Source organism: Pseudomonas pharyngis (genome assembly GCF_021602345.1).
Classification (GTDB): Bacteria; Pseudomonadota; Gammaproteobacteria; order Pseudomonadales; family Pseudomonadaceae; genus Aquipseudomonas; species Aquipseudomonas pharyngis.
The window spans coordinates 55,610-285,060 of record NZ_BQID01000008.1 but is presented as its reverse complement, the minus strand read 5'-3'; the positions used below and the strand labels follow the sequence as shown (position 1 = coordinate 285,060).

Annotated in this window: 209 protein-coding genes, 6 tRNA genes and 1 pseudogene (1 of these 216 cut by a window edge); 150 read left to right on the top strand and 66 right to left on the bottom strand. The window is 60.0% G+C overall.

From position 1 onward, the window contains the following. The 3 genes in view from relA to L6D74_RS18415 are tightly spaced (at most 26 nt apart) and all read left to right on the top strand, a layout consistent with a single transcriptional unit that may run on beyond the window. Positions 1-1,951 carry the 3' portion of a GTP diphosphokinase gene (gene relA, locus L6D74_RS18425; protein ID WP_007957789.1) on the top strand. Its footprint begins 293 nt before the window's first position, so only the last 1,951 of its 2,244 coding nucleotides appear in the window; the start codon falls outside the window, past its left edge; its stop codon occupies positions 1,949-1,951. Beyond that, on the top strand, positions 1,948-2,790 hold the full coding sequence (gene mazG, locus L6D74_RS18420; RefSeq protein WP_085610700.1) for a nucleoside triphosphate pyrophosphohydrolase: 843 nt from the start codon (positions 1,948-1,950) through the stop codon (positions 2,788-2,790). Before relA ends, mazG begins: the two co-directional genes overlap by 4 nt. A gap of 26 nt (positions 2,791-2,816) precedes the next feature. Then, positions 2,817-3,359: a DUF2058 domain-containing protein gene (locus L6D74_RS18415; protein WP_007957793.1), complete on the top strand. Its 543-nt coding sequence runs from the start codon at positions 2,817-2,819 to the stop codon at positions 3,357-3,359. Between the two features lie 96 nt (positions 3,360-3,455). Here the strand turns inward: L6D74_RS18415 and L6D74_RS18410 are convergent, their stop codons facing one another. The 6 genes from L6D74_RS18410 to L6D74_RS18385 form a co-directional block, all read right to left on the bottom strand. After that, positions 3,456-3,644 carry a hypothetical protein gene (locus L6D74_RS18410; RefSeq protein ID WP_039772867.1) on the bottom strand — a complete coding sequence of 63 codons (189 nt, stop codon included), beginning with the start codon at positions 3,642-3,644 and terminating at the stop codon, positions 3,456-3,458. A 394-nt stretch (positions 3,645-4,038) separates the two neighbouring features. Next, positions 4,039-5,259, bottom strand: a complete 1,221-nt coding sequence (fabB, locus tag L6D74_RS18405) for a beta-ketoacyl-ACP synthase I (RefSeq protein WP_007957797.1) — start codon at positions 5,257-5,259, stop codon at positions 4,039-4,041. An 11-nt stretch (positions 5,260-5,270) separates the two neighbouring features. After that, the gene (fabA, locus tag L6D74_RS18400) at positions 5,271-5,786 is read right to left on the bottom strand and encodes a 3-hydroxyacyl-[acyl-carrier-protein] dehydratase FabA (RefSeq protein ID WP_003227150.1); all 516 of its coding nucleotides are present in this window, start codon (positions 5,784-5,786) and stop codon (positions 5,271-5,273) included. 247 nt (positions 5,787-6,033) lie between these two features. Then, positions 6,034-7,935: an ATP-binding protein gene (locus tag L6D74_RS18395; protein ID WP_236189980.1), complete on the bottom strand. Its 1,902-nt coding sequence runs from the start codon at positions 7,933-7,935 to the stop codon at positions 6,034-6,036. Next, positions 7,932-8,864 (bottom strand): ABC transporter substrate-binding protein, encoded by a 933-nt coding sequence (locus L6D74_RS18390; protein ID WP_236189979.1) that lies wholly within the window; start codon positions 8,862-8,864, stop codon positions 7,932-7,934. The genes L6D74_RS18395 and L6D74_RS18390 overlap by 4 nt, the downstream gene beginning before the upstream one ends. Next, the gene (locus L6D74_RS18385; protein ID WP_236189978.1) at positions 8,865-10,988 is read right to left on the bottom strand and encodes a TonB-dependent receptor plug domain-containing protein; all 2,124 of its coding nucleotides are present in this window, start codon (positions 10,986-10,988) and stop codon (positions 8,865-8,867) included. A gap of 196 nt (positions 10,989-11,184) precedes the next feature. Here L6D74_RS18385 and L6D74_RS18380 point away from each other — a divergent pair, with 196 nt between their 5' ends. The 9 genes from L6D74_RS18380 to L6D74_RS18340 all read left to right on the top strand — a co-directional run bounded on the left by L6D74_RS18380 (position 11,185) and on the right by L6D74_RS18340 (position 19,058). Next, positions 11,185-12,210, top strand: a complete 1,026-nt coding sequence (locus L6D74_RS18380) for an NAD(P)H-dependent glycerol-3-phosphate dehydrogenase (protein ID WP_236189977.1) — start codon at positions 11,185-11,187, stop codon at positions 12,208-12,210. Between the two features lie 18 nt (positions 12,211-12,228). Next, the gene (locus L6D74_RS18375; RefSeq protein ID WP_039772859.1) at positions 12,229-12,576 is read left to right on the top strand and encodes a DUF4389 domain-containing protein; all 348 of its coding nucleotides are present in this window, start codon (positions 12,229-12,231) and stop codon (positions 12,574-12,576) included. After that, on the top strand, positions 12,573-13,025 hold the full coding sequence (gene sixA, locus L6D74_RS18370) for a phosphohistidine phosphatase SixA (RefSeq protein WP_064598618.1): 453 nt from the start codon (positions 12,573-12,575) through the stop codon (positions 13,023-13,025). Before L6D74_RS18375 ends, sixA begins: the two co-directional genes overlap by 4 nt. A gap of 81 nt (positions 13,026-13,106) precedes the next feature. Further along, the gene (locus L6D74_RS18365; RefSeq protein WP_236189976.1) at positions 13,107-14,762 is read left to right on the top strand and encodes an AMP-binding protein; all 1,656 of its coding nucleotides are present in this window, start codon (positions 13,107-13,109) and stop codon (positions 14,760-14,762) included. A 31-nt stretch (positions 14,763-14,793) separates the two neighbouring features. Further along, entirely contained in the window at positions 14,794-15,237 is a 444-nt protein-coding gene (locus L6D74_RS18360; protein ID WP_007957810.1) for a hotdog fold thioesterase, read from the top strand. A 118-nt stretch (positions 15,238-15,355) separates the two neighbouring features. Next, positions 15,356-16,162 carry an alpha/beta fold hydrolase gene (locus tag L6D74_RS18355; RefSeq protein ID WP_039772855.1) on the top strand — a complete coding sequence of 269 codons (807 nt, stop codon included), beginning with the start codon at positions 15,356-15,358 and terminating at the stop codon, positions 16,160-16,162. Next, positions 16,159-17,013: an alpha/beta hydrolase gene (locus L6D74_RS18350; RefSeq protein WP_064598615.1), complete on the top strand. Its 855-nt coding sequence runs from the start codon at positions 16,159-16,161 to the stop codon at positions 17,011-17,013. Before L6D74_RS18355 ends, L6D74_RS18350 begins: the two co-directional genes overlap by 4 nt. Before the next feature lie 127 nt (positions 17,014-17,140). Continuing rightward, positions 17,141-17,947 carry a DUF4892 domain-containing protein gene (locus L6D74_RS18345; RefSeq protein ID WP_085610692.1) on the top strand — a complete coding sequence of 269 codons (807 nt, stop codon included), beginning with the start codon at positions 17,141-17,143 and terminating at the stop codon, positions 17,945-17,947. A gap of 70 nt (positions 17,948-18,017) precedes the next feature. Then, positions 18,018-19,058, top strand: coding sequence for an AI-2E family transporter (locus tag L6D74_RS18340; protein WP_039772850.1), 1,041 nt, complete (start codon positions 18,018-18,020; stop codon positions 19,056-19,058). Between the two features lie 583 nt (positions 19,059-19,641). Here the strand turns inward: L6D74_RS18340 and xopAW are convergent. The 3 genes from xopAW to L6D74_RS18325 form a co-directional block, all read right to left on the bottom strand. Then, a complete protein-coding gene (gene xopAW, locus L6D74_RS18335; RefSeq protein WP_236189974.1) occupies positions 19,642-20,499 on the bottom strand; it encodes an EF-hand domain-containing protein in 858 nt (285 codons plus the stop codon). A 110-nt stretch (positions 20,500-20,609) separates the two neighbouring features. After that, a complete protein-coding gene (locus L6D74_RS18330) occupies positions 20,610-21,659 on the bottom strand; it encodes a sensor histidine kinase (RefSeq protein WP_134334272.1) in 1,050 nt (349 codons plus the stop codon). Then, positions 21,659-22,408 carry a response regulator gene (locus tag L6D74_RS18325; protein WP_064600917.1) on the bottom strand — a complete coding sequence of 250 codons (750 nt, stop codon included), beginning with the start codon at positions 22,406-22,408 and terminating at the stop codon, positions 21,659-21,661. The genes L6D74_RS18330 and L6D74_RS18325 overlap by 1 nt, the downstream gene beginning before the upstream one ends. A 295-nt stretch (positions 22,409-22,703) precedes the next feature. Here L6D74_RS18325 and pyrF point away from each other — a divergent pair, with 295 nt between their 5' ends. Beyond that, positions 22,704-23,402 carry an orotidine-5'-phosphate decarboxylase gene (pyrF, locus tag L6D74_RS18320; RefSeq protein ID WP_007960372.1) on the top strand — a complete coding sequence of 233 codons (699 nt, stop codon included), beginning with the start codon at positions 22,704-22,706 and terminating at the stop codon, positions 23,400-23,402. A 52-nt stretch (positions 23,403-23,454) separates the two neighbouring features. On the opposite strand, the gene L6D74_RS18315 is transcribed toward pyrF, so the two are convergent. Next, positions 23,455-24,459 (bottom strand): NADP-dependent oxidoreductase, encoded by a 1,005-nt coding sequence (locus tag L6D74_RS18315; protein WP_236189973.1) that lies wholly within the window; start codon positions 24,457-24,459, stop codon positions 23,455-23,457. 228 nt (positions 24,460-24,687) lie between these two features. Here L6D74_RS18315 and L6D74_RS18310 point away from each other — a divergent pair, with 228 nt between their 5' ends. The 4 genes and pseudogenes from L6D74_RS18310 to L6D74_RS30135 all read left to right on the top strand — a co-directional run bounded on the left by L6D74_RS18310 (position 24,688) and on the right by L6D74_RS30135 (position 29,119). Beyond that, positions 24,688-25,449 (top strand): SDR family oxidoreductase, encoded by a 762-nt coding sequence (locus L6D74_RS18310; protein WP_236189972.1) that lies wholly within the window; start codon positions 24,688-24,690, stop codon positions 25,447-25,449. Positions 25,450-25,645: 196 nt separating this feature from the next. Next, positions 25,646-27,046 carry an aminotransferase-like domain-containing protein gene (locus tag L6D74_RS18305; protein ID WP_085647418.1) on the top strand — a complete coding sequence of 467 codons (1,401 nt, stop codon included), beginning with the start codon at positions 25,646-25,648 and terminating at the stop codon, positions 27,044-27,046. Positions 27,047-27,154: 108 nt separating this feature from the next. Beyond that, positions 27,155-28,258 (top strand): annotated as a pseudogene (locus tag L6D74_RS30140) (HAMP domain-containing protein); the annotation flags it as partial. Further along, positions 28,238-29,119: a methyl-accepting chemotaxis protein gene (locus tag L6D74_RS30135; protein WP_371857911.1), complete on the top strand. Its 882-nt coding sequence runs from the start codon at positions 28,238-28,240 to the stop codon at positions 29,117-29,119. The pseudogene L6D74_RS30140 and the gene L6D74_RS30135, both read left to right, overlap by 21 nt. A 602-nt stretch (positions 29,120-29,721) precedes the next feature. Here L6D74_RS30135 and L6D74_RS18295 read toward each other — a convergent pair. Beyond that, positions 29,722-30,480 carry a hypothetical protein gene (locus L6D74_RS18295; protein ID WP_011335462.1) on the bottom strand — a complete coding sequence of 253 codons (759 nt, stop codon included), beginning with the start codon at positions 30,478-30,480 and terminating at the stop codon, positions 29,722-29,724. 388 nt (positions 30,481-30,868) lie between these two features. Between L6D74_RS18295 and L6D74_RS18290 the strand changes: the two genes are divergently transcribed. The 6 genes from L6D74_RS18290 (at position 30,869) to L6D74_RS18265 (ending at position 31,495) form a co-directional block, all read left to right on the top strand. Further along, positions 30,869-30,944: transfer RNA gene (locus L6D74_RS18290), tRNA-Glu, on the top strand. Between the two features lie 2 nt (positions 30,945-30,946). Next, positions 30,947-31,022: transfer RNA gene (locus L6D74_RS18285), tRNA-Gly, on the top strand. Positions 31,023-31,126: 104 nt separating this feature from the next. Further along, a tRNA-Glu gene (locus L6D74_RS18280) sits at positions 31,127-31,202 on the top strand. A gap of 3 nt (positions 31,203-31,205) precedes the next feature. After that, positions 31,206-31,281, top strand: a tRNA-Gly gene (locus L6D74_RS18275). A gap of 60 nt (positions 31,282-31,341) precedes the next feature. Continuing rightward, positions 31,342-31,417 (top strand) — tRNA-Glu (locus tag L6D74_RS18270). 2 nt (positions 31,418-31,419) lie between these two features. After that, positions 31,420-31,495: transfer RNA gene (locus L6D74_RS18265), tRNA-Gly, on the top strand. 125 nt (positions 31,496-31,620) lie between these two features. On the opposite strand, the gene L6D74_RS18260 is transcribed toward L6D74_RS18265, so the two are convergent. The 4 genes from L6D74_RS18260 to L6D74_RS18245 all read right to left on the bottom strand — a co-directional run bounded on the left by L6D74_RS18260 (position 31,621) and on the right by L6D74_RS18245 (position 35,682). Further along, positions 31,621-33,360: a dipeptidase gene (locus L6D74_RS18260; protein ID WP_236189970.1), complete on the bottom strand. Its 1,740-nt coding sequence runs from the start codon at positions 33,358-33,360 to the stop codon at positions 31,621-31,623. A 194-nt stretch (positions 33,361-33,554) separates the two neighbouring features. Continuing rightward, positions 33,555-34,193: a LysE family translocator gene (locus L6D74_RS18255; RefSeq protein ID WP_011335460.1), complete on the bottom strand. Its 639-nt coding sequence runs from the start codon at positions 34,191-34,193 to the stop codon at positions 33,555-33,557. Between the two features lies 1 nt (position 34,194). Beyond that, entirely contained in the window at positions 34,195-34,965 is a 771-nt protein-coding gene (locus L6D74_RS18250; protein ID WP_064598593.1) for a 2OG-Fe(II) oxygenase, read from the bottom strand. A gap of 90 nt (positions 34,966-35,055) precedes the next feature. Further along, entirely contained in the window at positions 35,056-35,682 is a 627-nt protein-coding gene (locus L6D74_RS18245; RefSeq protein WP_064598592.1) for an alanyl-tRNA editing protein, read from the bottom strand. A gap of 90 nt (positions 35,683-35,772) precedes the next feature. Between L6D74_RS18245 and L6D74_RS18240 the strand changes: the two genes are divergently transcribed. Continuing rightward, positions 35,773-36,768 (top strand): LysR family transcriptional regulator, encoded by a 996-nt coding sequence (locus tag L6D74_RS18240; protein ID WP_064598590.1) that lies wholly within the window; start codon positions 35,773-35,775, stop codon positions 36,766-36,768. Positions 36,769-36,825: 57 nt separating this feature from the next. Here the strand turns inward: L6D74_RS18240 and L6D74_RS18235 are convergent, their stop codons facing one another. Together L6D74_RS18235 and L6D74_RS18230 are read right to left on the bottom strand one after the other, a co-directional pair. Continuing rightward, entirely contained in the window at positions 36,826-37,233 is a 408-nt protein-coding gene (locus L6D74_RS18235) for a PA2817 family protein (protein WP_007950758.1), read from the bottom strand. Positions 37,234-37,307: 74 nt separating this feature from the next. Further along, positions 37,308-39,755, bottom strand: a complete 2,448-nt coding sequence (locus tag L6D74_RS18230) for an acyl-CoA dehydrogenase (protein WP_064598588.1) — start codon at positions 39,753-39,755, stop codon at positions 37,308-37,310. Between the two features lie 248 nt (positions 39,756-40,003). Between L6D74_RS18230 and L6D74_RS18225 the strand changes: the two genes are divergently transcribed. From L6D74_RS18225 to L6D74_RS18210, 4 genes are all read left to right on the top strand, one after another. Beyond that, a complete protein-coding gene (locus L6D74_RS18225) occupies positions 40,004-40,663 on the top strand; it encodes a transglutaminase-like domain-containing protein (RefSeq protein ID WP_064598586.1) in 660 nt (219 codons plus the stop codon). A gap of 43 nt (positions 40,664-40,706) precedes the next feature. Further along, a complete protein-coding gene (locus L6D74_RS18220) occupies positions 40,707-41,330 on the top strand; it encodes a glutathione S-transferase family protein (protein ID WP_085647426.1) in 624 nt (207 codons plus the stop codon). A gap of 133 nt (positions 41,331-41,463) precedes the next feature. Next, entirely contained in the window at positions 41,464-42,396 is a 933-nt protein-coding gene (locus L6D74_RS18215; RefSeq protein WP_064598582.1) for an ABC transporter ATP-binding protein, read from the top strand. Further along, complete coding sequence (locus L6D74_RS18210; protein WP_085612112.1) at positions 42,393-43,172, top strand: ABC transporter permease; 780 nt, start codon at positions 42,393-42,395, stop codon at positions 43,170-43,172. Before L6D74_RS18215 ends, L6D74_RS18210 begins: the two co-directional genes overlap by 4 nt. 53 nt (positions 43,173-43,225) lie before the next feature. Here the strand turns inward: L6D74_RS18210 and L6D74_RS18205 are convergent, their stop codons facing one another. Then, positions 43,226-43,744, bottom strand: coding sequence for a DUF2062 domain-containing protein (locus tag L6D74_RS18205; RefSeq protein ID WP_085647428.1), 519 nt, complete (start codon positions 43,742-43,744; stop codon positions 43,226-43,228). Between the two features lie 136 nt (positions 43,745-43,880). Here L6D74_RS18205 and L6D74_RS18200 point away from each other — a divergent pair, with 136 nt between their 5' ends. From L6D74_RS18200 to L6D74_RS18145, 12 genes are all read left to right on the top strand, one after another. After that, positions 43,881-46,124 carry a DNA internalization-related competence protein ComEC/Rec2 gene (locus L6D74_RS18200; RefSeq protein ID WP_236189969.1) on the top strand — a complete coding sequence of 748 codons (2,244 nt, stop codon included), beginning with the start codon at positions 43,881-43,883 and terminating at the stop codon, positions 46,122-46,124. Between the two features lie 78 nt (positions 46,125-46,202). Beyond that, positions 46,203-46,838: a MotA/TolQ/ExbB proton channel family protein gene (locus tag L6D74_RS18195; protein ID WP_163976130.1), complete on the top strand. Its 636-nt coding sequence runs from the start codon at positions 46,203-46,205 to the stop codon at positions 46,836-46,838. Beyond that, positions 46,835-47,263 (top strand): ExbD/TolR family protein, encoded by a 429-nt coding sequence (locus L6D74_RS18190; protein ID WP_039770694.1) that lies wholly within the window; start codon positions 46,835-46,837, stop codon positions 47,261-47,263. The genes L6D74_RS18195 and L6D74_RS18190 overlap by 4 nt, the downstream gene beginning before the upstream one ends. After that, positions 47,263-48,273 (top strand): tetraacyldisaccharide 4'-kinase, encoded by a 1,011-nt coding sequence (lpxK, locus tag L6D74_RS18185; RefSeq protein ID WP_236189968.1) that lies wholly within the window; start codon positions 47,263-47,265, stop codon positions 48,271-48,273. Before L6D74_RS18190 ends, lpxK begins: the two co-directional genes overlap by 1 nt. A gap of 24 nt (positions 48,274-48,297) precedes the next feature. Beyond that, positions 48,298-48,483, top strand: coding sequence for a Trm112 family protein (locus L6D74_RS18180; RefSeq protein WP_003179363.1), 186 nt, complete (start codon positions 48,298-48,300; stop codon positions 48,481-48,483). Beyond that, entirely contained in the window at positions 48,480-49,244 is a 765-nt protein-coding gene (kdsB, locus tag L6D74_RS18175; protein WP_039770692.1) for a 3-deoxy-manno-octulosonate cytidylyltransferase, read from the top strand. The genes L6D74_RS18180 and kdsB overlap by 4 nt, the downstream gene beginning before the upstream one ends. Further along, positions 49,244-49,708: a low molecular weight protein-tyrosine-phosphatase gene (locus L6D74_RS18170; protein WP_064598568.1), complete on the top strand. Its 465-nt coding sequence runs from the start codon at positions 49,244-49,246 to the stop codon at positions 49,706-49,708. The genes kdsB and L6D74_RS18170 overlap by 1 nt, the downstream gene beginning before the upstream one ends. Further along, positions 49,705-50,724, top strand: coding sequence for a UDP-N-acetylmuramate dehydrogenase (gene murB / locus L6D74_RS18165; RefSeq protein ID WP_236189967.1), 1,020 nt, complete (start codon positions 49,705-49,707; stop codon positions 50,722-50,724). The genes L6D74_RS18170 and murB overlap by 4 nt, the downstream gene beginning before the upstream one ends. Before the next feature lie 247 nt (positions 50,725-50,971). Continuing rightward, the gene (locus L6D74_RS18160; protein WP_039770687.1) at positions 50,972-51,442 is read left to right on the top strand and encodes a (2Fe-2S)-binding protein; all 471 of its coding nucleotides are present in this window, start codon (positions 50,972-50,974) and stop codon (positions 51,440-51,442) included. Beyond that, positions 51,439-53,760, top strand: a complete 2,322-nt coding sequence (locus tag L6D74_RS18155) for a xanthine dehydrogenase family protein molybdopterin-binding subunit (RefSeq protein WP_236189965.1) — start codon at positions 51,439-51,441, stop codon at positions 53,758-53,760. The genes L6D74_RS18160 and L6D74_RS18155 overlap by 4 nt, the downstream gene beginning before the upstream one ends. Beyond that, positions 53,760-54,740, top strand: a complete 981-nt coding sequence (locus L6D74_RS18150; protein WP_236189963.1) for an XdhC family protein — start codon at positions 53,760-53,762, stop codon at positions 54,738-54,740. The genes L6D74_RS18155 and L6D74_RS18150 overlap by 1 nt, the downstream gene beginning before the upstream one ends. Continuing rightward, positions 54,737-55,333: a nucleotidyltransferase family protein gene (locus tag L6D74_RS18145; RefSeq protein WP_085647440.1), complete on the top strand. Its 597-nt coding sequence runs from the start codon at positions 54,737-54,739 to the stop codon at positions 55,331-55,333. The genes L6D74_RS18150 and L6D74_RS18145 overlap by 4 nt, the downstream gene beginning before the upstream one ends. Before the next feature lie 67 nt (positions 55,334-55,400). On the opposite strand, the gene rne is transcribed toward L6D74_RS18145, so the two are convergent. Then, on the bottom strand, positions 55,401-58,640 hold the full coding sequence (gene rne / locus L6D74_RS18140) for a ribonuclease E (protein ID WP_236189962.1): 3,240 nt from the start codon (positions 58,638-58,640) through the stop codon (positions 55,401-55,403). Between the two features lie 699 nt (positions 58,641-59,339). Between rne and rluC the strand changes: the two genes are divergently transcribed. Genes rluC through sppA form a run of 3 tightly spaced genes read left to right on the top strand, consistent with a single transcriptional unit; the run spans position 59,340 to position 61,965 of the window. Next, positions 59,340-60,302 (top strand): 23S rRNA pseudouridine(955/2504/2580) synthase RluC, encoded by a 963-nt coding sequence (gene rluC, locus L6D74_RS18135; protein WP_039770677.1) that lies wholly within the window; start codon positions 59,340-59,342, stop codon positions 60,300-60,302. Beyond that, positions 60,289-60,951 carry an HAD-IA family hydrolase gene (locus L6D74_RS18130; RefSeq protein WP_039770675.1) on the top strand — a complete coding sequence of 221 codons (663 nt, stop codon included), beginning with the start codon at positions 60,289-60,291 and terminating at the stop codon, positions 60,949-60,951. Before rluC ends, L6D74_RS18130 begins: the two co-directional genes overlap by 14 nt. A gap of 24 nt (positions 60,952-60,975) precedes the next feature. Next, positions 60,976-61,965 carry a signal peptide peptidase SppA gene (sppA, locus tag L6D74_RS18125; protein ID WP_236189961.1) on the top strand — a complete coding sequence of 330 codons (990 nt, stop codon included), beginning with the start codon at positions 60,976-60,978 and terminating at the stop codon, positions 61,963-61,965. A gap of 47 nt (positions 61,966-62,012) precedes the next feature. Here sppA and L6D74_RS18120 read toward each other — a convergent pair whose 3' ends face one another. Then, positions 62,013-62,591 (bottom strand): Maf family protein, encoded by a 579-nt coding sequence (locus L6D74_RS18120; protein ID WP_236189960.1) that lies wholly within the window; start codon positions 62,589-62,591, stop codon positions 62,013-62,015. Between the two features lie 106 nt (positions 62,592-62,697). Between L6D74_RS18120 and L6D74_RS18115 the strand changes: the two genes are divergently transcribed. From L6D74_RS18115 to L6D74_RS17985, 27 genes are all read left to right on the top strand, one after another. Next, complete coding sequence (locus tag L6D74_RS18115; RefSeq protein ID WP_003204262.1) at positions 62,698-63,225, top strand: YceD family protein; 528 nt, start codon at positions 62,698-62,700, stop codon at positions 63,223-63,225. 13 nt (positions 63,226-63,238) lie between these two features. Further along, positions 63,239-63,421, top strand: a complete 183-nt coding sequence (gene rpmF / locus L6D74_RS18110) for a 50S ribosomal protein L32 (RefSeq protein ID WP_003179396.1) — start codon at positions 63,239-63,241, stop codon at positions 63,419-63,421. A 4-nt stretch (positions 63,422-63,425) separates the two neighbouring features. Further along, positions 63,426-64,436 (top strand): phosphate acyltransferase PlsX, encoded by a 1,011-nt coding sequence (plsX, locus tag L6D74_RS18105; RefSeq protein ID WP_085612125.1) that lies wholly within the window; start codon positions 63,426-63,428, stop codon positions 64,434-64,436. A gap of 125 nt (positions 64,437-64,561) precedes the next feature. Further along, complete coding sequence (gene fabD / locus L6D74_RS18100; RefSeq protein ID WP_236189959.1) at positions 64,562-65,500, top strand: ACP S-malonyltransferase; 939 nt, start codon at positions 64,562-64,564, stop codon at positions 65,498-65,500. 16 nt (positions 65,501-65,516) lie between these two features. Beyond that, positions 65,517-66,260, top strand: a complete 744-nt coding sequence (gene fabG, locus L6D74_RS18095) for a 3-oxoacyl-ACP reductase FabG (protein ID WP_007950790.1) — start codon at positions 65,517-65,519, stop codon at positions 66,258-66,260. 196 nt (positions 66,261-66,456) lie between these two features. After that, positions 66,457-66,693, top strand: a complete 237-nt coding sequence (acpP, locus tag L6D74_RS18090) for an acyl carrier protein (protein ID WP_003175607.1) — start codon at positions 66,457-66,459, stop codon at positions 66,691-66,693. A 108-nt stretch (positions 66,694-66,801) separates the two neighbouring features. Next, complete coding sequence (fabF, locus tag L6D74_RS18085; protein ID WP_007908259.1) at positions 66,802-68,046, top strand: beta-ketoacyl-ACP synthase II; 1,245 nt, start codon at positions 66,802-66,804, stop codon at positions 68,044-68,046. After that, on the top strand, positions 68,046-68,861 hold the full coding sequence (gene pabC / locus L6D74_RS18080) for an aminodeoxychorismate lyase (protein ID WP_236189958.1): 816 nt from the start codon (positions 68,046-68,048) through the stop codon (positions 68,859-68,861). Before fabF (L6D74_RS18085) ends, pabC begins: the two co-directional genes overlap by 1 nt. 3 nt (positions 68,862-68,864) lie before the next feature. Continuing rightward, positions 68,865-70,046, top strand: coding sequence for an endolytic transglycosylase MltG (mltG, locus tag L6D74_RS18075; protein ID WP_236189957.1), 1,182 nt, complete (start codon positions 68,865-68,867; stop codon positions 70,044-70,046). Positions 70,047-70,065: 19 nt separating this feature from the next. Further along, positions 70,066-70,698 (top strand): dTMP kinase, encoded by a 633-nt coding sequence (gene tmk / locus L6D74_RS18070; protein WP_236189956.1) that lies wholly within the window; start codon positions 70,066-70,068, stop codon positions 70,696-70,698. Then, complete coding sequence (locus L6D74_RS18065; RefSeq protein WP_236189955.1) at positions 70,691-71,674, top strand: DNA polymerase III subunit delta'; 984 nt, start codon at positions 70,691-70,693, stop codon at positions 71,672-71,674. Before tmk ends, L6D74_RS18065 begins: the two co-directional genes overlap by 8 nt. Before the next feature lie 42 nt (positions 71,675-71,716). Continuing rightward, on the top strand, positions 71,717-72,073 hold the full coding sequence (locus L6D74_RS18060; protein ID WP_039770657.1) for a PilZ domain-containing protein: 357 nt from the start codon (positions 71,717-71,719) through the stop codon (positions 72,071-72,073). A 15-nt stretch (positions 72,074-72,088) separates the two neighbouring features. Beyond that, positions 72,089-72,874, top strand: a complete 786-nt coding sequence (locus L6D74_RS18055) for a TatD family hydrolase (protein ID WP_236189954.1) — start codon at positions 72,089-72,091, stop codon at positions 72,872-72,874. Positions 72,875-73,215: 341 nt separating this feature from the next. Further along, complete coding sequence (locus L6D74_RS18050) at positions 73,216-73,854, top strand: TetR/AcrR family transcriptional regulator (RefSeq protein WP_007950805.1); 639 nt, start codon at positions 73,216-73,218, stop codon at positions 73,852-73,854. 138 nt (positions 73,855-73,992) lie between these two features. Beyond that, positions 73,993-74,961, top strand: coding sequence for a GTP 3',8-cyclase MoaA (locus tag L6D74_RS18045; RefSeq protein ID WP_064383475.1), 969 nt, complete (start codon positions 73,993-73,995; stop codon positions 74,959-74,961). A 168-nt stretch (positions 74,962-75,129) separates the two neighbouring features. Then, positions 75,130-75,735 (top strand): DUF4823 domain-containing protein, encoded by a 606-nt coding sequence (locus tag L6D74_RS18040; protein WP_064598539.1) that lies wholly within the window; start codon positions 75,130-75,132, stop codon positions 75,733-75,735. 15 nt (positions 75,736-75,750) lie between these two features. Continuing rightward, entirely contained in the window at positions 75,751-76,311 is a 561-nt protein-coding gene (locus L6D74_RS18035; protein ID WP_236189952.1) for a DUF1285 domain-containing protein, read from the top strand. 102 nt (positions 76,312-76,413) lie between these two features. Further along, positions 76,414-77,130, top strand: coding sequence for a FadR/GntR family transcriptional regulator (locus L6D74_RS18030; RefSeq protein WP_007950814.1), 717 nt, complete (start codon positions 76,414-76,416; stop codon positions 77,128-77,130). Positions 77,131-77,155: 25 nt separating this feature from the next. Continuing rightward, positions 77,156-78,031 carry an SMP-30/gluconolactonase/LRE family protein gene (locus L6D74_RS18025; RefSeq protein ID WP_236189951.1) on the top strand — a complete coding sequence of 292 codons (876 nt, stop codon included), beginning with the start codon at positions 77,156-77,158 and terminating at the stop codon, positions 78,029-78,031. 270 nt (positions 78,032-78,301) lie between these two features. Then, positions 78,302-79,120: an SDR family oxidoreductase gene (locus L6D74_RS18020; protein ID WP_011335425.1), complete on the top strand. Its 819-nt coding sequence runs from the start codon at positions 78,302-78,304 to the stop codon at positions 79,118-79,120. 144 nt (positions 79,121-79,264) lie between these two features. Next, positions 79,265-80,269 carry a substrate-binding domain-containing protein gene (locus L6D74_RS18015; protein ID WP_236189950.1) on the top strand — a complete coding sequence of 335 codons (1,005 nt, stop codon included), beginning with the start codon at positions 79,265-79,267 and terminating at the stop codon, positions 80,267-80,269. Positions 80,270-80,325: 56 nt separating this feature from the next. Next, a complete protein-coding gene (gene araG, locus L6D74_RS18010; protein WP_236189949.1) occupies positions 80,326-81,870 on the top strand; it encodes an L-arabinose ABC transporter ATP-binding protein AraG in 1,545 nt (514 codons plus the stop codon). A gap of 12 nt (positions 81,871-81,882) precedes the next feature. Further along, a complete protein-coding gene (araH, locus tag L6D74_RS18005) occupies positions 81,883-82,851 on the top strand; it encodes an L-arabinose ABC transporter permease AraH (protein ID WP_011335422.1) in 969 nt (322 codons plus the stop codon). Between the two features lie 283 nt (positions 82,852-83,134). After that, positions 83,135-83,848 carry a GntR family transcriptional regulator gene (locus tag L6D74_RS18000; RefSeq protein ID WP_064598527.1) on the top strand — a complete coding sequence of 238 codons (714 nt, stop codon included), beginning with the start codon at positions 83,135-83,137 and terminating at the stop codon, positions 83,846-83,848. After that, on the top strand, positions 83,845-84,843 hold the full coding sequence (locus tag L6D74_RS17995; protein ID WP_064598525.1) for an ADP-ribosylglycohydrolase family protein: 999 nt from the start codon (positions 83,845-83,847) through the stop codon (positions 84,841-84,843). Before L6D74_RS18000 ends, L6D74_RS17995 begins: the two co-directional genes overlap by 4 nt. A 217-nt stretch (positions 84,844-85,060) precedes the next feature. After that, complete coding sequence (locus L6D74_RS17990; RefSeq protein ID WP_085683520.1) at positions 85,061-86,527, top strand: purine-cytosine permease family protein; 1,467 nt, start codon at positions 85,061-85,063, stop codon at positions 86,525-86,527. Then, positions 86,520-87,449: a PfkB family carbohydrate kinase gene (locus L6D74_RS17985; RefSeq protein WP_236189948.1), complete on the top strand. Its 930-nt coding sequence runs from the start codon at positions 86,520-86,522 to the stop codon at positions 87,447-87,449. The genes L6D74_RS17990 and L6D74_RS17985 overlap by 8 nt, the downstream gene beginning before the upstream one ends. 60 nt (positions 87,450-87,509) lie before the next feature. Here the strand turns inward: L6D74_RS17985 and L6D74_RS17980 are convergent, their stop codons facing one another. From L6D74_RS17980 to L6D74_RS17965, 4 genes are all read right to left on the bottom strand, one after another. Continuing rightward, positions 87,510-87,890: a Rho termination factor N-terminal domain-containing protein gene (locus L6D74_RS17980; protein WP_074688089.1), complete on the bottom strand. Its 381-nt coding sequence runs from the start codon at positions 87,888-87,890 to the stop codon at positions 87,510-87,512. A gap of 88 nt (positions 87,891-87,978) precedes the next feature. Further along, a complete protein-coding gene (locus L6D74_RS17975; RefSeq protein WP_011335416.1) occupies positions 87,979-88,233 on the bottom strand; it encodes a hypothetical protein in 255 nt (84 codons plus the stop codon). 52 nt (positions 88,234-88,285) lie between these two features. Further along, a complete protein-coding gene (locus tag L6D74_RS17970) occupies positions 88,286-88,630 on the bottom strand; it encodes a hypothetical protein (RefSeq protein WP_064598512.1) in 345 nt (114 codons plus the stop codon). 82 nt (positions 88,631-88,712) lie between these two features. Further along, on the bottom strand, positions 88,713-89,375 hold the full coding sequence (locus tag L6D74_RS17965; protein WP_236189947.1) for an HD domain-containing protein: 663 nt from the start codon (positions 89,373-89,375) through the stop codon (positions 88,713-88,715). 117 nt (positions 89,376-89,492) lie between these two features. Between L6D74_RS17965 and L6D74_RS17960 the strand changes: the two genes are divergently transcribed. The 6 genes from L6D74_RS17960 (at position 89,493) to L6D74_RS17935 (ending at position 95,265) form a co-directional block, all read left to right on the top strand. Beyond that, on the top strand, positions 89,493-89,975 hold the full coding sequence (locus L6D74_RS17960) for a GNAT family N-acetyltransferase (protein ID WP_039770630.1): 483 nt from the start codon (positions 89,493-89,495) through the stop codon (positions 89,973-89,975). A gap of 192 nt (positions 89,976-90,167) precedes the next feature. After that, the gene (locus tag L6D74_RS17955; RefSeq protein WP_236189946.1) at positions 90,168-91,157 is read left to right on the top strand and encodes a 2-dehydro-3-deoxygalactonokinase; all 990 of its coding nucleotides are present in this window, start codon (positions 90,168-90,170) and stop codon (positions 91,155-91,157) included. A 19-nt stretch (positions 91,158-91,176) separates the two neighbouring features. Continuing rightward, positions 91,177-91,797: a 2-dehydro-3-deoxy-6-phosphogalactonate aldolase gene (locus tag L6D74_RS17950; protein WP_236189945.1), complete on the top strand. Its 621-nt coding sequence runs from the start codon at positions 91,177-91,179 to the stop codon at positions 91,795-91,797. Positions 91,798-91,845: 48 nt separating this feature from the next. Further along, the gene (dgoD, locus tag L6D74_RS17945) at positions 91,846-92,994 is read left to right on the top strand and encodes a galactonate dehydratase (RefSeq protein ID WP_007950849.1); all 1,149 of its coding nucleotides are present in this window, start codon (positions 91,846-91,848) and stop codon (positions 92,992-92,994) included. 96 nt (positions 92,995-93,090) lie between these two features. Continuing rightward, complete coding sequence (locus L6D74_RS17940) at positions 93,091-94,401, top strand: MFS transporter (RefSeq protein ID WP_085612145.1); 1,311 nt, start codon at positions 93,091-93,093, stop codon at positions 94,399-94,401. A gap of 60 nt (positions 94,402-94,461) precedes the next feature. Further along, entirely contained in the window at positions 94,462-95,265 is an 804-nt protein-coding gene (locus L6D74_RS17935) for an IclR family transcriptional regulator (RefSeq protein WP_236189944.1), read from the top strand. Positions 95,266-95,269: 4 nt separating this feature from the next. Here the strand turns inward: L6D74_RS17935 and L6D74_RS17930 are convergent, their stop codons facing one another. Further along, positions 95,270-96,322 (bottom strand): NAD(P)-dependent alcohol dehydrogenase, encoded by a 1,053-nt coding sequence (locus L6D74_RS17930; protein WP_169431413.1) that lies wholly within the window; start codon positions 96,320-96,322, stop codon positions 95,270-95,272. A 191-nt stretch (positions 96,323-96,513) separates the two neighbouring features. Between L6D74_RS17930 and L6D74_RS17925 the strand changes: the two genes are divergently transcribed. After that, positions 96,514-97,404, top strand: coding sequence for an AraC family transcriptional regulator (locus L6D74_RS17925; RefSeq protein WP_236189943.1), 891 nt, complete (start codon positions 96,514-96,516; stop codon positions 97,402-97,404). A 66-nt stretch (positions 97,405-97,470) separates the two neighbouring features. Here L6D74_RS17925 and L6D74_RS17920 read toward each other — a convergent pair whose 3' ends face one another. Beyond that, on the bottom strand, positions 97,471-99,135 hold the full coding sequence (locus tag L6D74_RS17920) for an electron transfer flavoprotein-ubiquinone oxidoreductase (protein WP_064598497.1): 1,665 nt from the start codon (positions 99,133-99,135) through the stop codon (positions 97,471-97,473). Between the two features lie 525 nt (positions 99,136-99,660). On the opposite strand from L6D74_RS17920, the gene L6D74_RS17915 reads away from it, so the two are divergent. The 10 genes from L6D74_RS17915 (at position 99,661) to L6D74_RS17870 (ending at position 109,099) form a co-directional block, all read left to right on the top strand. Continuing rightward, on the top strand, positions 99,661-100,410 hold the full coding sequence (locus tag L6D74_RS17915; protein ID WP_085647475.1) for an electron transfer flavoprotein subunit beta/FixA family protein: 750 nt from the start codon (positions 99,661-99,663) through the stop codon (positions 100,408-100,410). Continuing rightward, on the top strand, positions 100,411-101,340 hold the full coding sequence (locus tag L6D74_RS17910; RefSeq protein WP_007950863.1) for an electron transfer flavoprotein subunit alpha/FixB family protein: 930 nt from the start codon (positions 100,411-100,413) through the stop codon (positions 101,338-101,340). Between the two features lie 80 nt (positions 101,341-101,420). Further along, positions 101,421-102,257 carry a substrate-binding periplasmic protein gene (locus L6D74_RS17905; protein WP_064598494.1) on the top strand — a complete coding sequence of 279 codons (837 nt, stop codon included), beginning with the start codon at positions 101,421-101,423 and terminating at the stop codon, positions 102,255-102,257. Positions 102,258-102,266: 9 nt separating this feature from the next. Further along, positions 102,267-102,623: a DUF4398 domain-containing protein gene (locus L6D74_RS17900; protein WP_172829501.1), complete on the top strand. Its 357-nt coding sequence runs from the start codon at positions 102,267-102,269 to the stop codon at positions 102,621-102,623. Then, a complete protein-coding gene (locus L6D74_RS17895; protein WP_064598489.1) occupies positions 102,620-103,432 on the top strand; it encodes an OmpA family protein in 813 nt (270 codons plus the stop codon). Before L6D74_RS17900 ends, L6D74_RS17895 begins: the two co-directional genes overlap by 4 nt. A 201-nt stretch (positions 103,433-103,633) precedes the next feature. Beyond that, positions 103,634-105,073, top strand: coding sequence for an aminotransferase-like domain-containing protein (locus tag L6D74_RS17890; protein ID WP_007950868.1), 1,440 nt, complete (start codon positions 103,634-103,636; stop codon positions 105,071-105,073). Positions 105,074-105,147: 74 nt separating this feature from the next. Then, positions 105,148-105,624, top strand: coding sequence for a translation initiation factor 2 (locus L6D74_RS17885; RefSeq protein WP_074688066.1), 477 nt, complete (start codon positions 105,148-105,150; stop codon positions 105,622-105,624). Positions 105,625-105,790: 166 nt separating this feature from the next. Next, a complete protein-coding gene (locus L6D74_RS17880; protein ID WP_007950870.1) occupies positions 105,791-106,045 on the top strand; it encodes a YkgJ family cysteine cluster protein in 255 nt (84 codons plus the stop codon). 41 nt (positions 106,046-106,086) lie between these two features. Beyond that, entirely contained in the window at positions 106,087-106,692 is a 606-nt protein-coding gene (locus L6D74_RS17875) for an START domain-containing protein (RefSeq protein WP_007950871.1), read from the top strand. A gap of 313 nt (positions 106,693-107,005) precedes the next feature. Further along, the gene (locus L6D74_RS17870) at positions 107,006-109,099 is read left to right on the top strand and encodes an LTA synthase family protein (protein ID WP_064598484.1); all 2,094 of its coding nucleotides are present in this window, start codon (positions 107,006-107,008) and stop codon (positions 109,097-109,099) included. 61 nt (positions 109,100-109,160) lie between these two features. Here L6D74_RS17870 and L6D74_RS17865 read toward each other — a convergent pair whose 3' ends face one another. Beyond that, positions 109,161-109,319: a DUF3309 family protein gene (locus L6D74_RS17865; RefSeq protein WP_169432680.1), complete on the bottom strand. Its 159-nt coding sequence runs from the start codon at positions 109,317-109,319 to the stop codon at positions 109,161-109,163. Between the two features lie 256 nt (positions 109,320-109,575). On the opposite strand from L6D74_RS17865, the gene L6D74_RS17860 reads away from it, so the two are divergent. The 3 genes from L6D74_RS17860 (at position 109,576) to csrA (ending at position 111,112) form a co-directional block, all read left to right on the top strand. Beyond that, on the top strand, positions 109,576-110,391 hold the full coding sequence (locus L6D74_RS17860) for an SDR family oxidoreductase (RefSeq protein WP_064598482.1): 816 nt from the start codon (positions 109,576-109,578) through the stop codon (positions 110,389-110,391). 64 nt (positions 110,392-110,455) lie between these two features. Beyond that, positions 110,456-110,788 (top strand): YnfA family protein, encoded by a 333-nt coding sequence (locus L6D74_RS17855; protein WP_236189942.1) that lies wholly within the window; start codon positions 110,456-110,458, stop codon positions 110,786-110,788. Between the two features lie 138 nt (positions 110,789-110,926). Further along, a complete protein-coding gene (csrA, locus tag L6D74_RS17850; RefSeq protein ID WP_039770603.1) occupies positions 110,927-111,112 on the top strand; it encodes a carbon storage regulator CsrA in 186 nt (61 codons plus the stop codon). Between the two features lie 6 nt (positions 111,113-111,118). Here the strand turns inward: csrA and L6D74_RS17845 are convergent, their stop codons facing one another. From L6D74_RS17845 to L6D74_RS17830, 4 genes are all read right to left on the bottom strand, one after another. Then, a complete protein-coding gene (locus L6D74_RS17845; protein ID WP_236189941.1) occupies positions 111,119-111,346 on the bottom strand; it encodes a YheU family protein in 228 nt (75 codons plus the stop codon). Between the two features lie 59 nt (positions 111,347-111,405). After that, positions 111,406-112,596 carry an osmoprotectant NAGGN system M42 family peptidase gene (locus L6D74_RS17840; RefSeq protein ID WP_236189940.1) on the bottom strand — a complete coding sequence of 397 codons (1,191 nt, stop codon included), beginning with the start codon at positions 112,594-112,596 and terminating at the stop codon, positions 111,406-111,408. A 61-nt stretch (positions 112,597-112,657) separates the two neighbouring features. After that, positions 112,658-114,403 carry an N-acetylglutaminylglutamine synthetase gene (gene ngg, locus L6D74_RS17835; protein ID WP_236189939.1) on the bottom strand — a complete coding sequence of 582 codons (1,746 nt, stop codon included), beginning with the start codon at positions 114,401-114,403 and terminating at the stop codon, positions 112,658-112,660. Between the two features lie 3 nt (positions 114,404-114,406). Beyond that, positions 114,407-116,179: an N-acetylglutaminylglutamine amidotransferase gene (locus L6D74_RS17830; RefSeq protein ID WP_236189937.1), complete on the bottom strand. Its 1,773-nt coding sequence runs from the start codon at positions 116,177-116,179 to the stop codon at positions 114,407-114,409. Between the two features lie 296 nt (positions 116,180-116,475). On the opposite strand from L6D74_RS17830, the gene L6D74_RS17825 reads away from it, so the two are divergent. Continuing rightward, the gene (locus L6D74_RS17825) at positions 116,476-121,308 is read left to right on the top strand and encodes an NEL-type E3 ubiquitin ligase domain-containing protein (protein ID WP_236189936.1); all 4,833 of its coding nucleotides are present in this window, start codon (positions 116,476-116,478) and stop codon (positions 121,306-121,308) included. 18 nt (positions 121,309-121,326) lie between these two features. Here L6D74_RS17825 and mnmC read toward each other — a convergent pair whose 3' ends face one another. Then, a complete protein-coding gene (gene mnmC, locus L6D74_RS17820) occupies positions 121,327-123,306 on the bottom strand; it encodes a bifunctional tRNA (5-methylaminomethyl-2-thiouridine)(34)-methyltransferase MnmC2/FAD-dependent 5-carboxymethylaminomethyl-2-thiouridine(34) oxidoreductase MnmC1 (protein ID WP_236189935.1) in 1,980 nt (659 codons plus the stop codon). A 172-nt stretch (positions 123,307-123,478) separates the two neighbouring features. Here mnmC and pap point away from each other — a divergent pair, with 172 nt between their 5' ends. Next, a complete protein-coding gene (gene pap, locus L6D74_RS17815) occupies positions 123,479-124,993 on the top strand; it encodes a polyphosphate:AMP phosphotransferase (protein WP_064598472.1) in 1,515 nt (504 codons plus the stop codon). A gap of 102 nt (positions 124,994-125,095) precedes the next feature. Next, positions 125,096-126,280: a thiolase family protein gene (locus tag L6D74_RS17810; RefSeq protein WP_039770588.1), complete on the top strand. Its 1,185-nt coding sequence runs from the start codon at positions 125,096-125,098 to the stop codon at positions 126,278-126,280. Positions 126,281-126,416: 136 nt separating this feature from the next. Here L6D74_RS17810 and L6D74_RS17805 read toward each other — a convergent pair whose 3' ends face one another. Beyond that, positions 126,417-126,611 carry a DUF6316 family protein gene (locus L6D74_RS17805; RefSeq protein ID WP_085647618.1) on the bottom strand — a complete coding sequence of 65 codons (195 nt, stop codon included), beginning with the start codon at positions 126,609-126,611 and terminating at the stop codon, positions 126,417-126,419. A gap of 214 nt (positions 126,612-126,825) precedes the next feature. On the opposite strand from L6D74_RS17805, the gene L6D74_RS17800 reads away from it, so the two are divergent. Beyond that, the gene (locus L6D74_RS17800; RefSeq protein WP_085612159.1) at positions 126,826-127,785 is read left to right on the top strand and encodes a DMT family transporter; all 960 of its coding nucleotides are present in this window, start codon (positions 126,826-126,828) and stop codon (positions 127,783-127,785) included. 123 nt (positions 127,786-127,908) lie between these two features. Here L6D74_RS17800 and L6D74_RS17795 read toward each other — a convergent pair whose 3' ends face one another. Beyond that, the gene (locus tag L6D74_RS17795; protein ID WP_064598467.1) at positions 127,909-129,303 is read right to left on the bottom strand and encodes a class II fumarate hydratase; all 1,395 of its coding nucleotides are present in this window, start codon (positions 129,301-129,303) and stop codon (positions 127,909-127,911) included. Between the two features lie 193 nt (positions 129,304-129,496). Here L6D74_RS17795 and L6D74_RS17790 point away from each other — a divergent pair, with 193 nt between their 5' ends. From L6D74_RS17790 to L6D74_RS17770, 5 genes are all read left to right on the top strand, one after another. Further along, positions 129,497-130,015 (top strand): DUF2059 domain-containing protein, encoded by a 519-nt coding sequence (locus tag L6D74_RS17790; RefSeq protein WP_007950895.1) that lies wholly within the window; start codon positions 129,497-129,499, stop codon positions 130,013-130,015. A gap of 12 nt (positions 130,016-130,027) precedes the next feature. Continuing rightward, on the top strand, positions 130,028-130,327 hold the full coding sequence (locus L6D74_RS17785) for a BolA family protein (RefSeq protein WP_007950896.1): 300 nt from the start codon (positions 130,028-130,030) through the stop codon (positions 130,325-130,327). Between the two features lie 117 nt (positions 130,328-130,444). Next, on the top strand, positions 130,445-131,386 hold the full coding sequence (gene trhO, locus L6D74_RS17780) for an oxygen-dependent tRNA uridine(34) hydroxylase TrhO (protein ID WP_085647494.1): 942 nt from the start codon (positions 130,445-130,447) through the stop codon (positions 131,384-131,386). Between the two features lie 35 nt (positions 131,387-131,421). Beyond that, positions 131,422-132,024, top strand: a complete 603-nt coding sequence (locus tag L6D74_RS17775) for a DsbA family protein (RefSeq protein WP_236190007.1) — start codon at positions 131,422-131,424, stop codon at positions 132,022-132,024. Further along, positions 132,017-133,834 (top strand): ABC transporter ATP-binding protein, encoded by a 1,818-nt coding sequence (locus tag L6D74_RS17770; protein WP_236189934.1) that lies wholly within the window; start codon positions 132,017-132,019, stop codon positions 133,832-133,834. The genes L6D74_RS17775 and L6D74_RS17770 overlap by 8 nt, the downstream gene beginning before the upstream one ends. Before the next feature lies 1 nt (position 133,835). Here L6D74_RS17770 and L6D74_RS17765 read toward each other — a convergent pair whose 3' ends face one another. After that, positions 133,836-137,990, bottom strand: a complete 4,155-nt coding sequence (locus L6D74_RS17765; protein WP_236189933.1) for a hypothetical protein — start codon at positions 137,988-137,990, stop codon at positions 133,836-133,838. A 219-nt stretch (positions 137,991-138,209) separates the two neighbouring features. Between L6D74_RS17765 and L6D74_RS17760 the strand changes: the two genes are divergently transcribed. Further along, positions 138,210-140,672 (top strand): EAL domain-containing protein, encoded by a 2,463-nt coding sequence (locus tag L6D74_RS17760; RefSeq protein ID WP_236189932.1) that lies wholly within the window; start codon positions 138,210-138,212, stop codon positions 140,670-140,672. Between the two features lie 46 nt (positions 140,673-140,718). Then, positions 140,719-141,513, top strand: a complete 795-nt coding sequence (locus L6D74_RS17755) for an iron-containing redox enzyme family protein (protein WP_064598456.1) — start codon at positions 140,719-140,721, stop codon at positions 141,511-141,513. A 62-nt stretch (positions 141,514-141,575) separates the two neighbouring features. On the opposite strand, the gene L6D74_RS17750 is transcribed toward L6D74_RS17755, so the two are convergent. The 5 genes from L6D74_RS17750 to L6D74_RS17730 form a co-directional block, all read right to left on the bottom strand. Beyond that, positions 141,576-142,502 (bottom strand): GGDEF domain-containing protein, encoded by a 927-nt coding sequence (locus L6D74_RS17750; protein ID WP_074688038.1) that lies wholly within the window; start codon positions 142,500-142,502, stop codon positions 141,576-141,578. A gap of 362 nt (positions 142,503-142,864) precedes the next feature. Then, positions 142,865-143,605, bottom strand: a complete 741-nt coding sequence (locus tag L6D74_RS17745) for a YciK family oxidoreductase (protein WP_039770568.1) — start codon at positions 143,603-143,605, stop codon at positions 142,865-142,867. Between the two features lie 75 nt (positions 143,606-143,680). Beyond that, positions 143,681-144,352: an N-acetylmuramic acid 6-phosphate phosphatase MupP gene (gene mupP, locus L6D74_RS17740; protein ID WP_236189931.1), complete on the bottom strand. Its 672-nt coding sequence runs from the start codon at positions 144,350-144,352 to the stop codon at positions 143,681-143,683. Positions 144,353-144,356: 4 nt separating this feature from the next. After that, the gene (gene ubiG, locus L6D74_RS17735) at positions 144,357-145,055 is read right to left on the bottom strand and encodes a bifunctional 2-polyprenyl-6-hydroxyphenol methylase/3-demethylubiquinol 3-O-methyltransferase UbiG (protein ID WP_039770564.1); all 699 of its coding nucleotides are present in this window, start codon (positions 145,053-145,055) and stop codon (positions 144,357-144,359) included. 57 nt (positions 145,056-145,112) lie between these two features. Beyond that, positions 145,113-146,447, bottom strand: a complete 1,335-nt coding sequence (locus L6D74_RS17730; protein ID WP_236189930.1) for a TRZ/ATZ family hydrolase — start codon at positions 146,445-146,447, stop codon at positions 145,113-145,115. A gap of 108 nt (positions 146,448-146,555) precedes the next feature. Between L6D74_RS17730 and mtnA the strand changes: the two genes are divergently transcribed. Beyond that, entirely contained in the window at positions 146,556-147,632 is a 1,077-nt protein-coding gene (gene mtnA / locus L6D74_RS17725) for an S-methyl-5-thioribose-1-phosphate isomerase (protein WP_039770560.1), read from the top strand. Positions 147,633-147,766: 134 nt separating this feature from the next. Here mtnA and L6D74_RS17720 read toward each other — a convergent pair whose 3' ends face one another. The 7 genes from L6D74_RS17720 to L6D74_RS17690 are packed head-to-tail and all read right to left on the bottom strand — an operon-like array spanning position 147,767 to position 155,839. Continuing rightward, entirely contained in the window at positions 147,767-148,168 is a 402-nt protein-coding gene (locus L6D74_RS17720) for a GtrA family protein (RefSeq protein WP_236189929.1), read from the bottom strand. After that, positions 148,165-149,451, bottom strand: coding sequence for an NAD(P)/FAD-dependent oxidoreductase (locus tag L6D74_RS17715; RefSeq protein WP_064598446.1), 1,287 nt, complete (start codon positions 149,449-149,451; stop codon positions 148,165-148,167). The genes L6D74_RS17720 and L6D74_RS17715 overlap by 4 nt, the downstream gene beginning before the upstream one ends. 2 nt (positions 149,452-149,453) lie before the next feature. Beyond that, positions 149,454-150,404, bottom strand: a complete 951-nt coding sequence (locus tag L6D74_RS17710; protein WP_236189928.1) for an NAD-dependent epimerase/dehydratase family protein — start codon at positions 150,402-150,404, stop codon at positions 149,454-149,456. Next, positions 150,404-152,332, bottom strand: coding sequence for a glycosyltransferase family 39 protein (locus tag L6D74_RS17705; protein WP_236189927.1), 1,929 nt, complete (start codon positions 152,330-152,332; stop codon positions 150,404-150,406). Before L6D74_RS17705 ends, L6D74_RS17710 begins: the two co-directional genes overlap by 1 nt. 32 nt (positions 152,333-152,364) lie before the next feature. Further along, on the bottom strand, positions 152,365-153,105 hold the full coding sequence (locus L6D74_RS17700) for an SDR family oxidoreductase (protein ID WP_064598440.1): 741 nt from the start codon (positions 153,103-153,105) through the stop codon (positions 152,365-152,367). Continuing rightward, entirely contained in the window at positions 153,102-154,412 is a 1,311-nt protein-coding gene (locus L6D74_RS17695; protein ID WP_064598438.1) for an FAD-binding oxidoreductase, read from the bottom strand. The genes L6D74_RS17700 and L6D74_RS17695 overlap by 4 nt, the downstream gene beginning before the upstream one ends. Beyond that, the gene (locus L6D74_RS17690; RefSeq protein ID WP_236189926.1) at positions 154,409-155,839 is read right to left on the bottom strand and encodes a UbiA family prenyltransferase; all 1,431 of its coding nucleotides are present in this window, start codon (positions 155,837-155,839) and stop codon (positions 154,409-154,411) included. The genes L6D74_RS17695 and L6D74_RS17690 overlap by 4 nt, the downstream gene beginning before the upstream one ends. 536 nt (positions 155,840-156,375) lie before the next feature. Here L6D74_RS17690 and gyrA point away from each other — a divergent pair. The 17 genes from gyrA (at position 156,376) to L6D74_RS17605 (ending at position 176,481) form a co-directional block, all read left to right on the top strand. After that, positions 156,376-159,039, top strand: a complete 2,664-nt coding sequence (gene gyrA / locus L6D74_RS17685) for a DNA gyrase subunit A (protein ID WP_039770558.1) — start codon at positions 156,376-156,378, stop codon at positions 159,037-159,039. 64 nt (positions 159,040-159,103) lie between these two features. After that, positions 159,104-160,189, top strand: a complete 1,086-nt coding sequence (gene serC / locus L6D74_RS17680) for a 3-phosphoserine/phosphohydroxythreonine transaminase (RefSeq protein WP_007950912.1) — start codon at positions 159,104-159,106, stop codon at positions 160,187-160,189. Further along, a complete protein-coding gene (pheA, locus tag L6D74_RS17675; RefSeq protein WP_007950913.1) occupies positions 160,189-161,283 on the top strand; it encodes a prephenate dehydratase in 1,095 nt (364 codons plus the stop codon). Before serC ends, pheA begins: the two co-directional genes overlap by 1 nt. A 12-nt stretch (positions 161,284-161,295) precedes the next feature. Then, a complete protein-coding gene (gene hisC / locus L6D74_RS17670; protein ID WP_236189925.1) occupies positions 161,296-162,408 on the top strand; it encodes a histidinol-phosphate transaminase in 1,113 nt (370 codons plus the stop codon). Positions 162,409-162,436: 28 nt separating this feature from the next. Next, the gene (locus L6D74_RS17665; RefSeq protein ID WP_236190005.1) at positions 162,437-164,644 is read left to right on the top strand and encodes a bifunctional prephenate dehydrogenase/3-phosphoshikimate 1-carboxyvinyltransferase; all 2,208 of its coding nucleotides are present in this window, start codon (positions 162,437-162,439) and stop codon (positions 164,642-164,644) included. After that, the gene (gene cmk, locus L6D74_RS17660; protein ID WP_085647507.1) at positions 164,641-165,330 is read left to right on the top strand and encodes a (d)CMP kinase; all 690 of its coding nucleotides are present in this window, start codon (positions 164,641-164,643) and stop codon (positions 165,328-165,330) included. Before L6D74_RS17665 ends, cmk begins: the two co-directional genes overlap by 4 nt. 119 nt (positions 165,331-165,449) lie before the next feature. Then, positions 165,450-167,135, top strand: a complete 1,686-nt coding sequence (gene rpsA / locus L6D74_RS17655; protein WP_039770554.1) for a 30S ribosomal protein S1 — start codon at positions 165,450-165,452, stop codon at positions 167,133-167,135. 204 nt (positions 167,136-167,339) lie between these two features. Beyond that, complete coding sequence (locus L6D74_RS17650; RefSeq protein WP_236189924.1) at positions 167,340-167,618, top strand: hypothetical protein; 279 nt, start codon at positions 167,340-167,342, stop codon at positions 167,616-167,618. A gap of 151 nt (positions 167,619-167,769) precedes the next feature. Beyond that, complete coding sequence (gene ihfB / locus L6D74_RS17645; protein ID WP_003189779.1) at positions 167,770-168,066, top strand: integration host factor subunit beta; 297 nt, start codon at positions 167,770-167,772, stop codon at positions 168,064-168,066. A gap of 27 nt (positions 168,067-168,093) precedes the next feature. Beyond that, complete coding sequence (locus L6D74_RS17640; RefSeq protein WP_064598422.1) at positions 168,094-168,333, top strand: LapA family protein; 240 nt, start codon at positions 168,094-168,096, stop codon at positions 168,331-168,333. 230 nt (positions 168,334-168,563) lie between these two features. Beyond that, complete coding sequence (gene rfbB / locus L6D74_RS17635; RefSeq protein WP_064598420.1) at positions 168,564-169,640, top strand: dTDP-glucose 4,6-dehydratase; 1,077 nt, start codon at positions 168,564-168,566, stop codon at positions 169,638-169,640. Next, complete coding sequence (rfbD, locus tag L6D74_RS17630) at positions 169,637-170,530, top strand: dTDP-4-dehydrorhamnose reductase (protein ID WP_064598418.1); 894 nt, start codon at positions 169,637-169,639, stop codon at positions 170,528-170,530. Before rfbB ends, rfbD begins: the two co-directional genes overlap by 4 nt. Continuing rightward, entirely contained in the window at positions 170,527-171,417 is an 891-nt protein-coding gene (rfbA, locus tag L6D74_RS17625; RefSeq protein WP_064598416.1) for a glucose-1-phosphate thymidylyltransferase RfbA, read from the top strand. Before rfbD ends, rfbA begins: the two co-directional genes overlap by 4 nt. A gap of 56 nt (positions 171,418-171,473) precedes the next feature. After that, positions 171,474-172,397: a glycosyltransferase gene (locus L6D74_RS17620; RefSeq protein WP_236189923.1), complete on the top strand. Its 924-nt coding sequence runs from the start codon at positions 171,474-171,476 to the stop codon at positions 172,395-172,397. Then, positions 172,394-173,356, top strand: coding sequence for a UDP-glucose 4-epimerase family protein (locus tag L6D74_RS17615; protein WP_064598413.1), 963 nt, complete (start codon positions 172,394-172,396; stop codon positions 173,354-173,356). The genes L6D74_RS17620 and L6D74_RS17615 overlap by 4 nt, the downstream gene beginning before the upstream one ends. Continuing rightward, positions 173,353-174,381, top strand: a complete 1,029-nt coding sequence (locus L6D74_RS17610; RefSeq protein ID WP_236189922.1) for an MraY family glycosyltransferase — start codon at positions 173,353-173,355, stop codon at positions 174,379-174,381. Before L6D74_RS17615 ends, L6D74_RS17610 begins: the two co-directional genes overlap by 4 nt. A 186-nt stretch (positions 174,382-174,567) precedes the next feature. Beyond that, positions 174,568-176,481 carry a glycosyltransferase family 2 protein gene (locus L6D74_RS17605; RefSeq protein WP_082934436.1) on the top strand — a complete coding sequence of 638 codons (1,914 nt, stop codon included), beginning with the start codon at positions 174,568-174,570 and terminating at the stop codon, positions 176,479-176,481. 64 nt (positions 176,482-176,545) lie between these two features. Here L6D74_RS17605 and L6D74_RS17600 read toward each other — a convergent pair whose 3' ends face one another. Next, positions 176,546-176,869, bottom strand: a complete 324-nt coding sequence (locus L6D74_RS17600; protein ID WP_156669349.1) for a hypothetical protein — start codon at positions 176,867-176,869, stop codon at positions 176,546-176,548. Between the two features lie 387 nt (positions 176,870-177,256). Between L6D74_RS17600 and L6D74_RS17595 the strand changes: the two genes are divergently transcribed. The 4 genes from L6D74_RS17595 (at position 177,257) to L6D74_RS17580 (ending at position 185,709) form a co-directional block, all read left to right on the top strand. Then, positions 177,257-178,075: an ABC transporter permease gene (locus L6D74_RS17595; RefSeq protein WP_064598404.1), complete on the top strand. Its 819-nt coding sequence runs from the start codon at positions 177,257-177,259 to the stop codon at positions 178,073-178,075. Then, complete coding sequence (locus L6D74_RS17590) at positions 178,065-179,438, top strand: ABC transporter ATP-binding protein (RefSeq protein WP_064598402.1); 1,374 nt, start codon at positions 178,065-178,067, stop codon at positions 179,436-179,438. Before L6D74_RS17595 ends, L6D74_RS17590 begins: the two co-directional genes overlap by 11 nt. Positions 179,439-179,582: 144 nt before the next feature. Then, positions 179,583-184,463 carry a glycoside hydrolase family 99-like domain-containing protein gene (locus L6D74_RS17585; protein WP_236189920.1) on the top strand — a complete coding sequence of 1,627 codons (4,881 nt, stop codon included), beginning with the start codon at positions 179,583-179,585 and terminating at the stop codon, positions 184,461-184,463. Positions 184,464-184,728: 265 nt separating this feature from the next. Beyond that, complete coding sequence (locus L6D74_RS17580; RefSeq protein WP_236189919.1) at positions 184,729-185,709, top strand: NAD-dependent epimerase/dehydratase family protein; 981 nt, start codon at positions 184,729-184,731, stop codon at positions 185,707-185,709. A gap of 68 nt (positions 185,710-185,777) precedes the next feature. On the opposite strand, the gene L6D74_RS17575 is transcribed toward L6D74_RS17580, so the two are convergent. The 3 genes from L6D74_RS17575 to cysC form a co-directional block, all read right to left on the bottom strand. Continuing rightward, entirely contained in the window at positions 185,778-186,539 is a 762-nt protein-coding gene (locus L6D74_RS17575; protein ID WP_236189918.1) for an SGNH/GDSL hydrolase family protein, read from the bottom strand. Between the two features lie 134 nt (positions 186,540-186,673). Next, complete coding sequence (locus L6D74_RS17570) at positions 186,674-188,056, bottom strand: FAD/NAD(P)-binding protein (protein ID WP_064598395.1); 1,383 nt, start codon at positions 188,054-188,056, stop codon at positions 186,674-186,676. Beyond that, positions 188,053-188,646: an adenylyl-sulfate kinase gene (gene cysC, locus L6D74_RS17565; RefSeq protein WP_064598389.1), complete on the bottom strand. Its 594-nt coding sequence runs from the start codon at positions 188,644-188,646 to the stop codon at positions 188,053-188,055. The genes L6D74_RS17570 and cysC overlap by 4 nt, the downstream gene beginning before the upstream one ends. Before the next feature lie 344 nt (positions 188,647-188,990). Between cysC and L6D74_RS17560 the strand changes: the two genes are divergently transcribed. The 4 genes from L6D74_RS17560 (at position 188,991) to fabF (L6D74_RS17545) (ending at position 193,741) form a co-directional block, all read left to right on the top strand. Beyond that, a complete protein-coding gene (locus L6D74_RS17560; protein ID WP_064598387.1) occupies positions 188,991-190,985 on the top strand; it encodes a polysaccharide biosynthesis protein in 1,995 nt (664 codons plus the stop codon). A 110-nt stretch (positions 190,986-191,095) separates the two neighbouring features. Beyond that, the gene (locus tag L6D74_RS17555) at positions 191,096-191,431 is read left to right on the top strand and encodes a ComEA family DNA-binding protein (protein WP_064598386.1); all 336 of its coding nucleotides are present in this window, start codon (positions 191,096-191,098) and stop codon (positions 191,429-191,431) included. 214 nt (positions 191,432-191,645) lie between these two features. Continuing rightward, the gene (locus L6D74_RS17550) at positions 191,646-192,440 is read left to right on the top strand and encodes an SDR family NAD(P)-dependent oxidoreductase (protein ID WP_236189917.1); all 795 of its coding nucleotides are present in this window, start codon (positions 191,646-191,648) and stop codon (positions 192,438-192,440) included. Positions 192,441-192,466: 26 nt separating this feature from the next. Continuing rightward, entirely contained in the window at positions 192,467-193,741 is a 1,275-nt protein-coding gene (gene fabF, locus L6D74_RS17545) for a beta-ketoacyl-ACP synthase II (RefSeq protein ID WP_236189916.1), read from the top strand. Here fabF (L6D74_RS17545) and L6D74_RS17540 read toward each other — a convergent pair. Then, positions 193,738-194,295 carry a TetR/AcrR family transcriptional regulator gene (locus tag L6D74_RS17540; protein WP_236189915.1) on the bottom strand — a complete coding sequence of 186 codons (558 nt, stop codon included), beginning with the start codon at positions 194,293-194,295 and terminating at the stop codon, positions 193,738-193,740. The two genes, fabF (L6D74_RS17545) and L6D74_RS17540, sit on opposite strands and share 4 nt — an antisense overlap. A 175-nt stretch (positions 194,296-194,470) precedes the next feature. On the opposite strand from L6D74_RS17540, the gene L6D74_RS17535 reads away from it, so the two are divergent. Further along, positions 194,471-195,322, top strand: a complete 852-nt coding sequence (locus L6D74_RS17535; RefSeq protein WP_085612191.1) for an urea carboxylase-associated family protein — start codon at positions 194,471-194,473, stop codon at positions 195,320-195,322. A gap of 45 nt (positions 195,323-195,367) precedes the next feature. Here L6D74_RS17535 and L6D74_RS17530 read toward each other — a convergent pair whose 3' ends face one another. Beyond that, a complete protein-coding gene (locus L6D74_RS17530) occupies positions 195,368-195,535 on the bottom strand; it encodes a DUF2897 family protein (protein ID WP_007950938.1) in 168 nt (55 codons plus the stop codon). 119 nt (positions 195,536-195,654) lie between these two features. After that, a complete protein-coding gene (gene eat, locus L6D74_RS17525; RefSeq protein WP_064598376.1) occupies positions 195,655-197,019 on the bottom strand; it encodes an ethanolamine permease in 1,365 nt (454 codons plus the stop codon). Positions 197,020-197,436: 417 nt separating this feature from the next. On the opposite strand from eat, the gene kdpF reads away from it, so the two are divergent. From kdpF to L6D74_RS17495, 6 genes are all read left to right on the top strand, one after another. Then, a complete protein-coding gene (gene kdpF, locus L6D74_RS17520) occupies positions 197,437-197,526 on the top strand; it encodes a K(+)-transporting ATPase subunit F (protein ID WP_007950940.1) in 90 nt (29 codons plus the stop codon). Positions 197,527-197,534: 8 nt separating this feature from the next. Beyond that, positions 197,535-199,229: a potassium-transporting ATPase subunit KdpA gene (gene kdpA / locus L6D74_RS17515; RefSeq protein ID WP_085612192.1), complete on the top strand. Its 1,695-nt coding sequence runs from the start codon at positions 197,535-197,537 to the stop codon at positions 199,227-199,229. 10 nt (positions 199,230-199,239) lie between these two features. After that, a complete protein-coding gene (kdpB, locus tag L6D74_RS17510; RefSeq protein ID WP_085612193.1) occupies positions 199,240-201,297 on the top strand; it encodes a potassium-transporting ATPase subunit KdpB in 2,058 nt (685 codons plus the stop codon). 287 nt (positions 201,298-201,584) lie between these two features. After that, a complete protein-coding gene (gene kdpC, locus L6D74_RS17505; RefSeq protein WP_236189914.1) occupies positions 201,585-202,130 on the top strand; it encodes a potassium-transporting ATPase subunit KdpC in 546 nt (181 codons plus the stop codon). Positions 202,131-202,197: 67 nt separating this feature from the next. After that, entirely contained in the window at positions 202,198-204,849 is a 2,652-nt protein-coding gene (locus tag L6D74_RS17500; protein WP_064598368.1) for a sensor histidine kinase, read from the top strand. 48 nt (positions 204,850-204,897) lie between these two features. After that, positions 204,898-205,596: a response regulator gene (locus L6D74_RS17495; protein WP_039770498.1), complete on the top strand. Its 699-nt coding sequence runs from the start codon at positions 204,898-204,900 to the stop codon at positions 205,594-205,596. On the opposite strand, the gene L6D74_RS17490 is transcribed toward L6D74_RS17495, so the two are convergent. Beyond that, positions 205,593-206,630, bottom strand: coding sequence for a patatin-like phospholipase family protein (locus L6D74_RS17490; RefSeq protein ID WP_236189912.1), 1,038 nt, complete (start codon positions 206,628-206,630; stop codon positions 205,593-205,595). The two genes, L6D74_RS17495 and L6D74_RS17490, sit on opposite strands and share 4 nt — an antisense overlap. 217 nt (positions 206,631-206,847) lie before the next feature. On the opposite strand from L6D74_RS17490, the gene L6D74_RS17485 reads away from it, so the two are divergent. The 3 genes from L6D74_RS17485 to L6D74_RS17475 all read left to right on the top strand — a co-directional run bounded on the left by L6D74_RS17485 (position 206,848) and on the right by L6D74_RS17475 (position 208,887). Continuing rightward, entirely contained in the window at positions 206,848-207,126 is a 279-nt protein-coding gene (locus tag L6D74_RS17485) for a hypothetical protein (protein WP_007950948.1), read from the top strand. A 77-nt stretch (positions 207,127-207,203) separates the two neighbouring features. Beyond that, a complete protein-coding gene (locus tag L6D74_RS17480; protein ID WP_236189910.1) occupies positions 207,204-207,971 on the top strand; it encodes a CHAD domain-containing protein in 768 nt (255 codons plus the stop codon). 121 nt (positions 207,972-208,092) lie between these two features. Continuing rightward, positions 208,093-208,887, top strand: a complete 795-nt coding sequence (locus L6D74_RS17475; protein ID WP_236189908.1) for an acyl-CoA thioesterase — start codon at positions 208,093-208,095, stop codon at positions 208,885-208,887. Position 208,888: 1 nt separating this feature from the next. On the opposite strand, the gene L6D74_RS17470 is transcribed toward L6D74_RS17475, so the two are convergent. The 3 genes from L6D74_RS17470 to L6D74_RS17460 form a co-directional block, all read right to left on the bottom strand. Beyond that, complete coding sequence (locus L6D74_RS17470) at positions 208,889-209,254, bottom strand: Mpo1-like protein (RefSeq protein WP_085612198.1); 366 nt, start codon at positions 209,252-209,254, stop codon at positions 208,889-208,891. A gap of 120 nt (positions 209,255-209,374) precedes the next feature. Then, positions 209,375-210,856 carry a methyl-accepting chemotaxis protein gene (locus tag L6D74_RS17465; RefSeq protein ID WP_064598362.1) on the bottom strand — a complete coding sequence of 494 codons (1,482 nt, stop codon included), beginning with the start codon at positions 210,854-210,856 and terminating at the stop codon, positions 209,375-209,377. A 108-nt stretch (positions 210,857-210,964) separates the two neighbouring features. Next, complete coding sequence (locus L6D74_RS17460) at positions 210,965-211,771, bottom strand: TatD family hydrolase (protein ID WP_064598360.1); 807 nt, start codon at positions 211,769-211,771, stop codon at positions 210,965-210,967. Positions 211,772-212,007: 236 nt separating this feature from the next. Between L6D74_RS17460 and L6D74_RS17455 the strand changes: the two genes are divergently transcribed. The 3 genes from L6D74_RS17455 (at position 212,008) to L6D74_RS17445 (ending at position 214,530) form a co-directional block, all read left to right on the top strand. Next, the gene (locus tag L6D74_RS17455) at positions 212,008-213,429 is read left to right on the top strand and encodes an MltF family protein (RefSeq protein WP_236189907.1); all 1,422 of its coding nucleotides are present in this window, start codon (positions 212,008-212,010) and stop codon (positions 213,427-213,429) included. 107 nt (positions 213,430-213,536) lie between these two features. Further along, positions 213,537-213,971, top strand: a complete 435-nt coding sequence (locus tag L6D74_RS17450) for a DoxX family protein (RefSeq protein ID WP_236189906.1) — start codon at positions 213,537-213,539, stop codon at positions 213,969-213,971. A 250-nt stretch (positions 213,972-214,221) separates the two neighbouring features. Then, on the top strand, positions 214,222-214,530 hold the full coding sequence (locus L6D74_RS17445; RefSeq protein WP_011335317.1) for a hypothetical protein: 309 nt from the start codon (positions 214,222-214,224) through the stop codon (positions 214,528-214,530). A 3-nt stretch (positions 214,531-214,533) separates the two neighbouring features. On the opposite strand, the gene greB is transcribed toward L6D74_RS17445, so the two are convergent. The 3 genes from greB to L6D74_RS17430 are packed head-to-tail and all read right to left on the bottom strand — an operon-like array spanning position 214,534 to position 218,253. After that, positions 214,534-215,031, bottom strand: a complete 498-nt coding sequence (greB, locus tag L6D74_RS17440; RefSeq protein WP_039770483.1) for a transcription elongation factor GreB — start codon at positions 215,029-215,031, stop codon at positions 214,534-214,536. A gap of 34 nt (positions 215,032-215,065) precedes the next feature. Continuing rightward, on the bottom strand, positions 215,066-217,570 hold the full coding sequence (locus L6D74_RS17435; protein ID WP_236189905.1) for an ABC transporter permease: 2,505 nt from the start codon (positions 217,568-217,570) through the stop codon (positions 215,066-215,068). Beyond that, entirely contained in the window at positions 217,570-218,253 is a 684-nt protein-coding gene (locus L6D74_RS17430; protein ID WP_007955651.1) for an ABC transporter ATP-binding protein, read from the bottom strand. Before L6D74_RS17430 ends, L6D74_RS17435 begins: the two co-directional genes overlap by 1 nt. Before the next feature lie 10 nt (positions 218,254-218,263). Between L6D74_RS17430 and L6D74_RS17425 the strand changes: the two genes are divergently transcribed. The 3 genes from L6D74_RS17425 (at position 218,264) to L6D74_RS17415 (ending at position 220,301) form a co-directional block, all read left to right on the top strand. Beyond that, a complete protein-coding gene (locus L6D74_RS17425; RefSeq protein ID WP_007955652.1) occupies positions 218,264-218,869 on the top strand; it encodes an arylesterase in 606 nt (201 codons plus the stop codon). A gap of 57 nt (positions 218,870-218,926) precedes the next feature. Next, positions 218,927-219,220 (top strand): hypothetical protein, encoded by a 294-nt coding sequence (locus L6D74_RS17420; protein ID WP_003226812.1) that lies wholly within the window; start codon positions 218,927-218,929, stop codon positions 219,218-219,220. A 109-nt stretch (positions 219,221-219,329) separates the two neighbouring features. Further along, on the top strand, positions 219,330-220,301 hold the full coding sequence (locus L6D74_RS17415; RefSeq protein ID WP_011335312.1) for a L,D-transpeptidase family protein: 972 nt from the start codon (positions 219,330-219,332) through the stop codon (positions 220,299-220,301). A 122-nt stretch (positions 220,302-220,423) separates the two neighbouring features. Here the strand turns inward: L6D74_RS17415 and oprI are convergent, their stop codons facing one another. After that, positions 220,424-220,675: an outer membrane lipoprotei OprI gene (gene oprI / locus L6D74_RS17410; RefSeq protein ID WP_011335311.1), complete on the bottom strand. Its 252-nt coding sequence runs from the start codon at positions 220,673-220,675 to the stop codon at positions 220,424-220,426. 637 nt (positions 220,676-221,312) lie between these two features. Between oprI and L6D74_RS17405 the strand changes: the two genes are divergently transcribed. Next, positions 221,313-221,594, top strand: a complete 282-nt coding sequence (locus L6D74_RS17405) for a GNAT family N-acetyltransferase (RefSeq protein WP_007955658.1) — start codon at positions 221,313-221,315, stop codon at positions 221,592-221,594. 68 nt (positions 221,595-221,662) lie between these two features. Here the strand turns inward: L6D74_RS17405 and L6D74_RS17400 are convergent, their stop codons facing one another. Both L6D74_RS17400 and L6D74_RS17395 read right to left on the bottom strand, forming a co-directional pair. Then, positions 221,663-222,739: a 3-deoxy-7-phosphoheptulonate synthase gene (locus L6D74_RS17400; protein ID WP_064598346.1), complete on the bottom strand. Its 1,077-nt coding sequence runs from the start codon at positions 222,737-222,739 to the stop codon at positions 221,663-221,665. 130 nt (positions 222,740-222,869) lie between these two features. Next, complete coding sequence (locus tag L6D74_RS17395) at positions 222,870-223,313, bottom strand: PilZ domain-containing protein (protein WP_011335308.1); 444 nt, start codon at positions 223,311-223,313, stop codon at positions 222,870-222,872. Between L6D74_RS17395 and L6D74_RS17390 the strand changes: the two genes are divergently transcribed. The 5 genes from L6D74_RS17390 to cysB all read left to right on the top strand — a co-directional run bounded on the left by L6D74_RS17390 (position 223,312) and on the right by cysB (position 227,270). Further along, a complete protein-coding gene (locus tag L6D74_RS17390; RefSeq protein ID WP_085612203.1) occupies positions 223,312-223,698 on the top strand; it encodes a thioredoxin family protein in 387 nt (128 codons plus the stop codon). The genes L6D74_RS17395 and L6D74_RS17390 overlap by 2 nt on opposite strands. Then, the gene (locus tag L6D74_RS17385; protein ID WP_236189904.1) at positions 223,695-224,651 is read left to right on the top strand and encodes a putative 2-dehydropantoate 2-reductase; all 957 of its coding nucleotides are present in this window, start codon (positions 223,695-223,697) and stop codon (positions 224,649-224,651) included. Before L6D74_RS17390 ends, L6D74_RS17385 begins: the two co-directional genes overlap by 4 nt. A 23-nt stretch (positions 224,652-224,674) precedes the next feature. Further along, a complete protein-coding gene (locus tag L6D74_RS17380) occupies positions 224,675-225,580 on the top strand; it encodes a 5'-nucleotidase (RefSeq protein ID WP_039770472.1) in 906 nt (301 codons plus the stop codon). 98 nt (positions 225,581-225,678) lie between these two features. Beyond that, positions 225,679-226,182 (top strand): universal stress protein, encoded by a 504-nt coding sequence (locus L6D74_RS17375; protein WP_007955683.1) that lies wholly within the window; start codon positions 225,679-225,681, stop codon positions 226,180-226,182. 113 nt (positions 226,183-226,295) lie between these two features. Further along, entirely contained in the window at positions 226,296-227,270 is a 975-nt protein-coding gene (cysB, locus tag L6D74_RS17370) for an HTH-type transcriptional regulator CysB (RefSeq protein ID WP_003183769.1), read from the top strand. An 8-nt stretch (positions 227,271-227,278) separates the two neighbouring features. Here cysB and L6D74_RS17365 read toward each other — a convergent pair whose 3' ends face one another. Then, positions 227,279-227,761: a GreA/GreB family elongation factor gene (locus L6D74_RS17365; protein ID WP_236189903.1), complete on the bottom strand. Its 483-nt coding sequence runs from the start codon at positions 227,759-227,761 to the stop codon at positions 227,279-227,281. Positions 227,762-227,763: 2 nt separating this feature from the next. Beyond that, entirely contained in the window at positions 227,764-228,171 is a 408-nt protein-coding gene (locus L6D74_RS17360; protein WP_236189902.1) for a hypothetical protein, read from the bottom strand. A gap of 124 nt (positions 228,172-228,295) precedes the next feature. Here L6D74_RS17360 and earP point away from each other — a divergent pair, with 124 nt between their 5' ends. Next, the gene (gene earP / locus L6D74_RS17355) at positions 228,296-229,438 is read left to right on the top strand and encodes an elongation factor P maturation arginine rhamnosyltransferase EarP (protein ID WP_236189901.1); all 1,143 of its coding nucleotides are present in this window, start codon (positions 228,296-228,298) and stop codon (positions 229,436-229,438) included. Positions 229,439-229,451: the final 13 nt, after the last annotated feature.

Here is a 229,451-nt window from a genome sequence, read left to right as displayed (position 1 = left end):
GATTGAACTCGCAGCGGTCAGCCAGCGCTTCGGCCCGGTGGTCGCCAAGCTGATCGACGGCGTGCTGCGCATGGCCGCGATCAGTGCCAGCCTCAGCCCGCGCCAGTCGATGGTGCTTGGCACCCAGGGCCAGGTGGAAAACCTGCGCAAGATGCTGGTGGCGATGGTCGACGACGTGCGTGTCGCGCTGATCAAACTCGCCGAACGCACCTGTGCGATCCGCGCGGTGAAAACCGCCGACGACGAAAAACGTAACCGGGTCGCTCGGGAAGTGTTCGACATCTATGCGCCGCTCGCGCATCGACTCGGCATCGGTCATATCAAATGGGAACTGGAGGACCTGTCCTTCCGTTACCTGGAACCCGATCAATACAAACAGATTGCCAAGCTGCTGCATGAGCGGCGGCTCGACCGTGAGCGTTTCATCGCCGACGTGATGACCCAGCTCAAGGACGAACTGCAGGCCACCGGCGTCGAAGCCGACATCAGCGGCCGGGCCAAACACATCTATTCGATCTGGCGCAAAATGCAGCGCAAGGGTCTGGAGTTCAGCCAGATCTACGACGTGCGTGCGGTGCGCGTGCTGGTGCCGGAAATGCGCGACTGCTACACCGCGCTCGGTATCGTCCACACCCTGTGGCGGCACATCCCGAAAGAGTTCGACGACTACATCGCCAACCCGAAAGAGAACGGCTACCGCTCGCTGCACACGGCGGTAATCGGCCCGGAAGGCAAGGTGCTGGAAGTCCAGATCCGGACCCACTCGATGCACGAAGAGGCCGAGCTCGGCGTCTGCGCGCACTGGCGCTACAAGGGCACCGACGTCAAGTCCGGCTCCAATCACTACGAAGAGAAAATTTCCTGGCTGCGTCAGGTCCTCGAGTGGCACGAAGAGCTGGGCGACATCGGTGGTCTGGCCGAACAGCTGCGGGTCGATATCGAGCCGGACCGGGTCTACATCTTCACCCCGGACGGTCATGCCATCGACTTGCCGAAGGGCGCGACACCGCTGGACTTCGCCTACCGCGTACACACCGAAATCGGCCACAACTGCCGTGGCGCGAAGATCAACGGGCGCATCGTTCCGCTCAACTACAGCCTGCAGACCGGTGAACAGGTCGAGATCATCACCAGCAAGCACGGCACTCCGAGCCGCGACTGGCTGAACCCGAACCTGGGCTACGTCACCACGTCCCGGGCGCGGGCGAAGATCGTGCACTGGTTCAAGTTGCAGGCGCGCGACCAGAACGTCGCGGCGGGCAAGACCCTGCTCGAGCGCGAGCTCAATCGCCTCGGCCTGCCGGCGGTGGATTTCGACAAGCTGGCCGACAAGGCCAACATGAAAACCGCCGAAGACATGTTCGCCGCCCTCGGTGCCGGCGACCTGCGTCTGGCGCAACTGGTGAATCTGGCGCAACAACTGGTCGAGCCGGAACGCGGCAACGAACAGCTGGAACTGATTCCGCGCAAGGCCACCGGCTACAAACCGGGCAAGCGCGGCGACATTCAGATCCAGGGCGTCGGCAACCTGATGACCCAGATGGCCGGCTGCTGCCAGCCGTTGCCGGGCGATGCGATCGTCGGTTACATCACCCAGGGCCGTGGCGTGAGCATTCACCGCCAGGACTGCGCCTCGGTGTTGCAACTGGCCGGGCGCGAGCCGGAGCGGATCATCCAGGTCAGCTGGGGCCCGGTGCCGGTGCTCACCTATCCGGTGGACATCGTCATCCGCGCCTACGATCGTTCCGGTCTGCTGCGTGACGTCTCGCAGGTGCTGCTCAACGAGCGGATCAACGTGCTGGCGGTCAACACCCGCTCGAACAAGGAGGACAACACCGCGCTGATGTCCCTGACCATCGAGATTCCGGGTCTGGACGCGCTGGGGCGGTTGCTGGGGCGGATTTCCCAGTTGCCGAACATCATCGAAACGCGGCGTAACCGGACTCCATGAAACCGACCTATAGCCTTGACGACCTGCTGCACCTGATGAACCGTCTGCGTGACCCGCAGTATGGTTGCCCGTGGGATATCAGGCAGACTTACGCGACCATCGTTCCACACACCCTTGAAGAGGCCTACGAAGTCGCCGACGCCATCGAGCGCGGCGACTTCGATCACTTGCAGGGGGAGTTGGGCGATCTGCTGTTTCAGGTGGTGTATTACAGCCAGTTGGCCCGGGAAGAAGGGCGATTCGAATTCGCCGGCGTGGTCGACGGCATCACCCGCAAACTGATCCGTCGTCATCCGCATGTGTTCCCCACTGGCGATCTGTATGCGTCGCTGGACGTGCCGCGTCTGAGTGAAGAGCAGGTCAAGCAGCGCTGGGAGGAAATCAAGGCCGAGGAGCGCGCCGAGAAATCCACCGAGCCGCAGCAACTGTCACTGCTTGACGATGTGCCTGCTGCGTTGCCGGCATTATCCCGCTCGGCCAAGTTGCAGAAGCGCGCCGGTCAGGTCGGTTTCGACTGGCCGGATGCCTTGCCGGTGCTGGACAAGGTCCGTGAAGAGCTCGATGAAGTGCTCGAAGCCATGTCCGAAAATGACCCGCAAGCGGTGGCCGACGAGATCGGTGACCTGCTGTTTTCCGTGGTCAATCTGGCCCGGCACCTGAAGGTCGATCCGGAAACCGCATTGCGTGGCGCCAACGCCAAGTTCGAGCGACGTTTCCGTTTTATCGAACAGGCATTGCGCGACACCCACCGACCCATGGAAGATTGCACCCTCGAAGAGTTGGACGCCCTGTGGGGCGAAGCCAAACGTCAGGAAAAGAATTCGCCCAGCTGTGGCTGAGCCGTTGCCCAAGTGAGTAAGCATCAATGAGCCTTTCCCTTCGCGACCAGTTGCTCAAGGCAGGACTGGTCAACCAAAAGCAGGCCAAGCAGGTCAGCAAAGACAAACAGAAACAACAGCGCCTGGCCCACAAAGGTCAGATCGAACTGGACGACTCCCAGCAGCGTGCTGCCCAGGAAGCCCAGGCCGAGAAGGTCAAGCGCGACCAGGAGCTGAACCGCCAGCAGCAGGAGAAGGCGGAAGCCAAGGCCCGGGCCGCGCAGGTCAAGCAGTTGATCGAGGTCTCGCGTCTGCCGAAGCTGACGACCGAGGACTACTACAACTTCGTCGACGACAAGAAGGTCAAGCGCATCTCGGTCAACACGCTGATGCGCAACAAGCTCAGCAGCGGCTCGCTGGCGATCGTGCACCACGCCGGCGGCTACGAAGTGATTCCTCGTGAGGCCGCCCTGAAGATTCAGGAGCGCGATCCACAGCGCATCGTCCAGCTCAACGAGAAGGTCGAAGAGGTCAATGCCGAGGACGATCCGTACGCGGCCTATGTGATCCCTGATGATCTGATGTGGTAAGCGGGTTCCGCCGGGCTGCGAAGCGGCCCTGAAATCCCCAAAACGACAAACCCCGCTCATGGCGGGGTTTGTCGTTTTCAATGCTGTGGTTTTGTTTCAGGCGGATTTCCGATCCCGCTGCTGTTCCTGCAGTTCCAGTTCGGCCTTGTAGTTGTGGGCGTCGATCTCGTTGTGGAACATGCCGACCAGCAAGTCTTGTTGATGCACATCCCAGATCCGTACGCCGGCGGCTACGCCTTCATGGGACATGTGTGAATCGTCGCGTTCAGTTACTTTTACAGTCATCTGCTAGCTCCAAATCTCAAGTTATCTGCAGCAAGGCGTGTGCAGGACTCCGTTATAGATTTTGTTAGCCTGCTAAGTAAACGCCCGATTCGTGCAATGTATTCTTGCGAAATCTGCAACAGCGCTGGAGCCCGCGGAAACCGCGACATTCAGTCGCAGGGTATTGAGTTCCATGACAAAAGCTTCATGTTCCTGACGGCGATTTTCAAGCAATACACCGACCCTGTGGGAGCGGGCTTGCTCGCGAATGCGATTTAACATTCAACATTTTTGTCGACTGACCCACCGCTTTCGCGAGCAAGCCCGCTCCCACAGGAGGTTGTGTTTATGGCTGGCGAAAAAAAACGCCCCGAACCAGTCGGGGCGTTTTCATGTGCGGCTCAGCGGGAGGGAATTACTTGCCTTCCCAGCGCTTCAGCACGAGGGTGGCGTTGGTGCCGCCGAAGCCGAAGCTGTTGCTCATCACGGTGTTGATGGTGGCGTTCTCGCGGGTCTTGGTCAGCACCGGCAGATCGGCCACTTCAGGGTCCAGTTCGTCGATGTTGGCCGAACCGGCGATGAAGTTGCCTTCCATCATCAGCATGCAGTAGATCGCTTCGTGAACGCCGGCGGCGCCCAGGGAGTGACCCGACAGGCTCTTGGTGGAGCTGATGGCCGGGGCCTTGTCGCCGAACACTTCGCGCACACCTTTCATTTCCGCGACGTCGCCGACCGGAGTCGAAGTGCCGTGGGTGTTCAGGTAGTCGATCGGGGTGTCGACGGTGGACAGCGCCTGCTGCATGCAGCGGATCGCGCCTTCGCCGCTCGGGGCCACCATGTCGTAGCCGTCGGAAGTCGCGCCGTAGCCAACGATTTCCGCGTAGATCTTCGCGCCACGGGCCAGAGCGTGTTCCAGCTCCTCGACCACCACCATGCCGCCACCGCCAGCGATGACGAAACCGTCACGGTCGGCGTCGTAGGCGCGGGAAGCTTGCTCAGGGGTGTCGTTACGCTTGCTGGACAGGGCGCCCATCGCGTCGAACAGGAACGACTGGCTCCAGTGCTCTTCTTCACCGCCGCCGGCGAACACGATGTCCTGCTTGCCCATCTGGATCTGTTCCATGGCGGTACCGATGCAGTGGGCACTGGTAGCGCAGGCAGAAGCGATGGAGTAGTTCAGGCCCTTGATCTTGAACGGGGTGGCCAGGCAAGCCGAAACGGTGCTGCTCATGGTCCGCGTTACACGGTATGGGCCGACGCGCTTGACGCCTTTCTCGCGCAGGATGTCCAGCGCTTCCATCTGGTTCAGGGTCGACGCGCCGCCGGAACCTGCGATCAGGCCGGTACGCGGGTTGGACACCTGCTCTTCGGTCAGACCGGAGTCAGCGATGGCGTCTTTCATGGCCAGGTAGGCGTAAGCCGCTGCGTGGCCGACGAAGCGATAGATCTTGCGATCGATCAGCTCTTCAAGGTTGAGGTCGATGGAGCCGGAAACCTGGCTACGCAGACCCATTTCGGCGTATTCCGGGTTGAACCGGATGCCAGGGCGGCTTGCACGCAGGTTAGCGGAGACGGTCTCTTTGTCATTGCCCAGGCACGAAACGATGCCCAGACCAGTGATAACGACGCGGCGCATGCGAATAACCCTTAGAAGTTGTCAGTGGAGGTGAACACGCCGACGCGAAGGCCTTCGGCGGTGTAGATTTCGCGACCGTCGACAGTCACCGAACCGTCGGCGATGGCCAGGTTCAGCTTGCCCTTGAGGACGCGCTTGATATGAATGTTGTAGGTGACTTTCTTGGCGGTCGGCAGGACCTGGCCGAAGAATTTCACTTCGCCCGAACCCAGCGCACGGCCGCGGCCCGGCAGGCCTTGCCAGCCCAGGAAGAAGCCGACCAGTTGCCACATGGCGTCCAGACCCAGGCAGCCCGGCATCACCGGATCGCCTTCGAAGTGGCACGCGAAGAACCACAGGTCAGGGTTGATATCCAGCTCGGCGACCAATTCACCTTTGCCGTACTTGCCGCCTTCTTCGCTGATCAGGGTGATGCGATCCACCATCAGCATGTTCGGGGCGGGCAGTTGCGCGTTACCTGGGCCGAACAGCTCACCGCGACTGCAGCGCAGCAGGTCTTCCCGAGTAAAGGCGTTTTGTTTGGTCATGCGAGCTCCTCAATAATCCCATGCGGCAGGTGGGGCAAATCTTCCCGGCCGATCGACGCGTTCATGCCTCGAACCGGCAGCCTACTCATAGACTATTGCGTTGTGGTGAAAGTCACAGCACCAAGGACATGAATGTACACTTGTGCACTGAAATTTTTAATCAAGCCCCTTTTGAGGCCCGTTCGGGTGCCTAAGACTGCCGCACTTTCGCTTTTCACGCCAGTCGCAGATGCTCGAAAGGGCCTCTCTACTGCACCCAGCGCTGCAGAATCTGCTGCAGGTCATTGCGTTTGAATGGCTTGGCCAGGTAATCGTTCATCCCCGCCGACAGGCAGTTTTCGCGATCACCCTGCAACGCGTTGGCGGTCAGGGCGATGATCGGCACCTGGCCGCAGCCGGGCAGGCGGCGGATCTGTCGGGTCGCCTCGTATCCATCGATGAGTGGCAAGCGGCAATCCATCAGGATCGCTTCGAAACGGCTGTCCCCGGCACTGCGCACCGCCTGCACGCCATCGGTGGCGACGCTGACGGTAAAGCCCAGGCTGCGCAGCATCGCTTCGATCACGGTCTGGTTGACCGGGTTGTCCTCGACCAGCAACACATGGCGTCCTTCGCCGTGACCGTTGCCGTTCAATGCGCGCGGTGCCGCCAGCGCGGGCAGTGCCTGCTTATATAGGGCTAGTGGTATTTCCAGGGTGAACACCGAGCCGCGACCTTCTTCACTCTGGGCACGCAAGGTGCCGCCCATCCGCTCGGCGAGGGTGCGGGCAATCGGCAGGCCCAGACCGGTGCCGCCATATCGACGGGAAATCGAGCTGTCGGCCTGCTGGAACGCGTTGAACATCAGCTCCAGGCTTTCCGGCGAAATGCCGATGCCACTGTCACGTACCGCGCAGGTGAACCACAGCAATTCGTGATCCAGCGATTGCCATTGCGCCTCGATGCTGACGCGCCCCTGCTCGGTGAACTTCAGTGCATTGCCGACCAGGTTGACCAGAATCTGCCGGATCCGCGTCGGATCGCCCTGTACCTGCAAGTCGTGCATGTCATCGGGGATCCGCAGCTGCAGGGCCAGCCCGCGTTGCGCCGCGCTGTGCTGGAAGGAATGGGCGCAGGCGCCGATCAGGTCGGCGAGGTTGAACGGAATGTGCTCCAGCTCCAGCTCCGAACGTTCGATGCGCGAGAAATCCAGAATGTCGTTGATCACCTTGAGCAAGTGCTCGGTGGACTCGGAAGCCAGCGCCGCGTACTCGACCTGCTCCTCGGTCATGTCGGTGGTTTCCAGCAATTGCAGCATGCCCAGCACACCGTTCATCGGGGTGCGCAGCTCATGGCTCATCATTGCCAGGAAATCCGATTTGGCGTTGTTGGCCTTTTCCGCCTCTTCGCGGGTCTGGATCAGTTGCGCCATCGCCTGATGCTGTTCGCGGCTGGCCTGCTCCAGTGCCTGGGCCAGGTTGTTGATGTGCTGGGACAGTGCGCCCAGCTCGGTGTCATCGACGATCGGCAGCGGGGTCTTGTAGTCGCCCTCCTGAATCGCCTTGACCGCATTGCCGATGTCGCGGATCGGCTGCGACAGGCTGCCGGCCAGTCGCCGCGCCAGCACAAAGGTGAAGAGCAGGGCGAACAACGCCAAAATCCCGGCCTTGAGCAGGATCTCCTGCTGGCGCTGACTGAAGGCGTCATTCGACAGCCCGACGATCACCCGCCCCAGATAATCCTCGCTGGCCACGCCGGGATTGCTCTTGCCGTCCTGAAAGAAATCGTTGTGCAGGGCAATGCGTTGCAGCCGCACCGGTGCCTGGAACACTTCGACCTGATGCGGACGATTGTGCGCATCCGCCGGCTGTTCGACGTAGGCCAGAATCCGGTTGGCGCTGTCCTGCACTTCTAGAAACCGCACGTTCGGCGTGGCCAGCGTGGCCTTGAGCAGGCTTTCCAGCACTTCGTTGTTGCCGGAAATCACCCCGTACTCGGTGGCCGGTGCGAGCTGGTTGGCGATCAACTGGCCGGTGTGGTTCAACTCCTGACGCAAATCCTGAATGCGCACGAAGGTGAAAAAGCTGATCAGCAGCAAGGTCAGCAACAGCGCAGGGCCCAGACTGATCAACTGAGTGCGGGTGTTGATGTCCCAACGGCGGAAAATCATGGGCGGCGCTCTCCTTCGGCCAGCTCTGCGGCGACAGACGCTTCATTGATCGGTTCTATCCCTAGGGAACGAGCCACCTGCGCATTACTTGAGACTTTAAAACGCCCGGGGTAGAGCGTGCGCGGCCAGGTGGCCGGTGGCCGGTCCAGCAATTCGTCGAGGACGGCCAGCCAGTCGTTCTGATCGCTGTAGGTACTGGCCAGGCTGCCGGCGCGAACGAACGAGACATTCGGCCCGACCAGTGCCAGTTGCCGAGAGTAACTGCTGAGCAACAGGTTCTTCGCGGTTTTCGGGTTGTACAGGTCAGGGTCGTCGAGGCCCAGCAGCACGTCGCTGTTTTTCAGCACGGTCTGCAAGGGTCGGCTGTCGTGGGTGTTATCCCAGCGCTGCGGGACGATTTGCAGATTCAGCGGCTGGGCGGCCGATTGCAGCTCCTTGAGCAGGAACTCGCTGTGCTGATCGAACAGCACGCCGACGCGCCCGGCCTGGGGCAGAATCCGGCGGATCAGTTGCAACTGACGACTCAGCGGCGGATCGGCCCACAGCAGGCTCAAGTGGGGTGGCTGCGCGTCGCCGAAGCGTTGGCGGGCTTGCAAGCGGCTGATGCGCAGGACCAAAGTCGCTGGGCCCTGGCTTTCCTGCATGCGCCAATCGAGGCTCGGCAGATCCAGCAGGATCAGGCGCAGGCTCGACGGCAGTTTGCCCGGTGCTGGCAGACTGGCCAGTGGCTGGAAATGCACGCGGTCGGTGGGGCGCAGTTCGCTCAGGGCCTGAACGAAGGACTGCACACCGGGGCTTTCCTCGGCGCCGGTCAGCAGAATATCGGCCGCCTGCACGGCCACGCCATGCAGCCATGCTGTCAGGAACAGACAAAGCCCGGCCAGCCATTGGCCGAGCGTTGGCATCTTCCGTGACAGGGCGTAACGCATCTAGAACTCCAGCTCGGCGCTGAAATACACCACGCGGCGTTCGTCGTAATTGTTGTCGACGAAGGTGGTCGGCTCATGGTCGAGGCGTTGTTGCAGCACGCCGGCCAGTTGCAGCTGGGCCTTGCCCAGGGCGATGCGTTTGGCGATGCGCGTGTCGACCCGCTCGAAGCGGTAACCGTTGAGCGCGTTGTCACCGTAATAGAAGAGGGCGCTGTTCCAGCCGTGGCCCCAATCGCGCAGCCAGCCGGCCGAGCCGCTGTTGCGCGCGGTGAATTGCTGGTCCAGCGGGTTGCTCGCCTCGGCGTCGACGAAGGCGTAGGTCAGGCGCAAGCGGTCAGCCGCACTCAGGCGCCAGTCCATTTGCGTCTCGGTGCCGCGAAAGCGCGAATCGTTGGCGTTGCTGGCGATGTACTGATTGTTGCGCAGCGGTTCGCTGATCATCCCGGTGATTTCGTCGTAGAACAGCTTCACGTCCAGCGCCAGGCCCCATTCCGGGAAAAAGCCGTTGTAGCCCAGTTCCCGCGAGCGCATGTGCTCCTGGTCCAGGTCGCCGGGACCCCGGGTCTTGACGAAGTAGCGGGCCGAAGACTGGCCATAGGCGGCGGGCCGCAGGTTGGTCACCTGATAACTCCAGTTGACGTTGTTCTCGAACATGTCCGGTGAACGGATGGCTTCCGAATACACCGCGCGCAGGCTGTGCCGCGGATTGATCAGGTAGTTGACCGCAAACCGGGGCGTCAGCGAGCTGCCGATCAATTGCGTGTCTTCGAACATGGCGCCGCCCTGCAACAGCCAGTGTTCGCTGGCGCGCCATTCCAGTTGGCCGAAGGCGCGCCAAGTGGTGTCGTCCAGCGTGCCGTTGAAATAGGTCTCGGAGTCGGCACGGTCGTAACGATAGTTCAGGCCGCTGACCAGACGCAGGCTATCGGACAGGCTGAGGGTGTCCTGCAACTCCAGGTCGTAGCGCGATTCCCGGGCACTCTGGTCGATGTCGCCACACAGGGTCTGGCGCGCACCGTTGCGCCACTGGTCCAGCACCTGATTGGCCAGGGTCATTTCCTGCGGCGTGCCGGCGGGTGCGCCGGGGCCGGTGAACAGCGTCATGTTACGGGCCAGGCGTTCGGTGTAGTTCGGGTTGAGCTGCCACAGCTCCGTCAACTGCGGGCTGAACGACACTTCGGCGTCACAGGCGCGCCAGGTCTGCTGGCGATCCCAGTGTTGTGCCGAGCCTTGCACGTAAAGGCTGTGATCGGGATTGAGGTCCAGGTTCCAGCGCACCGAGCCGGCGTAGTCCTTGGCAACCACGTCGGAATTGTTCCCGGCAGCGGTAATCCCGGAGAACACCGGTCGGTAGGTGTAGGGCCGTTGATTGGTCCCGTCCTTGGCGTTGACCTGCCAGTCCAGGCTCTGGTTGTCGCTCAGGGTCTGGCTGACCGCGAGACTGAAGCGGTTCAAGCGGCGGTTGTCGCGGTAGTCGGCGCCGGTGCGGTCGCTGTCGAAACCGTCGTCCTCCTGGCCGGACAGCGACAGACGCAGGTCGCCGCCATTCCAGCCGGTGCTCTGGCTGGCATAGAAATCATTGATGCCGCGTTGGCCGCGGGTCAGCTTCAGTCGTGTGCCGTGGCTGTCCGCCGGGTTGCGGGTGATGATGTTGATCACCGCCATCAGCGCGTTGGCGCCGTAGCTGACGGTGTTCGGGCCGCGAAAGACTTCGATGCGCTCGATGTCTTCCATGGCCACCGGGATATCGCTCCAGTCCACGGTCGCCAGACCGGCGCGGTACACCGAGCGGCCGTCGATCAATACCTGCATGCGCCGGGCTTCGCTGGCGTTGGTCCCGTGATAGTTCACCGCCGCCTGATTGCCGCTGATGTTGCCGACCATCATCCCCGGCACCAGGCGCAGCAGTTCACTGATGTCCCGGGCACCGCTGGCGCTGATCAGTTCGCTGTCGAGCACGGTCATGCTGCCCGGGACTTCCGCCGGCGACTGTTTCAGGCGCGTGGCGGTCAGGATCTGCGGCAAGGCCTCACTGTCGACAAACAGGTCGTCCGCCAGCAGCACCGGGCTGAACAGCAGCGCCAGCAGCAGGGACGAACGCGGGGAAGGGGGGCCAGAAAACACGACGCAGCCTTGATAGCAAAGAATTGGCGCGCATGTTAACCGAGGTCGACGACTTTTCCAGTCACGTTGCAGGCATTTTCCTCGGTTTTATTGGTCTTCTTCCTACAAGTGCGGGTAATTGACGCCGGGGCTGTCCGAGAAGGGGACGCTCCGTATAATGCCGGCATCGCCACTGGTATGGATTAACGGATTAAATATGACTGAACAGCGCCCGATTGCGGTCCTGGGAGGCGGAAGTTTCGGTACCGCCGTGGCCAATCTGTTGGCCGAGAACGGCCATCAAGTCCGGCAGTGGATGCGTGACCCCGAGCAGGCCGAGGCCATCCGGGTCAATCGCGAGAACCCGCGGTACCTCAAAGGCATCAGGATTCTGCCCGGCGTGACCGCGGTCACCGACCTGCAGGAAACCCTCGACGCCTGCGATTTGTGTTTCGTCGCGTTGCCGTCCAGCGCGCTGCGCACGGTGTTGGCAGCGCACGCCAAACGCCTGAGCGGCAAGATGCTGGTCAGCCTGACCAAGGGCATCGAAGCCCACACCTTCAAACTGATGAGCCAGATCCTCGAAGAGATCGCCCCGCAGGCGCGTATCGGCGTGCTGTCCGGGCCAAACCTGGCGCGGGAAATCGCCGAGCACGCACTGACCGCCACCGTGGTCGCCAGCGAAGACGAAGAACTCTGCAAAGCCGTGCAGGCCGCGTTGCATGGCCGCACTTTCCGCGTCTACGCCAGCGCCGACCGTTTCGGCGTGGAGTTGGGCGGCGCACTGAAAAACGTCTACGCGATCATCGCCGGCATGGCGGTGGCGCTGGAAATGGGCGAGAACACCAAGAGCATGCTGATTACCCGGGCGCTGGCCGAAATGACCCGGTTTGCGGTGAATCAGGGCGCCAACCCTATGACCTTCCTCGGTCTGGCCGGTGTCGGCGACCTGATCGTCACTTGCTCGTCGCCGAAAAGCCGCAACTACCAGGTCGGTTTCGCCCTCGGTCAGGGTTTGAGCCTCGACGAAGCGGTGTCGCGCCTGGGTGAAGTGGCCGAAGGCGTCAACACCCTGAAAGTGCTTAAGGCCAAGGCTCAGGAGGTTGGCGTGTACATGCCGCTGGTCGCCGGATTGCATGCAATTCTGTTCGAAGGGCGCACGCTTGAGCAGGTGATCGGTCTGCTGATGCGTGCCGAACCGAAAACCGATGTCGACTTTATTTCCACCAGTGGTTTCAACTGATTCAGCAGGGAGCAGGCCATGAACGATCCGAAAACCGAAGCCAAATATGAATCCATCCTCCTGCGGGTGTTGTGGATGATTGTTTACATCCTGGTCTGGCAGGTAGCGCAGTTCATCCTCGGCGCGGTGGTGCTGGTGCAGTTGATCTATCGTTTGTTCTATGGCGCCCCAAGCGCCAGCCTGATGAATTTCGGCGACAGCCTGAGCCAGTTTCTGGCGCAGATCGGCCGTTTCGGCAGCTTCCACAGCGACCAGAAACCCTGGCCGTTCGCCGACTGGCCGGCGCCGCGTACGCCGGAAGGTGAAGCGCCACACGTTGTTGCGCCGGCACCGCATCCGGCCCGGGATGAGGAACCCAAGCTATGAAACTCTGGGTATTGCGTCACGGTGAGGCCGAGCCCTATGGCTCGCGCCCCGACTCCGAGCGGGAACTGACCGACCACGGTCGCAAGGAAGTGTTGAGCAGCGCGGCCCGTTTGATGGGCCAGCCGCTGACGGCGATCTACGCCAGCCCGTACCTGCGGGCGCAGCAGACGGCGCAACTGGTACGCGAAGCGCTCGGCTTCGAGCCGGAAATCCGTACAGTCGAGTGGTTGACCCCGGAAGTTGACCCGGACCGCGTGGCCGAGCAACTGGTGTCGGTGAGCAACGTGCTGCTGGTCAGCCACAATCCGCTGGTGGGCAATCTGCTCAGCTACCTGCAACACGGTGCGGGCTACCCACCGGAAAAAGTCAGCACCGCCGGGCTGGCCGAGCTCGAACACAGCGAGTTGCTGATCGGCTCGATGACGCTCAACAGCCTTAAACATCCCTGAAATTTTTTGTATGAAATAGTCAACCAAGCACTTGCTTGGTTGACTACGCTTGCTCCAGACCAAAAAACAGGAGCGAGTCGAATGTCTTCCGCCTTCCGTTTGCCGCTGGACGTGTTTTACGAACGCGAGGCCCGGCACCCGCGTCAGCGTTTTCTGGTGCAGCCGATCGGCGGCGGGCAGGTCGAGACACTGACCTGGGCCGACGTCGGCCATCAGGCTCGCTGCGCGGCGCACTGGCTGCGCTCCCGGGAGTGGCCGCCAGGCAGCCACATCGCCCTGATCTCGAAAAATTGCGCGCACTGGATCATCGCCGACCTGGCGATCTGGATGGCCGGGCACGTTTCGGTGCCGCTCTATCCGAACCTCACCGCCGAATCGGTGAATCAGGTGCTGACCCACTCGGAAAGCGTGCTGGCGTTTATCGGCAAACTTGATGACTGGCAGGGTATGTCGCCAGGCGTGCCGGCCGGTCTGACGACGGTCAGCCTGCCGCTGCATCCACTGGGTACGTTCGATTTCAACTGGGACGATGTGCAACGCAGCTCGCCGATCCAGGACGATCCGCGTCCCGCCGCCGAGCAACTGGCGACGATCATTTACACCTCCGGCACCACCGGCCAGCCCAAGGGCGTGATGCACAGCTTCGCCAATCTCGGGTTTGCGACGACGCGCGGCACGCAGCTGTTCGGCCTCAATGAGAACGACCGGCTGCTGTCGTATCTGCCGCTGTGTCATGTCGCCGAGCGGATGTTCGTCGAGCTGGCGTCGATCTATACCGGGCAGACGGTGTTTTTTGCTGAAAGCCTCGACACCTTTCTTGCCGATCTCAAGCGGGCGCGGCCGACGGCGATGTTCGGTGTGCCGCGGATCTGGACCAAGTTCCAGATGGGTGTCTACAGCAAGATCCCGGCGAAACGCCTGGACTTGCTGCTCGGTCTGCCTTTTATCGGCCGACGGATCGGCCACAAGGTCCTGGCCGGATTGGGTCTGGATGCCTTGCGCGTGGCGCTGTCCGGTGCGGCGCCGGTGCCGCTGACCCTGTTGCGCTGGTATCAGAAACTCGGGCTCGACGTGCTGGAGGTCTACGGCATGACCGAAAGCTGCGGTTATTCGCACATCTGCCTGCCGGGGCAATACAAGGAAGGCTGGATCGGCCGGCCGTGTCCTGACGTGGAAGTGCGGATCGACGAGTCCGGCGAAGTGCAGGTGCGCAGCCAGGCGAACATGCTCGGCTATTTCAAGGAACCGCAGAAAACCGCCGAGACCCTCACCGAAGACGGCTTCTTGCGCACCGGCGACAAGGGCGAACAGGACGCCGAAGGGCGTTTGCGCCTGACCGGGCGGCTCAAGGAAATCTTCAAGACCAGCAAGGGCAAATACGTCGCCCCGGCGCCGATCGAAAACCGTCTGGCGGTGCATTCGCGGATCGAGCAGGTCTGCGTGGTCGGCGATGGCCTGAGTGCGCCGCTGGGGTTGTGCGTGCTCTCGGCGGTGGGCCGGGAAGAGCCCCGCGCACCGCTGCATTCGAGCCTGGAAAAACTGCTGGAGGAGGTCAACGCCGTACTCGACAAGCACGAGCGCCTGCGTCGGCTGGTGGTGGTCAAGGACAGTTGGGCAGTGGAGAACGGCTTCCTCACGCCGACCTTGAAGATCAAACGCAACATCATCGAAGACACCTACGGAGCACGTTTCGAAGAATGGAGCGAGCGCAGCGAGGCGGTGCTGTGGCAGGATTGAGCGTCGATCAAAACAACAAAGGAAGCCTGCGATGACCTTGTGGCGCACCACTCCGAACATCGAGCAGTTGAACGCAATCCAGAAAAACACCATCGGCGAAGTGCTGGACATTCGCTTCGAGTCCTTCGACGAGGAATCGCTGACGGCCAGCATGGTCATCGACCATCGCACCCATCAGCCTTACGGCCTGCTGCACGGCGGCGCCTCGGTGGTGCTGGCGGAAACGGTCGGCTCGATGGCCAGCTACCTGTGCATCGACGCCAGCAAGTTCTATTGCGTGGGCCTGGAAATCAACGCCAACCACTTGCGCGGCCTGCGCAGCGGACGAGTGACGGCGGTGGCCAAACCGATCCACATCGGCCGCACCACCCACGTTTGGGATATCCGCCTGACCAGCGATGAAGGCAAGGCCAGTTGTGTGTCGCGCCTGACCATGGCGGTGGTGCCGCTGGGAGAACAACCGCCGGCGCGTTAATGGCCGCAGCGTCATAGCCCTGACCGGACTGTCATCATTCCTGGCAGTTACGGTCATTGCTGTAGGACGCGGTCTTGCGGACAATCAACGCCTGTTTTCCGCTCTTGGATTTGCCGGTATGTCGCAACCGATCTTCTTCGCCCACGCCAACGGTTTCCCTTCGGGTACCTACGGCAAACTGTTCGCGGCGCTGGCGCCCGAGTACCGGGTCGCGCATCTGGAACAACATGCCCATGACCCGCGTTTCCCGGCAGGTGATAACTGGTATCACCTGGTCGATGAACTCATCCATCATCTTCAACAGCAAGACGAGCCGGTGTGGGGCGTGGGCCATTCCTTCGGCGGCATGCTGCATTTGCACGCCGCGCTGCGTTGCCCTGAACTGTATCGGGGCGTGGTGATGCTCGACTCGCCGGTGCTGACCCGCACCGATCAATGGGTGATCCGGGCCGCCAAGCGTTTTGGTTTCATCGACAAACTGACCCCGGCCGGCCGCACGCTGGGACGGCGCGAAGAATTTGCCGATCTGGACAGTGCCCGTGGTTATTTCGCTGGCAAGACCCTGTTCCGCAGCTTTGATCCGGAATGTTTCGATGCCTACCTGCAGCACGGTCTGCACAAGGTCGGCGACAAGCTGCGTCTGCGCTTCGATCCTGCGACCGAGATCAGCATCTATCGCGGCGTGCCGCACACCAGTCCTGCGCATACCCGGCAATTGAAAGTGCCGCTGGCGGTGGTACGTGGACACAAGAGCCGCGTGGTGATGAACCACCACACCCGATTTGTCGGACGCCTGCCTCAGGGCGAGTCGCTGACCGTGCCCGGCGGGCACATGTTTCCGCTTGAGCGTCCGCAGGACACCGCACAATTACTGAAAAACTTGTTCAATCGCTGGGAACGCCGGCAAGACAAGGACTGCGCATGAACCCGGCCGTCGAAGAAGTGCGCCTGAGCCTGCCGCATATCGAACTGGCGGCCCACCTGTTCGGCCCGGACGACGGGTTGCCGGTGATCGCCCTGCACGGCTGGCTGGACAACGCCAACAGCTTCGCCCGACTGGCGCCGAAGCTCAAAGGCTTGCGCATCGTCGCGCTAGACATGGCCGGCCACGGGCATTCCGGGCACCGGCCGAACGGCGCCGGTTACGCACTGTGGGATTACGCCCATGACGTGCTGCAGGTCGCCGAACAACTGGGCTGGAAGCGTTTCGGCCTGCTCGGGCACTCCATGGGCGCCATTGTTTCGCTGGTGCTGGCCGGGTCGTTGCCCGAACGCATCACCCATCTGGCGTTGATCGACGGGGTTATTCCTCCTACCGACAAAGGCGAAAATGCCGCCGAGCGCATGGGCATGGCCTTACAGGCGCAGCTCGATCTTCGGGAAAAGCGCAAACCGGTCTACAACACCCTCGACCGGGCGATCGAAGCGCGGATGAAAGGGCTGGTGGCGGTCAGTCGCGAAGCCGCCGAACTGCTGGCGCAACGCGGACTGATGCCGGTGCCCGGTGGGTACACCTGGCGCACCGACAACCGCCTGACTTTGCCTTCGCCGCTGCGTCTGACCCAGGAACAGGCGATGGCGTTCGTGCAGCGCATTGCCTGCCCCGCACAATTGGTGGTCGCCGCCGATGGCATGCTGGCCAAACATCCCGAGCTGCTGGAACGTCTACCCTTTGCCCGGGAACAGCTGCCGGGCGGGCATCATCTGCACCTGAACGATGAGGCCGGGGCCGAGCTTGTCGCAGACTGTTTCAATCGGTTCTTCGCCATTCCTTGACTTGCTCCCGGCAACTGTCGAGGCTGGGCGGGTTGAAATGGGAGACAACCAAGATGGATTTCTACACCGCTGCGACTTCGAACTGCCCCCAAGGCATCCAGGCCATGTCCCTGCGATGAGCCTGTCCATGCGATCTATCAGTCTGCTGGTGCTGTGCTGTTTCAGTCCCTTTCTAATCGCTGCCGATCTGCCGGGCAGTCAGGATCTGCCGATTGTGCCGCGTGTGGCCGATGCGCAGATCGTCGACTATCGCCCCGCCGTGGAGCTGGAGCGGATCTACCCGCTCGGCTCGATCCGCAAGATCAGCGGTCAATTGCGTTTCGACGGCCAGGTCAGCGCCCGGGGGCAAACCACCTCGGTGACCTATGAATTGCCGCCGGAGCATTCCGCCACCGAAGCCTTTACCCTTGCCCGCGAAGCCCTGCAAAAGCAGGAGGCCCAGCTGTTGTTCTGGTGCCAGGCCCGGGATTGCGGCGAGAGCAGCCTGTGGGCCAACGAGGTGTTTGGCAACGCCAAGCTGTACGGTGCCGACGAGCAACAGGCCTATTTGCTGTTGAGGCTCGCGGCCCCGCGCGACAACACGCTGGTGGCGCTGTACAGCATCACCCGGGGCAATCGCAAAGCCTATCTGCACGTCGAACAGTTCGAGGCGCTGGCACCGCTCGGTGACCTGCTGCCGACCTCGGCCACGCTGCTGCGGGAACTCAAAAGCACCGGTGAGCTGGACTTTCCAAAGCTCGCCGGCGATCCGGATGACACCTGGCTGCGCTTGCTGTCCCGTGGACTGAACCTCGACACCACCTTGCGGGTGACAGTGTCCGGGCCGAAAGCCGAGGCCTGGCGGCAGGCGCTGATCGGGCAGGGCGTGCGCGCCGCGCGAATGGAAACCGGCAGTGTCGACGGCGAAGGTCTGCGCATCGATCTGTTGCGATAAGGTGTCTTTGGCGGACACGCTCGACGTGTTCGCCTACTCTTTGCCTGACTGATTTTTTTCGAGATTTCACATGCCCAATAATGATCGTCTGTTGGTGCAGATCCTGTTGCTGGTGCTGTTTGGTGCCAGTTTCTGGGTGATGGCGCCGTTCTGGTCGGCGCTGTTCTGGGGCGCGGTGCTGGCGTTTGCCAGCTGGCCGCTGATGCGCTTGCTGACCCGCTGGCTCAATGGACGGGAATCCCTCGCGGCCCTGGTCTTGACCATGGGTTGGATGTTGCTGGTGGCGGGGCCGTTGGTGTGGCTGGGTTTCAACCTGGCCGATCACGTGCGTGACGCTACGGCGTTCATCAAGGATGTGCAGGTCGACGGGCTGCCCGAGGCACCGAGCTGGCTGGGTGGCGTGCCTTTGGTGGGCGAACGGCTGGTGGGGATCTGGAACAGCATCGATCAGCAGGGCGCGGCGCTGATGGTGACGGTCAAACCCTATCTGGGGCAGGTCGGCAACTGGCTGCTGGCGCGCAGTGCGCAGATCGGCAGCGGGATTCTCGAGCTGACCCTGAGCATTGTCTTCGTGTTCTTTTTCTACCGCGACGGGCCGCGGCTGGCGGCATTCGTGCACAGTCTGCTGGAACGCCTGATCGGTGACCGGGCCGGGTACTACATCGATCTGGTGGCCGGTACCGTGCAACGGGTGGTCAACGGGGTGATCGGTACGGCGGCGGCGCAAGCGGTGCTGGCGCTGATCGGGTTCCTGATTGCCGGGGTGCCGGGGGCGCTGGTGCTGGGGATCGTGACGTTCCTGCTCAGTCTGATTCCGATGGGGCCACCGCTGGTGTGGATTCCGGCCACGGCATGGCTGGCCTGGAAGGGCGAGTACGGGATGGCGGTGTTTCTCGGGATCTGGGGGACGTTCATCATCAGTGGCGTGGATAACGTGCTCAAGCCGTATCTGATCAGCCGGGGTGGGAATCTGCCGTTGGTGATTGTGTTGCTTGGGGTGTTTGGCGGGTTGATTGCGTTTGGGTTTATCGGGTTGTTTATTGGGCCTACGCTTTTGGCTGTGGCTTATAGTTTGTTGACGGATTGGAGTAAGAGTCAGGCTCGGGTTTGAGGCTTTTGCCTTGGCGGCCTCTGGGCCGACCAGGTTCTTTGGGATTGGGTGAATATCCGTTTCTTCGGGTGTTGCCGCTGGCGGTTTCGCCCTTACGGCGAGTCCCTTTTTCAAACGCCAAAAAGGAACCAAAAGGCTTGGCCCCGACGTTCGGCCCCTCGCTGTGGCTCGGGATTCCTTCGTTCCGGGATTCATCCGGGGGCATCGCCTACGGTTTGCTTCGCTGCACCTCCTCTCGATGCATGCGGCTGCGCCGCACGGTCGCTGCGCTCCCACCCCCGGATAAATCCCTCCACTCAGCCTTCCGAAGGGGCCGGTACGTCAAAAGCGGTACTCGAGCTAACGCTCATTGTGTTGAGTGGTGGGAAGCCAAAGCCAAATCAGGAGTGGGGTTGTATATGTTTTTGAAAACCTGAGTTCACTTCGGTATTTCACGTCGGTGTAGTTCGCTTAAACACCTCGGTCGGTCCCCTCTCCCTCTGGGAGAGGGCTAGGGTGAGGGCAGCTTTGATGACACACCGCAGAGCCAAAGCAAACCACTCACCCAGCCAACCTCAGTCGTCCCTCAAATCCTCACCCAATCTCACGTCGCCACATTCAAATACTTGCCCACCGACGCAGTGCTTTCGAGCGAGTACTGCTTGCTCAGATTGGCAATCATCCGGTTCAGCGCTTCGGTGGTGGTTTGAGTATTGCTGGCGGTTTGTTCGTCATCCGGGCGTTCGCGACCTGCATGCAGTGCAGCTTTCAGTTCGTCGCTGCTGACACCGCCGCTGCTGTCGCTGTCCAGCACCTTGAGCAGAGCGGCGGCGGTGTCGGTGTTGTTCGATGAGTTGCTGTCGCTGGCTTGCAACGCACTGCTCAACTCGGTGGCGGTGACGCTGCCGTCGCCGTCTGCATCGAGTTGGCTGAAGAGTTCGTCACGGGAGGCTTGTGGGGGCGGGGGTGGCGGTGGGGTGAGGCTGGCGGCGAGTTCGTCCTGGCTGACGACGCCGTCTTCGTTTTTGTCCAGGGCCGAGAAGATTTTGCTGCTGTCGGCGGTGCTGCCGGCGCTGGTCAGGCCGTTGCTCAGTTCGTCGCTGCTGATGGCGCCGTCGCCGTCGGCGTCGAGGGCGCTGATCAGGGCGTCGGCCAGTTCGGTGTTGGGGGCCTGGTCGCCTTGGGGCGGTGGCGGTGGGGCCATGGCGGTCATTTCTTCGGCGCTGAGGCTGCCGCTGGCGTCGCTGTCCAGATCGCCGAATTGTTTGCTCAGGCTGACCAGCAGGCCGTCGTTGGACTTCTGCGACAGGGCGCTGCCGAGTTCGTCCTGATCCACCGCGCCGTCGCCGTTGCTGTCGAGTTTGGCGAACAGTTCCTTTTGCAGTTGCTGGCTGCGGGCGTTTTGTGTGGAGGTGCTGCTGGTGCTGGTATAGCTCGTGTAGTTGCTGACGCTACCGATCATCGGGCTCGCTCCTTGGACTGGAAAACCGGTGGGTGTACCGGCTTATGCAGCCTTATGGTGCAAGGTGTCGTGGGTATGTGAGGTTTGTACCGGCCGGTACACAGTCGGGATCAGTGGCGAGGCAGTTGGATCACGGCGGTCAGGCCGCCGCCGGGGGTTTCTGCCAGGGTCAGTTGTCCGCCCTGGCGTTGCGCCGCTTCCCGGGCGATGGTCATGCCCAGGCCGACGCCGCCGGAGTTGCGGTTACGTGAGCCTTCGAGGCGGAAGAACGGCTCGAATACCGCTTCACGCTTGTCCGCCGCGATGCCCGGGCCGTGGTCGATGACGCGGATCAGCAGTTGTTCGCGCTGGTCTTGCAGTTCGATGTGCGCTTGTCCGGCGTAGCGCAGGGCGTTGTCCATCAGGTTGTTGATGCACGAGCGCAGGGCCATCGGTTGTACCTGCAGCGGGGCGCAGTGGCCGCTGACCTGAACGTCGGCGCCTTGATCCTGGGCGTTTTCGCACAGTGATTCGACCAGCGCCTGCACGTCCATCAATTGCAAGGCTTCGCTGGTGCGCTGTTCGTGCAGGTAGGTGAGGGTGGCGTCGAGCATGCCGATCATGTCGTCCAGGTCCTGGCGCATCTGGCCCTGCAGTTTGTCGTCGCTGATATTTTCCAGACGCAGTTTCAGTCGCGACAGCGGGGTGCGCAGGTCGTGGGAGACGGCGCCGAGCATCCGCGCCCGTTGCTGCACCTGTTCGCGGATGCGCTGCTGCATCAGGTTGAAGGTGTACGCAGCCTGCCGTGCTTCCCGCGGGCCGGTTTCGTCCAGTGGTGGGCTGTCGAGGTCTTCGCTCAGGCGCTCGGCCGCATCGCTCAGACGCTGGATCGGTCGGGTCAGCAGCTTGGCGCCGTACCAGGCGGCGATGATCAGCGAGATGAACTGGAAGGTCAGCGGCACGACCGGCCCGCCGAACCAGGGTCGCGGCGGACGGGGCGGGTAGCGTGGATCCTGAGCCGGCTGTTGACCGTCGAGGTTTTGCGAGAACTCCGGTGGCGGTGGCGGGGGCGGTGGGCCGTAGAGGCGGAACCAGGCAAAGGCCAGCAGGTGCGCCAGGACGATCGCCACCAACAGCATGCCAAACAGGCGGCCGAACAGCGTGTCGAAGCGCGCCCGCATCAGCCGATGTCCCGGGCGTCGAACAGGTAGCCTTCACCGCGCACGGTCTTGATCAGTTGCGGGGCTTTCGGGTCGTCGCCGAGTTTTTGCCGCAGGCGCGAGACCAGCAGGTCGATGCTGCGGTCGAAGGCTTCGATCGAGCGGCCACGGGCGGCGTCCAGCAACTGTTCGCGGCTGAGCACCCGGCGCGGGCGTTCGATGAACACCCAGAGCAGGCGGAATTCAGCGTTGGACAGCGGCACCACCAGACCATCGTCGGCGATGAGCTGGCGCAGGACGCTGTTCAGGCGCCAGTTGTCGAAGCGAATGTTCGCACGCTGTTCGCTGCGGTCGTCGCGCACCCGACGCAGAATCGTCTGGATCCGCGCCACCAGTTCCCGGGGTTCGAACGGCTTGGCCATGTAATCATCGGCGCCCAGTTCCAGGCCGATGATCCGGTCGGTAGGTTCGCAGCGGGCGGTGAGCATCAGGATCGGGATATCGGATTCAGCGCGCAGCCAGCGGCACAGCGACAGACCGTCTTCGCCGGGCAGCATCAGGTCGAGCACCACCACGTCGAAATGTTCGGCCTGCATCGCCTGGCGCATCGCCGCGCCGTCGGTGACACCGCTGGCGTGAATGTTGAAGCGGGCCAGGTAGTCGATCATCAATTCACGGATCGGCACGTCATCGTCGACGATCAGCGCGCGGATGTTCCAGCGCTTGTCGTCTTTCTGCTCGTCGTTCACGGAGGCTTGGGAGTTGTGCATGAGGCTGTTCATCTGCCAGTAGGCCGCCAACCACAAAGATAGGCTGCGAGGTTGTGGTTTCAGCATAGGCGTCCGGCCGTGAGGCGGGAAGGGCTGCTGTAAGGACTTGTTGCGGCTGGCGAGGCTAGCGCGGGCGCATGTTGCCGGCGTGTCGGTTGTGTATCGGGTTCGACACAATACCCTGCAAGGCTATGCTGATCACGGTTGGCGCGACGATTTACCGATCATCGGGTGCCGCGCCGCCGCCGGTTCCGCTACAATGCGCGCCGATTTCGACTTGCCTGAGAGCCCATCCATGTCCGCCTGCCAGACTCCTATCATCGTCGCCCTGGATTTCCCTACCCGTGACGCCGCACTGAAGCTGGCTGACCAGTTGGACCCGAAACTGTGCCGGGTCAAAGTGGGCAAGGAACTGTTCACCAGTTGCGCCGCGGAAATCGTCGGCACCCTGCGTGACAAGGGTTTTGAAGTATTCCTGGATCTTAAATTCCACGACATTCCCAACACCACGGCGATGGCGGTAAAAGCCGCGGCAGAGATGGGCGTGTGGATGGTCAACGTTCACTGTTCCGGCGGCCTGCGCATGATGGCGGCCTGCCGTGAAGAGCTGGACAAGCGCAGCGGTCCGCAGCCGTTGCTGATCGGCGTGACCGTGCTGACCAGCATGGAGCGTGAGGATCTGGCGGGTATCGGTCTGGACATCGAGCCGCAGGAGCAGGTGCTGCGTCTGGCGGCGCTGGCCGAGAAGGCCGGGATGGACGGTCTGGTGTGCTCGGCGCTGGAAGCCACTGCGCTGAAAACCGCGCATCCATCGCTGCAACTGGTGACCCCGGGGATTCGTCCGGCGGGCAGCGCCCAGGACGACCAGCGTCGCATCCTGACCCCGCGGCAGGCGCTGGATGCCGGTTCCGACTATCTGGTGATCGGCCGTCCGATCAGCCAGGCGGCGGATCCGGCCAAGGCACTGGCCTCGGTGGTTGCCGAACTGGCCTGAGCGAATAGCTGAAGAAACAATGAAGGGAGCCCGATGGCTCCCTTCATTGATTTCAGACCTTCAACACCAGCTTGCCGAAGTTCTCGCCGCTGAACAGTTTGCCCAGGGTCTCGGGGAATGTTTCCAGGCCTTCAACGATGTCTTCCTTGCTCTTGAGCTGACCCTTGGCCATCCACCCGGCCATTTCCTGGGCGGCACTGGCGTACTGCGCGGCGTAATCCATCACCACGAAGCCTTCCATCCGCGCTCGGTTGACCAGCAGCGACAGGTAGTTGGCCGGGCCTTTGACCGCTTCCTTGTTGTTGTACTGGCTGATCGCGCCGCAGATCACCACGCGTGCTTTCAGGTTGATACGGCTGAGTACGGCGTCGAGGATGTCGCCGCCGACGTTGTCGAAATACACGTCCACGCCTTTCGGGCATTCGCGTTTGAGACCGGCGAGCACGTCTTCGCTCTTGTAGTCGATGGCACCGTCGAAGCCCAGTTCATCGACCAGGAATTTGCACTTGTCCGCGCCGCCGGCGATGCCGACCACCCGGCAGCCTTTGATTTTGGCGATCTGCCCGGCGATGCTGCCGACCGCGCCCGCGGCACCGGACAGCACCACGGTGTCCCCGGCCTTCGGCGCGCCGACATCGAGCAGGGCAAAGTAGGCGGTCATGCCGGTCATGCCCAGTGCGGACAGATAAACCGGCAGCGGTGCCAGTTTCGGATCGACCTTGTAGAAACCTCTTGGCTCGCCGAGGAAATAATCCTGCACGCCAATGGCACCGTTGACGTAGTCGCCGACGGCAAACCCCGGATTGTTCGACGCGACGACTTTACCTACGCCCAACGCGCGCATGACTTCGCCCAGACCCACCGGCGGAATGTAGGACTTGCCTTCGTTCATCCAGCCGCGCATGGCCGGGTCGAGGGACAGGTATTCGTTCTTGACCAGAATCTGCCCTGCCGCCGGCTCGCCGACCGGTACTTCCTGATAGGTGAAGGTCTCGCGGGTGGCGGCGCCCACTGGGCGTTTGGCGAGCAGGAACTGGCGATTGGTCTGGTTGGTCATGACAGGCACTCGAATTGAATGAAGCCTTGTTGATAGACCTTCATGAGCGATGCCGCAAGGTTGGCTCACGGGGCGAATGCAGGCTGATCCAGTACGGTGATAGTGCAGGCCTGGGTTTCATCACTGCGATTCATGCAAGCCTAACCGGCCTTCTGATAGTGCTGACGTCACTCAGGCCCCTGTGGCTATGCTGCCTTCATCCATTCCCCCGCATTCGAGGACATAACAATGAGCATGACGTTTTCCGGTCAGGTAGCCGTCGTCACTGGCGCGGCCAACGGCATCGGCCGCGCGACGGCCCAGGCATTCGCCGCCGAAGGTCTGAAAGTGGTGGTGGCCGATCTGGATGCGGCCGGGGGCGAGGGCACCGTGGCGCTGATTCGTACAGCCGGTGGCGAAGCGACCTTCGTGCGCTGCAACGTGACCGTCGAAAGCGAAGTGAAAAATCTGATGGACGAGGTGATCAATACCTACGGCCGTCTCGACTACGCCTTCAACAATGCCGGGATCGAAATCGAGAAGGGCAAACTGGCCGAAGGCTCGATGGACGAGTTCGACGCGATCATGGGCGTCAACGTCAAGGGCGTCTGGCTGTGCATGAAGTATCAGCTGCCGTTGCTGCTGGCTCAGGGTGGCGGGGCTATCGTCAACACCGCGTCGGTGGCTGGATTGGGCGCCGCGCCGAAGATGAGTATCTACGCGGCTTCCAAACATGCGGTGATCGGTCTGACCAAGTCGGCTGCGATCGAATACGCCAAGAAGAAAATCCGCGTCAACGCCGTCTGCCCGGCGGTGATCGACACTGACATGTTCCGTCGCGCCTATGAAGCGGACCCGAAAAAAGGTGAATTCGCCAACGCCATGCACCCGGTCGGGCGCATTGGCAAGGTCGAGGAAATTGCCAGTGCCGTGCTGTATCTGTGCAGCGACGGTGCGGCCTTTACCATCGGCCATTCGCTGGCCGTGGATGGCGGCGTGACCGCCTTCTAAGGTGGCGTCGACCGAGTCAATAAACGACCCGCCCACTGGCGGGTTTTTTTTCGCCTCGGGAGCGGTTCCGTTAGTCCGCTAAACAATGTGTTTCAAATGGTGAGAACGGAGCCTTTTGGCGGTTTTGTCGCACAGCCTCAAGGGCGTGGCTGTGATTTACTGCCGCCAGCAAAAACGGACAGGAGTTTGCGTGCTCATGGAATTGAGAATTGACCGACAGGCAATGGTGCCGGTCGTACAGCAGATTGTTGACGGGTTGACCGAGTGGATCATGCAGGGGCAGGTGCCGCCGACGACACGTCTGCCCTCCGTGCGCGAGATCGCACGGTGCAATCTGCTCAGCCAGTCCTGCGTCATGGAGGCTTGCGAGCGCCTGGTGGCGCAAGGAGTTCTGGCCTCGCGTCAGGGCTCGGGATTCATGGTGGCGGCTTCGTCGCCCGATTGTTGCAAGGCGATCGATGGCTCCGGGTGTGAAGGGGAGCGCACCGGGGGCGATCCGGCCCTCCGATGGCGCGGCGGTTTGACGCTGGGGAGTGGCGTCCTGCCAGAGAGTTGGCGCGAGCCCGATGATCTCGGCTATGCGATCCGCGAGGTGACACGCGCCGACATGGCCAGCCTGTTCAACTACAGCACGCCTCTTGGGCTGCCGGCGTTGCGCGAACAGATTGTCAGGCGCCTCGGATTGCTGAATATCAAGGCTGCTGACGAGCAGGTGATGACTACCGCCGGCGCCAGCCACGCACTCGACCTGATCGTGCGGACCTTGTTCAAGGCCGGTGATTGCGTCGTGGTAGAAACCCCCGGTTATGCGCCGTTGTTCGATCTCCTGCGCTTGCACGGCGTGCGCATGCTGGAGGTTCGCCGCATGGCGGGCGGGCCGGATGTCGAGGCCCTCGAGGCGTTGCTGCAGCAGTTCCGACCCTCGGCGCTGTTCATCAACAGTCATCATCACAATCCCACGGGCAGTTGCCTGGTGCCGGCGGTCGCCCGACGCATCCTGCAGCTGAGCAGGATCTACGACCTGCGGCTGATAGAAGATGATGTCTATGCCGACCTGCACAACGGCAGCGGCACTCGCCTGGCAGCGCTGGATGACGAGGGGCGGGTCATTTACGTCGGCAGTTTTTCCAAGACCCTGAGCAGCTCGCTACGGGTTGGTTTCGTGCTGGCCGATGGCGAGCTGATCGAGCGGATGGCGCGGGTCAAGATGATCAGTTGCATGGGGACCCCAAGGTTCTGCGAGGCGGTGCTGGCCGGGATGCTTGCCAGTGGTGCCTATCGAAAACTGGTACAGCGTCAGCGTCAGCGGCTTTCCACTGATCGTGCGGCTGCTCTTCAGGCGCTGGAAGACGCTGACTGGGAGGTGTTCGGCAAGCCCACGGGCGGCCTGTTCATCTGGGCACGTTCGCCAGTGGCCGATGAGGCGCGCCTGCGCAGGCATGCTCTGCGATGCGGTGTGCAGTTGTCCTGCGCAACGTCGTTCAGTCCCAGTGGCGAAGCCTGCGACTGGCAGCGGATCAACGTGGCTTACGCCTGCGATCCCCGGGCACGGCAGTTTTTTCGCGATACAGCCATGGATCGACCTCGAACGTTCTGAAAACGACGCGTGCGTAGCTTTTTGCCATTATTCCGACGCCAGAGACTTGTGCTGGTTCAAGGCCGTTGCGAATCTTCGACAACAGACTATGGCAGGGGACTACGCGCAATGATTTCGGCCGTGCAAGGACGTTTTGCCAACCTCGGTATGGCAAAAAAACTGGGTATCGGGTTTGTGCTGGTGTTGCTGCTGACCGCACTGGTAGCTGCCATTGGCGTCTGGTCCCTGCAAACCATCAGCCAGCGCTTCGATGGCCTCAAGCAGATGTCATCGCTCAACAGTGGCCTGCTCAAGGTGCGGCTGCTGGAGCAGGACTACGCCTTGCACGGCAACCCGAAAACCGTCGAGGCCTTGCACGAAGGTGTCGACGGTCTGATCGCCATGGCCGACCAACTCAAGATTTTGTCGCCGGGCAATGAGCCGGTCATGAACGACGTCCAACAGTCATTGGGCGCGTACCGCAAGGCGTTCGATGAATTCGTCTCGTTGTCCCAGGCCAAGGATCTGGCGCTGGAGATGGCCAGTTGGTCGGTGTCCAGCGTCGCCAACAATCTCGATGTGTTGCAGGCCGGTCTGGCCGACGACGGCGCGTACACTCTGAAAGACAGCGAGGGCAAGGACGGGGCGCAATTCATCGAGCAGGCCGGCCAGGTCAGTCAGGTCTCACGCTTGATGCTGCAGGCGATGAACGAGGCGCGGGTACGCCTGGATCAAAGCCGCAAGGGTGATGACAGCGCAGGTCAGGGCAATATCGAGCAGGCTGCGCAAGCCCAGGCGCAAGCCGAGCAGCTTAAGTCCACGGTCAAGGACGAAGGCTATCTGACGGTGCTCAATGAAGTGTCCGGGCACATTGCCGGTTTCAGCGACAAGCTGGCCGAGTACACCGGGTTGCTGGCCCAGGAAAAGACTGTCTATCAACAGCTGCACCAACGGGCCGACGAAGTCGTGGCGCGGGTCCAACAGGCCTATGTTGCGCAAGACGGCGCCATGCAGAGCGAACTGAAAAAGAATTCGGTGCTGATCATTGGCTCATCGGCGCTGGCGTTGCTCGTCGGGCTGATTGCGGCGTGGGTGATTACCCGGTTGATCGTTGCACCGTTGCGCAGCGTGATTCACGTGGCGCAACAGATTGCGGCCGGTGATTTGAGTGGAACGATCGAGGTATCGCGCCGTGATGAAATCGGTCAATTGATGCTGGCCATGCAGCAGATGGGCGCGGGCTTGAGCACGATTGTCAGCGGGTTGCAGGCGGGTATCGAACAGTTGGCCAGTTCGGCGCAATCGCTGTCGGCGGTGACCGAGCAGACCAACCTTGAGGTCAGCAGCCAAAAAGAGGAAACCGAACAGGTGGCGACGGCGATGAACCAGATGACCGCCACCGTTCATGATGTGGCGCGCAACGCCGAAGAAGCGGCGCTCGCAGCGCAGACCGCTGATGGCAAGGTCGAAAGCGGTCAGCAGGTGGTGCGCCAGAGCATGGCGCGGATCGAGCAACTGGCGGATTCGGCGACGTCGGCCAGTTCGAGCATCGAAAGCCTCAGTGCGGAAATCCAGAACATCGGCACGGTGCTGGAAGTGATCAAGAGTGTCGCCGAGCAGACCAATCTGCTGGCGCTCAACGCGGCGATCGAAGCGGCGAGGGCGGGCGAGCAGGGCAGGGGTTTTGCGGTGGTCGCCGATGAAGTGCGGGCGCTGGCCCGGCGCACGCAGCAGTCGACCGAGGAGATCGAGCGGCTGGTCAGTGCCTTGCGTTCGGCGGCGCATTCGTCGGTGCAGCAGATTCAGAGCAGTGGCGAACTGGTGAAACTGGCGGTGAGCGATGCGTTGCAGACCGAAAGCGCCCTGGGGAGTATTGCGGCGGCGGTTTCGTTGATTCAGCAGATGAACCAGCAGATTGCGGCGGCGGCCGAGGAGCAGAGTTCGGTGGCCGAGGAGATCAATCGCAGTGTGACGAGTATTCGGGCGAGTGCGGATCAGTCTTCGATTGCCATGCGCGGGAATGCGGCTTCGAGTGTTGAGCTGGCGCAGTTGGGGAGTGAGCTTCGGGGGATGGTGGGGCATTTCCGGCTTTGACCTTGGCGGCCTTTGGGCCGACCAGGTTGTTGGTTGTTTGGGGTGAATATCCGTTGCTTCGGGTGCTGCCGCTGGCGGTTTCGCCCTTACGGCGAGTCCCTTTTTCAGACGCCAAAAAGGAACCAAAAGGCTGGGCCCCTGCGTTCGGCACCTCGCTGTGGCTCGGTGTTCCTTCGTTCCGGGATTCATCCGGGGGCATCGCCTACGGTTTGCTTCGCTGCACCTCCTCTCGATGCATGCGGCTGCGCCGCACGGTCGCTGCGCTCCCACCCCCGGATAAATCCCTCCACTCAGCCTTCCGAAGGGGCCGGTACGTCAAAAGCGGTACTCGAGCTAACGCTCATCGTTTTGAGTGGTGGGAATCCGAAGCCAAAGCAGAAGCAAGAGTAGAAGAGGCAGAAGGTGCGGCAGTGTGAGTTGAGTTGCATGTGTTTCAAAAACTGAGTGCGACTCGGTTTTTCACGTCGGCGTACCTCCCCCAAGCAATGCGGTCAGTCCCCTCTCCCCCCGGGAGAGGGTTAGGGTGAGGGCGCTTTTGATTTTTATCTTTCTCGCGGGCAATAAAAAAGCCACCTCCCGGTGGCTTCTCTCTCCGACTGCACTCAGTCGTAAATCACTTTCTTCTTCCAGTCCGCGTCAGCCTCGACATCTTTGAGGCCGGCAGTCAGTTGGTTTTCTTCGCCTTCGACCGGGGCGATCTTGTCCATGACCTGGGCGTTGGCGCGGGCCAGGAGTTTTTCCAGGTATTGGAGTTGTTCGGCGTAGATTTGCGGGTCCTGCTGTTTGCGCAGGTATTGCACGCCGCGTTCGAAGGCGAGGCGGGCCTGGCCTGGCTGGTTTTGCTGGAGGGCGTGTTGGCCGAGGTTGTTGAAGAACTCGATGTGCAGCAATACGAGGATGTGGCGGACTTCGCGGATCCAGTGTTTGGCTTCGTTCGGTGGCAGGAAGCCGTCCTGCGCGGCGCGGGTGATTTGGCCGTGGAGGGCTTCGAGGAGGAAGCGGACGTCTTTGGCCTTGGCTTCGGTCTGGATCGGTGCCGGCGGGTTGTTGACCGGGATCGATTCGCCCTGGGCGACCAGGGCGCTGAGTTCTGTGATGCGGGCCTTGGTGGTGGCGCTGGTCTTTTCCAGGTTCAGCAGGCGCTGGCAGACGTTCAGCTCGAGGCGAGTCAGCAGCAGCTTGAGGGCCGGGGTCATGAACTGGCCGGGGAAGGTTTCGGTCAGTTCGCCGCAACGGCGCAGGCGGTCGTTGAGTTCGACCTTGGTGCGGGCCTTCTCCAGTTTGGTGTTTTCCACCACATGGTTCATGTAGCCAATGGCGATCAAGATTGCGATCCCGGCTATGACTAGCAGGGTGATCATGAGTGGTGTCACCGGTAAGACCTCTTTATAGGGTTCGCGTGCGAGTGTAGTGGCTTGGCATACAGGAGCCTAGCGCCGCTCGACGGGTTTGGATCGGCGAAGCTGAATCTGTATCGGCCAGGAACCGGCTTATATAAATGCTGGCCCTTGGGGTGCAGATTGCCATCACCTGTGCCGTGGACTATAACGCCTTGGCGAGTGTCGGAATATAGGCGTCAATCGTCGGGCGACGCAAAAGCCGGAAACGGTGCGTAAAGCAGGTCGAAGTCATTGATTTAAATAAATTTATATCTGGGGGTTGACGACCTTTCAATCCATCCATAGAATGCGCGCCACTTGCAGCGTAAAGCACACAGCGAAACGCGGCAGGGAGTGAATGTTGTAGTGTGTCCCCTTCGTCTAGTGGCCTAGGACACCGCCCTTTCACGGCGGTAACAGGGGTTCGAGTCCCCTAGGGGACGCCAATGCGGGAATAGCTCAGTTGGTAGAGCACGACCTTGCCAAGGTCGGGGTCGCGAGTTCGAGTCTCGTTTCCCGCTCCAATTTTAAACAGCAACGCTTCAGGGCGGTGCTGAGTGAAACCAGAGCCAACTCTTCGGAGGCGGATCTGGACACCGAAACACACACCATGTGTTCCGGGTAGCGTGTCCCCTTCGTCTAGTGGCCTAGGACACCGCCCTTTCACGGCGGTAACAGGGGTTCGAGTCCCCTAGGGGACGCCATTTGCGGGAATAGCTCAGTTGGTAGAGCACGACCTTGCCAAGGTCGGGGTCGCGAGTTCGAGTCTCGTTTCCCGCTCCAAATTCAAAAAGCGCCGCTTTGCAAAGAGCGGCGTTTTTATTAGTGAAAGTTGTAGCCTGTGTCCCCTTCGTCTAGTGGCCTAGGACACCGCCCTTTCACGGCGGTAACAGGGGTTCGAGTCCCCTAGGGGACGCCATTGCGGGAATAGCTCAGTTGGTAGAGCACGACCTTGCCAAGGTCGGGGTCGCGAGTTCGAGTCTCGTTTCCCGCTCCAAATTCACAAAAACGCCGCTCAGTGATGAGCGGCGTTTTTGTTTGTGCTGTTTTTGTCAGGCAATAGAAAAGGACCTCACGGTCCTTTTTTTGTGGGCCCGCCAATGTGGCGAGCCCGGTACGTGATCAGAGCTTCGGCAACTGCCCGATGCGTCCCATCATTTCGGTGACGATCTGCAGGTCCAGCAGGAACTGGTCAACGGTCTTGAACTCGCCATCGGTGTGACCGGTGTACTTGACCTCAGGTCGCGCCAGGCCGAACTGCACGCCGTTCGGCAGTTCATGCACCGAAGTGGCGCCGGCCGACGTGCCGAATTCGTGTTTCATGCCCAGGTTTTCGGTGGCCACGGCCAGCAGCGCCTTGACCCATTCGCCTTCTGGGTTGCGGTACATCGGTTCGGCGATCGAATAGTCGAATTTCACCGCGACATGGTTTTTCTTGCTCCACGCCGCCAGCTTGTCGGCGATTTCGGTCTTGAGCACTTCCGGCGACTTGCCCTTCGGCACGCGCAGGTTGACCGCGAGTTTGAAGGTTTTGTCGTCCATGCCGACGTAGGTCGGGGACGTGGTCAGCGGGCCCATGAAATCATCGGCGAAACCGACGCCCAACTTGCCACCCTTGTAATCCAGGCCCCAGTTGTCGGCGGCGTAGTGGGCAGCGTCGGTGATGTGGTTGTGCTTGAAGGCGATCTTGCCGTCCACGCTGTGGATGAAGTCGAGCATGCGCGCGACCGGATTAACGCCGGATTCTGGCTCGGACGAGTGCGCGGAAACACCGGTCACGGTGAGTTTGACGTCTTTGCCATCGACCTTGGCGTTCACTTCGAAATCGCCGCCATTGCGCTTGGCGTATTCAGCGCCGGCCTTTTGCAGGCTGGCCGCAAGCTCGGCGGGTTTGTCTGTCACCAGCGTGACGACCGAAACCGATGGAATCTGGTTGGTCGCCAGGCCGCCGGTCATCGAGGCGATTTCCGCGCCTTTACCCTCGGCCTTGCGCTTGGCGAACTTGGCCATGACGGTGCCGTAGCCTTTTTCCGCAATCACTACGGGATAGCCGCCATCCAGTGCCAAGTTGTACTCGGGCGTCGGGTTGCGTTCGAAGTAGTAGGGAATCGCGTCACCGGTAGTTTCTTCGGTGGTGTCCACCAGCAGTTTGAAATTGCGTGCCAGCGGCAGCTTCTCTTCCTTGATCACCTTCATGGCATACAGCGTCACGACGATGCCGTTTTTATCGTCCTCGGTGCCGCGGCCGTACATGCGGTCGCCGATCAGCGTGACCTTGAACGGGTCGAGTTTGGTGCCGTCCTTCAGCACCCAGTTTTCCGGCGTTACCGGCACCACGTCGGCGTGAGCATGAATGCCGACGACGTCCTTGCCGCTGCCGTCCAGGGAGATTTCGTAGACGCGGTTGTCGACGTTGCGATACTTCAGGCCGAAAGACTCAGCCAGATCCTTGATCTTGTCGGCGATCTTGATGAATTCGGGGTTGTCATGCTGATCGACGCCATCCTTGCGGAAGGTCGGGATTTCCACCAGTTCGCGCAGGGTTTCCAGGGCGGCCTTGCCGTACTTCACGCGGGTGTAGAGACCGAGCAGGCGATGGATTTCGTTTTGCTGTTCGGCGGTCAGCGTCTTGTTGTCGAGGAAGGCACTGATGGCAGGGCGCAGATCGTCGGTCTTGCTCAGGTCGTTCTTGGCCAGATCACCGAGAAATGCTCTGAAGTCACTGACCTTTGCCTCATTGAAGTTCTTGAGAATGGTCGCGCTCTGCTGCTCGGTAAGGTTGGCATGGGCTGGCAGTGTGACGGATGAAAGGCTGGCCAGGATCAGTGTCGACGCGGCCAGTTGCTTGAGTGAAAAATCCATTGCTAAGGGCATTCCTTTGCAGGCGGTGAGAAGGAGTTGTCTGACCGATGCGTCAGACGGTCTCGCAAACTACCACCACACGAGCGTGCCCGGGAGCCCCCGAAGTGGGACGCGTCGCACAGAAATGCAAAAGCGGCGCAGAATCGAAAAAGCCCGTCCAATCTGTCTGGATCGGGCTTCTCCGCTCAGCATGCTTACATCGACAGCACCAGACGCCCGGCAAACAGGATCAGAATCACCCCCATGCTGCGCTCGAACCAGTGGCCCATGCGCATGAACAGCACGCGCACTTTGCTGCTGGAAAAGAACAGCGCGACGATCACGAACCACAACGCATTCACCCCGCACATCCACAACCCGTACAGGGCCTGGATTTGCAGCGGCGTGCTGGCGCTGATGATCGTGGTGAAGATCGCCAGGAAAAACAGCGTGGCCTTGGGGTTGGTGGCGTTGGTCAGGAAACCGGTGGAAAACGCCTTGAACAGCGATTGCTCGACCAGTGGTTCGTCACTGGTCTTTTCGCCTTCCATTGTCGTCTTGGGCTTGCTGCGGATCAGGCTGACGCCCAGATAAAGAATGTAAGCACCGCCGACCACTTTGGCGACGGTCAGCAACCACGGCGTGGTGTGCATCAAGGCGCCGACGCCCAGCAGGGTGTACAGCACGTGCACGGAAATCCCCGCGCCGATGCCCAATGCCGTGCAGATGCCGACCAAACGACCGAAACGCACACTCTGGCGGATGGTCACGGCGAAGTCCGGGCCGGGTGCGACCACGGCCAGAAAGTGGATGGTGGCCAGCGCCAGAAACTCGCCCAGATAATTCGATGTCATTTCAGCTCCAGAAAGTCAGGGGTGAGGCATTGCCGCGATAGCCGACAAAAAACGAAAGGCTCAAGCGCGGATCGGCCACGCCCGGCGTTACCGAGTGCATGCGACGCGAATTGAACATGATGAAATCCCCCGGTTCCGGGCGAACTTCGAGGGCGGGCGGGCCGAGCAGTGCCGGGTCGATGCCGTAGCTGTCGCCGCGCATTTCGTCGAAGCGGTCCGGGGAAATGTCGTCTTCCCACATCTGCAACGCGCCGCCTTCGGTCGGCATGTTGAGGTAGACGTTGCAGGCAAACTGCGCCTCCAGGCTGCGGGCCTGAAAACTGTCCGGGGCGTCCTTGGCGAAGATGTCGTGGTGGGCCAGGAAGCACACGCCCGGTTTCACCACGCGGGACAGGCCGACGTACATCTTGCGACCGTAGAGGTTTTCCAGGTGGGCACCCGCCGGCCAGGATTCGTCGAGCATGCAGCGCAAGGTATCGACCGGCGACGAGTAGGGTGCGCAACGGTTACGTAGTTCGGCGATGTTGCTGGTGGCGCGCTCGAAATAATCTTCGATCAGCAGCGGCTGGTTTTCCGCCTCGTAGAACGCCATGCCGATGCGGCCGATGCTCGGCGCGTTGATGTAGCCCTCGAAGCCGGGGGCGAGGATCTTGTCGCCAATCTGGATTGCCTGCGCCTGGGGCAGAAAGCCTTTGAAGCGGATGGCGAGGACTTCTTCGTTGGCCAGTTTTTTTATGCACGTCTCATCGAGACGCTCGACGTCAAGCATCATGGTTTCAGGTCCATCTATCGAATAGTCAACGGAACCGGCGAACGCGGTTCCCCCGGCGTCGGACGCTGCATCTGGCAGCGTCCGAAATCCTCAATCCACGTTGTAGTGGACGGACAACGTGCCTTTCTTCTGCGAAAGGGACGCGATCGTGACTGTGCCCAAATCCTTCAGGCTGCGTACATGGGTGCCACCGCAGCCATAGGCTGGCAGTTCACCGAAACCGATTTCCCGCGCGCCTTCGCGCAGGGAAGTCAGGCGTGGCAGGTCGTGTTCGATCCATTGCTCGATGCCGTATTGAACGGTTTGCGCATCGACTTCCTGGGCCGAATCTCCGGGTTTGAATTGAACCCGGCCCTCGTCCGGCCAGTGGTGCGCCTTGATCGGCATCCAGCCCATGGCCTGGACGAAGTGGCCGATCAAATGTCCGGCAGAGTGCATGCGGGTGTTGAAGCGGCGGCGTTCTTCGTCGACGCGAATCTGGGTCATGCCCAGTGGCACCGGCTGATCGACAAAATGAATGATCCGGTCCGGTTCCTGGACGACGCGCAGAACCTTGCTTTCGCCAATCCAACCGGTATCGCAGGGTTGGCCACCGCCCTGGGGATGGAAAAGCGTAGCGCGCAACACAACGGCGAATTCGTTCTCGTGGGGCGTGCAGTCGAGGACTTCCACATTGGCCTTGAGGTCATCACTATGGAAAAAGAGGCGAAGCGTCATATTCCATGCCCTTATTAAAGTTTCTTTTTTAATTATATGAATCGTGCAATAACGTGATAATCCGTTCAAACATCAAAGGACTGTTGCGCTGTGAGCATAAATCTTCCCCTGCCGCTGCTTGGTGAGATGGCGATTTTCGTCAAGGTCGTCGAGACCGGCAGTTTCTCCGAAGCCGCTCGCCAGTTGGGCTCATCGCCCTCGGCAGTCAGTCGCAGTATTTCCCGGCTGGAGAAAGCGCTGGCCACGCGGCTGCTGCAACGCACCACGCGCAAACTGCGCTTGAGCGATGGCGGGGAAGAGGTGTTCAAGCGCTGCCAGGAAATGGTCAGCGCCGCCAAGTCGGTGATGGAGATCAGCGGCCAGTTCACCCACGAAGCCGAAGGTCTGGTGCGGGTCAGCGTGCCGAAAGCGGTGGGGCGCTTCGTGATTCACCCGCACATGCCGGAGTTTCTGCGGCGCTACCCGAAGGTCGATGTGGAGTTGTTGCTGGAAGACCGCCAGGTTGATCTGATCGATGACCATGTCGACCTGGCTATTCGCATCACGGATCGTCCACCGGCCGGACTGGTCGGCCGACAACTGCTGACCATCGACCATTTGCTCTGCGCCACACCGCAATACCTGGCCGAACACGGGACGCCGACCCATCCCCACGACTTGCTCAATCACAGTTGCATTTACCTGGGCGAAACCCCGAGTGATGCGCGCTGGAAATTCAAGAAAGGCACCAAAGCCGTCACCGTCGGCGTGCGCGGCCGGTATGCCGCCAATCACACCGGCGTGCGTCTGGGCGCGGTGTTGCAGCACATCGGTATTGGCAGCCTGCCGTATTTCACTGCGCGTTATGCACTGGAGCAAGGGCTGATCGTGCAGGTGCTGCCGGACTGGACATTCCTGGCGTCGTACCACGGCGGATTGTGGTTGCTGCATTCGCCGACGCGCTATCTGCCGCCGAAGCTGCGGGTGTTCATCGACTATCTGGTGGAGTGCCTGGAGAAAGAGCCGACCCTGAGCAAGCCGGGGAAGTCTGGCGGTTCAAAACCGTTGGCCGAGTACGAATTGCCCGAGAGCGAAGGGTTGCTCTGACCCCATGAAAAAGGCCCGCATGGATCACCATGCGGGCCTTTTCATTACCGGGGAATATCAGTGCTTGCTGTCCTGGGCGGACATCGCCAGCAGCTGTTTTTCCTGGTTCCAGTCGAACGGTTCGTCGTTCTGTTCGGCTTCGTAGCGGCGTTCTTCCAGCGCCTGATACATGTCGATTTCTTCGTCGGACAGGTAATGCAGGCAGTCGCCGGCGAAGAACCACAGCAGATCCCGCGGGATCAGGTGGGCAATTTGCGGGTAACGGGTAATCACTTGAGTCAGGATGTCCTGGCCCAGGTATTGGCTTTCGATTGGCTCGATCGGCAGTGACGCCAGCAGTTCGTCGAAACGCTCCAGGAACAGGGCATGGCTTTCTTCGGGAACCTGATCGGCCTCACCTACGGCGACCAGGATACTGCGCAGATGGTCGAGCAAAACCAGATGATCGGCAACGACGTTGGACACGAGATAAGTCCTCAAGAGCAAAACGGGCGCGGGAGTATAAAGCGCCCGCGCCCGTTTTTCACTGATTGAAGGGATCAGCGGATTTTGCCTTCCGCGGGTTTGAGTTGCTCCTTGTCGAAATCATCGACATCGATCACCTTGCGCCGCGCCGCTTCGGCATCACGCAGGGTCTGGGCTTCCACGGCCTGCAACACCCCGGCTTCCAGTGCCGCATCGATGGCGTGTTCACCAGCTACCGGTTTGACCTGACCGCTCTTGAGCGACGAGTGCAATTTCTTGTGCAGCGGTTGCGCAGCGTTCAGTTGATCGCAGGCGTGTTGCAGCGCACCGACTGCATCATCGGTCGATTGCGGGCGATAGCAGCCGGCAAGCAGTTCTTCCAGCGCTGGATCGCCCTTGGCCCGGCCGATGACCGCAGCCACCTCGGCACCGAGTTTGTCCGAAGGCCCTTTGTGACGGCGGCCGAACGGGAACACGATCACGCGCAACAGGCAGCCAAAGACTCGGTTCGGGAAGTTGGTCAGCAGTTCATCCAGCGCCTTTTCCGACTGGCCGAGGCTTTCTTCCATGGCCCATCTGAACAGCGGTTCCATGTACGCCGGGGAATCGAGGTCGTGATAACGCTTGAGCGCCGCCGACGCCAGATACAGGTTGCTCAGCACATCGCCCAATCGTGCCGACAGACGCTCGCGGCGTTTCAGTTCGCCACCCAGCAACATCATGCTCAGGTCGGCAAGCATGGCAAACGCGGCAGCCTGACGGTTCAGCGCACGGAAATAGCCCTGGCTGAGCTTGTCTCCCGGCGCATGTTCGAAATGGCCGAAGCCAAGGTTCAACACCAGGGTGCTGGCGGCGTTGCTCACGGCAAAGCCGATGTGCTTGAGCAGCAGGCCATCGAATTCCTTGAGTGCCTGGTCCTTGTCCTCGCGTCCGGCGAGGGCCATTTCCTTGAGTACGAACGGATGGCAGCGGATGGCGCCCTGGCCGAAGATCATCAGGTTGCGCGAAAGAATGTTCGCGCCTTCCACGGTGATGAAGATCGGCGCGCCGTTCCAGCTGCGACCCAGGTAGTTGTTCGGGCCCATGATGATCGCCTTGCCGCCGTGTACGTCCATGGCGTGGCTGATGCACTCGCGACCGCGTTCGGTGAGGTGGTACTTGAGGATCGCCGACAGCACGGAAGGCTTCTCGCCCAGATCCACCGCGTTGGCGGTCAGCATCCGTGCGGCGTCCATCATCCAGGCGTTGCCGCCGATCCGCGCCATGGCTTCCTGGATGCCTTCGAATGCTGAGAGTGGCACGTTGAACTGCTCGCGAATCTGCGCGTACTGCCCGGTTACCAGACTGGTGAACTTGGCCGCGCCGGTACCCACTGCCGGCAGCGAGATAGAACGCCCGACCGACAGGCAGTTCATCAGCATCATCCAGCCTTTGCCGAGCATGTCCTGGCCGCCGATGAGGAAGTCCAGCGGGATGAATACGTCCTTGCCGGAGTTCGGGCCGTTCATGAACGCAGCGCCCAGCGGCAGGTGGCGACGACCGATTTCCACGCCGGGGGTGTCGGTCGGGATCAGCGCGAGGCTGATGCCGAGGTCTTCCTTGTCGCCGAGCAGGTGATCCGGGTCATAGGCCTTGAAGGCCAGGCCGAGCAAGGTCGCGACCGGGCCGAGGGTGATGTAGCGTTTTTCCCAGTTCAAGCGCAGGCCGAGGGTTTCCTGGCCTTCCCATTCACCCTTGCAGATGATCCCGGTGTCGGGCATGGCGCCGGCGTCGGAGCCGGCAAGCGGGCCGGTCAAAGCAAAGCACGGAATGTCGTCGCCCCGGGCCAGCCGTGGCAGGTAATGATTGCGTTGTTCGTCGGTGCCGTAATGCAGCAGCAGTTCGGCCGGGCCGAGGGAGTTTGGCACCATCACAGTGGAGGCGAGGTCGCCGCTGCGGGTCGCCAGTTTCATCGCCACCTGGGAGTGGGCGTAGGCGGAGAAACCCTTGCCGCCGAATTCCTTGGGAATGATCAGGGCGAAGAAACCGTGTTCCTTGATGTGAGTCCAGGCTTCCGGCGGCAGGTCCATCGACTGGCCGATCTGCCAGTCGGTGACCATGGCGCAGAGCTCTTCGGTCGGGCCGTCGATGAATGCCTGTTCTTCTTCACTCAGTTGCACTTTGGGATAGGACAGCAGCTTGTCCCAGTCCGGACGGCCGCTGAACAGTTCGCCGTCCCACCACACCGTGCCGGCGTCGATCGCGTCGCGCTCGGTCTGCGACATCGGTGGCAGGGTTTTCTGGAACCAACTGAACAGCGGCGCGGTGAAGTGTTTACGGCGCAGGTCAGGCAACAGCAACGGGGCGGCCACCAGGGCCAGCACCACCCAGAAAATCAGCAGCAACCAGCCCGGTGCGTGGCTGAAAATTCCCATCGCCAACAGGTAAGCGGCAACGATGCCCAGCGCGGGCAGCGGGGCGATGCGCCGGTGGGCCAGATACGCCACGCCGACGATCAGAACCAGTATCCACAACAACAGCATATTTAATCCTCCGTGAACCAGGGCGAACCGACCCTCCAGAGCTTAGACGGCATCTGCAAAACGGGGCGGTCAGAGCAAGGTGATTGAAATCGTGGGAAACCCCGGATGTCTTTTGTAGGTTCGGTGGGCAACACGCGTGGGAAATCGTTCGCCGCTTCCGCGTCTTTGCGTGCATGTTTGGCCGAAACGTCGTTATCTCTGTGCTGAACCTCTCGCTAGACTCGGGGCTCAATCAGGAGAATGTCGTCATGCACGAGTATCTGAGCCCCGGCCGCTTCATCGATAGTGACCACCCCTCGGTGGTGGAGTTCGCCGAGCAGCACCGTGGTGCCAGTCGCGATCCGCTCGCGCAGGCGATCAGTCTTTATTACGCCGTGCGCGAGGCGGTGCGTTACAACATGTACACCTTCAGCCGCGACCCGCAGACCTTGCGCGGCAGCTACGCGCTGGCGGCAGGTGAGAGTTATTGCGTGCCCAAGGCCACGTTGCTCGCCGGTTGCGCGCGCCATTGCGGGATCCCCGCACGCATCGGACTGGCGGATGTGAAAAATCATCTGTCGACGCCGCGTCTGCTTGAACTGCTGAGAAGCGAAGTGTTCGCCATGCATGGTTATACCGAGCTGTTTCTCAATGATCGCTGGGTGAAAGCCACGCCCGCGTTCAACCAGAAGCTCTGCGAAATGTTCAACGTTGCGCCGCTGGAATTCGACGGCATGAACGACAGCGTTTTTCACCCGTACAACAGCGATGGCGCGCTGCTGATGGAGTACCTGGTCGATCACGGCCAGTTCGCCGATGTACCGGAATCTTTTTTCTTCGAACATCTGCAGAAATGTTATCCGCACCTGTTCAACGATCAGCAGAAGCCACTGTCCAGTGACATGCGCGGTGATGTCGGCAGCCTCTGATCCGGCGTATGCTGCCTGCCCATTTACTGGAAAAGAGGCGGTCATGCTGAAGATCTGGGGTCGCAAGAATTCGTCGAATGTCAGAAAGCCGTTGTGGGCTGCCGAAGAGCTCGGACTGGCCTACGAGGCCATCGATGCCGGTGGCGCGTTTGGTGTGGTCGACACACCGGAGTACCGGGCGATGAACCCGAACGGGCGAGTGCCGGTGATTCAGGACGACGGTTTTGTGCTGTGGGAATCGAATGCCATCGTGCGTTACCTGCTGGCAAAACATGCGGCCGATACTTCGTGGTATCCGGCGGATCCGCAGACCCGCGCTACCGCTGACAAGTGGATGGACTGGACGACTTCCAGTTTTGCCGGACCGTTTCGCACAGTGTTCTGGGGCGTTCTGCGTACCCCGGCAGACAAGCAGGACTGGCCGGCCATCCACGCGGCGATCAAGGAATGTGACGGCTTGCTGGCGATGGCCGATCAGGCACTGAAGCACCAGCCGTATCTGTCCGGGAGTGAAATCGGCATGGGCGATATCCCGCTCGGCAGTTTCATTTATGCCTGGTTCGAGATGCCGATCGAGCGCGCGCCACAGCCGAACCTTGAGGCCTGGTATGCGCGGTTGAAACAGCGTCCGGCGTATCAGAAAGCTGTCATGACCGCGTTGACTTAATACCTACTATCGACACACTTGACTGTACTTGTGCGGCGACGGCAAGCACCATTGCGCTCGAGCGCTGCGGTTGTCTTCCTCGCCGCCGGCCTTTTATCAGTCCTTTTTTCCTTACTGGGTGCGTAAATCCGATATGAGTTCCGCTCTGTCCATCCGGCAGCTAACCAAAACCTACGGCAACGGGTTCCAGGCCTTGAGTGGTATCGATCTGGACGTCGCCGAAGGTGACTTCTTCGCCTTGCTCGGCCCCAACGGCGCCGGCAAATCCACGACGATCGGCATCCTCTCGACCCTGGTCAACAAGACCAGCGGCACCGTGAATATCTTCGGCCACGACCTGGACAAGAACCCGGCGGCGCTCAAGCGCTCGATCGGCGTGGTGCCCCAGGAGTTCAACTTCAACCAGTTCGAAAAGACGTTCGACATCGTCGTGACCCAGGCCGGTTACTACGGCATTCCGGCGAAGGTCGCCAAGGAACGCGCCGAGCAGTACCTGACCCAGCTCGGCCTTTGGGACAAGCGCGATGTGCCGTCGCGTTCGCTGTCCGGCGGCATGAAGCGGCGTCTGATGATCGCCCGTGCGCTGGTGCATGAACCGCGTCTGCTGATCCTCGACGAACCGACTGCCGGCGTCGACATCGAACTGCGTCGTTCGATGTGGACGTTCCTCACCGAACTGAACCAGAAAGGCATCACCATCATCCTCACCACCCACTACCTGGAAGAGGCTGAGCAGTTGTGCCGCAACATCGGCATCATCGACCACGGCACCATCGTCGAGAACACCAGCATGCGTCAGCTGCTCGGCCAGCTGCATGTGGAAACCTTCCTGCTGGATCTGAAAAACGGCCTGAGTGCTGCGCCGCAACTGGCGGGCTATCCGGCGCGCCTGGTGGACGGCCATACCCTGGAGGTTCAGGTCGACAAGTCCATGGGCATCACCGCGTTGTTCGGCCAACTGGCCCTGCAGAACATCGAAGTGCTGAGCCTGCGCAATAAAACCAATCGCCTTGAGGAGCTGTTCGTGTCCCTGGTGGAGAAGAATCTGTCGAAGGTGGCGGTATGAGTTCCGAGCTGCGCCCCAACCTCGTTGCCCTTAACACCATCGTTTACCGCGAAGTCAGACGCTTCACCCGGATCTGGCCGCAGACCCTGCTGCCGCCGGCGATCACCATGGTTCTGTATTTCGTGATCTTCGGTAACCTGATCGGTCGGCAGATCGGCGACATGGGCGGTTTCACCTACATGGAGTACATCGTGCCGGGGCTGATCATGATGTCGGTGATCACCAACTCTTACGGCAACGTGGTGTCGAGCTTCTTCGGCAGCAAGTTCCAGCGCTCCATCGAAGAGTTGATGGTGTCGCCGGTTTCACCGCATACGATCCTGATCGGCTACACCCTTGGCGGCGTACTGCGTGGCTTGATGGTGGGCGTCATCGTGACGATTCTGTCGTTGTTCTTTACCAGTCTGCAGGTGCATCACCTGGGCGTGACCGTTCTGGTGGTGGTGCTGACGGCGACGATCTTCTCGCTGCTGGGCTTCATCAACGCGGTGTTCGCGCGCAACTTCGATGACATCTCGATCATCCCGACCTTCGTGCTGACCCCGTTGACCTACCTTGGCGGTGTGTTCTATTCGATCACCTTGCTGCCGCCGTTCTGGCAGACCGTGTCGCTGGCCAACCCGGTGCTGCACATGGTCAACGCCTTCCGTTACGGCATCCTCGGTGTGTCGGACATCCGCATCGGTATCGCGATCACTTTCATGCTGGTGGCGACCGTGGCGCTGTATTTCGGTTGCGCACGGCTGCTGGTGAGCGGGCGCGGAATGCGTACCTGATTTCTTCAATGCTGAATGCAAAACGGCCTCCCACAGTGGAGGCCGTTTTGCATTCAGCGCATGCGACTTTTCTTGCGCCGCGCCCATTGCCGGGCCACCCACCAGCGCCAGTACAGCATCACCAGACAGTAGGCGAGGGCGCCCAGTGCCAGCCCGACCACCACCGAACCCAGCAGGAACGGTTGCCACAGGGTCGAAAGCTCGCCGCTGATCCATTCCCAGGTCAATTCGTCTGGAAGTGTGCGGGCGGGAACATCCATCAGCCAGGCCCCGGCCTGATAGGTGCAGAAGAACACCGCCGGCATGGTGATCGGATTGGTCAGCCAGACCAGGCTGACGGCAATCGGCATGTTGCCGCGCACCATGATCGCAAGTACGGCGGCCACCAGCATTTGTGCGGGAATCGGCAGGAACGCGGCGAACAGACCAACGGCCATGGCGCGGGCCACCGAGTGTCGGTTTAGGTGCCAGAGGTTCGGGTCATGCAGCAACGTGCCGAGAAAGCGTAAGGATTTGTGTTCCCTGATGCTCGTCGGATCGGGCATGTAACGTTTGAATAAGCGCCGGGGCATAAGGCTTCTCGGTCGGTTAAGGCGGCAAGTATGTCTGGATTCTACGAACCGCCCATTCAGACTTTGTGACAATTGATAACGACGCCCGTGCCCCGCAACCGCTATGCCTGAAGGTGGGACTCTCAAGGACGGGCTTATGCGCACAGGGATGATGGCGCTGGCGGTCGGTCTGCTGGCAGCGGTTTTTTTACCGGCCTTGCCGCCGGTCGGGTTATTGCTGGTGTTGCCGTGGGTGGCGCTGATGCTGCTGCCGTTTCGCAGCTATCCACTGGCGTTTTTACTGCTTGGATTCGCATGGGCGGGATTCAACGCGCAACTGGCGTTGAATGATCGACTGCCGTCCCGGCTGGATGGCGAAACGCGCTGGGTGGAGGGCCGGGTCGTCGGCTTGCCGCAGAGTGCCGAGGGCGTCGTGCGGTTTGAGCTGGCCGATGCGCGCTCGCGTCACGAAAAGCTGCCGTCGCTGATGCGCCTGGCCTGGTACGCCGGGCCTGAGGTCAAAAGCGGCGAACGCTGGCGATTGGCGGTCAAGCTCAAGCGCCCCGGTGGCTTGCTCAATCCGGATGCGTTCGATTACGAGGCCTGGCTGCTGGCGCAACGCATTGGTGCTACCGGGACGGTGAAGGATGGCCAGCGTCTGGCGCCGGCGCAGTGGGCCTGGCGCGACAGTATTCGCCAGCGCCTGCTTGCCGTTGACGCCCAGGGTCGTAACAGCGCCTTGGCCGCGTTGGTGCTCGGCGATGGTTCCGGCCTCAGTCGCGAAGACTGGCAGATCTTGCAGGACACCGGCACCGTGCATCTGCTGGTGATTTCCGGCCAGCACATCGGGCTGTTGGCAGCGTTGATGTACGCGCTGGTCGCCGGGTTGGCCCGATTCGGATTTTGGCCGCTGCGTTGGCCCTGGCTGCCTTGGGCGTGCGGTCTGGCATTCACGGCGGCGCTGGGTTACGGCTTGCTGGCCGGATTCGATGTGCCGGTCCGGCGGGCCTGCGTGATGGTTGCGCTGGTGCTGTTGTGGCGTTTGCGCTTTCGTCATCTCGGCGCATGGTGGCCGTTGCTGCTGGCCTTCAATGGCGTGTTGTTGATGGATCCGCTGGCCAGCTTGCGTCCGGGGTTGTGGCTGTCTTTCGCGGCGGTGGCTGTGTTGATCTTCACCTTCGGCGGCCGTCTGGGGCCGTGGCGCTGGTGGCAAACCTGGACGCGCGCGCAGTGGCTGATCGCAATCGGATTGTGCCCGGTGCTGCTGGCGTTGAGTCTGCCGATCAGTCTCAGCGGGCCGCTGGCCAATCTGCTGGCGGTGCCGTGGGTCAGTTTTGCGGTGCTGCCGCCGGCGTTGCTCGGGACTTTGTTGCTGCCAATTCCTTATGTCGGTGAAGGGCTGCTGTGGCTGGCCGGTGGACTGATCGATGGATTGTTCCGGGCACTGGCCCTGATTGCCGGGCGCTGGCCGGCGTGGGTTGCAGAATCGATGCCGGGCTGGATCGTGGCGCTGGGTTGCATCGGTGCAGTGCTGTTATTGCTGCCCCGAGGCGTTCCTTTGCGCCCGCTGGGCTGGCCGTTGCTGCTGGTGCTGGCATTCCCGCCGCGGGAACGACTGGACGAAGGTATCGCCGATGTCTGGCAACTCGACGTCGGCCAAGGGCTGGCGATTCTGATCCGCACGCGCCATCACGCCTTGCTGTACGACAGCGGCCCGCGCTTCGGCGATTTCGATGTCGGCGAGCGGGTGGTGTTGCCAGCCCTGCACAAGCTGGGCGTCGAGCGATTCGACCTGATGCTGCTCAGCCATGCTGATGCCGATCACGCAGGTGGCGCACTCGCCGTAGCGAAAGGATTGCCGGTCAGCCGGGTCATCAGCGGCGATCCGCATGGATTGGCCGAAGCGCTGAACGCCGAAGCCTGTGAAAGCGGTCGACAATGGCAGTGGGACGGCGTTGCCTTTCATCTATGGCAATGGGCAGAAGCCCATGACAGCAACCAGCGTTCCTGCGTGTTGCAGATCGAAGCCAACGGCGAGCGGCTGCTGCTGACCGGTGACATCGACACCAATGCCGAGCGGGATTTGCTCAACAGCGCGCTGGCGGTTCCGACCCAGTGGCTGCAAGCCCCGCATCACGGCAGCCGCAGTTCCTCATCGATGGCCTTGCTCAAGGTTTTGCAGCCCCAGGCCGTGCTGATTTCCCGAGGGCAGGGCAACTCGTTCGGCCATCCACACCCCACGGTCATCGCCCGCTACCGCAAACAGGGAATACACATCCACGACAGCGCCGAGCAGGGCGCCATTCATCTGCAACTGGGGCGGTTTGAGCCGGCCCGGTCGATGCGTCAACAACGCCGCTTCTGGCGCGACTCGCCGTTGCCGGGGGCGGAGTACCGTTGAGCACGGTCGTCGGGGCGACGGGTCTTTATCGCGAACCGGTATGGTAAAGTGGCGCACTTTTTCGAGGGGGCTGTCACTGTGTGGGAATTGGTCAAATCCGGCGGCTGGATGATGTTGCCGATCATTCTGAGTTCCATCGCCGCCATGGCGATCGTCGCCGAGCGCCTGTGGACCCTGCGCGCCAGTCGCGTCACCCCTGAGCATCTGCTGGGTCAGGTCTGGGTCTGGATCAAGGACAAGCAGCTCAACAAGGAAAAACTCAAGGAATTGCGCGCCAACTCGCCGCTGGGGGAAATCCTCGCCGCGGGCTTGGCCAACTCCAAGCATGGTCGCGAGATCATGAAGGAGTGCATCGAAGAGGCCGCCGCCCGGGTCATCCACGAACTGGAACGCTACGTCAACGCGCTGGGCACCATCGCCGCCATGTCGCCGCTGCTCGGTCTGCTGGGTACGGTGCTGGGCATGATCGACATTTTCAGTGCCTTCACCGGCTCCGGCATGACCACCAATGCTGCGGTGCTGGCCGGCGGTATTTCCAAGGCTTTGATCACTACCGCTGCGGGCCTGATGGTCGGTATTCCGGCGGTGTTCTTCCACCGTTTCCTGCAACGACGCATCGATGAACTGGTGGTGGGCATGGAACAGGAAGCGATCAAACTGGTGGAAGTGGTGCAGGGCGACCGTGACGTCGATCTGGCCGGGGGCAAAGCGTGAAATTCCGTCGCAAGCCCCGGGAAACCATCGACATCAACCTCGCGTCGCTGATCGATGTGGTGTTCATCCTGTTGCTGTTTTTCGTCGTGACCACCACCTTCACCCGCGAAACCCAACTGCGTGTCGACCTGCCGGAAGCGGTCAGCGGCTCGCCGGCCGAGGATCAGCAGGTCAAGCAACTGGACGTGGCCATCAGCGCCGAAGGCGTGTTCTCGGTGAACAACAGGATTCTGCCGAAAAACGATCTGGCGACGTTGATGGAAGCCATGCAGAAAGAAGCCAACGGCGACACCAATATGCCGCTGTCGATCAGTGCTGACGGCAAGGCTCAGCATCAATCCGTGATCACCGCCATGGATGCGGCCGGCAAGCTCGGTTTCAGCCATCTGCGCATGACCACGGTCGAGGCGGCGCCCAAATCCTGATGGCCATGTCCGATCGTCTGCTCGCCGCGTGGTATCAGGGGCACCCGGCCCTGACGCTGTTGCGGCCGCTGGAGTGGCTGTACCGCCGCGTGGTGGCGGGCAAACGTCAGCGTTTTCTCGATGGCGAAGGTGAGATCTACCAGGCGCCGGTGCCGGTGATCGTGGTCGGCAACATCACGGTCGGCGGCACCGGCAAGACACCGATGATCCTGTGGCTGATCGAGCACTGCCGACGCCACGGGCTGCGGGTCGGCGTGGTCAGCCGTGGTTACGGCGCCAAACCGGCGCAACTGCCGTGGCGGGTCGACGCTGACCAGACTGCCGACATCGCCGGCGACGAGCCGTTGCTGATCGTGCAGCGCACCGGCGTACCGCTGATGATCGATCCCGATCGCAGCGCCGCCGTCAGAGCCCTGCTGGACAGCGAGCCGCTGGACCTGATCCTGTCCGATGACGGTATGCAACATTACCGCCTCGCGCGGGATCTGGAACTGGTGCTGATCGACGCCGCCCGAGGCCTTGGCAACCAACGCTGCCTGCCCGCCGGCCCCCTGCGCGAACCGGTCGAGCGCCTGCAAAGCGTTGACGGGGTGCTGTTCAACGGCGCCCTTGAGGATCGCGACGGCGGTTTCGCCTTCCGTCTCAAGCCCTCGGCGCTGGTCAATCTGCGCAGCGGTGAACGCCGGCCGCTCGATCATTTTCCGCCCGGCCAGGCCGTGCACGCGGTGGCCGGGATCGGCAACCCGCAACGTTTCTTCAATACCCTCGAAGCGCTAGACTGGCGGCCTGTGCCCCACGCCTTCGCCGACCACGCCGAATACAGCGTGCAGGCCTTGAGTTTTACGCCGTCATTGCCAGTGGTGATGACTGAAAAGGACGCGGTGAAGTGCCGTGCCTTCGCCGCCGCCGACTGGTGGTACCTGGCGGTCGATGCAGTGCCGTCGCCGGCCTTCGTGGCCTGGTTCGACACGCAGTTGATGCGCCTGTTGCCGGATCGTCTTTTGCCTTAATCCGTTTTTATCCAGGGAATGTTCATGGACACCAAATTGCTCGACATCCTCGCCTGCCCGGTCTGCAAAGGCCCGCTCAAGCTCAGCGCCGACAAGACCGAACTGATCAGCAAGGGCGCCGGTCTGGCGTACCCGATCCGCGACGGCATCCCGGTCATGCTGGAAAGCGAAGCCCGCACCCTGACCACCGACGAGCGCCTGGATAAATGACCACCGCCTTCACCGTTGTCATCCCGTCGCGCTACGCCTCGACCCGCCTGCCGGGCAAGCCGCTGCTGGACATCGCCGGCAAGCCGATGATCCAGCACGTCTGGGAACAGGCCAGCAAAAGCAGCGCCAGCCGTGTGGTCGTGGCGACCGACGATGCGCGTATCGTCGAGGCCTGCAAGGCTTTTGGCGCCGAAGTAGTGCTGACCCGTGAAGATCATAATTCCGGCACCGATCGTCTGGCCGAGGTGGCGGCGAAGCTGGGTCTGGAACCGGATGCCATCGTGGTCAACGTGCAAGGCGACGAACCGCTGATCCCGCCGAGCGTAATCGATCAGGTCGCCGCGAATCTTGCGGCCCACACCGAAGCGCGCATGGCCACCCTGGCCGAGCCGATCGAAGACGTGGAAACCCTGTTCAACCCGAACGTGGTCAAGGTTGTCAGCGACCTCAACGGTCTGGCGCTGACCTTCAGTCGCGCAACCCTGCCATGGGCCCGCGATTCGTTTGCCAAGAGCCGCGACGTGCTGCCGGAAGGCGTGCCGTATCGTCGTCACATCGGCATTTATGCCTACCGCGCAGGCTTCCTTCAGGACTTCGTGAGCTGGGGTCCGTGCTGGCTGGAAAACACCGAATCCCTCGAGCAACTGCGTGCCCTGTGGCACGGCGTGCGGATTCATGTGGCTGACGCGTTGATCGCGCCGCCGACCGGGGTCGACACCGCCGAAGACCTCGAGCGTGTCCGTCGCCTGCTGGAGGCCTGATGCGCGTTCTGTTCGTGTGCCTGGGTAACATCTGCCGTTCGCCCACCGCCGAAGGCGTGTTGCGCCACAAGTTGCGTGAAGCGGGGCTGGCGGATCAGGTCGAAGTGGCCTCCGCCGGCACTGGCGACTGGCACGTTGGCAATCCGCCGGACAAGCGCAGCCAGGCGGCGGCCAAGCTGCGCGGTTATGACCTGTCGGCGCAACGCGCGCAGCAGGTCAGCCGCGCCGATTTCGCCAGCTACGACCTGATCCTCGCCATGGACAACAGCAACCTGCGCAACCTCAAGGCCTTGCAGCCGTCCACCGGCAAGGCCGAGCTGGACTTGTTCCTGCGCCGCTACGAAGGTGAAGTCGACGAGGTGCCGGATCCGTATTACGACGGCGATCAGGGCTTCGAGCAGGTGCTGGATCTGATCGAGCGTGCCTGCGATCAGCTGTTGATTGAAGTGAAGGGGCGGTTATGAGTTTGCAGATACAACCGCAGGTTTCCCTGAAACCCTTCAATACCTTCGGCGTTGATGTGCGCGCACAGCTGTTTGCCGAAGCCCACAGTGACGCCGATGTGCGCGAAGCCCTGGCTTACGCGACTTCTCACAACCTGCCGTTGCTGGTGATCGGCGGCGGCAGCAACCTGTTGCTCACGGCGGATATCCCGGCACTGGTGCTGCGCATGGCCAGCCGTGGCATTCGTGTCATCAGCGACGACGGCAATCGTGTGGTGATTGAAGCCGAAGCCGGTGAGCCGTGGCACCCGTTCGTGCAGCACACGCTGGCGCAGGGTTTTTCCGGGCTGGAGAATCTCAGCCTGATCCCCGGCACTGTCGGCGCTGCGCCGATGCAGAACATCGGTGCCTACGGCGTCGAGATCAAGGATGTGTTCGCCGGCCTGACGGCGCTGGATCGCCAGACCGGCGAGCTGCGCGACTTCAGCCTGGAAGAGTGCAACTTTGCCTACCGCGATAGTGTGTTCAAGCAGCAGCCGGGGCGTTGGCTGATCCTGCGGGTCCGCTTCGCGCTGGATCGAGTCGCGCATTTGCATCTGGAATACGGTCCGGTGCGTCAGCGCCTGACCGAGCAGGGCATCGAGCAACCGACGCCGACGGATGTCAGCCGCGCGATCTGCAGCATCCGCAGCGAAAAACTGCCGGACCCGGCGGTGCTCGGCAATGCCGGCAGCTTCTTCAAGAACCCGCTGGTGCCCGCGGCCGTGGTTGCACAGATCAAGGCGCAGCATCCGGATCTGGTGGCCTACGCGCAACCGGACGGGCAGATGAAGCTGGCGGCCGGCTGGTTGATCGAGCGTGCCGGCTGGAAAGGTTTCCGTGAGGCCGATGCCGGCGTGCATAAATTGCAGGCGCTGGTGCTGGTCAACTACGGTGCGGCGACCGGGCTGCAATTGCTCGATCTGGCGCAGCGCATCCAGAAAGACATTTCAGAACGTTTCAATGTCGAGCTGGAAATGGAGCCCAACAGGTATTGAGGCTACGCTTTCAAGGCTGAACCCAAAGCCCTGCACTTATTTAAAAAGTGCAGGGCTTTTTTGTTAATCGCGGGTTAACGTAGCCAGCTAACGATACCAACCATTTGCTCCACCAAAGGCCCGGTGCAGACATTCCCGTCGGCACAAGAGAGCCTGATTAGCCTGAGCCGATCTGCGCGAACCACTACCGTCCCTGCGGTGGCAGATGGCTCGACCCCATAACCTCCAAGAATATGCGGGCGTGCCCATGATTACCCTGAAACTCAATGGTCAAGATCATCCACTCGATGTCACCGAGGACATGCCGCTGTTGTGGGCGATCCGCGACGTCGCCGGTTACAACGGCACCAAGTTCGGCTGCGGCATGGGCCTGTGCGGTGCGTGCACCATTCATATCGACGGCGCGCCGGCGCGCAGTTGCATCACCCCGATCGGTTCGGTGGTCGGGCAGAACGTGACCACCATCGACAACCTGCATGCCGACCCGGTCGGTCAGATCGTCCAGCAAGCCTGGCTCGACACCGCTGTGGCCCAATGCGGTTACTGCCAGGGCGGCCAGATCATGTCCGCCACCGCGTTGCTCAAGACCAACCCGAACCCGAGCGACGAGCAGATCGAAGAAGCGATGGTCGGCAACATCTGCCGCTGCGGCACCTACAACCGGATCAAGACCGCAATCCGCCAGGCATCCACTCACCTGAAGGAGGCCAAGGCATGAGCCGTCTACCGAACGATTTCGCCCTGAGCAACCTGAGTCGCCGGGGCTTCCTCAAGGGCGTCGGCGCCACGGGTGCGCTGGTGCTGGCGGCGAGCTGGGGCTGGCAGGATGCGCTGGCCGAAGACAAGCCCAAGCAGTTCGGCGCCGATGGCATGCCCAACGGCTGGATCGACGATCCGAAGGTCTACGTCAGCATTGCCGCCGACGGCACGGTAACCGTGGTCTGCAACCGTTCGGAGATGGGCCAGGGTGTGCGCACCAGCCTGACCATGGTGGTCGCCGATGAACTGGAAGCCGACTGGGCGCACGTCAAGGTCCAGCAGGCGCCGGGTGATGAGGTGCGCTTCGGCAACCAGGACACCGACGGCTCGCGCAGCATGCGGCACTGGTACGAACCGATGCGCCGTTGCGGCGCCGCCGCCCGGACCATGCTGGAACAAGCGGCCGCAGCCCAGTGGAAGGTGCCGGTCGGCGAATGCCGTGCGCAACTGCATAAAGTCGTTCACACACCGTCCGGGCGTGAGCTGGGTTACGGTGAGCTGGCCGCTGCGGCCAGTGCCCTGACGGTGCCGGCCCGTGACAGCCTGCGGCTCAAGCAGCCGTCGGAATTCCGCTACATCGGCAAGGAAGGCACCAAGGCCATCGACGGTGCCGACATCGTCAATGGCCGCGCGGTGTACGGGGCCGACGTGCATTTCGACGGCATGCTGTTCGCGGTCATTGCGCGTCCGGCGGTGTACGGCGGCAAGGTCAAGTCGGTGGACGACAGCGCCGCGCTGAAAGTGCCGGGCGTGCTGAAAGTCATCCAGATCGAACCCCGGCCATTGCCTTCGGAATTTCAGCCGTTGGGTGGCGTGGCTGTGGTGGCCAGCAATACCTGGGCGGCATTGAAGGGCCGTGAAGCGCTGAAAATCGAGTGGGACGACGGCCCGAACGCCACTTATGACTCGGTCGCCTATCGCAAGGAGATCGAAGCCGCTTCGCTGAAGCCGGGCAAAGTGGTACGCAATACCGGCGACATCGACAAAGCCATCGCTGGTGCCGCCAGCACGCTGGAAGCCTCTTATTACTTGCCGCATCTGGCACAGGCGCCGATGGAACCGATGGTGGCCATCGCCCGTTACAAGGATGGCACTTGCGAAGCCTGGGCACCGAGCCAGGCGCCGCAGGTCACCCGCGAGCGGATCGCCGAACGCCTGGGGCTGCCATTCGATAACGTCACCTTCAATGTCACGCTGTTGGGCGGTGGGTTCGGGCGCAAGTCCAAACCGGACTTTGTCGTTGAAGCTGCCGTTCTCGCCAAGGAATTCCCCGGCAAAGCGGTGCGTGTGCAGTGGACCCGGGAAGACGACATCCACAATTCGTATTTTCACACCGTGTCCGCCGAGTACCTCAAGGCCGGCGTGGGCAAGGACGGTTTGCCGTCCGCCTGGTTGCACCGCACGGTCGCTCCGAGCATCACCGCGCTGTTCGCACCGGGCATGAACCACGAAGCCGCCTTCGAGCTGGGCATGGGATTCACCAACATGGCCTACGCGATTCCCAACGTGCGGCTGGAAAACCCTGAAGCCACGGTGCACACGCGGGTCGGCTGGTATCGCTCGGTGTCGAACATTCCCCATGGCTTCGCGATCCAGAGCTTCGTCGATGAACTGGCGCACAAAGCCAAGGAGGATCCGCTCAAGTACCAGATCAAGTTGCTCGGCCCGGATCGGCAGATCGACCCGCGAACGCTCAGTGAAGAATGGAACTACGGCGAATCCCCCGAGCGTTATCCGATCGACACCGGGCGCATGCGCACCGTGCTGGAAACGGCGGCCAAGGCGGCGGGTTGGGGGCGTCAATTGCCCAAGGGTCGTGGTCTCGGATTGGCGGTGCATTACAGCTTCGTCACCTATGTGGCGGCGGTGATCGAAGTCGAGGTCAAGGACGACGGCACGCTGATCGTGCACAAGGCCGATATCGCCGTGGATTGCGGCCCGCAGATCAACCCCGAGCGCATCCGTTCGCAGTTCGAAGGCGCCTGCGTGATGGGCCTGGGCAACGCGGTGTGGGGCGAAATCAGCTTCAAGGACGGCAAGGTGCAGCAGGACAACTTCCATATGTATGAAGTCGCGCGCATGTCGCTGGCGCCGAAGGAAGTCGCGGTGCATCTGGTGACGCCGCCGGGCGAGGTGCCACTGGGTGGCGTCGGCGAACCGGGTGTGCCACCGATTGCGCCGGCGCTGTGCAATGCGATCTTCGCCGCCACCGGTCAGCGCATCCGTAACCTGCCGGTGCGTTACCAGTTGCAGGGCTGGCAGAAGGCGCAAGCGTAATGGACAGCGCCGATCTGAATGTCCTGCGTAGTGTGCTCGAATGGCGCCGCGCCGGACAGCGGGTAATGTTGTTCAGCGTGGTGCAGACCTGGGGCACCGCGCCCCGGGCGCCCGGCGCAATGCTGGCGTTGCGCGAAGATGGCGTGGTGATCGGTTCGGTGTCCGGCGGGTGCGTCGAGGATGATCTGATCGCCCGGCTGCACGATGGGCGGATTCCCGCCAACGGGCCGCCGGTGCAGTTGATCACCTACGGCGTGACGCAGGAAGAAGCGGCGCGCTTCGGCCTGCCTTGCGGCGGCACCCTGCGCCTGACCGAGGAACGGGTCGGTGATCCGGCGTGGGTTGCCGAGTTGCTGGATCGCTGCGAGGCTCACGAAATCGTCGCTCGTGAGCTGAACATCGGCACTGGCGAGGTGGTGTTGCGACCGGCCGGCAAGGCTGACACCTTGAGCTTCGACGGCCAGACCCTGCGCGCCATCTATGGCCCGCGCTGGCGCCTGCTGTTGATCGGCGCCGGGCAGTTATCGCGGTATGTGGCCGAGATGGCGCGATTGCTGGATTTCGAAGTGCTGATCTGTGATCCGCGCACCGAGTTCGTCTATGGCTGGGAAGAGCAGCATGGGCGTTTTGTCCCCGGCATGCCGGACGAAGCAGTGCTGAATATCCAGACCGATGAACGCACGGCGATTGTCGCGCTGACTCACGACCCACGGCTGGATGACATGGCGCTGCTCACGGCGCTCGACTCCAAGGCGTTCTACGTCGGCGCACTCGGTTCACGGGTCAACAGCCGCAAGCGTCGGGAAAATCTGGCTGAGCTAGGCTTGTCGGAAGCGGCCATCGCCCGTTTGCACGGGCCGATCGGTTTGCACATCGGCAGCCATTCACCGGCGGAAATCGCCCTGTCGCTGTTGGCGGAAATCGTCGCGATCAAGAATGGTGTCGAGCTCAAGCAGAAGAAAACAGTGGAGAGTGTATGAGCCGATCCATCGGAGTGATTGTGCTGGCGGCGGGCGAGGGCAGCCGCTTTCGCGAAGTGGCGGGTGCCGACAAGGACAAGCTGCTGGCCGATTGCACCGGGCGTGATGGCGCGGTGCGTTCGGTGATCGAGCAGGTGCTGGTGAACCTGCCGGCGAGCCTCGACAAGCGAGTGCTGGTGACGACCGAGGCGCGGCCGCAGGCGATGCGCATGGCGCAGGCTTATGGGTGTGACATTGTCTCGATCGAGTCCACAGGAATGGGCGACAGCATTGCGGCGGGTGTGGCGGCATGCCCGGAGGCCGACGGCTGGCTGATTGTGCTGGGCGACATGCCGTTCATCCTGCCGTCGAGCATTGAGCGGGTCGTGGCGGCGATTGCCGAGGATGCGGTCAGCGTACCGACGTTGAATGGTGACTATGGGCATCCGGTCGGGTTTGGCCGCTCGTTCGCCGCAGGGTTGATGGCTTTGTCCGGTGACCGGGGCGCCAGACCGCTGTTTGCCCAAGGTCGGGTGATTGAAGTCGCGGTGGATGACCCGGGGGTGTTGTGGGATATCGATGTGCCGGATGCGCTGGTGTTCCCGCCCTCCTGATAAAACCTTGAGATATAAAAAAGCCCCGCCTGGATCACCAGGCGGGGCTTTTTAGTGGCTTTTGGAATCAGACGAGGGGTTTAGGCTCGTGTTCTTTTTCCTGGGCCTCTTCGTGTTGCTCGACCGCTTCCTGAACGGAGCGTGGTGCTTCGGCAATCACGGCTTCAACGGCAGCTTCTTCAGCGACCGGGGCAGGAGCTGCCTCGATCACTTCGGCAACTACTGGCTGGGCAGCGACTGGAGCAGCAGCGGCAGCCAGTTCGGCTTCCTTCTGCAGACGCTCTTCTTCACGCTTGCGACGACGCACTTCACGCGGATCGTTCGGTGCGCGGCCGCTTGGGGTCAGGGCGCTGACCGGAGCTGCTTCAACCACTGGCGCTGGTGCTTCGGCTACAACTGGCGCTTCAACCACAGGGGCTTCAACGACCGGTGCCGGTTCAGCAACAACTACTGGCTCGGCAGCCTTGGCTTCTTCAACAACAGGCGCTTCAACCACTGGCGCTGGTGTTTCAGTGACAGCCGGCTCGGCGACCCAGTTGAACGCGGTCTGTTCTTCGCGAACTTCACGCACGGTTTCGGTCACGGTTTCAGCGACGGTTTCGACAACCGACTGTTCAGCGACGGCTGGCGCTTCAAAGGACACAGCTGGTTCGGCAGCGACTTCAACCTGAGGCTGAGCTTCGCGAGCCGGAGCTACTTCGACTTCCGGAGCAGCAGGCGCTACGACCGGAGTGGTGGCTTCAACAACGGGCGCTTCTACTGGAGCAGTTTCCAGTGTTGCAGCGGTAGCGCGTTCAGCTTGCTCGTGGGCCTGAGCTTCAGCCGGAGCGCTGATCACGGTGCTGGCAACAGCAGCGGTAACAGCCAGACCAGCAGCCAGATCGGCAGTGCTTGGCGCCTGGGCGTTTTCGCCGGACTCGGACTCTTCCGAACCTTCGATCACGTTGCCATTGGCATCACGCTGACGCTCGCGACGGTTGCTGCGACGACGCTGACCACGGGAGCGGCGGCGTGGACGATCGCCTTCGGCGTTCTCCGAACCGTCTTCCGGCAGTTGCTCTTCGTTGGTGGTGATCTCTTCTTCAGCGACGGCAGCAGCGGCCTGTTCGGCACGCGGTTGACGCTCTTCACGCGGAGGACGTGGCGCACGTTCTTCACGTGGCTGACGGGCCGGACGCTCTTCAGCGGTGGCGGCGGCAGCAACGGCCGGAGCGGCATCCAGAGGCTCGCGCAGTTCACGTACGCGTTCTTCACGCTCGCCACGTGGCTTGCGATCTTCACGCGGAGCACGTGGTGCACGTTCTTCACGAGGCGCGCGTGGTGCGCGTTCTTCGCGGGCTACCGGTGCTTCGTCACGGGATTCGCGTGGCTCGCGGACTTCACGTGGTTCGCGCGGTTGACGCTCTTCACGCGGCTCACGTGGGGCGCGCTCTTCACGCGGTGCACGCTCTTCGCGCGGCTTGCGCTCTTCATCGCGGCGACCATTACGGTTGCGGCTCTGCTGACGACCGTTGCGACGCTCTTCGTTGCGGGCCGGACGCTCGGTGGCTGGTTTTTCAACCACGACCGGAGCAACCGGCTCTTCCTTGGTGGCGAACAGGCTGACCAGCGACTTCACCAGGCCTTTGAACAGGCTTGGCTCTGGCGCGGCAACCGGAGCAGGTGCCGGGGCCGGAGCGGCGACTTCGGTCGGAACCGGAGCGTTGGCGCGGGCCGGAGCGGTCTTGACCGCGGCTTCCTGGCGAACCAGGGTGCGGGTCGCGGCGGCTGGCTGGACGTCTTCGACATCGGCGGCAGCGGCAGCGATTTCGTAGCTGGACTGGTTGGTCGCGGCTTCCGGGCTGTCGTCACGCAGGCGCTGAACTTCGAAATGAGGGGTTTCGAGGTGATCGTTCGGCAGGATGACGATGCGGGCGCGAGTGCGCAGTTCGATCTTGGTGATCGAGTTGCGTTTTTCGTTGAGCAGGAATGCGGCCACCGGGATCGGCACTTGAGCGCGAACTTCGGCGGTGCGGTCTTTCAGGGCTTCTTCTTCGATCAGGCGCAGGATCGCCAGGGAAAGCGATTCGACGTCACGGATGATGCCGGTGCCGCTGCAGCGCGGGCAGACGATGCCGCTGCTTTCGCCCAGCGAAGGACGCAGGCGCTGACGGGACATTTCCAGCAGGCCGAAGCGCGAGATGCGGCCGATCTGCACGCGGGCGCGGTCGGCTTCCAGGCATTCGCGGACTTTCTCTTCCACGGCGCGCTGGTTCTTGGCAGGGGTCATGTCGATGAAGTCGATGACGATCAGGCCGCCGATGTCGCGCAGGCGCAACTGACGGGCGATTTCTTCGGCGGCTTCAAGGTTGGTCTGCAGGGCGGTTTCTTCGATGTCGCTGCCTTTGGTGGCGCGCGCCGAGTTGATGTCGATGGACACCAGGGCTTCGGTTGGATCGATGACGATGGAGCCGCCGGACGGCAGTTCGACAACGCGCTGGAAAGCGGTCTCGATCTGGCTTTCGATCTGGAAACGGTTGAACAGCGGAACGCTGTCTTCGTACAGCTTGATCTTGCTGGCGTACTGCGGCATCACCTGGCGGATGAAGGTCAGGGCTTCGTCCTGGGCTTCAACGCTGTCGATCAGCACTTCGCCGATGTCCTGGCGCAGGTAATCGCGGATGGCGCGGATGATCACGTTGCTTTCCTGGTAGATCAGGAACGGCGCGGAACGATCCAGCGAGGCTTCTTTGATGGCGGTCCAGAGTTGCAGCAGGTAATCGAGGTCCCACTGCATTTCTTCGCTGCTGCGGCCCAGGCCGGCAGTGCGCACGATCAGACCCATGTCGGCCGGAGCGACCAGACCGTTCAGCGCTTCACGCAGTTCGTTGCGCTCTTCGCCTTCGATGCGACGGGAGATGCCGCCGGCACGCGGGTTGTTCGGCATCAGAACGAGGTAACGACCGGCCAGGCTGATGAAGGTGGTCAGGGCTGCGCCCTTGTTGCCACGTTCTTCTTTTTCGACCTGAACGATGACTTCCTGGCCTTCGCTCAGGACGTCCTTGATGTTGACGCGGCCTTCAGGGGCTTTCTTGAAGTATTCGCGGGAGATTTCTTTGAGGGGCAGGAAGCCGTGGCGCTCGGAGCCGAAATCGACAAAGGCAGCCTCAAGGCTTGGTTCGATGCGAGTGATGCGGCCTTTATAGATGTTGGCCTTCTTCTGCTCGCGTGCACCGGATTCGATGTCCAGGTCGTAGAGGCGCTGGCCATCTACCAGTGCAACACGCAACTCTTCGGGTTGAGTTGCGTTAATCAGCATTCTTTTCATGTAGTACCGTCGGTTTCCGGGCTGCCGGAAACGGCGTTCGGCACACACGACTTCTCACGGTCGGTGTCAGGTGCGTCGGGAGTGGTTGGCCATTCCCGTGTCCAGCGATGTCCGGCCAATTGGGCCGTTATCGCGACGTACGCGTCCTGCTTGCTGTGGCTACTTAAGCACTCAGTCAGGAGGAGGAATCAACCGGTGGCTGTGGACGAGATGAAGCGTCTTGATAAAACCTGTTGCTACACAGTCCAGCGGTTGTGCATCTCCACCCTACACGTATCCCTGATAATTCGGGTGCTGCCGCGCGCAGAATCCGCAGCGGGTTGGCATTTACCGTGAGCTCCGAAAGGGGAGGTCACGCATCATGGCTAATTCAGGCGGTGTTTCCGGAGTCTTCGCTCGGGGTCATCCGCGGCTGACTGCACTTTGTGAACTGGCCGTGAATATGGCTCGCGTGGCGAGTCAAAACTCTGCTTTGCGGCGTGATTCAGGCCTCATGTCACCTGCGCTTGTTACAGCTGCAAACTCCACCGTTACGTAGCAAAAGCCCCGTAGGACGGCCTCGCGTCCTGGTGAATTGCGTTGGTCAGGGCCGGTTTTTGACCGTGGTTCCGCTGTCCAGGCCGCTTTTGGCGGCGTTCGCGACTATAGCAGCAATGATTAAGTGCTTCAATTCCATAAAAAATTGTTATTATCCGCGCCATGACGACTACTGCCCCTACGACTCCAGGCGTTCAACTGCTTGAGGTCTCGCCGGAATATGCCGGCCAACGAATCGACAATTTCCTCCTCGCCCGGCTCAAAGGCGTGCCCAAGACCTTGATTTACCGCATTTTGCGCAAAGGCGAAGTGCGCGTGAACAAAGGTCGGATCAAGCCCGAATACAAGCTGCAGGCCGGCGACATTGTGCGCGTGCCGCCGGTGCGCGTGCCTGAGCGTGACGAGCCGGTCCCTTTGGCCCAAGGCCTGTTGCAGCGCCTGGAAGCCTCGATTGTCTACGAAGACAAAGCCCTGATCGTGATCAACAAGCCCGCCGGCATTGCGGTTCACGGTGGCAGCGGCTTGAACTACGGCGTTATCGAAGCCTTTCGTCAGTTGCGCCCCGATGCCAAGGAGCTCGAGCTGGTTCACCGTCTCGATCGCGACACCTCCGGCCTGCTGATGATCGCCAAGAAACGCAGCATGTTGCGTCACTTGCATGCCGCGTTGCGCGGTGACGGTGTCGACAAGCGCTACATGGCACTGGTTCGCGGCAACTGGGCGACCTCGATCAAGCAGGTCCGTGCGGCGCTCGGCAAGAGCAATCTGCGCTCCGGTGAGCGCATGGTCGAGGTCGACGAGGAGGAGGGCAAGGAGTCTGTGACCGTGTTCAAGGTCCTGCGTCGCTTCGGCGATTTTGCCACTTTGATCGAGGCCAAGCCGATCACCGGTCGCACGCACCAGATCCGCGTCCACACGTTGCACGCCGGGCACTGCATTGCCGGCGACACCAAATACGGCGATGACGGTTTCAGTAAGGAAATCCGTGATCTGGGCGGCAAGCGCTTGTTCCTGCACGCCTACATGCTGACCGTGCCGCTGCCCGATGGCGGTGAACTCAAGTTGCAGGCACCGGTCGATGAAATGTGGGCCAAGACTGTGGAGCGATTGAGTGCGCCCATCTGATTACAAACTGCTGATTTTTGATTGGGACGGCACGCTCGCCGATTCCATTCATCGGATTGTCGAGGCGATGCACTCGGCGTCCGGGCGTTCAGGTTTCGAGTTGCGTGATGATTTTGCCGTCAAAGGCATCATCGGTCTGGGCTTGCCCGAGGCGATCCGCACCTTGTATCCGGAAATCAGCGATACCGAAATGACCTTGTTTCGCGAGTATTACGCCGATCACTACATCGCTGCAGAAGCCGTGCCTTCGCCGTTGTTCGAAGGCGTAGTCGAGTCGATGGCGTCCTTTCGCGAGCAGGGCTATCACTTGGCTGTCGCGACCGGCAAGAATCGTCGCGGGCTGGATCGGGTGCTCAAGGCCAATGGCTGGGAAGATTATTTCGATATCACCCGCGCAGCCGATGAAACTGCAAGCAAGCCGCACCCTCTGATGCTGGAGCAGATCCTTGCGCATTGCGGTGTGCGTGCCGAGCAAGCGCTGATGGTCGGTGATTCGTCCTTCGATCTGCTGATGGCGCGCAATGCGGGGATGGATTCGGTGGCGGTCAGTTATGGCGCGCAATCGATCGAATCACTGCAGCAGTTCGAGCCGCGACTGTCGATCGACCATTTTTCCGAATTGCACGCCTGGCTGGGGCAGCAGGCTTAATACGTTTTTGCTGGGGTGGATGGCATGACCGACGAATGGAAAGCACCGGCCAAGGCAACTGCCGACAACGGTGATGCGAAAAGCTGGAAGCTGCTGGAAAAGACTCTGCTAGCCGGCGTGCAGGAGCAGCGTCGTTCGCGGCGCTGGGGCATCTTCTTCAAGTTGCTGACCTTTGTTTATCTGTTTGTTGCGCTGATCCTGTTCACGCCGTTGATGGACATGGAAAAAAGCGCCACCCGCAGCGGCAACTACACCGCGCTGATCGACGTCACCGGCATGATTGCCGACAAGGAGCCGGCCAGCGCCGACAATATCGTCGGCAGCCTGCGCGCGGCGTTCGAGGACAAGAAGGTCAAGGGCGTAATCCTGCGCATCAACAGTCCGGGCGGCAGTCCGGTGCAGTCGGGTTATGTCTATGACGAGATCAAGCGCCTGCGCGGCCTGCATCCCGACACCAAGCTGTACGCGGTGATTTCCGACCTGGGCGCTTCCGGTGCCTATTACATTGCCAGTGCGGCGGATCAGATTTATGCCGACAAGGCCAGTCTGGTCGGTTCCATTGGTGTGACGGCGGCCGGTTACGGGTTTGTCGGCACCATGGAAAAGCTCGGTGTCGAGCGTCGCACTTACACCTCCGGCGAGCACAAGGCGTTCCTCGATCCGTTCCAGCCGCAGAAGCCGGAAGAAACGGCGTTCTGGCAGAGTGTGCTGGATACCACGCACAAGCAGTTCATCAACAGCGTCAAGCAGGGGCGTGGCGATCGCCTGAAGGACAAGGAGCATCCGGAGCTGTTCTCCGGGCTGGTCTGGTCTGGCGAGCAGGCGCTGCCATTGGGGCTGATCGATGGGCTGGGCAATGCCAGTTCGGTGGCGCGTGACGTGATTGGCGAAAAAGAGTTGGTGGACTTCACCGTTCAGGAATCGCCGTTCGACCGCTTCTCGAAGAAGCTCGGTGCCAGCGTTGCCGAGAAGCTGGCAATGTGGATGGGTTTCAGCGGGCCGTCGTTGCGTTGATCGAATGCTGCAAGAAAGACCGGCCTGAGGGCCGGTTTTTTTTGGGGTCAGGGAATCTGTACGCCTTCGACCAGCAGCATGTCGATCAGGCAAATCAGCGGCAGGCCGATCAGGCTCGTGGCGTCCGGGCCTTCGGTGGACTGAAACAGGCTCACACCCAGTCCTTCGGCCTTGAAGCTGCCGGCGCAGTCGTAGGGCTGCTCGGCGCGCAGATAGCGCTCGACGCGGGCCTGGTCCAGTACGCGCATGTGCACGGTGAAAGGCACGCAGTCGACCTGGCAGTGGCCGGTCTGGCTGTTGAGCAGGGCCAGGCCGGTGAGGAAGGTCACGCTGGCGCCGCTGGCGGCCATCAGTTGTTCGCGGGCGTTTTCGAAGGTGTGCGGCTTGCCGATGATGCGCTCGCCGAGTACCGCAACCTGATCGGAGCCGATGATCAAGTGAGCGGGGTGGCTGTCGGCCAAGGCTCGGGCCTTTTGTTCGGCGAGGCGCTTGACCAGCTCGATTGCCGACTCGTCCGGGCGATGGCTTTCATCGATATTCGGTGAGCTGCAGACGAACGGCAGGCGCAGGCGGCTGAGCAATTCTCGACGATAGGTCGAGCTTGAAGCGAGTAATAAAGGCAGCATTCGCATCTCCAGAGGCAGGCGACAGATTCTAGCGGAGCCGCGCAAGTGACGGACAGGGCACAATTTCCTTTGACATGGGTGGGTGCATCCCTATAATGCTGCGCCTATGTTGAATGACCCGATTCCACCTCACGTTGACCCGCGCAAATTGGCTGACCGTGGCACCACCCTTCAAGGTGAACTGCTGCTGGCCGATTTGAAGAGACTCTGCGACCCGCTTTCCGACGATGTCGGTACGGTGCAGGCAAAATTCGTTTTTGAACGAGATGAACGTAAATCTGTGGTGATCCACAGCTTTATCGACACCGAAGTCAAAATGGTTTGCCAGCGTTGTCTTGAGCTGGTCACCCTGCCGATCCACAGCGAATGCAGTTACGCTGTTGTGAAGGAGGGTGCGAATACCCAGTCGTTGCCGAAAGGTTATGACGTGCTGGAACTGGGCGAAGATCCATTGGATCTGCAGTCACTGATCGAGGAGGAGCTTCTGCTCGCCTTGCCCATTGTGCCTGCTCATCATCCGGAAGAATGCCAGCAGCCGGCGGGAGCAGATGAGCCCGAACCGAGCGAGGACGAGGTAACGCGGTCCAACCCGTTCAGTGTATTGGCGCAGTTAAAGCGTGACCCAAACGTTTAGGAGTTAATCAATTATGGCTGTTCAGCAGAACAAAAAATCCCGCTCTGCCCGTGACATGCGCCGTTCGCACGACGCTCTCGAGGCTAGCACCCTGTCTGTAGAAAAAACCACTGGTGAAGTTCACCTGCGTCACCACGTATCGCCAGAAGGCGTATACCGTGGCCGTAAAGTGATCGACAAGGGCGCTGACGAGTAATCACTTGTCCGCTCAAGTCATCGCGATTGACGCAATGGGCGGGGACTTCGGTCCCCGCAGCATTGTTCAGGCCAGCCTCGCTTGCCTTTCTGCTACACCCTCGCTGCACCTGACCCTCGTCGGTCAACCCTCCCTTCTTGAAGAACTGATCACTGGCCAATCGGCTGCCGATCGTGCGCGCCTGACAATTGTTCCGGCGTCCGAAGTCATCACCATGGACGAAAAACCTGCCCAGGCTTTGCGTGGCAAGCCGGACTCGTCGATGCGTGTCGCCCTCGAGTTGCTGCGTGATGGCAAGGTCCAGGCCTGTGTCAGTGCCGGCAATACCGGGGCACTGATGGCCCTGTCGCGATTCGTGCTCAAGACCCTGCCGGGGATTGATCGTCCGGCCATGGTCGCCGCCATCCCCACCCAGAAGGGCTACTGTCAGTTGCTTGATCTCGGCGCCAACGTCGATTGCAGTGCCGAGCACTTGTTGCAGTTCGCGGTGATGGGGTCCGTGGCCGCGCAAACCCTTGGCATTGCCCGTCCGCGTGTTGCGCTGCTGAATATCGGCACCGAAGACATCAAGGGCAATCAGCAGGTCAAACTGGCTGCGACGTTGCTGCAGGCTGCACGGGGCATTAACTACATCGGTTTCATCGAAGGTGACGGCTTGTATCGCGGCGAGGCGGATGTGGTGGTTTGCGACGGTTTTGTCGGCAATATACTGCTCAAGTCCAGCGAAGGCCTGGCGACGATGATCGCTGCGCGTATCGAGGCCTTGTTCAAGAAAAACTTCGCTTCCCGTGCTGTTGGCGCTCTGGCGCTGCCATTGATGAAGCGTCTGCAGGCTGATCTGGCGCCAGCGCGACACAACGGCGCGAGCTTCCTCGGTTTGCAGGGCATTGTCGTGAAGAGTCACGGTTCGGCCGGGGTTCAGGGGTTTCAGAGTGCCATTCAGCGAGCGTTGATCGAGATTCAGGAGAATCTTCCCGAGCGCCTGCACGGCCGTCTGGAGGATTTGTTGTCTTAGGCGTTTTCGTCGGACAATGCTTAAATGTGACCGCCCGGTTCAAAGGGCCATCCAACTGTCAGTTTCTTGCGTCCCTCTAGCGGGATGCCATTTTTCCGACGACAAGATCATTAGGGGCTTGTTACATGTCTGCTTCCCTCGCATTCGTCTTTCCAGGACAGGGTTCGCAGTCCCTCGGCATGCTGGCCGAGCTGGGCGCGCAACATCCGCTGATCCTCGAAACCTTCAAAGAAGCATCCGATGCTCTGGGCTACGACCTGTGGGCGCTGACCCAGCAGGGCCCGGAAGAGCTGCTCAATCAAACCGACAAAACCCAGCCGGCCATTCTGACCGCTTCGATCGCCCTGTGGCGTCTGTGGCTGGCTGAAGGTGGCGCGCGTCCGGCCTTTGTTGCCGGTCACAGCCTGGGTGAATACAGCGCGCTGGTCGCTGCTGGCAGCTTGAGCCTGGCCGACGCGGTAAAGCTCGTCGAGCGCCGTGGCCAATTGATGCAGGAAGCCGTACCGGCCGGGCAGGGCGGCATGGCTGCCATCCTCGGTCTGGAAGATGCTGATGTTCTCGCTGCCTGTGCCGAAGCGGCGCAAGGCGAAGTGGTCAGCGCAGTGAACTTCAACTCCCCGGGCCAGGTGGTGATCGCCGGTGCCAAGGCTGCCGTTGAGCGTGCCATCGAAGGCTGCAAGGCCCGTGGCGCCAAGCGTGCCATGCCGCTGCCGGTCAGCGTGCCGTCGCACTGCGAACTGATGCGCCCGGCTGCCGAGCGCTTCGCCGAGTCCATTGCTGCCATCGACTGGCAGGCGCCGCAAATCCCTGTGGTACAGAACGTCAGCGCTCAGGTGCCGGCGGATCTGGAAACCCTCAAGCGCGATCTGCTGGAGCAGCTCTACAAACCGGTTCGCTGGGTTGAATCGGTCCAGACCCTGGCCGCCAAAGGCGCGACCAGCCTGGTCGAATGTGGCCCTGGCAAAGTGCTGGCCGGTCTGAACAAACGTTGCGCCGAAGGCGTTTCGACTTCCAACCTCAATACCCCAGACGCTTTCGCTGCTGCTCGCGCAGCGGCTGTCTGAATCAGGAGAAGCTTGCATGAGTCTGCAAGGTAAAGTTGCACTGGTCACCGGCGCAAGCCGTGGCATCGGCCAGGCTATCGCACTGGAACTGGGTCGTCAGGGCGCCATCGTTGTTGGCACCGCGACTTCCGCTTCGGGCGCCGAGCGTATTGCTGCGACCCTGAAGGAAAACGGCATTCAGGGCGCAGGTTTCGAACTGAACGTCACCAGCGACGAATCGGTTACCAAGGTACTGGCGAGTATCCAGGAGCAGTTCGGTGCGCCGGTGGCGATTCTGGTCAACAATGCCGGCATCACCCGCGACAACCTGATGATGCGCATGAAAGACGACGAGTGGTACGACGTGATCGATACCAACCTGAACAGTCTGTATCGCCTGTCCAAGGGCGTTCTGCGCGGCATGACCAAGGCGCGTTGGGGCCGAATTATCAGTATTGGCTCGGTGGTGGGTGCCATGGGCAACGCTGGCCAAGTAAACTATGCAGCCGCCAAGGCCGGGCTGGAAGGTTTCAGCCGTGCCATGGCGCGTGAAGTCGGTTCGCGTTCGATTACGGTCAACTCGGTAACCCCAGGGTTTATCGACACCGATATGACGCGCGAGCTGCCTGAAGCACAGCGTGAAGCCTTGCAGACGCAGATTCCGCTGGGCCGTCTGGGACAAGCTCAAGAGATCGCGTCCGTGGTCGCTTTTCTTGCATCCGACGGTGCGGCATACGTGACCGGGGCTACAATCCCGGTTAACGGCGGGATGTACATGTAATTCAAATGTGACGGATTGCTTCAAAAAAATGTCATACGAGCTGTCTAAAATCCGTTATAAAGCTGCAATCTATTTATAGGCAGAGGGCCGCAGGGTTTGAGGAGTAAAGCTTTCAGTTGAAAAGCTGAAAAGTCTTTCTATACACTTACCCACTGGCCAGCTGCCTGAATTTGTCCATTAGGAGTGAAAACAAGGTATGAGCACCATCGAAGAGCGCGTCAAGAAAATCGTTGCCGAGCAACTGGGTGTTAAAGAAGAAGAAGTGGTCAACACCGCTTCCTTCGTAGAAGACCTGGGTGCCGACTCCCTTGACACCGTTGAGCTGGTGATGGCTCTGGAAGAGGAATTCGAGACCGAAATCCCTGACGAAGAAGCTGAGAAGATCACTACTGTACAAGCTGCAATCGACTACGTTACTAGCCACCAGGCGTAATAGTTTGTAATCGTTGCTTGCTGTCATGGAAAAACCGCACTGCCATCATGGCGTGCGGTTTTTTCTTTAGGCCTGATGCAAAGTCGTCATTTGAAAAAGGAGAGTGCTGTGTCGCGTAGACGCGTCGTAGTCACCGGTATGGGTATGTTGTCGCCACTGGGCACGGATGTGCCGAGCAGTTGGCAGGGCATTCTGGCTGGCCGCAGTGGCATTGGTCTGATCGAACACACCGACCTTTCTGCCTATTCCACCCGCTTTGGCGGCTCGGTAAAGGGCTTCAATGTCGAGGAATACCTGTCGGTCAAGGAAGCGCGCAAGCTCGACCTGTTCATTCAGTACGGTCTGGCGGCCGGCTTTCAAGCCGTACGCAATGCCGGTCTGGAAGTCACTGATGCCAACCGTGAACGCATTGGCGTGGCCATGGGTTCGGGTATCGGCGGTCTGACCAACATCGAAGAAACCAGCCGCACCCTGCACGAGACTGGCCCGCGCCGGATTTCTCCGTTCTTTGTGCCTGGCTCGATCATCAATATGATTTCCGGTTTCCTGTCCATCCATCTGGGTGCGCAGGGGCCTAACTACGCCATCGCCACGGCGTGTACCACCGGTACGCACTGCATCGGCATGGCGGCACGCAACATCATGTACGACGAAGCCGACGTGATGATTGCCGGCGGTGCCGAGATGGCTGCGTGCGGTCTGGGCATGGGCGGCTTCGGTGCTTCCCGTGCGCTGTCGACCCGCAACGACGAGCCGACCCGCGCCAGCCGTCCGTGGGACAAGGGCCGTGACGGCTTCGTGCTGTCCGACGGCGCCGGTGCCCTGGTGCTCGAAGAGCTCGAACACGCCAAGGCCCGTGGCGCGACCATCTACGCCGAGCTGATCGGTTTCGGCACCAGTGGCGACGCCTTCCACATGACTTCGCCACCCGCCGACGGCGCCGGTGCGGCACGTTGCATCACCAACGCGCTGCGCGATGCGAAGATCAACGTCGATCAAGTGCAATACATCAACGCCCACGGCACTTCGACGCCGGCCGGTGACCTCGCTGAAGCCAACGCGATCAAGTCGGTGTTCGGTGATCACGCCTACAAGCTGGCGGTCAGCTCCACCAAGTCCATGACCGGTCACCTGCTCGGTGCGGCGGGCGCGGTCGAGGCGATCTTCAGCGTGCTGGCGATCAACAGCCAGGTGGCGCCGCCGACCATCAACCTCGATGAGCCGGATGAAGGCTGCGATCTCGATTTCGTGCCGCACACCGCGCGCAACATGGACATCGATGTCGTGCTGTCCAACTCGTTCGGATTTGGCGGCACCAACGGCACGTTGGCGTTCCGTCGGTTCGCCGGCTGATGGACTGCTGGGTCGACGGTCTGCCGGCTGACGCTCTGTCGCTGAAAGATCGCGGCCTGGCTTACGGCGACGGTCTGTTCGAGACCATCGCCGTGCGAGGCGGCCAGCCGTTGCTGCTGGATCGGCATCTGACGCGTCTGGCCGACGGCTGTACACGTCTGGCCATTGCGACGGACGTCGAGCTGATTCGCCATGAGCTGCAATCCTATGCCGCCGCGATGGGCGAGGGCGTGCTCAAGCTCATCCTCACCCGTGGCGACGGATTGCGCGGTTATGCGCCGGATCCTTCGGCGCAGGGCCGACGCATTCTGCAAGGCAATCCTCCCGCCATTTATCCAGCGGCCCACGCCGAACAGGGCGTTCGCCTGTTTCCTTGCAGCACGCGTTTGTCCAGGCAGCCGTTGCTCGCCGGGCTCAAACACCTCAATCGACTGGAGCAGGTCATTGCCCGCGCCGAATGGCGGGACAGTGAGCACGCCGAAGGTTTGATGCTCGATCAGGCGGGTCGCGTGATCGAGGGAGTCTTCAGCAACCTGTTCCTGGTGCGTGACGGTGTGCTGATCACGGCGGACCTGAAACGTTGCGGCGTGGCCGGCGTGATGCGCGCAGAAATATTGTTTCAGGCCGAGTCCCTGGGCATTCCCGTGCAAATCACCGACATCCCCCTCGAACAGCTGCAATGGGCTGATGAAGTCTTTGTCTGCAACAGCGTGTATGGCGTCTGGCCGGTACGCGCCTGTGCTGCTCTGAGCTGGCCGGTTGGCCCGCTCACCCGTAAACTGCAAACCATTGCCCGCGCGCTACTGGATGCCTGATTCGTGAGACGTAAACTTTTGCTGCTGCTGGAAACCGGACTGGTTCTGGCAGGGCTGCTGTTGGGCGCCAGCGCCTGGAAGATTCATTCGGCACTGGAACAGCCCCTGAACATCACGCAGGAAGAACTGCTGGATGTGCCCAAGGGATCCACCCCGACCCGTACTTTTCTTGGACTCGAAGCCGATGGCGTCATCAAGGACGCGTTCTGGCTGCGGGTCTATTGGCGGTTCAATCTCGCTGGCACGCCGATTCATACGGGCGAGTACCGTATGCAACCGGGCATGACCGTCAACGGCCTGATCGACCTGTGGAAGCGTGGCGATGTGGTTCAGTACAGCCTGACCCTGGTCGAAGGGTGGAATTTTCATCAAGTGCGCGCCGCGCTGGCCAAGGATGAAAAGATCGAACAGACCCTCAATGGTCTGAGTGACAGCGAGGTCATGGCCAAAATCGGTCACAAGGGTCTGTTCCCTGAAGGCCGCTTCTTCCCCGACACCTACCGCTTCGTGCGCGGTGTGACCGATACCGAACTGCTGAAAAAGGCTTTTGACCGCCTCGACGAAGTGCTGGCCAAGGAGTGGGAAAAACGCTCCGCCGACGTGCCTTACACCGAGCCTTATCAGGCGCTGATCATGGCATCGCTGGTGGAGAAGGAAACCGGCGTGCCTCAGGAGCGTGGCCAGATTGCCGGCGTCTTCGTGCGGCGTATGGCGCTGGGCATGCAGTTGCAGACCGATCCGACGGTGATCTACGGCCTGGGCGATCGCTACAACGGCAAACTGACCCGCACCCACCTCAAGGAAGCCACGCCGTACAACACGTACATGATTCCCGGCCTGCCGCCGACGCCGATCGCCATGGTCGGACGTGATGCCATTCACGCGGCTCTCAACCCGGTGGATGGCACCAGCCTCTACTTCGTTGCCCGTGGCGATGGCAGCCACGTGTTCTCCGATGATCTGGACGCGCACAACAACGCGGTGCGCGAGTATCAGCTCAAGCGGCGCGCGGATTACCGCTCCAGTCCGGCGCCGACGACAGCGCCCGAGACCGCTCCGGCAGCCGAGGAGGCGATTCCTGCCGCCTCACCCGATACTGCACCGGAATCGTTGCCGCAGCCGCCTGCTCAAGCGCCTGCACCGACGCCGGAACCGGAAGCGTCCGCTCCCCAAAACACGCAATGACTTTGATTAAGGACTGCCTGTGACTGGCTTGTTTATTACCCTGGAAGGCCCGGAAGGCGCCGGCAAAAGCACCAACCGCGAATACCTCGCCGAGCGCCTGCGCGCCGCCGGTATCGAAGTGGTGCTGACCCGCGAGCCCGGCGGTACGCCGCTGGCCGAGCGCATTCGTGAGGTGTTGCTGGCCCCGGTCGACGAAGTGATGAACCCGGACACCGAGCTGTTGCTGGTGTTCGCCGCCCGTGCCCAGCATCTGGCTGAAGTCATTCGACCGGCACTGGCCCGTGGTGCGGTGGTGCTGTGTGATCGTTTCACCGATTCGACTTACGCCTATCAGGGTGGCGGCCGCGGCTTGTCGCTGGAGCGCATCGCGGCGCTGGAGACTTTCGTGCAGGGCGATCTGCGTCCCGACCTGACGCTGATATTCGATCTGCCGGTGGAAATCGGCCTGGCCCGGGCCAGCGCCCGAGGTCGTCTGGATCGTTTCGAGCTGGAAGGCCGTGAGTTTTTTGAAGCCGTACGCAGCGCGTTCCTCAAGCGTGCGGAAGCCGATCCGGCGCGTTACGTGCGGATCGATGCCGGTCAGCCGTTGGCCAAGGTTCAACAATCGCTGGATACCCTGATTCCGAACTTGCTGGAGCTGGCCCGTGGCTGAGGCCTATCCGTGGCAGGACAGCCTCTGGCAGCAACTGGCCGGGCGCACTCAGCACGCCCACGCGTATCTGCTGCACGGGCCGGCCGGGATCGGCAAGCGCGCGCTGGCCGAACGACTGATGGCCAGTCTGCTGTGCCAGCGTCCGACGCCTGAAGCCTGCGGTGAGTGCAAATCCTGCCTGCTGCTCAAGGCCGGCAGCCACCCGGACAATTACATTCTCGAACCGGAAGAAGCGGACAAGGCGATCAAGGTCGACCAGGTGCGCGATCTGGTCAGTTTCGTGGTGCAGACCGCGCAACTGGGCGGGCGCAAGGTGGTGCTGATCGAGCCGGTGGAGTCGATGAACATCAACGCCGCCAACGCCTTGCTCAAGAGCCTTGAAGAGCCGTCCGGCGATACCGTGCTGTTGCTGGTCAGCCACCAGCCGAGCCGGTTGTTGCCGACCATCAAGAGCCGCTGCGTGCAGCAGGCCTGCCCGCTGCCGAGCGAATCCATGAGTCTGCAGTGGCTGGCTCAGGCGCTGCCGGAATGTTCCGAAGACGAACGGGGCGAACTGTTGACCCTGGCCGCCGGCTCGCCGTTGGCCGCCGTCACGTTGCAGGGGCAGGGCGTACGTGAACAGCGCGCGCAGGTGGTGGAAGGCGTGAAGAAGCTGCTCAAGCAGCAGCAATCGCCGACGCAACTGGCCGAGGAGTGGAAAAACATTCCGATGCTGCGTCTGTTCGACTGGTTCTGCGACTGGTCGAGCCTGATCTTGCGCTATCAATTGACCCAAGATGAATCGGGTCTCGGCCTGACCGACATGCGCAAGGTCGTGCAATATCTGGCGCAGAAAAGTGCCCAGGCTAAAGTGCTGGATATTCAGGACTGGATTCTCGCCCAGCGCCAGAAAGTCCTGAGCAAGGCCAACCTCAACGCGGCGTTGCTGCTGGAAGCGTTGCTGGTGCAATGGGCGAGCTTGCCTGGCCAAAGATAAGAATGTGTACCTAGACTCTGAGCATCAGCAGTGGAGGTCAACATGAATGAACCCGTCAGTCCGGGGCCGCGCAACGGCATCTTGTCCCTGACCATCAAGGACAAGTCGGTCCTCTACGCCGCCTACATGCCGTTCATCAAGAACGGCGGCCTGTTCATCCCGACCAACAAGAACTACAAGTTGGGCGACGAGGTGTTCATGCTGCTGAACCTGATGGACGAGGCGGAGAAGATTCCGGTGGCCGGCAAAGTCGCCTGGATCACCCCCAAAGGCGCGCAGGGCAACCGCGCGGCCGGCGTCGGCGTGCAATTCAATGATGGCGACAACACCGCGCGCAGTCGCATCGAAACTCATCTGGCCGGAGCCCTGAAGTCCGACCGTCCCACTCATACGATGTAAGTTGCAGTCCTTTTTATGCTCGTAGATTCCCATTGTCACCTTGATCGCCTCGACCTCGCCGCTCACGACGGTTCCCTGGATGCCGCGCTGGATGCGGCCCGCGAACGCGGCGTCGGGCATTTCCTGTGCATCGGCGTCAGCGCCGACAACGCAGCCGACGTCAAAGCCCTGGCCGAGCGTTACGACGACGTCGATTGCTCGGTCGGCGTGCATCCGCTGGATGTGCAGCCGGGCGCGGCGCCGGCGCTGGACTGGCTGCTGCATGAGCTCAATCACACGAAAGTGGTGGCGATCGGTGAAACCGGTCTGGACTATCACTACGAGCCGGAAGCCGCCGAGCTTCAGCAGGAGTCGTTCCGTCTGCACCTGCAAGCCGCGCAGCAGACCGGCAAGCCGGTGATCATCCACACCCGCGGCGCCCGCGCCGACACGCTCGAGTTGTTGCGCGAAGCCGCGTTGCCCCAGGCCGGCGTGTTGCATTGCTTCACCGAAGACTGGGACATGGCCAAGGCGGCGCTGGACATGGGTTATTACATTTCCCTGTCGGGCATCGTCACCTTCCGCAATGCCGATGCGCTGCGTGATGTCGCGAGCAAAGTCCCGGCGGATCGCCTGCTGGTGGAAACCGACTCGCCGTACCTGGCGCCGATCCCTTATCGCGGCAAACCGAACCTGCCGCAATACGTGCGGGAAGTGGCAGAGTTTCTGGCGATGCTGCGCGGCGAGAACTACGAGCGTTTTGCCGAGCAGACCACCGAGAACTTCAAGCGACTGTTTCCGCTGGCGCATGTAAAAGCCTGAATCGCAGGCAAAAAAAACCCGGGTTCTGGGGGGTGAATCCGGGTTAAGACCATTAGGAGTAAAACAAAGGCACGCGGTCCCTTGGTACCTTTACCGGCGCGACACTTGGGGGAGATGTCGCCCGACAGTTCAAGTATTGATCAGTCTGGCGCCGAGTCCAGTTGGCTGGCCGGGGTTTTTAAACAAATTTGGAATACGTTCGCTTCGGTTATGTTCTCATTCCCCTCGAAACGTTCGTGAAATGAACAAGAAACACAGATATGGTCGGATGATCCGTGCATTTTTGCGCAAGTTAGGCATAATACGCGGCTTCGAATTTTGACCCCTACAGACCTTTTCTTATGCACAAAGAACCTCGTAAGGTCCGTGAGTTTCGTCGCCGCGAGCAAGAAATTCTCGATACCGCGCTCAAGCTGTTCCTCGAACAAGGTGAAGACAGTGTCACCGTCGAGATGATTGCTGATGCCGTGGGTATCGGCAAAGGCACGATCTACAAGCACTTCAAGTCCAAGGCCGAGATCTACCTGCGCCTGATGCTCGATTACGAGCGCGACTTGAACGAGCTGTTGCACTCGGCCGATGTCGACAAGGACAAGGAAGCGCTGTCCCGTGCCTACTTTGAATTCCGCATGCGCGACCCGCAGCGCTATCGCCTGTTCGATCGCCTGGAAGAGAAGGTGGTCAAGGGCAATCAGGTCCCTGAGATGGTCGAGGAGCTGCACAAGATCCGTGCCTCGAACTTCGAACGCCTGACGCTGCTCATCAAGGGCCGCATCAGCGAAGGCAAGCTCGAAGACGTGCCGCCATACTTCCATTACTGCGCATCCTGGGCGCTGGTGCACGGCGCGGTGGCGCTGTATCACTCGCCGTTCTGGAGCAATGTGCTGGAAGATCAGGAAGGTTTCTTCCAGTTCCTGATGGATATCGGCGTGCGCATGGGCAACAAGCGCAAGCGCGACCCTGAAACGCCAAGCAGCTGAATCATTCAGTTGCCTTATGCGCCATGTTTTTCGCTACATGGCGCAGTACCGCAGGAATATACTCAGGCATAGGGCTTGCTAAAACTTGAATTGTGAGTCAAGTTTTAGCCGCTCGATTTTCCATCGCCGGAGTGCTTCATGATCGTTGACCGTCAAGGCAGGCGTTTTCGCAATTTGCGGATCAGTCTGACTTCAGCCTGCAATTACGCCTGTACCTACTGCGTGCCCAACGGCAAGCGGCTGGTGGCTGCGCAGGATGAACTGTCGGCCGAGGCCATGGCGCGTGGCGTAGCCTATCTGATCGAAGCCGCGGGCATCGAGCGCCTGCGCATCACCGGCGGCGAGCCGCTGGTCAGTCCCAAGCTCGAATCTTTCATGAGCGCCGTCGGCAGGATGGGCCTGGAAGACATCAGCCTGACCACCAACGGCCAGCTCCTGGCGAAAAAACTCCCGTTGCTGGTCGATGCCGGCCTGCGACGCCTCAACGTTTCCCTCGATACTCTGGACGCCGGCGCGTTCCGCAGTATCGCCCGTGGCGGCGATCTGGCCACCGTGCTGGATGGCATGGATCAGGCCGCAGCGGCGGGGATGAAGATCAAGGTCAACATGGTGCCGTTGCGCGGGCAGAACCTCGACCAGGTGATGCCGTTGCTCGATTACTGCCTTGAACGCGGCTTTGAACTGCGCTTCATCGAGCTGATGCGCATGGGCCACCTGGCCACTGATTCCAACGCCTTCCTGCAGCAGTTCGTCAGCCTGCAACAGCTGCTGAGCCTGATCGGCGAACATTACGAGTACGCGCAAACCGACGCGCCGGTGGACGCCACGGCAGTTCGCTATGCGATTCCCGGTTTGGGCAATTTCGGCGTGATCGCCAACGAAAGCGTGCCGTTCTGCCGAACCTGTTCGCGCCTGCGCCTGTCGTCCACCGGATGGCTGCATGGCTGCCTGTCGTCGAGCAACCGCCACTATGTCGGTGACCTGCTCGACAAGCCGCGCCATGAGGCGCTGCCGGCGTTGCAACGATTGCTGGTCAAGGCGTTGGGCGACAAGCAGGAAGTCGCGTTTTCCGGCGGCGCGACCGTCATGAAGATCATCGGCGGCTGAAAATCCTCATCGCGAGCAGGCTCGTTCCCACAGGTAAATGCTATTTCCTGTGGGAGCGAGCCTGCTCGCGATTACGATCGAAAAAACGACGAAGATCTGGAGGTGGCGCAAAAGCTGCATCCTACGGCCATTCGCCGGTTTTCCGTCACCGGCTTCTGGAGGATTAGGATGCGTAGCCTGGTTTTGCTGCTGGCCGTTTTGGCGCTGGGCGGCTGTATGACTGTCAGTGACATGGCCGAAGGGACTCGCTACCAGATGAGCGACGCGGGTCTGCTGGACCACAGCGACAGCCGTCGCGTGAACAATTTCCGCATTCAGCCGGATTCGTTTATCTACATCGCGCAAGGCTCGTTCGCGCCGCCGGGTGGTTCTTACCCACGCCCCAACGTAGTGGCCGAAGAGGCCTTCAAAGGCTTCGTCGAATACTTCCCGATGGTCCGCCGCGCCCGTGCGCCGGAAGGCCTCGACCAGGCGATGGGCGAAGCCCGCGACGCCGGTGCCCACTACTTGCTGTACACCCGTTTCGCCAAGGCCGACGACCGCATCGGCAACTCCGATGAATGGCTGGATGAGGAAGCCGTGGACCGCCTCGGTATCGACGGCGGGGTGATTCAGATCATGTTGATCGAGACCAGCACCCAGTATTTGATTGATACTGCACGGATCAAGAGTCGTGGCGGTTTACTGACGTTCCACGACAACAAGCCCGAAGACCTGATCGGCCCACCGCTTGCGCAGTACGCGCGCAGCCTGCTGGGCGTCGGGGACCAGTAATTCAAGGAGTACGCCATGAGTGGCCCGCAAAAAGCCAATGACCTGCTGGGGCAAATCCCCAAAACCAAAGGCTTGCCGCCGGTGCACTTGTGGAACCCGGATTTCTGCGGCGATATCGACATGCGCATCGCCCGTGACGGCACCTGGTATTACCTGGGTACGCCGATCGGGCGCAAGCCGATGGTCAAACTGTTCTCCACCATCATCCGCCGCGATGGCGATGACTATTTCCTGATCACTCCGGTCGAGAAGGTCGGGATCAAGGTCGATGACGCGCCATTCGTGGCGATTGCCGTCGAGGTGGAAGGCGAGGGTGAGGGGCAACTGCTGCGCTTTACTACCAACGTCGATGAAACAACGGAAGCCGGCCCGGAGCATCCGATCCGGGTCGAGATCGATCCAGCGACGCAAGAACCTGCGCCTTACGTGCATGTCCGCACCAATCTCGAAGCGCTGATCCACCGCAACGTGTTCTACCAGTTGGTGGAGCTGGCAGTGAGCCGTGAAATCGATGGCCAGCGCTGGCTCGGCGTCTGGAGCGGTGGCGAGTTCTTCCGCATCGGCCTCGAACCTTAAAAAAACCGCAGTCTGCGAAAGCAGGCTGCGTTTTTTTGTCGTTGACTCTCAATCATATGATGATTAGCGTAGGCACCCACAGCGAACGGCTTCGGGGTGTCCATGTCGAGCAGTTTTCACGCATCAACGGTTGACTGGCTGGGCGCCTGGATTGCTGCCGGCCAAGTGAAACCGGGGCAGGCGATCAAGGTCGAGGCCGATCTGGGCGAGCAGCTCGGCGTCAGTCGCACCGTGATCCGCGAAGCCATCAAGACCCTGGTCGCCAAAGGCATGCTCGAAGTCGGGCCGAAGGTCGGCACGCGGGTGCTGCCGATCAAGCGCTGGAACCTGTTCGATCCGCAAGTGGTGGGCTGGCTGTCACGCAGCGGCTTGCCGGAAAATTTCGTCGATGACCTGCTCGACCTGCGCCGTACCATCGAACCGATGGCGGTGCGCTGGGCCTGTGAGCGGGCGACCGTCGAACAGGTGCAAGCCGTGCAGCAGGCTTACAACGCGCTGGAACGGGCGGTCGACAGCGGCATCGATTACAACCGCGCCGACCAGTTCTTCCACGAATGCATTCTCGCCGCCAGCCACAATCAATTCATCGAACAAATGGTGCCGGCCCTCGGTGCACTGCTTGCCGTGTCTTTCGAAGTCTCGGCGGCCGACCCTGACGAATTGCGCCGCACACTGCCCATCCACAAGGACATGGCCGACGCCATTGCCGCCCGGGATGCCGCGCGCGGGGTGTGGGCCTGCATGACCCTGATCGACAATGCCGACCTGGCCATCAAGCGGTTCTACCCGCAGGTGATGGCCGACAAGAAAGCCAGCTGACAAAAACAACAAGACAGGAGGTTGCATGACGTGGACTGCGGTGACAGAGCATCGGGCGCAACTGGGTGAAGGTCCGTTCTGGGACGCGCCGACCCAGGCGCTGTACTGGGTGGACATCGCCGGCAGGCAGGCGCTGCGGCTGATCGGGCAGAACGTGCAGATCTGGCAGATGCCGGAGCACGTCTCGGCGTTCATTCCCTGCGCCAGCGGCGACGCGCTGGTGACCCTGAGCAGCGGCGTCTACCGGCTCGATCTCGATTCACCCGGACTTGAGCCGCGACTGACGCTGTTCTGCGTCGCCGACCCGCAACCGGGCAACCGCGCCAACGAGGCACGTTGCGACGGCCAGGGCCGCTTGTGGCTCGGGACGATGCAAAACAACATCGGCGAGCAGGGCGAGGATCTGCCGATCACCCGTCGTTCCGGCGGGCTGTTCCGCGTTGATCCGGATAAAAGGGTCACGCCATTGCTGCGCGGCCTGGGCATTCCCAACACGCTGCTCTGGAGCGACGACGGCACCACGCTGCTGTTCGGCGACAGCCTCGACAGCACCTTGTATCGCTACTTCATCCACACCGACGGCAACCTCGACACCGCCCAGCCCTGGTACAGCGCCGATCAGCACGGCGGCCCGGACGGTTCGGCGATGGACGCCGAAGGCTACGTGTGGAACGCCCGCTGGGACGGCAGCTGCCTGCTGCGCCTGACGCCGGATGGCCAGATTGATCGCAAGATCGACCTGCCGATCAGTCGCCCCACCAGTTGCGTGTTCGGCGGCGCTGACCTGAAAACCCTGTACATCACCAGCGCCAAAAGTCCGCTGAATCATCCGCTGGACGGCGCCGTACTGTCGCTGCAAGTGGATGTCGCCGGAAAGCTCTGCACGCGATTTGCCAGTTAAATCCCAAAATATGGGATGCAAAATTATATATTGAGATTATTTGGCGGTCGGGTTTATAGTCGGTCCCAGCAGTAACACGCACTCACACTTAAAAAGAACAAAACAGGTGAAGTGATGCAGCGAATTTCCACCGCACTCCATAGCGGAGTCAGCGCTTCGGGCCGTCTCGGTGCCGCGGCGTGCGCTCGCCTGTCTTGTTCCACAAGCCTTCCAGACCGGACATCGTCAGATGCCCGGTTTTTTTATGCTTTCGAACAGGAGTCCTGATTCATGGCTGAACCACTATCCTTGCCACCGGTGCCCGAGCCACCGAAAGGTGAGCGCCTGAAAAACAAGGTCGTGCTGCTGACCGGCGCCGCCCAAGGCATCGGCGAAGCAATCGTCGCGACCTTCGCCTCGCAGCAGGCCAAACTGGTGATCAGCGATATCCAGGCTGAAAAGGTCGAGAAAGTCGCCGCGCACTGGCGCGAGCAGGGCGCCGATGTGCAGGCGATCAAGGCCGACGTCTCGCGTCAGCAGGATCTGCACGCCATGGCCAAACTGGCCATCGAGTTGCACGGCCGCATCGACGTGCTGGTGAATTGCGCCGGGGTCAATGTGTTCCGCGATCCGTTGGAAATGACCGAAGAAGACTGGAAACGCTGCTTCGCCATCGACCTCGACGGCGCCTGGTATGGCTGCAAGGCCGTATTGCCGCAGATGATCGAGCAAGGCATCGGCAGCATCATCAACATTGCGTCGACCCATTCCACGAACATAATTCCCGGCTGCTTTCCGTACCCGGTGGCCAAGCACGGCTTGCTCGGGCTGACCCGAGCGCTGGGCATCGAGTACGCGCCGAAGGGTATTCGGGTCAATGCGATTGCACCGGGCTACATCGAAACCCAACTCAACGTCGATTACTGGAACGGCTTTGCCGACCCGCACGCCGAACGCCAGCGCGCTTTCGATCTGCATCCACCGAAACGCATCGGCCAGCCGATTGAAGTGGCGATGACCGCCGTGTTTCTGGCCAGCGATGAAGCGCCGTTCATCAATGCCTCTTGCATCACCATCGATGGTGGTCGCTCGGTGATGTACCACGACTGAGAAAAGCGGATTTCAGGCGGAAAGGTCCGCCTGAAATTCAATCATCATACGATATGACCATTGTCGTCATGATTCGCAGGAAACGCTTCGACCGCTTTAACGTTTTTCAAATAACGCTCAAGAAAAATAACAAGGAGTCTGCTTATGAAACGTCGTTTCGGGATTCGTACCCTGTGCAGTACCGCGCTGGCGGTTACTGCGTTCAGCCTGAGCAGTACGCTGCTGGCCGCCGATCCGGTGAAGATCGGTTTCCTGGTCAAGCAGGCCGAAGAGCCGTGGTTCCAGACTGAATGGGCCTTCGCCGAGAAAGCTGCCAAGGACAAAGGCTTCGAGCTGATCAAGATCGCCGTGCCAGACGGCGAGAAAACCCTCTCCGCCATCGACAGCCTCGCGGCCAACGGCGCCAAGGGCTTCGTCATCTGCCCGCCGGACGTGTCCCTCGGCCCTGCGATCATGGCCAAGGCCAAGCTCAATGACCTGAAAGTGATCGCCGTCGACGACCGTTTCGTCGACGCCAATGGCAAGTTCATGGAGGACGTGCCGTACCTCGGCATGGCTGCCTTCGAAGTCGGCCAGAAGCAGGGCGCCGCCATGGCCGCCGAGGCGAAAAAGCGTAACTGGGACTGGAAAGACACCTACGCGGTGGTCAACACCTACAACGAACTCGATACCGGCAAGAAGCGCACCGACGGCTCGATGAAGGCCCTCGAAGATGCCGGCATGCCGAAAGATCACATTTTGACTGCCGCCCTGAAAACCCTCGACGTGCCGGGCAGCATGGACGCCACCAACTCGGCGCTGGTCAAGCTGCCGAGTGCGGCGAAGAACCTGATCATCGGCGGCATGAACGACAACACCGTGCTCGGCGGCGTACGCGCCACCGAAGCCGCCGGGTTTGCCGCGGCCAATGTGATCGGCATCGGCATCAACGGCACCGACGCTATCGGCGAATTGAAAAAGCCTAACAGCGGCTTCTACGGTTCGATGCTGCCGAGCCCGCACATCGAAGGCTACAAGACTGCCGAGATGATGTACGAGTGGGTCACCACCGGCAAGGAACCGCCGAAGTACACCGCGATGGACGACGTCACCCTGATCACCCGCGACAACTTCAAGCAGGAGCTGGAGAAGATCGGCCTGTGGAACTGACGGCAGCGGCGGCCCGGGCAGCCGGGCCGCTTGAACGGTGTGATGAGGTGGCTTAAATGCACGCGCAAGTACAGACACAAGAACACAGTGCCAGCGGTAGCCTGCGTTTCAACGGGATCGCCAAGACCTTCCCGGGCGTGAAGGCGCTGGACGGCATCAGTTTCGTCGCTCACCCCGGGCAGGTTCACGCCTTGATGGGCGAGAACGGCGCCGGCAAATCGACCCTGCTGAAAATCCTCGGCGGCGCCTATATCCCGAGCAGCGGCGAGCTGCAGATCGGCGAGCGGACGATGGCGTTCAAGTCCACCGCCGACAGCATCGGCAACGGCGTGGCGGTGATTCACCAGGAGCTGCATCTGGTGCCGGAAATGACCGTGGCCGAGAACCTGTTCCTCGGTCACCTGCCGGCCAGCTTCGGCCTGATCAATCGCGGCGCGTTGCGCCAGCAGGCATTGGCATGCCTCAAAGGCCTGGCCGATGAAATCGATCCACAGACCAAGGTCGGACGCTTGTCCCTCGGCCAGCGGCAATTGGTGGAAATCGCCAAGGCACTGTCCCGTGGCGCGCATGTGATTGCTTTTGACGAACCGACCAGTAGCTTGTCGGCGCGGGAAATCGACCGCTTGATGGCGATCATCGGCCGGCTGCGCGACGAGGGCAAAGTGGTGCTCTACGTCTCCCATCGCATGGAAGAAGTATTCCGCATCTGCGACGCGGTGACGGTGTTCAAGGATGGTCGCTACGTGCGCACCTTCGAGGACATGAGCCAGCTGACCCACGATCAACTGGTGACCTGCATGGTCGGGCGCGACATTCAGGACATCTACGATTATCGCGGTCGCCCGCGCGGCGCCGTGGCGCTGAGAGTCGATGGCTTGCTCGGCCCGGGCCTGCGCGAGCCGATCAGTTTCGATGCGCACAAAGGCGAGATTCTGGGCCTGTTCGGACTGGTCGGGGCCGGGCGCACCGAGCTGTTCCGGCTGCTCAGCGGTCTTGAGCGCAACACCGCCGGGCGCCTTGAGTTGCGCGGCCATGAACTAAAACTGCGTTCGCCCCGCGATGCGATTGCTGCCGGGATTCTGCTGTGCCCGGAAGACCGCAAGAAGGAAGGCATCATCCCGCTCGCCAGCGTCGCCGAGAACATCAACATCAGTGCGCGCGGTGCGCATTCCGGGCTCGGCTGCCTGCTGCGCGGAATCTGGGAGAAGGGCAACGCCGAGAAACAGATCAAGGCCCTGAAGGTGAAAACTCCCCACGCCGGGCAACAGATTAAGTTCCTGTCCGGCGGCAATCAGCAGAAAGCCATTCTCGGCCGCTGGCTGTCGATGCCGATGAAAGTGCTGCTGCTCGACGAGCCGACCCGGGGCATCGACATCGGTGCCAAGGCCGAGATCTACCAGATCATCCATAACCTGGCCGCCGACGGTATTTCGGTGATCGTGGTGTCCAGCGATCTGATGGAAGTCATGGGTATTTCCGACCGCATTCTGGTGCTGTGCGAGGGCGCCCTGCGTGGCGAAGTCAGCCGCGACCAGGCCAACGAATCCAACCTGCTGCAACTGGCTTTGCCGCGCCACCGCGCTGACGGCGTGGCGAACTGAGAGGTGACTATGATGACAACCCAAAACGAAACCCTGCCGACCGAGCGCAAACCTCTGGATATGCGGCGCTTCCTCGATGACTGGGTGATGCTGCTGGCGGCGGTGGGCATTTTTGTCGCCTGCACCTTGCTGATCGACAACTTCCTCTCGCCGCTGAACATGCGTGGCCTGGGCCTGGCGATTTCCACCACCGGGATTGCCGCGTGCACCATGTTGTATTGCCTGGCGTCGGGACATTTCGACTTGTCGGTGGGCTCGGTAATCGCCTGCGCCGGGGTGGTGGCGGCGGTGGTGATGCGCGACACCAACAGCGTGTTTCTCGGCGTCAGCGCGGCGCTGGTGATGGGCCTGATTGTCGGCCTGATCAACGGCATCGTGATCGCCAAGTTGCGGGTCAACGCGTTGATCACGACGCTGGCGACCATGCAGATCGTCCGTGGCCTGGCTTACATCTTTGCCAACGGCAAAGCGGTGGGCGTCTCGCAGGAGTCGTTCTTCGTCTTTGGTAATGGTCAGTTGTTCGGTGTGCCGGTGCCGATCCTGATCACCATCGTCTGCTTCCTGTTTTTCGGTTGGCTGCTGAACTACACGACCTACGGGCGCAACACCATGGCCATCGGCGGCAACCAGGAGGCGGCGTTGCTGGCGGGGGTGAATGTTGATCGCACCAAGATCATCATCTTCGCGGTGCATGGCGTGATTGGTGCGTTGGCGGGGGTGATTCTGGCATCGCGGATGACGTCGGGTCAGCCGATGATTGGCCAAGGGTTTGAGCTGACGGTGATTTCGGCTTGCGTGCTGGGCGGGGTGTCGCTGAGTGGCGGGATCGGGATGATCCGGCATGTGATTGCCGGGGTGTTGATTCTGGCGATTATCGAGAATGCGATGAACCTGAAGAATATCGACACGTTTTATCAGTATGTGATTCGTGGGTCGATTCTGCTGTTGGCTGTGGTGATTGACCGTCTGAAACAGCGCTGAAATCAAAAGCTCCCTCATCGGAACGCCGCCCGCCCAGCCCTCTCCCGGAGGGAGAGGGAGCTGACCGAGGTGTCTTGCGCTATATATCGACCTGAAATAACCAGTCGATTATGGATTCGGCAAAGCCTTTTCACGTCGACGTACCTCCCGAATATCCCCCATTCAGTTCCCTCTCCCTCCGGGAGAGGGCTAGGGTGAGGGCGCTTTTGATCTTCCCGCCTTCCGTCACCCCACCCAAAATATCCCTTGCCCGCCCCAACCCGTTTCGGTTATCACTTTGTACATGATTAGACAGGTACGATTTGACAAAAAACAACGGGTGGTCGACGAGCTCGTCCGACGCATCGAAAGCGGCCTCATGGAGGACGGCTTTCTGTTGCCCGGCGAGCATCAGTTGGCTCAGGAATTCAACGTCAGCCGTGGCACGTTGCGCGAAGCGCTGGCCGAACTGAAACGGCGCAAATACATCGCCACGCAAAGCGGGGTCGGCTCCATCGTCACGTTTGACGGGGTAGTGCTCGACCAGCGCAGCGGCTGGGCCCAGGCCCTGGCTGACAGCGGGGCGATGATCAATACCGACGTGCTGCGCCTGGAAGCCGTGACCCGTGCGGATCTGCTTGCGCGTTTCGGCTCCGATCAATTCATTCTTCTCGAACGTCGCCGCCGTTCCAACGACGGCACGGCGGTGTCCCTTGAACGCTCTCTGATGCCCGCCAGCGGAGGCCTGGAAAGCCTGCCGCGAGTGGGCCTGATCGATAACTCCCTGACCATCACCCTGGCCGCCTACGGTTACATCGGCGAGCGCGGCGATCAGTGGATCGGCGCCGAACCGCTCAACGCCGTGGACGCCGAACTGCTCGGCCGCCCCGAAGGCACGGTGTTCCTCAAGGCGCTGCGAACCACCTACGACCGGCAGAACCGTTTCATGGAACAGGTCGAAAGCCTGCTCGACCCGGTCCATTTCCGTCTGCACCTGCAATTTGGAGAATCGAAATGACCGCCCTCGACCGTGCCTTGGGCGCGTTTTATGGCCTTGCCCTGGGCGACGCGCTGGGCATGCCGACCCAATCCCTGAACCGCGAAACCATCAAGCAGCGCTTCGGCCAGATCACCGATCTACAGGACGCCGGGCCCTTGCAGCCGATTGCCGCGAACATGCCCAAGGGCTCGATCACCGATGACACCGAACAGGCGATTCTGGTCGGCGAGTTGCTGGTCGCAGGCAAGGGCCGGATCGAACCGGCGGTGCTCGCGCAACGGTTGATCGAATGGGAAGCCGAGATGCAGGCCAAGGGCTCGCAGGACTTGCTCGGCCCGTCGACCAAGCGTGCGATTGAAATGATCCTCGCCGGCCACTCGCCGGAAGAGGCCGGGCGCTACGGCACCACCAATGGCGCCGCGATGCGTATCACCCCGGTGGGCATCGCGGCGGATGTCGCCGACCCCGAGCGCTTTATCGCGGCGGTGGTGCAGGCCTGTCAGGTCACTCACAACACCACGCTGGGGATTTCCAGCGCGGCGGCGGTGGCGGCGGTGGTCTCGGCCGGCATCAACGGTCTGGATCTGGGTGAGGCGCTGAACCTCGGCCAGCAGATCGCCCAGCAAGCAGAATCGCACGGACACTGGGTGGCGGGCGGGCGCATCGCCTCGCGGATCAGTTGGGCGCGCAGCATCAGTGTCGAGAGCGACCCGGTGTTGCTCGCGGATCTGCTGTACGACGTGATCGGCACTTCGGTGGCTTCGCAGGAGTCGGTAGTGGTGTCATTCGCCCTCGCGCAGCAAGTCGCGGTCGGTGAAATGACGCCGTTCGATGCGCTGTGCATGGCCGCGAGCCTCGGTGGCGACACTGACACCATCGCCGCGATTCTCGGCGCCATGCTCGGGGCCTGCCTGGGCCTGCAGAGCTGGCCGGCGCCGATGATCGAGACGGTGAAGGCCGTCAATGGTCTGGAGCTGGAACCGTTGGTGACAGGGCTGTTGGCCTTGCGCTGATTGAACTGACGCCATCGTCGGATCGCCGCCCGGAGCAAGCTCGCTCCCACAAGTACGGCGTTATCCCTGTGGGAGCGAGCCTGCTCGCGATGGACGCACCACAAACCCTGAATATTCACCCGCAATGGATCGCGCAGACAGGCCCAGGAAGGCCGGGATTTCTTGTCGTTCTGCGTCATTGCCACAACCACAATAAAGGCAAACAGGAGCATTTTTCATGAGTTCATCGAACGCCGGACAAAGCGCCGGGCAACTGGAAACCCGGGGCATCGAACCGGTGCCGGAAGGCGAGTGCAACGGCCATCCACTGCAACTGTTCTGGGTCTGGTTCGCGGCCAACATTTCCATCCTCGGCCTGCCGCTGGGCGCCACGCTGGTTGCGTTTCGCGGCCTGGCGATCTGGCAGGCGATCATCGTCGCGATCCTCGGCGCTGCCGGTTCGTTCGCGGTGGTGGGGATCATCTCGATTGCCGGCCGTCGCGGTCGTGCGCCGAGCCTGACCCTGTCGCGAGCGATCTTCGGTGTGCGCGGTAATATCGGTCCGACGCTGGTGTCGCTGATGTCGCGCCTGGGCTGGGAAACCGTCAACACCACCACCGCCGCGTTCGTGCTGCTGTCGTTGTGCTCTATCCTGTTCGGGTCGCCGGTGGAAGCCAAAAGCGCGCCGGTGCTGACCCTGATCTTCATCGCGATTTTCGTGCTGCTGACCCTGTCGGTATCCGGCCTCGGCCACGCCACGTTGCTGGTGATCCAGAAGTGGGCCACCTACGTGTTCGGTGCGCTGAACATTCTGGTCGGCGGCTTCCTCTGCGCGACCATCGACTGGAGCGCGGTGTTCAACGCCACGCCGGCGCCGATGAGCGCGATGATCATCGGCATCGGCACCATGGCCGCCGGCACCGGGATCGGCTGGGCGAATGCTGGCGCCGACATGTCGCGCTATCAGCATCGCAGCGTCAAAGCCGTGCGTCTGGTGGCTTCGGCGGCGTTCGGCGCGGGGATTCCGCTGGTGCTGCTGATCACCCTCGGCGGCCTGCTCTCGGTGGGCAACAACGACCTGGCATCGGCGACTGATCCGATCGTGGCGATCCGCGACATGCTGCCGACCTGGATGGCCGTGCCGTACCTGATCACCGCATTCGGTGGCCTGCTGCTGTCGAACAACCTGTCGGTGTACTCCGCCGGCCTGACCACGCTGACCCTCGGCCTGAAGGTCAAGCGCGTGTACGCGGTGGTGGTCGACATCGTGGCGATCTTCGCCGGTTCGATCTATTTCATGCTGATCGCCGACAGTTTCTACGGCCCGTTCATTACCTTCATTTCCCTGCTGGCGGTGCCGATCACCGCGTGGGTCGGGATCTTCGTGGTCGACCTGATTCACCGTCACTACTACAGCCCGAAGGATCTGCTCGACGTCAGCCCGAGCAGCGCCTATTGGTACAGCGGCGGCATCGAGTGGCGCGCATTCGGCGCGTGGGCGATCGCCATCGTGCTGGGCTTCAGTTTCACCACCATCGGCACCACGGCTGAAAATGTCTGGTTCAAGGGCTTCCTGTCCGACTCCTGGCTGGGCCATAACGGCCTCGGCTGGATCGTGACGTTCGTGGTCGCCGGCGGCATTTACTTCGTACTCGGCGGGGCGAGAGATCGCCGCGCTGCGCAATCCGAGAATGCTCATGCCTAAGATGTTGCACACCGGCCAGGTCATCATCGACCTGGTCATGGCCGTGGATGCGCTGCCGCAGATCGGCGGCGACGTGCTGGCGCAGTCCGCCAGTTTCGAAGCCGGCGGCGGCTTCAATGTGATGGCTGCCGCCGCGCGTAACGGCTTGCCGGTGGTCTACCTGGGTCGCCACGGTAACGGGCGTTTCGGTGATCTGGCGCGGCAGGCGATGAATGCCGAAGGCATCCGCATTGGCATCGACCAGCCTGCAGAACGCGACACCGGCATCTGCGTGGCGCTGACCGATGCGTCGGCCGAGCGCAGTTTCATTTCCTACATCGGCGCTGAAGGTGAAGTGACGGAGACGGAGCTGAACAGCGTTGCCGCCGAAGCGGGGGACTATGTCTACGTCAGCGGCTACAGCCTGCTGCACAGCGGCAAGGCCCAGGCGTTGCTGGACTGGACGCTGGCGCTGCCGAAGACGATCAATGTGGTGTTCGATCCGGGCCCGCTGGTGGAATCGCCGGACTCACCGATGATGCAGGCGTTGCTGCCGCGCATCGATGTGTGGACCAGCAACAGCGTCGAGGCGCTGCGTTTCACTGGCGTGGCGGACATCGAAACCGCGCTGGACCGCTTGGCCGTGCACCTGCCGCCGGAGGTGCTGATGGTCGTGCGCGACGGTCCGCAGGGTTGCTGGATTCACCAGCGCGGTGAACGTCAGCATGTGCCAGGTTTCAAGGTGCAGGCAGTGGACAGCAACGGCGCGGGCGATGCGCATGCCGGCGTGTTCGTCGCTGGACTGGCGCAAGGACTGGCCGCTCACGAAGCCGCAAGGCGCGCCAACGCTGCGGCTGCGTTAGCGGTCACTCGGTGGGGCCCGGCGACCGCTCCTGGCACTGCCGAGGTTGATGTGCTGATCAGCAAAAAATGCACTGACTGAACGATCGCAATCGCTGGCTTGCCAGCGATAAGGCCTTCAGCCGTTATATCCAGTCTGGACCTAGCCGGCTCTGCGCAATGCCGCAATCAACTCATCTTTACGCATCGACGAACGCCCGGGAATCTTCCGCTCCCGGGCCTCCTTGCGCAGGCTGTCGACCGTCTGCACTTCGCGTGAAGCCTTGCTGTCGCGCGAATGTCCCTCACGACTCACCGCCGCGCGCCGCGCTGATTCCTTGCGATCCTCGGCCTTGGCACTGGCCGGTTTCCGACGCCCGGAACCTCCGGCCTTCTCGCCGCCGCCGGACTGTTTGTTCACTGTCGCCCAAGCGCGGGCCTCGGCTTCGTCCTTGGACATCCCTTTGTTCTGATAGCTGTCTTCGATGTGTTCGGCTTTGCGCTTCTGTTCTTCAGTGTATTTGGCTTTGCTTCCACGAGGCATGGCGAGTCTCCTGGTGGTTGGATGAATCTCGGTATGAACCGGCGCAGGCAATGCATTCGAACACTGCCTGCGCCAGTGACCGCAAGCGTCAGGTATCGAGTTTACGCGCCGCTTCCACACCCGCAGCGCTGAGCTTGATCGGCAGATTCAGCGAATGCTCTCCCGCTTCATTGCAAGTGATGTGTCCGTGGTGAATCAGTCCACGCTCCTGCAATGCGGCGAGGGCACTGGCCACGACTTTCTCGCCGCGATAATTGTCCAGAACCTCTTTGCCGAGGCCGCTTGGGTGGGCATGCAACAGGCGGGTGAGGACTTCTTTTTCCAGGTTTTTATCGACGTTCATGGTTACCTCTTCAGGGAAGTGGATAAGACACGTTGCGTGGATGAAGCACGGATCACTGTCCTGCGCCTTCAGAGCCCGAACCACCCGTGGTGGTTTTCGAGCCGACGCCGGGACCGGCGTTGTCGGGGGCAGCCGGAGAGTCGGGGGTGTTCATGCCGCCCTGGCGCCCGGGATCGCTGCCTTGAGTGCGAGGATCGGTTCCGGTGGCGGGTGGCTGATTGATCAGCGGTACACCCGAACCGTCGGTATTCATACCGGGGGCACTGTTGATGGCGGGTGCTCTTGGCTGGGTAACCGGATCGGTCGGCCCGGTACCGGCGGCGGTAGTCGAGGCGGCGAATACCGCCGGGCTGAGGAGGGTAGCGAATACGAGCGCAGTCAACCTTGACGAGATCATAGGGTGTCTCCAGTGATTGAAATCCTTACCTCCTTTTGGTCTGCCCTAGTGAAAGATTGGTGCCTGATGATCGACGAACGGTTCAGAAGGGCTGAGCGCTTTCGAGGCCGATCTCTTCCTTGAATTGGTCCATGAAACCTTTCAGGCGTTGATGACGGAGCTGTGCCAGACGTTGGCCGGCAACGGTCTGGAATCCGTCGGCGAGGTGCAGCAGTTTGGTCTGGAAATGGTCGAGGCAGAATCGCTTGTCGTCGTAGTCCCTTTCCCGGGCCTCGGGATCGTGCGGGTCGTACAGCGCGCTGCCCATGCGTCCGGCGGTGTAAAAGGTGCGGGCGACGCCGAGCATGCCGAGGGAGTCGAGACGGTCGGCGTCCTGCACCAGTCGCGCTTCGAGGGTGAGCGGGGCGATGTTGGCGGAAAAGCTGTGGGCCTCGATGGCGTGGGTGACAGCGTCGATATTGGCTTCGGACCAATGCATGTTCGCCAGCACCTTCGAGGCTTTTTCCGCGGCCAGACGCGATGCCTGTGAGCGCAGCGGCGAGTTCTTTTCCACCGCCACACAATCGTGCAGCAGCACGGCCGCGAGCAGCACTTCAAGGTCGCCGCCTTCGTCGGCCTGCAAGGTGCGCGCGTTGTGCCAGACCCGTTGCAGATGCGACAGATCATGAGCGCCGTCTTCCGACGGTTCCAGCGCGTGGGGCAGCAGTTCGGCGGCGAGTGAGGCCAGTGGTTCGAATGCGTTCATGAAAATCCTTCAGACCAGTCAAAAATCCCTGTGGGAGGGTAGTGTTTGCTTTGCCATGTGACGAGCGCCGCGCGCCGCCTTAGTATGGCGTTTTCCTTTTTCCGACAAGGCCCGTCCATGACGATCGAAATCCGCCCGGCGACCCCCAGCGATGCACCGCAAATCCTCGCGTTCATCACTGAACTTGCAGACTTCGAAAAGGCCCGTCACGAAGTCATCGCCAGTGTTGCCGACATCGAACGCAGCCTGTTCAGCGAAGGCGCCACGGCCCATGGCCTGATCTGCCTGCGCGACGGCTTGCCAATCGGTTTTGCGGTGTTCTTCTTCAGCTATTCGACCTGGCTGGGCAGCAACTGCCTGTACCTCGAAGACCTCTACATCACCCCGGAACAACGGGGCGGTGGCGCCGGTAAAACCCTGCTGCGCCACCTCGCGAAAATCGCCTGCGCCAACGACTGCGGCCGCTTCGAATGGAGCGTGCTGGACTGGAACACCCCGGCCATCGAATTCTACAAATCCCTTGGTGCCCAGCCGCAGGAAGAGTGGGTGCGTTACCGCATGGATGGCAAGGTATTGCGGGAGTTTGCCGAGGGCAACTGAGCCGACGTAAAAGATCGCAGCCTTCGGCAGCTACTGCAGAGAAAGTCGATACCCCTGCAGGAGCTGTCGAAGGCTGCGATCTTTTTTTGCCTTCGTCCCACAATATGGGAGTGATATTTATATATTGAGATTTATCCGCGCTCAGGTTTATAGTCCAGCTCACTCACTGCCAATAACAAAACAGGTGAAGCGATGCTGGCGCAATTGATCGCGCTCGATTGGGGGACGACCTCACTACGTGCTTACAAACTCGCGGCGGGCGGACAGGTGCTGGCGCAGCGTTCGCTGTCGTTCGGGATCATGCAGTTGCCGAAGACGCCACGGGTCATCAACGGTCGCGAATGCGCCGAGGGTTTTGAACTGGCGTTCGACGAGGCGTGCGGCGACTGGCTCGACGGGCAACCCGGCTTGCCGGTGATTGCCTGCGGCATGGTTGGCAGCGCTCAGGGCTGGCGCGAAGCGTCCTACCGCGATACGCCGGCCAACGTCGCCGATCTCGGAAAATCCCTGCAAACCGTACGCAGTCTTCGCGGTGTCGACGTGCACATCGTGCCGGGCGTGATTCAGCGTTCTACGCTGCCGAACGTGATGCGCGGCGAGGAAACCCAGGTCCTCGGCGTCCTGCAGAACCTGCCGGTCGAGGCGGGCAATGATCTGCTGATCGGCCTGCCCGGCAGTCATTCGAAATGGGTGGAAGTGGCCGACGGCTGCATCACCCGTTTCGACACCTTCATGACCGGCGAAGTGTTTGCCGTGCTCAGTGACCACAGCATTCTCGGCCGTACCCAACAGCACAGCGCGACGTTCGACGCCGACGCCTTCGATCGCGGCGTGCAGGTGGCGTTATCGGCGGAGGGCGAGATCGGCGTGCTGTCGACCCTGTTCAGCGCCCGCAGCCTGGGCCTGACCGGCGAACTCAGTGCCACCGCGCAACCGGACTATCTGTCCGGCCTGCTGATCGGCCATGAGCTGACAGCATTGGCCGCCGTACAACGACGCCGGCGCAACAGCAAACATCTTCCTTCGATCATCCTCATCGGCAACGCGCAGTTGTGCGCCCGTTACAGCCGGGCCCTCGACGCCTGCGGTTTCGCCCGGGTGACCCTGGCCGAGCAAGCCACCGAGCGTGGTCTGTGGCAACTGGCGCTCGCCGCCGGACTGATCGATTCCTCATCCCGTTAACCCTGACTGGAGGCCTGACATGCTCAAGCAAGCACTGGCGCAAAACGGTCTGATCGCGATCCTGCGCGGCCTGCATCCGCAGGAAGCCGCCGCTGTCGGAGAAGTCCTGTATGCGGCCGGATTTCGCGTCATCGAAGTACCGCTCAATTCCCCCGCGCCGTACGAAAGCATTCGCATCCTGCGTAAGACCCTGCCCGCCGATTGCCTGATCGGTGCCGGCACGGTGCTGACCCCGGAACAAGTGGAATTGGTGAAGGAGGCCGGCGGTCAGGTCATCGTCATGCCCCACAGCGATGCCAAGGTGTTGCGGGCCGCGAAAGCGGCGGGGCTGTACCTGTCGCCGGGCGTCGCCACGCCGACCGAAGCCTTTGCGGCGCTGGAGGAGGGGGCGGACATTCTCAAGCTGTTCCCGGCCGAACAGATGGGGCCGGCAGTGGTGAAAGCCTGGCTGGCGGTGTTGCCGGTCGGGACGATTCTGGCGCCGGTCGGCGGCATCACGCCGGACAACATGCAGGCGTTCATCGACGCTGGCGTCAAAGGCTTCGGCCTCGGGTCCGGGCTGTTCAAGCCGGGCATGACGACTGAGCAAGTGGCGGCCAATGCCAAGGCCTACGTGGCGGCCTGGAAAGCCCTTCACTAAGACTTTTCCGGCGCTGCGTGCGCTGCATCTAACAAGAGAGACAAGCAGATGAAAATCACCAAACTCACCACCTTCATCGTCCCGCCGCGCTGGTGCTTCCTGAAAGTCGAAACCGACGAAGGTGTGACCGGTTGGGGCGAGCCCGTGGTCGAGGGCCGCGCCCACACCGTCGCGGCTGCAGTCGAGGAATTGTCCGACTACCTGATCGGCAAAGACCCACGCAACATTGAAGACATCTGGACCGTGCTGTATCGCGGCGGCTTCTACCGGGGCGGCGCGATCCACATGAGCGCGCTCGCCGGTATCGATCAGGCGTTGTGGGATATCAAGGGCAAGGCCCTCGGTGTGTCGGTCAGCGACCTGCTCGGCGGTCAGGTGCGGGACAAGATCCGCGTGTATTCGTGGATCGGCGGCGACCGTCCGGCGGACACCGCGCGGGCTGCGAAAGAGGCGGTGGGCCGTGGTTTTACAGCGGTGAAAATGAACGGCACCGAGGAGCTGCAATTTCTCGATACCTTCGAAAAAGTCGATCTGGCGCTGGCCAACGTTGCCGCCGTGCGCGATGCGGTAGGGCCGAACGTCGGCATCGGTGTCGACTTCCATGGCCGGGTGCACAAACCGATGGCCAAGGTCCTGATGAAGGAACTCGACCCGTACAAACTGATGTTCATCGAAGAGCCGGTGCTCAGCGAAAACTATGAAGCGCTGAAGGAGCTGGCACCGCTGACCAGCACGCCGATTGCCCTCGGCGAGCGGCTGTTTTCACGCTGGGACTTTAAACGGGTGTTGAGCGAAGGTTACGTCGACATCATCCAGCCGGATGCGTCCCACGCCGGCGGCATCACCGAGACCCGCAAAATCGCCAACATGGCCGAAGCCTACGACGTGGCGCTGGCACTGCACTGCCCGCTGGGGCCGATTGCACTGGCGGCGTGTCTGCAACTGGACGCCGCTTGTTACAACGCGTTTATCCAGGAGCAGAGCCTGGGCATCCATTACAACGAGAGCAATGACCTGCTCGACTATGTGAAGGATCCACGGGTGTTCGACTACGACAAGGGCTTCGTGAAAATCCCCAACGGCCCGGGCCTGGGGATCGAGATCAACGAGGAATACGTGATCGAACGCGCGGCGGTCGGCCACCGCTGGCGTAACCCGATCTGGCGGCATGCCGATGGCAGTTTTGCCGAGTGGTGAGTCGCTGACTCTCTGCCGCATCCAGTAAGTCAGATCTCCAGGGAGCGGAGATCTGCATACCCTCGACCTCAATAAACATAAGAAGAGGCGCTCCCCATGCAACCGCAAACCCTCACCGGGCAAGCGACGTTAGTCACGCCCAGCCGCAAGCGATTTTTCATCATGGTGTTGCTGTTCATCACCGTGGTCATCAACTACCTCGACCGCAGCAACCTGTCGATTGCCGCCCCTGCACTGACGACGGATCTGGGCATCGATCCGGTGCACGTCGGGCTGATCTTCTCGGCGTTCGGCTGGACCTACGCCGCCATGCAGATCCCCGGCGGCTGGCTGGTGGACCGGGTGCCGCCTCGCATCCTTTATAGCGTCGCACTGTTGCTGTGGTCGCTGGCCACGGTGATGCTCGGTTTCGCCGCCAGTTTCATCGCGCTGTTCGTGCTGCGCATGGCGGTCGGTGCGCTGGAAGCGCCGGCGTACCCGATCAACAGCCGCGTGGTGACGACCTGGTTCCCCGAGCGTGAGCGGGCCACGGCCATCGGGTTCTACACCTCCGGGCAGTTTGTCGGGCTGGCGTTCCTGACCCCGGTGCTGGCGTGGCTGCAACATGAATTTGGCTGGCACATGGTATTTGTCGCGACCGGCGCGGTGGGCATCATCTGGGCGGCGATCTGGTACGCGGTGTATCGCGAACCGCGTGATTTCAAAGGCGCCAACCAAGGCGAAATCGACCTGATCCGCGAGGGCGGCGGACTGGTGGATATCGCGGCCGAAACTGCCAAGGTGAAGGCAAAATTCAGCTGGACCGATCTCGGCATCGTCCTCAGTAAACGCAAGTTGTGGGGGATCTACCTCGGCCAGTTCTGCCTGAACTCGACGCTGTGGTTTTTCCTGACGTGGTTCCCGACCTACCTGGTGAAATACCGCGGCATGGACTTCATCAAGTCCGGCCTGCTGGCGTCGCTGCCGTTTCTCGCCGCGTTCATCGGCGTGCTGTGCTCCGGGTTCTTTTCCGACTTCCTGATCCGTCGCGGCTGCACCGTCGGGTTTGCGCGCAAGCTGCCGATCATTGGCGGGCTACTGATTTCCACCTCGATCATCGGCGCCAACTTCGTCGAGTCGACGCCGTTGGTGATTGCCTTCCTGGCGCTGGCGTTCTTCGGCAACGGATTGGCGTCGATTACCTGGTCGCTGGTCTCGACACTGGCGCCGGCGCGATTGCTGGGCTTGACCGGCGGGGTGTTCAACTTCATCGGCAATCTGTCGGCGATTGCCACGCCGATTGTCATCGGCTTCCTGGCCAGCGGTGACTCGTTCGCGCCGGCGATCACCTACATCGCGGTTCTGGCATTGATCGGTGCTTTGTCCTACGTGCTGCTGGTGGGCAAGGTCGAGCGCATCGAGTTGTAGTCGGCTATGTCGGGCGACCATAATGCCGCCCGTTCCCTCGCTCAACGCTAAAGGCTGGATATGCAGGAAGACGCCCCAAAAACCGCCAAGGACGCCGCGCCGACCGGCACCCAGACTCTGCTTCGCGGGTTGGGTGTAGTGCAGGCCGTCGCCAATGGCGCCCGCGATCTCAAAGAGATTGCCCGCCTGATCGGCACCACGCGCAGCACCACCCATCGTCTGGCCAGTTGTCTGGTGGACGAGCGCTACCTGCGCGTCGTGCCGCAAGTCGGTTATCTGCTGGGGCCGAAGTTGATCGAACTGGGTTTTCAGGCGCGTGAAGAATTGCCGCTGGTGACGTTGGCCGGGCCGTATCTGGACGAGTTGTCGGCGCTGACCGGCGACACCGTTCACCTGGGCATTCGTGAAGGCGACGAGGTGCTGTACCTGTTGAAGAATCCGGGGCGCAACGGCCCGGAAATGCGCTCGCGGGTCGGCCATCGCATGCCGTTGGCGCGGACCGGGATCGGCAAGGCGCTGATGCTGGATGACGCGCCGCAGGACTGGCAGCGCCTGTACGACATCAGCCTGCCGGCGGGTGGGAAAAGTCAGTTCTGGCCGCAGCATCCCCAGCAGTCGTGGGAGCAGCTGGAGCAACGGATGACCGAGTACGTGGCCGGCGGCTACGCGTTCGATCTGGAAGACAACGAGCCGTCGATCCGCTGCGTGGCGGCGCCGATCCGCGACGCGAGCAAGCGCATCGTCGCAGCGATCAGCATCGCCAGCACCGTGCCGTACATGCCGCTGGAAAAAATGGCCGAGCTGATTCCCCTGATCAAAGGGGTCACGGCCCGGCTTTCGGCGGAGCTTGGCTTGAAGGTCTGAGGAGTCAGAGCTTCAGAGTCGCCATGTCGATGACGAAACGATACTTCACGTCGCCGGCGATCATCCGCGTGTAGGCTTCGTTGATCTGGCGGATGTCGAGCATTTCGATGTCGCAGCTGATGTTGTGCTCGGCGCAGAAATCCAGCACTTCCTGGGTTTCGGCGACGCCGCCGATCAACGAACCGGCCAGTACGCGACGACCCAGCACCAGTTTCGCGGCGTGGACCGGCGGATCGATCGGTTCGATCAGGCCCACCAGAATGTGCACGCCATCGAAGCGCAGGGTGTCGAGGTACGGGTTGAGGTCGTGCTGGACCGGAATGGTATCCAGCAGGAAATCGAAGCGACCGGCTGCAGCTTTCATTTGCTCTTCGTCGGTGGACACGATGACGTGATCGGCGCCCTGACGACGACCTTCCTCGGCCTTGCTCGCCGAACGGGTGAACAGCGTGACTTCAGCGCCCATGGCCTTGGCGAACTTGATGCCCATGTGGCCGAGGCCGCCCATGCCGAGAATCCCGACCTTGTCGCCGGCCTTCACGCCATAGTGCTTGAGTGGCGAGTAGGTGGTGATGCCGGCGCAGAGAATCGGTGCAGCGGCCGCCAGGTCCAGCTTCTCGGGAATGCGCACCACGAAGTGTTCGCTGACCACGATGCTGTCCGAATAACCGCCCATTGTGTTGCTGCCGTCGACCCGGTCCGGGGTGGCATAGGTCATGGTCGGGCCTTCGAGGCAGTATTGCTCGAGGTTCGACTGGCAGGCTTCGCAGGTGCGGCAGGAGTCGACCATGCACCCGACGCCAACCAGATCGCCTACCTTGTGTTTAGTGACATTCGCACCGACGGCGGTGACTTTTCCGACGATCTCGTGGCCGGGCATCAACGGGTAAACGGCGATGCCCCATTCGTTGCGCGCCTGGTGGATGTCGGAGTGGCAGACGCCGCAGTACAGGATTTCGATGGCGACGTCGTCGGCCCGAGGGCTGCGGCGTTCGAACTTCATCGGGGCGAGGGGCGTGGTGGCCGTTTGAGCGGCATAGCCGATGGCGGTGTACATGTGAAACCTCGCAAAAGCAGTGACAAGTGAGGCGGCGCATTCTGGGCGCCGTCCGCTTGTCCGGCCATGGCGATTCCTCCGGGTGTCATGCCTAATCCTCCGGCATGCGGGGTTGATCGGTCGCATTGGCAAAAGGATCTGCGATGATGCTTTTATCCCTTTTTCCATGATTTTTTCTGAAGAGCCACCCGATGCAATTGACCCGTCACCTTGATGCCAACGCCACCCTGGTTTCGCTGATCGAACCGCTGGCGCTGCGCGATGGTTACAGCCAGACCGGGCTGCCGGGCGTGCAGGTGTTGCGCGCCAGTTGCGACGTCGCCCGTGGCCCGCACATTTATGAGCCGAGCCTGATGATCATCGCTCAGGGCAGCAAACTGGCGTATCTCGGCCCGCGCACCATGGAATACGGCGCCGGTCATTACCTGATCCAGGCCTTGCCGGTGCCGTTCGAGTGCGAGACCTATGCGTTGCCGGATGCGCCGTTGCTCGGCGTATCGGTGGCGATCGACCGGGTGCTGCTCGGCGAACTGGTGCTGGCCATGGGGCTGGCGCCGGGGCGGCATATTCCGGCGCAGACCCCGGAGTTGATGACGTCGGTGGTGCTCGACAATGACATGCGTGGTTGTGTCGAACGCTTGCTGCGTTGTCTGCACGATCCGCTGGAATGCCAGATTCTCGGCCCGGCGCGGGTGCGGGAGTTATTGTTCGTCGCGTTGCGCGGTCCCCAGGCTGATGTGCTGCGGGCACTGGTGGAGCAGCAGGGGCAGTTTGCGCGAGTGGCGGCTTCGATCAGTCATCTGCATGCGCATTACACCGAACCGTTGAACGTCGAGACGCTGGCCAGTTGCGCGAACATGAGCGTGTCGACCTTTCACGAGCACTTCAAGCGCAGCACGTTGCTGTCACCGGTACAGTACTTGAAGCGTTTACGCTTGTTGAAGGCGCAGACGTTGTTGATCGCCGAAGGACTGGGCGTGGCGCAGGTGGCGCATCGGGTGGGGTATCAGAGCACGTCGCAGTTCAGTCGCGAGTACAAACGCTATTTCGAGCGCAGTCCAGGGGATGAACGCGCGGCTTGATCTTTTACAAAACGCAGGCAACAAAAAGGCCCCCGTTTCGGGAGCCTTGATGTTCAGCGATTCGACTTACATATTCGGGTAGGTCGGACCGCCGGCGCCTTCCGGCGCAACCCAGGTGATGTTCTGCGAAGGGTCCTTGATATCACAGGTCTTGCAGTGCACGCAGTTCTGGGCGTTGATCTGGAAGCGTTTCTCGCCGTCTTCCTTGGTGATCACTTCATACACGCCGGCCGGGCAATAGCGCTGCGCCGGTTCGTCGTACAGCGGCAGGTTCTTCGCCAGCGGAATGCTCGGGTCGGTCAGCTTCAGGTGGCACGGCTGTTCTTCTTCATGGTTGGTACCGGAGATGAACACCGAGCTCAGCTTGTCGAAGCTGATCTTGCCGTCGGGTTTCGGGTAGTCGATCTTCTTGCAGTCGGCCGCGAGCTTGAGGCAGGCGTAGTCCGGCTTGGTGTCGTGCAGGGTGAACGGCAGTTTGCCGCCGAAGATGTTCTGATCCAGCCAGTTGAAACCGCCGCCGACGATGGCGCCGAACTTGTGGATCGCCGGGCCGAAGTTGCGGCTGGCGAACAGTTCTTCGTAGAGCCAGCTCTGCTTGAAGGCGTCGACGTAAGTGGTCAGCTCTTCAGTGCCGTCCTTGTCAGCGAACAGTGCGTCGGCCACGGATTCAGCGGCGAGCATGCCGGACTTCATCGCGGTGTGGCTGCCCTTGATCTTGGCGAAGTTAAGGGTGCCGAGGTCGCAACCGATCAGCGCGCCGCCCTTGAACACCATCTTCGGCAACGAGTTCAGGCCACCCTTGCAGATTGCGCGAGCGCCGTAACTGATGCGCTTGCCGCCTTCCAGATACTGCTTCAGTACCGGGTGATGCTTGAGGCGCTGGAATTCGTCGAACGGCGACAGGTAGGTGTTGCTGTAGGAAAGATCGACGATCAGACCGACCACCACCTGGTTGTTTTCCAGGTGATAGAGGAAGGAGCCGCCGGTGTTCTCGGTGCCCATGATGTCCATCGGCCAACCGGCGGTGTGCACCACCAGGCCTGGCTGGTGTTTGGCCGGGTCGATTTCCCAGATTTCCTTCAGGCCGATGCCGTAGTGCTGGGCGTCGGCGTCGCTGTCGAGGTTGTAGCGCTTGATCAACTGCTTGCCGATGTGGCCACGGCAGCCTTCGGCGAACAGCGTGTACTTGCCACGCAGTTCCATGCCCGGGGTGTACAGGCCTTCTTTCGGATGACCTTCGCGGTCGACGCCGAGGTCGCCGGTGATGATCCCGCGTACCACGCCGTTTTCATCGATCAGCGCTTCCTGAGCGGCGAAGCCCGGGTAGATTTCCACGCCCAGATTTTCCGCCTGCTGAGCGAGCCAGCGGCACAGGTTGCCGAGGGAGATAATGTAGTTGCCTTCGTTGTGCATGGTCTTGGGCACAAAGAAGTCAGGGATTTTTTGCGCGCTTTCGGCGTTTTTCAGCACGAAGATGTCATCGCGGGTGACTGGCGTGTTCAGCGGGGCGCCGAGTTCTTTCCAGTCCGGGAACAGTTCGTTCAGGGCCCGTGGTTCGAATACGGCACCGGACAGGATGTGTGCGCCGACTTCGGAGCCTTTTTCGACCACGCAGACGCTGATTTCCTTACCGGCTTCGGCGGCCTTCTGCTTCAGACGGCAGGCGGCGGACAGGCCAGCGGGGCCGGCACCGACGATGACCACGTCGAATTCCATGTATTCGCGTTCCACAGGCTATCTCCTACTCAAGGCTCAACAGTTTTTTTTCTAATTTGGAGGTTCGGTGTCGTATCCGTTATTGCCTTTACGTTAACGTCAAGGGTAATAATGGGCAAACCACCTTTCTCTCTAGGCGGCGCATTATATCTACACCACTCTTAGCGTCCAATACAAACGTTTGTTTGAATTGGCTCCAGCCCAGAGAAATCAAAGAAGCGCGGCTTATGACAGGGCATTTTGGCGTATTGACCAGAATGGGCGTTCCGGTCAAGATACGGGCGGTTTTGCGCTCGCCGTAGGCTGAATGGTGGTTTCAAGAGCACCTCTAAAGACAGGGCGTAGGCGGTAACCGGTGATGCGCAGCGCAAGTTTGGCGCGCAGTTTACACACCGCGAGGCGGCATGACTCGTCGGTCACGACCGACGAACGGTCATCCCGCTCAGCCGACGTTTTTAGAGGTGCCCTTGTGCCCGATGAGCATCAACCGCCAGGTTCGCCTAGGCGACTTTCTTTTCACCGGAGAGTAACGAGGAATCCATGAAGGTTCTTGTAGCTGTCAAACGCGTTGTGGATTACAACGTCAAGGTTCGCGTCAAGGCGGACAATTCCGGCGTAGACCTCGCCAACGTCAAGATGTCGATGAACCCGTTCTGCGAAATCGCAGTGGAAGAAGCCGTACGCCTGAAAGAAAAAGGCGTTGCGACTGAAATCGTCGTCGTCTCCATCGGCCCGTCCACCGCTCAGGAACAGCTGCGTACCGCACTGGCTCTGGGTGCCGACCGCGCCATCCTCGTCGAATCCGCTGAAGACCTGACTTCCCTGGCCGTGGCCAAGCTGCTCAAGGCCGTGGTCGACAAGGAACAGCCTCAGCTGGTGATCTTGGGCAAACAGGCCATCGACAGCGACAACAACCAGACCGGCCAGATGCTCGCTGCACTGAGCGGCTACGGTCAGGGCACTTTCGCCTCGAAAGTCGAAGTCTCCGGCGACAGCGTTGCCGTGACCCGCGAAATCGATGGAGGCGCGCAGACTGTCTCCCTGAAGTTGCCAGCGATCGTCACCACCGACCTTCGTTTGAACGAGCCGCGCTATGCGTCCCTGCCAAACATCATGAAAGCCAAGAAGAAGCCTCTCGAGATGCTGACTCCGGACGCTTTGGGCGTTTCCACCGCCTCCACCAACAAGACCCTGAAAGTCGAAGCGCCGGCTGCACGCAGCGCGGGCATCAAGGTCAAGTCGGTGGCTGAACTGGTCGAGAAACTGAAAAACGAAGCGAAGGTAATCTAAATGACTATCTTGGTTATTGCTGAACACGACAACAAAGTGCTGGCTCCGGCCACCCTGAACACCGTGGCTGCCGCTGCCAAAATCGGCGGCGACATCCACGTTCTGGTTGCCGGCCAGGGTGCTGGCGCCGTGGCTGAAGCCGCCGCGAAAATCGCAGGCGTGAGCAAAGTCCTGAACGCTGACAATGCTGCCTACGCGCATCAGCTGCCGGAAAACGTTGCTCCGCTGGTAGCCGAACTGGGCGCTGGTTACAGCCACATCCTGGCTGCCGCCACTTCCAACGGCAAAAACATCCTGCCGCGCGTTGCCGCCCAGCTGGACGTTGACCAGATTTCCGAGATCATCTCGGTTGAAAGCGCAGACACTTTCAAGCGTCCGATCTACGCCGGTAACGCCATCGCTACTGTGCAATCGACCGCTGCGATCAAGGTGATCACCGTACGTGCTACCGGTTTCGACCCGGTTGCCGCTGAAGGTGGTTCGGCTGCCGTTGAATCCGTTGCTGCTGCTCACAACGCCGGCACTTCCAGCTTCGTCAGCGAAGAGCTGGCCAAGTCCGATCGTCCTGAGCTGACCGCTGCCAAGATCGTCGTTTCCGGCGGCCGCGGCATGCAGAACGGCGACAACTTCAAACACCTGTACGCCCTGGCCGACAAGCTGGGCGCTGCCGTCGGTGCTTCCCGTGCAGCGGTCGACGCAGGTTTCGTACCGAACGACATGCAGGTCGGCCAGACCGGCAAGATCGTTGCGCCACAGCTGTACATCGCCGTCGGTATCTCCGGCGCGATCCAGCACCTGGCCGGCATGAAAGACTCCAAAGTGATCGTTGCGATCAACAAGGACGAAGAAGCACCGATCTTCCAAGTGGCCGATTACGGCCTGGTGGCGGATCTGTTCGAAGCCGTACCTGAGCTGGAGAAGCTGGTCTAATCCGGCCGCTTCACTTATAAAGAGCCCGGCCTGTTGGTCGGGCTTTTTTTTGTCTGGGATTTGAGCGGGAGCGTTTCGCCATGGATTTGCATCGTCGGTTGGGCTGCTCGTGGTTGCTGGGGCTGGCATTGTTGCCGGGCCTGTCGGTGGCGGCGGGCAAGTGCGAGCGGCTGGTCGTCACCGGCAGCCCGGATGCACCGCCGTACCTCTGGCAGGATCCGCAGAACCCCAAACAACTGATCGGTGCAAGTGCCGATCTGTTGCAACAGGTGGCCAAGGAGTTGGGGATCAAGGTCGATCTTTTGTACGCCGGCAAGCGCTCCCAGGCCCTCGATGAAGTGCGCAGCGGGCGCATGGACATGCTGGCCGACGCACCGCTGACCTTTAATGAGCTGGAAAACCTCGACTACATACACCCGCCGTTACTGGAAAACGATTACCTGGTGTGGACGCGCAAGGGGTCGACCCTGGTCTACAGCGAAGCCAAGGACCTGCACGGGCATACCGGCGGCTTGTCGGAAAAGTCTCGAATGACCCCGGCATTTGGCGCTATCGCCGAGCAGCAATTGACCCTGACCCGTACGGCAAACCTGACCCAGGCGTTTCAGAAACTTCTGCTGGGCGAGGTGGAATATGTACTCGCCGGTCGCTACTCGGGCATGGCGGCCGCGCAGGCACTGGGCATGGCCAATGATCTGCTGGCTTTTGAACAACCCATCGACCGTCCCGGTCTGTTCCTCGCGGTTTCGCACAACTCGGCCTGCAACGATCCGTGGTTGCGCGGACAGCTGGCCAAAAAGATGACAGAATTGCCCGCGTCCGGCCTGACGGAAGCCGCGCTGCAACGCAACATCGAGCGCTGGAAGGCGCAGCAGCAACAGCCGCCGCAACCACCTGTCAGCGCCCCAAAACAGTAGGGATTCTTAGTGAGTAATCGACTTCTTTTCGCGGCCATGGCCGTTCTGGCCCTGGCCGGTTGCGCCAGCGATCCGGCACCCAACGAACAAATGCGTCTGACCGAGCAGGCCCTTGAGCAAGCCAAAGCCGTGGGCGCCACCGCCGAAGACGTGCCGGAGATGAAACTGGCCGAGGACAAGTTCAACCGGGCCAAAGGCAGCATGGCGGGTGAGTCTTACAAGAATGCGCGGATGCGCTTCGAACAGGCCGAACTCGACGCACGTCTGGCGGAAGCCAAAGTCCTGACCCGCAAGAGCGAAGAACAAGTGAACGTGCTCAACACCCGTATCGTCCGACTGCGCAAGCAACTGGGGGATGCCCAATGAGCCTGAAGTCCAAAACTCTCGGTGCTCTGATCCTCGCCGGTTGCGCCAGCCTTTATGGCTGCGCCGGTCAGCACAGCGAATCCGCATTGCAGCAGGCCAGCACCGACTTCCAGAAGGTCAAGGAAGATTCCAACGTGCTGCGTATCGCGCCGAAAGACGTGATCCGCGCCGGTGAGTCCCTGGCCCGTGCCGATCGTCTGTCGACGTACTGGGGCAGTGGCTCGGACGTGGTGCATTACGCCTATCTGAGTCAGCGCTACAGCGAAATCGCTCGTGAGCACACCAATCAGGTGCTCAACGAAGAGCGTGTGGCGAAACTGGAACTTGAACGCCAGCGCCTGCAACTGGCCCTGCGAGAGTCGAAACTGCTGAGCGTGCAACAGCAGGGCAAGTGGCTGGAAGAACAGATCGTTGCACTGGCCACTACCCAAACCGACCGTGGTCTGGTGATGACCCTGGGTGACGTGCTGTTCGACACCGGTGAGGCCGAACTGAAAAACTCTGCCAACCGCGTGGTGCTGAAGATCGTGCAGTTTCTGCAACTCAACCCGAAACGCATCGTGCGGATCGAGGGTTACACCGACAGCACTGGCGGCAAGCAGGAAAACCTCAAGCTGTCCCGTGACCGTGCGCAGTCGGTAGCTGACGTGCTGACGGACCTGGGCATCGACGAAAAACGCATTCAGGTCGAAGGCTACGGTGATGAATATCCCGTGGACGCCAACGCTTCCGAGCGTGGGCGTGCGCAGAACCGTCGAGTGGAAATCGTGTTCTCCGACGAAAAAGGCCAGCTCGGCGCCGCCCGCTGAGGGTGGCGTTACTGGAAAGCCCGGGCTGTCAGGCAGCGCCGGGCTTTTTTACGTCTGTCGATTACCTCACAAAGCAGTACAGATTTAACCGACACAGCACTGTATGGTTGACTAATATGGCAACTGTCCCAGTACACTTCCAAACTGTTCCGGTATTGTTTCACACAAGAATAAAACGCCCGTGAAATCGAGTGCTGCGTCATGACCAATCTCTTGCTCTACCAACGTATTGCTCAACAGCTGGCCGAAGATATCCGCCGTGGCGTCTATCAACCGGGCGAGCGCGTGCCTTCGGTGCGCAAGATGAGTTCGCAGCTCAACGTCAGCCATGCCACCGTGTTGCAGGCTTACGCCAACCTCGAGGATCAGGGCCTGATCCGCGCGCGGCCGCAGTCCGGTTACTACGTGCACCAGACTCCCGCACTGACGGCGCCCACGCCGGACATTGCCCGGGTCGAACGGCCAGGCCTGGTCACCCGCAGCAGCATCATTCAGCAAGTGCTGGTGGAGTCCCGTCGTGAAGGCGTGTTCCCGCTGGGGGCGGCGGTGCCGAGTGTCGATTATTTGCCGGTGCGGGCCCTGCATCAGCAATTGGCCAAGGTCACCCGCTTTCACAGCCCTCGGGCGTTCAGCTACATGTTCAGCCCCGGTTTCGAGCCGCTGCGCCGGCAGGTGGCGATTCGCATGCGTGATGCAGGCGTGGTCGTTGACCCTTCGGAAGTGGTGATCACCCACGGCTGCGTCGATGCGTTGCAGATGTCGTTGCGAGTGCTGACGCGCCCCGGCGACCTGATCGCCGCTGAATCGCCAACCTATTACGGACTGTTGCAATTGGCGGATCTGCTGGGCCTGAAAGTCATCGAGATCCCCAGCGATCCCGCCACCGGCATGAGCCTCGAAGCCCTGCAACTGGCAGCGAACCAATGGTCGATCAAGGCGCTGGTGCTGACCACGCGCCTGAGTAATCCGCTCGGCGGAACCATGCCCGAAGAGCGCCAGAAACAACTGCTGCGACTGGCCTCGGATTTCGATATCCAGATCGTCGAAGACGACATCTATGGCGAATTGATGTTCGAGCAGGGCCGCACCAAGTCGCTCAAGGCCTACGACCGGCTCGACCGGGTGATCTATTGCTCGAGTTTTTCCAAGACGTTATCGCCCGGGGTGCGCATCGGCTGGATGATCGCCGGCAAGTACCAGCAGGAAATCCAGCGCTTGCAGACTTTCAGCACCCATTCCGCGTGCAGCGTCACCCAAATGGCTATCGCGGCCTACCTGGAAAACGGCGGCTATGACCGGCATTTACGGTACATCCGCCAGGAATACCGAAAAAATCTCAGCGCGTTCCAGTTGGCAGTCCAGCAGTACTTTCCCGAAGGCACACAGATGACCCGGCCGACCGGCGGATTCATTCTGTGGGTCAGCCTGCCGGGGCGGGTCAATACTCAGGAATTGCACGTGCGGGCGCTGCAACAGGGCATCAGCATTGCGCCGGGGTTGATCTTCAGTAATACCGAGCAGTTCAACCACTGCATCCGGTTGAACTGCGGCATCCCGTGGAATCGCGAGGCGGAACGGGCGCTGATGACCCTCGGCATGTTGGCCACCCAGCTCTGCCAGGAGATGGCCGGCGGATTTTGAAACAATGGCGGAGCTTGTCATGTGGCGCCCAACAGGCGAGCATATGGCCCTCTGCCGTTAGCTTCGTTGGGTTCATGAAAGCGAAATTTTCTGCCGCCTGGGTTGTGCTCTGCCTGTTGATGATGGGTCAGGTCCCTGGCGCCATGGCGGCGGCTCAGGAAAAGACGCCGGCGACTGCCACCGCGAAAAAACCGGTCACGGCCAAGAAAACCGTTCCAGCGAAAAAAACACCGCAGAAAAAGGCTGCTCCCGCCAAGAAGCGCGCCCCGGTAGCCTCCAAGTCGAAATCGGCGAAGGAGGTGGCCAAGACGCCGCTGCCGCCTGCGAAGCTCGATTTGAGCCTGCCGAAAGACATGGTTCAGGAATTGAAGCCTCCCGGTTCCGTGACGCTGCCCAAGCGTGAGCCGATCCTGCCGCAGATGTTCGGCGACAAGAACAGCGGGTTCCAGCTCAACGGCCGTTTGCTCAGCAACGAAATGCAGTTGCAGCTGCGTAACGAAGAGCGCCGCGAAGTCGAGGGAGCGGCGCTGGATTTCGAGTTCAAGCAATAAATCGTCCCCATCGGTGACCCGCAGACCAGACGCTTTGTCGGAGACTGGTCAGTCACTTTCGTTTCTGCGTAAAAACCCCGGTTCAGGCAATTTAAAACAGCCGTTTAAGCGGTTACCCTGTTCCGCGTCCCTTTAACACATTGCCCGCTGCGAGGAACGCGTCGTCATGAAATGCCGTGAAGGCTGTGGCGCCTGCTGCATTGCCCCTTCCATCAGTTCGCCGATTCCAGGCATGCCCGATGGAAAACCTGCCGGTGAACGCTGCGTTCAGTTGTCGGTCGATAACCTGTGCAACATTTTCGGCCGACCGGAACGTCCGGCGGTCTGTTCAGGATTCAAGGCCGATCCCGAAGTCTGCGGCAGCAGCCAGGAAGACGCGATCAGACTGCTCGGCTGGTGGGAGCAGATGACGGCGGCGTGATGTGTCAAACGAACGGAACTTCAACAATAAGGAATAAGACTATGGGTTCGCTGCATCGTATCGCTGTGTTGTGTGGTTTGACGGCCGTGCTGGCCACCTCGGCCGCCCAGGCTGAAGACTGGAAAGTCGCCAAGAACGAGGACGGCATCAAGGTCTCCCTGAGCGAAGTCCCGGGTTCGGACTACAAGTCTTATCAGGGTGTGACCGTGATGAAGACCACCATCGCCAAACTGCGCGCCTTGCAGGAAGACGTCTCCGGGGCCTGCGCATGGATTCACGAGTGCAAGACCCAGAAACTGCTCAAGCACGAAGGCGACCAGAGCTGGACCTACACCCAGTTCAATACGCCATGGCCGGTTACCCCGCGCGACTCCATCCTGCATGTCACCACCGTTGAAGGTGCCGATGGCAGCCTGACCCGTAATCTGGAAGGCGTGCCGAAATACCTGCCTGAAGAAAAGGGCTTTGTGCGGGTCGCTCAGGTCAAAGGCTTCTGGAAGTTCGTGCCAAAAGGCGATCAGGTTGAAGTGACCTATCAGGTTCACACCGAGCCGGGCGGCAGCGTGCCTTCCATGATCGCCAACAAGTTTGTGGTCGACGCACCGTTCAATACCCTGAAAGCCTTGAAAGAACGCGCCGAGAAGTAAACATCGCGTTCATCTGTAAACGCCCCGAAGAACTCGGGGCGTTTTGTTTTGCAGGTTTATTGTGTTTCCGAATATGCGTTGAACGAAATTTTCACAAAGTCTCCAAGACAATTCGCCCGCGCTGTTTGTACCTGTCCCGCCGCGCTGTGCCTTGAATGAAAGTGTCCGGCAGCGGGTACTAATCAATGGCAATGCCGCCGGTGATCGTGCAACATTTGCGCTCCGCGCAAGCCCCGGGGCCTGGAATGGCCAACAGAGGGCAGGGCGCAGCTGAATTTTTGCAACTTCAACTTCCAATGGGTCCTAAAACGACATGGCAAACCCGGACGCCCTGAGTCAGCAGCGATCTTCCAGTCGCCTGCTGCAACCGACCGTCAAATCGCATCTGGCCTACACGCTTCTGTGCGCGCTGGTCATGATGGTGATGTTTTCCGTGCTGCGCCTCGCGCTGCTGGTCTACAACCGCGAGATGATCCTCGACACCCCGGCCTCGACTTTTCTCGAAGCCTTCGCCAACGGCCTGCGCTTCGATATTCGCCTGGTGGTGTATGTCTGCATTCCGCTGGTGCTGGCGCTGTTCAGTGCCCGGGCCATGGCAGCGCGCGGGTTCTTCCGTCTGTGGCTGACCGTCGCTTCGAGCATCGCGCTGTTCCTCGGCCTGATGGAGATGGACTTCTATCGCGAGTTCCACCAGCGCCTCAACGGCCTGGTGTTCCAGTACGTGAAAGAAGACCCGAAAACCGTGATGAGCATGCTCTGGTACGGTTTCCCGGTGGTGCGCTACCTGTTGGCCTGGGCCGTGGGCACGCTGATCCTGACCCTGGCGTTCAAGGGCGCCGATCGTCTGACCCGTCCGCGTGGCCCGTTCAGCGGCGGTAACGTCGGCACCCGTCAAGTGGCGCCATGGTATGCGCGTCTGGCGGTATTCGTGGTGTGCCTGCTGATCTGCGTGGTCGCCGCTCGCGGCACCCTGCGTCAAGGCCCGCCGCTGCGCTGGGGTGACGTGTACACCACCGATTCGAACTTCGCCAACCAGCTCGGCCTCAACGGCACGCTGTCGCTGATCGCGGCGGCCAAGGATCGGATGGGCGAGGATCGCGACAACATCTGGAAAGCCACGCTGCCGCAGGATCAGGCGCAGAAAGTGGTGCGCGAGATGCTGGTGATGCCGGACGACAAACTGGTGGATGCCGATATTGCCGCCGTGCGTCGTGAATACACGCCGCCTGCCGACAAGACCCTGCCGATCAAGAACGTCGTCGTGATCCTGATGGAAAGCATGGCCGGTCACTCGGTGGGCGCTCTGGGCGCGCCAGGCAACATCACGCCGTACCTCGACAAGCTGTCGAAGGAAGGCCTGCTGTTCGACCGTTTCTTCTCCAACGGCACCCACACCCACCAGGGCATGTTCGCCACCATGGCGTGCTTCCCGAACCTGCCGGGTTTCGAATACCTGATGCAGACCCCGGAAGGCAGCCACAAACTGTCCGGCCTGCCGCAGTTGCTCAGTGCGCGTGACTATGACGATGTCTACGTCTACAACGGTGACTTTGCCTGGGACAACCAGTCCGGTTTCTTCAGCAACCAGGGCATGACCAACTTCGTCGGCCGTAACGACTTCGTGAACCCGGTGTTCTCCGATCCGACCTGGGGCGTGTCCGACCAGGACATGTTCGACCGTGGTCTGGTGGAGCTCAAGGCGCGGGAAAACGGCAAGCCGTTCTACGCGCTGCTGCAGACCCTGTCCAACCACACGCCGTACGCCTTGCCGACGCCATTGCCGGTCGAACGCGTCACCGACCGTGGCCCGCTCAACGAGCACCTGACCGCCATGCGTTACGCAGACTGGGCGCTGGGCCAGTTCTTCGAGAAGGCCCGCAAGGAGCCGTACTTCAAGGAAACCCTGTTCGTCATCGTCGGCGACCACGGTTTCGGCAACGAGCGTCAGATCACCGAAATGGACCTGGGTCGCTTCAACGTGCCGATGCTGATGATCGCACCGGGCATCCAGGAAAAATTCGGTACCCGTGACCACACCGTGGGCACCCAGATCGACATCGTGCCGACCATCATGGGTCGCCTCGGTGGCGAAGTGCGCCATCAGTGCTGGGGCCGCGATCTGCTGAACCTGCCGCAGGGTGACACCGGTTTCGGTGTGATCAAGCCGTCGGGCAGCGAGCAGACCACTGCCATCGTCACCGCTGACCAGATCCTGGTGCTGCCGAAAGAGAAGGAAATGGCGCCGAAGATCTACCAGTACCAACTGGGCGCGAATCCTTCTGCTGAAATCATTCCGGATGCACCGCGCACTGCCGAGCTGAAACTCAAGCTCGAAGCGTTCCTGCAAACGGCCACCAAGAGCCTGATCGACAACACCGCCGGTGTGGTTAACGGCAAGCCGGACTGATCAGTCGGCACAATAAAAAAGAGGCCCTTCACAGGGCCTCTTTTTTTTGTCGGTCAAACAGTCATATCCGACCGAGTAACAACAGCACCAACAGGACTACCAGCACTACGCCGATAATGCCCGAAGGGCCATAACCCCAACTTCTGGAGTGCGGGAAGACCGGCAGACCACCGATCAGCAACAGGATCAGGATGATGATTAGAATTGTGCCCATGTCTATTTCCTTGTTGATAGTGTCTGTGAAGTCTTGGTGTTCAAGGGCAGCTGGAAGTTGAACTAAATCCAGCCGGCTTACAAATTCCGACTGGTGCGCATGAAAGAAAATTCAATGTTTTTTTAAGGTATTTGGCTCGCTCGCTTATTTCGTTTGTTGTCGCGGTTTGCCCTCGCCATTCAGCAATCTGATGGAGCGTGGGTCGCTGCGTATCCTTCGCTACACTCCGCGCATCTTCCCCGGAACAACAAGGCTGTCTGCTATGCAAAATCGCATGATGATCACTGGCGCGGGCTCTGGCCTGGGTCGCGAAATCGCGCTGCGCTGGGCGCGTGAAGGCTGGCAACTGGCCTTGTCCGACGTCAGCGAGCCCGGTTTGCAAGAGACCCTGAAACTGGTCCGCGAGGCCGGCGGCGACGGCTTCATCCAGCGCTGCGACGTGCGCGATTACAGCCAGCTGACGGCGTTCGCCCAGGCCTGCGAAGTGAAACTTGGCGGCATCGACATCATCGTCAACAACGCCGGTGTGGCGTCGGGCGGGTTCTTCAGCGAGTTGTCGCTGGAGGACTGGGACTGGCAGATCGCGATCAACCTGATGGGCGTGGTCAAGGGCTGCAAGGCATTCCTGCCGCTGCTGGAGCAGAGCAAGGGCAAGATCATCAACATCGCCTCGATGGCCGCGCTGATGCAGGGCCCGGCGATGAGCAACTACAACGTGGCCAAGGCCGGAGTGGTGGCCCTGTCGGAAAGCCTGTTGATCGAACTGGCCCAGCAGGAAATCGGTGTGCATGTGGTCTGTCCGTCGTTCTTCCAGACCAACCTGCTGGACTCTTTCCGGGGCCCGACGCCGGCGATGAAAGCCCAAGTCGGCAAGTTGCTGGAAAGTTCGCCGATCACCGCCAGCGACATTGCGGACTACATCTACCAGCAAGTCGCGGCCGGCGAGTTCATGATCCTGCCCCACGAACAAGGGCGCATGGCCTGGGCGCTCAAACAGAAAAACCCGCAATTGCTGTACAACGAAATGACCGCGATGGCCGAGAAGATGCGCGCCAAGGCCAAACAGAACAACGGCTGAACTTGCCCGGGGTTCGTCGCATCGTTAGGGTGGCCGCAACAGTCACCCTGACGAGATGTCTTGCATGCTCAACTATCTGTGGTTTTTTCTCGCCGCGCTGTTCGAAATCGCCGGCTGTTTCGCGTTCTGGATGTGGTTGCGCCAGGGCAAGAGCACCTTGTGGGTGATCCCGGCACTGATCAGTCTGACTCTCTTTGCGCTGCTGTTGACGCGCGTCGAAGCGACCTACGCCGGTCGCGCCTACGCCGCTTATGGCGGCATCTACATCATTGCTTCGATTGGCTGGCTGGCGGTGGTCGAGCGCATCCGCCCGTTGGGATCGGACTGGATCGGTGTGGCGCTGTGTGTGATCGGGGCCAGTGTGATTCTGTTCGGGCCGCGGTTTTCCGCGAGCTGAATCTTGCAGGCCTGAAGGAAACGTCTGAAGGCTTGCGCGCCTTGGCGCGTAGGGAATGACTGAATTGCCCGGCATGCATTGTAGGGCGCTCGAAAGCCGCGCATCTTCAAGGCTCGCAAACCTTGAAGGACACCTCCCATGCTTGTACTCAGCCGTGTTGTCGGGGAACTGATTTCCATCGGCGACAACATCACTTTGCGCGTTCTGGCGGTCAACGGCTCCAGCGTGCGGTTCGGCGTCGAAGCGCCGGAGCAGATCGGCGTGCATCGCGCCGAGGTCTACGAACGGATCCAGCGCAAACAGGCCAGCGGCAAGGGCCGCTGACCGTTTTCAGTCGAACAGGTGCTTGGGCACGTCGTGCTTGAGCATCAACTGGCATTGCTCGCTTTCCGGATCGAAAACGATCAGCGCATGGCCTTTGGTCAGCGCCTGGCGAACCCGCAGTACGCGGGTTTCCAGCGGCGTGTCGTCACCGTTGTCGGTACCGTCACGGGTGACGAAATCCTCGATCAGGCGGGTGAGGGTGTCGACTTCGAGCGCGTCGTAGGGAATCAGCATGGGCACCTCGGCTAAATCAATGTCGGGATGCTACGGCGAATGATCGCCGAGGGCCAGACTCAACTGTCCGAACGCTGCCCCACCAGGCTGTCCACCGACGGCACACGGGTGTCGCTCTCCATCTGCGTTTCGTGCTCGATCTGATGACTGAAGCGATCCAGTGACCCGCTGGCCGGTTGCGCATCGCTGGCGAACACCGGCGGACTCAGAATGTACGCCCCCAGCAAGCGACTGAGCGCCGCGAGGCTGTCGATGTGCGTGCGCTCGTAGCCGTGGGTTGCGTCGCAGCCGAAGGCAAGCAGGGCGGTGCGGATGTCGTGGCCGGCAGTCACTGCCGAATGGGCATCGCTGAAGTAATAGCGGAACAGGTCGCGGCGCACCGGCAGTTCGTGCTCGCCGGCAAGACGCAACAGGTGCCGCGACAGGTGATAGTCGTACGGCCCGCCGGAATCCTGCATCGCTACGCTCACCGCATGTTCACTGGAGTGCTGGCCCGGCGCGACCGGGGCGATGTCGATGCCGACGAATTCGCTGACGTCCCACGGCAAGGCTGCCGCCGCGCCGCTGCCGGTTTCCTCGGTGATGGTGAACAGCGGATGACAGTCGATCATCAGCTCCTGACCGCTGTCGACGATGGCTTTCAACGCTGCCAGCAGCGCGGCGACACCGGCCTTGTCGTCCAGATGGCGGGCGCTGATGTGGCCGCTTTCGGTGAACTCGGGCAAAGGATCGAAGGCCACCACATCGCCAACGCTGATGCCCAGCGAATCACAATCGGCGCGGGTCGCGCAGTAGGCGTCCAGACGCAGCTCGACGTGATCCCAACTGATCGGCATCTCGTCCACGGCAGTGTTGAAGGCATGCCCGGACGCCATCAACGGCAACACGCTGCCGCGAATCACGCCGTTGTCGGTAAACAGGCTGACGCGACTGCCCTCGGCGAACCGGCTCGACCAGCAGCCCACCGGCGCCAGGGTCAGACGCCCGTTGTCTTTCACCGCGCGCACGGCGGCGCCGATGGTGTCCAGGTGCGCCGAGACCGCACGGTCGGGGCTGTTTTTCTTGCCCTTGAGGGTGGCGCGGATCGTGCCGCGACGGGTCATCTCGAAGGGGATGCCAAGTTCTTCCAGACGCTCGGCGACGTACCGCACGATGGTGTCGGTAAACCCGGTGGGACTGGGAATCGCGAGCATTTCCAGCAGGACTTTCTGCAGGTAGTTCAGATCCGGTTCGGGAATTTGGGTGGTCATGGAAACTCCTGTTGCGGGGCGTCATTCGCGCGTTGAACGCGGGAATGACGCTGAAGAGAGATCAAACGGCCGGTTGACTGTGCGGAAACAACAGATCGACAAACCGCTCGGCCGTCGGTTGCGGCTCATGGTTGGCAAGACCTGCCCGCTCGTTGGCTTCGATGAACACGTACTGTGGTTGATCCGCCGCCGGCACCATCAGGTCGAGTCCGACCATGGGTATTTCCAGGGCGCGGGCCGCACGCACGGCGGCCTCGGCCAGGGTTGGATGCAGAATCGCCGTGACGTCTTCCAGCGTGCCGCCAGTGTGCAGATTCGCCGTGCGCCGCACGAACAGATGCTCACCGGCCGGCAGGATGCTGCTGTAGTCGTAACCCGCCGCGTGCAGGGTGCGCTGGGTTTCGTGATCCAGCGGAATCTTGCTTTCCCCGCTGGTCGCCGCCTGCCGGCGCCGACTCTGGGCTTCGATCAGGGCGCCGATGGAATGATGGCCGTCGCCGACCACTTCCGCCGGCCGGCGGATCGCCGCTGCAACCACCTCGAAACCGATCACCAGAATCCGCAGGTCGAAGCCTTCATGGAAGCTTTCGAGCAATACGCGAGTGTCGAACTGTCTGGCCGCTTCGATGGCCTGCTGCACTTCCTCGATGGTCTGCAGATCCACCGCCACGCCCTGGCCCTGTTCGCCATCCAGCGGTTTGACCACCACTCGCTGGTGTTCATCGAGGAACGCCAGATTGTCGTCCGCGTTTCCTGCCAGCTGCTGCGACGGCACATTCAACCCGGCGGCTTTCAACACTTTGTGGGTCAGGCTCTTGTCCTGGCACAGGTTCATGCTGATGGCGCTGGTCAGGTCGCTCAGTGATTCGCGGCAACGCACCCGGCGCCCGCCATGACTGAGGGTGAACAGCCCGGCATCGGCGTCATCCACTTGCACGTCGATGCCGCGTCGATGGGCTTCCTCGACGATGATCCGCGCGTAAGGGTTGAACTGCGCCTCTGGCCCAGGGCCGAGAAACAGCGGCTGATTGATGCCGTTCTTGCGCTTGATGGCGAACGTCGGCAGGTTGCGAAAACCGAGTTTGGCGTAGAGGTTTTTCGCCTGGCGGTTATCGTGCAGCACCGACAGATCGAGATAGCTCAAACCCCGGCTCATAAAGTGTTCGATCAGATGACGCACCAGCACTTCGCCGACCCCGGGGCGCGAACACTGCGGATCGACCGCCAGGCACCACAGGCTGCTGCCGTTTTCCGGGTCGTTGTAAGCCTTCTGGTGATTGAGGCCCATGACGCTGCCGATCACCACGCCGCTGTCGTCGTCTTCCGCCAGCCAGTACACCGGGCCGCCCTGATGGTGCGGGGTGAGCAGGGTGGCGTCGATCGGCAGCATGCCGCGCGCCTGATACAGCTGATTGATCCCCTGCCAGTCCGCGTCACTTTGCGCACGGCGAATGCGGAAGCCGCGAAACACGCGGGTGGCCTGACGATAATCGCTGAACCACAAGCGCAGGGTATCGGACGGGTCGAGAAACAATTGGGTCGGTTCCAGCCCGAGAATCTGCTGCGGCGCGGCAACGTACAAAGCAATGTCGCGCTCGCCCGTCTGCTCGTTGAGCAGTTCCCGGGCAAGGCTTGCCGGATCGGGGAAGGTGTGACCGATGAGCAATCGGCCCCAGCCGCAATGCACCGCGATCGGTTCGGCGGCAGGCTCGCTGCCATCTTCGGCCAGGCGTGCCTGCAAGCGTTCGTAGGACGGCGTCTGACCGCGCAGCAGGCGTTGGCTGTAAGCCGTGGCGTGAGGTTTCATCGATCAGATTCCTTGTTCGCTGAGCCACAGGTTCAGGGCTGCCAGTTGCCACAGTTTGGAACCGCGCAGAGGCGTGAGTTGACCTTGTGGATCAGTGAGTAATTTGTCGAGCATCGCCGGGTTGAACAGGCCGCGATCCTGACTCGGATCGAGCAGCAGTTCGCGCACCCAGTTCAGGGTGTCGCCCTGCAAATGCTTGAGTCCCGGCACCGGGAAGTAACCTTTCTTGCGGTCAATCACTTCACTCGGGATGACCAGTCGCGCGGCTTCCTTCAGCACCTGCTTGCCGCCGTCCGGCAGTTTGAACTGGCCCGGAATGCGAGCCGACAATTCCACCAGTCGATAGTCGAGAAACGGCGTGCGCGCCTCCAGGCCCCAGGCCATGGTCATGTTGTCGACGCGTTTGACCGGGTCGTCCACCAGCATCACCGTGCTGTCCAGGCGCAGAGCCTTGTCGACCGCCGCATCGGCGCCAGGCTGTGCGAAATGTTCCTTCACGAAGTCGCCGGCGGCGTCATTGGCAGTCAGCCATTTCGGCTGCACGGTCGCGGCGTAATCGTCGTAGCTGCGGTCGAAGAACGCCTGGCGATAGGCCGCATATGGATCGGCCGCGCCGTCGACTTGCGGATACCAGTGATAACCGGCGAACAACTCGTCGGCTCCCTGGCCGCTTTGCACAACCTTGCAGTGCTTGGCCACTTCGCGGGACAGCAGATAGAAGGCGATGCAATCGTGGCTGACCATCGGCTCGCTCATGGCGCGGAACGCGGCGGGCAATTGCTCGATGATTTCTTTTTCGTCGATGCGCAGTTGATGGTGCTGGGTGCCGTAGTGCTTGGCGATCAGGTCTGAGTACTGAAACTCGTCACCGCGCTCGCCCCCGGCATCCTGAAAACCGATGGAAAAGGTCGACAGGTTCTCAACGCCGACTTCGCGCAACAGGCCCAGCAGCATGCTCGAATCGACACCGCCGGAAAGCAGCACGCCGACATCCACCGCTGCCCGTTGGCGGATCGCCACGGCTTCGCGGGTGCTGTCGAGCACGCGGTCACGCCAGTCTTCCAGGGTCAGGTTTTTTTCGTCGTCGTGTGGTCCGTAGGGCAGGGTCCACCAGATTTTCTGCTCGGTGGTGCCGTCTGCTTCAATGCGCATCCAGCTGGCTGGCGGCAGCTTTTCGATACCGGCCAGCAAGGTGCGCGGCGCAGGTACCACGGCGTGGAAATTCAGGTAATGGTTGAGCGCCACCGGATCGAGGATCGGGTTGATGTCGCCGCCCTTGAGCAAGGCCGGCAGGGCCGAGGCAAAACGCAGGCGCTGGCCGGTGCGCGACAGGTACAGCGGCTTGACGCCGAGACGGTCGCGGGCGATGAACAGGCGTTGGGCATCACGCTCCCAGATGGCGAAGGCGAACATGCCATTGAGTTTCGGCAGCAGCGCTTCGCCCCAGGCGTGATAACCCTTGAGCAGCACTTCGGTGTCGCCGCCGGAGTAGAACGCATAACCGAGCGCTTCGAGTTCGGTACGCAATTCAGGGAAGTTGTAGATCGCGCCGTTGAAGGCCAGGGACAGGCCCAATTGGCTGTCGATCATCGGCTGCGCCGAGCCGTCCGACAGGTCCATGATTTTCAGGCGTCGATGGCCCAGGGCAATCGGTCCCTGGGCATGGAAGCCCCACGCGTCGGGGCCGCGAGGCGCCAGGTGATGGGTGATTCGCTCGATGGCTGCAAGGTCTGCAGGTTGTTGATCAAAACGTAACTCGCCAGCTAATCCGCACATAAGGTCCTTACCGGTTTTTCCGTTGGGGAAGGTGTCACTGCACCGCGCCGAAATGGCCGGTACTCAGAAACTGACCCGGCTGGGATGTGGGAGTTTTAGAACGATCAGTTATAAGTGCATTGGCCTGACCGATGGGCCTTTAGCTTTCCGCTTGGGTTTATGGGTAGTAGATAAATAGTGAAAACATGCGGATGTCTGCTTGTTTGCCGGCCTGATCACGTAGTTTTTCGTGTTTTTTTTACGCAGGCAGGATCGTTAAGGTAATGGTTCCAAAGTGCGATAAAGGAATATTGCCCATGTCGAATACGCAGTCGGATACTGCGACACCGCTGACCCAGGAACAGATACTGGTTTTTTTGCTGGAAGCCACCGGCGATCTGGATACTGCCCAGGCCTTGCAGAAAATCCTGCCCCCCAGCCTTCTGAAAGGTTCCAGCTCTGCACTCGCCGCGCTGGACCAGACCGCGCGTGAGTTACACGCCGCTCAGGCGAAGGTCGAAGCCGATCTTGGCCGCTTGCAACCCTTGAACAGCTTTTGCGCCGCGCTGTTGACCAGCGCCCTGAAAGCTCGCTGGCCAGTGCAGTTCGATGTCGAAAAAGACTATCTGGAGCTGCCTGGGGAGTACTGTGGTTGCGAGCCCGTCACCCCGCCCGGCGGAGGATCGCCGGTCACGCCGCCGGCAACGCCGACGCTTCTGGAAGCGGCGATGCAGAACTTCACGGAGCGGGAGGCACAGGACGATTTTTTCCCCGCAGGCAGTGTCGTGCGCATCTCTGGCCATCCTGCAGGGATTGCGGGCCTGACACCCACCGCGTTCGCCGGACTCTGTCGCGAGCTCGATCTGGGGCAGAAATACCAACAGCATTTTCAAGAGGTATTCGGTATCACCCAGGTTGATGGCAAACCGGTTGCCACCGGTTCCATGATCCGCAACATCATCGACCTGAAAAAACAGTTGATGCGACTGGATCTGCATCTGGCACTGTTGAATGCACACATCAGCCAGGGCGCATACGAAAGCCTGGAGCGCCTGCTCGAGGCCGGTGGTATCGCTGATGCCAAAAGCCTGAATTACCAGGGCCGGCCGCTGCTCATGCAAGGCATCGAACTGTTCGATTGTTGCATCTGGGGCATCGTGGTGTTTTCCGAGCGCTCGGTCGATTCGGAGCCGGATCAATGGTGCCTGGTTTACATGCCCGGCTCGCCCTCTCAACCGTTGTACGAGTATGCGAGTTTCTCGGCGTTCCTCGTATACCTGGAATACCAATTGGGGACGGCCAGTTACAGGAGCTACTTCACTCATTGCATCGGCGAGGTGGACAAGGCGGATTTTTTCAAAAACTTCGCGGACGCTCGCAGCCTGGGTCGTGCCAAATATTTGCCGATAACCGTGTCGTTGCTCGACTTCATGCACCAGAGCCATATCGGCAAACTGCAGATCGATGCCCGCGCGCTCGCCGTACCGACTGCCGATGTGGATGAAGAGGCGCGCAAGAAGCGCCTGCTCGAATATCTGGAAATTGGTCTGACGGTCGCCAATGTGGCCGGGATTTTCGTGCCGGTCGTAGGGCAACTGATGATGGGGGTTGCCGTGGGGCAAATGCTTGCGGAAGTTTATGAGGGCGTTGAGGACTGGTCGCGGGGAGATCGTGAGGAGGCGTTTTCGCACCTGCTCAGCGTTGCTGAAAACATTGTGCTGATGGTCAGCGTGGGGGCCGGTATCAAGGGCCTGAAAACACTGGCAATCAAGACGGTGCGCAAGCATCCGGATTTCTTCCAGCCGTTCACGGCCATATTGGACCGTGACGGTCAGCCTCGATTGTGGAAACCGCAGCTACTCGGTTATGAACAGCCGCTTCCGACAGGTGCCGAACCAGAACCCGATACTGCAGGCTTGTTCCGGGCGAACGGCAAGCAGTTTGCCCATTTCGACAATCGGGCTTACGAGGTAGCGCTGGAGCCTGCATCCAATACCTGGGAAGTCCAACACCCTGTGCGTGCACAGGCTTATCAGCCGGTATTGAAGCGCAATGATCGCGGAGGCTGGCGTCATGACTTCGAACAGACCGAGCGATGGAGCGGAGCGTACACGCTCAAACGCACTGATCCTGGTCTTGAGGGTTGGGAAGACAGTCGACTGGAGATGGCCCGTCGGTTGACCGACACTCGGATCGATGAGCTGCATCGCCTGAGCGATGACAACCGGCCGCTACCGCCTCGCTTGCAAGACATGATCAAGCGTTTTGGAATCGAGCGCAGAGTGCGCGAATACATCGCTGCCATGGAGCGTGGCGAGGCGAGTGATCCGCGTTACGTCAACGAACAGCTGCATGCTTTACCCCGGCTTGCGAACTGGCCGGCCGATCGCTACATCAAAGTCGTGGATGAACAAGGGCGGATCACCGCGACCTACCCGCCCGGATCGATCGACGACGATACCGTGAGCGTCATTGTGAAGCATGCGCAACTGGGGAAGGGCGAGTTGCTGCAAGCGGTCGTCGATGTTCTGCGTCCCAAAGAAGTGGAGGTCTTGGTGGGGGCTGACGTAGCCCCGGCCGATGCGAGTCAGCAGTTGGCGAAAGTGATCGGGGCGGCGATCAAGGCCGATCGAAGGTCGACTTTCGACCATCTCTACAGCCGATACGATCAAGACGTTGCCGGAGAATTGCTCAAGTTGCGCAGGGCCTTTCCCGATTTGCCGGTGCGCTCCGCCCGGGAGCTGCTCAAACGGACGCCGAGCATTGAACGGATGCGCCTGCGCAGCACCGGGCGGGTGCCCATGGGGTTGGCACAACGGGCGCGTCAGGCTTTGAGCGATGGGCGAGTGGATCGGGCATTGGCAGGTTTTTACCTGGCCGACATCGCCAATGCCGATACAAGGAAACTGGCGATCCGGTTGCTACCCCGTCTCGCAGGCTGGGATCCCGAGTTCTATCTTGAACTGCGGGCGAAATCCTTGAGCGGTCAGCTCCTGGAAACGCTGGGCGAAAAACCGCTGGTTACGTCGAGTTCATGCACGCTGGTCAGACTCGACAATGGTTACGAGGTGTTTGGCAGCGACAGGAAGTCACTCGGCAGGATCGCGGCCGGGCCGGAAGATCTCTATCAGGCGATTCTCAAAGGTCTTTCAGCGCAGCAGCGCAAGGCCATCGGATTTGTGCAACCGACGCCGGAAAATGGCGGGCGCCTGCGCGGCAAACTGTTGGAGAGTGCTCTGGATGAACGTGAGGCATGCGCCCGGGTGTTGGCAGGCGGTCAGTGGCAAGCGGCGACCGCCGAGCCCGTGTGCACGCCTGCCGACTCTCCCGCTGGGTCGAACACTCATTCGCGTCGTTTATTGCGGCAGGTGAAAAAGCTCTATCCCTTGTTTTCTGACGTTCAAGCCAATGAGTTCCTTGACCAGCTGGGCAGCGACCATCTGACCAGGGCGGTCAGGGTCCGACAGTTGCGAAAGGATCTGGGCCGACTGCGGGATGTGATGGACACCTGGGTCCGAGATGAAGCAGCCATGAAGGTCCTGGGCGGTGATCTGAACGAAATTCGCGAATGCCGGCAAATCGTTGCGTTCGAAATCGAAGACTGTTTTCGCCGTTTGATCTCCCTGCCCGATGACGCCGGGCGTCTCGTCTATGGTTTGAAGCTCGATGGCATGCGCTTCGGCAAGTTTCCGACCTTGCCGGTCGGTTTGACGTTTGATCATGTCAGGCAATTGTCTCTGCAAGACATGTTGCTGGACGACGATGCCGCTTATTTCCTCAAAGCGTTCACGAACGTCGAGTCCCTTGAACTGGATCGCAATCAGATCACCCGGTTGCCCGAGATCATTTCGCATATGCCGAACCTCAGGCGGCTGAGCCTGGCCGGCAATCGGCTTCAACTGACCGAGCACGCCCTGGCGAAGCTGGCCGGGTTGCGCACCTTGCAAAGTCTGAATCTGAGCGGGAACCCCCTCGGCGCCACGGTGGATGTCCGCAACCTGTTCGATCTGACTTACCTCTCCTTGCGCAATACCCGCGCCACGGAGCTGCCAAAAGGCCTGCAGTTTCTACCCAATCTGGATCGGGTGGATCTGCGGGATAACGAAATCCGTGATCTGCCTGCCTGGCTTTTTGAAACGTCCAGGCGCTTCAGTGAAGCGATCAATTTGCGGCGTAACCCGATTTCCGATGTCAGCAGAACTTACCTTGAAAACTACCGCACGACGGTCGGCGTCGGCATGGGTTACCTGGATAACGATATCGCGCGACTGGACGAAAACCAGGCACGTTCGATCTGGCTGACCGAGACGGGAGGAGAAGAAGGCTCCCGGCATCTGCAGATGTGGAACGCACTCAAGGATGACCCAAGGGCCGAAGGCCTGTTCGCACTGCTGGCGGAGCTGGGCAATTCCGCCGAGTCAGCCAATGTGCGCGAGGATATGCACCGGCGGGTCTGGACGGTTCTGGATGCTACGCAGGCCGATGCCGAATTGCGGGAGCAGATTTTCGATCTGGCGGCCAACCCGATCAATTGCACGGACAACGCGGCGTTGAACTTCAGCCACCTGGAAGTTGCAGTGCACGTCCACCATGTGACCCGTGGTCCCAGGGGGCAACGCCCTTCGACGAAGGCGCTGATGAGGCTGGCGAGAGGACTGTTTCGGCTGGAGCAGATTGACCGGATCGCCGCGGAACACGCGCAGGTCCATGCGGCACCTGACCCGCTGGAAGTGACCCTTGCCTACCGCTCCGGTCTGGCGCAGGCACTCGAATTGCCCGGGCAACCTTCGCACATGCATTACGCCTCACTCGCGGAGGTGACAGGGGCGGATCTGGTGGAGGCTATCAATCGAATCCAGACTGCCGAATTGTCTCCCGAGTGGCTGGCGTTTCTGGTTCGCCAGCCTTGGTGGAACGAATACATGAAAAGCAGTTTTGCCCAACAGTTCGACGATGCGCGCGCGCATCACCAGGATGAAGCCCTGGCGTTGTTCGAGAAAGCCGAAGAACTCAGCTCGGCCGACTATCTCAGCGAAATGAACCTGTGTGCCGCCCGGCAGGAACAGACGGAAAGCGCCTTGCTCGAGCGGTTGACCGAGCAAGTGCTACGACTGGTCGAGGGCAATATTTGCCTGTTGCCCGGTGGTTGATTCCAATCCCGGATTCGCTCATTTGCCCCGGATCAGCCACCGCAAGGCAAACCGGTTCGGATGACACGCCTCTGCGACACCTCTGGGCAGGGGCAGCGGTTCGTTGTCCAGCCAGGCTGCCAGCAGTTCACCGGACAGTGGCGCGGTGATCAGCCCCCGGGAACCGTGGCCACTGTTGACGTACAGACCGTCCAGCCATGGGCAGGCAATGTCCGGCACTTGCCGGGCATCCTTGCTCAAGGCGCGATAGGCCTCGGTGAAGGCTTCGCGATCGGCGAGCGGGCCGACGATCGGCAGGTAATCGGGGCTGGTGCAACGGAAGGCTGCCCGGCCCTGAAGACTTTCGGCGTCGAGCTCGCTGACGTGCAGGCGCGCGACCAGATCGGTGGAGATCTCTTCGAGCATCGCCAGATTGCCCAGATGTTCGGCGGTGGTCGGGGTCAGGTCGTCGCTGTTGAAATCGAAACTGGCGCCGAGGGTGTGTTCCCCCAGGCGTGCCGGTGCGACGTAACCTTCGGCGCACACGACGCTGGTCAGCGCCTGGCTTTGCGTGGTCTGCGCGAGGCGGGTGATCTGCCCGCGAATGCGCTTGAGGGGCAGGTCGGCGCTCTGGGGGAAACGCTTGATGTCGGCGGCGCCGGCCAGCACCACGACCGGTGCTGTTGCGATCAATCGTTCACCGTCGAAGGCTTGCCACTGACCGTCGACCTTGCGCAACTCCACGGCTTCCTGATGGGGCAGCAGCGTGACGCCCGGTTGTGTCGATTGCGCCTGACACAACGCCGGCGGATGCACCCAGCCGCCCTCGGGGTAATACAAACCGCCATGAGCCAGACCGATCCCGGCGCGGGCCTGTGCCTCGGGTTGATCGAGCCATTGCAGCAGGTCTTCGGGAAACGCGGCCGCCAGTTGCGCCTGACGTTCGCGTTCCTTTTCGTTGAATGCCAGTTGCAGCACGCCGCAGTCGTCCCAATCGGTGCCGCGTTGCAGGGTTTCCAGCAAACGTCGGGTGTAGCCGAAACCGCTGACGATCAACTGCGACAGTGCGGTGCCGTGGGCGGACAGTTTCAGATACAGCACGCCTTGCGGATTGCCCGAGGCTTCCTGCGCCACCGCGTCATGTCGTTCCAGCAGACTGACCTGCCAGCCCCTTGCCGCGAGGCTGGCCGCCGTGGCACAGCCGGCCAGGCCGGCACCGATCACCAGCGCACGACGCTCTCCATTGAAAGGCGCCGGGCGGGCGAACCACGGTTTTTCAGCTGCGGGCAATGGGACATCTTGTGGCCAGCCGAGAAAATCGCCGCGCAGGATTTCCCATTTGTGGCCGATGCCCGGCGTGCGCTTCATCTTGAAACCGGCGGCGTTGAGCAGTCGGCGCACCCAACCGGTACTGGTAAAGGTGCTGATGGTCGAGCCGGGCGCCGCCAGCCGCGCTAGTTCGGCGAACAGTTCGGCGGTCCACATCTCCGGGTTTTTCGCGGGGGCGAAACCGTCGAGAAACCACGCGTCGATCTGGCCGTCCAGTTGCGGCAACTGCTCCAGCGCATCACCGATCAACAGGGTCAGGGTCACGCGACCGTTATCCAGAACAATGCGCTGGAAACCCTGATGGACTGCCACGTAATGCTTGAGCAACTGATCGGCGAACTGCTTCAAGTCGGGCCACAACGCCAGCGCCCGCTGCAGGTCGGCAGGGCTCAACGGAAATTTCTCGACACTGACGAAATGCAGCCGCGCACCGGGCACCGCGTGCTGTTCGAACAACTGCCAGGCACAGAGAAAATTTAGCCCGGTGCCGAAGCCGGTTTCACCGATCACCAGTCGCCCACCCGCCGGCAGTGCGGCGAAGCGCTCGGCCAGACGGTTCTGTTCGAGGAACACGTAGCGGGTTTCATCCAGCCCCGACTGGTCGGAAAAATACACATCGTCGAACACTCGCGAACGCGGGCGTCCCTGGTCATCCCAGTCGAGTTGGGCGTGGGGCAATACAGGTTTCATGGCAGGCTCGGCAACGGCAAGGCGGCCATTCTAGCCGATCACGCAGGCGGCGCTTGATCCATGGCAAGCCTTGCCGACGATCACTCAAGGACAATCCGCCGCCGGCGGGAATTTCTGTGCCGCGTCAGAGCCCAATCCGCTAGTCTTGCTGAATCCTGGAAGGAGCCGTCCCATGTTCGAATCCGCTGAAATCGGTCACGCCATCGACAAAGACACCTACGAAGCCGCCGTGCCCGCCCTGCGTGAAGCCTTGCTCGAAGCCCAGTTCGAGTTGCAGCAGCAGAAGCGTTTCCCGGTGATCATTTTGATCAATGGCATCGAAGGCGCCGGCAAGGGCGAGACGGTCAAGTTGCTCAACGAGTGGATGGATCCGCGCCTGATCGAAGTGCGTACCTTCGATCAGCAGACCGATGAAGAGCTGGCGCGGCCACCGGCCTGGCGCTACTGGCGGATGCTGCCGGCCAAGGGGCGGATGGGGATTTTCTTCGGCAACTGGTACAGCCAGATGCTGCAGGGCCGGGTGCATGGTTTGTTCAAGGATCCGCGACTGGATCAGGCGATTGCCGGCGCCGAGCGCATGGAAAAGATGTTCTGTGATGAAGGCGCGCTGATCTTCAAGTTCTGGTTCCACCTGTCCAAGAAACAGATGAAGGCGCGGCTCAAGGCGTTGGCCGACGACCCGCTGCACAGCTGGCGCATCAGCCCGCTGGACTGGCAGCAATCGCAGACCTACGACAAGTTCGTCAAATACGGCGAACGCGTGTTGCGCCGCACCAGTCGCGATTACGCGCCGTGGCATGTCATCGAGGGTGTCGACCCGCACTACCGCAGCCTGACGGTCGGCAAGATCCTGCTCGAAGGCCTGCAAAATGCCTTGAAGCGTCCCGATGTGCATCCCCATGAGGTCAACGCTGCACCGCTGGGGACTTCCGTCGACCAGTTGAACCTGCTCGACAGCCTCGATCTGACCCAGCGTCTGGACAAGAAAGACTACGAAGAACAATTGATTACCGAGCAGGCAAGGCTGTCGGGGCTGATGCGTGACAAACGCATGCGCCGGCATGCGCTGGTGGCCGTGTTCGAAGGCAACGATGCCGCGGGCAAGGGCGGTTCGATTCGTCGAGTGGCGGCGGCGCTCGATCCGCGCCAATACAGCATCGTGCCGATTGCCGCGCCGACCGAAGAGGAACGGGCGCAGCCGTATCTGTGGCGGTTTTGGCGACATATTCCGGCGCGGGGCAAGTTCACCGTGTTCGACCGCTCGTGGTACGGCCGGGTGCTGGTGGAGCGGGTCGAGGGCTTTTGCAGCACTGCCGACTGGATGCGCGCTTATGGCGAGATCAATGATTTTGAGGAGCAACTGGCCGACGCCGGGGTGATCGTGGTCAAGTTCTGGCTGGCGATCGACAAGGACACGCAGATGGAGCGCTTCCAGGAGCGCGAAGAAATCCCGTTCAAGCGCTTCAAGATCACCGAAGACGACTGGCGCAACCGTGACAAGTGGGACGCCTACCGTGCCGCCGTGGGCGACATGGTCGACCGCACCAGCACCGAAATCGCGCCGTGGACCCTGGTCGAGGCCAATGACAAGCGCTGGGCCCGGGTCAAGGTGTTGCGCACGATCAACCGGGCGCTGGAAGACGCTTTCGAGAAGTCCGACAAGCGAGCCAAAAAGCACAAGGACTGAACCGATGGGCCCGCATACGCGAGGTGAATGATTGTCGCGGTCGGCGATGGGGGGGACTTATGCTCGGTCCACTCTCAACCGACTGCAACAATGAGGTATGCCATGCGTGAAGTGGTGATCGTCGACAGCGTACGGACCGGCCTGGCCAAGTCCTTTCGTGGCAAGTTCAACCAGACCCGTCCCGATGACATGGCGGCCCATTGCGTCAATGCGTTGCTCTCGCGCAACGACATCGACCCGGCCAGCGTCGAGGATTGCATCGTCGGCGCCGGCTCCAACGAGGGCGCCCAGGGCTACAACATCGGCCGCAACGTGGCGGTGCTCTCGCAATTGGGCACCGGCACCGCCGGCATGACCCTCAACCGTTTCTGTTCTTCGGGGTTGCAGGCGATTGCGATTGCCGCCAACCAGATCGCGTCGGGTTGCAGCGACATCATCGTCGCCGGCGGCGTCGAGTCGATCAGCCTGACCCTGAAGAGTGTCAACACCGATCACCTGATCAATCCGTTGCTCAAGCAGCAGACGCCGGGCATCTACTACACCATGGGCCAGACCGCGGAAGTGGTGGCGCGCCGTTATGGCGTCAGCCGCGAGGCGCAGGATCGCTACTCGCTGCAAAGTCAGATCCGCACCGCTCAGGCGCAGGCAGCAGGGCTGTTCAACGATGAAATCGTGCCGATGCCGGTGAAGTACCGGGTTGAAGACAAAAACAGCGGTGAAGTGCAGATCCTCGATGGCATCGTCGACCGCGATGACTGCAATCGTCCGGACACCACCTATGAAAGCCTTGCCGGGTTGAAACCGGTGTTCGCCGAGGACGGTTCGGTGACCGCCGGCAACTCGTCGCAGTTGTCCGATGGCGCCTCGATGACGCTGGTGATGAGCCTGGAAAAAGCCCTGCAACTGGGGCTCAAGCCGAAAGCGTTTTTCCGCGGGTTTACCGTCGCTGGGTGCGAGCCTGACGAAATGGGCATCGGCCCGGTGTTTTCGGTGCCAAAGCTGCTCAAGGCCAAAGGCCTGCAGGTGGCGGATATCGATCTGTGGGAATTGAACGAAGCGTTTGCCTCGCAGTGCCTGTACGCCCGTGATCGTCTGGAAATCGACAACGAGAAGTACAACGTCAACGGCGGCTCGATTTCCATCGGCCACCCGTTCGGCATGACCGGGTCACGGCAGGTCGGGCATCTGGTGCGCGAGTTGCAGCGGCGCAATCTGCGTTACGGAATCGTGACCATGTGCGTGGGCGGGGGGATGGGGGCGACCGGGTTGTTTGAGGCTGTGCGCTAGGCCTTGAACGATGCGTTGACCGGCAAATCGTAATCGCGGGCAAGCCCGCTCCCACAGTGTTCGAGTGTGCTCACAATTCAGTGGCCAACCCGGAACCTGGGGGAGAGGGCTTGCCCGCGGTTGGGTTCAGCACGGCTTATCTGCCGGAATCCAGCAACTGCATCCGCGCGATGTAGGCCTTTATCTGCTGCTCGGCTTTCTCGTGGCTGTCGAACGGCCCTTCGAGGGTGTTTTCCCGGGTGCTGAAATACAGTTCACCGTTGACCCGGCACACGCGGTCGCTGCGAAAGTGCGTGGCGGGGGCGGTGTCCTGGGCGCGCATGCCTAACATGTCGGGGTCTCCTTGGTGAATGATGTCCCGGGCTGGATCCAATGAGCTTATGCCTGAACCACTTATCCCGCCCGGCCAGCCGATCAACGGCCCAGCGTCAATTTTCTGCTGCGACCTGCACAGTTTCATTTGCGGCTGAAACGCAACTGTCCCTGTGTAGGGCTGGTCCGTGCGCCTAGAATGAGCGCTCCTGTCTCTGGCGCTTGGGGTTCTCATGCACGTTTCATCGGGTCGTTGGGTGTACGGCATGTTCCTGGCGTTATTGACGGCGTTTCTGTGGGGAATCCTGCCGATCAAGCTCAAGCAGGTGCTAGTGGTAATGGACCCGGTCACGGTGACCTGGTTTCGCCTGCTGGTGTCCGGCGGGTGTCTGTTCATTTATCTGGCGGCGACCAAACGGTTGCCCAGTCGCAAGGTGCTTGGGCCGAAGGGCGGCTGGCTGGTGCTGATGGCGGTGCTCGGGCTGGTGGGCAATTACGTGCTGTACCTCATGGGCCTGAACCTGCTCAGCCCCGGTACTGCGCAACTGGTGGTGCAGATGGGGCCGATCATGTTGCTGATCGCCAGTCTGTTCGTGTTCAAGGAACGCTTCAGCATCGGTCAGGGCATTGGCCTGGCGGTGTTGTTGATCGGTTTTGCGTTGTTCTTCAATCAGCGTCTGGCTGAATTGCTCACGTCTTTGTCTGATTACACCGCCGGCGTGTTGCTGGTGCTGCTGGCCTCGACTGTCTGGACTTTCTATGCGCTGGGCCAGAAGCAATTGCTGACGGTGTGGAATTCTTTACAGGTGATGATGGTGATCTACCTGTTCTGCGCCTTGTTGCTGACGCCGTGGGTGCATCCGCTTGAGGCACTGTCGCTGAACCCGTTGCAGGGCTGGCTGCTGCTGGCGTGCTGCATGAACACGCTGATCGCCTACGGCGCATTTGCCGAGGCGCTGGCGCATTGGGAAGCTTCGCGGGTCAGCGCGACGCTGGCGATCACGCCGTTGGTGACGTTCGGTGCGGTGGCCGTGGCGGCGGGGGTGTGGCCCGAGTATGTGCATGCCGAGCACATCAATCTGCTGGGGTATGGCGGGGCGGTGCTGGTGGTACTGGGTTCGGCGCTGGTGGCGCTGGGGCCTTCGCTGATTGCCGGACTCAAGGCGCGGCGGATGCGCATGGCAGCAGGTTAACCGAGTCATCGTTCTTCGCGAGCAAGCCCGCTCCCACTTTTAAACGCATTCCTCACAGGGGATCGCGGCTCAAATGTGGGAGCGGGCTTGCTCGCGAAGATTGACTTACAGACGCTGAAGATCTCAGCCCTTGGCACCGGCCTCGATCATGTTCTCCGGCCGCACCCAGGCATCGAACTCCTCATCAGTCAGGTAACCCAGCTCCAGCGCCGCTTCGCGCAGGGTCTTGCCTTCGCTGTAAGCCTTCTTGGCGATTTCCGCCGACTTGTCGTAGCCGATGTGCGGGTTCAGCGCCGTCACCAGCATCAGGCCACGTTCCAGATGGTTCGCCATGACTTCGGCGTCCGGCTCAAGGCCGGCAATGCAGTGCTGCTGGAAGTTGCTGCAGCCATCGGCCAGCAGGCGGATCGATTGCAGCAGGTTGTGAATGATCACCGGTTTGAACACGTTCAGTTGCAGGTGACCCTGGCTGGCGGCGATGCCGATCGCCACGTCGTTGCCAAGCACCTGACAGGCGAGCATCGACAACGCCTCGCACTGGGTCGGGTTGACCTTGCCGGGCATGATCGAGCTACCCGGTTCGTTGGCCGGCAGGCGCACTTCGGCAAAACCTGCGCGTGGGCCGGAACCCAGCAGGCGCAGGTCGTTGGCGATTTTCATCAGCGCCACGGCGAGGGTTTTCAGGGCACCGGACAGCGTGGTCAGTGGCTCATGGCCGGCGAGGGCGGCAAACTTGTTCGGCGCGGTGACGAACGGCAGGCCGGACAACGCCGCCAGTTCAGCGGCAATCGCTTCGCCGAAGCCGTGGGGCGAGTTGAGTCCGGTGCCGACGGCAGTGCCGCCCTGCGCCAGTTCGCAGACCGCCGGCAACGCCGCGCGAATCGCCCGTTCGGCGTAATCCAGCTGCGCTATGAAGCCGGAGAGCTCCTGGCCGAAGGTGATTGGCGTGGCGTCCATCATGTGGGTGCGGCCGGTCTTGACCAGTTTCATGTGCCGCGCCGACAGCTCGGCCAGGCCACCTGAGAGCTCGGCGATGGCCGGCAGCAGTTGGCCCTGCACCGCTTGCGCGGTGGCGATGCTCATGGCCGTGGGGAAGCAGTCGTTGGAGCTCTGCGAGCGGTTGACGTGATCGTTGGGGTGCACCGGCGTCTTGCCGCCGCGTGGGTTGCCGGCCAGTTCGTTGGCGCGGCCGGCGATCACTTCGTTGGCGTTCATGTTGCTTTGCGTGCCGCTGCCGGTCTGCCAGACCACCAGCGGAAACTGGTCGTCGTGCTGGCCGTCGAGCACTTCGTCGGCAGCCTGTTCGATCAGGCGGGCGATGTCGGCAGGCAGGTCGCCGTTGCGGTCGTTGACCCGGGCCGCGGCTTTCTTGATCAGGGCCAGGGCGTGCAGTACCGGCAATGGCATGCGTTCCTGACCGATGGCGAAGTTGATCAGCGAGCGTTGCGTCTGAGCGCCCCAGTAAGCGTCGTCCGGGACCTCGATCTGGCCCAGGCTGTCGGTTTCGATACGGCTCATCGTGCACACTCCTGTTGGTCTGTTTGCGCAGTTTAGGCCGGTGTCGGCCCGGGTGGTTCCATCCGGTCGATTGTTGACCGGCAAATCCCCGCCAATCAAGCGCGGCAAGGGCCGGGGGTTGAGCCGCAGCGTTATTCAGGCGCAGAATGGTCGCCCTTGGGGTTTTACCTCGCCTAGCTGAAAAGGAAACTCGATGACTCGTCTTCGTGCCATCTGTACCGCGGTTGCCCTGGTCTGCGCCAGCGGCCAGGTGCTTGCCGATACCGCCAGCCACAACGCCAGTGCCGAAGCTTTCCTGACCCTGGCACACGCTGACAAGCTGGGCACTCCGGTGTACATGCAGGTTCAGCAGATGTTCGCCCAGCGTTTTGAACAGACCAAGGCGCCGGAATCCAAGAAAGCCGTACTGGATACCTACCAGGCCAAGGCCAACGCCGCTCTGGACCAGGCCATTGGCTGGAACAAGCTGAAGCCGGACATGGTCAAGCTCTACACCAGCAACTTCAGCGAATCCGAGCTGAAAGACCTGGTTGCGTTCTACCAGTCGCCACTGGGCAAGAAAGTCCTGGAAAAAATGCCGCAATTGACCCAGCAATCGGCCCAGATGACCCAGGCCAAACTGGAAAGCGCCGTACCGGTGGTCAACAAGCTGCTGGACGACATGACCAACGAGCTGGCTCCGAAAGGCGCGGCTCCGGCCAAGAAGAAGTAAGCGGAGTTCGTGATGACCATGCAACAACGCATCGAATCGACGCTGGCGCTGCTTCAGCCTGAGCATCTGCAAGTGCTGGACGAAAGCCACATGCACAGTCGCGGGTTGCAGACCCACTTCAAGGCAGTGGTGGTCAGTGCGCAGTTCGAAGGCCTGAACCGGGTCAAGCGCCACCAGAAAGTCTACGGCACGCTCGGCGAGCTGATGGGCGAGTTCCATGCGTTGGCGCTGCACACCTACACCCCGCAGGAATGGGCAGAGACAGGCGTCGCTCCGGCGTCGCCGACCTGTGCCGGCGGCAGCAAGCATTGAGCCTTGCAGCAATGAACTGAGGTTTTTTGCTAGAATCCGCAACGCGCCGCTGACCCGGCGCGTTTTTTTTCGCATCCGGTTCACCCTTTACGAGGGTAGCCACCTGGAGAAATACCCATGACACAACCGATTGTCGTGGCGGCACTGTACAAGTTCGTCACCCTTGAAGATTACGTCAACCTGCGCGAGCCCCTGCTGCAAGCGATGGTCGACAACGGCATCAAAGGCACCCTGCTGATCGCCGAAGAAGGCATCAACGGCACGGTTTCCGGCAGCCGTGAAGGCATCGACGGCCTGCTGGCCTGGCTGCGCAACGATCCGCGCATGGTCGATATCGATCACAAGGAATCGTACTGCGACGAGCAGCCGTTCTATCGCACCAAGGTCAAGCTCAAGAAAGAGATCGTGACCCTGGGTGTCGAAGGCGTCGACCCAAACAAGAAGGTCGGCACCTACGTCGAGCCCAAGGACTGGAATGCGCTGATCAGCGACCCGGAAGTGCTGCTGATCGACACCCGCAACGATTACGAAGTCTCGATCGGCACCTTCGAAGGCGCCATCGATCCGAAAACCACCAGTTTTCGCGAATTCCCCGACTACATCAAAGAACACTTCGATCCGGCCGTGCACAAGAAGGTCGCGATGTTCTGCACCGGCGGCATTCGCTGCGAAAAAGCCTCGAGCTACATGCTCGGCGAAGGTTTCGAAGAGGTTTACCACCTCAAGGGCGGGATCCTGAAGTACCTCGAAGAGGTGCCGCAGGAAGAAACCAAATGGCAGGGCGACTGCTTCGTCTTCGACAACCGTGTGACCGTGCGCCATGACCTGAGCGAAGGCGACTACGATCAGTGCCACGCCTGCCGCACCCCGGTCAGCGTTGAAGATCGCGCCTCCGAGCATTACGTGGCCGGCATCAGTTGCCCGCACTGCTGGGACAGCCTGAGCGAGAAGACCCGTCGCAGCGCCATCGACCGCCAGAAACAGATCGAACTGGCAAAAGCGCGCAACATGCCGCACCCGATCGGCTACAACTATAAGCAAGCATCCACCGAGGCTTAATCATGTCTGCACGCCTGCTCTATGTGATGGATCCGATGTGTTCGTGGTGCTGGGGATTTGCCCCGGTCGCCAAGGCATTGGTGGAGCAGGCGCAGGCAGCCGGGGTGGAACTGCACCTGATGGTCGGCGGGTTGCGCACCGGCAGTGGAGCGGCGCTGGAACCGACCACCCGGCGCTACATTCTCGAACACTGGCAGGCGGTCACCGAGGCCACCGGCCAGCCGTTCAAATTTGAAGGCGCATTGCCGGACGGTTTTGTCTACGATACCGAGCCTGCCTGCCGGGCCATCGTCACCGCGCGCAGCCTGGCGCCGGATTGCGCGTGGAAACTGGTCGGGTTGATCCAGCACGCGTTTTACGCCGAAGGTCGCGATGTCACTCAGGCCAGCGTTCTGGTGGAGCTGGCCGAGAAGGCCGGTGTCCCGCGCATTGAATTTGCTGCCCTGTTTGATCATGCCGATCAGCACAAGGCGACCCAGGCCGATTTCAGTTGGGTTCAGGATCTGGGCATCGCCGGATTCCCGACCCTGCTCGCCGAGCGCAACGGCCAACTGGCGTTGCTGACCAACGGCTACCAGCCGCTCAGTGAACTGTCACCGTTGCTCGGTCGATGGCTGGAGCGCGCGGCCTGTGTCTGACCCGGCCGATGACACGCCAGCCGTCAAGCGTGTCGACCGGCTGAGCTGGGCTGAAGTCCGGCGATTGGCACTTCATCACAAAAAATCCCTGTGGATTGCCAACGGCGTGGCCGTACTGGCGACGCTGTGCAGCGTGCCGATTCCGTTGCTGCTGCCGTTGCTGGTGGACGAAGTCCTGCTCGGCCATGGCGATGCTGCGCTGAAAGTCATGAACCACGTGCTGCCCTCAATGTGGCAGCAAGCGGCGGGCTACATCGGCCTGATGCTGGTGGTGACGCTGACCCTGCGCTGCAGCGCCCTGTGTTTTGGCGTGTTGCAGGCGCGATTGTTTGCGCGGCTGGCCAAGGACATCGTTTATCGCATTCGCGTGCGTTTGATTGAACGACTCAAACGGATTTCCCTCGGCGAATACGAAAGCCTGGGCAGCGGCACGGTCACCACGCACCTGGTCACCGACCTCGACACCCTCGACAAGTTTGTCGGCGAAACCCTCAGCCGTTTTCTGGTGGCGATGCTGACCCTGGTCGGTACCGCCAGCATTCTGATGTGGATGCACTGGAAACTGGCGCTGCTGATCCTGCTGTTCAACCCGCTGGTGATCTACGCCACGGTGCAGTTGGGCAAACGGGTCAAGCATCTGAAGAAACTGGAGAACGACAGCACCTCGCGCTTCACTCAGGCGCTGAGCGAAACCCTCGATGCAATCCAGGAAGTGCGCGCTGGCAACCGGCAGGGCTTCTTCCTTGGGCGCCTTGGATTGCGCGCGCAGGAAGTGCGCAACTACGCGGTCAATTCGCAGTGGAAGACTGACGCTTCGAACCGCGCCAGTGGCCTGCTGTTCCAGTTCGGTATCGACATCTTCCGCGCAGCGGCCATGTTGACGGTGTTGTTCTCCGACTTGTCGATCGGTCAGATGCTCGCGGTGTTCAGCTACCTGTGGTTCATGATCGGCCCGGTCGAACAACTGCTGAACCTGCAATACGCCTACTACGCGGCAGGCGGTGCGCTGTCGCGGATCAACGAACTGCTGGCCCGCGCCGACGAGCCGCAATACCCCGGCGGCGTCGACCCGTTCAAGGGCCGCGATACCGTAGGGATTCAGGTGCAGGGTTTGAGCTTCGGTTACGGTGACGAACTGGTGCTGGATCAGTTGAACCTGTCTATCGCGCCGGGCGAGAAAGTAGCGATTGTCGGCGCCAGCGGCGGTGGCAAAAGCACCCTCGTGCAATTGCTCCTGGGTCTGTACACACCGCTGGCCGGCACCATTCGTTTTGGTGGATCGACCCAACAGGAAATCGGCCTGGAAACGGTTCGGGAGAACGTCGCGGTGGTGCTGCAGCATCCGGCGCTGTTCAACGACACCGTACGCGCCAATTTGACCATGGGCCGCACACGCAGCGACGAAGCCTGCTGGCAGGCACTGGAAATCGCTCAGCTTGAACCCACCATCCGCGCCTTGTCGGACGGCCTGGACAGCATCGTCGGCCGCTCCGGCGTGCGCCTGTCCGGTGGTCAGCGGCAACGGCTGGCCATCGCGCGGATGATCCTCGCCGAGCCGAAAGTGGTGATCCTCGACGAGGCGACGTCAGCCCTCGACGCCGCCACCGAATACAACCTGCACCAGGCCATGGCGCGCTTCCTCCATGGCCGCACCACACTGATCATCGCCCACCGCCTGTCAGCGGTGAAGCAGGCGGACCGGGTGCTGGTGTTCGACGGCGGGCAAGTGGCCGAGGATGGCGACCATCAGCAACTGATTGCCGATGGTGGTTTGTACGCCAAGCTGTATGGGCATTTGCAGCGACTGTAGGTCAATTCCATAGCACTTCCAGTGCGTTGGCCGTGCCGTCGTAGCCAAACTCTTTGACGATCACCGAGCAACTGGTGCATGGGGGCATGGTCGTGGCCACATCGACCGAAGCGATCATGTGGTTTTCGGGATATTTCTGGCGAAGCACGTTGATCAGTTTGGCCTCGCTGTCCAGAGAGGTCGGCCGGCGGGTCAGTGCAGGTGTGTAGGTGTCGATGTCTTTTATTGTAGGGGGGATCGCCACCAATCGCCCTTCGCTTGAGACTTCCAGCGAGGTTCTGTTGAAGGTCTGGCCGAAATCGATGTTGAAGTAGGTGGTGTCGCCGACAATCACTTTATCCGGAGCGAATGGAGGCTTGAACAGCGGCAGTTCACCAGTCAGTCCTTGCGCGCCGGAAACGCTGACATACACCTCCCGCTTGCCGGTCGATGTCACGATGTCGGCGTAGGCGATGTTACGTGGGTTCTGGCCCTGGAAATGAGGCGGGAGCATCGCTTGAAGCTTGTCCATTGTCCGATTGATTTTCAGGTCGGCGCTTTGTTGGACATTGATGGTTTTCTCGGTAAACAGCGTATCGAAGATGTCGGCGGCTCGTTGGCGAAACGTATCCGAAGCGTCTCGGCTGCGTGACCAGGATGCAGCACCATCCGGAAGCCGGCTGACGATCATGCGCGTGGAATGATCGAACAACACCGCCTCTCCGGGAGAGGTGTCGACTTTAAGCAGTTTGAGCGTGTCGGGCGGGTTCTTATGGCCGCCAATGCGAATGGCAATATTCTCCATGGTTGCGAGGGCGCGTTCTACGGTTGGAATACCGTAGATTCTCGCCATGTTGTTGGCATGGAGCGATCCGGTGTAGACCTTCATCAGTTCAGCCTTCAGATCGGCAGGCAGGCTGGTGGCCTTGCGCAGCGTCAAAGAGCTGGAGATGCCTTGTCCCTTGGGTAATTCCGCAATGTAGAAGGCTCCGGCGCCCAGTCGGGTGAACACATAGTGCCTTGAGTCGTCGATGGCGGGGACGATGATTGCGCCGGCCTCGAAGGTGTCGAACCGATTCCGGGTGCCGACGGGAATATCCACTCTGATTCTTCCGTAAATCCCTTTTTGAAACGCTATCGTCGCCGGGAGTCTGCTTTTCTTTTTCAGGGTCTTGAGCAGCATCGCTCGATCCGGAACGGCCGGGGTATAAATGCAGTCCCCGAACCAGGGTGCCCAGTCTTTATCGGTGTCGTAAGTCCCGCTGGCTGGCGTGGACGCCGGATCGCGGGTGACATAGCTCGTTTTGCATGCATCTGAACCCGGCATGCGCCGCACTCGGCAAGGTATGGTTTTGAACATCGATTGATCATCGATCAGGTCAGCGCGTCGCAGATGACCGCCGTCCAGGCGATAAGGGATGTCATCAATCAGCAGCGTGGTTCGTCCATCGACTTCTAGCATTTCATGGATACGGGCGTTCTCCGGCACTTGCGTCAGGGCATGGGATTCGGTTGGCGGCAGCAACTGGTAACTGGATCTGCCCTGGATGAGGTTTCTGCTGTCATTGCGCAGGCGCGGGCCATAGGGCAGCGAGGTCACCGGGTCGACCAGATGCAGTCGTTTCGGATCCGAAGGACTTGCAGGGCGAACGAGTACGTCATCGATGCCGTTGACCGTTGCCAGCTCGTCAGTACTTGTCAGCGGCTTCCAGCGCCCGGGGTCGATAGCCTGTGGCAACTGGTCGGCTAGTTGATAGCCGTCGGCCTTTCCCGTCAACTTTTTGATACCTCCAAGCGTTGCCCGACCACCGGCGAGCAATCCTCTTCCTGCGCCGCTCAACAGTCCTTTGAGTAGCGTCGGTATGCCATCCAGTGGGTTCAGGTTTTTTATTGAGGAGGTCAGGAGCTTGCCGGTCAGTGCCGAGAAAGAAGGCAGGCTGGCCTTGACGACTATATTCGAAGCGCCGCTCGCGGCTCTGGCCAGTCGTACCGAGCCGGACAGAAATTTACCCATAGGGAAGAGAAAGGATGCCAGATCCACCAGGAGCCCTACGCCGCCCATGATTTTTTTCGTGATATCACCCGACATGAGATCGTCGATGCTGCCCCAGAAAGGCACGAATCCTTTGACGATATTTTCAAGCACCTCCAGTCGTTTCTCTATTTTGGCCCTGATTTTGTCGAACGCGGTCATACCCCGGGCCTGGAGGCGCAGTTCTTTTTCATCGACGTACAAATGATTGGTTGCGATGAGGTGAGCCACTTCTTTCAGTCTGCTTGCAAGGTCTGTCGCTTCACTGGCGGGCGTTGAGTCGGGGAGTACCGCAGCTTTCACCCGACCCACTGTATCGAGGATTCCTATGCAGGACTGCTTGTCAGCGGGTGCCCTGCCGTGGACATGGGCGGTACTGTCGAGAAGCAACGAGGTACTGATGTCGCGTTCGGGTGAATAGGTTTGTCCGGGGATCGAGGCATGTAGCGGGTATTCTTCGCGAACGCCGTTGATCGTCGAAAATCTCAGAGTGGTTCTGGGGCGAATGATGCCGGCGCTCGGGATGAGTTCGTAATAGACGATGTCATCGCCGTGGGTCACCTTCAGAACGTAACCCTTGCGAGCCTTGAGGTCTGCCCACTCTTCGCCTTGCTTGATGCGCTGGCGTAACCTCAGCACGTCAATGTCACCCTGGGCCAGAATCCGGCGTTCAGGAAGTGTCAGAGAGGCCAGCATGCTGGCAATCAGGGTTTCGAAAGCCTGCCTGATGATCGTCAGGTAGTCCTTGAAGGCCGTTTCGAATTTGGCGTTGATGTCGGGTAGTGTCCCGCCCGCCCATTCGGGAGCGTGGTGTGAGGTCCGTTGATAATCGCCTTCTGAATTCATGCGTTCGGAATAGAGCACTCGCCGATCGTCAATCCTGAGCGTTATAACGCTTCGTGTCTTGCCATCGGACTGGGTGACGACCCATCTTTTTCCTTCTTTGATCTGACCATCCGCATAGAGGTCGAGGAAATCGTGTCCCGGCAGCTTCAATGTCGGTGTGGATCGGGATCCTATATAACGTGTGTCCTCTGGCAGCAGCTTGCGTCCGTCCTGCTCGAAAAAATGACTGCCAAGTACGATGTTTTTGAACTCTCGGGTCATTTTCAGCCGTTCGGGAAGCGGGATGTTCAGATTCATCACCGCTTTGTTCAGGCTCTCGTTCTGGCTGTCCAACGCTGCCATTGCCCGTTTGATGTCCTCTTCGTCGTAGTCGGACTCCGTTCGCGATTGGACAATGCCCATGCAAACCGCCCACTCCAGCGCGGGACCCATCCTCAGTTTTGTTATTTGCTCAAGTTGCTCGGGAGTGGCGCTGGCACTCCGTACCAGAGGCAGGTCGACGAGCTGTTGAAAAGACAGCAATTGCGACCGGTTCAAGTCAAGCGCTTCGGCCAGTAGCACACCATGCATGAAATTGACCCATACGGCCGAGCTCTTGTAACGCAACTCGGGAGGGATGTCGGGCACAGAGAAATCTTTCGAGAGTCGGGTCTGGAAGATTTGCGCCAGTATTATCGCCTCTTTGGTACTGCCCACCCGGCGAGTGTCCAGCAAGTGCTGTTCAAAATCATGGCGCAGGGCCTGGTAGCTTTTGCCCCAGAGGGCAGGAGCCCGCCAACTGAAACCGGCCAGTTCTTCCGGTGCTTCGGATGAAGGCGCAGCATTCAGGTATAGACAGATGGCTTTGCACATCAGTTGATGTCGGACGCTGTCCGGTGTCTGTTCGCCAGGCTGCGCGCCATACCACTTGAGCTTTTTCAGCAAGCGGACTGTCAGATCCTGTGAGTTGACAGAATTGAGTATTCGTTGAAGAAACACTGAGGGTGTCGCGCGTACTTCCTCGATGGTGGGCTCATGCAATACGTCGCCAGCCAGGCGACGGATCAGCATTGAGCTGGCACCCAAGAAGTCCTTTACGGTGCCGTAAATACGATCGTTGACACGCGTTGCCTTGTACATGTCGATGGTCATGGATTGGGCAAGTTCGGGCTTGGCGCGCAGAAGTGAGTTGAACCGTCTTCGATCCCGGGCGGTCGGTAGGGAAGTCAACGCTTCGATGTCCGGGCTTTCTCCCAGTCCCAGGGCTTGCCAGGCGCGCAGTTCTTCAGTTTCGGGTGCAGCTAAAAATGTCGATGTCATATCGCACTCCTTGTGTAAGTTTCCACGCTCAAAGCGTGAAACCTGAAGTGGCCATTAAATCGAGTCCTGAAACCGTGCTGGCTATACATATATATACAGAGCAAGCCTGTACTGCACTGAGGCTGATCCGCCGCTTGCCGGAAACGGGTTCGCCTCCTAGTCTTTGGAGGTTGGTCTGATAGAGACGGACAATCAGGCAGTGACCACGCAAGGAATCCCATGAAGCAAAAGCGGACTCTCGGAACGCCTCGGTTGCTGGGCATCGTCTGGCCATTTATCGCCGTCGTATTGTTTCAAGCCTTGCTGGGGGGCGTGAGCCTCTATGTCCTGTCGGCCGTTCGTGGTTATGTGGCGGGCGAGAGTCTCTGGTCCAAGGGCCAGAAAGACGCCATCTATTACCTCAATTTGTATGCCGATAGTCGTGACGAGGCGATTTACCTCAAATATCAGAACGCAATCGCCGTGCCTCAGGGCGGTCATCAGTTGCGTCTGGCACTGGACAGACAACCGCCCGATCTGCAATCGGCGCGCGAGGGCATCCTCAAGGGCGGCAACCACCCGGACGATGTTTCCAGCCTGATCTGGCTGTACCTGAATTTTCGTCACTTCAGTTATCTGGAAATCGCCATCGACCGCTGGACGCTGGGTGACGCCTATCTGGTGGAACTCGATGATGTCGCCCGGGAGATGCATCGGTCCATCATTGCCAATGCTGCCACCGAGGCGGATATCCGGCGCTGGAAGGACCGGATCTTTGCGATCAACGACGGCGTGACGCCCGCCGCCAAGGCTTTCAGTGATGCCTTGGGTGAAGGGTCGCGGGTGATCCTGCGTCTGTTGCTGTTCACCAACCTCGCCACGGCGCTGGGCCTGATCGTGCTGGCATTGCTGCGTACCCGCAAACTGCTCAAGCAGCGACATGCCTTCGCCGAGGCCTTGCAGCTGGAAAAGGATCGGGCTCATATCACGTTGCAATCGATTGGCGACGGGGTGATCACCACTGACGTGAGCGGGGCCATCGAATACATGAACCCGGCCGCCGAAGCCCTGACCCACTGGAAAGCCGAGCAGGCGGCCGGGTTGCCACTCGCGGCACTGTTCAATCTGCTGGACGACAACGCCCAGACCGAAGGACTGACCCTGATCGAGCATATTCTCAGCGGCCAGCTCAGCGGAGGCAGTGAACATTCCAAGCTGATCCAGCGGCTCGATGGCAGTACGGTGTCGGTGACCCTGGTCGGGGCACCGATCCGCAATTCCGACAAGGTCAGCGGCACCGTGCTGGTGCTGCATGACATGACCCAGGAGCGGCAATACATCGCCAATCTGTCGTGGCAGGCGACCCACGATGCACTGACCGGCCTGGCCAACCGCCGCGAGTTCGAATACCGCCTCGAACAGGCCCTGCATAACCTGACCCGGCAAGCTGGACGCCATGCGCTGATGTTCCTCGACCTCGACCAGTTCAAACTGGTCAATGACACCTGCGGGCACGCGGCCGGCGATGAATTGCTGCGGCATATCTGCGCGTTGCTGCAATCCGGCTTGCGCGAGGGCGACACCCTGGCGCGGCTGGGGGGGGACGAGTTCGGCATCCTGCTGGAGAACTGTCCCCCGGAGGCCGCCGAGAAGATCGCAGAGAGTTTGCGCCAGACCGTACAGAACCTGCATTTCGTCTGGAAGGGGCGACCGTTCCTGACCACGGTGAGCATTGGCCTGGTGCATGTGGCGCAGACGCCGACCACCCTCGAGGCCTCGCTGCGGGCTGCCGACATGGCCTGCTACATGGCCAAGGAAAAGGGCCGCAACCGGGTGCAGGTCTACCATGCCGACGACTCGGAGCTGTCCCTGCGGTTTGGCGAGATGGCCTGGGTACAGCGACTGCACATGGCCTTGGAAGAAAACCGCTTCTGTCTTTACGCCCAGGAGATTGCTCCGCTGAGTTCGATTGCCGGTGGTACGGGCGGACACATCGAGATTCTGCTGCGACTGCACGATGAGGCAGGCCGGATGATCCTGCCGGACAGTTTCATACCGGCGGCGGAACGTTACGGATTGATGACATCGCTGGATCGCTGGGTTGTGCAGAATGTATTTAAGGTTATTGCCCAATGTATTAACGATAAGTGTCAGGGTCCTCTGGCAATGTGTGCGATTAATCTTTCAGGCATTACTATCGGAGATGACGCGTTCTTGCACTTTCTGCGGGAACAGTTTGATAACTACGGCATACCGCCTGAAATGATTTGTTTTGAAATTACAGAAACCAGTGCCATTGCAAATCTGGGTAGTGCAATCAGATTTATCAATGAACTCAAAGGCTTGGGTTGTTACTTTTCCCTGGATGATTTTTGCGCCGGAATGTCTTCATTCGCTTATCTGAAACATTTGCCTGTAGACTTCCTGAAGATCGACGGGAGTTTCGTAAAGGATATGCTGGACGACCCGATTAACCGCGCTATGGTCGAAGTGATCAATCACATCGGGCATGTCATGGGTAAGCAGACAATTGCCGAGTTTGTCGAGACAGCGCAGATCGAGCAGGCATTGCTTGAAATCGGCGTGGATTACGCTCAGGGTTATGTTATTGAACGCCCGCAGTTGTTTACCTGTGACAGTTTGCAAAGTCGGCCCGCCAGACCGCAGCCGTTGTTGTTCAAGGCGCCTGGCACATTCCGTTGAAGTCTCTTGCCGATCCTTACAATCACAAATCAAAAGGAGCCGAACAGTGATCGACACATTCAACCGAACCGGACCACTCATGGAAGCTGCAAGTTATCCCGCCTGGGCGCAACAGTTGATCCAGGATTGCAGCGAGAGCAAACGCCGGGTTGTCGAACATGAACTTTATCTGCGCATGCGTGATAACAAGCTCAGCGCCAGAACCATGCGCCAGTACCTGATCGGGGGCTGGCCCGTCGTTGAGCAATTCGCGTTGTACATGGCGCAGAACCTGACCAAAACCAAATTCGCCCGCCACCCGGGCGAGGACATGGCGCGGCGCTGGCTGATGCGCAACATTCGCGTCGAACTCAATCATGCCGATTACTGGCTGCACTGGAGCCGGGCCCATGGGGTGAGCCTGGAAGATCTGCAGGCACAGCAAGTGCCACCGGAATTGCATGCCCTGAGCCACTGGTGCTGGCACACCAGTTCGGCGGATTCGCTGATCGTGGCCATCGCGGCCACCAACTACGCCATCGAAGGCGCGACTGGGGAGTGGTCGGCGCTGGTGTGTTCGACGGGGGTCTATGCCGCCGCTTTCCCTGAAGAAGATCGCAAACGGGCCATGAAGTGGCTGAAGATGCACGCTCAGTACGATGACGCCCACCCGTGGGAAGCGCTGGAGATCATCTGCACTCTCGCCGGGCTAAACCCGAGCAAAGCCTTGCAGGCGGAACTGCGACAGGCCATCTGCAAGAGTTACGACTACATGTACCTGTTCCTTGAGCGCTGCATGCAGCTTGAGCTGTCGGAGCGGGTGTTGGTCGGGCGTGAGCGTCGGGCGCTGGTCGAGAGCTGATTTGGGCGACACCCATAAAAAAACGGGAGCCTTGGCTCCCGTTTTTTGTTGGCGGAGAAAATCTAGCCTGCCATGGTCAGGCGATTGCGGCCTTCGCGCTTGGCGACATAGAGCGCGCTGTCGGCGCGACGCAACAGGCTGTCGGCGGATTCGCCCGGCAACAGGGTCGAGCAGCCGAGGCTCACGGTCAGTTCGATCAATTGATTATTGGCGTAGTAATCCTGGGTCTGCGCCGCCTGACGCAGGCGCTCGCCGACCATGGCGGCCGCATCGCGACCGGTGTTGGACAGCAGGATCAGAAATTCTTCCCCGCCATAACGGAACACCATGTCGACATTGCGCAACTGGCCCTTGATTGACGCGGCCACGGCTTTGAGGACGTCATCGCCGGCGCTGTGACCATGAAGGTCGTTGACCTGTTTGAAGTGGTCGATATCCAGCATCAGCACCGACAGTGGTTGCAGGTGCCGGCGCGACATTTCGATTTCTCGCAGCAACGTCTGCTCCATCGCAATGCGGTTACCGGCTCCGGTCAACGGATCACGCAGGGCGCTCTGAGTGGCGGCGCGGTAAAGCAATGCATTGCGCATCGGGTACAGCAGGGCCGACAGCAGTGACTCGAGATAACCCAGTTCCTGTTCGTTGAAGCGCTGGTTGCGGCGGAACACCAACTCACCCATATGCTCGCCTTCGTGGCTGAGGCTATAGCTCGCCGAATGGTGCCCGCGAGCACCGAACTCCAGGCGCAAGTCGCTGCCGTCGTGCACGTAGGTCAGGGCGTCCAGCGGCACCAGGCGCTGAACTTCGCGGAAAAACAGACCGAGGATGCGTTGAGGCTCAAGGCTGGTTTGCAGTTGCAGGCTCATGTGCTGGCGCAATTGCGCCAGGCTGACAGGTCGCGCCAGCAGGGGAGGCTGCTGACCAAAGCCCAGGCGTTGCAATTTGGCACTGTCGAAGTCAATTGCAGTGGTCTGGGAGGGTGATTTCATATGGCGTGAGCCCCTAAGCAGTAAGTCTGTCTTACAGGCTGGGTGAGAGCGGCTATGGGCTGCGCGTCATACTGGTCCATCAGTCCCGTAGGACATTTGGCGTAAGTCTAGTCTGCCCGATGACGATTAGTCAGCCATCGAATCAGGCCTTGCCCGACTGCTTTCACACGGCGTGCTTTGAGGACATGTAGAGCGAAAGTCGTGCCACACGGTTCATATTTTTTGAAAACTGTTAGGAATCAATAGCTTGAGATTTTTCAGTAAAGCGGGGTGGTGGTTATTTGACTGAGTTGGCGCTACTCAAAGCGGCAATTGCATGCCGCGACGGGATTCCGCCACGGCAACAATTGCGACGTATGGCATTACTGGGCGTTGAAGGCCTGGCCATTGATACCCGTGCTATCCGGGCCCATCAGGTACAAATAGACCGGCATGATCTCTTCCGGTGTCGGGTTGTTCAGCGGGTTCTCACCGGGGTACGCCTGTGCGCGCATGCTCGTGCGGGTGCCGCCCGGATTGATGCTGTTTGAGCGTACCGGCGCCACGCCGTCGATTTCATCGGCCAGAGTCTGCATCAGCCCTTCAGTGGCGAACTTCGACACGCCATAGGCGCCCCAGTAAGCACGGCCCTTGCGCCCGACGCTGCTGGAGGTGAACACCACCGAAGCATCCTGTGAAAGCTTGAGCAGCGGCAGCAGGGTGCTGGTCAGCATGAACATCGCGTTGACGTTGACCTGCATGACACGCATGAAGTTTTCACCGGACAACTGCTCGATCGGCGTGCGCGGGCCAATGATCGAGGCGTTGTGCAGCAGGCCGTCGAGGTGGCCGAACTCGGTCTCGATCATCGCCGCCAGCTCATCGTATTGATGGGGCAGGGCGGTTTCGAGGTTGAACGGGATCACGGCGGGCTGTGGATGGCCGGCTGCTTCGATCTCGTCATAGACCTGGGTCAGATTGGCTTCGGTCTTGCCCAGCAGCAGCACGGTCGCGCCGTGGGCGGCGTATGTCCTGGCGGCCGCCGCACCGATGCCACGACCGGCACCGGTGACCAGAATGACCCGATCCTTGAGCAATTCGGGGCGAGCGGTGTAATCAAACATAAAAAACCTCATCAAGAGTCAGATCGTTCCCCTGCGCAGCAAAGGAATGCAGCCAATGACGCTCCGCGTCAGGTCTCAGCAGCTGCAGAGTGCGTTATCCAGCACCTTGCGCAATTCCAGCGGATGATCCACCACCACGTCCGCGCCCCAGTGACGAGGGTTGTCGTCGGGGTGAATATAGCCGTAGGTCACGGCAGCGGTTTTGGTGCCGGCGTCACGGCCGGATTCGATATCGCGCAAATCATCGCCGATGAACAGGACGGTCGACGGATCCAGATCAAGCATCTTGCAGGCCAGGGTCAGCATCTCGGGATCCGGCTTGCTGTTCTTCACGTGATCCGGGCAGATCAGCAGGGCCGAGCGCTCGGCCAGCCCCAGCTGCTGCATGATCGGCTCGGCGAAGCGCAGCGGCTTGTTGGTGACCACGCCCCAGACCAGATTGGCTTTCTCGATGTCGGCCAGCAATTCGCCCATGCCGTCGAACAGCTTGCTGTGCACGGCGCAGCCCACCAGATAGCGCTCGAGGAACTCCAGGCGCAACTCCTCGAAGCTCGGCGACTCCGGATCCATCGAGAACGTCACCGCGACCATGGCCTTGGCGCCGCCGGAAATTTCGTCGCGGATGTGTTTGTCGTTCATAGGCGGCAAACCGCGATCCGCACGCATCGCCTGGCAAATGGCGATGAAGTCCGGCGCGGTGTCGAGCAGCGTGCCGTCCATGTCGAAAAGGACTGCTCTGATGGCCATCGGCTTATTCCTCGCGCAGGGTCTGGATCATGTAGTTGACGTCAACGTCCGCCGCCAGCTTGTAGTGTTTGGTCAGCGGGTTGTACGTCAGACCGATGATGTCCTTGACGGTCAGGCCGGCCATGCGGCTCCAGGCGCCGAGCTCGGACGGGCGAATGAATTTCTTGAAATCGTGAGTGCCGCGCGGCAGCAGCTTCATGATGTATTCGGCACCGATGATGGCGAACAGGTAGGCCTTCGGGTTGCGGTTGATGGTGGAGAAGAACACCTGGCCGCCGGGCTTGACCATGCGGAAGCAGGCGCGGATCACCGAGGACGGATCCGGTACGTGCTCGAGCATTTCCAGGCAGGTGACGACGTCGAACTGCTCGGGCATTTCTTCGGCCAGGGCTTCGGCGGTGATCTGGCGGTATTCGACGTTCACGCCGGATTCCAGCTGATGCAGTTGCGCGACTGCCAGCGGCGCTTCGCCCATGTCGATGCCGGTAACGGTCGCGCCGCGCTGGGCCATGGCTTCGCTGAGAATGCCGCCACCGCAACCGACGTCGAGGACCTTCTTGCCGGCCAGGTTGACGCGCTCGTCAATCCAGTTGACCCGCAGCGGGTTGATGTCGTGCAGCGGTTTGAACTCGCTTTCGCGGTCCCACCAGCGATGGGCCAGGGCTTCGAATTTGGCGATTTCGGCGTGGTCGACGTTGCTCATGATTCAATCCTCTAAAACTTGAAAAAGGCTGTAGCCCCGGAGTGTGCCCCGAGGTGTTTACGATTCGGTGTGGCCGCTGATGCGTCGGCCCCAGGCCCGGGCGGTTTCGCCGAGCTGTTGTTCGTCCAGTCGGGTCAGACGCCGGTCGTCAAGCAACTGCTTGCCGGCGACCCACAGGTGTTTCACGCAGTCGCGACCGGTGGCATATATCAGTTGCGAGACCGGGTCATAGACCGGTTGTTGCGCCAGGCCGGACAGATCGAAAGCGACGATGTCTGCGGCCTTGCCGAGCTCCAGCGAGCCGGTCACGGCTTCGATTCCCAGGGCTCGCGCGCCGTTCAACGTGGCCATGCGCAGGGCCCGGTGGGCGTCCAGCGCGGTGGCCGAGCCGGCGACGGCTTTGGCCAGCAGCGCGGCGGTGCGGGTTTCACCCAGCAGGTCCAGGTCATTGTTGCTCGCCGCGCCATCGGTGCCGACCGCGACGTTGACCCCGGCCTGCCACAGACGCTCCACCGGGCAGAAGCCGCTGGCCAGTTTCAGGTTCGACTCCGGGCAGTGGATCACGCTGGTGTTGCTTTCTACCAGCAACGCCAGGTCGTCATCGCTGATCTGGGTCATGTGCACGGCCTGGAAGCGCGGGCCGAGCAGGCCGAGACGACCGAGGCGGGCCAGCGGGCGTTCGCCGTGCTGTTCGAGCGCTTGCTGCACTTCGAAAGCGGTTTCGTGGACGTGCATGTGGATCGAGGCGTCCAGTTCTTCGGCGATCACGCGGATTTTTTCCAGGTTCTCGTCGCCCACGGTGTAGGGTGCATGAGGGCCGAAGGTGATCTTGATGCGCTCGTGATGCTTCAGGTCGCCGAACAGTTCGACGCCCTGACGAATGGCTTCATCGGCGCTGGCGGCACCCGGAATCGGGAAGTCGAGGATCGGAATCGCGATCTGCGCACGGATTCCGCTGTTGTGCACGCGCTCGCTGGCAACCTTGGGGAAGAAGTACATGTCCGAGAAACAGGTGATGCCACCTTTTATCTGCTCGGCGATGGCCAGATCGGTGCCGTCACGCACAAAATCTTCATCGACCCATTTGCCCTCGGCCGGCCAGATGTGGTTTTCCAGCCAGGTCATCAGCGGCAAATCGTCGGCCAGACCACGGAACAGCGTCATCGCGGCGTGGCCGTGGGCGTTGATCAGGCCGGGGCTGAGCAGCACGTCCGGCAGATCGCGGACTTCGGCGGCGTTACACTTCAGCGCTTCGGCACGCGGGCCGATGAACACGATGCGGCCGTCGCGGATGCCCAGGCCGTGCTCCTTGAGCACAACGCCTGCGGGTTCGACGGGTACCAGCCAGGTCGGCAGCAATAATAAGTCGAGCGCAATGGCAGGTTTCGGCATCGAGGGTCGGTTCCAGTGCTTTTGTAAAGGATGGCGAAGTATACCCGAGCGTCTTCGCGGGGGGATCGCTATAATCGGCGGCTTTTGTTCATGAGTGCGGGGTGAGGGATGCGCGATCGACTGTTGGCTGCGGAGAAAGTAAAGGCCATCGATTGGCGTGATGGCGCGCTCCACCTGCTGGATCAGCGCGTTTTGCCGTTCGAGGAAAACTGGATTGCCTACACCAGCGCCGCCGGCGTGGCCGAGGCGATTCGCTCGATGGTGGTGCGCGGTGCGCCGGCCATCGGCATCAGTGCCGCCTACGGCATCGTGCTGGCGGCCCGTGCCCGGATTGCCGAGGGGGGCGACTGGTACGCGGCGCTGGAAGAGGATTTCATGCTGCTGGCCGATTCCCGGCCGACAGCGGTCAACCTGTTCTGGGCGTTGAATCGCATGCATGACCGGCTGGACCGTTTGAAGGAAAACGCCGATCCACTGGTGGCGCTGGAAGCCGAGGCCATCGCCATTCATGAAAGCGATCGCGAGGCCAACCTGACCATGGCTCAGCTCGGCGTCGACCTGATCCGCAAGCATCAGGGCAATGCCCAGGCGATTCTGACGCACTGCAACACCGGCGCCCTGGCTACCGGCGGTTTCGGCACGGCGCTCGGGGTGATTCGTGCCGCATTCATCGAGGGCATGGTCGAGCGCGTCTACGCCGACGAGACCCGGCCGTGGCTGCAAGGCTCGCGCCTGACCGCGTGGGAACTGGCCAACGAAGGCATTCCGGTGACCCTGAACGCCGACTCCGCCGCTGCGCACATCATGAAAACCAAAGGCGTGACCTGGGTGATCGTCGGCGCTGACCGGATCACCGCCAACGGCGACGTGGCGAACAAGATCGGCACCTATCAACTGGCGGTCAACGCCATGCACCACGGCGTGCGTTTCATGGTGGTGGCGCCGAGCTCGACCATCGACATGAATCTGGCCAGCGGTGATGACATTCCGATCGAAGAACGCGACGGCGCCGAGTTGCTGGAGGTTGGCGGCAAACGTGTCGGGGCTGACGTTGAGGCGTTCAACCCGGTGTTTGACGTCACCCCGGCAGACCTGATCGATGCGATCGTCACCGAAAAAGGCATCGTCGAGCGCCCGGACACCGCGAAAATGGCGCAGTTGATGTGCCGCAAGCGCTTGCATTGACAGTCGCAAGAAGCGCTGGATGACAGGGCGTAGCAGCCCGGTCATGACAGTGCGGACTTCGCTGTAGAAGTCTGCACAGTCACGAACGAGGCTGGATGGTGTGGGCTCTGACAGTAGTGGCAACCGTCAACGGACTATTTGAACGACCAGCGCTTGTGCCCCAGATAACTGGTAAACACTGGGACAACGATGCCGACGGCATGAGCCATCTCGTTGGCAAACAGCGTGATGCCGATCGCCGGAAACACATAGTGTGCAAGCCCCAGGCTGATCAGCCAGGTCTGAGCCACCGCGACCAGATTCACCAGTATGAAAAAAAATGCGGATCGGTGCGTTGACTGGCTGCTTTCTGTGAATACAAAAAGCTTGGCCAGTATAAACGCCGTTACCATACCGGTGATGTAAGCCAGAATGACTGCCGTGGAAAAGTCGAACCAAATGCTATAGAGCAGTCTCGAGCAAAAGTTGACGGCGGCAGCTGTGCCGCCGGTCAGTAGAAATGCCAAAAACTGCCGGCTCATCATCGTGTCCTTCACTCAGCAGCATCCTTCGCCATCTTTCGTCCGAAATCGATGCTTTCAGAGATGCCTCGATCTTCGGGGTAGTAATAGGAAGTGTCGGCCACCCAAAGGCCTTTGACTGGCAGCGATACAGGTGGCAACCGGTCAAGATAGCCTGGATCGCAAATTGGTTGGGCATAACGATAACGACTGGCGTAAATATCAATGAAGTCGTCATCCGTCAGTTCCGGGTTGATTTTCTTCAGGTAATGACGAACTTTGTTGAGGAATACCTCGTTAGGCTCCTGAAACTTTGGATGCTCGCCCGGTACATAGAAAGGCACGTAGACAATGTGCTCTTTCATTGGGCGTAAGTTGCTGTATTCAACCAGGCCTGGAATGTCCATTTCCGGGTCATTGGTGTTGAGCCAGAAGTTCTCTGTCAGTGCCTTGCGCAACTTTACAATGACACACACGACGGCGATGTTCTTCAGCGCTTTGAAACGCTGCAGGATCTCGTCAGGAAGGTCGGGCATCACTTTTGGCACGTAAGGTAGCGGAATGGTGCTGATGACTTTGTCGAATTGCTCGACCTTGCCATCAACTTCCACGCCTTTTACCTCGCCGCCTTCAATCAATACTCGAGTAACCGGAGCCTTCAACCGGATCTCGCCACCGTGCTCACGAATACTCCCTGCCATCGCATTGAGCAGCGTTTCCGAGCCACCTTCCAGGTAGCCCAGCTTTTCTTTGAACAGGTTGTACCGAGATCTGCCGATACGCCGAATACGGCTCCAGATCCAGGCGGCGGACAGATTGCCGGTGTGGTCGTAGAACTTGTAGTCAAACAGGCGACGCCAGAGCACTTCCCACGCTTCATCGCCTACCCAGCGCTTGATCCAGCCAGTCGCCTCGACATTGTCCAGCGGCTTCCAGTCATTGCGCTTGGTCGAAAGAAAGGCGTGAAGGCCATAGCGGAATTTGGCGGTCAGGCTCAGTCCCTTGAACTTTAGAAGCGCGAACGGATTGCCCCAGGCCTGGAGTCGGTTCTGATACCAGTAACCCATCTTGGTCTCGACCCAGCGCATTTCTTCAGCCAGGCCAAGTTCGTCCAGCATCTTCAGAAATGCATGGTCGGAGATGCAGTGGAAGTGGTAATAGCGCTCGATGCTCAACCCCGAGAAATCGAAGGGTGCAGTCATGCCCCCCACGCGATCATCGGCCTCGAAGATCACCGGAGTGTGTCCGTCACGTGCCAGTTGATAGGCCACAGCCAGCCCCATCGGGCCGGCCCCTAAGACAGCAATTCGTTGTGTCATGCTTAAAACTCCAAAACAACTTTGCTGTATTTCGGGTCGTTGAACGTTTCGTTCACCGCTGCCGCGAAAGACGTATATGGAACGTTGAATGTGCCGGGCCAATCATTGACCTCGAACTCGTCCTTGGCACTCAGGGAGGCCAGCTGTTGAGTGGTGAATGGCGGGTTTTTGTCAAACAGGCTCCAGGTCCAGATCAGGCCATAGAAAATGCTGTAAGGCACTTTGGCGATGATGGTCCTGGCGTGTGTGGTGCGTTTTATTTCGCGAATGATGTCGATGTAGTCAATTTTTTCATGTCCGGAAATATTGAAGATACCGTCATGAATACGCTGCTCTATGCAGCTGATGATTACATTACAGAAGTCACCTACATACAGCGGCTGACGCATGTAACGGCCGTGACCCGGGATCGGAAATACCGGCACTTTTTTCATGAAGCGAGACAGCCAGCCCAGGTGCTTGCGGTCAAACCAGCCAAACATCAGGGTCGGTCGCAGAATCGGACACGGAATGCCGCTGGCCAAGACCATTTGTTCTTGGTCTTTCTTTGTATTGGTATAAAAATCATCAGCAACCGACTCGACGACCGACGAACTGATATGAACCAGGTACTGAATATTATTGAGCTTGATCGCGTCAAGGATCAGCCGCGTGGCGTCCACGTTGTTGTGGACGAATTCGCTGTAGTCATTGCCGCCGATCTGCGCCTGGAGCATTACTACGACGTCTGCCCCAACGAAATGCTGTTGCCACTCTCCTGGCTTGGAGAGGTCGGCAAGCACCGTCGTGACATCAGGTTGAACCTGCTTGAGGATTTCCAGGTTCTTGGAATGCTTGTCGATGACCACGATGTTTTCGTAGCCTTTAGCCTTGAGGCGTGCGACCAGGTTTTGGCCGACGAGGCCGGCGCCGCCCGGAAGGACTATGCGGTCTTTGAGATTGATGCTGGCCATTATTTATTAACCTGTAGTTCTTTGCTGAATTGGCAAACCTGCATGCTTTGCCCGACGACCCGTTCGACACCTACGGTGTATTTTCCAGAAAGGGTCGACGTGTCGATGATTCTTCCAAAGCCTGCGCTGGCCATGTCTGGCCGTTTGAACAAGTCGCCCACGCCGTAATAGTAGGATTGAACAGCGCCGTAATATCTCACCGCGCCAGTCGCGTCGGTCAGGGTTATGTAGACTTGCGACGGGATTGTGTTCTGCGCACCATCAACCGTTGTCCAGCCCTTGAACTGGACAGTGCCGGGCGTCTTGCTCGTCGTGTCGCCTACATAGTCCAGATTGCCTTGGCAGTCGGTCTTCACCTTCGGCAAATCCAGGCCGATGGATTTATCGGGGAAGGCGACAATGCAGTTCCAGACTTCGGCAGCTTTCCATGGGTTGCCATTGTGCTTCCAGTCAACCAATTGGCGTACGGTCGGTACTGGAGACTCCGGGCACGCGGCAATTGCGCCTAGAGGCAGACCACCGAGGTAGGCCTCCGGGGTGTTGATGACTTTGTCCAGGTTGCGGAATCGATCAGGTACGGTGAACGATTTATGTTCGGCGTAGTAGGCGATAGAGGAACTCCAGTCATTGCCATACACCACAACCGCTTCGCCACGGGACATGTTCATATTAAGCGCATCGCCAACCATCAGGTCCCGCGAGTTACCGATATTGAGGTCTTCGCGCACCTTGAGGAAGTAGTCACTGGCAAACGCGCCGTAGTTATTCAGTACCAGGGCTAGGAAAACGATCACCGAGATCGCTGTCCGGCGGGCACCGTCCAGACTTTCCCCGACGGCGACTGCCAGAGCGAAGATCAGGAAGATGACATTGGCCGACTGGTAGTAGGTATGGACCAGGTGAAGATTGGTGAAGATGAACAGCGGCAAAATGCCCAATGCGCAGGCAGCAGCAATAATGAGTCGCAGTTTATTGCTTTTGGTCAGCAGCATCGCGCCAAGGATGATTGCAACGCCGAAGATACCCGACAGATTGCCCTTGATGATTCGCGACCAGATAACGTCGGTGTAGAGTGGCAGCGACAGTCGCTGGGTCAGGGTTCCCCAATTCCAGGCTGACAGACTCTGGGACGTGATGCTCATGCCGAATTCATTTTTGGATTTGATGATGTCGGTATATAGCGTCCAGCCGTAGCCGATGACGATCGGCAGTGCGAACAGCGTCATGGCCCAAAAGATGTTTTTGATGGAGATTGCGCCGACGATGCTCTTGTTTCTGTTGATTTCGTGAAACAAGAAGACGACGGCCAATATTGCCAGCACGGGAAGACCGGTTGTTGCTTTCTGAAGAATGGCCAGCGAAATGGACGCGAAAAAGCCTGCGGCAGCCCATTTACCTTTGTTATTCAGGAAGTCCAGGAAGAACTTGATCGCGAGAATGGCAAAGAATAGCGCCATTGTTTCGATCATGAATGTTCTGCCCCAGAACAGGTACACCGGGCTGGAAAACAGCAGGCCTGCAAAGAGGTAGAAACTGCTTCGGCTCAGCTTGAGCGACTTGCAGATTTCATTCGCGGGGTACAGGCAGAACACCAGGAATGCGAAAGATACAATTCTTCCGGTTTTACCCAGGTCGCTGTGGAAAAGCTGAGAAATGAACGCGACGATCGCCTGGTACAGCGGGAATTCGAAAGGGATCGACCAGGGCGCTCCGGAAACCGGAGTTTCATATGCAAGTTTGTAACCTTCCTGGATAAACCAGAAAGAGGTCAGTGCAGTTTGTGTTTGGCGAAATCCGAACAACTCAATCAACGGCTGGCCTGCGTAATGCAGGGCTATGTAAAATGCATAGACAAGCGTCAGCAGGCTAATTATTTGTATGCCGCGCATCGGCGATAAGTACTGACTTGAAAGTTTATTAAACTTCAAGGTTCACCCCATTCGAAAAATATTTACTGAATTTAGAGATTTATTCTTTTGAATACAGATCTTGGTATGGAGCGGATGATCAACATGATCAGCGACCAGAAACCGGGAGCGTAGAGCACGTCTTTTTTGCGATCTATGCCCTCTGCAATTCTCTTCGCGACCTGCTCGGGTTGGGCGACCAGTGCTTTTGGCAATTTCAGACCCTGAGTCATCGGCGTATCGACAAAGCCAGGTTTGATGGTGATCACATGGACGCCGACTTTGAACATGCGGGCGCGCAATCCTTCGCAGAATGTCGAAACAGCCGCCTTGGCAGCACCGTAAAGGTAGTTTGAAGGGCGACCGCGATCCCCGGCCACTGAAGAGATCACCGCAAGGGTGCCACAGCGCTGGGTTTCGAAGTGGTTAGACAACAGTGTCAGCAACGCAATCACGGATGTTCCGTTGTTGCTGAACTCCTGGAGTGCTACTGCCGGGTCTTGTTCGCATTGCTGTTGGTCGGGCAGTGTGCCGTGTGCAATCAAGGCGATATCGACCTGGCGCATGGCGCCAACGCAGCTTTCGAGCATTGCGGCATGGGCGCCGGTGTCGGTAGCATCCATGGCGTGCAAGGTTGTTGCCTTGGCTCCGCGTCCTTCCAGGTCGGCAGCGGTTTGCTGAAGTTTTTCGAGGTTTCGACCCACCAGGAAAAACTCACTACCCTGCGTAGCCCAGCGCCGTGCGCAAGCCGTGGCAATCGCCGAAGTTGCGCCAATGATCAAAACTCGTTTCATTCAGTTACCCTTTTCCAAAAGCGGGAATTCAAAGACGGGTCACGCAAGGCTTCAACCTGCTCCCACTCCGGATACGCGGCACGGAAGTCGCTGCCGCTCATGTGTGCATCCTTGGCCGGGTAGATCCTGCCGCCGGCCTCTCTAACAATCACGTCCAGGCGCGAGAACAGCTGATGCAGGCTTGTTGACTGCGGGAAATCTAGTGCGAGAGAGGCGCCAGGCAGCGGAAAAGAAAGAAGGCCGGGTGAGTTACAGTCGCCGCAGCGTTTGAGTACGGCCAAAAAGGAGCCGTTCCCTGAGTCGGCAATGGTCTTGAGCAATTGCGCCATTGCAGCCTGAGCATTGGCGTCGGGAATGACGCATTGAAATTGCTGAAAGCCGGCGTTGCCGTAAATGCGATTCCAGTACAGCACCCTGTCCAGTGGATAGAAGAAGGGCTCGTACTCGCTGCGAACGCGAGTTCGCTTGATCGGGCCCTTGCGCCAGTAGAGTTCGTTGAACCCGCGCAAAGACACATTGTTGATGAGCGAAACCGGAGGTGTCAGCGGCACCACAAGCTTGTTTCGCTTGTTCAGGGATAATGAGCCATAGGGCGCATGGTCGCCGACTATGTAGATCCCGCGTCCCAGTTGCTCGCCTTTGGCAAGGCAATCGATCCAGGCCACGCTGTATTCGTGCAGTTCATCCAACTGGCTGGAAAGTTCGAAGAACTCCCCAAGATTGTTGAAGCGCACGAGAGTGCTATCGATCTGGCTCGACTGAATCGGGATTAGTTGTATCTGCGCCCAGCTGACTACGCCGGTGAGACCCAGGCCGCCGATCGTGGCACGAAACAGTGCCTGGTTTTGTGTAGGGCTGCAGATAAGCAGCTCGTTTCTGTGCAATAGACCGAATTGGGTAACGTGGTTGCCGAAAGTGCCGCGTACATGGTGGTTTTTGCCATGAACATCGTTGCCTATCGCGCCTCCCAGCGTCACGAATTGCGTGCCTGGCGTCACTGCGAGGAACCAGCCGTTAGGAATGGACAACTCGAGGATTTCTGCCAGTGTCACGCCTGCTTCGGCAGTGATCCTGCCGTTTTGCCAGTCGACTTCGATGAAGCGATCAAGCCCGCGCATGTTCAGCACTTGATCACTGGCGGCCAGACAGCTGTCGCCGTAGCTGCGTCCGTTGCCGTACGCAAGTGTGCTGCCATGTGTCTGGCTGAGGCTTTCCACGAGGGCAGGCAAATCCGTTCGCCAGTTGGCGCTGTGTCCGGTTTGCGGCAGATTGGGATATCGTCCCCAAGACAACAGGTTGGCAGTCACGCGGCCACCCAGAAAACAACGCCCATCAGAGCCCCGGCGACGATGCTGGTGCGGTCAGAGACGGCGAACATGACCGGATCGTCGTGCATTTTCCCGCGATGGGTCAGCATCCAGATTCGAGAAATCCAGAACAGCAGAATCGGGCAGGCGAGCCAGATGATTTGTGGGTGGGCATAGAGGCGGGTAGTGGCAGGGTCGTGAATGTACATTGCCAGCACCATTACAGCCAAATAGCCGGAAGAGGCTCCCAGCGATGAAATCATTTCCAGATCGTCAGGATAGTAGCCGCGGCCCCGGGTTTTTTCCGTGCGCCCGCTGTGCTTGGCTTCGCGCAGTTCGGCATAACGTTTGACCAGTGCCAGACTCAGGAACATGAACATCGAGAATGCGAGAATCCAGAATGTGAGATCCAGGCCCAGAGCGAAGGCACCCGCAATGATGCGAATGGTGTAAAGCAGTGCGAGGGAAATGACATCCACGACCATTTTTCGCTTCATTGAGAGCGAATAAGCGAGGGTCAAGATGTAATAACCAACCAGGGTAGCGGTGAACTCCCAGGGCAGAAGCAGTGCCGAGCCTGCGAAGGCAATGCCCAATAACAGCGGGAACGCCAGCAATCCGGCCAGAATGCCGAGCCTGCCCGACGCAAACGGTCGGAAGCGTTTGGACTTGTGATGGCGATCGTCATTGAGATCGAGCAAGTCGTTGAGCAGATACACACTCGAAGCGCACAAGCCAAAAAACAAGAACGCGAGCAGGCCCTGCAGCACCAATGACATGTTTGTCAGTTGATGGGCGGTCAGCAAGGGGACGAAGATGAGTATGTTTTTCATCCATTGATGCAAGCGCAAGGCTTTTACCCAGTCCTTTGCAGAGCTGGTGTTGGAGTGGATGACCTCCTCGACATTGCCATGAGCCGCTGCGCGCTTTTCTACACCGCGCTCTGGATTGACCACGTACGCTTTGCGCGCGCTGGCCCATACGGCGATATCGTCCTGAGAGTTGCCGACGTAATCGAACCCTTCGTTTCCATAGTGCTCGACCAGCAGGTCGCGCTTGCGGTGTGACGAGAGGTTCAGGCTGCCATTGGTAGCTTCTACCGTGTCGAAAAGTTGCAGATGGTCGGCAATTTTCTGCGCCAGGCTGACATGACTTGCGGTAGCAAGCACGATATGGCGTCCGTTCGCTCGCTCCAGCTCAATAAGCTTGATCACGGTCGGGTCGTATGGCAGCACCGTTACATCGATATGGCTTCCGTTCGCCAGACCCTCTTTCAGCGAGGCTTTCCCTTTGAACAGCCAAGTGAGAGGCATGAATAGTTGAAGCGGATTGCTTCTAACAAAAGCAATGCCCGTCTCAAGCAAAAGATCCGAACGAAGGAGTGTGCCGTCGAGGTCTACAACAAGTGGGGGGGCATTGAATGTCACGAAAGCTTGTCCCTAAGAAATAAACCATGCGCTTTTTTTGCCGTATGGCGAATAGGCCGACACCGTCAGCGTGGGCTTTTCGGTTCGGTATATTCTTCGGCGCATAAAATCGAGCTGCGCATTTGAGCAAAAAAAGACCTCACCGTCACACCTTTTTATGGCGTTGTGACACTCGTGGGAGAGTCGGTCAGCGTTTATTCCTCCCGCTGGAGGCTTGGAAGTGTGACGGCGAGGTGAGTTTTGAGGGGGGGATGACCCGTTGGGCGCTCGAAACGGGCGCTGAAGGCGCTCTGAGGCGATTTTGTGTCAGATTAATGGTGTTAGCAGGCTATGCGGGGATAGGTGCGTGGCGGCTCTTGTGATAACATCCGGCGTTTTCCGAGGCGGCCCCACGGGGTTGTCTTCACTGCGCAAATCCAGGGTCAACTTGTCGATTTGTCGTAAGTCGGTGCATGGCACTCGGCCTGCATCGACGAGCTTCGTGCGTCCCCTATGGATATGGCGAAGTTTCACCAGAAAAAGGAATCAGGCTTCTCATGGGCGAACTGGCCAAAGAAATCCTCCCGGTCAATATCGAAGACGAGCTGAAACAGTCCTATCTCGACTACGCGATGAGCGTGATCGTCGGCCGTGCACTGCCGGATGCGCGCGATGGCTTGAAGCCCGTGCACCGTCGCGTGCTGTTCGCGATGAGCGAGCTGGGCAACGACTTCAACAAGCCGTACAAGAAATCTGCCCGTGTCGTCGGTGACGTGATCGGTAAGTATCACCCGCACGGTGATACCGCGGTGTACGACACCATCGTCCGCATGGCGCAGCCATTCTCCCTGCGTTACCTGCTGGTCGACGGCCAGGGCAACTTCGGTTCGGTGGACGGCGACAACGCCGCGGCCATGCGATACACCGAAGTGCGCATGACCAAGCTGGCGCACGAGCTGCTGGCCGACCTGCACAAGGAAACCGTGGACTGGGTGCCGAACTACGACGGCACCGAACTGATCCCGGCGGTCATGCCGACCCGCGTGCCGAACCTGCTGGTCAACGGTTCCAGCGGCATCGCCGTGGGCATGGCGACCAACATTCCGCCGCACAACCTCGGTGAAGTCATCGACGGTTGCCTGGCGCTCATCGACAACCCCGAACTGACCGTCGATGAGCTGATGCAATACATTCCCGGTCCGGACTTCCCGACTGCTGCGATCATCAACGGTCGCGCCGGCATCATCGAAGCCTACCGCACCGGCCGTGGCCGCATTTACATGCGCGCCCGTTCGATCATCGAAGACATCGACAAGGTCGGCGGCCGTCAGCAGATCGTCATCACCGAACTCCCTTACCAGTTGAACAAGGCACGTCTGATCGAGAAGATCGCCGAGCTGGTAAAAGAGAAGAAACTCGAAGGCATCACTGAACTGCGCGACGAGTCCGACAAGGACGGTATGCGCGTCGTGATCGAACTGCGTCGCGGCGAAGTGCCAGAGGTGATCCTCAACAACCTCTACGCCCAGACCCAGCTGCAATCGGTATTCGGCATCAACATCGTTGCCCTGATCGACGGCCGTCCACGGATCCTCAACCTCAAGGACCTGCTGGAAGCCTTCGTCCGTCACCGCCGCGAAGTGGTTACCCGCCGTACCGTGTTCGAACTGCGCAAGGCGCGCGAGCGTGGTCACATCCTCGAAGGTCAGGCCGTTGCCTTGTCGAACATCGACCCGGTCATCGCCCTGATCAAGGCTTCGCCGACCCCGTCGGAAGCCAAGGAAGCGCTGGTCAGCACGCCGTGGGAATCCACTGCCGTGGTGGCGATGGTTGAGCGTGCCGGTGCCGATTCGTGCCGTCCGGAAAACCTCGATCCGCAATACGGTCTGCGCGACGGCAAGTACTTCCTGTCGCCAGAGCAGGCGCAAGCCATTCTGGAACTGCGTCTGCACCGCCTGACCGGTCTGGAACACGAAAAGCTGCTGGCCGAGTATCAAGAGATCCTCAACCAGATCGGCGAGCTGATCCGCATCCTCAACAGCGCCGTGCGCCTGATGGAAGTGATCCGCGAAGAGCTGGAAGTGATCCGCGCCGAATACGGCGACGTGCGCCGCACCGAAATTCTCGATGCCCGTCTCGACCTGACCCTGGGCGACATGATCCCGGAAGAAGAGCGCGTTGTGACCATCTCCCACGGTGGCTATGCCAAGACCCAGCCGCTGGCTGCGTACCAGGCCCAGCGTCGTGGTGGTAAAGGCAAATCGGCGACCGGCGTGAAGGATGAGGACTACATCGCTCACCTGCTGGTCGCCAACAGCCACACCACGCTGCTGCTGTTCTCCAGCAAGGGCAAGGTGTACTGGCTGAAGACCTACGAAATTCCGGAAGCATCCCGCGCCGCCCGTGGTCGTCCGCTGGTCAACCTGCTGCCGCTGGATGACGGTGAATACATCACCACCATGCTGCCGGTCGAGGAATACACCGAGGGTCACTACATCTTCATGGCGACCGCAAACGGCACCGTGAAGAAGACGCCGCTGGAATCCTTCAGCCGTCAACGCAGCGTCGGTCTGATCGCGCTGGAGCTGGACGAAGGCGACGTGCTGATTTCCGCGGCCATCACCGATGGCGAACGTGAAGTGATGCTGTTCTCCGACGGCGGCAAGGTGACCCGCTTCAAGGAGTCCGACGTTCGTGCCATGGGCCGTACCGCCCGCGGTGTGCGCGGCATGCGTCTGCCGGAAGGGCAGAAGCTGATTTCGATGCTGATCCCGGAAGAAGGCAGCCAGATCCTCACCGCTTCCGAGCGTGGTTATGGCAAGCGCACCGCGATCACCGAGTTCCCTGAGTACAAGCGTGGCGGCCAGGGCGTGATCGCCATGGTCAGCAACGAGCGTAACGGCCGTCTGGTCGGTGCGGTTCAGGTGCTCGACGGCGAGGAGATCATGCTGATTTCCGACCAGGGCACGCTGGTGCGTACCCGTGTCGACGAAGTCTCCAGCCTGGGTCGCAACACCCAGGGCGTGACCCTGATCAAGCTGGCCAAGGATGAAACCCTGGTCGGTCTGGAGCGGGTTCAGGAGCCTTCGGAAGTGGAAGGTGACGAGCTGGAAGGCGAAGAAGGTGTCGAGCTGGAAGAAGGCGTGATCGGCGCCGAACCGGACGATGCGGTCGACAACCTGCAGGCGGACGCCGCAGACGAAGAAGAGTCGCAAGACTAACCAAATCGTAGCAGGGCAGAGTGTTTGCTCTGTCCGCTACCGTGATTGCATAGCGAGAGTGGATGTGAGCAAACGAGCCTATAACTTCTGCGCAGGTCCCGCTGCGCTGCCTGAAGCTGTCCTGTTGCGTGCCCAGTCCGAGATGCTCGACTGGCACGGCAAGGGTCTGTCGGTCATGGAAATGAGCCATCGCAGTGATGACTACGTAGCCATCGCCGAGAAGGCCGAACAAGACCTGCGCGACCTGCTGTCCATCCCCTCCAATTACAAAGTGCTGTTCCTGCAGGGCGGTGCGAGCCAACAGTTCGCCGAGATTCCGCTGAACCTGCTGCCCGAGAACGGTACTGCCGACTATGTCGAAACCGGCATCTGGTCGAAGAAAGCCATCGAGGAAGCGCGTCGCTTCGGCAACATCAACGTTGCTGCCAGCGCCAAGCCTTATGACTACCTGGCCATCCCTGGTCAGAACGAGTGGAAGCTGACTCCGGGTGCGGCCTATCTGCACTATGCGTCCAACGAAACCATTGGCGGCCTGCAGTTCGACTGGGTTCCCGAGGCCGGTGACGTTCCGCTGGTGGTCGACATGTCCTCCGATATCCTCTCGCGTCCGATCGATGTGTCGCAGTACGGCCTGATCTACGCCGGCGCCCAGAAGAACATCGGCCCGAGCGGTCTGGTTGTAGTGATCGTTCGTGAAGACCTGCTGGGCCGCGCTCGCAGTTCATGCCCGACCATGCTCGACTACAAGATCTCCGCCGATAACGGCTCGATGTACAACACCCCGGCCACCTATTCCTGGTACCTCTCGGGCCTGGTCTTCGAATGGCTGAAGGAGCAGGGCGGTGTCGCCGCGATGGAGCAGCGCAACAAGGCAAAGAAAGATCGCCTGTACGGCTTCATCGACAACAGCGATTTCTATACCAACCCGATCAGCGTCAACGCCCGCTCGTGGATGAACGTGCCGTTCCGTCTGGCTGACGAGCGTCTGGACAAGGCGTTTCTGGCCGGTGCCGACGCCCGTGGCCTGCTCAACCTCAAGGGCCATCGTTCGGTTGGCGGTATGCGTGCCTCGATCTACAACGCCCTGGGTCTGGACGCCGTCGAAGCGCTGGTTGGCTACATGGCTGAATTCGAGAAGGAGCATTCCTGATGTCCGAGCAGGAGCTCAAGGCACTGCGCGTTCGCATCGATAATCTGGATGAGAAGATTCTCCAGCTGATCAGTGATCGCGCGCGCTGCGCAGAAGAAGTTGCCCGGGTCAAGATGGCCAGTCTGGCCGAAGGCGAGCAGCCGGTGTTCTACCGTCCCGAGCGTGAGGCGCAGGTCCTCAAACGCGTGATGGAGCGCAACAAGGGCCCGCTGGGCAACGAAGAGATGGCGCGCTTGTTCCGCGAAATCATGTCTTCGTGCCTGGCCCTCGAGAATCCGCTGAAAGTGGCTTATCTCGGTCCGGAAGGCACCTTCACCCAAGCGGCGGCCATGAAGCACTTTGGGCACGCAGTGATCAGCAAGCCGATGGCGGCGATCGACGAAGTGTTCCGTGAAGTGGCGGCCGGTGCGGTGAATTTTGGCGTGGTGCCGGTGGAAAACTCCACCGAAGGCGCGGTCAACCACACCCTCGACAGCTTCCTCGAGCACGACATGGTGATCTGCGGCGAAGTCGAGCTGCGGATTCACCACCACCTGCTGGTCGGTGAAAACACCAAGACCGACAGCATCAGCCGCATCTATTCCCATGCCCAGTCGTTGGCGCAGTGCCGCAAGTGGCTGGACGCCCATTACCCGAATGTCGAGCGCGTGGCGGTGTCCAGCAACGCCGAAGCGGCCAAGCGGGTCAAGGGTGAGTGGAATTCGGCAGCGATCGCCGGTGACATGGCGGCCGGGTTGTACGGCCTGACTCGTCTGGCCGAGAAGATCGAAGATCGCCCGGACAACTCCACGCGCTTCCTGATGATCGGCAACCAGGAAGTGCCGCCGACCGGCGACGACAAAACTTCGATCATCGTGTCCATGAGCAACAAGCCCGGCGCGCTCCATGAGCTGCTGGTGCCGTTCCATGACAACGGGATCGACCTGACCCGGATCGAAACCCGTCCGTCGCGCAGTGGTAAATGGACCTACGTGTTCTTCATCGACTTCGTCGGCCATCACCGTGATCCGCTGATCAAAGGTGTACTGGAAAAGATCAGTCAGGAAGCAGTAGCACTCAAGGTGCTGGGTTCCTACCCGAAAGCAGTTCTTTAAGGGGTGGTAGCAATGAGTGGCAACTTCCTCGCTCTGGCACAGCCGGGCGTGCAACAACTTTCGCCATACGTACCGGGCAAACCCGTGGACGAGCTGGCTCGCGAACTGGACCTGGATCCGGCGAGCATTGTCAAACTGGCGAGCAACGAAAATCCGTTGGGCGCGAGTCCGAAAGCGCTGGCCGCAATCCGCGAAGCGCTGGACGAGCTGACCCGTTATCCGGACGGCAACGGTTTTGTCTTGAAATCCCTGCTGGCCGAGCAGTGCCGTGTCGAGCTGAACCAGGTGACTTTGGGCAATGGCTCCAACGACATTCTCGAGCTGGTGGCGCGCGCCTATCTGGCGCCGGGCCTGAATGCTGTGTTCAGCGAGCACGCGTTTGCGGTCTACCCGATTGCGACCCAGGCAGTCGGCGCTCAGGCCAAGGTCGTTCCGGCCAAGGATTGGGGGCATGATCTGCCGGCCATGCTGGCCGCGATCGACGCCAACACTCGCGTGGTGTTCATCGCCAACCCGAACAACCCGACCGGTACCTGGTTCGGCGCCGAAGCGCTGGACGAGTTCCTGCAGGATGTGCCGGAGCATGTGCTGGTGGTGCTGGACGAGGCCTACATCGAATATGCCGAAGGCAGCGATCTGCCGGATGGTCTGGATTTCCTCGCCGCTTACCCGAATCTGTTGGTCTCGCGCACGTTCTCCAAGGCTTACGGTCTGGCGGCGCTGCGCGTTGGCTATGGTCTGTCTACCCCGGTGGTGGCGGACGTGCTGAACCGGGTACGTCAGCCATTCAACGTCAACAGCCTGGCCTTGGCGGCGGCGTGTGCGGCGCTGAAGGACGAGGAATATCTGGCGCAGAGCCGGCAGCTCAACGAGTCCGGCATGCAACAGCTGGAAGCAGGTTTTCGTGAGCTGGGTCTGAGCTGGATTCCATCCAAGGGCAACTTTATCTGCGTCGACCTCGGTCAGGTGGCGGCTCCTGTATTTCAGGGCCTGCTGCGCGAAGGCGTGATCGTGCGTCCGGTGGCCAACTACGGCATGCCGAATCATCTGCGGGTGACCATCGGTCTGCCGGCGGAAAACAGCCGCTTCCTCGAAGCGCTGCGTAAGGTTCTGGCTCGTGGGTGATGTCACTGCGCTGCAATCTGCTGCACCTATGATCGGGCGCTTGGTGGTGGTCGGTCTGGGGTTGATCGGTGGTTCGTTTGCCAAAGGCTTGCGTGAAAGTGGCGTGTGCCGCGAAGTGGTCGGGGTCGACCTCGACCCGCAATCGCGCAAGCTGGCGGTCGAGTTGGGTGTGGTGGATCGCTGCGAAGACGATCTGGTCAAGGCTTGCCAGGGCGCGGACGTGATCCAGTTGGCGGTGCCGATCCTGGCCATGGAAAAAGTGCTGGCCCGTCTGGCCGGCATGGACCTGGGGCAGGCGATTCTCACGGATGTCGGCAGCGCCAAGGGCAATGTGGTGCGTGCGGCGACCGAGGCGTTCGGCGGCATGCCGGCGCGTTTCGTGCCGGGGCATCCGATTGCCGGCTCCGAGCAGAGCGGGGTGGAAGCCTCCAACTCAGAGCTGTTCCGCCGTCATAAAGTGATTCTGACCCCGCTGGAGCAGACCGATCCGGCTGCCCTGGCGATGGTTGATCGTTTGTGGCGCGAGCTGGGCGCCGACGTCGAGCACATGCAGGTCGAGCGTCACGATGAAGTGCTGGCCGCAACCAGTCATCTGCCGCACCTGCTGGCCTTCGGTCTGGTCGATTCGCTGGCCAAGCGCAATGAAAACCTTGAGATCTTCCGTTACGCTGCGGGCGGTTTCCGTGATTTCACAAGAATCGCCGGAAGCGACCCGGTCATGTGGCATGACATCTTTCTCGCCAACCGCGAGGCTGTCCTGCGCACTCTCGATACATTTCGCAGCGACCTCGACGCCTTGCGCGACGCGGTCGATGCAGGGGATGGGCACCAATTGTTGGGCGTCTTCACGCGCGCCCGGGTTGCCCGCGAGCATTTCAGTAAAATCCTGGCCCGCAGGGCCTATGTGGACGCTATGAATTCCAACGATCTGATTTTCCTGGCTCAACCTGGTGGCCGCCTGTCCGGTCGGATTCGCGTACCGGGTGACAAATCGATTTCCCACCGTTCGATCATGCTCGGTTCCCTGGCTGAAGGCGTCACCGAAGTCGAAGGCTTCCTCGAGGGCGAAGACGCCCTGGCGACCTTGCAGGCGTTCCGCGACATGGGCGTGGTCATCGAAGGCCCGCATCACGGCCGCGTGACCATCCACGGTGTCGGCCTGCATGGCCTGAAGCCTGCGCCGGGCCCGATCTATCTGGGCAACTCCGGCACTTCGATGCGCCTGCTGTCCGGCCTGCTGGCCGCGCAGGATTTCGACAGCACCCTGACCGGTGACGCTTCGTTGTCCAAGCGCCCGATGAATCGCGTCGCCAACCCGCTGCGGGAAATGGGCGCCGTGATCGAAACCGCTGCCGAGGGTCGTCCACCGATGACCATTCGTGGCGGTCACAAGCTTAAAGGCCTGACCTACACCATGCCGATGGCCAGTGCCCAGGTTAAATCCTGCCTGCTGCTGGCGGGTCTGTACGCCGAAGGCAAGACCACCGTGACCGAGCCGGCACCGACCCGTGATCACACCGAGCGTATGCTGCGCGGCTTTGGCTATCCGGTGAGCGTCAACGGTGCCACGGCATCGGTTGAGTCTGGTGGCAAGCTGACCGCGACCCACATCGAAGTGCCTGGCGACATCTCGTCGTCGGCGTTCTTCCTGGTGGCCGCATCGATCGCTGAAGGCTCGGAGCTGGTGCTCGAGCACGTAGGCATCAACCCGACCCGCACCGGCGTAATCGACATCCTGCGTCTGATGGGCGCCGACATCACTCTGGAAAACCAGCGTGAAGTGGGTGGCGAGCCGGTTGCCGACCTGCGCGTGCGAGCGGCTAAACTCAAGGGTATCGAGATTCCGGAAGCGCTGGTTCCGCTGGCCATCGACGAATTCCCGGTGCTGTTCGTGGCCGCGGCCTGTGCCGAAGGGCGCACCGTGCTGACCGGCGCCGAAGAGCTGCGGGTCAAGGAATCGGACCGTATCCAGGTCATGGCGGACGGTTTGCTGGCGCTGGGCGTCAAGTGCGAACCGACCCCGGACGGCATCATCATCGACGGCGGCCAGATCGGCGGCGGCGAAGTGCATGGTCATGGCGATCACCGCATCGCGATGGCATTCAGCGTGGCCTCACTGCGCGCCACGGCACCGATCCGCATCCATGACTGCGCCAACGTCGCGACATCGTTCCCGAACTTCCTGGCGCTCTGCGCGCAGGTCGGCATTCGTGTGGCGCAAGAGGCTCAGTCGTGAACAACATTGCACCGGTCATCACCATCGATGGGCCAAGCGGCTCGGGCAAAGGCACCGTAGCCGGGATTCTGGCCAAGCGTCTGGGCTGGAACCTGCTGGACTCCGGTGCGCTGTATCGCCTGCTGGCATTTGCTGCGCACAACCATGGTGTCGACCTGACCAATGAAGAGCTGCTGAAGAAACTGGCGGCTCATCTGGATGTGCAGTTCATCGCGGCGACCGACGGTCAGCTGCAACGCATCATTCTGGAAGGTGACGAAGTCAGCGATGTCATCCGCACTGAAAGCGTCGGATCCGGCGCTTCTCAGGTGGCCGCATTGCCGGCTGTGCGCGAAGCGCTGCTGCAGCGCCAGCGTGCTTTCCAGGAGTCGCCGGGTCTGGTGGCCGATGGTCGCGACATGGGTACGGTGGTTTTTCCGAATGCACCCTTGAAGATTTTCCTGACCGCCAGTGCCGAGGAGAGGGCGCGCCGTCGATATTTGCAGTTGAAGGGCAAGGTCGAGGGTGTTAGTCTGTCGAGTCTGCTAGATGAGATCCGTGCGCGCGACGAGCGTGATACCCAGCGAGCGGTGGCCCCGCTCAAGCCGGCGGCCGACGCCATACAGCTGGATTCCACGGAGCTGTCCATCGATCAGGTGCTTGAACGCATCATGAGCGAGATCGCCATTCGCGATATCGCCGGGTGACCAAGAAGACCGCAGGGGACCAGTCATAGTCCTGTGGCGCTTCTTTTAAATGAAACTAACCCACATTGTCTGGGATGTGGAGATGGGCGTATTTTTCGCCCTAATCAACAGGAATTAAAATGAGCGAAAGCTTTGCGGAACTCTTTGAAGAAAGCCTAAAGACCCTGAACCTTCAGGCAGGCTCCATCATCACCGGTGTTATCGTTGATATCGATTACCAGGCTCGCTGGGTAACCGTTCACGCTGGCCTGAAGTCTGAAGCACTGATCCCTCTGGAGCAGTTCTACAACGACGCTGGCGAACTGAACATCAACGTCGGTGACGAAGTTCACGTTGCTCTGGACTCGGTTGAAGACGGTTTCGGTGAAACCAAGCTGTCCCGTGAAAAAGCCAAGCGCGCTGAATGCTGGATCGTTCTGGAAGCAGCCTTCGCAGCTGAGGAAGTGGTCAAGGGCGTTATCAACGGTAAGGTTAAAGGCGGCTTCACTGTCGACGTTAACGGCATCCGTGCGTTCCTGCCAGGTTCCCTGGTTGACGTCCGTCCAGTGCGCGACACCACGCACCTGGAAGGCAAAGAGCTGGAATTCAAGGTCATCAAGCTGGACCAGAAGCGCAACAACGTTGTCGTTTCCCGTCGCAGCGTCCTGGAAGCCGAGAACTCCGCCGAGCGTGAAGCTCTGCTGGAATCCCTGCAGGAAGGCCAACAAGTCAAAGGTATCGTCAAAAACCTCACCGATTACGGCGCATTCGTCGATCTGGGTGGCGTGGACGGCCTGCTGCACATCACCGACATGGCGTGGAAGCGTATCAAGCACCCTTCCGAAATCGTCAATGTTGGCGACGAGATCGACGTCAAGGTTCTGAAATACGATCGCGAGCGCAATCGTGTTTCCCTGGGCCTGAAGCAACTGGGCGAAGATCCATGGGTTGCTATCAAAGCCCGTTACCCAGAAGGCACTCGCGTTACCGCTCGTGTAACCAACCTGACCGACTACGGCTGCTTCGCTGAGCTGGAAGAAGGCGTTGAAGGTCTGGTACACGTTTCGGAAATGGACTGGACCAACAAGAACATCCACCCTTCGAAAGTCGTACAAGTCGGCGACGAAGTGGAAGTCATGGTTCTGGACATCGACGAAGAGCGTCGTCGTATCTCCCTGGGCATCAAGCAGTGCAAGTCGAACCCATGGGAAGACTTCTCTGGCCAGTTCAACAAGGGCGACAAGATCTCCGGCACCATCAAGTCGATCACCGATTTCGGTATCTTCATTGGTCTGGACGGCGGCATCGATGGTCTGGTTCACCTGTCCGACATCTCCTGGAACGAAGTGGGCGAAGAAGCCGTACGTCGTTTCAAGAAGGGCGATGAGCTGGACACCGTTATCCTGTCGGTTGACCCGGAGCGTGAGCGTATCTCCCTGGGTATCAAGCAACTGGAAAGCGATCCGTTCTCCGAGTACGTCTCGGTTAACGACAAAGGCGCAATCGTCACTGGTACCGTGAAAGAAGTTGACGCCAAAGGCGCCATCATCGTTCTGGCCGACGATATCGAAGCAACTCTGAAAGCCTCCGAAATCAGCCGTGACCGCGTTGAAGACGCGCGCAACGTTCTGAAAGAAGGCCAGCAAGTAGAAGCCAAGATCATCAGCGTTGATCGTAAGAGCCGCGTAATTCAGCTGTCGATCAAATCGAAAGACGATGCTGAAGAGAAAGAAGCCATCCAGAGCCTGAAAGCAGCTCCGGAAGGCGAAGCAGCCGACACCACCATGGCGGCACTGCTGCGTCAAGCAATGGCCAAACAGAACTGAGTTCTGTCTGATCATAAAAAAAGGGCGACTTCGGTCGCCCTTTTTTGTGCCTGCGATTTGGTGGGGAACTGCTTTCCGGTCAATCAGTGAAACCATTCCCTTCGCCGGGCGGTCTGTTTCTTTAATCGGATCAATCGCCTATTCGCGTCTAGGCTTAGGCTGAAGATCGCAGTAGTCGGGCAGACGCCTGGCATAAGGAAGTGAATGAACAAGCTTATAGTTCTGTTGGGTTTGCTGGTGTTGGCAGGCTGTGCTACCAGCGCCAAGACCCATGCGGTGCGTGGAGTGAGTGGCATCGAGGTTGACTGCTCCGGCTTGGGTTCAGGCTGGGAAAGGTGTCAGAAACGCGCTGCCAAGGAATGCAAGGGGGCAGGTTACAAGGTGATCACGCGTTCTGATGATGCTCAGGATGAAGATGAGTTTCCCTTCGGCTTCAATCCTGCTGGCTACGTCACTCGAACCATGCTGGTGATTTGTCGGTGAGTGAGCGTTCATGGGCTTGCAATCCTATGCCCTGAAAATGGGCGTTCTGGCGAGTTGAAAGATATGTCAAGCCCTGGGCTGTTCAAAATCTTCCGGGCGTGCTAAAACCTTTCAAGCGCTGACCTAGCTGCTTGAAAAAGAAGGGAAAAATATGACGAAGTCGGAGTTGATCGAACGAATTGTCACCCATCAAGGGCTGCTTTCATCCAAAGATGTGGAGTTGGCCATCAAGACTATGCTTGAGCAAATGTCCCAGTGTCTGGCCACGGGGGATCGTATCGAGATCCGTGGTTTTGGCAGCTTTTCCTTGCACTATCGTGCGCCGCGTGTCGGTCGTAATCCAAAGACCGGTCAGTCCGTCAGCCTTGATGGAAAATTCGTTCCGCATTTCAAGCCTGGCAAGGAGTTGCGCGATCGCGTGAATGAAGAAGAGGAGGAGGGGGTTTGACGGTCACCGTTACGCAAGGAGTTGCTCATGAATAATCTCAAGCGCATTCTGCTTTCCGTTCTGATTCTATTGGTTGTGTTGGCGATCCTTGCGTTCGTTCTCGAAAATCAGCAATCGGTCTCCCTGTTGTTTCTTGGTTGGGAGGGGCCGCAACTTCCAGTGTCGGTGATTACTGTGGGTGCATTGCTCGCGGGTATGCTGATAGGGCCGGTTTTTGGCTGGTTTCTGGGACGTTCGTCCAGAGCTTCACGCAAGCGTCTGGTCTGATTGCTACATGGAAGTAAAGGCGAACTAAACTTTAGCCACAGCTTGTCTATATCCATTAGTAAAACGTTCATTAAGCTGTAAAATGCTGCGCTCGTCCGATAGTGGCATATTCCCACGTCGGTTCAGACTGACATCGTCAGAAGCCACGGCTGAAATGATGGCTTTTGCATTCATGGATTAGACAGCGCTCGGTTGGCGGCCCTGTCAGTAACTCAAGGGTATGGTTTCGCGTGAAAATTCTAGTAACCGGCGGCGCCGGGTTTATCGGCTCGGCGGTCATCCGTCATATCATTTCCAATACTACCGACGCAGTGATCAACGTCGATAAGTTGACGTATGCAGGTAACCTTGAGTCGTTGGCCGAAGTCAGCGGAAGCTCGCGTTATGCGTTTGAGCGCGTCGATATCTGCGACCGTGAGCAGATCGATCGTGTACTGCGTGAACACCAACCGGATGCGATCATGCACCTGGCCGCAGAGTCCCACGTCGATCGCTCGATCTCCGGTCCTTCCGAATTCGTTCAGACCAACATCATCGGCACTTACACTTTGCTGGAAGCTGCGCGTCATTATTGGGCTGCGCTGGATGATGCCCGCAAGGCAGCTTTTCGCTTCCACCATATTTCAACGGATGAAGTTTACGGTGACCTGGAAGGTCCGGAAGATCTCTTTAGGGAAACCACCCCGTATCAGCCAAGCTCGCCGTACTCGGCCAGCAAAGCCAGCTCCGATCACCTGGTTCGTGCCTGGGCCCGTACATACGGCCTGCCGACTCTGGTCACCAACTGCTCGAATAACTATGGACCTTGCCACTTTCCTGAGAAGTTGATCCCGTTGATCATTCTCAACGCGCTGGAAGGTAAGCCGTTGCCTGTCTATGGCAAAGGCAATCAGGTTCGTGATTGGTTGTATGTCGAAGATCACGCCCGTGCCTTGTACAAAGTCGTGACCGAAGGTGTCATTGGTGAGACTTACAACATCGGTGGTCATAACGAAAAGCAAAACATCGAAGTCGTTCACACCCTGTGTGCACTGCTTGATGAGTTGCGCCCGGACTCGGCGCACCGTCCGCACGCGGGCCTGATCACCTATGTGCAGGATCGTCCTGGTCATGATCAGCGTTACGCTATCGATGCCAGCAAAATTCAGCGCGAGCTAGGCTGGACACCGGAAGAAACCTTCGACACCGGTATCCGTAAAACCGTTGAGTGGTATCTGAACAACACTGAGTGGGTAGCGCACGTGAAGAGCGGTGCCTATCAGCAATGGATTGATCAGAATTACGCGGATCGCTCGGGCAAGGCATGAAAATTCTCCTGCTTGGGAAAAACGGCCAAGTCGGCTGGGAGCTTCAACGCTCCCTGGCGCCTCTGGGCGAGTTGATCGCCCTGGACCGTCACCCGGTGGACGGTCTGAGTGGCGACCTTTGCGATCTGGATGTGCTGCGTGCGACGATCCGTCAGGTGAAGCCGGACGTAATCGTCAACGCTGCAGCCTACACGGCAGTAGACCAGGCAGAATCGGAGACCGAGCTGGCGGATCGTGTGAACGCTCAGGCGAGTGGTGTCATGGCCAAAGAGGCAGCGTCGTTGGGCGCATGGCTGATTCACTACTCGACTGACTATGTCTTCAGTGGTGAAGGTGTGCGGCCTTGGCAGGAGACTGACGCTGTTGCACCGGTTAATTATTACGGTTCAAGCAAGCTAGCTGGCGAACAGGCGATAACGTCCTCAGGCTGCAAGTATCTGATTCTGCGGACCAGTTGGGTCTACGGCGCGCGCGGCAACAACTTCGCCAAAACCATGCTGCGCCTTGCCAAGGATCGAGAAACGCTGAGCGTGATCGCCGATCAGATCGGTGCTCCAACGGGCGCTGATCTAATTGCTGACGTGACTGCTCTGGCCATCGCCAAGATCCAGCAGCGCCCAGAGCTGGTGGGCATTTATCATCTTGCAGCCGCCGGCCAAGTGTCTTGGCACGGTTATGCCAGCCATGTCATTCAGTGGGCCAAGGCGAATGGTGAAGAGCTTGCGGTTACAGCCGTCAATCCGATCAGCACCGTTGATTATCCGACACCGGCGCGACGTCCTCTGAACTCTCGGCTGGATACTCAAAAACTGCGCGACAATTTTTCTCTACACTTGCCGGATTGGCAAAGTGGTGTTACCCGAATGCTTAGGGAAGTTCTGAACAAATGAACACGACAAATCGTAAAGGCATCATCCTCGCCGGTGGCTCGGGAACGCGCCTGCATCCGTTGACTCTCGGCGTATCGAAGCAGATGCTGCCGATCTACGACAAGCCGATGATTTTTTATCCGTTGTCGGTACTGATGCTGGCAGGTATGCGCGAGATCCTGATCATCTCCACGCCGGATGATTTGCCGTGCTTCCGCAAGCTGCTGGGTGACGGTAGCCAGTACGGTATCGAATTGACTTACGCCGAGCAGCCTAGTCCGGACGGTCTAGCTCAGGCGTTCATTATCGGTGAAGAGTTTATTGGCGAAGATCCTTGCTGCCTGATCCTGGGTGACAACATCTTCTACGGACAACATTTCTCGGACAACTTGCGCTCTGCAACCGAACAAAAGAGTGGCGCGACAGTTTTCGGCTACCACGTTTCCGATCCCGAGCGTTTCGGCGTAGTTGAGTTTGATGCTACCGGTCGAGCGCTGAGCATTGAAGAGAAGCCGCTGAAACCGAAGTCCAACTACGCGGTTACCGGCCTGTACTTTTACGATAACGACGTTGTCGGGATTGCGAAGAGCATCAAGCCCTCTGAACGTGGCGAGCTGGAAATTACCGACGTGAACCGTGCTTACCTAGAGCGTAAGTCGCTCAACGTCGAGATGCTCGGCCGCGGATTCGCTTGGCTGGATACCGGTACTCACGATTCGCTGCTTGAGGCCAGTCACTTCGTGCATACGATCGAACAGCGCCAAGGTCTGAAGGTCGCCTGTCTGGAAGAAATCGCTTATCACAACAGCTGGATCACCGCCGAGCAACTGGGGCGCCAGGCTGATGCGCTCAAGAAGACCGGTTATGGTCAGTACTTGCAGAAACTGCTGGATGCGTCTTCTCACTAAAGGTGTTTTTTGACCTTTTCGGCGGCAACGCTCGAACAGCTTTTGACAGGACAGGTATGCCAGTTAAACATCCCAAGGTTGCAGTTTTACTGGCTGCCTTCAACGGAATGCAATGGATCGAAGAACAGATAACCTCGATTCTTGAGCAGTCCGCGGTTGATGTGAAAGTGTTTATCAGCATTGATCCGTCAACGGACGGAACTGAAGCCTGGTGCGCTGAATACGCCGCTGTTCATTCGAATGTCGTGGTGTTGCCGCCTGCAGGCAGCTTCGGTGGTGCTTCGCGGAACTTTTTCAGACTGATTCGCGACGTGGACTTTGATGGATTCGATTTAATTGCATTTGCTGATCAGGATGATATCTGGAGTGGCAACAAGCTGCGGCGAGCGCATGAGAAACTCGGTGAGCTGAAGGCGGATGGTTATTCTAGTAATGTCGTCGCATTTTGGGGTTGCGGTAAGACTCATTTGATCGATAAGGCGCAGCCTCAGGTTGCTTGGGACTATCTGTTCGAAGCGGCGGGGCCTGGTTGCACTTATGTCTTCAGTCATCGACTTGCGGCCAATCTCAAGGCGGCAGTGGTTGCCCAGTGGCAACAATTGCAGGACGTCAGTCTGCATGATTGGTACTGTTATGCGTTTGCCCGAAGCAATGGTTTTCGCTGGTTCACGGATCCTGTTCCTTCAATGCAGTACCGCCAGCATGAAAGCAATCAAGTTGGCGCGAATATCGGAATCAATTCCCTAGCGGTACGCTATAAAACCATTCACGACGGATGGTGGTTTTCTCAAGTGCAACTGATTGCTGCACTAGTTGATAAGCATCAGGATCCTTTCGTTCGGTCCTGGTTCCGTTTGGGGCGCTTGCAGTTGATGAAACTCTCTTTGAGCGCCTGGAACTGTCGGCGACGTGTACGTGACAAGGTATTCTTTTTCCTGATTTGCTGGGCAACGGCGATCGTAGGGAAAAAGGTTAGATGAATTCACCGAATGTATTGGTGACGGGGGCCTCTGGTTTTGTTGGTGAGGCCGTCATCCTCAGATTGCTCCTGGATCGCAAGTTCACACCCGTCGCTGCGGTTCGCAGTGTCTCGCGGTTGGCGGGGCTTTGTCGGGTATTGCACTGTCCGCTCGGAGAGCGCTCACAGGTGCCGGACCTCAAAGGCATTCAGGTGGTGGTTCATTGTGCAGCGCGCGTCCATGTAATGAACGAAGATGCGCAGGATGCATTGACTGAGTTTCGCAAAGTCAATGTGGAAGGTACTGTGGCATTGGCCCTCAAGGCGGCTGCCGCAGGTGTTACGCGTTTCATTTTTATCAGTTCGATAAAGGTGAATGGTGAGCGTACTGTCGGTGGATCACCCTTCAAGTTTGATGATGATCCTGCTCCTCATGATCCTTATGGGCGCTCCAAACACGAAGCGGAACAGCGGTTGCGTGAAATCGGCCAGCAAACGGGGATGGAGGTGGTGATCATCCGGCCGCCGCTGGTCTATGGTCCAGGGGTGCGCGCCAATTTTTTAAGCATGATGGACTGGCTGAACAAGGGCGTGCCACTGCCTTTGGGAAGTGTCGAGAACAGCAGAAGCCTGGTTTCGCTAAGCAACCTGGTGGATTTGATTGTCGTTTGTATCGATCATCCAGCCGCACCAGATAATACTTTTCTGGTCAGTGATGGTGTGAGCGTTTCCACCACTCGGTTGCTGCAAATTATAAACAGAGCGCTTGGCCGCCCCGCATTGTTGATACCGGTTCCGGTGTGGGCGTTGAAAGCTTTGCTCACGCTGCTCGGGAAAAATCTGATCGCCCAGCGACTCTTCGATTCTCTCGAGGTTGATATTGCCAGGACGCAGTCTGTTCTCGGATGGTCGCCTCCCGTGAGTGTGGATCGCGCAATACTGCAGACGGTCAGACACTATCTGGATACTCAAATAAAATGATTTTTTGCGTGTTGTTACTTTCAGTGTTCTTCATTTCGCTACTGCTGACGTATGCCTTGCGTCGGTATGCCCTGGCCAACAGTTTGATCGATATCCCAAACGCTCGAAGCTCTCACACCCTGCCAACGCCGCGAGGCGGCGGGGTGGCAATAGTCGTGTCTTTCCTGCTGATGCTGCCCGTGTCTTACTACTTGCTGCTGATCGACTTGCCGACGATGCTCGGCTTATCGGGAGCGGGAGCCTTGGTTGCGGTGTTGGGTTTTGCGGATGACCACGGACACATTGCGGCCAAATGGCGGCTCTTGGGGCATTTTTTGGCTGCAGGCTGGGCGTTGTATTGGCTCGGTTCTGGAGCGCAGATATCGCTATTCGGTTGGCTGCTCGACTGGAAGTGGTTTACCGGCGTGTTTTTTTCGATCTATCTGGTCTGGTTGCTCAATCTGTATAACTTTATGGACGGCATTGATGGGCTGGCAAGCGTCGAGGCTATCTCTGTCTGCCTGGCAGCCTGTCTTGTGTATTGGCTGAGCGGATATCAGATTCTGGCCTGGATTCCATTGCTGCTGGTGGCTGCTGTCTCGGGTTTTCTTTGCTGGAATTTTCCTCCAGCCCGAATTTTCATGGGCGATGCCGGCAGTGGCTTCCTCGGGTTGACCATCGGTTTGTTGGCAATAATCGCTTGCGCAAAGGCCCCCGACTTACTGTGGTGCTGGCTCATACTGCTGGGGGTGTTCATCGTTGATGCTACCTGGACACTTCTACGGCGATTGCTTCGTGGCGATAAAGTCTACGAAGCGCATCGCAGTCATGCCTATCAATATGCTTCTCGACAATATGGTAGCCACAAGACTGTGGTTTTCGGTGTCTTGGCGATTAACCTGTTATGGCTGACGCCGTTCGCGATTATGGCGGCAATCGGGTTAATTCCGGGGGGCGTAGCCCTGCTGATTGCTTACCTGCCGCTGGTGTTTGCTGCCAAAAAATATAACGCCGGCGTGATGGAAGTTCAGCAAGGCCAGCAATGAGCCCGATCTGAAAGTTTATCGACTATAGCTGCAGATTTGCCGTTTGTTCGAATATCGTATCGGTTGCTGAGGGTAAGCTGTTCAGCGATCAGGTTGTAAAAGTTACAGGCAGGCTTGCGGTCAAACGGTGTAAAGTCTAAGTTTTCAAAAAATTGAAAAATATTTTTATAGGATAAATTGTTCGGTATGAGGTCTTCGAAGAAATCATTTATTACCCGCTGCCTGTCTAGCCCGCGTGAATTACTTTTGAACCCAAAAGCGGTTCTTCGGCCGCTTTATCAGAAATTTCCTTTTCTAGCGAGTGTGCGGGTCCGAGTAGGGCTGTTTTCACGAAAAGTTCGATTGTGGCTATTTTCACTTATCGATTCCAAGAATAATGTCAATGCCCTCCAGGCGTTGGCGCAGCGTCGCTTTTCCCATGTATTGCCCTCTTCTGATTGTGTTGAACGTCCGGCGATAGATATATCTATCGTTACTTACAATAGCTCCAAGTGGGTCGACGGCTTCTTCGATTCTTTGAAAGCGCAAAGTTATCCTTGTGAGAAGCTGAATCTCTATTTCGTAGACAACGGTTCTTCGGATAATACCGTCGAAGAGCTTGAACGTTGGAAGAACGGTTACGGTAACCTGTTTGGCGGTTTTAATATTATTCGTGGCGACAATATAGGCTTTGGCGCCGGGCATGATCGAGCAATCTCCATAGGTACTGCCGATTATTTTCTAGTGAGTAACATCGATATTCATTTTTCGGTGGAAGCCTTAGAACAAGTTGTGACCTCTGCTTTGGCGTCAGGGCAGGACGATGTTGCATCGTGGGAAATGAGGCAGGCTCCTTTCGAGCATCCAAAATACTACGATCCGGTAACCCTCGAAACGAACTGGTCGTCACATGCCTGCATCCTGATCAGGCGAGCCGCTTATGTGCAGGTTGGGGGTTATGAAAGTCAGATATTCATGTATGGAGAGGATGTCGAATTATCCTACCGTTTCAGGTCATACGGTTATCGGCTGAAATACTGCCCTGGCGCCGTGGTTTACCACTACACCTATGAACATGAAAATCAGGTAAAGCCGATTCAATACGTTGGTAGCACTTTGGCCAATGCTTATCTGCGCCTGCGTTACGGCAACTGGATCGATAAGGTGGGCGGGCTTGCACTGCAGTTTTTATTGATCCTCAGGCCGGAGGTGTATCCGGGGTCTCGGCGCGATGTAATGGGCAGTGTCCTGCGCATGATAAGAAAAGCGCCACATTTTCTTGGGGGAAAAGGTCGACAAAGTGGTGTCAGTTTTCCTTTCAGGGGATTTGATTATGAAATGATCAGGGACGGGGCGTTCTGGCGCGTGGGTGAGCCTCTCGTCGAGCAGCCGTTAGTGACGATCGTCACGCGTACTTACCAGAAGCGTGACGAGTTTCTACGACAGTCGATCATGTCGGTACTCAATCAAACCTACCGCAATATCGAGTTGATTGTGGTGGAAGATGGTGGGGTAACGATGAAGCCGCTTGTGGACAATACGCCGATCTCGGCGGGACGCAGCGTTCGATTTTTCGGCCTGGACAAGGTAGGGCGCTCGGTGACGGGTAACTACGGCCTGGAAATGGCCACGGGCAAATACTGCATGTTTCTCGACGATGACGACCTGCTTTTTTCTGATCACGTAGAAGTGCTGGTTGCCGCTCTATTAAAAGATCAAGAGGCTGTTGCAGCTTATTCGCTGGCGATGGAGGTGGGTACTGTCACTGAGAGCAGTGGTCGGTATGTGGAACTCACTCATGAAACGCATGATTCCTTTAGGCAGGAGTTCGATTACGAGACGTTGCTTGATCATAACTACATACCGATTCAATCAATTTTATTTATGCGTGAGTTGTATTTGTCTCGAGGCGGTTTTGAGATTGATATGAGCAATCTTGAGGACTGGAATCTTTGGCTCCGTTATGGTTATAAAAACAAGTTTAGTTATGTTCCAAAAACTACTTCGCTGTTCAGGACGCCTGCCCAGTCGGATGTGAGAGTCGCTCGTCACAAGCAGCTTCATGAGGCATATTTTCTCGCCAAGAATCGTGCGGTGAAGTCTTGCGAAAATTATCGTTGATCTTATCGCTCCATTGAATTTAGTTGTCTTGAAAAAAGCCGCCTGTTCAGGCGGTTTGTTTCACTTATTGATCGCTGAAAACGAAAGAAATTAAAGTTTTCCAGCGCGCTGCCGATGGGGTTCTGGCCCTTATTCGGGTCATGCCGGGCGCGGTTTTTTTTCCGATGAAGTGAGCTGCAGGCGGCAGGAAGTCTAGCAGATGTTCTGCGTTTCCATGGGCTCCGCGCTCGCGTCTGACGGACGCGCTCCAAGGGAAAACCCGTGTTTCTCCGTCGTATTGAATGATATCATCCGACAAAATATTGACCGCCGTGTCGCAGATCAATCGCGTGATTCCCACTTCCGGGGCGTGCCAGTCATGCCTCGCTTCGGCATGAGACACAGCCATGTCATCGGTGCCATCTGTTGGCTGGGGTGGATGCTTCACTTATGTGTGGCCGTGGCTTCACTTGCTGCGGTTGTGCAGTCATGCAGTTTTGAAGGAAGCGCCCGTTTTGCCACGCTCTCTTTTCAACGAGGCTCCTCGTACGCTGGAAATCACCCGTCCTGATTTTTGCGACCCATCGAGATCTGCGTGGTTTTGTAAAGGAAATGCTTCCTCTCATGAATGGAACTCCCTGAAAATGTTCGACAATGCGCCGACCTGCCTCAAGCCTTGCGCAGAGGAACGCGGTTTTTTTCACAGAAGCTTTGGCTTTTCCTCCTTGGGTATGATCCCAACGCTCGCGGCTCGTGATGCGTGCCGACCTGCATTTTTTTGCTGAGGTTTTGATTGATGCGCCAGTTTTCTGCCAACCCATTGGAAATGTTCGCCAGCCTCTGGCGCAATATCGCTCTGATTAAAGCGTCGACAATACGGGAGGTGCTGGGCAGGTACCGCGGCTCGGCGATGGGGTTGCTCTGGTCATTTTTTAACCCGCTGTTGATGCTTGCGGTTTACACATTCGTATTCAGTGCAGTGCTTCGTGCCCGCTGGAGTGTGGACAGTGATTCGAAGACTGAGTTTGCTCTCATCTTGTTTGCGGGCTTGATCATTTTCAATCTGTTTTCCGAATGCATTAATCGGGCACCGGGTTTGATTCTCGGCAAGGTCAACTTCGTCAAGAAGGTGGTTTATCCTCTTGAAATCCTGCCAGTGGTGGTTTTGGGATCTGCGTTGTTTCACGCGGCCATCAGCCTTGGCGTCTGGTTCATCGCCTATGCAATATTTTTCGGCATGCCGCATGCGACTGTGTTGTACCTGCCACTGATCGTGATCCCTTTTGTAATGTTTATCATGGGGGTCAGTTGGGCCTTGGCGTCGCTGGGAGTTTATCTGCGCGACGTGTCCCAATTCATCGGTATCTTGACGACGGTTCTAATGTTCCTGAGTCCTATCTTCTATCCTGCGACCGCGCTTCCCGAGGCATACCGTCATTTGCTCTACCTCAATCCGCTGACCCCCGCGATCGAGATGACACGCGATGTCTTGTTCTGGGGGAAACTGCCGAATTTCGAGATATTGGGAATCTATTGGATCGCCACTACCTGCATTGCCTGGCTAGGCTTTGCCTGGTTCCAGAAAACACGTAAAGGATTTGCTGATGTCCTCTGAAGTCGCGATTAAGGTTGAGAACCTGAGCAAGTGCTACGAAATTTATGATCAGCCGCGTGACCGGCTGAAGCAGTTTATCGTGCCTCGTCTCCAGGCAACGGCGCGCATGCAGCCAAGTCGGTTTTACCGAGAGTTCTGGGCTTTGCGCGACGTTTCCTTCGAAGTGAAGAGGGGGGAAACGGTCGGGATCATCGGTTGCAATGGCAGTGGCAAGTCCACCCTGCTGCAGATGATTTGTGGCACCTTGAACCCCACGACCGGCACCGTTCAGACCCACGGACGCATTGCTGCCTTGCTTGAGCTTGGATCGGGATTCGATCCCGAGTTTACCGGGCGTGACAACGTTTACATGAATGCTGCTGTGCTTGGGCTTGCCCGGGAAGAGATCGATCAGCGGTTCGACGAAATTGCGGCCTTTGCGGATATCGGCGAGTTTATCGAACAGCCAGTAAAAAGTTATTCAAGCGGTATGGTCGTGCGATTGGCGTTTGCCGTTCAAGCGATGATTGATCCGGATATCTTTATTGTTGATGAGGCGCTCGCGGTCGGCGACGAAAAATTTCAGCGCAAGTGCTTTGCGCGAATGGAAGAGCTGAAAAGCAGGGGTACGTCCATATTGTTTGTTTCGCACTCGGCATCGAGCATCATCGAGTTGTGCGACCGAACCCTGTTGCTCGACCACGGTGTCAGGCTGATGTACGGTGCAGCCCCGCAAGCGGTCAGAGCATACCAAAAGCTGATTTATGCTCCTCAGGCAGAGTACAAACGGCTGGTTGAGGCTTATTTGGTAGCGGACAAGACTGGAGAAAATGTCGATCTCCAGAAAACGGTCGAGAAGCGTCCCGTCTCCCCCACGCAGTTATCGAGTGACTCGTTCGATTCCGGGCTGGTGCCTGAGACTACTGCGGTCTATCCGACTCAAGGGGCGGAAATCACCTCATTCTCCATCCTTGATGCCGACGGACATCAAGTGAACGTGTTAAAGGCGGGAAGTCCCTACCAGGTCCAGGTGGCCGGTCATTTCACCGACAGTCTTGACGCGACCTACTGGGGCATTCATATACGAAATGTTTCGGGTGCCGTCGTAACCGGCCAGCGCTTCCCTGAGGATGGAACCTATTTCGAGCCTGTCGCTGCGGGTAGCGACTTTAACGTCAAATTCTCTTTCCAGATGAATTTACTGCCGGGTGTTTATTTTGTGGGTGGCGGAGTCTGGTCAAATCAGGAACCGAACTGCGCTCACAGGATTATGGATGCAATCATGTTTAGAGTTGTATCCGAGGACAAGCTCAATTCCTTTGGTTATGTGGATTTGATGACGAGCGCACCTCATGCGCAAGTCGGTGGAAAAGCTACGATTTGATGATCGGCCGGCGGCTGAAGGAACCAGCCGTCCGCCCGATTCGAAGTTACGAGTCAAACGCGGTGTTGTTGACTTGTGTAATGGAATAATGGACTTGGAAGTTTGATGCTGCGCTGCAGCATATTCATAAGGTTTATGACGTAAATGCTAAATATCAGTGATTGGCCACCAAGTGACGAAGCCGCAGTATTTAACTATCTCCGCTGGAGTGGCTATCGTTCGGAGCAGCACAAGCTCTTTTACGTAAGCACCCCGAAAGTTGCATGTACGTCCCTTAAATGGTGGTTTGCATCGCTGGTAGGCTGCTCGAAGGCGCTTAGCGAGATCACTGATAGTGCTGAAAGCAACCCGGATCAAATCGTCCACGAGATGCACAGGGTTGCGCCGCATGTTACAGGGCTTGCTCCCGCCGAGCTGCGTGAAGCCCTGACGTCGGACTCGTATTTTCGCTTCGCTGTGGTGAGAAACCCTTACAAGCGAATTTTTTCGGCGTGGCAGTCGAAATTGCTGTTGCAGGAACCACAGCAGGTTGGGCCCTATCTTCAGCGTGATTTTTATCACCAGCCGCTCAGAGACGCTAATGATATTGCCTTGGCATTTGAGGGCTTTCTTGAGCATCTTGCCAGTCAGGAAGCGCCAACCTACTGGGACCAGCATTGGACGCCTCAGGTCATGTTGCTGCGCCCTGATCTGATCAGCTACAGCGTACTGACCAAAATTGAAGAGGCTCCTCGGCTTAGCAAAGCGTTGGCCGAGCATTTGGGTGAATTTATTCCCGACCCCTTCGCCGACCGTCGCGCAAATGAAAGTCTGATTCCCTATCTTCCCGAGTTCGTGACAGAGCGCAGTGCCAGTTTGATCCGGACTTTGTACGCCGAGGATTTTGCGGTATTGGGTTACGACACCGAGCCGCCGAAAGCCAAGGAAACGTTTACGCATGATGAATTGATGCTTGCTTTGCGAGCGATCAAGCTAATCAGAGGGCGCCACCAATCCCTCGGCGAACGCAGCGCACGTATTGTTGCCCTGGGTCAGACTGTGGCCACGCTTGAGGCGAAAATCGCTTCGCTGGATGCTTACGCTGCTGAAAGTGCAACGCAGATCACCGAATTTCGTCTTGTTGCGGAAAAACGTGAGGCCGAAATCGACAAGCTCACCCGCCAGATCGACAACCTGAAGACTCAGCTTGTTGTGGGTGAGGAAGAGATTGCCAGGATTCAGCTGCAAAAAGATGCTGAAGTGGCTGCCGCCCGACAAGAGCTGCAGAAAGCCTATGAGTCTCGCTCATGGCGGGTAACGTTGCCACTGCGCAGAAGCGGTGTGCTGGCTCGTCGGACATTGCGCCGGTTGAGCAATACGTCACTGGGCAAGGCAATCCAGGTCCTGAGAGAGCGTCGCGCGCGGGTTGATGAGTCCGCTATCAGTCTGTTGGGCGCCAGTGAGCTGTTTGATAACAGCTACTACCTTACACAGAATCCTGACGTTAAAGATCAGGGCGTCGATCCACTCGTGCACTATCTTAATGATGGGTGGAAGGAGGGGCGCAACCCTTCCGCTTTTTTCAGTAACGAAAAATACCTCCGAGACTATCCGGATGTTGCCGCTGCTGCTGTAAATCCGCTGGTTCACTATCTGAGCAACGGCCGGTTGGAAGGGCGCTCTATCGCTGGCCATGTCCGTACCTGGACGCGGAAAAAACGTGTAGAGGCAGAGGCCAGGCCTATTGTTTTCCAACAGGTCTCTCCGGAAATCATTGCGGCACAAGCTGAAGCCATTAGAAATTCTGGAATGTTTGATGCCGATTATTATCTGGCGATGTATCCAGAGCTGAAGAAACTCAACCTGGATCCGATTCGCCATTATTGCGGTTTCGGCTGGTATGAAGGAAAAAACCCTTCCGATGATTTTGATACTGTTGGCTATCTTGAGACGTATAAGGATATCCAGGCAGCTAATATAAATCCGTTCTGGCACTACGTTGTTTCGGGTGCTTCGGAGCAGCGGATTACGGTGCCTGGCGCGGCCATTCGTTATGAAGATGACGTCCGTTTCGGTTTTTCCGGGAGCAGCATTAAACTTTTTGCTCTATATGTTTTGCCGCATTGGGACAAGTTGCGCGACGCGCGTTCTTCTTCCAAGGGTGGGGCTCAGTTGCTGCCGAATGACTATCTCGGATTTTATGATCCACTCGACAGCGAGGTGTTGGAAAAACAAGTCCGTTTGGCCAAAAGTCACGGGCTTTACGGCTTTTGTTTCCAATGGGATAGTCATGCTGGTGCTGATTGTCCACAACAGCCTGTGGACGTATTTCTCGATCACAAGAACATTGACTTCCAATTTTGCGTCCGAATTTCAGCGCAAGAAGAAAACTTGCCTGCTCGTCTGCGAGAAGCTGTTCGTGATCGGCGATATCTGCGTGTCGAAGGGCGTCCGGTGGTTGTTGTCGAATGCTCGACACCCAACAATTTCGAGGCGCTCAGCGATTTACGCGATCGACTTTCCCAGCTAGACATCAAGGCCTACCTGATTGCTCAATCGGCACAGGTAGACGATGGCATCTGGAACGGAAAACTGTCTCAGCTATGCGATGCCGTTCTGGACCTGCCTGTGGAGCCTCTCAAGGGTGAAATCGGCACTTTTTCGCCACAACAGAAGAACGGGATTGCCGCTGTTCCCTATTCGGTCATAGTGGCGAATGGCATCACGCGAGCGGAAAATTCCCAATCGCACTCGTTCCCTGTTTTCAACGGTATTACTCTGGCCAGGGATGAGTCTGCATACGCTGCAAAATCGCCGCTGGTGTACACGCGCTTTTGTGCTCGCGAGTACCGTCGCTGGCTGGATGCTGCGATCACCAGCGCCAAGACCAGGCACTCGAAGGATCGGCAGCTGGTGTTCGTCAATGCCTGGAACGACTGGAGTCACGGGCTGTTTCTGGAACCTGACAGAGTTGCAGGTTTTGGTCGCGTCAATGAGACAAGTCGCGGCTTGCTGGCAATCAAGTCGAAGACGTTAATGCCTAAAGTTTCGGTGATTGTGCCGAATTATAACCACGAGCGTTTTCTGCGTAAGCGTCTGGACAGTATCTATGGCCAAACCTACCGGAATTTTGAAGTCATCTTGATGGATGACTGTTCGTCTGACGAAAGCCGCTCGGTATTGAACGAGTATGCGCAAAAGTTCCCAGACGTAACGACCACATTGTTCAATGACACCAATTCCGGTGGTGTTTTCAGACAATGGTCCAAAGGTATCAAAGCGGCGACCGGCGATCTCGTGTGGGTTGCCGAGAGCGACGATTACTGCGATGAAAATTTTCTTCAGGCACTTGTGCGTTGTTTTGATGATGAAGCAGTCATGCTCGCCTACGCTCGCTGCGAGTTTGTCACCAGCGATGAAGTCGTTCAGGAAGGCGAATTCCATAAGTACGTGAGTGACCTGGAGTGCGCAGAGAAGTGGGCGGAATCGTATGTAGATACTGCTCACAGTGAAGTGCGCTACGCATTGGGGATCAAAAATACGATTCCTAATGCCAGCGGTGTTGTATTCAAACGTCCTGTAGATCTGCCTTTGCTCGATGATGAAGAGTGGCTGTCCATGCGAGTGGCTGGCGACTGGGTCTTCTACCTTCATCTAATTCGCGGTGGCAAGGTTGCCTATTCGGTAGACGGTACCAACTTTTTCCGTCGTTACGTTGGCAGCGCTGCCCAGCAGACCTATAAGCGAGAGGTCTTTTATCGAGAACTCGGTATCGCCAGCCGCACCGTACAGGCGTTGTACAACGTACCGCTTTCGGTGCTCGAGCTTTGTGAGGAAAGTAGTCGGCGACTTTACGACATCAACGTCAACAACTCTCAAGAGGAGTTCTACGCCTGGTATGGTCGCGATGCTATTTTTGCGGCGCGTGCCAACCGAACTCCGAACATTATGGTGTCAACCATTGGTTTCTACCCGGGTGGCGCGGAAATTCTGCCAATACGCCTGGCGAACGAATTCAAGCGTCAAGGATACTCGGTGATCCTGCTGAGTGCCGGCCTGACGGCGCGCGAGGACGGGGTTCGCCGTATGTTGCGCGCGGATGTACCGCTGGTCGAAACAAATGATCTTGATGAGGTCAAGTCGCTAATCAGCGAGTTTGGTATCGAAGCCTTGAATAGTCACCAATGGCATATTCAGAAGTATCCGATAAGCCTGCCTGGAGTGTTTTCGCAGTTAGGCTCTCATGTTGCATCGTTGCACGGCATGATTGAGCACGGCGACGCTTTCGCGGTGACTGAGGAGCAGCTCAAAGCGGCAAATCGAGAGGTGACTACCTGGGTTTATACAGCTGAGAAGAATATTGGTCCGTTCGTGAATTTCTCGCTATATGAGGAAGACTCCGGGCGTTTCATCAAAGTGCCTAATGGCCTTCAGCCTCCTACCGTCGTGCCAGTCGAGCGTGAGCAGTTGGGCATTGCGCAGGACGCTTTCGTACTTTGCTGCGTCAGTCGGGCAATACCTGACAAAGGCTGGGACGAAGCCATTGAGGCCGTAACCCTGGCGCGCGCGATTTCGGGAGTGGACATACGTTTGTTACTGGTCGGTAACGGGCCTGTGTATGACGAATATTGCCGCGTTGGCGTACCTGACTTTGTCTGCCTGACCGGATTCAGCAAGGACTCGGTCGGACATTACGCGGCGGCCGACATGGGCATTATGCTGACCAAATTCAAGTCCGAGAGTTTTCCTCTAACGATCGTTGACTGTCTCTTCGCGGGTAAGCCCTACATCGCGTCCGAAGTCGGCGACATCCGAAACATGCTGACAATTGGAGATCAGATCGCCGGTGAGGTGATCGCCCTTGAAGATTGGGAAGTACCGATCGAGCAGACTGCAAAAGTGATCGCCGGTTTTGCTAGCGACAACGCAAAGTACCGCGAGGCGTTCGGGCGGGTGAAAGAGGTTTCCAATCGCTATCGAATCGATGCGGTCGCGGCGCAGTACGTTAGTTTATTCGAGCGCGATATCAAAGCCCGAAAGGAGTGACCAGGCTGGTTGCGAGTCTGTACCGGTTCGCCGTCAGATTTTCAGACGACGTTGGGAGAATTGAGGCCAGCATGCGGGGGCTTGGGCCAAGGGCGGTCAGGCCCAGGCCCTTCATGCGCAACCTCACCAACGAGTTGCTTTGTTCTGCCTGGGCTGTCACTGCTACATTTTTTATTTGCAGCGCTTTGAACGGGCTGATCTGCGCAGTGCTTGGCCGACTGCTCATCCCCAAGCAAATCAAGCCTCTAAAGCATTGGAGACTACATTGAACACATCCGAGAACACCTCGACTTCCTCAGGATTGCGGACGTTGGTATTGGGCGGTCGCGGCTTCATCGGTACCCACCTGATAGAGGCATTGCTGGAGCAGGGGCATGCTGTGCGCTGCTTTGATCGGCCTAACGTTGTGGCGCTTGGTGAATCGCACACAGCGGATACACGTTTCGAGTTGTATGAAGGCGATTTCACCAGTGAGGCCGATATAACCGAAGCATTAAGAGACTGTGATGTCTGTTACCACCTTGTGTCGACGACGTTGCCTAAATCATCGAACGCAGATCCAGTGTTTGATATTGAGAGTAATCTCGTGGGAACCGTTCGCTTGTTGAACCTCGCCGTCGAGGCCGGTATCAAGAAGATCGTTTTCGTGTCATCGGGAGGAACCGTTTACGGTGATCCCCTGCAGGTGCCGATTCCCGAAACGCATCCTACTGATCCTGCGTGTTCGTACGGGATTGCGAAATTGGCAATCGAGAAATATCTGGCACTTTTTCATCGCCTGCATGGCCTTGATTACACCGTCTTGCGATTGGCCAATCCGTATGGAGAAGGGCAGCGAACCCATTCCAGCCAAGGTGCTGTCGCAGTTTTTCTGGGTAAAGTCCTGCGCGGTGAACCCATTGAAATCTGGGGCGATGGGTCGGTGGTTCGTGACTACATTCATGTCGCTGATGTTGTACAAGCCTTGCTGGCGTCTATTGAGTGCTCTGCCGATGAACACGTGTTCAATATTGGCTCTGGTCTTGGGCACAGTTTGAATGAGTTGCTGGATGCGATTGAAAAGATTACGGGGCGTGAGGCGAATCGGCAGTACATGGCCGCCCGAGGGTTTGACGTGCCTGTGAGTGTTTTGTGCATCGAGCGAGCCAAGCGTTCGTTAGGATGGACGCCTGCCGTCAGCTTCGAGCAGGGGCTCGAGCGGTTTGTACAATGGCTGGAAGAGAGCCCATCCTCAAGAATTGCGTGAGAGGCGTGCGCCGATCCGCGGCTGCTGTCAGCTAATCGAACAAACCCGTTGAGTGATCAACGGGTTTTTTATTTCCTGCGAAGAAATATTCTCACTAGATTACCAATTAATGAGTTGTTTTCATCAGGGGGCGCGATGGCAGTTTCTGGTTCAGCAGCAAGTTGTTTGTCGGTTTTGCTGTGCAGCAGCACAGGCTTTAGAAGGGGTTCTATCATCTTCGCGTGCGCTGTCTGATCATAGTGATGGTCGTTGGGGTCCGGGTTGCGTAGGGTTTCTTTAAGCTGACCCAACTCATCAGTGGAAAGCTCATCAAAGTTCAGGTGGCTTATGCCTGTTTTAAGGCAAAAATTTTCCATGAGCGAGTTGAACTCTTTAGTCAGTTGCGTCCGTTGGGACAGGGAAGCGGTTACTTCTTTTCGCAAGTTGGCAACATCTCCCCACTGCATGTCGTCACGGATAGTCGGAAGAGGAGTGCTGATGCAGATCACTTGAAATTTCTTCGCTATATCCCGCAGCAGGTTTTGGTAATTGCCAACGGCTTGCGCCAACATTTGCTCGACCGAGCTGCCATGTTTTTGTGCCCGGTACCAAATTACAAACCCTGTATCGACCTCACCCAGCATTACGATGACTGTGTTTGCGGTGGTGGCTTGCAGTGCGGCGAGATATTGCGGCATGGCTTGAGTGACGGCATTCGGATTCTTCAATCCGGATACCGTAGCTCCGCCGACGGATATGACCTCGAAGGAATGTTCGGGAAACAAGCCTCTCATTTGTTCGGAGCTGAAAACCAAAGCGTGAGAGTCGCCGAGCACGAGTACAGAGTTCATTGTCCGTTTGGATCCTGATGGAGTTTCTTAGAGATCAACCTAAAGCAGCCGGCTTAGAGAGGGACTCGATCCAGGGTACGCGCACGTAACGTTTGGGCGTCAATGTGCTGGCGTTCCCTGGGGGCGTGGCAGGCTCAAGGTTGTTTCAATTTACCGGATATCCGTCTGGCCAGTGCGCTCGCGTGCACGCGCAGTTCGGGAACTGCGGTGGCTTCCCACAGTTCGGCTTTGAGCATCGGCCCGACATAACTAAGCCACGGGGATGGGTTGCCGTTTTTGCTTTGTACGCAGAGATGCTCATCGACGCGCAAGCCCAAGCCAAGATCGTCGACAGTTATCAGCCCGTCGCTGATCAATTGCTGGATCAGCGATTCATCAATCAGGTTCGGATTGGAGTTCGGTCCTGTGCAATTGATGATGCGATCAATCTGCAGTTTCTCTACATCATGACGACCGCGTCGCTGTAAGGTGATCAGCGTTTTTCCATCGCCTGTCTCAATCGAGCGGATACGCCCGGCGATGGGAATGATTTTTTTGCGGTTGACTGCGTCCGCAAAAAACTCATGGGTTTGCGGTGCTACGCGATGGCGGTGAACATCCCAATAGGGTTGCAGGTGGCGAAGAAACCGTCTGCGCTCCTTCGTCTGCAGGCGCATCCACAGTCGAGAGGTAATCGGGCGAATAGCAGCTATAACATCGCGCCAGTTGAGTCCGAGCGCTTTCCCCGCTTCAACTTGCGCCTTGAGGGTTCGCAAGTAACTCAAGACCGTCGGTTCAGCATTGAGCATTTCATCGCGCCAAGACGTCGGTGGCTGCTGCCCGTTCTTGTGTGCCCGGTGTGACAGTGGCATTAGTCCGCGGCGCGAGAGCAGGTATATCTGACCTGCATCGCTGACTTTTCCAAGACTTGAGACCACGTCAAGTGCAGTCAGACCGCTTCCGATCAGTAGAATCGATTCACTTTGCTTGTCCGAGTCGGTCACTGATCCAGCCCACGGATTGGCGACGTAGTGCGGCGATTCGAGCAGGCTCGTCAGTGCTGCCGGCGTACGCGGCGGGAAGTGGCCGAATGCCAAAATGACCTGATCGGCCAAGACAGTCTTGCCCCCAGACAGTTTTATCTGAGCACCTTGCTCGTGGGGTTTGAGTGACACGACTTCTGCGCAGATACGTTCCACCGCAATATGGCTTTTGGTATCTCTTTCGGCACTTTCCAGTAGCGAAGCAAGATAATCGCCATACAGCTTTCTGGATACAAAAGAACTGGAGGTCGTATCGGGAATGAGAGCCTGGCAGTAGTTCAGAAACGAGTCTGGATCATCGACGAGCGCGCTCATATTGCCTGCCGGGACATTCAGCAGGTGTTTTGAACTGCTGGTGCCATACGCCAAGCCCCGCGCAACTGCGCCAGATCTATTGATGATGATCAGTCGAGTGTCTTCGGGGGCGGAACGCAGAAACTCGATGGCGGCAACCGTTCCACTGAAGCCTGCGCCAATAATGACTAGGGTTTTCATTGGTTCGATTGCTTGTTGATAAAGTCGATGATGCGCCGGGCTGCAGTCGGAAGATCATCTTCCAGAGTGTTGATTTTGATTTGCGGGTTATCCGGCGGCTCATAGGCCGAGTCGATGCCGGTGAAGTTGGCGATCAATCCCTGGCGAGCTTTTTTGTACAGACCCTTTGGATCCCGGCGCTCGCACTCATTGAGTGGGGTATCAATGAACACCTCGATGAAATTTTCCGCACCGATGACTTCTCGAGCCAAGGCGCGGTCACGTTTGAACGGAGATATGAAAGCGGTGATAACGATTAATCCGGCATCGATGAAAAGCTTGGAGACTTCGGAGATGCGACGTATGTTTTCGATGCGATCCTTGTCGCTGAATCCGAGGTCATGGCAAAGACCCAACCGGACGTTGTCGCCGTCGAGCAGATAGGTGTGTCGGCCTTCATTGCACAGCGCCAGCTCCAATGCGTTGGCAATGGATGATTTACCCGCTCCGCTAAGCCCAGTAAGCCAAATAACGGTAGGTTGCTGGTTTTTGATAATGCTGCGACGCTCGGCATCCACGGCGGTTGTGTGAGCTACAAGATTTTCGGACATGATTTCTCATTAAGCACTGAAAATTGGAAAATGATGTTCGCTGGATGGGAAGACCTTCACGAGTAATGGGATTTCCGTCTCCTGCTCTCCTTGCCAGTGCCTCGGTCGATGCAATGGATTGACCGCGAAGGGGTTCGCAATTCTGAGAGCACTTCACATTTTCGGTAGTTGGGGGATTGTAGCCATGCGCTGGGTAAATTGCTCGCGAAGAATCGGTTGGACTTGGCGGGCGCAGTGTCATCGACGCAACTGTTGGATCAACTATCCATCTGATCCTTCAGGTATTGGGAGTAGAATGCCAACCTCGACTGCTGAAGGAGGGAGCTACGTGCTCCAGTGCGTGAATGGATAAGGTGCGGACGGTCTTACTGGGTCTGCCTCGCAAGCAAAAGCGTTTGCTGCAGGTGATTACCGACGTGGTGTTGGTTTGGGTCGCTTTATGGCTCTCTTTCATCGTGCGTTTGGGCGTCGATGATATGTATAACCCGATCGCTGCTCATATATGGCTGTTCGCATGCGCGCCAGTTATTGCGATCCCGTTTTTTATACGCTTTGGCATGTACCGTGCTGTCATGCGCTACTTCGGTAACGATGCGCTTATTGCAATCGTAAAGGCTGTCAGTCTTTCTTCATTGATACTGGCCGTGGTCGTTTTCTGGTACAGCAATCATGAGTCCGTAGTACCGCGTTCGATCATCTTCAACTATTGGTGGTTAAGCATGGTCATCATCGGTGGCCTGCGGCTGTGCCTAAGGCAATATTTCATGGGCGACTGGTTCACTGCCGCGCAGCATGTGCCTTTCACCAACCGTGACGATGGGCTGACCAAAGTGGCCATTTACGGTGCCGGAGTCGCTGGTAATCAGCTGGTTGCAGCGCTACGCATGGGACGAGTCATGCGTCCGGTGGCATTTATCGATGACGATTCCGGTATATCCGACCGTTCGATTTCCGGGCTGCAAGTGTATAAGCCCAAACACATTCAACAAATGATTGATGTCACCGGGGCTCAGGAAATCCTTTTGGCCCTGCCGTCGTCCACCCGGGCGCGACGCCGGGAGATCTTGAATCTTCTTGAAGGTTTTCCACTGCATGTGCGAAGCGTGCCCAACTTCACCGATCTTGCCAGCGGTCGAGTCAAAGTTGAGGATATTCAGGAAGTTGATATTGCCGACTTGCTGGGCCGCGATTCCGTGCCTGCGCAACCCGACCTGCTAGCCCGGTGCATCAACGGCAAAACTGTCATGGTCACTGGGGCGGGAGGGTCGATTGGTTCGGAACTTTGTCGGCAGATCTTCGCGCTTCGGCCAACGACCCTGATTTTGTTCGAACACAGTGAGTTCAATCTTTACAACATCTTGTCGGAACTGGAACAGCGTGCTTCTCGTCAATCGGTGCCGGTCAGGTTGCTGCCGATCCTCGGATCAATTCGCCACCAGGATAAATTGCTGGACGTCATGAAAACCTGGAAGGTCGAGACGGTTTACCATGCTGCGGCCTACAAGCATGTGCCGATGGTGGAGCACAACATTGCTGAAGGTGTGCTGAACAATGTAATTGGCACGCTTAATACCGCTCAGGCTGCCTTGCAGTCCGGTGTTTCAAATTTTGTGCTGATTTCCACGGATAAAGCTGTCCGTCCAACAAACATCATGGGCAGCACCAAGCGCCTCGCGGAATTGACGCTTCAAGCCCTGAGCCGCGAGTTGGCTCCGGTTCTGTTCGGCGACAAAGCCAATGTGTCCCGGGTGAATAAAACCCGTTTCACCATGGTTCGTTTCGGTAACGTGCTGGGTTCTTCAGGTTCAGTGATTCCACTGTTTCACAGCCAGATCAGAACCGGTGGCCCACTGACCGTCACCCATCCGAAAATCACCCGCTATTTCATGACCATCCCCGAGGCGGCGCAACTGGTTATCCAGGCGGGATCAATGGGGCAGGGCGGCGATGTGTTCGTGCTCGATATGGGCGAACCGGTGAAAATCGTCGAACTGGCAGAAAAAATGATTCATTTGTCAGGCTTGAGTATCCGTTCCGAGCGTAATCCACACGGTGACATTTCTATAGAGTTCACCGGTTTGCGCCCGGGCGAGAAGCTCTACGAAGAGTTGCTGATCGGCGATAATGTCGCCGCTACCTCGCATCCGATGATCATGACGGCCAACGAAGATCATCTGTCTTGGGATGTGCTGAAGGCGCGATTGCATGAGCTGCTGATTGCCGTCGAGAAAGACGACTACTCCCGCGTTCGCCAGCTATTGCGTGAAACCGTGAGCGGTTACACCCCTGACGGCGAAATCGTTGACTGGATCTACCAGCAACGCCGTCTCGAACCCTGATTGTTTCACATCCTGTAACGGACACGTTTTTGACAGGTGGCGATCGTGATCTAAGTTTGGGGAGCAGCTTCGGAAAAGCTGCTTTCTCAAATGATGATGGAGCGTCACTTATGCGTAGCAGTTACTTTTACTCCCTGGTTTTTGCCTTGCTCACCAGCGCCTCGATCGCGGCGGTTGCGGCGCCTTTGGTCACAGCTGAACCACCGAAAACCTTACAGGTGATGGATGCTGCATCCGTTTCCAAAGGTGGGAAAGTCGATCTCAACGGGGCAGATGCGGCGACGCTGCAAAAGGAGCTGGCAGGCGTGGGTGAGGCGAAGGCCAATGCCATTGTTGCGTATCGCGAAACAAATGGTCCATTTGCGTCTGTGGATGAGCTGCTGGAAGTGAAAGGCATCGGCAAGGCGATCCTGGATCGCAACCGCGACAAGCTGGAAGTGAACTAAGCTGATTGTTCAACGCCAAGGGGCCGGTCATTGACCGGCCCTTTTTGCTTCCAGGTGGAGCACAACACAGGAGGGCGTCAGCCTTTCCGTCGGGAAATAGAAAATTATGGCTGTCATATTGCCTTGAGATTATGCCTATAATAATTTCAGTCGCCACTGAAGCGTTCTGCTTTTTAGCGGTCGTTCATTCCTCACGCATTCCAGGAGTATCGTCATGAATTCCCCGAAATCCCAAGGCACGGCGCTGGTCACTGGCGCTTCTTCCGGCATCGGTGCGGTGTATGCCGAGCGGTTGGCGGCACGTGGTTTCGATCTGCTGCTGGTCGCTCGTGACAAGGAGCGTCTGGAATCGGCTGCGAGCAAACTGCGAGACGTCCACGGCGTTCAGGTTGAGGTGCTCAAGGCCGACCTGACGAAAAAGGATGATGTGATCAAGCTTGAGCAGCGTCTGCGCAGCGATTCCAGTATCAGCCTGCTGGTCAACAATGCGGGAGTAGCGGTCAACGGATTGCTGGCCAATGCCGACCCGGACGAGCTGGAAAAACTGATTCAGCTGAACGTGACGACGCTCACTCGACTGGCTTCGGCCGCCGCCGCTGCCTTCACCAGCGCCGGGCGCGGCACGATCATCAACATTGCATCGGTGGTCGCCCTGTTTCCTGAGCGTTTCAATGCCACTTACAGTGCCAGCAAGGCTTATGTATTGAGCCTTTCCCAAACGCTGAATGCGGAACTCGAAGGCACCGGTGTCAAGGTGCAAGCGGTTCTGCCTGGAGTGACGCGCACCGAAATCTGGGAGCGTTCGGGTCTGGATGCCACCAATATTCCGGCGGAAATGGTCATGGAGGCGGGCGAGATGGTCGATGCCGCGCTGTCCGGTCTGGATCAGGGCGAACTGGTCACGATTCCTTCGCTGCCTGATGCGGGCGAGTGGCAAGCGTTCGTCGCCGCCCGTCATGTGATGGCGCCCAATCTGTCCCATAGCTCGGCCGCCAGCCGTTACAAGTAAATCAAGTCGAGAGAGGTCAACCCGATATGGATCAGCGTCGAGTAGTTGTCACGGGTATGGGCCTGGTATCGCCCTTGGGAAGCGGCGTCGAAGTTGTCTGGCAGCGCTTGCTGGCGGGGCGTTCGGGATTGCGAAACCTGCCGGAAGCGGTGATTGCCGATCTGCCGACCCAGGTCGGCGGCGTGGTGCCGACGATGGAGGAGGACGCCGAAGCCGGTTTCGATCCGGATCGCGCCACGCCGCCCAAAGAACAGAAGAAAATGGATCGGTTCATTCTGTTCGCGATGGAGGCTGCGCGGCAGGCGCTTGAACAGGCCGGCTGGCACCCGACCGAGCCCCACGCTCAGGAGCGCACCGCGACCATCATCGGCTCCGGTGTCGGCGGCTTCGGCGCGATTGCCGATGCGGTGCGCACCACCGACAGTCGTGGTCCGCGACGGTTGTCGCCGTTCACCATTCCCTCGTTTCTGGTCAATCTCGCCGCAGGGCATGTCTCGATCCAGCACGGTCTCAAGGGCCCGCTCGGCGCGCCGGTCACCGCGTGTGCCGCCGGCGTGCAGGCGATCGGTGATGCGGCCCGGCTGATTCGTGCCGGTGAGGCCGACATCGCGGTGTGCGGCGGTGCGGAAGCCTGCATCGATCGCGTCAGTCTTGCCGGTTTTGCGGCGGCGCGGGCTTTGTCCAGTGGCTACAACGACACGCCTGAGCGCGCCTCGCGTCCGTTCGACAGCGGACGTGACGGTTTCGTGATGGGCGAGGGCGCCGGGCTGCTGGTGATCGAGTCGCTGGAGCACGCACTGGCGCGCGGCGCACAGCCGCTGGTCGAACTGGTCGGATATGGCACCAGCGCCGATGCCTATCACCTGACCGCCGGGCCGGAAGACGGCAGCGGTGCACGGCGGGCGATGACAGTGGCGCTGGCCCAGGCCGGTATAGCGCCGGATCAGGTGCAGCATCTGAATGCGCATGCGACCTCGACACCGGTGGGCGACCTCGGTGAACTGGCGGCGATCAAATCGGTTTTTGGCGCACAAAACTCAATTGCCGTGACCTCGACCAAATCCGCGACGGGGCATTTGCTGGGTGCGGCGGGAGGTCTGGAAGCAATCTTCACGCTGTTGGCGATCCGCGATCAAATCGTTCCGCCGACCCTCAACCTGGAAAATCCCGATCCGGCCAGCGAAGGCGTGGACATCGTCCACGGTCAGGCGCGGTCGATGCCGATCGAGTATGCGCTGTCCAACGGGTTCGGCTTCGGTGGGGTCAATGCCAGCGTGCTGTTCAAGCGCTGGCAGGCTTAGTCTTCGGAGCGTTTTAGGTGTTCGCGGGTGACATCGAGGATCTGCTGCGCAAATTCAGGATTCGCGACACTGCGTGACAGCAGGAGCGCCCCGGCCAGTGTCGCCATGATGACGATGCTGCGCTCGGCGGCGTTCTCGCCTTCAAGGGTGCCTTCGATCTGGTCCAGGCGAGCCTTGAGCACTTCATCGCTGGTCGGGCTCGGCTGGCCGCGTAGCCCCAGTTCCGAAGAAATGGTCAACAGCGGGCAGCCTTCATGAGGTGAGGTCTGGTGCCATTCGGAGAGGTACGTATCGATGAAGGCTTCCAGTGGTTTTTCCTGGGCGAACAGCTCCTCGCACAAGCCCGCAACCTGATCGCCAGCCGCTTGCAGGGCTTTTTCAACCAACTCATCCTTCGATTTGAAATGCGAATAAAAGCCGCCATGGGTCAGGCCCAGCGCCTTCATCAATGGTTGCAGGCCGGTCGCACCAATGCCGTCCTTGCGAAACCGCTCGGACGCTTCCTTGATAATGCGCTGATGGGTCTGGGCTTTATGATCCTGCGAGTAACGCATTTAAACTCTCCGCAACAAGATCGCCATCTTAACCAATGCAAATTGAATGGTGACTGTACTTCTACTTCTAAAAAAACGGCCGGTGACTCCGACATGTTCGTAACAGCCACTCGCGGTTGGCACGGATAGTGGTTGCAGCTTGCAAAGTTGCCATCACTTGAGGAGCAGGAGAATCATGTACAAAGACTACCCGGCCGCCTATCAGGTCAGCAAAGGCTCGGCGTTGCAGGTCGATACACCTTTCTACGAACGGATTCGCGACCGCAAGGACGGGCGCACGCTGATCGAGCAATTCGAGGTGCCGATCCGCACCGGCCGCGCCTGGCACGTGCCGGCGGGGCATGTGTTTCGCGTCACCACACCGGTCGGGCCCCAGGTGGGCGATTTCAATGTGTGGAACGCACACGATCCACGTGAACGGATGTGGGCGGCGCGCACCCGGCAATTGCAGGGCGCGCATGTCAGCACCCACGATCGCCTCTGGTCGAACCTGCCTTTCCTGCGACCTCTGGTGACCATCACCGATGACAGCCTGGCCGACTATGGCATCGACGAGCACGGCGGGCGCCTGCACGATTTGCTCGGCACGCGCTGCGATCCCTATGTGAACAAAATGCTCACCGGCGAGGACTTCCATCATCACTGCCATTCCAACCTGACCCGCGCCGTGTTGCCCCATGGCCTGACCGAATTCGATGTGCATGACGTGCTGAACATCTTCCAATGCACCGGTCTGAATCACGATGACCTGTATTTCATGAAGGCCTGCCCGGCGCAGAAGGGCGATTACCTGGAGTTCTTCGCCGAAATCGACTTGCTGTGCGCGTTGTCGACCTGTCCCGGTGGTGATCTGTCACTGGCGATGTGGGGGCCGGACGCGCAGGATCCGCTGACGGTATGCCGCCCGCTCGGGGTGGAGATCTATCGTCTGGACGACGCGCTGCTCGAAGGCTGGAGTCAGCCGGAACGTGCGGCGTACAAAGGCCTGCATGGCTTGCACATTGCCAAGGCCGACTGGGAAAAATAATCGCGACAAAAAACAAACCCCGCCGATTCAGGCGGGGTTTTTCGTTCAGCGGTCCTGCGCGTCCTTGATGTCCGCTTCGGCATTGCGTTCAGCGACGCGCTTGCGTTGTTCATCGGTCAGTTCGACCTTGTTGGCGGTGTCTCGCAACATCATCAGACCGCCGACGATCGAGCCGATTGCAACGACCAGAATCAACCAGGCATACCAGGGCATAACGGCTCTCCTTAAAGGCAGGTCGACGGGCGAGGGTTTCGCCGTGCAACGCTGCATACCACTTTGAGCGAAGTGCATTCGCAGTGGTTCCATTCTAGGCCGGTTATGTCCCTGGCGGTTTACAGTCCGGTGAGCATGGCATCTGCCGGGGCGTTGGCGCGCAACTGGCCGGTCAACAGGAAGTAGCCGAAACCGACCGCCATGAAGCCGAGGAAGATCAGTCCGATCAACGCATTGAACCAGGCCATCGCCACCAGACACACCACAGCCAGCACCAGTGCAATCAGCGGAATCAGCGGATAGCAAGGCGCGCGGAAGGTGCGCTCCAGATTGGGTTCGGATTTACGCAGTTTGAATAGGCTGAGCATGCTCATGATGTACATCACGATCGCGCCGAACACCGCCATGGTGATCATCGCGGCAGTGAGGGTCATGCCGCCCAGATTGATCAGGCCGTCGCTGTAGATCGCCGCGATGCCGATCACGCCGCCGGCGATGATCGCCCGGTGCGGGGTCTGGAAGCGCGACAGTTTCGCCAGCGAGGCGGGCAGGTAACCGGCGCGGGCGAGGGCGAAGAACTGCCGCGAGTAGCCAAGAATGATCCCGTGGAAACTCGCCACCAGCCCGAACAGACCGATCCACACCAGCATGTGCAGCCAGCCGGAGTTGTCGCCGACCACCGCTTTCATTGCCTGAGGCAGCGGGTCGTTGATGTTCGACAGGGTGCGCCAGTCGCCGACGCCGCCGGCGAAGAACATCACGCCCATGGCCAGCAACACCAAGGTCAGAATGCCGCTGATGTAGGCCTTGGGAATCGTGCGTTTCGGGTCCTTGGCTTCTTCGGCCGCCATGGCTGCGCCTTCGATGGCGAGGAAAAACCAGATCGCAAACGGAATCGCCGCGAACATCCCGGCAATCGCCGGGGCGCCGAAAATGTCCGAGCCGGCCCACCCATTGAGCGCGAAGTTGCTGAAACTGAAGGCCGGAGCGACCACACCCATGAACACCAGCAACTCGGCGACGGCCAGGACGCAGACGATCAGTTCGAAGGTCGCGGCCAGTTTCACCCCGAGAATGTTCAGACCCATGAACACGATGTACGCGCCGACCGCCGCGTGTTTCGGATCGAGGGCCGGAAACTGCACGTTCAGGTACGCGCCAATCGCCAAGGCGATTGCCGGCGGAGCAAAGACGAATTCGATCAGCGTCGCCAGCCCGGCGATCAATCCGCCTTTTTCACCGAAGGCGCGGCGACTGTAGGCGAACGGCCCGCCCGCGTGGGGGATCGCCGTGGTCAATTCGGTGAAGCTGAAGATGAAACAGGTGTACATGGTCGCGACCATGAACGAAGTCACCAGGAAACCCAGGGTCCCCGCGACGCCCCAGCCGTAACTCCAGCCGAAGTATTCCCCGGAAATCACCAGCCCTACGGCAATGCCCCACAGGTGCAAGGTGCCCAGCGTGGGTTTGAGTTGTGTGTTCATGCGTTTGCTCCCTGAACGGTTTGGAAAGCTCGGGGAAGGGCGCGTGCAGTGGACGTGCCATTTTGTATTGGTGGGTCGTAATGGGATGAAAGCTGTCGTATCGGGGATGTTCGCGGCGCAATGCCCACAAAATTGTGCGCCAGTTGGGTGCGATGTTGTCTGTGCTGCCGTCTTCGCGGGCAAGCCCGCTCCCACAGGTATCAGCGGTGTCTGGGCGCGCGCATTTCAAGTTGTGGGAGTGGGCTTGCCCGGGAAGCGGCCCGTCCACACGACGCAAAACTTTGCTGTAACGCCCGCGTAAACCCACTCTTTACGCTTTCTTTATGCCCCGCCCACACCCTCGCTCTCGTTCCTTTACAGCCTCCTTTCCGACAATGCCTCCACACGCGGCAATACGCCGTAACACGGAGATCTTCCATGAGCGTTCTGGACGGGGTGTCACTGCTGCTGGCAGTGGGGCTGTTCATTTATCTGTTGGTTGCGCTGTTGCGCGCGGATCGGACTTAGGAGCGGCTATGCACAGTTATGACTATTGGCTGATCCTCGCTTTCTTCGCGGTGGTCTTGCTGCCGGCGCCGTTCCTCGGGCGCTTCTACTACAAGGTGATGGAGGGCCAGCGCACCTGGCTGACGCCGATTCTCGGGCCGGTCGAGCGCGGCTGTTACCGCATCGCCGGGGTCAATCCGCAGGACGAACAGAGCTGGCAGAAGTACACGCTGGCGCTGCTGGCGTTCAACCTCGCCGGTTTTCTGCTGCTGTTCGCGATCCTGCTGTTCCAGGATCACCTGCCGCTGAACCCGCAAAACCTGCCGGGCCAGGAGTGGACCCTGGCGTTCAACACCGCCGTCAGTTTCATGACCAACACCAACTGGCAGGCCTACAGCGGCGAAGCGTCGCTCAGCTACCTGAGCCAGATGGTCGGCCTCACCGTGCAGAATTTCGTCAGCGCCGCCACCGGCCTCGCTGTACTGGTTGCGCTGTGCCGTGGCATTGGGCGCAAATCCACCAAGACTCTCGGCAACTTCTGGGTCGACATGACCCGCGCCACCCTCTACGGCTTGCTGCCGCTGTGCCTGCTGCTGGCGCTGTACCTGGTGTGGCAGGGCGTGCCGCAAACCTTCGCCCAATATGTGAATGCAGTGACGATGCAGGGCGTTGATCAGGTGATCCCGCTCGGCCCGGCTGCCAGCCAGATTGCGATCAAGCAACTGGGCACCAACGGCGGTGGTTTCTTCGGCGTCAACTCGGCGCATCCGTTCGAGAACCCGACCGCCTGGAGCAACCTGTTCGAAGTTGCGTCGATCATCCTGATCCCGGTGGCGCTGGTGTTCACCTTCGGCCACTACGTGAAGGATCTGCGTCAGAGCCGCGCCATCATCGGCTGCATGCTCGCGCTGTTCATCATCGGCGGCGCCACTTCGCTGTGGGCCGAATATCAGCCGAACCCGGCGCTGAACAACGTCGCCGTCGAACAAGCCGCCCCGCTGGAAGGCAAGGAAGCGCGCTTCGGCACCACTGCCACTGTTCTTTGGTCGGTGACCACCACCGCGGCGTCGAACGGTTCGGTCAACGGCATGCATGACAGCCTCAACCCGCTCAGCGGCATGGTCGCGCTGGTGAACATGATGGTCGGCGAAGTGATCTTCGGCGGCGTCGGCGCGGGGCTCTACGGCATGTTGCTGAACGTGCTGATCGCGGTGTTCCTCGCCGGCCTGATGATCGGCCGCACCCCGGAATACCTCGGCAAGAAACTCCAGGCCCGTGAAGTGCAACTGCTGGTCGTCACCCTGCTGGTCATGCCGGTCGGCGTGCTGGTGCTGGGCGCGATTGCCGCGAGCCTGCCGGGCCCGGTGGCGGCGGTGAGCAACCCCGGCCCGCACGGTTTCAGTCAGTTGCTCTACGCCTACACCTCGGCCAGTGCCAACAATGGTTCGGCATTCGGCGGCTTCGGCGCCAACACTGCGTTCCACAACCTGATGCTCGGCCTGGGCATGCTGATCGGCCGCTTCGGTTACATCCTCCCGGTACTGGCCCTGGCCGGCAGCCTGGCGATGAAGAAAACCGCACCGATCGGCCAGAACAGCTTTCCGACCCACGGCCCGCTGTTCGTGACCCTGTTGACCGTGACCATTTTGCTGGTGGGCGGCCTGACCTTCTTGCCGACCCTCGCACTGGGCCCAATCGCCGAACATCTGAGCATGGGCTTCTAAGGAGTCAATGATGAATATGCCCGCAATCAAACCCGCCGCCGTCAAGGCGCCGGAACAAGCGAAAACCGCGATCAGCGCCCTGTGGCGTCCGGCGCTGGTGCAAGCGTTCGTCAAGCTCGACCCGCGCCAGTTGCAGCGCTCGCCGGTGATGCTGGTGGTCGAACTGACGGCGATCCTGACCACCGTGCTGTGCTTCATTCCCGACAGCAGCGTGCCGACCTTCGTCGCTGCGCAAATCGCACTGTGGCTATGGTTCACCGTGCTGTTCGCCAACTTCGCCGAAGCGCTCGCCGAAGGTCGCGGCAAGGCCCGCGCCGACAGCCTCAAGGCTGGCAGCGAAGGCCTCAGCGCCCGACGCAAACTGGCCAACGGCAGCTTCCAGGTCGTGCCAGCCACTAGCCTGCGCAAGGGTGATGTGGTGCGCGTCGAAGCCGGGGAAATGATCCCGGGTGACGGCGAGGTCATCGAAGGTATTGCGGCGGTCAACGAAGCCGCGATCACCGGTGAATCGGCTCCGGTGATCCGTGAGTCCGGCGGCGACCGTTCCGCCGTCACCGGCAACACCCGGCTGGTGTCCGACTGGCTGCTGGTGAAGATCACTGCCAACCCCGGTGAATCGACCCTCGACCGCATGATCGCGCTGGTCGAAGGCGCCAAACGCCAGAAGACCCCGAACGAAGTGGCGCTGGACATCCTGCTGATCGGCCTGACCCTGATCTTTCTGCTGGTGGTCGTGACCCTGCAACCGTTCGCCCACTTCGCCAACGGCAGCCTGCCGCTGGTGTTCCTGGTGGCGTTATTGGTCACGCTGATTCCGACCACCATTGGCGGGCTGCTGTCGGCCATCGGTATCGCCGGGATGGATCGTCTGGTGCGCCTGAACGTGATTGCCAAATCCGGTCGTGCGGTGGAAGCGGCGGGTGACGTGCATGTGTTGCTGCTGGACAAGACCGGCACCATCACTTTCGGCAACCGTCGTTGCAGCGCGGTGTATGCGGCGCCGGGTGTGAATGCCCGTGAGCTGGCCGAAGGCGCGCTATTCGCCTCGCTGGCCGACGAAACTGCCGAAGGCAAGTCCATCGTCGAGTACCTGCGCGGCACCAATCCACAGCCGGAACCTTCGCCGGAAACCCTGACCGCCGTACCGTTCAGCGCGGAAACCCGCTTGTCCGGTGTTGACTACCAGGGCCGTGTATTCCGCAAGGGCGCGGTGGATTCGCTGCTGGCCTTCCTCGGTCAACAGCGCAAGGATCTGGCCCCGGCGCTGTCCCGGGAAATCGACAAGATCGCCCAGAGTGGCGGTACCCCGTTGCTGGTCTGCGCCGACGGCAAACTGCTCGGGGCGATCCACCTGAAAGACGTGGTCAAGCCGGGTATCCGCGAGCGTTTCGCCGAGCTGCGCAAGCTGGGAATTCGCACGGTGATGGTCACCGGCGACAACCCGCTGACTGCTGCCGCGATTGCTGCTGAAGCAGGCGTCGACGACGTGCTGGCCGAAGCGACACCTGAGAAGAAACTGGCGCGCATCCGTCACGAGCAGAACGACGGTCGGCTGGTCGCGATGTGCGGCGACGGCGCCAACGACGCACCGGCGCTGGCCCAGGCTGACGTCGGCATGGCGATGAACGACGGCACGCAAGCGGCGCGCGAAGCGGCCAACATGGTCGACCTCGACAGCGACCCGACCAAGCTGCTGGATGTGGTGCAGATCGGCAAGGAATTGCTGGTGACTCGCGGCGCGCTGACGACTTTTTCCATCGCCAACGACGTGGCCAAGTACTTCGCGATCCTGCCGGCGCTGTTTGCCGCGATCTACCCGCAATTGGGCGTGCTGAACATCATGCACTTGAGCAGTCCGCAGAGCGCGATTCTGTCGGCCATTGTGTTCAACGCCCTGATCATCGTTGTGCTGATTCCCTTGGCCCTGCGCGGTGTGCGGGTGCAGGCGGCGAGTGCGGCGGCGCTGCTGCGGCGCAATTTGCTGATCTATGGTCTGGGCGGGATTCTGGTGCCGTTCGTGGGGATCAAGGCGATCGACATGCTGTTGACGGCGTTGCATCTGGTTTGAGTGAGCGGTGTTTGCTGGATCTCTACACGGCTTGAGATCCAGCCCTCATCGGAACGCCGCCCGCCTAACCCTCTCCCGGAGGGAGAGGGGACTGACCGAGGTATTTGTAAGAGCTACATCGACCTGAGATATCGAGCCGAACTCAGGATTTGAAAAGCACAAAGATCGGCTCCCTTTCCCCCTCGCCCCCTTGGGGGCGGTCCGACGTTTCGGGAGGGCTGGGGTGAGGGGGAGGGATCTTCCTGACACCCCACCAAAGTTTGCCCAATGAATTCGAGGATTTTGAAATGTCCACAATGTTACGTCCGGCCCTGAGCCTGCTGGTGCTGATGACCCTGGTCACCGGTGTTGCCTATCCACTGGTGGTGACCGGCGTTGCCCAGGTCGCCTTCCCCGAGCAGGCCAACGGCAGCCTGGTGCGCGATGCCGAAGGCAAGGTGCGCGGCTCCTCGCTGATTGCTCAGGATTTTGTCGGCGATGCCTGGTTCCATCCGCGTCCATCGGCCGGTGCCTTTGCCACCGTGTCGAGCAGTGCGAGCAACCTGTCACCAAGCAATCCGGCACTGGCCACTCGGGTGATCGATGACGCCAACAAGTTGCAGGTTCCCGGCCAGGGTCCGGTGCCGCTGGCACTGTTAACCACCTCCGGCAGTGGCCTCGATCCGCACTTGCCTCCGGCGGCGATTGCCTATCAACTGGCGCGTGTTGCGGCAGCGCGTAATGTGCCGGTGGCGACCTTGCAGCAACTGCTCGACACGCACATCGAACAGCCGCTGGTGGGCCCGCCGGTGGTGAATGTGCTGGCGCTGAACATGGCGCTGGAAAAGCTCTGAATCGGTGGCTTGCCAGCGATGACGGCAGTCCAGGCAATACACAAACATCAGGAAGAGAGCTTCAAGCATGAGTGACTCCGGCCGTGCCGACGCGCTGTTAGCAGACTTGCCCCGCGACGGACGCGGCCGGCTCAAGGTTTTCCTCGGTGCTGCGCCGGGCGTGGGCAAGACCTACGCGATGTTGCAGGCAGCTCACAGCCAACTGCGTCAGGGCGTGAAAGTCATCGCCGGGGTGGTCGAAACCCACGGCCGCGCCGAAACCGAAGCGCTGCTTGGCGGCTTGCCGCAACTGCCGCTGGTGCGCTCGGAATACCGTGGCGTGACGCTGGAGGAAATGGACCTCGACGGTCTGCTCGCCGCCAAACCGAAACTGGTACTCGTCGACGAGCTGGCCCACAGCAACGCCCCCGGCAGCCGCCACGCCAAACGCTGGCAGGACATTCAGGAACTGCTCGCCGCCGGCATCGACGTGTACACCACGGTCAACGTCCAGCACCTGGAAAGTCTCAACGATCAGGTGCGTGGCATCACCGGTGTGCAGGTACGCGAAACCCTGCCGGACTGGGTGCTGCAAGAGGCCTACGAACTGCTGCTGATCGACCTGCCGCCCCGCGAACTGCTCGAGCGCCTGCGCGAAGGCAAGGTCTACGTGCCGGAGCAGGCACGCGCCGCGATCGATGCATTTTTTACCCAGACCAACCTCACCGCGCTGCGCGAACTGGCGATGCAGACCGCTGCCGCGCAAGTCGATAACGATCTCGCTCAGGGCTATCGTCAGCTTGGCCAGGCCGCGCCAGCGGTGCGCGGGCGCTTGCTGGTCGGCGTCGATGGCGATGCCCAGGCCGAACGGCTGGTGCGTCATGCCAGTCGGGTTGCCCAGCGTCGGCATTTGCCGTGGAGTCTGGTGCACGTCGACAACGGCAGCGTGCGCGACGAGCAATCGCGGCTGCGTCTGCAAAGTGCCCAGCAACTGGCCGAACGCCTCGGCGGCGAAGTGGTGCTGCTGCGGGCCGGCGAAGTGGCGAAAACCCTGATCCAGCATGCGGCGGAACGGCGGGCGAGTCTGGTGCTGGTTGGTCAGTCGCGGCCGCGCCTGCGCAGGCGTCTGTTCGGTGGTGGGCTGGCGGCGCGTTTGCTGCGTCAGGCCCATGGTCTGGAAATCAACGTGCTGGACAGTGATCAGGAACAGCATCAGCCGCGCCCGCGTGTCGCGCCGACGCTGGTGTGGTTCGACTACGCGCTGGCGCTGGTCGCGACGCTGTTGGCCAGTGCACTGGCGTGGGCGGTCTCCAGCGTGCTGCCGTTGCCGAATATCTCGCTGGTGTTTCTTGCGGCAGTGCTTCTGGTGGCGGTGCGCAGCAGTCTCGGCCCGGCGCTGGCCTGTGCGGCGTTGTCGTTTCTGACCTATGACTTTCTGTTCATTCCGCCGAATTTCTCCTTCAGCATCCAGCGCGAAGAAGACGTGCTGACCTTGCTGTTCTTCCTGCTGATGGCGGCGCTCACCGGTAACCTCGCAGCGCGTCAGCGGCGGCAATTGCAGGCGCTGCGCGATACCCAGGAAGAGACCACCGAGCTGCTGGATCTGTCGCGCAAACTCACCGCCGCCACCGACCGTCAGGCCGTGGTCAGCGCCGCTGCCCAGCACCTCAATGGCTGGAGCGATCTGCAGCTGTGCCTGCTCAATCGCGACGGGCAGGGCGGCTGGAAAGTCGAGACCGGCGGGCCGCTGCAATTCACCGAGTCCGAGCGTGCCGCCGCCGACTGGGCCTGGCAACACGATCAACCGGCGGGCATGGGCACCGGTACGTTGCCGTTCGGGCGCTGGTGGTGGTGGCCGCTGTCGGTGGAAGACGGACCGCTGGCGCTGCTCGGTGTGTGTGCCAAAGAGGGCCAGACCTTGAGCGGCCAACGCCGTCGTTTGCTGACCGCGTTGAGTCAGCCGTTGGCTCAGGCATTGGCCCGGGCGCAACTGGCCGATGACCTGGAAGCCGCGCGCCTGCATGGCGAAACCGAACAACTACGCAGCGCCTTGCTGGCCTCGGTGTCCCACGATCTGCGCACGCCGCTGACTTCGATGCGTGGCAGCATCGACAGCCTGCTGGCGCTCGGCGAAGCGATCCCGCTGGAGGATCGCCGCGAGCTGCTGGAAGGCACCCGCGATGAAGCCGAACGTCTCGACCGCTACATCCAGAACCTGCTGGACATGACCCGTCTCGGCCACGGCGCCCTGAAGCTGGCGCGGGACTGGGTGTCGCCGGCGGACATCGTCGGCAGTGCGCTCAATCGTCTGCGGGCGGTGTTGTCGTCGTTGCAAGTGAGCACCGATGTACCGGCCGAGTTGCCGCTGTTGTACGTGCATGCCGCGTTGATCGAGCAGGCGCTGGTCAACGTGCTGGAAAACGCCGCACGCTTCTCGCCGTCCCACGGTCGTTTGCAACTGCGCGCCGGGGTGGATGACAGCGAAGTGTTTTTCTCTGTCAGCGATGAAGGGCCGGGGATTCCGGTCGATGAGCGGGCGAAAATTTTCGACATGTTCTACACCGCTGCCCGGGGTGATCGTGGTGGTCAGGGCACCGGCCTTGGGTTGGCGATCTGTCAGGGCATGGTCGGCGCCCATGGCGGGCGGATCAGTGTCGGCGACGGCATCGACGGGCGCGGTACCTGTATCACCTTGCACCTGCCGTTGCAGACGCAACCGGGGATGGACGGTGAAGCCTGATCCGCGCTGCGCTACTCTCTTGCCACTCTTTCGTGTTGATGTGAACTCATGAGCCAGACCGCGACCATTTTGGTCATCGATGACGAACCGCAGATCCGCAAGTTCCTGCGTATCAGCCTCGCTTCCCAGGGCTACAAAGTGCTGGAGGCAGGCACCGGCGCCGAGGGCCTGGCCCAGGCGGCGCTGAATAAACCGGACTTGCTGGTGCTCGACCTCGGCCTGCCGGACATGGACGGCCAGCAGGTACTACGCGAGTTTCGCGAATGGGCCACGGCGCCGGTGCTGGTGCTGTCGGTGCGCGCCAGCGAAGGGCAGAAGGTCCAGGCGCTGGATGGCGGCGCCAATGACTACGTGACCAAGCCGTTCGGCATTCAGGAGTTTCTCGCCCGGGTGCGCGCGTTGTTGCGTCAGGCACCGGCCGGGGAAGCGCAGCAGGCCGCGTTGAATTTCGGCCCGCTGACCGTGGACCTGGCGTATCGCCGGGTGTTGCTCGACGGCGTCGAAGTCGCCCTGACCCGCAAGGAGTACGCGGTGCTGGCGCAACTGGCGCGGCATCCGGGGCGGGTAATCACCCAGCAGCAATTGCTCAAGGACATCTGGGGCCCGACTCACACCGAGGACAGCCACTACCTGCGGATCGTGGTCGGGCATTTGCGGCAGAAGCTGGCAGACGATCCGACCCGGCCACGCTTTATCGTGACCGAGGCGGGTGTCGGTTATCGGTTGTTGAGCGAGAGCAGTCTTTAGTTCTGCTCGCTCTCGTAGCGATCCAGCGTATCCCGGGCAATCTCCCGGCCCAGCGCGATCAATTCGGGCGCCTTGTAGAACTCGAAGAACCGGCATACCCGCTTCGGCACGTTGATCAGGATGTCCGGCGGATACCCGGCGATCTTGTACTGCGCCAGCGAGGTCTGCATCACCTCGAAACTCTGGTTGATCAAGTCCAGCAATGACGCCGGCCCGACGTTATCGATGATGAACGAACCGGTGGCGGATTTCGGTGCGCCATCGCGCTCTGGCGCGGCGGCCGGTTGCTGGGCTTCCGGCTCCGCGCCTTCGACCCAAGGATTGATGTCCGCCGCTTCGGCACGCAGCGCTTCCTGTTCCAGCATCAGCAATTGCTCGGCCTGTTTGCGGCGGAACGGCATCTTCGAGCCCAGCGAATTGATCAGGCTGTCGAAGCGCGTACGGAACGCGGCGGGGCGCTGGATCACCGGCAGTTTGTAATGGCGCTGGTTGGTCGAGTTGAGATTGACCGCGATGATCAGGTCGCAGTGGCTCGACACCACCGGCACGATCGGCAACGGGTTGAGAATGCCGCCGTCCACCAGCATCCGGTTGCCCTGCATCACCGGAGTGAACAGGCTGGGAATCGCCGCCGAGGCGCGCATGGCCTGATGCAGACAGCCTTCCTGAAACCAGATTTCCTGTTGGTTGGTGAGGTCGGCGGCCACCGCCGTATAGGGGATGCGCAGGTCTTCGATGTTGATCTCGCCGACGATCTTGCGGATCTGGCCGAAGACTTTTTCGCCGCGGATCGCACCGAGGCGGAAGCTGACGTCCACCAGGCGCAGCACGTCGAGGTAATCCAGGCTTTCGATCCAGTTGCGGTACTCGTCGAGCTTGCCGGCGGCGTAGATTCCGCCGACCACGGCCCCCATGGAACAGCCGGCAATACAACTGATGTCATAGCCCCGTCGTTCGATCTCTTCAATGACCCCGATATGGGCATAGCCCCGGGCGCCACCGGAGCCCAGCACCAGTGCGACACGCTTTTTCATCAAACTTCCTCCCGACAAGGTTGCACAATGCACCCATCGAGGGCCGGGCTTCAATCGCTGGGGTCGCTCGGGGCGGCAATGGCGTCGTTTTTTCGATACTTCATGACCCGTCGGCGTTATCTTTTGCAGAGCGGTGCAAATGCGGGACACAAGGCACTTTTTCGCTGGCGCACCGTCTTACCTGCACGACTGTTGACCTATCTTTGAGGTGTGAGTGATGAAAGCCTGGATCTGTGTGCCGTTGATGGCTCTGGCATTGGCCGGTTGCGCCGGCAAGACTGCTTACCGCGACAGCTGCGGCAGCCAGCTGGACGCGGCGTGGCATGAACTGGATCTGGCCAAGGCCGAAGGTTTCGCCGGTACGGTCAGTTACTCCAAGGCGTTGTCTTTGCTGACAGCCGCCAAAACCCAGCAGCAATTCGAGGGCTTCGAAGGCTGCACCAAGAAAGCCGAAAAAGCACGTTTCTACATTCGCGAGTCCCGCGCCGGGCGCTAAGCTGCTGACGTAGCGCAAGGGCAGGTCGCTTGCGCCGGCGCACACTCGTGCAAAGTCATTGAATTCAGGAGCAAGCGATGTCTGCGTTGGTTGATCGGCTGGTGGCTCATGTCCTGAGCCTCGAAGTGCGGCTGCTGGCCTGTCAGGCGCGTCTGACCGCGCGGACCGACCCTGAAGCGCTGCACGACCTGCGCACCACCGTACGGCGCTTGCGCAGTCTGTTGCGACCGTTGGGCGGCTTGCCCGGTGTCGAACAGCTGGAAAGCGCGGCGGCCAGCGTCGGGCAACTGACCACGCCGTGGCGCGACCGCGAGGTGCTGGCGGCCTGGCTGATCAAACATGATCAGCCGGAAGCTGCACAGCGCCGGATGGCGCAAATGGCCGAGGCGTACCCGACGCTGGCGGCCAGCGCCGAAGTGGCGTCGCTGCTGATGATCCTCGATGCCTTTCCGCGTTTCCTGCGCGCGTCCCAGCGCCAGGGATTGCTCAAGCGCCTGGACAAGCGCATTGAAAAACGTCTGGGCAAACAATGGAAGAACCTCGACGTGGCGCTGCACGACCCGGCCCACGACCGTCATCGCCTGCGCCTGCTGATCAAGCGCGTGCGTTACGGCATCGAGGCCTACCCGGAACTGGATCGTCTGCCGGAAGCCGCATTGTCCCGTTTGAAATCCGCACAAGGCGCACTCGGTGACTGGCACGATTGCTGGCAATGGCTGGCCCGCGCCGAGCTGGAGCTGGATCTGCAACCCTGCGTCGCCACCTGGCAGGCGACCATGGCCAAGGCCGAAATCAAGGCCGACCGGGTGCTGGAAAAGCTCAGCGCAGCCTGCTTCAGGTCCTGAAACCCGCTGGCGCGCAGCACCGCTGTCTTATCTGTCAGTCTCTTTGACCGGAATGGACGCTGCGCCGCTCTGCCGTGCTGGTTAAGATCCGGTCATTCCCTTTTTCGTGTCCGAGGTTTCCATGCGCTTTTGCGATCTGATCGATGCTGTCCGTCGTCAACCGGAGGTCACGATTCCGGCGGAGTGGGGCCAGGGCCGGGCCAGCTTTGGCGGCTTGGTGGCCGCGCTGCAATTTGAAGTGATGCGCACTAAAGTGTCGGCCGATCGACCGGTGCGTTCGCTGGCGATCACCTTTGTCGGCCCGGTTGAGCCCGAAGTGCCGGTGAGCTTTGAAGTCGAGGTGCTGCGCGAAGGCAAGGCAGTCAGCCAGGTGCTGGGGCGCGCCGTGCAGAACGGTCAGGTAGTGACGATGGTGCAAGGCAGCTTCGGGGCTTCGCGGCCATCGGAAGTGGCGGTTGAAGCGTATCCGGCACCCGAGATGAAACACTGGGACGACTGCCAGGAACTGCCTTACATCAAAGGCGTAACCCCCGAGTTCATGCGTCATCTGGCGATGCGCTGGAGTGTCGGCGGCATGCCGTTCACCGGCACTCAATCGCGGCTGATGGGCGGCTGGGTGCGTTTGCGTGGGGATGTGAAGGAAGAGCCGGTCAACGAGGCGCATCTGCTGGCGCTGGTCGATGCCTGGCCACCCGCGCTGTTGCCGTACCTGAAGAAACCGGCACCGGGCAGCACCCTGACCTGGACCATCGAATTCGTTCAGCCGTTACGGGATTTGAGTACGCTGGATTTCTGCCAATACCTGGCGGACATCGAGTATGCGGCCGATGGTTACGGCCATGTCGCCGCCAAGCTGTGGAGCGCGGAGGGTGAACTGATTGCCATGAGTCGGCAGACGGTGACGATCTTCGCCTGACTCAATGGCGGCGATGGCGTTCACGCCAGGCGCGAAACCAGCCGCCACTGAGGAAGAACCGCGGAAACGTCAGGAACTGCTCGACCAGCAGCCGCGAAACGGCGTCCTTGCGATCACTGAACGGCTCGGAGGCTTGCGCCTCCAGGCTGTGACCATGGCGCTGCAGACCCAGCGCCGCGATGACGCCGATCACGCCGATCGCCACGCTGGCCAGACTCAGGCTGAACACACCCGAGACGATCAACAGAAACGCGACGATGAACAGCGGCACGGCAATCAGATGCAGCACCAGATTGGTCGGGTGCTGATGGTTGTTCGGGTACGCGCGCCATTGCCACGCGGGAAGGTTGGGGTGACGTTTGCCCATGTTGCTGCTCCTCGATCCATGTTCAGTACATGGTTGAAGAATAGGCCCGGGCAGCGAGGGCGGCGAATCAAGGTTGGCTATTGAAGTGATAGGGATAATGGCCAATCTCGATGTTGTCTCCTAGAGCTTCAATTGGCCGATCGCCTTGTTCAGTTCCCCGGCCAGCGTCGCTAACTCGTTACTGGTGGTCGCCGAATCCACGGTCTGTTGCACGGTGTTTTCGGTCACATCGCGAATGCTCACCACCGCGCGGTTCATCTCTTCAGCCACCTGACTCTGCTGTTCCGCCGCCACCGCAATCTGCGTGTTGCTCTCGCGCATTTGCGCCACCGCTCCGGTAATTTCCGCGAGCGCTTCTCCCGCCTCTTGCGCCTGCTGCACGCAGTCGTCGGCCTTGTACGAACTCTCCTGCATGAAGTCCACCGCATCGCGGGTGCCCGCCTGCAATGCCGAGACCATGGTGGTGATTTCATCGGTGGAGGTCTGTACGCGCTTGGCGAGGTTGCGCACCTCGTCGGCGACCACCGCGAACCCGCGACCCATTTCCCCGGCACGCGCCGCTTCGATCGCGGCGTTAAGTGCGAGCAGATTGGTCTGTTCGGCGATGCTGTGGATCACGCTGACCACGCCGTTGATCTTCTGGCTGTCCTCGGCCAGGCGCTGGATCATCTCGGCAGTCTGCTGCACGCCGCTGGACAGACCGGCAATCGAATGCTGGACGCGGGTCACCACTTGCTGGCCGCTGCCGGCCAGGCCATCGGCGGTCTGCGACAGGTCGCGTGTGGCGCCGGCATGCTGGGCGATGTGGTAGACGGTGGCGGTCATTTCGTTGATCGCCGTGGCGGCCTGATCGGTTTCGCTCTGCTGGCCGAGCATGCCGTGACGCACCTCGTTCATGCTTGATGCCAGCCGCGCGGCGCCGACGTCGAGTTGCCGCGCGGTGTTGGCCACGGTGGTCACCACTCGCTGGTAACCGGCCTGCATCGCATTGAACGCATTGGCCATCTGCCCGACTTCATCCTTGCACGCCAGCGGCACCCGGGCGGCGAGGTCGCCGGTTTTCTCCACGTGCAGCATCACGTCCTTGAGAGTGTTGAGCTGGCTGAGCAGGAAACGGATCAGCAACTGTGAAGCGCCGAGCATCGCCAGCATCAGGATGAACACTGCCACCGCGTAGTTGGCGAAACGCTCGCTGAACACCTGGCTGAGGCTGGGGGCGTAGGCGATCACGGCGACCTGCTGGCCATCGGCGCGGCTGAAGACCTCGGCGCCGAGCAGCGGATTTTCGCCGAATAATGGCAAGTGACTGATCTCGATCCAGCCGCTGCTGTCGGTGATCTCCAGCAGCGGTTGATCGTTGAGGCGCGGCGCTTCACCGCGTTTGAAGGTCAGTACCTGATCGGATTTGGGCAGCGCCTGCCCGGTCGGCCAGGCCTTTAGCAATTGCGCCTGGGCCTGGGCCGAGGTTTGCGCGGCGTGGCTGCGGGCCTGTTGTTCGAGCTGCACGGCGTACAGCACCAGCAACAGGGTGGTGACAAAGGCGACCGCGTTGACCGCCCAGAATTTGTATTTCAGCGAGATATTGCTAAGCCAGGCACCCATGGAGGTCTTCTCTGATAGCGGAAACAGTTTTGGCAAGGTGCCATTATTGTGCCGCTACCCAGGTGCCCGGTTCTTGATATGCATCAACAACCGATGCATCTGCCTCTTTCAGGGCAGGGTAGGTAAACCGTAGAACGCCCGCGCGCAGGCGGTGGTGTGGGCCGCCAGGTCTGCTTCGGTTTCGCCTCGATGCAACGCGACCTCACGTAACACTTCGGTCAGGTACGCCGGCTCGTTGCGCCCGTTCTTCGGCTTTGGCCGCAGTGTGCGTGGCAGCAGATACGGCGCATCGCTTTCCAGCATCAGGCGACCGCGCTTGATCTCCTTCACAAGCGGATGCAAATGCGTGCCGCGACGCTCGTCACAGATCCAGCCGGTGATGCCGATGTGCAGGTCCAGATCGAGGTAGCTGAACAAGGCTTTCTGCTCGCCGGTGAAGCAATGCACCACGGCGGCAGGCAATCGGTCGCGGAAGTCACGGAGGATTTCCAGCAGGCGCTGGCTCGCATCACGCTCATGCAGAAACACCGGCAATTGCAGTTCGGCAGCCAGGGCCAGATGTTCTTCGAGGACTTTTTCCTGCTGTGGGCGCGGCGAGAAATCGCGGTTGAAATCCAGTCCGCATTCACCCACCGCCATTACGTTCGATTCCTGCAGCAGGCTGCGCAGACGCCGTGCGCTGTCGGCATTCCAGTCGCTGGCCGAATGCGGGTGAATGCCGGCGGTGGCGAACAGTCGCTGGCCGTCCGGATCCAGTTGCTGGCAGAGCTCCAGCGCCTGTTCGCTGCCTTCGACACTGGTGCCGGTCAGCACCAGTTGGCAGACCCCGGCCGCGTAGGCGCGGTCGAGCACGGCCTGGTGTTTGTCGGCGAAACTGGGGTTGGTCAGGTTGACGCCGATATCGATGAGTTGCATGGTGCTACCTCGGGCCGAAGGCCGGAAAGCATATCAGAGCTGTAGATTTATAAGAAAAGCCAAGAACTACAACGGCTTATGGCTGTCTGTTGAGGCCGCGTAGCAGGCCGGGTTGGCAGAATTGCCATCACTGTGCCAGTCTCTCGCACTTTATCAGCGCTCCAGGCGCTCTGTTTTCGTCGGTGTTTTACGACCGCTCAGCGGTGAAAACGCCCCGTATTCTTTCCGGAGAGTGGATGGTTCGTCCCTCGGTTTTGCTCCTGCTGTGTGGTTCGCTGCTGTTGCCGATGACGGCGGTCGCGCGGCTGCCCGGGCCGCTGCAAGCCGTGCCGGCCGCCAAGGTTCGCGACCTCACCGAAATCCGCAGCAGCCGCGTCTTGCGGGTGCTGGTCAACCAGAGTCGCAACAGCTCCGGCGAAGTCCAGGGCCAGGCGATCGGCATCGAATACCACCGGCTGCGCGCCTTCGAGCAATACCTCAATGGCCACGCCCGCGATGGCCAGGAAATCACCCTCAAGATCATCCCCAAAGCCAAGGATCAATTGCTCGGCGCGTTGCAGCGTGGCGAAGGCGATCTGGTGGCGCCGGGCGAACTGCTCGAGTTGCAACCGGGCCACGCAGTCGCCAGCAGCGAGCCGATTGCCAGCAACGTGCCGCTGGTGCTGGTCGGCATCAAGGGTGAAAAGCGCTACACCAAGGTTGAACAACTGGCCGGCAAAACCCTGGCGCTGCCCACCGGCAGTGCGGCGGGGGAGGCGGTCAGCCAGCTCAACCAGAAACTGGCGCTGCACAAACTGGCGCCGATCAAGATCGAATGGGTCGATCCGACGCTGGCGGTCGAGGATGTGCTGGAAATGGTTCAGGGCGGGATTTTCCACCTGACCATCGTCGAACAACCGATTGCCGAGCGTTGGGGCAAGATCCTGCCCAAGCTGCGTTTCGACCGTCAGGTGATGATCAGCGAACCGGGCGAGGAATACTGGTTCGTGCGCCGTGATGCCTCGATGTTGCGGGCCAGCATCGACCGCTTCCTGACCGGCTACAAAAAACCGTCTAACGAAGATGCGGCATTCCTGCGGATCTACCGCCGTCTCTATCAAGTGCACTATCCGTTGGCCAAGGCCGATCGCCAGCGCCTGGAAAAACTGCGTCCGACCCTGCAGAAGCACGCCGAAGCGCAAAACATGGACTGGCTCAACCTGGCGGCGCTGGCCTTCAAGGAGTCGGCGCTACAGCCCAATGCGCGCAGCGGCAGCGGGCCGACCGGGCTGATGCAGATCACCCCGTCGGCGGCACAGCGGGTTGGCGTCAACAACATCCAGAATCTCGATGCGAATGTGCAGGCCGGTGCCAAGTACCTGGCGATGATCCGCCGCAAGTTCTTCAACAGCCCCAAGCTCAACGAACGCGAGCGCATGGCGTTCACCCTGGCGGCCTACAACATTGGTCCGGAGCGAGTGCAAGGCATGCGTGCCGAAGCGCGGCGTCGCGGCCTGAATCCAAACCAGTGGTTCTTTCAGGTCGAGCGCATCGCCATGGAGCAGGTGGGAATGGGCGCCGTCAGCTATGTTAATAGCGTGAACAAGTATTACTTGGCGTTCGACCGGGAGCGGGAGTCGTTGGAGCCCGGGGGGCAGAAAGTTGCCTCACGCAAATGATCAAATAAGTTGATTGTTATGGCGGAATATTTGCGCTTTTAACATGAAAATAACTGATTAATATAGCGGCCAACCAACAAGCACTTCTGACAACAAGGAAACGCAACATGAGCTCTCTGATCAACAAGGTTCTGTTCACCCGCGCCGGCTACGGTCTGACCATTCTGCGCATTGCCGTCGGCGTGATCTTCGCAGCCCACGGCTCGCAGAAACTCTTCGGTCTGTTCGGTGGCTACGGTCTGGCAGGCACCGCGCAATACATGGAAAGCATCGGCCTGACCCCGGGTTACCTGATGGCCACCCTGGCCGGCGGTACCGAGTTCTTCGCCGGTCTGGCGCTGATCATCGGCCTGCTGGTTCGCCCGGCGGCGCTGGGTCTGACCTTCCTGTCGCTGGTGGCGATCTTCACCGTACACATCAGCAACGGTCTGTTCATGGCCAACAACGGTTACGAGTTCGCCCTGGCACTGCTTGGCGGCAGTCTGGCAGTACTGATCGAAGGCGCCGGCAAGATCTCGGTGGATCGCGCCATCGCCGGTTGACCGCTCTGGCTCAAGCAAAAGGCCCGCATTCTGCGGGCCTTTTTTGTTGCGGCTGATTCTTGACACTGGCCGGTCACGTTCTCTAGGATGCCGCCCATGCGCCGATTTAAACAGCTACTTGCGGGGCGCCAGGTGACTATTCTTCAGTTGCCGTCAGAAGCCGGAACAGGGCTTCGAAATACCGCTAAAGCGCTGGTTCGGTGTTGCCTCTCACCTGCCATGCAGACTTTTGAGGCAGAGACACGATACGATGAATGCACTACGCCCTCCAGCACGTCCCGCGCCGATCACGGCACATATCACCCAGCGCAATCCGAAAATCCTGCTTGGCGGCAAACATCAGCCGACGCTGTTGCGTTATCTCGATGGCTGGCCACGTCGCAGCGGCGGTCCTGCCGCATTCCTGATCCAGTTCGTTGAAGACGGTGAGTCGCTGGCGCGTTTTGCCGATGACAGTTTCGATCTGGCCGTCATTCAGGCCCCGAGCCGTGAAGAGGCGCCGGAAATGATTCGCCAACTGACCCGCGTCGCACGCCAGGGGCTGATCACCCGGCGCTGAGCGTCAGGGATATTCGATCGCCACGATGTAGACGAACTGTTCGCCGGTCGGCGTCTGTACCCGAACTTCGGCATCCAGCGCCTTGCCGATCAAGGCGCGGGCCAGCGGTGAGTCGATGCTGATCAGGCCGAGTTTCAGGTCCAGCTCGTCCGGGCCGACGATGCGATAGCGCGACTGTTTGCCGTCTTCGTCTTCGATGGTCACCCACGCGCCGAAGTAGACCTTGTTCGGATCACTGGGTTTTTCGCTGACCACTTTCAACGCCTCAAGGCGTTTGGTGAGAAAGCGCACGCGGCTGTCGATCTCGCGCAGCATTTTCTTGCCGTAGGTGTACTCGGCATTTTCCGAACGATCACCCTGAGCCGCCGCTTCGCTGACCGACTGCGTCACCTGCGGTCGGCGCACATGCCACAGCTCATGGAATTCGGCGCGCATCCGCGCTTCACCCTCGGGGGTGATCAGCGCGGTGCCGGCGGTGCGGGGAGGGCGATAACGGCTCATGGCAACTTCTTTTGATTAAGACGGCTGGAGTCTATCAACCCTCGCGCAACACTGTCAGCGGGCTGGCGTTGAGCGCACGCCGCGTGCCGAACACCCCGGCGCCACCGATCAGCGCCGCGCCGATCAACGGCAACAGCAGCAACCACGGATGGGGATGCCATGGCAGGTCGAAGGCGAAACGATACAGCACCAGACTCACCACTTCCGAACCGATGGCCGCGAGCAATCCACTGACCGCGCCGAGCAAGCCGAACTCGATTCGTCGCGCCTTGATCAGCAACTGGCGCTCGGCACCCAGCGCACGCAGCAGTGCGCCCTGGCGAATGCGTTCGTCCAGCGTTGCCTGCAACCCGGAAAACAGCACCGCCATCCCCGCCGCCAACACAAACAACAACACATACTCCACCGCCAGGGTGACCTGGGCGAGGATGCTGCGCAGTTGTTCGAGCAAGGCTTCGACCTGCAGGATGGTCACTGCCGGGAATGCTCGCGACAGCTCGACAATCTGCTGATCGTGACCGGGCGCCAGATAGAAGCTGGTCAGGTAAGTCGCCGGCAGATCCTTCAGGGTGCCGGGCTGGAAGATCATGAAGAAGTTCGGCTGGAAGTTGTCCCAGTTGATCTCCCGCAGGCTGGTGACCTTCGCTTCACGATTGACCCCGCCGACGCTGAATACCATGTGATCGCCCAGTTTGAGCTTGAGGCTTTCGGCCACCTTGCCTTCCACCGAGACGCCCGGAACATCGTCCGAAGGTTGGCCGGTCCACCACGAACCGGCGGTGATTTTGTTGCCCGCCGGCAGATCGGCCGCCCAGGTCAGGCTCAGGTCGCGCTGGATCGCGCGGTCGCCGGCCGAATCCTTGTTGACAATCTGCTGCACCGCTTCGCCATTGATGCTGATCAAGCGTCCCGGCACCACCGGGTACAACGGCGCGGCCTGGGCCGAGACATTGATCAGGTGATCGGTGAAGGCTTGTTTGTCGGCCGGCAGGATGTTCAGGGCGAAGTAGTTGGGTGCATTTTTCGGCAACTGGTTTTGCCAGGTGTCGAGCAATTCGCCGCGCAGCAAGGCGATCAGCGCCATGGACAGCAGGATCAGCCCGAAGGCCAGTGACTGGCCGGCTGCCGCCAAAGGATGGCGCAACAACTGACCCAGCCCGAGACGCCACGGCAGGGACGCGCGTGCGAGCAGGCGACGCAGACTCTGCAGCAGCAAAAGCAGCAAGCCGCCGAGTACCAGCGCGGCGACCACGCCACCGCCGAGCAGGGCGAACGTCAGCAGCAGATCCAGGCTCAGGCGCCACATGATCAGCCCGAGTGCCCCGAGTGCTGCGCCGTAGACCATCCAGGTACTCGACGGAATCGGCAGCATGTCCCGGCGCAATACCCGCAGCGGCGGCACGCGGCCCAGCGCGGCGAGCGGTGGCAGGGCGAAACCGGCCAGCGCCACCAGTCCGGTGCCGATGCCGGCCAGTGCCGGCAACAAGCCACCCGGCGGTACGTCGGTCGGTAGCAGATCATGCAGCAGCGCAAACAATCCCAATTGCGCGAGCCAGCCGAGCAGGGCGCCGCCGAGGCTGGCGAGCAGGCCGAGCACCGTCAGTTGCAGACTGAACAGCACCAAGGTTTCCCGGCGCGACAGACCCAGGCAACGCAGCAGGGCGCTGGCATCGAAGCGGCGGCTGGCGAAGCGGTTGGCCGATAACGCCACCGCCACCCCGGCCAGTAGAACAGCGACCAGACTGGCCATGTTCAGATAGCGTTCGGCCTTGCCCAGTGCACCGCCGATCTGCCGGTTGCCATCGCGGGCATCCTGAATCCGCTGGTTGGCGGCGAGGCCCGGTTTGATCAGTTGGCGATAGGTTTCCAGCGCCTGCGGCTCTCCGCGCCACAGTTCGCGGTAACTCACCCGGCTGCCGGGTTGCACCACGCCGGTCGCAGCGAGGTCGTCGAGGTTGATCAGCACTCGTGGGGTCAGGCTGTAGAAGTTACCGGCGCGATCCGGTTCGTAGGTCAGCACTCGCGTCAGTTTCAGCGTCTTCATGCCGACGTCGATGCTGTCGCCGATCTTCAGGTCCAGCGCTGTCAGCAGGCGCGCTTCGACCCAGGCTTCACCGGGCTGCGGCTCGCCACCGGCTTCTTCTGTCGCGTAAGGGGCGGGAGCGCTTTTCAGTTCGCCGCGCAGCGGATAGGCGCGGTCGACGGCTTTGATACTGGAGAGCTGAATACCGTTGTCCGTGGCGATGACGCTGGAAAACTCCACCACCTGTGCATGATCCAGGCGCAACTCGGTGCCGCTCCTGATTTGTTCCGGGCGGGCGGGCGAGCTGCCTTCGAGCGACAGGTCGGCCCCGAGAAACTCGGTGGCGCGCAGCATCATCGCGCCGTTGAGGCGGGCGCCGAAATAGCCGATCGCGGTACTCGCCGCCACCGCCACCACCAAGGCGAAAAACAGCACCCGCAGTTCACCGGCGCGGGCATCGCGCATCAGTTGGCGCAGGGCAAGACTGAACAGACGCAACAGCGGCAGACGTGCCATCAAGGCTCCAGAGGGGCGACCAACAGGCCGGCTTCAAGACGGATCAGACGCCGGCAACGATGGGCCAGGCGTTCGTCGTGGGTCACCAGCACCAGGGTGGTGCCGCGTTCCTTGTTCAATTCGAACAGCAAGTCGCTGATGCGCTCGCCGGTGTGGCTGTCGAGATTACCGGTGGGTTCGTCAGCAAACAGCACGTCCGGCTCGGCGGCGAAGGCCCGGGCAATTGCCACGCGCTGCTGCTCACCACCGGAGAGCTGGCGCGGCGAGTGAGTCAGGCGCTGGCCGAGGCCGACCCGTTGCAGCAGTTCGGTGGCGCGGCTTCGAGCGTCTTTGCGGCCGTCGAGCTCCAGCGGCAGCATGACGTTTTCCAGCGCGTTGAGGCTGTCGAGCAACTGGAACGATTGAAAGACGAAACCCACGTGCTCGGCGCGAATGCGCGCGCGCTGGTCTTCATCGAGATTGCTCAGGCCTTGCCCGGCGAGCGTCACTTCGCCGCTGCTTGGCAGATCAAGGCCGGCGAGCAGGCCGAGCAGGGTGGATTTGCCGGAACCGGACGCGCCGACGATGGCCAGGCTGTCGCCCTTGTTCAGTTCCAGGCTGAGTTCGTGCAGGATGGTCAGTTCACCTTCCGCGCTGGGAACCACTTTGCTAAGGTTCTTCGCGGTGAGAATGCTTGCGCCCATGGAGAATCCGATGCGTGTGTGGTTTTTGAGTGCTGGCCTGGCCTTGATGTGCATGGCCCAGAACGCAGCGGCGGGTACAGTCCTGATCGTTGGCGATAGTATCAGCGCCGGTTTCGGACTGGATACCCGGCTTGGGTGGGTGTCGTTGCTCGAACAGCGGCTCAAGACCGAAGGTTTTGACGACAAAGTGGTCAATGCGTCCATCAGTGGCGACACCAGTGCCGGAGGCCAGGCACGGCTGCCGGCGCTGCTTGCAGAGCACAAACCGGAACTGGTGATCCTCGAGTTGGGCGGCAACGATGGCTTGCGCGGAATGCCGCCGACGCAATTGCAACAAAATCTTGCGTCGATGATCGACAGCTCCCGTCAAAGCGGTGCCAAGGTGCTGTTGCTCGGCATGCAATTGCCACCCAACTACGGCAAGCGCTATACCGATGCCTTTGCCGAGGTCTACGGCAAACTCGCTGAGGAGAAGAAAATCCCGCTGGTGCCGTTTTTCCTCGACGGCGTGGGCGGGCATCCGGACCTGATGCAGGCCGACGGTCTGCACCCGGCGGCCGGGGCTCAGGGCAAGTTGCTGGAAAATGTCTGGCCGACGCTAAAACCGCTACTATGAGGCTTTTCTAGCGGCAGGCTTTCGGCTAATGTGGCGCCCCCTTATTTGGAGCCCCCGATGCCGCGTCCTGCCTGGTCCCTGTTCGCCTACCAACTGATCGAGCCTGACGAACAGCTGGATCTGTTCGCCTGCCAGGAAGTGCGGGTGCATCTGGTGACCCGTCAACTGGAGCTCGGTGGTTCGGCGGACCGCACCCTGTGCGGCAGTCTGCTGCCGGCGCAACCGCGCTGGTCGAGCGTGGATCGCCGGGTGTTCCAGGATCAGCGCCTGTGCTCGCTGTGCCGGGCAATCCTCGAATCGCAGAAGCGCGGCACCTCGCCGATCTGGCCTGAGCTGCGTTTCGAGCTCTGAGTCCTTTTTCGTCGATATCGCGGTCTATCGGCGCATCTCCCCGAATTCCCTGGGCGCGGTGTACAATCGCGCTCTTATACCCTTGTCGATCTTGCGAAGGATTCTCCGGATGTTGCCGCGTTTTCCTGCTGTCACCCGCTGCCTGTCTCTTGCCGCCCTGTGTGTGGCCGGTCCCGTTGCCGCACTGGAGTTTCCTCTGCCACCTCCTGGTGAGGACATCATCGGCCAGGTGCAGGTGATCAAGGCCAAGTACGAAGACACTTTTGCCGATCTGGGCACCACCTACGATCTGGGCTATTCGGAGATGGTCGCGGCCAACCCGGGCGTCGATGCGTGGCTGCCGGGCGCCGGCACCGAAGTGGTCCTGCCGACGCGTTTCATCCTGCCGCCGGGGCCGCGTGAAGGCATCGTGATCAACCTCGCCGAATACCGTCTCTACTACTACCCGAAAGGTCGGAACGTGGTGTACACCTTCCCGCTGGGTATCGGTCGTGAAGGCTGGGGCTCGCCGATCGCGCACACCACAATCACCGCCAAGACACCGAATCCAACCTGGACGCCACCTGCCTCGATCAAGGCCGAGCACGCCGCCGACGGTGATCCGCTGCCGAACGTGGTGCCGGCCGGTCCGGACAACCCGCTGGGTCCGTTCAAGTTCACCCTGGGTACGCCGGGTTACCTGATCCACGGTTCGAACAAGAAGTTCGGCATCGGCATGCGCACCAGTCACGGCTGCTTCCGCATGTTCAACAACAACGTGCTGGAAATGGCCAGCATGGTGCCGGTCGGTACCTCGGTACGTATCCTCAATGATGCGTACAAGTTCGGTCGCAGTGGCGGCAAGATCTACCTGGAGGCGCACACGCCGATCGATGACAAGGGCAACCCGTCGGTGGTCGACAAACACACCGCCGTGATCAACGCGATGCTCAAGCGCGAAGACATCACCAACAACCTGCGCATGAACTGGGATGTGGTGCGTGACGTGGTGGCGGCCGAAGATGGCCTGCCAACCGAAATCGGCACGCCGAACACTTCGGCGCCGATGGTCTCCAGCGCACCGATCGACCTGCAGCAATAAGCTGCAAGACAGAACCCGCCGAGGCTATTGCAGCGGCGGGTTTTTTGTTGCCCCAAGAAACGGCGGGCACAAAAAAGCCGACCCAAAAAATGGGTCGGCTTGATAACAATCCCGAAGGACTATTACTTGCGGCTAGCTTTTTCCAGCATGCGCAGAGCACGCTCGTTAGCTTCGTCAGCAGTCTGTTGTGCTTTTTGAGCAGCAGCCAGAGCTTCATCAGCTTTACGGTAAGCTTCGTCTGCACGAGCCTGGGCGCGAGCAGCTGCGTCTTCAGTAGCGGTCAGACGTGCTTCGGTTTCTTTCGATGCGCTGCTGCAACCGGTAGCCAGAACTGCGGCCAGAGCCAGAGCAGAGAATTTCAGAACGTTGTTCATCGTGTTCCCCTTCAAGGACTTTCAATTAAGTGGCTGTCTCCTCCGATTGAGGAAATAGCCGGCGTACATACTACCCATTACTTGTAGTAAGTAAACTGACGTAAGGCAAGAAGCAAAAAAAATTGTAGGCGTTGATTCTTTTTCGAGCAACTTTTAACTGCGCTGTATAAAAAATATCCAGCTGTAAGCCGCGAGATGAGCGAGTTAATGAGAAAAAGTTCCCGGTGCCGTGCGCTGTTTTGCAGGTAGTGGCCAAAGTCTGTCTATATGGATTCGTCCACACTTTTGTTGCGAATTTGCGCAGCGCCTCGCATATCTTTGTCCATGTTGAGGTGACTTTAAAACAGGCGGCTCGTCTTAAGTCTCAACATCCGGCGATGTTCAGCCTTTCGGCTCGGGAAGATCGTCTCCCGAACCGGCCCTGAGTCCACCGGAACTGCCCCGTCAATCCGCACGATGACGAGCGTACCTTGAGCATTTTCGCCAATGGTGCCTACTATTTGATACGTGCTCGGGTTGCGCGAGATCGGTGCAGTTCTTCTCGATGCCCATCAGGCACGGGGTGGCGTAGATGTTCCTTCGCCGGGAAAACATCGGTAAGGTAGGGGTCAGAATTCGAGACCCGCGAGGAGTAGTGATGAGCGAGGCGTTGTCCATCCACCATGACCAGGCTGGTCATCAGTTCGAGACCAATGTGGACGGTCATCGTGCCTACCTGACCTACATGGATCTGGGGAAACAGACCCTGGATATCTACCGCACCTTCGTGCCCAACGCTTTGCGTGGCCGAGGCATTGCGGCAGCCCTGACCGAGCGGGCGCTGCAATACGCCGATGAAATGGGCTACACGGTCATTCCTTCGTGCTCCTACGTGGAGCGCTACATGGAGCGTCATCAGCGGCGCACCGCCAAGATCTGACTGACCTCACCGCATACACAAAAACGCCGGGCAATGCCCGGCGTTTTTTTATGCCTGCGAAACGGCTGTCAGCTGCGCTGACGTTTCGGCAGCACATCCTTGAGCTTGGCGTGCATGCTGCGCAAGGTGTTTTCGGTAGCGGACCAGTCGATGCAGGCGTCGGTGATCGACACGCCATATTGCAGGTCGGCGAGGTCTTTCGGGATCGCCTGGCAGCCCCAGTTCAGATGGCTCTCGACCATCAGGCCGATGATCGACTGATTGCCTTCGAGGATCTGGTTGGCGACGTTCTCCATCACCAGCGGTTGCAGGGCCGGATCCTTGTTGGAGTTGGCGTGGCTGCAGTCGACCATGATATTCGGTTTGATCTTCGCCTTGTTCAGCGCCTGCTCGCACAGGGCGACGCTGACCGAATCGTAGTTCGGCTTGCCGTTGCCGCCGCGCAGCACCACGTGGCCGTAGGCGTTGCCCTTGGTGGTGACGATCGACACGCCACCCTCCTGGTTGATGCCCAGGAAACGGTGCGGGCTGGAGACCGACTGCAAGGCGTTGATCGCCACGGTCAGGCCGCCGTCGGTGCCGTTCTTGAAACCGACCGCCGAGGACAGGCCGGAAGCCATCTCGCGGTGGGTCTGGGATTCGGTGGTCCGTGCGCCGATGGCCGACCAGCTGATCAGGTCCTGCAGATACTGCGGGGAGATCGGGTCGAGGGCTTCGGTCGCGGTCGGCAGGCCTTTCTCGGCCAGGTCCAGCAGCAGCTGGCGACCGATGTGCAGACCGTCCTGGATCTTGAACGAGTCATCCAGGTACGGGTCGTTGATCAGGCCTTTCCAGCCGACGGTGGTCCGTGGCTTTTCGAAATACACGCGCATGACCAGATACAGGGTGTCCGAGACTTCTGCCGCCAGCACCTTCAGGCGATCGGCATATTCATGGGCAGCCTTGATGTCGTGGATCGAGCAGGGGCCGATCACCACGAACAGACGATGGTCGATGCCATCGAGAATGTTGCGGATGACTTCGCGACCCTTGGTGACAGTGCGCAAGGCAGCGTCGCTCAGAGGGATATCACGCTTGAGCTGATCGGGAGTGATCAGGGTCTCGTTGGAAGCGACGTTCAGGTCGTTGATCGGTAAATCAGCCATCGTTTACTCGTCAGGTCACGGGTGCCGGCCGCCAGCGATCCCCGCGCGGCGGAGCACAGCAGATTTAAGCGCGTCGGGGAGCCGAACCTTATCGCGTTAGGCGCCTGCTAGACAATGGGCAAGTCACTGTTCAGTCCAGCACGGGCTGCGCGAAAGCCTTGCGAACGGTGTCGTGGGAGAACTCGTCGGCGTGTTGTTCGACCCATTGCAGGGCCAGGGCCTGAATATCCTGGAGGTCGTCGTGGGCGTCGTTGAGTCGGCAATAGCGTTCGATCTGACACACCTGCTCACCCATTCGCGCGCTGAACAGGGTCTGTTCGTCGGTGAAGGCGATGCCCACCAGATAGCCTTTTTTGCGTCGCAGGCACCAGGCCACGTAGCCCGGATAACAGATGTCGGCGTTGAGGGTCGGCATGCGCACCTGCAATGCGGTGCCATGGCGCCAGGCACGATGGTAATTGCAAGCGATGCCGCCGAGGCTGATAGTGTGCAGCCGTTGACGCGAAATACACTCCGGTGTGAGCAAGGTCAATTCAACGGGCACATCATCCGGATGAGGAATAAACCGTCCCATGAGCACAGACTCCCTGTGTCGGCCATTTGACATTGTTTCCCCCAGTATAGTGGTCGAATCGCAGCTGACCGATTTCGACGCCGACCAACGGCTGCTGGCGATGAGCGGCGTTTCGCTGGTGATTTTCACCAGCGTCGGCTGCGCCAGTTGCCGCTATGCCCGCGAAGTGTTGCCGGGGCTCGATCTGGTTGTCGATCGCGTGTGCTGGATCGATGCCGGTGACAATGGCGGACTGGTCGAGCGTTATCAGGTCTTTCATTTGCCGGCGCTGTTTGTGGTGCGCGACGGCGAGTTCTTTGGGGCGGTACACACGCGCCTGAATGCCGATGAGCTGAACGCAGCCGTGGCGCAGGCGCTGGGTCGAATTGCAGAGGAGTTGCCGTGATGGGAGCAGTGAACAAACCGGTGGTGGGGATCATTGGCACCGGCGCCATCGGCGGGTTCTATGGGGTGATGCTGGCCCGGGCCGGGTTCGATGTGCACTTTCTGTTGCGCAGTGAATTTTCCGCAGTCGCCGAGCGCGGCTTGCAGGTAGACAGTGCCGTGCATGGTGCGTTGACGCTGAACCCGGTGCAGGCCTATTCGTCGGCTGAAGACATGCCGCCCTGCGACTGGCTGCTGGTCGGCGCCAAGACCACCAGCAATGCCGGGTTGGCGCCTTCGATCATTCAGGCGGCGAAATCCGACGCGAAAGTGCTGGTATTGCAAAACGGCCTCGACGTCGAAGACAGCTTGCGGGCGTTGCTGCCCGATTCACTGCACTTGCTGGGCGGCTTGTGCCTGATCTGCGTCCACCGCGAAGGGCCGGGCCAAGTCACCCACCAGGCGCTGGGGGCGGTGAACGTTGGCTATCACAGCGGCCCGGCAGCGGATGACGCGGCGCGCATGGCAATTGTCGAGGAGGGCGCCGGTCTGTTTAGGGCCGCCGGTCTCGATTCCCAGGAGATGCCGAATCTGCATCAGGCGCGCTGGCAGAAACTGGTGTGGAATATTCCCTATAACGGGCTTTCGGTATTGCTCGGCGCCGGCACCACGCCGTTGATGGCCGACACAGACAGCCGCGCGTTGATTCAGGCACTGATGGCTGAAGTGGTGCAGGGCGCCAAGGCCTGCGGCCACGACATGCCGCCCGGTTACGCTGAATACCTGTTCATGATGACCGAGAAAATGCCCGACTATTGGCCGAGCATGTATCACGACTTCCTGCACAAACGACCGCTGGAGCTCGAGGCGATCTACGCTCGTCCTTTGGCGGCGGCAAAAGCGGCAGGCTGCGAGTTGCCGCGTATCGAATCGTTGTATCGCACATTGAGCTTTATCGACCGGCGCAACGTTTAAACCGGTCGCATTGGGGGAAAGGCATGGCCAAGAACATCGATGACAAACTGGTGCTGGCGATCTCGTCCCGTGCCCTGTTCGACCTCAGTGAGAGTCACAAGGTCTACCTGTCGAGCGGCGTCGAAGCCTATCGGCAATATCAGATCGAACACGAAGACGAAATCCTCGCGCCGGGTGATGCCTTTCCGCTGGTGGAAAAACTGCTCAATCTCAACAGTCGCCTCGGTCGCGCCCGGGTCGAGGTGATTCTGGTGTCGCGCAACAGCGCCGACACCGGCCTGCGCGTTTTCAACTCCATTGGTCACTACGGCCTGGCGATCTCCCGTGCGGCGTTCGTTGGCGGGCGCAGTCCTTATCCGTACCTGAAGGCTTTCGGTTGCGACCTGTTTCTCTCCACCCATGCCGAAGACGTACGCGCCGCGCTGGATGCCGGTTTCGCGGCGGCGACCATTCTGTCCGGCGGCGCCAGTCGTGCGGCCAGCGACGAATTGCGCATCGCCTTCGACGGTGATGCGGTGCTGTTTTCCGACGAGTCGGAGCGCGTCTATCAATCCGGTGGCCTCGAAGCCTTCCAGGCCAAGGAGCGTGAATCCGCTCGCGAACCGTTGCGCGGCGGGCCGTTCAAGGGCTTTCTCGCGGCGCTCAATCTGTTGCAGCGCGAGTTCTCCGATGAGGAGTGCCCGATCCGCACCGCACTGGTCACCGCGCGCTCGGCTCCGGCCCACGAGCGGGTGATCCGTACCTTGCGCGAGTGGGACATTCGTCTGGACGAGTCGCTGTTCCTCGGCGGTCTGACCAAATCGGCGTTCCTCGAAGCCTTCGCCGCCGACGTGTTTTTCGACGATCAGGCCGGCCACTGCGAGCTGGCCCGGGAAGTGGTGGCGACCGGTCACGTGCCCCACGGCATCAGCAACGAACCGGCGGTCTAAAGCCCTCGTGGTTCAAGACGTTGCGTCGCACGTCGTACTCGCCAAGGCACTGCTAAGCTGAATCAAATCTCCGCCATGTTGGCACGCGAGGAGGTCATATGATTCGTTCGATGCTGTATGCCACTGACCTCGGTCTGTACGCACCGTTAGTGATGCAGCATGCCCTGGCGATGGCGCGAACGTTCAATGCCGATCTGTACGTGGTGCACGCGGTGGAGCCCATGGGGCTGTTTGCCGAATCGGTGTTGCAGAGCTATCTCGACGAACAGGCATTGAACGAATTTCACAGTCAGGGTCTGAAAACGGTCATTGCCAATATCGAGCAGCGGGTGCTCGACAGTTTTCGCGAAGAACTGGGGGACGAGGGCGAGCAGGACCTGCAGCGGATACGCGCGGTACGGGTGCTGCAGGGCGATCCGTCACAGGTGATTCTCGATCAGGTGCAGAAACTCTCTGTCGATTTGCTGATCGTAGGAAGTCATAGCCACGGGGTCGGGGCGGAAACACCTTTGGGGCGAACGGCGGCCCGGCTGCTGCAATTGTCCAAGGTGCCGGTTTATCTGGTGCCGCTGGTGGAGCGTCGGCGTCGAGAGGATCGCTGAAGCAGGAATAATGGCACTTTGATAAAAAAGTTCTAGATTTATTCTTCAAACCATTAATATAGTTATATACCGTCGCTGATGCCCGTGGCGTCTACCTGCTTTGAGGGATTCATATGAAGCTTCAACAACTGCGCTACATCTGGGAAGTGGCGCACCACGACCTCAACGTTTCCGCTACAGCCCAAAGCCTCTACACCTCGCAACCGGGCATCAGTAAACAAATCCGTCTGCTGGAAGACGAACTGGGCGTCGAAGTGTTCGCCCGCAGCGGCAAGCACCTGACCCGTGTCACGCCGGCCGGCGAGCGCATCATCACCACTGCCGGTGAAATTCTGCGCAAGGTCGAAAGCATCAAGCAGATCGCCCAGGAATTCTCCAACGAGAAGAAGGGCACCCTGTCGATCGCCACCACTCACACCCAGGCACGCTATGCGCTGCCGCCGGTGATCAGCAATTTCATCAAGCAATACCCGGACGTGGCGCTGCACATGCACCAGGGCTCGCCGATGCAGATCGCCGAGATGGCCGCTGACGGCACCGTCGATTTCGCCATTGCCACCGAAGCGCTGGAGCTGTTCGGCGATCTGGTAATGATGCCGTGCTATCGCTGGAACCGTTGCGTGGTCGTGCCCCAGGGCCACCCGCTGACCAAACTGCCGAAGCTGACCCTTGAAGCGCTGGCCGAATACCCGATCGTGACTTACGTGTTCGGTTTCACCGGCCGTTCGAAACTCGACGAAGCCTTCAGCCATCGCGGCCTGACGCCGAAAGTGGTGTTCACCGCTGCCGACGCCGACGTCATCAAAACCTACGTACGTCTGGGCCTGGGTGTTGGCATCGTGGCGAAAATGGCGGTCGACACCAAACTGGATAACGATCTGGTGGTGCTCGATGCCAGCGAACTGTTCGAGTCCAGCGTGACCAAGATCGGTTTCCGCCGCGGCACTTTCCTGCGTGGCTTCATGTGCGACTTCATCGAGAAGTTCGCACCGCACCTGACCCGCGAAGTCATGGCCAAGGCCATTCAGTGCCACAACAAGCAGGAACTGGAAGAGCTTTTCGATGGTGTCGAACTGCCGGTCCACTAAGCCCCTGTCTACAGCACCTCGGTGACAGCAAACTGTTGCCGGGTGCCTGCTACCAGAATCCCCACCTCGTCACCCGCGAACTTGCCCAGCAGGCTTTTGCCCAGCGGCGAGCGCGGGGTGATGACGGTAATCGGCTGACCCACCACATCGACTTTCAGACCCGCCGCATCCGGCGCCAGAAACAGCCATTGCTCGCGACCCTTTTCGTCTTCCAGGCCGAGCAGGGCGCCGATTTCAATCCCGCGTTGATCGTCATACGCGCGCAGCGTCAGGTTCTGGCACAGCGCCAGTGACTGACGAATTTCCTCGACCCGTTTCGCCTGGCCCGCCGCCAGATACGACGCCTCGAGGCCCAGAGTGTCGTACTTGTTTTCGGCGATGTTCTCTTCGTGGGTCGCGGTTTCGTAAGCGGTTTGCGCCGCGCGTTCGGCGATGTCGAGGTCGACGCGCAGCTTGTCGAGAATCAGTTGGTGAACCGTCTGTTTATTCATGATCAATCGCAGAATTGCATGACATTGGCGCGGCTCTTTTCGCTGGGGGCCGTCTGATCCTGTTGCAGCCAGAACTGGCATTTGGGGTTCGACAGATTACGTGTGCTGCCACGGGCCTGGTCCAGGCGTGCCTGTTGCTCGTTCTTGCGCAGGTTTTCTTCGTACTGCTCGAACAGGCGGTTTTGTGGCTCAGGTTCTGGCTGCGGCTGGGCCGCCGCTGGAGGTTTGCTCAGTTGTTGCACCGCCTCCGCCACCGGCTGCAATTGATGGCTGAACAGCAGCGAGGCGAGCCAGCAAGTCAGTGCAATGGCCAGGAAGCCCAGCCACAGACCCAAGGCAATGCTGCCAGTCAATTGCAGCGCGCTAAGCTGAACAGGCAACGGACGACGCGGGTTGGGACGATAGGGCATGGCTGCCTCCTGGCGGATGAATGCGGGCGAGCGGCGATTGTCGCACGAAGATTAATTGCCGTCGGCTCTTCTGCACGGAGACATTTATGCGGACAATCGGCGCTTTTGCCAACGGGAGCCTTGAATGCCGCCACTGAAAACCCGCTGGGACATTTTTTGTACGGTCGTCGATAACTACGGCGACATCGGCGTGACCTGGCGTCTGGCCCGGCAACTGGTCAGCGAGCAGGCAATGACGGTGCGATTGTGGGTCGATGACCTGCGCGCTTTCGAACGCATTTGCCCGGAAATCGACATCGGCCTCGATCAGCAATGGCAGCAGGGCGTCGAAGTCCGGCACTGGCCGGCTGAGTGGCAGGAATCAGCAGCGGCCGACGTGGTGATCGCGGCTTTTGCCTGCCAGTTGCCGAGCATTTACATGGACGCCATGGCCGCACGGGAAAAGCCGCCGTTGTGGATGAACCTCGACTATCTCAGCGCTGAAGACTGGGTGGTTGGCTGCCACGGTCTGCCGTCGGTGAAGTACAAGTCGGTGCAGAAGTACTTTTTCTTTCCGGGATTTCAGCCGGGGACCGGTGGCTTGCTGCGTGAGAGCGGTTTACTGGAGCGGCGTCAGCAGTTTCAACAGGACCCCGATGCGCAGCGACAATTCCTGCACGCTCTGGGGATCGCTCCTGCGCCCGGTGCGCAGCTGATTTCGCTGTTTGCCTACGAGAATGCCGGACTCGCCAGTTGGCTGGATTTGCTCGCGGCGGACGCTACGCCTACCCATCTGCTGGTGCCGGAAGGACGGATTCTCGGCGATGTCGCCCGTTGGCTTGGAGTCGAGTCGCTGCCGGTCGGTGCAATGCACGTTCGCCAGTCGCTGACCGTGCAGGTGCTGCCGTTCGTCCGTCAGGATCAATACGATCAATTGCTCTGGTGCTGTGATTTCAACGCGGTGCGTGGCGAGGACTCGTTTGTCCGGGCGCAATGGGCGGGGCGGCCGATGCTGTGGCACATCTATCAGCAGGACGAAGACATCCACCTCGACAAGCTGGACGCCTTCCTTGCGCTTTACACAAAACGCCTTTCGCCCGCTGCCGCCGAGGCGATGAACGGTCTCTGGCGTGCCTGGAGTGCCGGGCAGCCTATCGGCGACCACTGGCTTGAGGCTCGTAAATACTGGCCTGAACTGCAGAAAAACGCGGAAGCATGGTGTCTGGAACAGGCCTTGCAGGCCGATCTTGCGACGGCGCTGGTACAGTTTTACCGAAATTGGATATGATACGCGGCCTAGA

Bases quoted from the DNA above. Each gene is read 5' to 3' on its own strand.
- mazG (WP_085610700.1), top strand. From the start codon at position 1,948: ATGAAACCGACCTATAGCCTTGACGACCTGCTGCACCTGATGAACCGT.
- L6D74_RS18415 (WP_007957793.1), top strand. From the start codon at position 2,817: ATGAGCCTTTCCCTTCGCGACCAGTTGCTCAAGGCAGGACTGGTCAAC.
- L6D74_RS18410 (WP_039772867.1), bottom strand. From the start codon at position 3,644: ATGACTGTAAAAGTAACTGAACGCGACGATTCACACATGTCCCATGAA.
- fabB (WP_007957797.1), bottom strand. From the start codon at position 5,259: ATGCGCCGCGTCGTTATCACTGGTCTGGGCATCGTTTCGTGCCTGGGC.
- fabA (WP_003227150.1), bottom strand. From the start codon at position 5,786: ATGACCAAACAAAACGCCTTTACTCGGGAAGACCTGCTGCGCTGCAGT.
- L6D74_RS18395 (WP_236189980.1), bottom strand. From the start codon at position 7,935: ATGATTTTCCGCCGTTGGGACATCAACACCCGCACTCAGTTGATCAGT.
- L6D74_RS18390 (WP_236189979.1), bottom strand. From the start codon at position 8,864: ATGCGTTACGCCCTGTCACGGAAGATGCCAACGCTCGGCCAATGGCTG.
- L6D74_RS18380 (WP_236189977.1), top strand. From the start codon at position 11,185: ATGACTGAACAGCGCCCGATTGCGGTCCTGGGAGGCGGAAGTTTCGGT.
- L6D74_RS18375 (WP_039772859.1), top strand. From the start codon at position 12,229: ATGAACGATCCGAAAACCGAAGCCAAATATGAATCCATCCTCCTGCGG.
- sixA (WP_064598618.1), top strand. From the start codon at position 12,573: ATGAAACTCTGGGTATTGCGTCACGGTGAGGCCGAGCCCTATGGCTCG.
- L6D74_RS18365 (WP_236189976.1), top strand. From the start codon at position 13,107: ATGTCTTCCGCCTTCCGTTTGCCGCTGGACGTGTTTTACGAACGCGAG.
- L6D74_RS18360 (WP_007957810.1), top strand. From the start codon at position 14,794: ATGACCTTGTGGCGCACCACTCCGAACATCGAGCAGTTGAACGCAATC.
- L6D74_RS18355 (WP_039772855.1), top strand. From the start codon at position 15,356: ATGTCGCAACCGATCTTCTTCGCCCACGCCAACGGTTTCCCTTCGGGT.
- L6D74_RS18350 (WP_064598615.1), top strand. From the start codon at position 16,159: ATGAACCCGGCCGTCGAAGAAGTGCGCCTGAGCCTGCCGCATATCGAA.
- L6D74_RS18345 (WP_085610692.1), top strand. From the start codon at position 17,141: ATGCGATCTATCAGTCTGCTGGTGCTGTGCTGTTTCAGTCCCTTTCTA.
- L6D74_RS18340 (WP_039772850.1), top strand. From the start codon at position 18,018: ATGCCCAATAATGATCGTCTGTTGGTGCAGATCCTGTTGCTGGTGCTG.
- xopAW (WP_236189974.1), bottom strand. From the start codon at position 20,499: ATGATCGGTAGCGTCAGCAACTACACGAGCTATACCAGCACCAGCAGC.
- L6D74_RS18330 (WP_134334272.1), bottom strand. From the start codon at position 21,659: ATGCGGGCGCGCTTCGACACGCTGTTCGGCCGCCTGTTTGGCATGCTG.
- L6D74_RS18325 (WP_064600917.1), bottom strand. From the start codon at position 22,408: ATGCACAACTCCCAAGCCTCCGTGAACGACGAGCAGAAAGACGACAAG.
- pyrF (WP_007960372.1), top strand. From the start codon at position 22,704: ATGTCCGCCTGCCAGACTCCTATCATCGTCGCCCTGGATTTCCCTACC.
- L6D74_RS18315 (WP_236189973.1), bottom strand. From the start codon at position 24,459: ATGACCAACCAGACCAATCGCCAGTTCCTGCTCGCCAAACGCCCAGTG.
- L6D74_RS18310 (WP_236189972.1), top strand. From the start codon at position 24,688: ATGAGCATGACGTTTTCCGGTCAGGTAGCCGTCGTCACTGGCGCGGCC.
- L6D74_RS18305 (WP_085647418.1), top strand. From the start codon at position 25,646: ATGGAATTGAGAATTGACCGACAGGCAATGGTGCCGGTCGTACAGCAG.
- L6D74_RS30135 (WP_371857911.1), top strand. From the start codon at position 28,238: ATGCTGGCCATGCAGCAGATGGGCGCGGGCTTGAGCACGATTGTCAGC.
- L6D74_RS18295 (WP_011335462.1), bottom strand. From the start codon at position 30,480: ATGATCACCCTGCTAGTCATAGCCGGGATCGCAATCTTGATCGCCATT.
- L6D74_RS18260 (WP_236189970.1), bottom strand. From the start codon at position 33,360: ATGGATTTTTCACTCAAGCAACTGGCCGCGTCGACACTGATCCTGGCC.
- L6D74_RS18255 (WP_011335460.1), bottom strand. From the start codon at position 34,193: ATGACATCGAATTATCTGGGCGAGTTTCTGGCGCTGGCCACCATCCAC.
- L6D74_RS18250 (WP_064598593.1), bottom strand. From the start codon at position 34,965: ATGATGCTTGACGTCGAGCGTCTCGATGAGACGTGCATAAAAAAACTG.
- L6D74_RS18245 (WP_064598592.1), bottom strand. From the start codon at position 35,682: ATGACGCTTCGCCTCTTTTTCCATAGTGATGACCTCAAGGCCAATGTG.
- L6D74_RS18230 (WP_064598588.1), bottom strand. From the start codon at position 39,755: ATGCTGTTGTTGTGGATACTGGTTCTGATCGTCGGCGTGGCGTATCTG.
- L6D74_RS18225 (WP_064598586.1), top strand. From the start codon at position 40,004: ATGCACGAGTATCTGAGCCCCGGCCGCTTCATCGATAGTGACCACCCC.
- L6D74_RS18220 (WP_085647426.1), top strand. From the start codon at position 40,707: ATGCTGAAGATCTGGGGTCGCAAGAATTCGTCGAATGTCAGAAAGCCG.
- L6D74_RS18215 (WP_064598582.1), top strand. From the start codon at position 41,464: ATGAGTTCCGCTCTGTCCATCCGGCAGCTAACCAAAACCTACGGCAAC.
- L6D74_RS18210 (WP_085612112.1), top strand. From the start codon at position 42,393: ATGAGTTCCGAGCTGCGCCCCAACCTCGTTGCCCTTAACACCATCGTT.
- L6D74_RS18205 (WP_085647428.1), bottom strand. From the start codon at position 43,744: ATGCCCCGGCGCTTATTCAAACGTTACATGCCCGATCCGACGAGCATC.
- L6D74_RS18200 (WP_236189969.1), top strand. From the start codon at position 43,881: ATGCGCACAGGGATGATGGCGCTGGCGGTCGGTCTGCTGGCAGCGGTT.
- lpxK (WP_236189968.1), top strand. From the start codon at position 47,263: ATGGCCATGTCCGATCGTCTGCTCGCCGCGTGGTATCAGGGGCACCCG.
- L6D74_RS18180 (WP_003179363.1), top strand. From the start codon at position 48,298: ATGGACACCAAATTGCTCGACATCCTCGCCTGCCCGGTCTGCAAAGGC.
- kdsB (WP_039770692.1), top strand. From the start codon at position 48,480: ATGACCACCGCCTTCACCGTTGTCATCCCGTCGCGCTACGCCTCGACC.
- L6D74_RS18170 (WP_064598568.1), top strand. From the start codon at position 49,244: ATGCGCGTTCTGTTCGTGTGCCTGGGTAACATCTGCCGTTCGCCCACC.
- murB (WP_236189967.1), top strand. From the start codon at position 49,705: ATGAGTTTGCAGATACAACCGCAGGTTTCCCTGAAACCCTTCAATACC.
- L6D74_RS18160 (WP_039770687.1), top strand. From the start codon at position 50,972: ATGATTACCCTGAAACTCAATGGTCAAGATCATCCACTCGATGTCACC.
- L6D74_RS18155 (WP_236189965.1), top strand. From the start codon at position 51,439: ATGAGCCGTCTACCGAACGATTTCGCCCTGAGCAACCTGAGTCGCCGG.
- L6D74_RS18150 (WP_236189963.1), top strand. From the start codon at position 53,760: ATGGACAGCGCCGATCTGAATGTCCTGCGTAGTGTGCTCGAATGGCGC.
- L6D74_RS18145 (WP_085647440.1), top strand. From the start codon at position 54,737: ATGAGCCGATCCATCGGAGTGATTGTGCTGGCGGCGGGCGAGGGCAGC.
- rne (WP_236189962.1), bottom strand. From the start codon at position 58,640: ATGAAAAGAATGCTGATTAACGCAACTCAACCCGAAGAGTTGCGTGTT.
- rluC (WP_039770677.1), top strand. From the start codon at position 59,340: ATGACGACTACTGCCCCTACGACTCCAGGCGTTCAACTGCTTGAGGTC.
- sppA (WP_236189961.1), top strand. From the start codon at position 60,976: ATGACCGACGAATGGAAAGCACCGGCCAAGGCAACTGCCGACAACGGT.
- L6D74_RS18120 (WP_236189960.1), bottom strand. From the start codon at position 62,591: ATGCTGCCTTTATTACTCGCTTCAAGCTCGACCTATCGTCGAGAATTG.
- L6D74_RS18115 (WP_003204262.1), top strand. From the start codon at position 62,698: ATGTTGAATGACCCGATTCCACCTCACGTTGACCCGCGCAAATTGGCT.
- rpmF (WP_003179396.1), top strand. From the start codon at position 63,239: ATGGCTGTTCAGCAGAACAAAAAATCCCGCTCTGCCCGTGACATGCGC.
- fabD (WP_236189959.1), top strand. From the start codon at position 64,562: ATGTCTGCTTCCCTCGCATTCGTCTTTCCAGGACAGGGTTCGCAGTCC.
- fabG (WP_007950790.1), top strand. From the start codon at position 65,517: ATGAGTCTGCAAGGTAAAGTTGCACTGGTCACCGGCGCAAGCCGTGGC.
- acpP (WP_003175607.1), top strand. From the start codon at position 66,457: ATGAGCACCATCGAAGAGCGCGTCAAGAAAATCGTTGCCGAGCAACTG.
- pabC (WP_236189958.1), top strand. From the start codon at position 68,046: ATGGACTGCTGGGTCGACGGTCTGCCGGCTGACGCTCTGTCGCTGAAA.
- L6D74_RS18060 (WP_039770657.1), top strand. From the start codon at position 71,717: ATGAATGAACCCGTCAGTCCGGGGCCGCGCAACGGCATCTTGTCCCTG.
- L6D74_RS18055 (WP_236189954.1), top strand. From the start codon at position 72,089: ATGCTCGTAGATTCCCATTGTCACCTTGATCGCCTCGACCTCGCCGCT.
- L6D74_RS18050 (WP_007950805.1), top strand. From the start codon at position 73,216: ATGCACAAAGAACCTCGTAAGGTCCGTGAGTTTCGTCGCCGCGAGCAA.
- L6D74_RS18045 (WP_064383475.1), top strand. From the start codon at position 73,993: ATGATCGTTGACCGTCAAGGCAGGCGTTTTCGCAATTTGCGGATCAGT.
- L6D74_RS18040 (WP_064598539.1), top strand. From the start codon at position 75,130: ATGCGTAGCCTGGTTTTGCTGCTGGCCGTTTTGGCGCTGGGCGGCTGT.
- L6D74_RS18035 (WP_236189952.1), top strand. From the start codon at position 75,751: ATGAGTGGCCCGCAAAAAGCCAATGACCTGCTGGGGCAAATCCCCAAA.
- L6D74_RS18030 (WP_007950814.1), top strand. From the start codon at position 76,414: ATGTCGAGCAGTTTTCACGCATCAACGGTTGACTGGCTGGGCGCCTGG.
- L6D74_RS18025 (WP_236189951.1), top strand. From the start codon at position 77,156: ATGACGTGGACTGCGGTGACAGAGCATCGGGCGCAACTGGGTGAAGGT.
- L6D74_RS18020 (WP_011335425.1), top strand. From the start codon at position 78,302: ATGGCTGAACCACTATCCTTGCCACCGGTGCCCGAGCCACCGAAAGGT.
- L6D74_RS18015 (WP_236189950.1), top strand. From the start codon at position 79,265: ATGAAACGTCGTTTCGGGATTCGTACCCTGTGCAGTACCGCGCTGGCG.
- araG (WP_236189949.1), top strand. From the start codon at position 80,326: ATGCACGCGCAAGTACAGACACAAGAACACAGTGCCAGCGGTAGCCTG.
- araH (WP_011335422.1), top strand. From the start codon at position 81,883: ATGACAACCCAAAACGAAACCCTGCCGACCGAGCGCAAACCTCTGGAT.
- L6D74_RS18000 (WP_064598527.1), top strand. From the start codon at position 83,135: ATGATTAGACAGGTACGATTTGACAAAAAACAACGGGTGGTCGACGAG.
- L6D74_RS17995 (WP_064598525.1), top strand. From the start codon at position 83,845: ATGACCGCCCTCGACCGTGCCTTGGGCGCGTTTTATGGCCTTGCCCTG.
- L6D74_RS17990 (WP_085683520.1), top strand. From the start codon at position 85,061: ATGAGTTCATCGAACGCCGGACAAAGCGCCGGGCAACTGGAAACCCGG.
- L6D74_RS17985 (WP_236189948.1), top strand. From the start codon at position 86,520: ATGCCTAAGATGTTGCACACCGGCCAGGTCATCATCGACCTGGTCATG.
- L6D74_RS17980 (WP_074688089.1), bottom strand. From the start codon at position 87,890: ATGCCTCGTGGAAGCAAAGCCAAATACACTGAAGAACAGAAGCGCAAA.
- L6D74_RS17975 (WP_011335416.1), bottom strand. From the start codon at position 88,233: ATGAACGTCGATAAAAACCTGGAAAAAGAAGTCCTCACCCGCCTGTTG.
- L6D74_RS17970 (WP_064598512.1), bottom strand. From the start codon at position 88,630: ATGATCTCGTCAAGGTTGACTGCGCTCGTATTCGCTACCCTCCTCAGC.
- L6D74_RS17965 (WP_236189947.1), bottom strand. From the start codon at position 89,375: ATGAACGCATTCGAACCACTGGCCTCACTCGCCGCCGAACTGCTGCCC.
- L6D74_RS17960 (WP_039770630.1), top strand. From the start codon at position 89,493: ATGACGATCGAAATCCGCCCGGCGACCCCCAGCGATGCACCGCAAATC.
- L6D74_RS17955 (WP_236189946.1), top strand. From the start codon at position 90,168: ATGCTGGCGCAATTGATCGCGCTCGATTGGGGGACGACCTCACTACGT.
- L6D74_RS17950 (WP_236189945.1), top strand. From the start codon at position 91,177: ATGCTCAAGCAAGCACTGGCGCAAAACGGTCTGATCGCGATCCTGCGC.
- dgoD (WP_007950849.1), top strand. From the start codon at position 91,846: ATGAAAATCACCAAACTCACCACCTTCATCGTCCCGCCGCGCTGGTGC.
- L6D74_RS17940 (WP_085612145.1), top strand. From the start codon at position 93,091: ATGCAACCGCAAACCCTCACCGGGCAAGCGACGTTAGTCACGCCCAGC.
- L6D74_RS17935 (WP_236189944.1), top strand. From the start codon at position 94,462: ATGCAGGAAGACGCCCCAAAAACCGCCAAGGACGCCGCGCCGACCGGC.
- L6D74_RS17930 (WP_169431413.1), bottom strand. From the start codon at position 96,322: ATGTACACCGCCATCGGCTATGCCGCTCAAACGGCCACCACGCCCCTC.
- L6D74_RS17925 (WP_236189943.1), top strand. From the start codon at position 96,514: ATGCAATTGACCCGTCACCTTGATGCCAACGCCACCCTGGTTTCGCTG.
- L6D74_RS17915 (WP_085647475.1), top strand. From the start codon at position 99,661: ATGAAGGTTCTTGTAGCTGTCAAACGCGTTGTGGATTACAACGTCAAG.
- L6D74_RS17910 (WP_007950863.1), top strand. From the start codon at position 100,411: ATGACTATCTTGGTTATTGCTGAACACGACAACAAAGTGCTGGCTCCG.
- L6D74_RS17905 (WP_064598494.1), top strand. From the start codon at position 101,421: ATGGATTTGCATCGTCGGTTGGGCTGCTCGTGGTTGCTGGGGCTGGCA.
- L6D74_RS17895 (WP_064598489.1), top strand. From the start codon at position 102,620: ATGAGCCTGAAGTCCAAAACTCTCGGTGCTCTGATCCTCGCCGGTTGC.
- L6D74_RS17890 (WP_007950868.1), top strand. From the start codon at position 103,634: ATGACCAATCTCTTGCTCTACCAACGTATTGCTCAACAGCTGGCCGAA.
- L6D74_RS17885 (WP_074688066.1), top strand. From the start codon at position 105,148: ATGAAAGCGAAATTTTCTGCCGCCTGGGTTGTGCTCTGCCTGTTGATG.
- L6D74_RS17880 (WP_007950870.1), top strand. From the start codon at position 105,791: ATGAAATGCCGTGAAGGCTGTGGCGCCTGCTGCATTGCCCCTTCCATC.
- L6D74_RS17875 (WP_007950871.1), top strand. From the start codon at position 106,087: ATGGGTTCGCTGCATCGTATCGCTGTGTTGTGTGGTTTGACGGCCGTG.
- L6D74_RS17870 (WP_064598484.1), top strand. From the start codon at position 107,006: ATGGCAAACCCGGACGCCCTGAGTCAGCAGCGATCTTCCAGTCGCCTG.
- L6D74_RS17860 (WP_064598482.1), top strand. From the start codon at position 109,576: ATGCAAAATCGCATGATGATCACTGGCGCGGGCTCTGGCCTGGGTCGC.
- L6D74_RS17855 (WP_236189942.1), top strand. From the start codon at position 110,456: ATGCTCAACTATCTGTGGTTTTTTCTCGCCGCGCTGTTCGAAATCGCC.
- csrA (WP_039770603.1), top strand. From the start codon at position 110,927: ATGCTTGTACTCAGCCGTGTTGTCGGGGAACTGATTTCCATCGGCGAC.
- L6D74_RS17845 (WP_236189941.1), bottom strand. From the start codon at position 111,346: ATGCTGATTCCCTACGACGCGCTCGAAGTCGACACCCTCACCCGCCTG.
- L6D74_RS17840 (WP_236189940.1), bottom strand. From the start codon at position 112,596: ATGACCACCCAAATTCCCGAACCGGATCTGAACTACCTGCAGAAAGTC.
- ngg (WP_236189939.1), bottom strand. From the start codon at position 114,403: ATGAAACCTCACGCCACGGCTTACAGCCAACGCCTGCTGCGCGGTCAG.
- L6D74_RS17830 (WP_236189937.1), bottom strand. From the start codon at position 116,179: ATGTGCGGATTAGCTGGCGAGTTACGTTTTGATCAACAACCTGCAGAC.
- L6D74_RS17825 (WP_236189936.1), top strand. From the start codon at position 116,476: ATGTCGAATACGCAGTCGGATACTGCGACACCGCTGACCCAGGAACAG.
- mnmC (WP_236189935.1), bottom strand. From the start codon at position 123,306: ATGAAACCTGTATTGCCCCACGCCCAACTCGACTGGGATGACCAGGGA.
- pap (WP_064598472.1), top strand. From the start codon at position 123,479: ATGTTCGAATCCGCTGAAATCGGTCACGCCATCGACAAAGACACCTAC.
- L6D74_RS17810 (WP_039770588.1), top strand. From the start codon at position 125,096: ATGCGTGAAGTGGTGATCGTCGACAGCGTACGGACCGGCCTGGCCAAG.
- L6D74_RS17805 (WP_085647618.1), bottom strand. From the start codon at position 126,611: ATGTTAGGCATGCGCGCCCAGGACACCGCCCCCGCCACGCACTTTCGC.
- L6D74_RS17800 (WP_085612159.1), top strand. From the start codon at position 126,826: ATGCACGTTTCATCGGGTCGTTGGGTGTACGGCATGTTCCTGGCGTTA.
- L6D74_RS17795 (WP_064598467.1), bottom strand. From the start codon at position 129,303: ATGAGCCGTATCGAAACCGACAGCCTGGGCCAGATCGAGGTCCCGGAC.
- L6D74_RS17790 (WP_007950895.1), top strand. From the start codon at position 129,497: ATGACTCGTCTTCGTGCCATCTGTACCGCGGTTGCCCTGGTCTGCGCC.
- L6D74_RS17785 (WP_007950896.1), top strand. From the start codon at position 130,028: ATGACCATGCAACAACGCATCGAATCGACGCTGGCGCTGCTTCAGCCT.
- trhO (WP_085647494.1), top strand. From the start codon at position 130,445: ATGACACAACCGATTGTCGTGGCGGCACTGTACAAGTTCGTCACCCTT.
- L6D74_RS17775 (WP_236190007.1), top strand. From the start codon at position 131,422: ATGTGTTCGTGGTGCTGGGGATTTGCCCCGGTCGCCAAGGCATTGGTG.
- L6D74_RS17765 (WP_236189933.1), bottom strand. From the start codon at position 137,990: ATGACATCGACATTTTTAGCTGCACCCGAAACTGAAGAACTGCGCGCC.
- L6D74_RS17760 (WP_236189932.1), top strand. From the start codon at position 138,210: ATGAAGCAAAAGCGGACTCTCGGAACGCCTCGGTTGCTGGGCATCGTC.
- L6D74_RS17750 (WP_074688038.1), bottom strand. From the start codon at position 142,502: ATGAAATCACCCTCCCAGACCACTGCAATTGACTTCGACAGTGCCAAA.
- L6D74_RS17745 (WP_039770568.1), bottom strand. From the start codon at position 143,605: ATGTTTGATTACACCGCTCGCCCCGAATTGCTCAAGGATCGGGTCATT.
- mupP (WP_236189931.1), bottom strand. From the start codon at position 144,352: ATGGCCATCAGAGCAGTCCTTTTCGACATGGACGGCACGCTGCTCGAC.
- ubiG (WP_039770564.1), bottom strand. From the start codon at position 145,055: ATGAGCAACGTCGACCACGCCGAAATCGCCAAATTCGAAGCCCTGGCC.
- L6D74_RS17730 (WP_236189930.1), bottom strand. From the start codon at position 146,447: ATGCCGAAACCTGCCATTGCGCTCGACTTATTATTGCTGCCGACCTGG.
- mtnA (WP_039770560.1), top strand. From the start codon at position 146,556: ATGCGCGATCGACTGTTGGCTGCGGAGAAAGTAAAGGCCATCGATTGG.
- L6D74_RS17715 (WP_064598446.1), bottom strand. From the start codon at position 149,451: ATGACACAACGAATTGCTGTCTTAGGGGCCGGCCCGATGGGGCTGGCT.
- L6D74_RS17710 (WP_236189928.1), bottom strand. From the start codon at position 150,404: ATGGCCAGCATCAATCTCAAAGACCGCATAGTCCTTCCGGGCGGCGCC.
- L6D74_RS17700 (WP_064598440.1), bottom strand. From the start codon at position 153,105: ATGAAACGAGTTTTGATCATTGGCGCAACTTCGGCGATTGCCACGGCT.
- gyrA (WP_039770558.1), top strand. From the start codon at position 156,376: ATGGGCGAACTGGCCAAAGAAATCCTCCCGGTCAATATCGAAGACGAG.
- pheA (WP_007950913.1), top strand. From the start codon at position 160,189: ATGTCCGAGCAGGAGCTCAAGGCACTGCGCGTTCGCATCGATAATCTG.
- hisC (WP_236189925.1), top strand. From the start codon at position 161,296: ATGAGTGGCAACTTCCTCGCTCTGGCACAGCCGGGCGTGCAACAACTT.
- L6D74_RS17665 (WP_236190005.1), top strand. From the start codon at position 162,437: ATGATCGGGCGCTTGGTGGTGGTCGGTCTGGGGTTGATCGGTGGTTCG.
- rpsA (WP_039770554.1), top strand. From the start codon at position 165,450: ATGAGCGAAAGCTTTGCGGAACTCTTTGAAGAAAGCCTAAAGACCCTG.
- L6D74_RS17650 (WP_236189924.1), top strand. From the start codon at position 167,340: ATGAACAAGCTTATAGTTCTGTTGGGTTTGCTGGTGTTGGCAGGCTGT.
- ihfB (WP_003189779.1), top strand. From the start codon at position 167,770: ATGACGAAGTCGGAGTTGATCGAACGAATTGTCACCCATCAAGGGCTG.
- L6D74_RS17640 (WP_064598422.1), top strand. From the start codon at position 168,094: ATGAATAATCTCAAGCGCATTCTGCTTTCCGTTCTGATTCTATTGGTT.
- rfbD (WP_064598418.1), top strand. From the start codon at position 169,637: ATGAAAATTCTCCTGCTTGGGAAAAACGGCCAAGTCGGCTGGGAGCTT.
- rfbA (WP_064598416.1), top strand. From the start codon at position 170,527: ATGAACACGACAAATCGTAAAGGCATCATCCTCGCCGGTGGCTCGGGA.
- L6D74_RS17620 (WP_236189923.1), top strand. From the start codon at position 171,474: ATGCCAGTTAAACATCCCAAGGTTGCAGTTTTACTGGCTGCCTTCAAC.
- L6D74_RS17615 (WP_064598413.1), top strand. From the start codon at position 172,394: ATGAATTCACCGAATGTATTGGTGACGGGGGCCTCTGGTTTTGTTGGT.
- L6D74_RS17610 (WP_236189922.1), top strand. From the start codon at position 173,353: ATGATTTTTTGCGTGTTGTTACTTTCAGTGTTCTTCATTTCGCTACTG.
- L6D74_RS17605 (WP_082934436.1), top strand. From the start codon at position 174,568: ATGAGGTCTTCGAAGAAATCATTTATTACCCGCTGCCTGTCTAGCCCG.
- L6D74_RS17600 (WP_156669349.1), bottom strand. From the start codon at position 176,869: ATGGCTGTGTCTCATGCCGAAGCGAGGCATGACTGGCACGCCCCGGAA.
- L6D74_RS17595 (WP_064598404.1), top strand. From the start codon at position 177,257: ATGCGCCAGTTTTCTGCCAACCCATTGGAAATGTTCGCCAGCCTCTGG.
- L6D74_RS17590 (WP_064598402.1), top strand. From the start codon at position 178,065: ATGTCCTCTGAAGTCGCGATTAAGGTTGAGAACCTGAGCAAGTGCTAC.
- L6D74_RS17585 (WP_236189920.1), top strand. From the start codon at position 179,583: ATGCTAAATATCAGTGATTGGCCACCAAGTGACGAAGCCGCAGTATTT.
- L6D74_RS17575 (WP_236189918.1), bottom strand. From the start codon at position 186,539: ATGAACTCTGTACTCGTGCTCGGCGACTCTCACGCTTTGGTTTTCAGC.
- L6D74_RS17570 (WP_064598395.1), bottom strand. From the start codon at position 188,056: ATGAAAACCCTAGTCATTATTGGCGCAGGCTTCAGTGGAACGGTTGCC.
- cysC (WP_064598389.1), bottom strand. From the start codon at position 188,646: ATGTCCGAAAATCTTGTAGCTCACACAACCGCCGTGGATGCCGAGCGT.
- L6D74_RS17560 (WP_064598387.1), top strand. From the start codon at position 188,991: ATGGATAAGGTGCGGACGGTCTTACTGGGTCTGCCTCGCAAGCAAAAG.
- L6D74_RS17555 (WP_064598386.1), top strand. From the start codon at position 191,096: ATGCGTAGCAGTTACTTTTACTCCCTGGTTTTTGCCTTGCTCACCAGC.
- L6D74_RS17550 (WP_236189917.1), top strand. From the start codon at position 191,646: ATGAATTCCCCGAAATCCCAAGGCACGGCGCTGGTCACTGGCGCTTCT.
- fabF (WP_236189916.1), top strand. From the start codon at position 192,467: ATGGATCAGCGTCGAGTAGTTGTCACGGGTATGGGCCTGGTATCGCCC.
- L6D74_RS17540 (WP_236189915.1), bottom strand. From the start codon at position 194,295: ATGCGTTACTCGCAGGATCATAAAGCCCAGACCCATCAGCGCATTATC.
- L6D74_RS17535 (WP_085612191.1), top strand. From the start codon at position 194,471: ATGTACAAAGACTACCCGGCCGCCTATCAGGTCAGCAAAGGCTCGGCG.
- L6D74_RS17530 (WP_007950938.1), bottom strand. From the start codon at position 195,535: ATGCCCTGGTATGCCTGGTTGATTCTGGTCGTTGCAATCGGCTCGATC.
- eat (WP_064598376.1), bottom strand. From the start codon at position 197,019: ATGAACACACAACTCAAACCCACGCTGGGCACCTTGCACCTGTGGGGC.
- kdpF (WP_007950940.1), top strand. From the start codon at position 197,437: ATGAGCGTTCTGGACGGGGTGTCACTGCTGCTGGCAGTGGGGCTGTTC.
- kdpA (WP_085612192.1), top strand. From the start codon at position 197,535: ATGCACAGTTATGACTATTGGCTGATCCTCGCTTTCTTCGCGGTGGTC.
- kdpB (WP_085612193.1), top strand. From the start codon at position 199,240: ATGAATATGCCCGCAATCAAACCCGCCGCCGTCAAGGCGCCGGAACAA.
- kdpC (WP_236189914.1), top strand. From the start codon at position 201,585: ATGTCCACAATGTTACGTCCGGCCCTGAGCCTGCTGGTGCTGATGACC.
- L6D74_RS17500 (WP_064598368.1), top strand. From the start codon at position 202,198: ATGAGTGACTCCGGCCGTGCCGACGCGCTGTTAGCAGACTTGCCCCGC.
- L6D74_RS17495 (WP_039770498.1), top strand. From the start codon at position 204,898: ATGAGCCAGACCGCGACCATTTTGGTCATCGATGACGAACCGCAGATC.
- L6D74_RS17490 (WP_236189912.1), bottom strand. From the start codon at position 206,630: ATGAAAAAGCGTGTCGCACTGGTGCTGGGCTCCGGTGGCGCCCGGGGC.
- L6D74_RS17485 (WP_007950948.1), top strand. From the start codon at position 206,848: ATGAAAGCCTGGATCTGTGTGCCGTTGATGGCTCTGGCATTGGCCGGT.
- L6D74_RS17480 (WP_236189910.1), top strand. From the start codon at position 207,204: ATGTCTGCGTTGGTTGATCGGCTGGTGGCTCATGTCCTGAGCCTCGAA.
- L6D74_RS17475 (WP_236189908.1), top strand. From the start codon at position 208,093: ATGCGCTTTTGCGATCTGATCGATGCTGTCCGTCGTCAACCGGAGGTC.
- L6D74_RS17470 (WP_085612198.1), bottom strand. From the start codon at position 209,254: ATGGGCAAACGTCACCCCAACCTTCCCGCGTGGCAATGGCGCGCGTAC.
- L6D74_RS17465 (WP_064598362.1), bottom strand. From the start codon at position 210,856: ATGGGTGCCTGGCTTAGCAATATCTCGCTGAAATACAAATTCTGGGCG.
- L6D74_RS17460 (WP_064598360.1), bottom strand. From the start codon at position 211,771: ATGCAACTCATCGATATCGGCGTCAACCTGACCAACCCCAGTTTCGCC.
- L6D74_RS17455 (WP_236189907.1), top strand. From the start codon at position 212,008: ATGGTTCGTCCCTCGGTTTTGCTCCTGCTGTGTGGTTCGCTGCTGTTG.
- L6D74_RS17450 (WP_236189906.1), top strand. From the start codon at position 213,537: ATGAGCTCTCTGATCAACAAGGTTCTGTTCACCCGCGCCGGCTACGGT.
- L6D74_RS17445 (WP_011335317.1), top strand. From the start codon at position 214,222: ATGAATGCACTACGCCCTCCAGCACGTCCCGCGCCGATCACGGCACAT.
- greB (WP_039770483.1), bottom strand. From the start codon at position 215,031: ATGAGCCGTTATCGCCCTCCCCGCACCGCCGGCACCGCGCTGATCACC.
- L6D74_RS17435 (WP_236189905.1), bottom strand. From the start codon at position 217,570: ATGGCACGTCTGCCGCTGTTGCGTCTGTTCAGTCTTGCCCTGCGCCAA.
- L6D74_RS17430 (WP_007955651.1), bottom strand. From the start codon at position 218,253: ATGGGCGCAAGCATTCTCACCGCGAAGAACCTTAGCAAAGTGGTTCCC.
- L6D74_RS17425 (WP_007955652.1), top strand. From the start codon at position 218,264: ATGCGTGTGTGGTTTTTGAGTGCTGGCCTGGCCTTGATGTGCATGGCC.
- L6D74_RS17420 (WP_003226812.1), top strand. From the start codon at position 218,927: ATGCCGCGTCCTGCCTGGTCCCTGTTCGCCTACCAACTGATCGAGCCT.
- L6D74_RS17415 (WP_011335312.1), top strand. From the start codon at position 219,330: ATGTTGCCGCGTTTTCCTGCTGTCACCCGCTGCCTGTCTCTTGCCGCC.
- oprI (WP_011335311.1), bottom strand. From the start codon at position 220,675: ATGAACAACGTTCTGAAATTCTCTGCTCTGGCTCTGGCCGCAGTTCTG.
- L6D74_RS17405 (WP_007955658.1), top strand. From the start codon at position 221,313: ATGAGCGAGGCGTTGTCCATCCACCATGACCAGGCTGGTCATCAGTTC.
- L6D74_RS17400 (WP_064598346.1), bottom strand. From the start codon at position 222,739: ATGGCTGATTTACCGATCAACGACCTGAACGTCGCTTCCAACGAGACC.
- L6D74_RS17390 (WP_085612203.1), top strand. From the start codon at position 223,312: ATGAGCACAGACTCCCTGTGTCGGCCATTTGACATTGTTTCCCCCAGT.
- L6D74_RS17395 (WP_011335308.1), bottom strand. From the start codon at position 223,313: ATGGGACGGTTTATTCCTCATCCGGATGATGTGCCCGTTGAATTGACC.
- L6D74_RS17380 (WP_039770472.1), top strand. From the start codon at position 224,675: ATGGCCAAGAACATCGATGACAAACTGGTGCTGGCGATCTCGTCCCGT.
- L6D74_RS17375 (WP_007955683.1), top strand. From the start codon at position 225,679: ATGATTCGTTCGATGCTGTATGCCACTGACCTCGGTCTGTACGCACCG.
- cysB (WP_003183769.1), top strand. From the start codon at position 226,296: ATGAAGCTTCAACAACTGCGCTACATCTGGGAAGTGGCGCACCACGAC.
- L6D74_RS17365 (WP_236189903.1), bottom strand. From the start codon at position 227,761: ATGAATAAACAGACGGTTCACCAACTGATTCTCGACAAGCTGCGCGTC.
- L6D74_RS17360 (WP_236189902.1), bottom strand. From the start codon at position 228,171: ATGCCCTATCGTCCCAACCCGCGTCGTCCGTTGCCTGTTCAGCTTAGC.
- earP (WP_236189901.1), top strand. From the start codon at position 228,296: ATGCCGCCACTGAAAACCCGCTGGGACATTTTTTGTACGGTCGTCGAT.